General features: G+C 37.3%; 247 protein-coding genes, 2 tRNA genes, 2 other RNA genes, 5 pseudogenes and 1 riboswitch (2 of these 257 only partly in view). Of the genes and pseudogenes, 50 read left to right on the top strand and 206 right to left on the bottom strand.

Going from position 1 to position 230686, the window contains the following annotated elements:
- Together ACWPVE_RS13105 and ACWPVE_RS13100 are read left to right on the top strand one after the other, a co-directional pair.
- On the top strand, positions 1-205 hold the 3' end of the coding sequence (locus tag ACWPVE_RS13105) for a glycosyltransferase family 2 protein (protein ID WP_453994009.1). It extends 818 nt beyond the left edge of the window; only the last 205 of its 1023 coding nucleotides appear in the window; its start codon lies beyond the left edge, outside the window; it ends in the stop codon at positions 203-205.
- Entirely contained in the window at positions 177-578 is a 402-nt protein-coding gene (locus ACWPVE_RS13100; protein WP_453994007.1) for a GtrA family protein, read from the top strand. The genes ACWPVE_RS13105 and ACWPVE_RS13100 overlap by 29 nt, the downstream gene beginning before the upstream one ends.
- Positions 579-616: 38 nt before the next feature.
- Here the strand turns inward: ACWPVE_RS13100 and ACWPVE_RS13095 are convergent, their stop codons facing one another.
- The gene (locus ACWPVE_RS13095) at positions 617-1780 is read right to left on the bottom strand and encodes a D-alanyl-D-alanine carboxypeptidase family protein (protein ID WP_453994005.1); all 1164 of its coding nucleotides are present in this window, start codon (positions 1778-1780) and stop codon (positions 617-619) included.
- 174 nt (positions 1781-1954) lie between these two features.
- Positions 1955-2668: an ASCH domain-containing protein gene (locus tag ACWPVE_RS13090; protein WP_453994003.1), complete on the bottom strand. Its 714-nt coding sequence runs from the start codon at positions 2666-2668 to the stop codon at positions 1955-1957.
- Between the two features lie 221 nt (positions 2669-2889).
- On the opposite strand from ACWPVE_RS13090, the gene ACWPVE_RS13085 reads away from it, so the two are divergent.
- Both ACWPVE_RS13085 and ACWPVE_RS13080 read left to right on the top strand, forming a co-directional pair.
- Positions 2890-3246: a gamma-type small acid-soluble spore protein gene (locus tag ACWPVE_RS13085; protein WP_453994001.1), complete on the top strand. Its 357-nt coding sequence runs from the start codon at positions 2890-2892 to the stop codon at positions 3244-3246.
- A 155-nt stretch (positions 3247-3401) separates the two neighbouring features.
- Complete coding sequence (locus tag ACWPVE_RS13080) at positions 3402-3551, top strand: hypothetical protein (protein ID WP_453993999.1); 150 nt, start codon at positions 3402-3404, stop codon at positions 3549-3551.
- A gap of 160 nt (positions 3552-3711) precedes the next feature.
- Here the strand turns inward: ACWPVE_RS13080 and ACWPVE_RS13075 are convergent, their stop codons facing one another.
- On the bottom strand, positions 3712-4317 hold the full coding sequence (locus tag ACWPVE_RS13075) for an alpha/beta hydrolase (protein WP_453993997.1): 606 nt from the start codon (positions 4315-4317) through the stop codon (positions 3712-3714).
- 176 nt (positions 4318-4493) lie between these two features.
- Between ACWPVE_RS13075 and ACWPVE_RS13070 the strand changes: the two genes are divergently transcribed.
- Together ACWPVE_RS13070 and ACWPVE_RS13065 are read left to right on the top strand one after the other, a co-directional pair.
- Positions 4494-5009: a hypothetical protein gene (locus ACWPVE_RS13070; protein ID WP_453993995.1), complete on the top strand. Its 516-nt coding sequence runs from the start codon at positions 4494-4496 to the stop codon at positions 5007-5009.
- Positions 5010-5239: 230 nt separating this feature from the next.
- Complete coding sequence (locus ACWPVE_RS13065; RefSeq protein WP_453993993.1) at positions 5240-6241, top strand: DUF3231 family protein; 1002 nt, start codon at positions 5240-5242, stop codon at positions 6239-6241.
- Between the two features lie 30 nt (positions 6242-6271).
- Here ACWPVE_RS13065 and ACWPVE_RS13060 read toward each other — a convergent pair whose 3' ends face one another.
- The 4 genes from ACWPVE_RS13060 to ACWPVE_RS13045 all read right to left on the bottom strand — a co-directional run bounded on the left by ACWPVE_RS13060 (position 6272) and on the right by ACWPVE_RS13045 (position 11969).
- The gene (locus ACWPVE_RS13060; protein WP_453993991.1) at positions 6272-7120 is read right to left on the bottom strand and encodes a MurR/RpiR family transcriptional regulator; all 849 of its coding nucleotides are present in this window, start codon (positions 7118-7120) and stop codon (positions 6272-6274) included.
- A gap of 3 nt (positions 7121-7123) precedes the next feature.
- Entirely contained in the window at positions 7124-8467 is a 1344-nt protein-coding gene (locus ACWPVE_RS13055; protein WP_453997524.1) for an aspartate aminotransferase family protein, read from the bottom strand.
- Positions 8468-8854: 387 nt separating this feature from the next.
- Positions 8855-10861, bottom strand: a complete 2007-nt coding sequence (locus ACWPVE_RS13050; RefSeq protein WP_453993989.1) for a TRAP transporter permease — start codon at positions 10859-10861, stop codon at positions 8855-8857.
- 100 nt (positions 10862-10961) lie between these two features.
- Positions 10962-11969 carry a TAXI family TRAP transporter solute-binding subunit gene (locus ACWPVE_RS13045; protein WP_453993987.1) on the bottom strand — a complete coding sequence of 336 codons (1008 nt, stop codon included), beginning with the start codon at positions 11967-11969 and terminating at the stop codon, positions 10962-10964.
- 376 nt (positions 11970-12345) lie between these two features.
- Here ACWPVE_RS13045 and ACWPVE_RS13040 point away from each other — a divergent pair, with 376 nt between their 5' ends.
- Positions 12346-12774 carry a DUF4064 domain-containing protein gene (locus ACWPVE_RS13040; RefSeq protein ID WP_453993985.1) on the top strand — a complete coding sequence of 143 codons (429 nt, stop codon included), beginning with the start codon at positions 12346-12348 and terminating at the stop codon, positions 12772-12774.
- 51 nt (positions 12775-12825) lie between these two features.
- On the opposite strand, the gene ACWPVE_RS13035 is transcribed toward ACWPVE_RS13040, so the two are convergent.
- From ACWPVE_RS13035 to ACWPVE_RS13025, 3 genes are all read right to left on the bottom strand, one after another.
- Positions 12826-13998: a MalY/PatB family protein gene (locus ACWPVE_RS13035; protein ID WP_453993983.1), complete on the bottom strand. Its 1173-nt coding sequence runs from the start codon at positions 13996-13998 to the stop codon at positions 12826-12828.
- Positions 13999-14020: 22 nt separating this feature from the next.
- Complete coding sequence (gene def, locus ACWPVE_RS13030; RefSeq protein WP_453993981.1) at positions 14021-14602, bottom strand: peptide deformylase; 582 nt, start codon at positions 14600-14602, stop codon at positions 14021-14023.
- A 139-nt stretch (positions 14603-14741) separates the two neighbouring features.
- A complete protein-coding gene (locus ACWPVE_RS13025; RefSeq protein ID WP_453997522.1) occupies positions 14742-15419 on the bottom strand; it encodes an SGNH/GDSL hydrolase family protein in 678 nt (225 codons plus the stop codon).
- A 140-nt stretch (positions 15420-15559) separates the two neighbouring features.
- Between ACWPVE_RS13025 and ACWPVE_RS13020 the strand changes: the two genes are divergently transcribed.
- Positions 15560-16150: a DUF1836 domain-containing protein gene (locus tag ACWPVE_RS13020; RefSeq protein WP_453997520.1), complete on the top strand. Its 591-nt coding sequence runs from the start codon at positions 15560-15562 to the stop codon at positions 16148-16150.
- A 574-nt stretch (positions 16151-16724) separates the two neighbouring features.
- Here ACWPVE_RS13020 and ACWPVE_RS13015 read toward each other — a convergent pair.
- From ACWPVE_RS13015 to ACWPVE_RS12990, 6 genes are all read right to left on the bottom strand, one after another.
- Positions 16725-17783 (bottom strand): peroxiredoxin family protein, encoded by a 1059-nt coding sequence (locus ACWPVE_RS13015; protein ID WP_453993979.1) that lies wholly within the window; start codon positions 17781-17783, stop codon positions 16725-16727.
- A gap of 155 nt (positions 17784-17938) precedes the next feature.
- Positions 17939-21079: an efflux RND transporter permease subunit gene (locus tag ACWPVE_RS13010; RefSeq protein ID WP_453993977.1), complete on the bottom strand. Its 3141-nt coding sequence runs from the start codon at positions 21077-21079 to the stop codon at positions 17939-17941.
- Between the two features lies 1 nt (position 21080).
- Positions 21081-21542: a MarR family winged helix-turn-helix transcriptional regulator gene (locus ACWPVE_RS13005; protein ID WP_453993975.1), complete on the bottom strand. Its 462-nt coding sequence runs from the start codon at positions 21540-21542 to the stop codon at positions 21081-21083.
- 142 nt (positions 21543-21684) lie between these two features.
- Positions 21685-22425, bottom strand: coding sequence for a YfjL-like protein (locus ACWPVE_RS13000; RefSeq protein ID WP_453993973.1), 741 nt, complete (start codon positions 22423-22425; stop codon positions 21685-21687).
- Positions 22422-22994 (bottom strand): hypothetical protein, encoded by a 573-nt coding sequence (locus tag ACWPVE_RS12995; protein ID WP_453993971.1) that lies wholly within the window; start codon positions 22992-22994, stop codon positions 22422-22424. Before ACWPVE_RS12995 ends, ACWPVE_RS13000 begins: the two co-directional genes overlap by 4 nt.
- Entirely contained in the window at positions 22981-23481 is a 501-nt protein-coding gene (locus ACWPVE_RS12990) for an RNA polymerase sigma factor (protein ID WP_453993969.1), read from the bottom strand. Before ACWPVE_RS12990 ends, ACWPVE_RS12995 begins: the two co-directional genes overlap by 14 nt.
- Positions 23482-23671: 190 nt before the next feature.
- Here ACWPVE_RS12990 and ACWPVE_RS12985 point away from each other — a divergent pair, with 190 nt between their 5' ends.
- From ACWPVE_RS12985 to ACWPVE_RS12975, 3 genes are all read left to right on the top strand, one after another.
- The gene (locus ACWPVE_RS12985; RefSeq protein ID WP_453993967.1) at positions 23672-24688 is read left to right on the top strand and encodes a DUF1646 family protein; all 1017 of its coding nucleotides are present in this window, start codon (positions 23672-23674) and stop codon (positions 24686-24688) included.
- 160 nt (positions 24689-24848) lie between these two features.
- Positions 24849-25391, top strand: coding sequence for an RNA polymerase sigma factor (locus ACWPVE_RS12980; protein ID WP_453997518.1), 543 nt, complete (start codon positions 24849-24851; stop codon positions 25389-25391).
- Positions 25369-26214, top strand: coding sequence for a hypothetical protein (locus tag ACWPVE_RS12975; RefSeq protein WP_453993965.1), 846 nt, complete (start codon positions 25369-25371; stop codon positions 26212-26214). Before ACWPVE_RS12980 ends, ACWPVE_RS12975 begins: the two co-directional genes overlap by 23 nt.
- Positions 26215-26396: 182 nt before the next feature.
- Here the strand turns inward: ACWPVE_RS12975 and ACWPVE_RS12970 are convergent, their stop codons facing one another.
- From ACWPVE_RS12970 to ACWPVE_RS12895, 16 genes are all read right to left on the bottom strand, one after another.
- A complete protein-coding gene (locus tag ACWPVE_RS12970; protein WP_453993963.1) occupies positions 26397-26813 on the bottom strand; it encodes a DUF1284 domain-containing protein in 417 nt (138 codons plus the stop codon).
- A gap of 134 nt (positions 26814-26947) precedes the next feature.
- A complete protein-coding gene (locus tag ACWPVE_RS12965; protein ID WP_453993961.1) occupies positions 26948-27463 on the bottom strand; it encodes a PepSY domain-containing protein in 516 nt (171 codons plus the stop codon).
- 209 nt (positions 27464-27672) lie between these two features.
- Positions 27673-28413 carry a PepSY domain-containing protein gene (locus ACWPVE_RS12960; RefSeq protein ID WP_453993959.1) on the bottom strand — a complete coding sequence of 247 codons (741 nt, stop codon included), beginning with the start codon at positions 28411-28413 and terminating at the stop codon, positions 27673-27675.
- A 58-nt stretch (positions 28414-28471) separates the two neighbouring features.
- A complete protein-coding gene (locus ACWPVE_RS12955) occupies positions 28472-29830 on the bottom strand; it encodes a sensor histidine kinase (RefSeq protein ID WP_453993957.1) in 1359 nt (452 codons plus the stop codon).
- Positions 29827-30531, bottom strand: coding sequence for a response regulator transcription factor (locus ACWPVE_RS12950; RefSeq protein WP_453993955.1), 705 nt, complete (start codon positions 30529-30531; stop codon positions 29827-29829). Before ACWPVE_RS12950 ends, ACWPVE_RS12955 begins: the two co-directional genes overlap by 4 nt.
- Positions 30532-30563: 32 nt before the next feature.
- Entirely contained in the window at positions 30564-30869 is a 306-nt protein-coding gene (locus ACWPVE_RS12945; RefSeq protein WP_453993953.1) for a hypothetical protein, read from the bottom strand.
- Positions 30870-30981: 112 nt separating this feature from the next.
- Positions 30982-31104 carry a hypothetical protein gene (locus ACWPVE_RS12940; protein ID WP_453993951.1) on the bottom strand — a complete coding sequence of 41 codons (123 nt, stop codon included), beginning with the start codon at positions 31102-31104 and terminating at the stop codon, positions 30982-30984.
- A gap of 694 nt (positions 31105-31798) precedes the next feature.
- Positions 31799-33025, bottom strand: a complete 1227-nt coding sequence (locus ACWPVE_RS12935; RefSeq protein ID WP_453993949.1) for a DUF438 domain-containing protein — start codon at positions 33023-33025, stop codon at positions 31799-31801.
- Positions 33026-33141: 116 nt separating this feature from the next.
- Positions 33142-33438, bottom strand: a complete 297-nt coding sequence (locus ACWPVE_RS12930; RefSeq protein WP_453993947.1) for a HesB/YadR/YfhF family protein — start codon at positions 33436-33438, stop codon at positions 33142-33144.
- Between the two features lie 321 nt (positions 33439-33759).
- Entirely contained in the window at positions 33760-35211 is a 1452-nt protein-coding gene (locus ACWPVE_RS12925) for a carbon starvation CstA family protein (RefSeq protein ID WP_453993945.1), read from the bottom strand.
- A 153-nt stretch (positions 35212-35364) separates the two neighbouring features.
- On the bottom strand, positions 35365-36096 hold the full coding sequence (locus ACWPVE_RS12920; RefSeq protein ID WP_453993943.1) for a LytR/AlgR family response regulator transcription factor: 732 nt from the start codon (positions 36094-36096) through the stop codon (positions 35365-35367).
- Complete coding sequence (locus ACWPVE_RS12915; RefSeq protein ID WP_453993941.1) at positions 36097-37833, bottom strand: LytS/YhcK type 5TM receptor domain-containing protein; 1737 nt, start codon at positions 37831-37833, stop codon at positions 36097-36099.
- Between the two features lie 152 nt (positions 37834-37985).
- Positions 37986-38702: a LutC/YkgG family protein gene (locus ACWPVE_RS12910; protein ID WP_453993939.1), complete on the bottom strand. Its 717-nt coding sequence runs from the start codon at positions 38700-38702 to the stop codon at positions 37986-37988.
- Entirely contained in the window at positions 38702-40129 is a 1428-nt protein-coding gene (locus ACWPVE_RS12905) for a LutB/LldF family L-lactate oxidation iron-sulfur protein (RefSeq protein WP_453993937.1), read from the bottom strand. Before ACWPVE_RS12905 ends, ACWPVE_RS12910 begins: the two co-directional genes overlap by 1 nt.
- A 13-nt stretch (positions 40130-40142) precedes the next feature.
- A complete protein-coding gene (locus tag ACWPVE_RS12900) occupies positions 40143-40862 on the bottom strand; it encodes a (Fe-S)-binding protein (protein ID WP_453993935.1) in 720 nt (239 codons plus the stop codon).
- A gap of 95 nt (positions 40863-40957) precedes the next feature.
- Entirely contained in the window at positions 40958-41680 is a 723-nt protein-coding gene (locus ACWPVE_RS12895) for a FadR/GntR family transcriptional regulator (protein WP_453993933.1), read from the bottom strand.
- A 403-nt stretch (positions 41681-42083) separates the two neighbouring features.
- Between ACWPVE_RS12895 and ACWPVE_RS12890 the strand changes: the two genes are divergently transcribed.
- A complete protein-coding gene (locus tag ACWPVE_RS12890; protein WP_453993931.1) occupies positions 42084-43862 on the top strand; it encodes an L-lactate permease in 1779 nt (592 codons plus the stop codon).
- An 88-nt stretch (positions 43863-43950) separates the two neighbouring features.
- On the opposite strand, the gene ACWPVE_RS12885 is transcribed toward ACWPVE_RS12890, so the two are convergent.
- The 6 genes and pseudogenes from ACWPVE_RS12885 to ACWPVE_RS12860 all read right to left on the bottom strand — a co-directional run bounded on the left by ACWPVE_RS12885 (position 43951) and on the right by ACWPVE_RS12860 (position 47887).
- On the bottom strand, positions 43951-44703 hold the full coding sequence (locus tag ACWPVE_RS12885) for an amino acid ABC transporter ATP-binding protein (protein ID WP_453993929.1): 753 nt from the start codon (positions 44701-44703) through the stop codon (positions 43951-43953).
- A gap of 12 nt (positions 44704-44715) precedes the next feature.
- A complete protein-coding gene (locus tag ACWPVE_RS12880; RefSeq protein WP_453997516.1) occupies positions 44716-45420 on the bottom strand; it encodes an amino acid ABC transporter permease in 705 nt (234 codons plus the stop codon).
- Complete coding sequence (locus tag ACWPVE_RS12875; protein ID WP_453993927.1) at positions 45404-46237, bottom strand: amino acid ABC transporter substrate-binding protein; 834 nt, start codon at positions 46235-46237, stop codon at positions 45404-45406. Before ACWPVE_RS12875 ends, ACWPVE_RS12880 begins: the two co-directional genes overlap by 17 nt.
- A 141-nt stretch (positions 46238-46378) precedes the next feature.
- Positions 46379-47170, bottom strand: a complete 792-nt coding sequence (locus ACWPVE_RS12870; protein WP_453993925.1) for a hypothetical protein — start codon at positions 47168-47170, stop codon at positions 46379-46381.
- 180 nt (positions 47171-47350) lie between these two features.
- Positions 47351-47551 (bottom strand): annotated as a pseudogene (locus ACWPVE_RS12865) (hypothetical protein); the annotation flags it as partial.
- A gap of 15 nt (positions 47552-47566) precedes the next feature.
- Positions 47567-47887 (bottom strand): hypothetical protein, encoded by a 321-nt coding sequence (locus tag ACWPVE_RS12860; RefSeq protein WP_453993923.1) that lies wholly within the window; start codon positions 47885-47887, stop codon positions 47567-47569.
- A 216-nt stretch (positions 47888-48103) separates the two neighbouring features.
- On the opposite strand from ACWPVE_RS12860, the gene ACWPVE_RS12855 reads away from it, so the two are divergent.
- A complete protein-coding gene (locus ACWPVE_RS12855; protein ID WP_453993921.1) occupies positions 48104-49351 on the top strand; it encodes a benzoate/H(+) symporter BenE family transporter in 1248 nt (415 codons plus the stop codon).
- A gap of 398 nt (positions 49352-49749) precedes the next feature.
- Here the strand turns inward: ACWPVE_RS12855 and ssrA are convergent.
- The 17 genes from ssrA to rpoN form a co-directional block, all read right to left on the bottom strand.
- Positions 49750-50088: a transfer-messenger RNA gene (gene ssrA, locus ACWPVE_RS12850) on the bottom strand.
- A gap of 184 nt (positions 50089-50272) precedes the next feature.
- A complete protein-coding gene (smpB, locus tag ACWPVE_RS12845; RefSeq protein ID WP_453993919.1) occupies positions 50273-50740 on the bottom strand; it encodes an SsrA-binding protein SmpB in 468 nt (155 codons plus the stop codon).
- Between the two features lie 115 nt (positions 50741-50855).
- A complete protein-coding gene (locus tag ACWPVE_RS12840; protein ID WP_453993917.1) occupies positions 50856-51632 on the bottom strand; it encodes a formate/nitrite transporter family protein in 777 nt (258 codons plus the stop codon).
- Positions 51633-51655: 23 nt separating this feature from the next.
- Positions 51656-52627 (bottom strand): L-lactate dehydrogenase, encoded by a 972-nt coding sequence (locus tag ACWPVE_RS12835; protein WP_453993915.1) that lies wholly within the window; start codon positions 52625-52627, stop codon positions 51656-51658.
- Between the two features lie 106 nt (positions 52628-52733).
- Positions 52734-55031 carry a ribonuclease R gene (rnr, locus tag ACWPVE_RS12830; RefSeq protein ID WP_453997514.1) on the bottom strand — a complete coding sequence of 766 codons (2298 nt, stop codon included), beginning with the start codon at positions 55029-55031 and terminating at the stop codon, positions 52734-52736.
- Positions 55032-55093: 62 nt separating this feature from the next.
- Complete coding sequence (locus ACWPVE_RS12825) at positions 55094-55834, bottom strand: alpha/beta hydrolase (protein ID WP_453993912.1); 741 nt, start codon at positions 55832-55834, stop codon at positions 55094-55096.
- A gap of 289 nt (positions 55835-56123) precedes the next feature.
- Positions 56124-57044 (bottom strand): BsaWI family type II restriction enzyme, encoded by a 921-nt coding sequence (locus ACWPVE_RS12820; protein ID WP_453993910.1) that lies wholly within the window; start codon positions 57042-57044, stop codon positions 56124-56126.
- Positions 57014-58027, bottom strand: coding sequence for a DNA cytosine methyltransferase (locus tag ACWPVE_RS12815; RefSeq protein ID WP_453993908.1), 1014 nt, complete (start codon positions 58025-58027; stop codon positions 57014-57016). The genes ACWPVE_RS12820 and ACWPVE_RS12815 overlap by 31 nt, the downstream gene beginning before the upstream one ends.
- Positions 58028-58252: 225 nt before the next feature.
- Positions 58253-58486 (bottom strand): preprotein translocase subunit SecG, encoded by a 234-nt coding sequence (gene secG / locus ACWPVE_RS12810; protein WP_453997512.1) that lies wholly within the window; start codon positions 58484-58486, stop codon positions 58253-58255.
- A gap of 736 nt (positions 58487-59222) precedes the next feature.
- Positions 59223-60515 carry a phosphopyruvate hydratase gene (gene eno, locus ACWPVE_RS12805; RefSeq protein ID WP_453993906.1) on the bottom strand — a complete coding sequence of 431 codons (1293 nt, stop codon included), beginning with the start codon at positions 60513-60515 and terminating at the stop codon, positions 59223-59225.
- 42 nt (positions 60516-60557) lie between these two features.
- Positions 60558-62093, bottom strand: a complete 1536-nt coding sequence (gene gpmI / locus ACWPVE_RS12800; RefSeq protein ID WP_453993904.1) for a 2,3-bisphosphoglycerate-independent phosphoglycerate mutase — start codon at positions 62091-62093, stop codon at positions 60558-60560.
- Positions 62086-62853: a triose-phosphate isomerase gene (gene tpiA, locus ACWPVE_RS12795; RefSeq protein WP_453993902.1), complete on the bottom strand. Its 768-nt coding sequence runs from the start codon at positions 62851-62853 to the stop codon at positions 62086-62088. The genes gpmI and tpiA overlap by 8 nt, the downstream gene beginning before the upstream one ends.
- Positions 62854-63012: 159 nt before the next feature.
- Positions 63013-64197, bottom strand: a complete 1185-nt coding sequence (locus ACWPVE_RS12790; RefSeq protein WP_453993900.1) for a phosphoglycerate kinase — start codon at positions 64195-64197, stop codon at positions 63013-63015.
- A gap of 196 nt (positions 64198-64393) precedes the next feature.
- Positions 64394-65401 (bottom strand): type I glyceraldehyde-3-phosphate dehydrogenase, encoded by a 1008-nt coding sequence (gene gap / locus ACWPVE_RS12785; protein ID WP_453993898.1) that lies wholly within the window; start codon positions 65399-65401, stop codon positions 64394-64396.
- 57 nt (positions 65402-65458) lie between these two features.
- Positions 65459-66478 (bottom strand): sugar-binding transcriptional regulator, encoded by a 1020-nt coding sequence (locus ACWPVE_RS12780; RefSeq protein ID WP_453993896.1) that lies wholly within the window; start codon positions 66476-66478, stop codon positions 65459-65461.
- A gap of 334 nt (positions 66479-66812) precedes the next feature.
- Positions 66813-67052: a glutaredoxin family protein gene (locus ACWPVE_RS12775; RefSeq protein WP_453997510.1), complete on the bottom strand. Its 240-nt coding sequence runs from the start codon at positions 67050-67052 to the stop codon at positions 66813-66815.
- 37 nt (positions 67053-67089) lie between these two features.
- Positions 67090-68394 (bottom strand): RNA polymerase factor sigma-54, encoded by a 1305-nt coding sequence (gene rpoN, locus ACWPVE_RS12770; protein WP_453997508.1) that lies wholly within the window; start codon positions 68392-68394, stop codon positions 67090-67092.
- A gap of 184 nt (positions 68395-68578) precedes the next feature.
- Here rpoN and ACWPVE_RS12765 point away from each other — a divergent pair, with 184 nt between their 5' ends.
- Positions 68579-68758, top strand: a complete 180-nt coding sequence (locus ACWPVE_RS12765; protein WP_453993894.1) for a hypothetical protein — start codon at positions 68579-68581, stop codon at positions 68756-68758.
- 46 nt (positions 68759-68804) lie between these two features.
- On the opposite strand, the gene ACWPVE_RS12760 is transcribed toward ACWPVE_RS12765, so the two are convergent.
- A tRNA-Arg gene (locus ACWPVE_RS12760) sits at positions 68805-68876 on the bottom strand.
- Positions 68877-69345: 469 nt separating this feature from the next.
- Between ACWPVE_RS12760 and clpP the strand changes: the two genes are divergently transcribed.
- On the top strand, positions 69346-69936 hold the full coding sequence (clpP, locus tag ACWPVE_RS12755; RefSeq protein ID WP_453993892.1) for an ATP-dependent Clp endopeptidase proteolytic subunit ClpP: 591 nt from the start codon (positions 69346-69348) through the stop codon (positions 69934-69936).
- A 37-nt stretch (positions 69937-69973) separates the two neighbouring features.
- Here the strand turns inward: clpP and ACWPVE_RS12750 are convergent, their stop codons facing one another.
- From ACWPVE_RS12750 to ACWPVE_RS12730, 5 genes are all read right to left on the bottom strand, one after another.
- Complete coding sequence (locus ACWPVE_RS12750; RefSeq protein ID WP_453993890.1) at positions 69974-70231, bottom strand: HPr family phosphocarrier protein; 258 nt, start codon at positions 70229-70231, stop codon at positions 69974-69976.
- 146 nt (positions 70232-70377) lie between these two features.
- The gene (gene whiA / locus ACWPVE_RS12745; protein ID WP_453993888.1) at positions 70378-71319 is read right to left on the bottom strand and encodes a DNA-binding protein WhiA; all 942 of its coding nucleotides are present in this window, start codon (positions 71317-71319) and stop codon (positions 70378-70380) included.
- 44 nt (positions 71320-71363) lie between these two features.
- Entirely contained in the window at positions 71364-72338 is a 975-nt protein-coding gene (locus ACWPVE_RS12740; RefSeq protein ID WP_453993886.1) for a gluconeogenesis factor YvcK family protein, read from the bottom strand.
- Entirely contained in the window at positions 72338-73222 is an 885-nt protein-coding gene (rapZ, locus tag ACWPVE_RS12735) for an RNase adapter RapZ (protein ID WP_453993884.1), read from the bottom strand. Before rapZ ends, ACWPVE_RS12740 begins: the two co-directional genes overlap by 1 nt.
- Before the next feature lie 19 nt (positions 73223-73241).
- Positions 73242-73700: an NUDIX domain-containing protein gene (locus ACWPVE_RS12730; RefSeq protein WP_453993882.1), complete on the bottom strand. Its 459-nt coding sequence runs from the start codon at positions 73698-73700 to the stop codon at positions 73242-73244.
- Between the two features lie 609 nt (positions 73701-74309).
- Between ACWPVE_RS12730 and ACWPVE_RS12725 the strand changes: the two genes are divergently transcribed.
- Positions 74310-75623: an aminotransferase family protein gene (locus tag ACWPVE_RS12725; protein ID WP_453993880.1), complete on the top strand. Its 1314-nt coding sequence runs from the start codon at positions 74310-74312 to the stop codon at positions 75621-75623.
- Positions 75624-75840: 217 nt separating this feature from the next.
- Here the strand turns inward: ACWPVE_RS12725 and trxB are convergent, their stop codons facing one another.
- From trxB to ACWPVE_RS12675, 10 genes are all read right to left on the bottom strand, one after another.
- On the bottom strand, positions 75841-76785 hold the full coding sequence (gene trxB / locus ACWPVE_RS12720; protein WP_453993878.1) for a thioredoxin-disulfide reductase: 945 nt from the start codon (positions 76783-76785) through the stop codon (positions 75841-75843).
- A gap of 328 nt (positions 76786-77113) precedes the next feature.
- A complete protein-coding gene (locus tag ACWPVE_RS12715) occupies positions 77114-78604 on the bottom strand; it encodes a tetratricopeptide repeat protein (protein ID WP_453993876.1) in 1491 nt (496 codons plus the stop codon).
- Positions 78605-78943: 339 nt separating this feature from the next.
- Positions 78944-79564: a bifunctional phosphoribosyl-AMP cyclohydrolase/phosphoribosyl-ATP diphosphatase HisIE gene (hisIE, locus tag ACWPVE_RS12710; protein WP_453993874.1), complete on the bottom strand. Its 621-nt coding sequence runs from the start codon at positions 79562-79564 to the stop codon at positions 78944-78946.
- On the bottom strand, positions 79561-80319 hold the full coding sequence (gene hisF, locus ACWPVE_RS12705) for an imidazole glycerol phosphate synthase subunit HisF (protein WP_453993871.1): 759 nt from the start codon (positions 80317-80319) through the stop codon (positions 79561-79563). Before hisF ends, hisIE begins: the two co-directional genes overlap by 4 nt.
- Positions 80319-81053, bottom strand: coding sequence for a 1-(5-phosphoribosyl)-5-[(5-phosphoribosylamino)methylideneamino]imidazole-4-carboxamide isomerase (hisA, locus tag ACWPVE_RS12700; protein ID WP_453993869.1), 735 nt, complete (start codon positions 81051-81053; stop codon positions 80319-80321). The genes hisF and hisA overlap by 1 nt, the downstream gene beginning before the upstream one ends.
- Entirely contained in the window at positions 81050-81682 is a 633-nt protein-coding gene (gene hisH, locus ACWPVE_RS12695; RefSeq protein WP_453993867.1) for an imidazole glycerol phosphate synthase subunit HisH, read from the bottom strand. Before hisH ends, hisA begins: the two co-directional genes overlap by 4 nt.
- Entirely contained in the window at positions 81683-82270 is a 588-nt protein-coding gene (gene hisB / locus ACWPVE_RS12690; RefSeq protein WP_453993865.1) for an imidazoleglycerol-phosphate dehydratase HisB, read from the bottom strand.
- A 137-nt stretch (positions 82271-82407) separates the two neighbouring features.
- Positions 82408-83673, bottom strand: coding sequence for a histidinol dehydrogenase (gene hisD, locus ACWPVE_RS12685; protein WP_453993863.1), 1266 nt, complete (start codon positions 83671-83673; stop codon positions 82408-82410).
- Between the two features lie 15 nt (positions 83674-83688).
- A complete protein-coding gene (gene hisG, locus ACWPVE_RS12680; RefSeq protein WP_453993861.1) occupies positions 83689-84318 on the bottom strand; it encodes an ATP phosphoribosyltransferase in 630 nt (209 codons plus the stop codon).
- A complete protein-coding gene (locus tag ACWPVE_RS12675) occupies positions 84315-85478 on the bottom strand; it encodes an ATP phosphoribosyltransferase regulatory subunit (protein ID WP_453997506.1) in 1164 nt (387 codons plus the stop codon). The genes hisG and ACWPVE_RS12675 overlap by 4 nt, the downstream gene beginning before the upstream one ends.
- 367 nt (positions 85479-85845) lie before the next feature.
- Here ACWPVE_RS12675 and ACWPVE_RS12670 point away from each other — a divergent pair, with 367 nt between their 5' ends.
- On the top strand, positions 85846-85971 hold the full coding sequence (locus tag ACWPVE_RS12670) for a hypothetical protein (RefSeq protein ID WP_453993859.1): 126 nt from the start codon (positions 85846-85848) through the stop codon (positions 85969-85971).
- Between the two features lie 18 nt (positions 85972-85989).
- On the top strand, positions 85990-86160 hold the full coding sequence (locus ACWPVE_RS12665) for an imidazoleglycerol-phosphate dehydratase (protein WP_453993857.1): 171 nt from the start codon (positions 85990-85992) through the stop codon (positions 86158-86160).
- A 135-nt stretch (positions 86161-86295) separates the two neighbouring features.
- Here ACWPVE_RS12665 and ACWPVE_RS12660 read toward each other — a convergent pair whose 3' ends face one another.
- The 25 genes and pseudogenes from ACWPVE_RS12660 to ACWPVE_RS12540 all read right to left on the bottom strand — a co-directional run bounded on the left by ACWPVE_RS12660 (position 86296) and on the right by ACWPVE_RS12540 (position 112394).
- Entirely contained in the window at positions 86296-86769 is a 474-nt protein-coding gene (locus ACWPVE_RS12660; protein WP_453997504.1) for an acyltransferase, read from the bottom strand.
- A gap of 61 nt (positions 86770-86830) precedes the next feature.
- A complete protein-coding gene (gene ppaX, locus ACWPVE_RS12655) occupies positions 86831-87478 on the bottom strand; it encodes a pyrophosphatase PpaX (protein ID WP_453993855.1) in 648 nt (215 codons plus the stop codon).
- On the bottom strand, positions 87468-88415 hold the full coding sequence (locus ACWPVE_RS12650; RefSeq protein ID WP_453993853.1) for a nucleoside recognition domain-containing protein: 948 nt from the start codon (positions 88413-88415) through the stop codon (positions 87468-87470). The genes ppaX and ACWPVE_RS12650 overlap by 11 nt, the downstream gene beginning before the upstream one ends.
- Positions 88416-88437: 22 nt before the next feature.
- Complete coding sequence (lgt, locus tag ACWPVE_RS12645; RefSeq protein ID WP_453993851.1) at positions 88438-89253, bottom strand: prolipoprotein diacylglyceryl transferase; 816 nt, start codon at positions 89251-89253, stop codon at positions 88438-88440.
- Positions 89254-89285: 32 nt separating this feature from the next.
- Positions 89286-90221, bottom strand: coding sequence for an HPr(Ser) kinase/phosphatase (gene hprK / locus ACWPVE_RS12640; RefSeq protein WP_453993849.1), 936 nt, complete (start codon positions 90219-90221; stop codon positions 89286-89288).
- 464 nt (positions 90222-90685) lie between these two features.
- Positions 90686-91048 carry a phage holin family protein gene (locus tag ACWPVE_RS12635; RefSeq protein ID WP_453993847.1) on the bottom strand — a complete coding sequence of 121 codons (363 nt, stop codon included), beginning with the start codon at positions 91046-91048 and terminating at the stop codon, positions 90686-90688.
- Complete coding sequence (locus ACWPVE_RS12630) at positions 91048-91248, bottom strand: PspC domain-containing protein (RefSeq protein WP_453993845.1); 201 nt, start codon at positions 91246-91248, stop codon at positions 91048-91050. Before ACWPVE_RS12630 ends, ACWPVE_RS12635 begins: the two co-directional genes overlap by 1 nt.
- A 221-nt stretch (positions 91249-91469) precedes the next feature.
- Positions 91470-92567 carry a DUF4097 family beta strand repeat-containing protein gene (locus ACWPVE_RS12625; RefSeq protein WP_453993843.1) on the bottom strand — a complete coding sequence of 366 codons (1098 nt, stop codon included), beginning with the start codon at positions 92565-92567 and terminating at the stop codon, positions 91470-91472.
- 15 nt (positions 92568-92582) lie between these two features.
- Complete coding sequence (locus ACWPVE_RS12620; protein ID WP_453993841.1) at positions 92583-92897, bottom strand: DUF4870 domain-containing protein; 315 nt, start codon at positions 92895-92897, stop codon at positions 92583-92585.
- Positions 92898-93001: 104 nt separating this feature from the next.
- Positions 93002-93385, bottom strand: coding sequence for a hypothetical protein (locus ACWPVE_RS12615; protein ID WP_453993839.1), 384 nt, complete (start codon positions 93383-93385; stop codon positions 93002-93004).
- Between the two features lie 183 nt (positions 93386-93568).
- Entirely contained in the window at positions 93569-94069 is a 501-nt protein-coding gene (locus ACWPVE_RS12610) for a hypothetical protein (protein WP_453993837.1), read from the bottom strand.
- A 134-nt stretch (positions 94070-94203) separates the two neighbouring features.
- Positions 94204-97077 (bottom strand): excinuclease ABC subunit UvrA, encoded by a 2874-nt coding sequence (gene uvrA / locus ACWPVE_RS12605; RefSeq protein WP_453993835.1) that lies wholly within the window; start codon positions 97075-97077, stop codon positions 94204-94206.
- Positions 97078-97085: 8 nt separating this feature from the next.
- Positions 97086-99065: an excinuclease ABC subunit UvrB gene (gene uvrB / locus ACWPVE_RS12600; RefSeq protein WP_453993833.1), complete on the bottom strand. Its 1980-nt coding sequence runs from the start codon at positions 99063-99065 to the stop codon at positions 97086-97088.
- Positions 99066-99437: 372 nt separating this feature from the next.
- On the bottom strand, positions 99438-99665 hold the full coding sequence (locus ACWPVE_RS12595; RefSeq protein ID WP_453993832.1) for a DUF2198 family protein: 228 nt from the start codon (positions 99663-99665) through the stop codon (positions 99438-99440).
- Between the two features lie 114 nt (positions 99666-99779).
- Entirely contained in the window at positions 99780-101363 is a 1584-nt protein-coding gene (locus ACWPVE_RS12590; RefSeq protein WP_453993830.1) for a peptide chain release factor 3, read from the bottom strand.
- A 662-nt stretch (positions 101364-102025) separates the two neighbouring features.
- Positions 102026-103246 carry an ISL3 family transposase gene (locus ACWPVE_RS12585; protein ID WP_453993828.1) on the bottom strand — a complete coding sequence of 407 codons (1221 nt, stop codon included), beginning with the start codon at positions 103244-103246 and terminating at the stop codon, positions 102026-102028.
- Positions 103247-103457: 211 nt separating this feature from the next.
- Positions 103458-103543: riboswitch (cyclic di-GMP riboswitch) on the bottom strand.
- A gap of 26 nt (positions 103544-103569) precedes the next feature.
- Positions 103570-104139 carry a DNA-binding protein gene (locus tag ACWPVE_RS12580; RefSeq protein ID WP_453993826.1) on the bottom strand — a complete coding sequence of 190 codons (570 nt, stop codon included), beginning with the start codon at positions 104137-104139 and terminating at the stop codon, positions 103570-103572.
- Between the two features lie 302 nt (positions 104140-104441).
- Positions 104442-105854, bottom strand: coding sequence for a S1C family serine protease (locus ACWPVE_RS12575; RefSeq protein WP_453993824.1), 1413 nt, complete (start codon positions 105852-105854; stop codon positions 104442-104444).
- Positions 105855-105974: 120 nt separating this feature from the next.
- Positions 105975-107378, bottom strand: a complete 1404-nt coding sequence (locus ACWPVE_RS12570; RefSeq protein WP_453997502.1) for a sensor histidine kinase — start codon at positions 107376-107378, stop codon at positions 105975-105977.
- 2 nt (positions 107379-107380) lie between these two features.
- Positions 107381-108082, bottom strand: coding sequence for a winged helix-turn-helix domain-containing protein (locus ACWPVE_RS12565; protein WP_453993822.1), 702 nt, complete (start codon positions 108080-108082; stop codon positions 107381-107383).
- Between the two features lie 106 nt (positions 108083-108188).
- A complete protein-coding gene (locus tag ACWPVE_RS12560) occupies positions 108189-109130 on the bottom strand; it encodes a cation diffusion facilitator family transporter (protein ID WP_453993820.1) in 942 nt (313 codons plus the stop codon).
- 11 nt (positions 109131-109141) lie between these two features.
- Positions 109142-109450: an ArsR/SmtB family transcription factor gene (locus tag ACWPVE_RS12555; RefSeq protein ID WP_453993818.1), complete on the bottom strand. Its 309-nt coding sequence runs from the start codon at positions 109448-109450 to the stop codon at positions 109142-109144.
- A 344-nt stretch (positions 109451-109794) separates the two neighbouring features.
- Positions 109795-110085: pseudogene (locus tag ACWPVE_RS12550) on the bottom strand (NAD(P)-binding domain-containing protein); the annotation flags it as partial.
- Positions 110086-110239: 154 nt separating this feature from the next.
- Complete coding sequence (locus tag ACWPVE_RS12545) at positions 110240-110803, bottom strand: GNAT family N-acetyltransferase (RefSeq protein WP_453993815.1); 564 nt, start codon at positions 110801-110803, stop codon at positions 110240-110242.
- A 493-nt stretch (positions 110804-111296) separates the two neighbouring features.
- Entirely contained in the window at positions 111297-112394 is a 1098-nt protein-coding gene (locus ACWPVE_RS12540; protein WP_453993813.1) for an FAD-dependent monooxygenase, read from the bottom strand.
- A gap of 321 nt (positions 112395-112715) precedes the next feature.
- Here ACWPVE_RS12540 and ACWPVE_RS12535 point away from each other — a divergent pair, with 321 nt between their 5' ends.
- Positions 112716-113549 (top strand): hypothetical protein, encoded by an 834-nt coding sequence (locus tag ACWPVE_RS12535; RefSeq protein ID WP_453993811.1) that lies wholly within the window; start codon positions 112716-112718, stop codon positions 113547-113549.
- 158 nt (positions 113550-113707) lie between these two features.
- On the opposite strand, the gene ACWPVE_RS12530 is transcribed toward ACWPVE_RS12535, so the two are convergent.
- From ACWPVE_RS12530 to ACWPVE_RS12510, 5 genes are all read right to left on the bottom strand, one after another.
- Positions 113708-114175, bottom strand: coding sequence for a GNAT family N-acetyltransferase (locus tag ACWPVE_RS12530; protein WP_453993809.1), 468 nt, complete (start codon positions 114173-114175; stop codon positions 113708-113710).
- A 26-nt stretch (positions 114176-114201) separates the two neighbouring features.
- Complete coding sequence (locus ACWPVE_RS12525) at positions 114202-114873, bottom strand: VOC family protein (RefSeq protein ID WP_453993807.1); 672 nt, start codon at positions 114871-114873, stop codon at positions 114202-114204.
- Between the two features lie 21 nt (positions 114874-114894).
- Complete coding sequence (locus ACWPVE_RS12520; RefSeq protein WP_453993805.1) at positions 114895-115182, bottom strand: hypothetical protein; 288 nt, start codon at positions 115180-115182, stop codon at positions 114895-114897.
- A 96-nt stretch (positions 115183-115278) separates the two neighbouring features.
- Positions 115279-115458, bottom strand: coding sequence for a hypothetical protein (locus tag ACWPVE_RS12515; protein WP_453993803.1), 180 nt, complete (start codon positions 115456-115458; stop codon positions 115279-115281).
- Between the two features lie 247 nt (positions 115459-115705).
- Positions 115706-115873: a hypothetical protein gene (locus ACWPVE_RS12510; protein WP_453993801.1), complete on the bottom strand. Its 168-nt coding sequence runs from the start codon at positions 115871-115873 to the stop codon at positions 115706-115708.
- A gap of 339 nt (positions 115874-116212) precedes the next feature.
- On the opposite strand from ACWPVE_RS12510, the gene ACWPVE_RS12505 reads away from it, so the two are divergent.
- Positions 116213-117535, top strand: coding sequence for an alkaline phosphatase (locus ACWPVE_RS12505; RefSeq protein WP_453993799.1), 1323 nt, complete (start codon positions 116213-116215; stop codon positions 117533-117535).
- 49 nt (positions 117536-117584) lie between these two features.
- Here the strand turns inward: ACWPVE_RS12505 and ACWPVE_RS12500 are convergent, their stop codons facing one another.
- On the bottom strand, positions 117585-117923 hold the full coding sequence (locus ACWPVE_RS12500; protein ID WP_453993797.1) for a hypothetical protein: 339 nt from the start codon (positions 117921-117923) through the stop codon (positions 117585-117587).
- 213 nt (positions 117924-118136) lie between these two features.
- Between ACWPVE_RS12500 and ACWPVE_RS12495 the strand changes: the two genes are divergently transcribed.
- Positions 118137-119105 carry a hypothetical protein gene (locus tag ACWPVE_RS12495; protein ID WP_453993795.1) on the top strand — a complete coding sequence of 323 codons (969 nt, stop codon included), beginning with the start codon at positions 118137-118139 and terminating at the stop codon, positions 119103-119105.
- A gap of 22 nt (positions 119106-119127) precedes the next feature.
- Here ACWPVE_RS12495 and yiaA read toward each other — a convergent pair.
- Together yiaA and ACWPVE_RS12485 are read right to left on the bottom strand one after the other, a co-directional pair.
- Positions 119128-119591: pseudogene (gene yiaA / locus ACWPVE_RS12490) on the bottom strand (inner membrane protein YiaA).
- A gap of 124 nt (positions 119592-119715) precedes the next feature.
- Positions 119716-120024 carry a hypothetical protein gene (locus ACWPVE_RS12485; RefSeq protein ID WP_453993793.1) on the bottom strand — a complete coding sequence of 103 codons (309 nt, stop codon included), beginning with the start codon at positions 120022-120024 and terminating at the stop codon, positions 119716-119718.
- Between the two features lie 329 nt (positions 120025-120353).
- Between ACWPVE_RS12485 and ACWPVE_RS12480 the strand changes: the two genes are divergently transcribed.
- Entirely contained in the window at positions 120354-120497 is a 144-nt protein-coding gene (locus ACWPVE_RS12480) for a YjcZ family sporulation protein (RefSeq protein ID WP_453997500.1), read from the top strand.
- 80 nt (positions 120498-120577) lie between these two features.
- Here the strand turns inward: ACWPVE_RS12480 and ACWPVE_RS12475 are convergent, their stop codons facing one another.
- Both ACWPVE_RS12475 and ACWPVE_RS12470 read right to left on the bottom strand, forming a co-directional pair.
- A complete protein-coding gene (locus ACWPVE_RS12475) occupies positions 120578-120883 on the bottom strand; it encodes a YciI family protein (RefSeq protein WP_453993791.1) in 306 nt (101 codons plus the stop codon).
- Positions 120880-121083 carry a hypothetical protein gene (locus ACWPVE_RS12470; protein WP_453993789.1) on the bottom strand — a complete coding sequence of 68 codons (204 nt, stop codon included), beginning with the start codon at positions 121081-121083 and terminating at the stop codon, positions 120880-120882. The genes ACWPVE_RS12475 and ACWPVE_RS12470 overlap by 4 nt, the downstream gene beginning before the upstream one ends.
- A gap of 328 nt (positions 121084-121411) precedes the next feature.
- Between ACWPVE_RS12470 and ACWPVE_RS12465 the strand changes: the two genes are divergently transcribed.
- Positions 121412-121630 carry a hypothetical protein gene (locus tag ACWPVE_RS12465; RefSeq protein ID WP_453993787.1) on the top strand — a complete coding sequence of 73 codons (219 nt, stop codon included), beginning with the start codon at positions 121412-121414 and terminating at the stop codon, positions 121628-121630.
- A gap of 363 nt (positions 121631-121993) precedes the next feature.
- Here ACWPVE_RS12465 and ACWPVE_RS12460 read toward each other — a convergent pair whose 3' ends face one another.
- Positions 121994-122539, bottom strand: a complete 546-nt coding sequence (locus ACWPVE_RS12460; RefSeq protein WP_453993785.1) for an SF0329 family protein — start codon at positions 122537-122539, stop codon at positions 121994-121996.
- 54 nt (positions 122540-122593) lie between these two features.
- Complete coding sequence (locus ACWPVE_RS12455) at positions 122594-122920, bottom strand: YnfA family protein (protein WP_453997498.1); 327 nt, start codon at positions 122918-122920, stop codon at positions 122594-122596.
- A 228-nt stretch (positions 122921-123148) separates the two neighbouring features.
- Here ACWPVE_RS12455 and ACWPVE_RS12450 point away from each other — a divergent pair, with 228 nt between their 5' ends.
- A complete protein-coding gene (locus ACWPVE_RS12450; protein ID WP_453993783.1) occupies positions 123149-123682 on the top strand; it encodes a GNAT family N-acetyltransferase in 534 nt (177 codons plus the stop codon).
- Between the two features lie 48 nt (positions 123683-123730).
- Here ACWPVE_RS12450 and ACWPVE_RS12445 read toward each other — a convergent pair whose 3' ends face one another.
- The 4 genes from ACWPVE_RS12445 to ACWPVE_RS12430 all read right to left on the bottom strand — a co-directional run bounded on the left by ACWPVE_RS12445 (position 123731) and on the right by ACWPVE_RS12430 (position 127026).
- Positions 123731-124198, bottom strand: coding sequence for a GNAT family N-acetyltransferase (locus ACWPVE_RS12445; RefSeq protein ID WP_453993781.1), 468 nt, complete (start codon positions 124196-124198; stop codon positions 123731-123733).
- A 153-nt stretch (positions 124199-124351) separates the two neighbouring features.
- Positions 124352-125875 (bottom strand): malate:quinone oxidoreductase, encoded by a 1524-nt coding sequence (locus ACWPVE_RS12440; RefSeq protein ID WP_453993779.1) that lies wholly within the window; start codon positions 125873-125875, stop codon positions 124352-124354.
- A gap of 440 nt (positions 125876-126315) precedes the next feature.
- A complete protein-coding gene (locus ACWPVE_RS12435) occupies positions 126316-126696 on the bottom strand; it encodes a YkvA family protein (RefSeq protein WP_453993777.1) in 381 nt (126 codons plus the stop codon).
- 87 nt (positions 126697-126783) lie between these two features.
- Positions 126784-127026 (bottom strand): glutaredoxin family protein, encoded by a 243-nt coding sequence (locus tag ACWPVE_RS12430; protein WP_453993775.1) that lies wholly within the window; start codon positions 127024-127026, stop codon positions 126784-126786.
- A gap of 201 nt (positions 127027-127227) precedes the next feature.
- On the opposite strand from ACWPVE_RS12430, the gene ACWPVE_RS12425 reads away from it, so the two are divergent.
- Positions 127228-127671: a DUF4181 domain-containing protein gene (locus tag ACWPVE_RS12425; protein ID WP_453993773.1), complete on the top strand. Its 444-nt coding sequence runs from the start codon at positions 127228-127230 to the stop codon at positions 127669-127671.
- Complete coding sequence (locus tag ACWPVE_RS12420; RefSeq protein WP_453993771.1) at positions 127652-127948, top strand: hypothetical protein; 297 nt, start codon at positions 127652-127654, stop codon at positions 127946-127948. Before ACWPVE_RS12425 ends, ACWPVE_RS12420 begins: the two co-directional genes overlap by 20 nt.
- 26 nt (positions 127949-127974) lie before the next feature.
- On the opposite strand, the gene ACWPVE_RS12415 is transcribed toward ACWPVE_RS12420, so the two are convergent.
- The 4 genes from ACWPVE_RS12415 to ACWPVE_RS12400 all read right to left on the bottom strand — a co-directional run bounded on the left by ACWPVE_RS12415 (position 127975) and on the right by ACWPVE_RS12400 (position 131043).
- Entirely contained in the window at positions 127975-128112 is a 138-nt protein-coding gene (locus ACWPVE_RS12415; protein ID WP_453993769.1) for a hypothetical protein, read from the bottom strand.
- 770 nt (positions 128113-128882) lie between these two features.
- The gene (locus tag ACWPVE_RS12410; RefSeq protein ID WP_453993767.1) at positions 128883-129896 is read right to left on the bottom strand and encodes a S66 family peptidase; all 1014 of its coding nucleotides are present in this window, start codon (positions 129894-129896) and stop codon (positions 128883-128885) included.
- 27 nt (positions 129897-129923) lie between these two features.
- Positions 129924-130268 (bottom strand): VOC family protein, encoded by a 345-nt coding sequence (locus tag ACWPVE_RS12405; RefSeq protein ID WP_453993765.1) that lies wholly within the window; start codon positions 130266-130268, stop codon positions 129924-129926.
- Between the two features lie 4 nt (positions 130269-130272).
- The gene (locus ACWPVE_RS12400; RefSeq protein ID WP_453993763.1) at positions 130273-131043 is read right to left on the bottom strand and encodes a class I SAM-dependent DNA methyltransferase; all 771 of its coding nucleotides are present in this window, start codon (positions 131041-131043) and stop codon (positions 130273-130275) included.
- Positions 131044-131189: 146 nt separating this feature from the next.
- On the opposite strand from ACWPVE_RS12400, the gene ACWPVE_RS12395 reads away from it, so the two are divergent.
- The 4 genes from ACWPVE_RS12395 to ACWPVE_RS12380 all read left to right on the top strand — a co-directional run bounded on the left by ACWPVE_RS12395 (position 131190) and on the right by ACWPVE_RS12380 (position 136069).
- The gene (locus ACWPVE_RS12395) at positions 131190-132056 is read left to right on the top strand and encodes a YitT family protein (protein WP_453993761.1); all 867 of its coding nucleotides are present in this window, start codon (positions 131190-131192) and stop codon (positions 132054-132056) included.
- A gap of 286 nt (positions 132057-132342) precedes the next feature.
- Positions 132343-133494 carry a stage II sporulation protein P gene (gene spoIIP / locus ACWPVE_RS12390; protein WP_453993759.1) on the top strand — a complete coding sequence of 384 codons (1152 nt, stop codon included), beginning with the start codon at positions 132343-132345 and terminating at the stop codon, positions 133492-133494.
- On the top strand, positions 133478-133663 hold the full coding sequence (locus ACWPVE_RS12385) for a hypothetical protein (RefSeq protein WP_453993757.1): 186 nt from the start codon (positions 133478-133480) through the stop codon (positions 133661-133663). The genes spoIIP and ACWPVE_RS12385 overlap by 17 nt, the downstream gene beginning before the upstream one ends.
- Before the next feature lie 186 nt (positions 133664-133849).
- Entirely contained in the window at positions 133850-136069 is a 2220-nt protein-coding gene (locus tag ACWPVE_RS12380; protein WP_453993755.1) for an EAL domain-containing protein, read from the top strand.
- A gap of 83 nt (positions 136070-136152) precedes the next feature.
- Here ACWPVE_RS12380 and ACWPVE_RS12375 read toward each other — a convergent pair whose 3' ends face one another.
- The 4 genes from ACWPVE_RS12375 to ACWPVE_RS12360 all read right to left on the bottom strand — a co-directional run bounded on the left by ACWPVE_RS12375 (position 136153) and on the right by ACWPVE_RS12360 (position 139932).
- Complete coding sequence (locus ACWPVE_RS12375) at positions 136153-136791, bottom strand: pyridoxamine 5'-phosphate oxidase family protein (RefSeq protein ID WP_453993753.1); 639 nt, start codon at positions 136789-136791, stop codon at positions 136153-136155.
- 71 nt (positions 136792-136862) lie between these two features.
- Positions 136863-137639 (bottom strand): alpha/beta fold hydrolase, encoded by a 777-nt coding sequence (locus ACWPVE_RS12370; RefSeq protein WP_453993751.1) that lies wholly within the window; start codon positions 137637-137639, stop codon positions 136863-136865.
- 269 nt (positions 137640-137908) lie between these two features.
- Complete coding sequence (locus tag ACWPVE_RS12365) at positions 137909-138763, bottom strand: AraC family transcriptional regulator (protein ID WP_453993749.1); 855 nt, start codon at positions 138761-138763, stop codon at positions 137909-137911.
- 161 nt (positions 138764-138924) lie between these two features.
- Complete coding sequence (locus ACWPVE_RS12360; protein WP_453993747.1) at positions 138925-139932, bottom strand: DUF3231 family protein; 1008 nt, start codon at positions 139930-139932, stop codon at positions 138925-138927.
- A gap of 235 nt (positions 139933-140167) precedes the next feature.
- On the opposite strand from ACWPVE_RS12360, the gene ssrS reads away from it, so the two are divergent.
- Together ssrS and ACWPVE_RS12350 are read left to right on the top strand one after the other, a co-directional pair.
- Positions 140168-140362, top strand: a non-coding RNA gene (gene ssrS / locus ACWPVE_RS12355) — 6S RNA.
- Positions 140363-140452: 90 nt separating this feature from the next.
- A tRNA-Arg gene (locus ACWPVE_RS12350) sits at positions 140453-140526 on the top strand.
- A 49-nt stretch (positions 140527-140575) separates the two neighbouring features.
- Here the strand turns inward: ACWPVE_RS12350 and ACWPVE_RS12345 are convergent.
- The 6 genes from ACWPVE_RS12345 to ACWPVE_RS12320 all read right to left on the bottom strand — a co-directional run bounded on the left by ACWPVE_RS12345 (position 140576) and on the right by ACWPVE_RS12320 (position 144053).
- Complete coding sequence (locus ACWPVE_RS12345) at positions 140576-141058, bottom strand: VOC family protein (RefSeq protein WP_453993745.1); 483 nt, start codon at positions 141056-141058, stop codon at positions 140576-140578.
- A 43-nt stretch (positions 141059-141101) separates the two neighbouring features.
- Positions 141102-141245, bottom strand: a complete 144-nt coding sequence (locus ACWPVE_RS12340; protein WP_453993743.1) for a hypothetical protein — start codon at positions 141243-141245, stop codon at positions 141102-141104.
- Positions 141246-141443: 198 nt separating this feature from the next.
- Positions 141444-141812, bottom strand: coding sequence for a VOC family protein (locus tag ACWPVE_RS12335; RefSeq protein ID WP_453993741.1), 369 nt, complete (start codon positions 141810-141812; stop codon positions 141444-141446).
- Between the two features lie 93 nt (positions 141813-141905).
- Positions 141906-142328: a DUF1801 domain-containing protein gene (locus ACWPVE_RS12330; RefSeq protein ID WP_453993739.1), complete on the bottom strand. Its 423-nt coding sequence runs from the start codon at positions 142326-142328 to the stop codon at positions 141906-141908.
- Positions 142329-142541: 213 nt separating this feature from the next.
- Entirely contained in the window at positions 142542-143531 is a 990-nt protein-coding gene (locus ACWPVE_RS12325; RefSeq protein WP_453993737.1) for a nuclease-related domain-containing protein, read from the bottom strand.
- Between the two features lie 168 nt (positions 143532-143699).
- A complete protein-coding gene (locus ACWPVE_RS12320) occupies positions 143700-144053 on the bottom strand; it encodes a DUF4181 domain-containing protein (protein WP_453993735.1) in 354 nt (117 codons plus the stop codon).
- Between the two features lie 164 nt (positions 144054-144217).
- Here ACWPVE_RS12320 and ACWPVE_RS12315 point away from each other — a divergent pair, with 164 nt between their 5' ends.
- Positions 144218-145879, top strand: coding sequence for a ribonuclease J (locus ACWPVE_RS12315; protein WP_453993733.1), 1662 nt, complete (start codon positions 144218-144220; stop codon positions 145877-145879).
- A gap of 22 nt (positions 145880-145901) precedes the next feature.
- Here the strand turns inward: ACWPVE_RS12315 and ACWPVE_RS12310 are convergent, their stop codons facing one another.
- The 5 genes from ACWPVE_RS12310 to ACWPVE_RS12290 all read right to left on the bottom strand — a co-directional run bounded on the left by ACWPVE_RS12310 (position 145902) and on the right by ACWPVE_RS12290 (position 148632).
- Positions 145902-146435, bottom strand: coding sequence for an isochorismatase family protein (locus tag ACWPVE_RS12310; RefSeq protein WP_453993731.1), 534 nt, complete (start codon positions 146433-146435; stop codon positions 145902-145904).
- A gap of 4 nt (positions 146436-146439) precedes the next feature.
- Complete coding sequence (locus tag ACWPVE_RS12305; RefSeq protein WP_453993729.1) at positions 146440-146847, bottom strand: VOC family protein; 408 nt, start codon at positions 146845-146847, stop codon at positions 146440-146442.
- 287 nt (positions 146848-147134) lie between these two features.
- Positions 147135-147614: an SRPBCC family protein gene (locus ACWPVE_RS12300; RefSeq protein ID WP_453993727.1), complete on the bottom strand. Its 480-nt coding sequence runs from the start codon at positions 147612-147614 to the stop codon at positions 147135-147137.
- Positions 147615-147624: 10 nt separating this feature from the next.
- Positions 147625-148146: an N-acetyltransferase family protein gene (locus tag ACWPVE_RS12295; RefSeq protein ID WP_453993725.1), complete on the bottom strand. Its 522-nt coding sequence runs from the start codon at positions 148144-148146 to the stop codon at positions 147625-147627.
- Between the two features lie 12 nt (positions 148147-148158).
- Entirely contained in the window at positions 148159-148632 is a 474-nt protein-coding gene (locus ACWPVE_RS12290; RefSeq protein ID WP_453993723.1) for a hypothetical protein, read from the bottom strand.
- A gap of 153 nt (positions 148633-148785) precedes the next feature.
- Between ACWPVE_RS12290 and ACWPVE_RS12285 the strand changes: the two genes are divergently transcribed.
- Positions 148786-149010 carry a hypothetical protein gene (locus tag ACWPVE_RS12285; protein WP_453993721.1) on the top strand — a complete coding sequence of 75 codons (225 nt, stop codon included), beginning with the start codon at positions 148786-148788 and terminating at the stop codon, positions 149008-149010.
- A gap of 26 nt (positions 149011-149036) precedes the next feature.
- Here the strand turns inward: ACWPVE_RS12285 and ACWPVE_RS12280 are convergent, their stop codons facing one another.
- The gene (locus tag ACWPVE_RS12280) at positions 149037-149546 is read right to left on the bottom strand and encodes a topology modulation protein (protein ID WP_453993719.1); all 510 of its coding nucleotides are present in this window, start codon (positions 149544-149546) and stop codon (positions 149037-149039) included.
- Between the two features lie 77 nt (positions 149547-149623).
- Between ACWPVE_RS12280 and ACWPVE_RS12275 the strand changes: the two genes are divergently transcribed.
- The 3 genes from ACWPVE_RS12275 (at position 149624) to ACWPVE_RS12265 (ending at position 151368) form a co-directional block, all read left to right on the top strand.
- On the top strand, positions 149624-150220 hold the full coding sequence (locus ACWPVE_RS12275) for a lysophospholipid acyltransferase family protein (RefSeq protein ID WP_453993717.1): 597 nt from the start codon (positions 149624-149626) through the stop codon (positions 150218-150220).
- A gap of 182 nt (positions 150221-150402) precedes the next feature.
- Entirely contained in the window at positions 150403-150759 is a 357-nt protein-coding gene (locus ACWPVE_RS12270) for a DUF3221 domain-containing protein (RefSeq protein WP_453993715.1), read from the top strand.
- Between the two features lie 132 nt (positions 150760-150891).
- Complete coding sequence (locus ACWPVE_RS12265; RefSeq protein WP_453993713.1) at positions 150892-151368, top strand: glutathione peroxidase; 477 nt, start codon at positions 150892-150894, stop codon at positions 151366-151368.
- A gap of 161 nt (positions 151369-151529) precedes the next feature.
- Here the strand turns inward: ACWPVE_RS12265 and ACWPVE_RS12260 are convergent, their stop codons facing one another.
- The 15 genes and pseudogenes from ACWPVE_RS12260 to ACWPVE_RS12190 form a co-directional block, all read right to left on the bottom strand.
- A complete protein-coding gene (locus tag ACWPVE_RS12260; protein ID WP_453993711.1) occupies positions 151530-152039 on the bottom strand; it encodes a DNA-deoxyinosine glycosylase in 510 nt (169 codons plus the stop codon).
- A gap of 28 nt (positions 152040-152067) precedes the next feature.
- Positions 152068-152211, bottom strand: coding sequence for a PspC domain-containing protein (locus ACWPVE_RS12255; RefSeq protein ID WP_453997496.1), 144 nt, complete (start codon positions 152209-152211; stop codon positions 152068-152070).
- 513 nt (positions 152212-152724) lie between these two features.
- Complete coding sequence (locus ACWPVE_RS12250) at positions 152725-153372, bottom strand: ThuA domain-containing protein (protein WP_453993709.1); 648 nt, start codon at positions 153370-153372, stop codon at positions 152725-152727.
- A 56-nt stretch (positions 153373-153428) separates the two neighbouring features.
- Positions 153429-154130 (bottom strand): SDR family oxidoreductase, encoded by a 702-nt coding sequence (locus ACWPVE_RS12245; RefSeq protein ID WP_453993707.1) that lies wholly within the window; start codon positions 154128-154130, stop codon positions 153429-153431.
- Between the two features lie 17 nt (positions 154131-154147).
- On the bottom strand, positions 154148-154630 hold the full coding sequence (locus ACWPVE_RS12240; protein WP_453993705.1) for a VOC family protein: 483 nt from the start codon (positions 154628-154630) through the stop codon (positions 154148-154150).
- A gap of 11 nt (positions 154631-154641) precedes the next feature.
- Positions 154642-155118, bottom strand: coding sequence for a VOC family protein (locus ACWPVE_RS12235; RefSeq protein WP_453993703.1), 477 nt, complete (start codon positions 155116-155118; stop codon positions 154642-154644).
- Between the two features lie 95 nt (positions 155119-155213).
- Positions 155214-156092, bottom strand: coding sequence for a carbohydrate ABC transporter permease (locus ACWPVE_RS12230; RefSeq protein ID WP_453993701.1), 879 nt, complete (start codon positions 156090-156092; stop codon positions 155214-155216).
- Between the two features lie 53 nt (positions 156093-156145).
- Positions 156146-157036, bottom strand: a complete 891-nt coding sequence (locus tag ACWPVE_RS12225) for a carbohydrate ABC transporter permease (protein WP_453993699.1) — start codon at positions 157034-157036, stop codon at positions 156146-156148.
- 69 nt (positions 157037-157105) lie between these two features.
- Positions 157106-158443, bottom strand: a complete 1338-nt coding sequence (locus ACWPVE_RS12220; RefSeq protein ID WP_453993697.1) for an ABC transporter substrate-binding protein — start codon at positions 158441-158443, stop codon at positions 157106-157108.
- A gap of 209 nt (positions 158444-158652) precedes the next feature.
- Positions 158653-159693 (bottom strand): LacI family DNA-binding transcriptional regulator, encoded by a 1041-nt coding sequence (locus ACWPVE_RS12215; RefSeq protein ID WP_453993695.1) that lies wholly within the window; start codon positions 159691-159693, stop codon positions 158653-158655.
- 485 nt (positions 159694-160178) lie between these two features.
- The gene (locus ACWPVE_RS12210) at positions 160179-160955 is read right to left on the bottom strand and encodes a TerC family protein (protein ID WP_453993693.1); all 777 of its coding nucleotides are present in this window, start codon (positions 160953-160955) and stop codon (positions 160179-160181) included.
- Between the two features lie 152 nt (positions 160956-161107).
- The gene (locus ACWPVE_RS12205; RefSeq protein ID WP_453993691.1) at positions 161108-161518 is read right to left on the bottom strand and encodes a GNAT family N-acetyltransferase; all 411 of its coding nucleotides are present in this window, start codon (positions 161516-161518) and stop codon (positions 161108-161110) included.
- A gap of 83 nt (positions 161519-161601) precedes the next feature.
- Complete coding sequence (locus ACWPVE_RS12200; protein ID WP_453993689.1) at positions 161602-162468, bottom strand: glycerophosphodiester phosphodiesterase; 867 nt, start codon at positions 162466-162468, stop codon at positions 161602-161604.
- Between the two features lie 190 nt (positions 162469-162658).
- A pseudogene (locus ACWPVE_RS12195) lies at positions 162659-163294 on the bottom strand (methyl-accepting chemotaxis protein); the annotation flags it as partial.
- Positions 163295-163597: 303 nt separating this feature from the next.
- Positions 163598-164335, bottom strand: a pseudogene (locus ACWPVE_RS12190) (HAMP domain-containing protein); the annotation flags it as partial.
- A gap of 288 nt (positions 164336-164623) precedes the next feature.
- On the opposite strand from ACWPVE_RS12190, the gene ACWPVE_RS12185 reads away from it, so the two are divergent.
- Positions 164624-165016: a C40 family peptidase gene (locus ACWPVE_RS12185; RefSeq protein ID WP_453993687.1), complete on the top strand. Its 393-nt coding sequence runs from the start codon at positions 164624-164626 to the stop codon at positions 165014-165016.
- A gap of 47 nt (positions 165017-165063) precedes the next feature.
- On the opposite strand, the gene ACWPVE_RS12180 is transcribed toward ACWPVE_RS12185, so the two are convergent.
- The 8 genes from ACWPVE_RS12180 to ACWPVE_RS12145 all read right to left on the bottom strand — a co-directional run bounded on the left by ACWPVE_RS12180 (position 165064) and on the right by ACWPVE_RS12145 (position 168865).
- The gene (locus tag ACWPVE_RS12180) at positions 165064-165468 is read right to left on the bottom strand and encodes a VOC family protein (protein ID WP_453993685.1); all 405 of its coding nucleotides are present in this window, start codon (positions 165466-165468) and stop codon (positions 165064-165066) included.
- A complete protein-coding gene (locus ACWPVE_RS12175; RefSeq protein ID WP_453993683.1) occupies positions 165465-165890 on the bottom strand; it encodes a cytidine deaminase in 426 nt (141 codons plus the stop codon). Before ACWPVE_RS12175 ends, ACWPVE_RS12180 begins: the two co-directional genes overlap by 4 nt.
- Positions 165891-165945: 55 nt before the next feature.
- Positions 165946-166506 (bottom strand): short-chain dehydrogenase, encoded by a 561-nt coding sequence (locus ACWPVE_RS12170; RefSeq protein ID WP_453993681.1) that lies wholly within the window; start codon positions 166504-166506, stop codon positions 165946-165948.
- Between the two features lie 60 nt (positions 166507-166566).
- Complete coding sequence (locus ACWPVE_RS12165; protein WP_453993679.1) at positions 166567-167061, bottom strand: NUDIX hydrolase; 495 nt, start codon at positions 167059-167061, stop codon at positions 166567-166569.
- A 143-nt stretch (positions 167062-167204) separates the two neighbouring features.
- On the bottom strand, positions 167205-167705 hold the full coding sequence (locus ACWPVE_RS12160; RefSeq protein ID WP_453993677.1) for a hypothetical protein: 501 nt from the start codon (positions 167703-167705) through the stop codon (positions 167205-167207).
- A 16-nt stretch (positions 167706-167721) separates the two neighbouring features.
- Positions 167722-168066, bottom strand: a complete 345-nt coding sequence (locus ACWPVE_RS12155) for a hypothetical protein (protein WP_453993675.1) — start codon at positions 168064-168066, stop codon at positions 167722-167724.
- Between the two features lie 169 nt (positions 168067-168235).
- Positions 168236-168583: a rhodanese-like domain-containing protein gene (locus ACWPVE_RS12150; protein ID WP_453993673.1), complete on the bottom strand. Its 348-nt coding sequence runs from the start codon at positions 168581-168583 to the stop codon at positions 168236-168238.
- Between the two features lie 15 nt (positions 168584-168598).
- Entirely contained in the window at positions 168599-168865 is a 267-nt protein-coding gene (locus tag ACWPVE_RS12145; RefSeq protein ID WP_453993671.1) for an adhesin, read from the bottom strand.
- Positions 168866-169055: 190 nt separating this feature from the next.
- Between ACWPVE_RS12145 and ACWPVE_RS12140 the strand changes: the two genes are divergently transcribed.
- The 3 genes from ACWPVE_RS12140 to ACWPVE_RS12130 all read left to right on the top strand — a co-directional run bounded on the left by ACWPVE_RS12140 (position 169056) and on the right by ACWPVE_RS12130 (position 170644).
- Positions 169056-169505: a LytTR family DNA-binding domain-containing protein gene (locus ACWPVE_RS12140; protein ID WP_453993669.1), complete on the top strand. Its 450-nt coding sequence runs from the start codon at positions 169056-169058 to the stop codon at positions 169503-169505.
- Complete coding sequence (locus ACWPVE_RS12135; RefSeq protein ID WP_453993667.1) at positions 169498-169914, top strand: DUF3021 domain-containing protein; 417 nt, start codon at positions 169498-169500, stop codon at positions 169912-169914. Before ACWPVE_RS12140 ends, ACWPVE_RS12135 begins: the two co-directional genes overlap by 8 nt.
- Before the next feature lie 127 nt (positions 169915-170041).
- Positions 170042-170644 carry a LysE/ArgO family amino acid transporter gene (locus ACWPVE_RS12130; RefSeq protein WP_453993665.1) on the top strand — a complete coding sequence of 201 codons (603 nt, stop codon included), beginning with the start codon at positions 170042-170044 and terminating at the stop codon, positions 170642-170644.
- A gap of 80 nt (positions 170645-170724) precedes the next feature.
- Here the strand turns inward: ACWPVE_RS12130 and ACWPVE_RS12125 are convergent, their stop codons facing one another.
- The 6 genes from ACWPVE_RS12125 to norA all read right to left on the bottom strand — a co-directional run bounded on the left by ACWPVE_RS12125 (position 170725) and on the right by norA (position 175707).
- Positions 170725-171894 (bottom strand): MFS transporter, encoded by a 1170-nt coding sequence (locus ACWPVE_RS12125; protein ID WP_453993663.1) that lies wholly within the window; start codon positions 171892-171894, stop codon positions 170725-170727.
- Between the two features lie 95 nt (positions 171895-171989).
- Positions 171990-172475: a nitroreductase family protein gene (locus tag ACWPVE_RS12120; protein WP_453993661.1), complete on the bottom strand. Its 486-nt coding sequence runs from the start codon at positions 172473-172475 to the stop codon at positions 171990-171992.
- A gap of 245 nt (positions 172476-172720) precedes the next feature.
- Positions 172721-173536, bottom strand: a complete 816-nt coding sequence (locus ACWPVE_RS12115) for a DUF817 domain-containing protein (protein ID WP_453993659.1) — start codon at positions 173534-173536, stop codon at positions 172721-172723.
- Positions 173537-173621: 85 nt separating this feature from the next.
- Positions 173622-173831 carry a helix-turn-helix domain-containing protein gene (locus tag ACWPVE_RS12110; protein WP_453993657.1) on the bottom strand — a complete coding sequence of 70 codons (210 nt, stop codon included), beginning with the start codon at positions 173829-173831 and terminating at the stop codon, positions 173622-173624.
- A 10-nt stretch (positions 173832-173841) separates the two neighbouring features.
- On the bottom strand, positions 173842-174318 hold the full coding sequence (locus tag ACWPVE_RS12105; RefSeq protein WP_453993655.1) for a DUF2975 domain-containing protein: 477 nt from the start codon (positions 174316-174318) through the stop codon (positions 173842-173844).
- A 198-nt stretch (positions 174319-174516) separates the two neighbouring features.
- Complete coding sequence (gene norA / locus ACWPVE_RS12100; protein ID WP_453993653.1) at positions 174517-175707, bottom strand: multidrug efflux MFS transporter NorA; 1191 nt, start codon at positions 175705-175707, stop codon at positions 174517-174519.
- Between the two features lie 101 nt (positions 175708-175808).
- Between norA and ACWPVE_RS12095 the strand changes: the two genes are divergently transcribed.
- Positions 175809-176633 (top strand): MerR family transcriptional regulator, encoded by an 825-nt coding sequence (locus ACWPVE_RS12095; protein WP_453993651.1) that lies wholly within the window; start codon positions 175809-175811, stop codon positions 176631-176633.
- A gap of 35 nt (positions 176634-176668) precedes the next feature.
- Here ACWPVE_RS12095 and ACWPVE_RS12090 read toward each other — a convergent pair whose 3' ends face one another.
- Together ACWPVE_RS12090 and lepB are read right to left on the bottom strand one after the other, a co-directional pair.
- Positions 176669-176974 carry a hypothetical protein gene (locus ACWPVE_RS12090; protein ID WP_453993649.1) on the bottom strand — a complete coding sequence of 102 codons (306 nt, stop codon included), beginning with the start codon at positions 176972-176974 and terminating at the stop codon, positions 176669-176671.
- A gap of 117 nt (positions 176975-177091) precedes the next feature.
- Entirely contained in the window at positions 177092-177637 is a 546-nt protein-coding gene (gene lepB, locus ACWPVE_RS12085; protein WP_453993647.1) for a signal peptidase I, read from the bottom strand.
- 338 nt (positions 177638-177975) lie between these two features.
- Here lepB and ACWPVE_RS12080 point away from each other — a divergent pair, with 338 nt between their 5' ends.
- Entirely contained in the window at positions 177976-178641 is a 666-nt protein-coding gene (locus tag ACWPVE_RS12080; protein WP_453997494.1) for a hypothetical protein, read from the top strand.
- A gap of 281 nt (positions 178642-178922) precedes the next feature.
- Here the strand turns inward: ACWPVE_RS12080 and ACWPVE_RS12075 are convergent, their stop codons facing one another.
- From ACWPVE_RS12075 to ACWPVE_RS12055, 5 genes are all read right to left on the bottom strand, one after another.
- Positions 178923-179195: a DUF2277 domain-containing protein gene (locus ACWPVE_RS12075; protein ID WP_453993645.1), complete on the bottom strand. Its 273-nt coding sequence runs from the start codon at positions 179193-179195 to the stop codon at positions 178923-178925.
- A 224-nt stretch (positions 179196-179419) separates the two neighbouring features.
- Entirely contained in the window at positions 179420-179884 is a 465-nt protein-coding gene (locus tag ACWPVE_RS12070; RefSeq protein ID WP_453993644.1) for a hypothetical protein, read from the bottom strand.
- Between the two features lie 60 nt (positions 179885-179944).
- Positions 179945-180601: an MOSC domain-containing protein gene (locus ACWPVE_RS12065; protein WP_453993642.1), complete on the bottom strand. Its 657-nt coding sequence runs from the start codon at positions 180599-180601 to the stop codon at positions 179945-179947.
- Positions 180585-181187 (bottom strand): DJ-1/PfpI family protein, encoded by a 603-nt coding sequence (locus ACWPVE_RS12060; protein ID WP_453993640.1) that lies wholly within the window; start codon positions 181185-181187, stop codon positions 180585-180587. The genes ACWPVE_RS12065 and ACWPVE_RS12060 overlap by 17 nt, the downstream gene beginning before the upstream one ends.
- Before the next feature lie 383 nt (positions 181188-181570).
- Positions 181571-182692 (bottom strand): M20 metallopeptidase family protein, encoded by a 1122-nt coding sequence (locus ACWPVE_RS12055; protein ID WP_453993638.1) that lies wholly within the window; start codon positions 182690-182692, stop codon positions 181571-181573.
- A 299-nt stretch (positions 182693-182991) separates the two neighbouring features.
- On the opposite strand from ACWPVE_RS12055, the gene treP reads away from it, so the two are divergent.
- Positions 182992-184419, top strand: coding sequence for a PTS system trehalose-specific EIIBC component (gene treP, locus ACWPVE_RS12050; protein ID WP_453993636.1), 1428 nt, complete (start codon positions 182992-182994; stop codon positions 184417-184419).
- 156 nt (positions 184420-184575) lie between these two features.
- A complete protein-coding gene (gene treR, locus ACWPVE_RS12045) occupies positions 184576-185292 on the top strand; it encodes a trehalose operon repressor (protein ID WP_453993634.1) in 717 nt (238 codons plus the stop codon).
- 945 nt (positions 185293-186237) lie between these two features.
- Here treR and ACWPVE_RS12040 read toward each other — a convergent pair.
- From ACWPVE_RS12040 to ACWPVE_RS11925, 24 genes are all read right to left on the bottom strand, one after another.
- Positions 186238-186831 carry an NADPH-dependent FMN reductase gene (locus tag ACWPVE_RS12040; protein ID WP_453993632.1) on the bottom strand — a complete coding sequence of 198 codons (594 nt, stop codon included), beginning with the start codon at positions 186829-186831 and terminating at the stop codon, positions 186238-186240.
- Positions 186832-187047: 216 nt separating this feature from the next.
- Entirely contained in the window at positions 187048-187941 is an 894-nt protein-coding gene (locus tag ACWPVE_RS12035) for a sugar phosphate isomerase/epimerase family protein (RefSeq protein WP_453993630.1), read from the bottom strand.
- Between the two features lie 187 nt (positions 187942-188128).
- Positions 188129-189889 (bottom strand): thiamine pyrophosphate-binding protein, encoded by a 1761-nt coding sequence (locus ACWPVE_RS12030; RefSeq protein WP_453993627.1) that lies wholly within the window; start codon positions 189887-189889, stop codon positions 188129-188131.
- A 15-nt stretch (positions 189890-189904) separates the two neighbouring features.
- Positions 189905-191347 carry a four-carbon acid sugar kinase family protein gene (locus ACWPVE_RS12025; RefSeq protein WP_453993625.1) on the bottom strand — a complete coding sequence of 481 codons (1443 nt, stop codon included), beginning with the start codon at positions 191345-191347 and terminating at the stop codon, positions 189905-189907.
- A 194-nt stretch (positions 191348-191541) separates the two neighbouring features.
- Entirely contained in the window at positions 191542-192489 is a 948-nt protein-coding gene (locus tag ACWPVE_RS12020; RefSeq protein ID WP_453993623.1) for a transketolase family protein, read from the bottom strand.
- Position 192490: 1 nt separating this feature from the next.
- Entirely contained in the window at positions 192491-193312 is an 822-nt protein-coding gene (locus ACWPVE_RS12015; RefSeq protein ID WP_453993621.1) for a transketolase, read from the bottom strand.
- A 240-nt stretch (positions 193313-193552) separates the two neighbouring features.
- Positions 193553-194308, bottom strand: a complete 756-nt coding sequence (locus ACWPVE_RS12010) for an IclR family transcriptional regulator (protein ID WP_453993619.1) — start codon at positions 194306-194308, stop codon at positions 193553-193555.
- Positions 194309-194765: 457 nt separating this feature from the next.
- Positions 194766-196052, bottom strand: a complete 1287-nt coding sequence (locus ACWPVE_RS12005; RefSeq protein ID WP_453993617.1) for an SLC13 family permease — start codon at positions 196050-196052, stop codon at positions 194766-194768.
- A gap of 136 nt (positions 196053-196188) precedes the next feature.
- The gene (locus ACWPVE_RS12000) at positions 196189-197547 is read right to left on the bottom strand and encodes a (Fe-S)-binding protein (RefSeq protein ID WP_453997492.1); all 1359 of its coding nucleotides are present in this window, start codon (positions 197545-197547) and stop codon (positions 196189-196191) included.
- A 47-nt stretch (positions 197548-197594) separates the two neighbouring features.
- The gene (locus ACWPVE_RS11995; protein WP_453993615.1) at positions 197595-199031 is read right to left on the bottom strand and encodes an FAD-binding oxidoreductase; all 1437 of its coding nucleotides are present in this window, start codon (positions 199029-199031) and stop codon (positions 197595-197597) included.
- Positions 199032-199035: 4 nt separating this feature from the next.
- A complete protein-coding gene (locus tag ACWPVE_RS11990) occupies positions 199036-200946 on the bottom strand; it encodes a sigma 54-interacting transcriptional regulator (RefSeq protein ID WP_453993613.1) in 1911 nt (636 codons plus the stop codon).
- Positions 200947-201115: 169 nt separating this feature from the next.
- Positions 201116-202282 carry a pyridoxal-phosphate-dependent aminotransferase family protein gene (locus tag ACWPVE_RS11985; RefSeq protein ID WP_453993611.1) on the bottom strand — a complete coding sequence of 389 codons (1167 nt, stop codon included), beginning with the start codon at positions 202280-202282 and terminating at the stop codon, positions 201116-201118.
- A 408-nt stretch (positions 202283-202690) separates the two neighbouring features.
- Positions 202691-203122 (bottom strand): hypothetical protein, encoded by a 432-nt coding sequence (locus tag ACWPVE_RS11980; RefSeq protein ID WP_453993609.1) that lies wholly within the window; start codon positions 203120-203122, stop codon positions 202691-202693.
- Positions 203119-203328 (bottom strand): helix-turn-helix transcriptional regulator, encoded by a 210-nt coding sequence (locus tag ACWPVE_RS11975; RefSeq protein WP_453993607.1) that lies wholly within the window; start codon positions 203326-203328, stop codon positions 203119-203121. The genes ACWPVE_RS11980 and ACWPVE_RS11975 overlap by 4 nt, the downstream gene beginning before the upstream one ends.
- 150 nt (positions 203329-203478) lie before the next feature.
- On the bottom strand, positions 203479-203688 hold the full coding sequence (locus ACWPVE_RS11970) for a hypothetical protein (RefSeq protein WP_453993605.1): 210 nt from the start codon (positions 203686-203688) through the stop codon (positions 203479-203481).
- 200 nt (positions 203689-203888) lie between these two features.
- Positions 203889-204296 carry a VOC family protein gene (locus ACWPVE_RS11965; RefSeq protein WP_453993603.1) on the bottom strand — a complete coding sequence of 136 codons (408 nt, stop codon included), beginning with the start codon at positions 204294-204296 and terminating at the stop codon, positions 203889-203891.
- An 87-nt stretch (positions 204297-204383) separates the two neighbouring features.
- Positions 204384-205586, bottom strand: coding sequence for a DUF2812 domain-containing protein (locus ACWPVE_RS11960; RefSeq protein WP_453993601.1), 1203 nt, complete (start codon positions 205584-205586; stop codon positions 204384-204386).
- Positions 205579-205899: a PadR family transcriptional regulator gene (locus tag ACWPVE_RS11955; protein WP_453993599.1), complete on the bottom strand. Its 321-nt coding sequence runs from the start codon at positions 205897-205899 to the stop codon at positions 205579-205581. Before ACWPVE_RS11955 ends, ACWPVE_RS11960 begins: the two co-directional genes overlap by 8 nt.
- A 265-nt stretch (positions 205900-206164) precedes the next feature.
- On the bottom strand, positions 206165-206923 hold the full coding sequence (locus tag ACWPVE_RS11950; protein ID WP_453993597.1) for an isoprenyl transferase: 759 nt from the start codon (positions 206921-206923) through the stop codon (positions 206165-206167).
- Positions 206924-206974: 51 nt separating this feature from the next.
- Positions 206975-207187, bottom strand: a complete 213-nt coding sequence (locus ACWPVE_RS11945; protein WP_453993595.1) for a helix-turn-helix domain-containing protein — start codon at positions 207185-207187, stop codon at positions 206975-206977.
- A 10-nt stretch (positions 207188-207197) separates the two neighbouring features.
- Positions 207198-207689 (bottom strand): DUF2975 domain-containing protein, encoded by a 492-nt coding sequence (locus ACWPVE_RS11940; RefSeq protein WP_453993593.1) that lies wholly within the window; start codon positions 207687-207689, stop codon positions 207198-207200.
- A 711-nt stretch (positions 207690-208400) separates the two neighbouring features.
- On the bottom strand, positions 208401-209318 hold the full coding sequence (locus ACWPVE_RS11935) for a DMT family transporter (protein WP_453993591.1): 918 nt from the start codon (positions 209316-209318) through the stop codon (positions 208401-208403).
- A gap of 217 nt (positions 209319-209535) precedes the next feature.
- Positions 209536-210456, bottom strand: a complete 921-nt coding sequence (locus tag ACWPVE_RS11930; RefSeq protein WP_453993589.1) for a DMT family transporter — start codon at positions 210454-210456, stop codon at positions 209536-209538.
- A 126-nt stretch (positions 210457-210582) separates the two neighbouring features.
- Complete coding sequence (locus ACWPVE_RS11925; protein WP_453993587.1) at positions 210583-211461, bottom strand: LysR family transcriptional regulator; 879 nt, start codon at positions 211459-211461, stop codon at positions 210583-210585.
- Positions 211462-211866: 405 nt separating this feature from the next.
- On the opposite strand from ACWPVE_RS11925, the gene ACWPVE_RS11920 reads away from it, so the two are divergent.
- The 4 genes from ACWPVE_RS11920 (at position 211867) to ACWPVE_RS11905 (ending at position 216120) form a co-directional block, all read left to right on the top strand.
- Complete coding sequence (locus ACWPVE_RS11920) at positions 211867-213186, top strand: GntP family permease (RefSeq protein WP_453993585.1); 1320 nt, start codon at positions 211867-211869, stop codon at positions 213184-213186.
- 77 nt (positions 213187-213263) lie between these two features.
- Positions 213264-214097, top strand: a complete 834-nt coding sequence (locus ACWPVE_RS11915) for an NAD(P)-dependent oxidoreductase (RefSeq protein ID WP_453993583.1) — start codon at positions 213264-213266, stop codon at positions 214095-214097.
- A 158-nt stretch (positions 214098-214255) separates the two neighbouring features.
- Positions 214256-215365 carry a YibE/F family protein gene (locus tag ACWPVE_RS11910; protein WP_453997490.1) on the top strand — a complete coding sequence of 370 codons (1110 nt, stop codon included), beginning with the start codon at positions 214256-214258 and terminating at the stop codon, positions 215363-215365.
- Positions 215362-216120, top strand: coding sequence for a YibE/F family protein (locus ACWPVE_RS11905; RefSeq protein ID WP_453993581.1), 759 nt, complete (start codon positions 215362-215364; stop codon positions 216118-216120). Before ACWPVE_RS11910 ends, ACWPVE_RS11905 begins: the two co-directional genes overlap by 4 nt.
- A 270-nt stretch (positions 216121-216390) precedes the next feature.
- Here ACWPVE_RS11905 and ACWPVE_RS11900 read toward each other — a convergent pair whose 3' ends face one another.
- From ACWPVE_RS11900 to ltrA, 11 genes are all read right to left on the bottom strand, one after another.
- Complete coding sequence (locus ACWPVE_RS11900; protein WP_453993579.1) at positions 216391-216783, bottom strand: metal-dependent transcriptional regulator; 393 nt, start codon at positions 216781-216783, stop codon at positions 216391-216393.
- A gap of 3 nt (positions 216784-216786) precedes the next feature.
- Entirely contained in the window at positions 216787-216933 is a 147-nt protein-coding gene (locus tag ACWPVE_RS11895) for a hypothetical protein (RefSeq protein WP_453993577.1), read from the bottom strand.
- A 55-nt stretch (positions 216934-216988) separates the two neighbouring features.
- Entirely contained in the window at positions 216989-217885 is an 897-nt protein-coding gene (locus ACWPVE_RS11890) for a metal ABC transporter permease (RefSeq protein ID WP_453993575.1), read from the bottom strand.
- Positions 217882-218802, bottom strand: a complete 921-nt coding sequence (locus ACWPVE_RS11885) for a metal ABC transporter permease (protein WP_453993572.1) — start codon at positions 218800-218802, stop codon at positions 217882-217884. The genes ACWPVE_RS11890 and ACWPVE_RS11885 overlap by 4 nt, the downstream gene beginning before the upstream one ends.
- Positions 218780-219535, bottom strand: a complete 756-nt coding sequence (locus ACWPVE_RS11880; RefSeq protein WP_453993570.1) for a metal ABC transporter ATP-binding protein — start codon at positions 219533-219535, stop codon at positions 218780-218782. Before ACWPVE_RS11880 ends, ACWPVE_RS11885 begins: the two co-directional genes overlap by 23 nt.
- A complete protein-coding gene (locus tag ACWPVE_RS11875; protein WP_453997488.1) occupies positions 219532-220476 on the bottom strand; it encodes a metal ABC transporter solute-binding protein, Zn/Mn family in 945 nt (314 codons plus the stop codon). The genes ACWPVE_RS11880 and ACWPVE_RS11875 overlap by 4 nt, the downstream gene beginning before the upstream one ends.
- A gap of 499 nt (positions 220477-220975) precedes the next feature.
- Entirely contained in the window at positions 220976-222913 is a 1938-nt protein-coding gene (locus tag ACWPVE_RS11870) for an ABC transporter permease (protein WP_453993568.1), read from the bottom strand.
- Complete coding sequence (locus ACWPVE_RS11865; protein ID WP_453993566.1) at positions 222910-223665, bottom strand: ABC transporter ATP-binding protein; 756 nt, start codon at positions 223663-223665, stop codon at positions 222910-222912. The genes ACWPVE_RS11870 and ACWPVE_RS11865 overlap by 4 nt, the downstream gene beginning before the upstream one ends.
- Before the next feature lie 91 nt (positions 223666-223756).
- Complete coding sequence (locus ACWPVE_RS11860) at positions 223757-224761, bottom strand: sensor histidine kinase (RefSeq protein ID WP_453993564.1); 1005 nt, start codon at positions 224759-224761, stop codon at positions 223757-223759.
- Positions 224762-225454 (bottom strand): response regulator, encoded by a 693-nt coding sequence (locus ACWPVE_RS11855; protein ID WP_453993562.1) that lies wholly within the window; start codon positions 225452-225454, stop codon positions 224762-224764. It lies immediately after the preceding gene.
- Positions 225455-225716: 262 nt separating this feature from the next.
- Positions 225717-227042, bottom strand: coding sequence for a group II intron reverse transcriptase/maturase (gene ltrA, locus ACWPVE_RS11850; protein WP_453990916.1), 1326 nt, complete (start codon positions 227040-227042; stop codon positions 225717-225719).
- Positions 227043-228025: 983 nt separating this feature from the next.
- Here ltrA and ACWPVE_RS11845 point away from each other — a divergent pair.
- Positions 228026-228412, top strand: a complete 387-nt coding sequence (locus tag ACWPVE_RS11845; protein ID WP_453993560.1) for an SLAP domain-containing protein — start codon at positions 228026-228028, stop codon at positions 228410-228412.
- 30 nt (positions 228413-228442) lie between these two features.
- Here ACWPVE_RS11845 and ACWPVE_RS11840 read toward each other — a convergent pair whose 3' ends face one another.
- From ACWPVE_RS11840 to ACWPVE_RS11830, 3 genes are all read right to left on the bottom strand, one after another.
- Positions 228443-228748 (bottom strand): monooxygenase, encoded by a 306-nt coding sequence (locus ACWPVE_RS11840; protein WP_453993558.1) that lies wholly within the window; start codon positions 228746-228748, stop codon positions 228443-228445.
- Positions 228749-228762: 14 nt separating this feature from the next.
- Positions 228763-229341 carry an NADPH-dependent FMN reductase gene (locus ACWPVE_RS11835; RefSeq protein WP_453993556.1) on the bottom strand — a complete coding sequence of 193 codons (579 nt, stop codon included), beginning with the start codon at positions 229339-229341 and terminating at the stop codon, positions 228763-228765.
- Positions 229342-229587: 246 nt separating this feature from the next.
- A protein-coding gene (locus ACWPVE_RS11830) for a PDZ domain-containing protein (protein ID WP_453993555.1) crosses the window boundary here: on the bottom strand, positions 229588-230686 show its 3' portion. Its footprint extends 95 nt past the window's final position; only the last 1099 of its 1194 coding nucleotides appear in the window; the start codon falls outside the window, past its right edge; its stop codon occupies positions 229588-229590.

Raw genomic sequence — 230686 nt, 5'->3', positions numbered from 1 at the left:
GATTACCTCCATTTGGTTAATTGGGGGACTGCAGTTAATTGCATTAGGGTTTATCGGAGAATATATTGGAAAGATTTACAAAGAAGCGAAGCGACGTCCAAAATTCATTGTCGACATTGATACATATAATCTAGGTGTTCCAGAAGAAGAACCTGAGGCTGCAGAAGAGGGTGGATATGTCATTGATTACAACTCTTTATCTTAGACCAACAAACATGTTTATCCGTTTTTTAGTGGTTGGCCTCCTAAATACGGTTGTTGGTCTATCAAATATTTTCTTGTTCTTACATGTGGTTGGTCTTTCTTACTGGTTTTCAACGTTTCTAGGGAATTCAATTGGCGCTAGTGTTAGTTATGTCTTAAACAGACGTTTTACGTTTAAAAGCAATACATCGTTTGGGAAGAGTATCCCGTTATTCATTGGGGTTATTCTAAGCTGCTACTTTCTATCCTTTTCGATAAGTAAATTCATAGCTAGTTTCTTTTTCACAACTTATACGAACGAAGTTGCAGTCATACTAGGGACTGCCTTATATACTATTACAAATTATCTCGGACAAAAACATCTTGTGTTTTGATGAGGGGACTCAAGGAATGTAGCCCTTGGTCCCAGTACCTATCTATTTTTAATTTTCTTCCGCAAGTAGAATAGACCTATGCCTGCGATTATGATTACAACAATTGCAGGAATTGAGCTCTTTTTTTTCGGATCACTGTAGTTTACTTCAGTACGGGTGCTCATCGCTTCCTTTGGAACGTCCTTTTTGAGTTTCTTTGTTGCTAGATGTCGACCGTCTTCTCCAAATACTTGTAGGACACCTTGGTCAGATAACTCAATTTGCACTTCTTCGTTTTTCTTTATTGTGTATTTGAGAGGTTTTTCTAAAAGATACCTTTCATTTTTCTCACCTATAAACGGCTTTTCATCTGATACTTCCTTAATCACAAAATTTTCAAAGCCGTAATCTAATAATTCCACGGTATCTTCATAAGCAATTTCATTTTGTTCTGCTTTTAGAACAATTGCAATTAATGACATTTCTCCCTGTTCTGCTGAAGTTGAAAGTGTGTAACGGGACTCCTGAACAAAACCAGTTTTTCCACCAGTGATTCCATCATATGGTATCTCACCTTTTACTAACAAATGATGATTATAAATGGTTGTATCCCATTTCTCACCATCCCATTTTAACGATTTCGTTCCAAAAATCTCGCGAAACGTGGGATTTTTTAATGCATATTGTGTAAGCAAAGCAAGGTCGTATGCGGTTGTATAGTGTTCTTCATCAAACAGACCATGAGGATTTGAAAAATGGGTCTGTTCGGTACCAATCTTTTCATTTAAAAACATATTTATTGATTCAGCAAAGTCTTCCATGTTTCCATCCAGGTGCTCAGCAATGGCAACCCCAGCATCATTACCAGAATTAATCAGCAAACCCTGGATAAGTCGCTTTAACGTGATCTGCTCGCCTTCCTCCAAGTAAACACTTGAACCTCCAGCATCGTAAGCATTGGCACTTACCGTAACAATATCTTCTAAGTTTCCAGTTTCGATCGCATAAATGGCAGTTGCCATTTTCGTTAAACTAGCGGGATACATTTTCATTTTACTATTTTTCTCATAAAGTATTGCTCCTGTATTTGCATCTAGTAGAACAGCCGACCCACTATTTACCGTAGGCAATTCTATATGTGTATCATTTTCCGCAAAAGCTTGAATGGGAAAAAGAAAAGTCACGAGTAGAATAAGAATTAACTTCATTTTATGTTGTTTCATTCTATGCTCTCCCTTTGGACCAAACCTAAGTCTTAGTATTCCTCAATAAAAATGAGGGAACAATTTCTGTCCCCTCTTCGCTTTTTCTAATATAGGTATACGTCTGTCAAAGTGTTTTTCTGATGGCATAAAAAAAAGACGTTTGTATATATTCTTACAAACGTCAATCCTCACTTACTTATGATATGTGTAAATTGAACCCCATTCATGAATTAAATTTGTTGCCAATAGGTTTTCTTTGGCATATGTTTCTGCTTTAAACAAGAGTTCCTTTTCATCTATTTTCCCCTCAAAAGCTGGATTTACTTTGTAATACATACAGGTGCCCAATTCATTTGAGCGAAACCGTACAAATCCTACAAAATCTTTCTCTCTATAGATGGAATAAAAAGAATCACTGGGTGATCCAAACAATTCAAAATCTGTCCAATCATGGACCTTGCTACTTTCCGCTTCTGACATCGGGACAAGGTGTAAATCTATTTTAACATCTGTAAAAATGTCTAAGATCTCAAAATGTTCCACTACGATGATGGTATCTTCGTTCAGTTCATACCCATCATTTTGTAAGGCTTTTTCCCAACTAAAAATATGTTCCTCGATAAATTCATCCAGTGTAGAATTTTCGCCTTTTGCAATTTTGTTTCCTATTTCACCCTGTATTTCACCAAATCGTATTTCATAAAAGTCGGTAATTTTGATATTTGCCTTGTGCACATTCCGCTTCGTAAAAACCTGGAGGATATCTCCTTTTTCACTTTTTTCCTCGTCTGGTAGTAGGTCATACCAAACCTTTGGAGTACAGGTGACCGTCTTCACACCTCGTAATACTTCTTCTAACAGTCTCTCGTCATATTCATCTCGACCCCAAAAGTCGATTCGTTTCATTCAAATCACCTCTTCCCACTACTTGCATTATATAATGGGAAGAAAAATAATTAAACAAAAAGAATAGGGAACATCCTTAAAGAATTTACGTGAAGCTAGACGCACATAATTAGTATTTTTTACAACACATGAGGATGTGCGTTTTGACACAAATTAAGAAAGGATTTATGAGGGGAGTTATCCCTCTAGAAATCCAAAAAATTCGTCTGGGAGGGTTCCAAATGCAAAACAAAAACAACAATCAGCAAATGCCAGCACAGGCTCAAGCCGCTTTAAATCAGATCAGACAAACTGCGAAGCAGTTAGCACAAACGGAACAAATGAATGCACAACAATTCCAACAAAGTTCTCCACAGGTGCAACAGGCAGCCCCTGGATTTGCAGGACGTGAATTGAATGCTGCTCAACAATTAAATCAGATAGAGCAGTCTGCACAGCAACTCCAACAATCTGTTGGGCAACAACAATTCACTTCTTCTTCATCTGGTTCCCCTTTCAGTACGGAATTTGCTAGCGAAACGAATGTGGAAGAGGTTCGCAAACAGAACCAACAATCTCAAGCTAACAAAAATCGCTAGTTGCTTCTAGTAGAGAATACCCCCATACATATTGGGGGTATTTTTAACACAATCTTCTATATTTATTTGGCTAATTTTCCTACTGCATTCTCTTACATAAAACGAATTAAACTACTCATACTACAATTGAAAAGGTAAGAATGGAGATGATTGAGTTGGGTAGAACGAAACTTGGGAACGCAAATGCGCAACGTAATAATAATGTAAAAAAAGGAAATAGAATCAGCGAGGAACTTGTTGAATTTGCTTCATATACAGAGGTAAAAGCCGAAAAACAAAATGTGCAAAAGAAAAAGAAGAAATAAAGATAAATGGCCAAGGTTTGCTTTCACCTTGGCCATTTTTAGTTATTCAAACAAAGACGCACTTCTCATCTGCTATAGCGCAATTATCAATATTATAACGTGATTCCCTCAAACTATCGGCTATAACAAATATATAAAGCGCAATCCAACTACCATAATATTAAAAGTGCATTTTATACCATTGGGCTGCTGCCGCAACTTCTGTTCCAGTTAGCATATGGCCATGGTTTTCCCAATGGATTTCGACATCAGCATTCGCCTTTTGTAAAAGGTCAGCAAGGTCAATTGTTTCTTGTGCAGGGCATATTGGATCATTCTTGCCTGCTGCTATAAAGACAGGAGTACCTGTTAGATTCGGTAATTCAATTCCTCTTCTTGGTACCATTGGATGGTGAAGAATAGCGCCCTTTAAGGCATCTTTGTAATGGAATAATAAACTTCCTGCAATATTTGCTCCATTTGAATAACCGATTGCAACTATATTTTTACGATCAAATGAATAGGTTGTTGCCGCTTCATTGAGAAATTCATTTAATTCATTTGTTCGGAAGATTAGATCCTCAATATCAAAAACACCTTCAGCCAAGCGTCGGAAGAAGCGCGGCATTCCGTTCTCTGATACATTTCCTCGTACACTTAACACTGACGCATCTTCATCTATATGTGAAGCTAATGGCAATAAATCGCTCTCCGTTCCACCTGTACCGTGTAATAACAGCAGTGTTGGTTTTGTTTTATCTTTACCTTCATGGAAAATATGCTTCATTTATGATTCCCTCCAAATTAATGACACTAATTGTATCTCTTAACGATAGTTAAAAAATAGAATAATTTATATTATCTTAAATTCAAGATAATATAATTATGACTGTTTGTCAAACTGGCGGTCATAAAATGTGGACAAGTCTCATATTCTTTTATATACATTTTAGGAGGGCCAGTATGAGAAAACGTAAAATAATGATGCCACTAATACTTCTTATTTTTTTAATTGGCTGTAACACTCATTCTCAGACAGCGCTTGATCTTTATCACGCCCTTGATGATAATCTTTCCCAGCAAGATCAACAATTATTAAACAACCTGCTGGGCCATGCCCAAAAATTTCATCAACTAAATCAGGAACTAACTATGCTTGTAGAAGAAATGAAAAAGAATGATGAACTTGAGGCTGCTATTGAAACAATGCAAATCGCAAATGAAGAGGCAATGTACATTTATAATCTTATTGAGCTTGATGAAAAGCCCAGCAATCACAGCTTAAAGGAGTTACGGAAGCATATACAAGCCTCTATTGAAAAATACATGGAAGCCATGAATACACAACTTAAAGGGATTACCACAGGTGAACCTCAAAAATCAGATGAAGGCTATAAGGAAATGAATCAGATTAAAGAAGAATTTAATCATTTGATATCTTCCTTGAATCTTGAACCTAAGACTTCAAACATAAAGTGATACTTAATTTATAGGGGGCTTCATCCCCATTGACGTTTCATCAAATTACTCGTTTCGAGAAATCACGATGCGTTCATAGTCATTATGTAATCACCTTTTGGCATTTATCCTCAAATTATTTACTTTGCATCCTCATACCTTAAATTGTGCTCCATACTGTACGTCTAATGGGATAAAAATTAGAAAAGTTCACCATACTACCTTATATGACGTTTTGAGGAGGCGGCCTCATGAACAAACATAATATTCGTTTAACTAGTGCGGAAATAAGTGGCTTGTGGAAGACATTTATCCAAGGTAGTATGACAGTTTGTTTAATTAAATACTTTCTTCATCATTTAAAAGATGAGCAAATTAAACCTATATTAGAAGAGTCATTCCAAATATATTCTGGACAGATAAAAGAAATTAAGCGGATATTTACTGAGGAAAAAATTCCTATTCCAGATGAGTTCACAGATGAGGATTTGAACCTATCGGCACCACCATTGTTTTACGATCCATTTTCGTTAACATTTATTTATGCCATGAGTCGCATGAACATGATTAATTTTAGTTTTATTACATCTAATGCCGCTAGAGGAGATATTCGTTCATTTTTTTCAAAATGCTTAACTGATGCATTAAATCAATATAATGAAGCAACTGAATTATCACTCGAAAAAGGTATTTATGACCGCCCGCCACCAATTGTCTATCCTACGGAGAATAAATATATTCAAAAAAAGTCATATCTAACAAAATTAATCGGGGAAAAAAGACCCTTAAATGTTGTGGAAATCACGGATATGTTTTTTAATATCGAACGTAATTATTTCGCAATTGTGCTGTGCATGGGCTTCCTACAGGTCGTAAAAGACAAAGAAATCTTTGATTATATTAATGAAGGGAAACAAATATCCGAGAAACAAGTTACCTTTATGAATGACCTTTTAAAAGAAGAAAATCTGATTGGAGCAATTTCTATTCCCATGGAAGTAACTGATTCGACCGTTTCTCCTTTTTCAGATAAACTCATTCTATCACTTTTCTTTGCTCTTAACGGGATCGATATTACACTTATTAGCCATGCCCAAGGGTCAGCCATGAGGGCAGATTTGGTCGCTTTTTATACCAAAACAATTGGGGAGATTTTCATTTACAATACGAAAGGCTTTAATATCCTTGTCAATCGTAAGTGGCTTCAAGAGCCACCAGGAAATCTGGATCGAATAAAATTACAGAAATATTAAGTGGGACGACGTGCCATTGTAGGCACGTCATTATTTATGGAAAATTTGAAATCTCTCCCATACCTCTTCTAAGTCTGCCAGATGTTTTTCAATTTTTATCCGCTGCTTATTTCCAACTGCCGTTAATAAAGCATTTATTAAGCTTAAAGGAGCGACAAATGAATCAATATAAGATGGCATCTCACTAGGTGAATATAAGGAGATATCTCCATAAGGTGTCAATGGAGATAGCAAATTATCAGTGATTGTAATTATTTTTGCTCCTCTATCTTTTGCGAAAGAAATGGCTTCAATAGTATTTTTTGTATATCTTGCAAAACTGAGTCCAATCACAATATCCTCTTCATTAATTCGAAATAACTTTTCCGAAATCCCGTTTGGATTCCTGATCATTTCTGTATTTTCAAATAACAAGTCTAAATAAAATTCGAGAAAGGAACCAAGTGATACGGCACTTCGATTGGCAACAATATAAATACGTTTTGCATCAATTATTGCTTGGACCGCCTGATGGAAGGCTGATAAATCAAATTGGTCAGCCATCTTTTGAATTCGATTTATTTCAGCCTGAAACATGTCATAAACGGCTTTATCTTCTTTTTCAAATATATTATCTGAAATTTGGAGTCGCTCCACAGTAGTGAGTTGTCTTCTTACAGATTCCTGCATCGCTTTTTGCCACTCTGGATATCCACTATATCCTAGGAATGTAGCAAATCGGACAACTGTTGCCTCACTAACACTTGCCTTTTTGGCTAACTGTCCAACCGTAAAAAAAGGAACAGCTTCTGAATTCTCCAATACATACTTTGCAATTTTTTGCTGTGATTTACTCATTTCTGGTAACTTGTTTGTAAGCTTTTGGAACACCTCTTGCATATTCTAATCGAGTCCTTTCACAATCCTAATTGCCCTTTCATGTTTAGTGACCGTTTCTTTTATATCATTATCCGTGTGCATAATGGACATGGAATAGCGATTAAGTGGTTTCGTATAAATTCCAAGTTTTAATAATTCACGGTCTATTTTTTCTCGCATATTCATATCCGCTTTTGTTAAATCACGATAATTGCGGATTGACTTGTCAGTATGAACAATATTAAAGATACTTCCCATTCCTAAAGTCTGCATCGATATCCCATATGAACTGTATAGCTGTTCAAGATTCGAGCGCAGATTTTTTGTTTTTACTAATAATTCAGGGTACACACTTGCCCCCTCTAAGACCTTAATTGTTGCCAAACCCGCTGCTAGTACAATTGGATGGCCATTATAGGTACCACTGTGGAATAAAACATGCTCTTTCGCAGATGTTTTACCTCCTGCTATTAAAATATCCCTTCCTTTTGAAGGATCCATAATTTCCATGATCTCTTTACGACCACCCAAAGCACCAATTGGAAAGCCACCCCCTAATACCTTTCCAAGTGCGGTAAGATCAGGCACAATCCCATAAATGGATTGAGCTCCTCCTAATGTTAATCGAAAGCCAGTTTTCACTTCATCAAAAATTAATAGGATTCCAAGTTCCTTTGTTAACTTCTCAAGCCCTACTATGAAACTCTCTTCTGCAGGAATAAATCCCCCTTGTATTGGTTCAATGATTACGGCTGCAAGTTCATTTTTATGTTGGCGTAAAAGTTTTTCGGTTGCTTCTAAATCATTGAATGGAAGGATAATTGTATTTTCGACATAATGGCTTGAAATTCCTCTCGATTCTGGCACAGAATTTGGTTTCTTCTCGTTTCCTGCTTCATTTGGATCAGGATTTACACTCAATAATACCTCGTTATAGCCTCCATGATAATGTCCTTCAAATTTTGCAATCGCCGTTTTTCCTGTATATGCTTGTGCAACCCGAATAGCAAGTAATGTTGCCTCCAAACCTGAATTTGTATAACGGACCATATCAATACCTGGAAAATAGGAAATTAGCTTATTTGCCATCTCTACTTCTAATCGATGCGGGGAACCAAATACATGTGTACCAGATACAGCAAATTGACGGTTAACTGCCGATTCGATTTCTGGATGACCATGCCCTAGAAGCAATGCTCCATAGCATAATAAATAATCGATATATTCATTTCCATCAACATCAACTAAGCGACTCCCTTTTCCTTTCTCCATAAAAATCGGATGAGGATGAAAATATTTTATGTTCGCTGTTACCCCTCCAGGAATAACGTGCGTCGATTGCGAAAACAGATTCCTAGATTCATCCATTCTTCCAGAAGAATACTCATGAGTAGGATGAGTTATTTCCACTATTAAACACTCCTTTGAAATTTTCTTTTCTTATCATCAATAAATGAAACATTTATTTCATTTTAAATTAGGACAACCCTAAATGTAAATAGTCAATTTTATAATTTTCTAATATTTTACTTAATCCCAGAATAAAGCGTAAACGCCTTGAACAGCCAAGACAAGCATAAGAAAAGCTGGTGAGAAGGATCTACTTTATCCTTCTTGACAGATTGGCTAATGACCTCGAGGGGTTAGGCGCTAAAGCTGACTTGAATACACCCATTAAAAGTTTTCCATATCGATAAATAGTAAAATTTCCCGGACCATAAAAAACCACTCTTTTCATAAAGAGTGGTTTTTTAGTCAATTCATTGACATCGTCGGCGCTTGAATTTGTTCTTTTGGGCGACGAGATTGAATATATAAGATGGCTAATATTGCAATCACACCTGCAACTCCGAAATAAATGCTAGGAGAAATAAGGCATAGACCTGCTGCAAATAATATGATTCGCTCCCAAATAAATGCTCTTCGAATGAAGAAGCCAACCATCGCTGTACTAATGCCAATCATCCCGATAATGGCAGTTATAATGGAAATAGTTAAGAAAACTACTTCATAATCAATTAAAAGCATTTGCGGATTGATTACAAAAATATACGGTATGATATAAGCAGCAGCAGCTAGCTTTGTTGCTGTGACACCTGTCATAAATGGATTTGCCCTTGCTAATCCTGCCCCGGCATAGGCGGCAAGACAGACTGGAGGTGTGATATCCGCAACTATACCAAAATAAAAAACAAACATATGGGCGGCTAGTATTGGAACATCCAATCCCAAAATTAATGCTGGAGCAGCCATAGTAGCTGTAACAACGTAGTTTGCTGTTGTTGGTAATCCCATGCCTAATATTAAGCAGGCAATCATGGTAAAGAATAGAGTAAGGATTAAGTTACCGCTTCCTAATGCTATAATACCATCAGCAATACGTCCACCTAGTCCTGTTTGAACGACAACCCCTACAATAATTCCAGCAGACGCACAGGCAGCAATCACTGGTAACGCAACCCTTGCACCTTCTTCTAGTGTTTCAATAATGCTTTTTAGAGACATTCTCGTATCTTTTCGTACGAGACTTACTAAAAAGGAAACGAGAATCGCAATCAACGCAGCACGCATTGGCGTCTTCCCAGTTAGTAATGTGTAAAATATAACAATTAGAGGCAGTAGCAGGTAGCCACGTTGAAGCATTAACTCTTTCGCTCTTGGCAGAGCTTCCTTTGGAAGCCCAACAATGCCAATTTTCTTCGATTCAAAATGAACCGCTAAAAATACACCAAGAAAATAAAGAATGGCAGGAATAATTGCGATCACCATGATTTGGCTATACGGAATATTGGTATAGGATGCCATAATAAATGCTGCAGCCCCCATGATTGGTGGCATGATTTGACCACCTGTAGAAGCGGATGCTTCCGTCGCTGCTGCAAATTCAGGCTTATAGCCCGCCTTTTTCATCATTGGAATCGTAAATGAACCTGAACCTACCGTATTTGCAACAGAACTTCCTGAAACCATTCCTTGCAAAGAACTTGCCACAACGGCTGCTTTCGCTTGACCCCCAGTAAATCGGCCAGTGATGGCAAATGCTATGTCATTAAAAAATTGGCCAACACCTGTACGAATTAACATCACACCAAATAATAGGAATAAAAAAATAAAGGTTGAGGACACTTGGATTGGTGTACTGTAGATACCTTTTGTTGTTAAATACAAATCTGTTACTAATGTATTCCAAGAAAAACCACGGTGAGCAAATAGTTTCGTGGGAATTAGGTTTCCGTACAATGCATAAAGGATGGCCACACTTGAGACAATGACAATCGGAAGTCCTACACATCTTCTTGCTGCTTCAAGAACCAGTAAGACCCCTAATGTTCCAACAATAAAGTCTGGAGTTGTATAGCCAAAAACAATTCGTTCAGTTACAAGTTCCTCATAAAAAATAACATTATAATATCCTACCCCTAATGAAATAACTGCCAAGAGTACGTCATACCATGGAATCCCTTTTTGTTTACGATGCAATCCTTTTTTAATCGGATATAAGAGAAATATTAAGCCGAGAGCTGTTCCCAAATGGATCGGACCTTGGATACGTGCTTCGAACGCGCCACGATAGCCTGTGTATAGATGAAATAGAGTAAGACCTACTGCCAATATAAGTACGACCCACTTCCAATTTCCAAGATTCCGCCGGTATGTACTTTCTCGATCGTACTTTTCTAGTATCTCCTCTGTCGATACATCTTCTTTTTGTGGATTAGACTTATTTACATCTTTCATCTCCTTTTTCTTCCTCCATTTCATTTGATCCACCACCTTCAAAAAATGATTTACTTAATTTCAAATCTGCCTTGAGAAAAAAAGGGCTAGAACACATAGTGTCAAGCCCCTTATTTTTCAGCTATTAATCTAGTATTCCTGCTTCTTTGTAATATTTTTCTGCACCTGGATGAAGTGGTAAATCACCTAAACCGCTAAGTGCGTTCTCTTTCGTCATATGGGCAGACTGAGCATGCGTATTTTCGCTTGCATTTTCAATCATGATTTTGGCAAGTTGATATGCAAGGTCATCATCTACAGTATCAGTGTTCGCCACAAGAACAGCAAATGCAGATACAACATTTGCATCCTCTTTTAGCCATTCATATGAGCCTGCCTTAATGGTGTAACCACTATAACCACTTGTTTCTTCAACCGTTTTTAATTCATCGCCTGTTACTTCTAAGAATTTCACATCTCCAACAGATGCTTGAAGTTCATCAATACCTGCATCAGGTAAGCCAAGTAGTCCGAATGATGCATCAATTGTCCCGTCTTGTAGTTTTGACTTTGCATCACCAAATCCTTCTTGGTAAGCATCATAATCCCCGTCATTGATTCCATAAGCTGCTAAAACAGCTTTTGTTGCAGCTTGCGTTCCACTTCCAGGAGGTCCAATTGCAATTCTCTTACCTTTTAAATCTGCTATAGTTTCAATACCTGTACTTTCACGTGTGATAATTTGTAGTACTTCAGGGTAAATATGTCCAATGAAAGCGAAATTTTCCACTTTTTTACCCTCGAAATCACCTGTTCCATTAAACGCATCATAAGCAGGTAAATTTACTGTCATTCCAAGGTCAAATTCACCATTTGAAATTTTAGCTATGTTTTCTACAGATGCACCTGATTCTGTAGATGTTACGTTAACGTTTTCAATATTGTTATTCCAAACATTTGCCATTTCAGCGCCAAGTGGAAAATAGGTACCTCCTTGGCTACCCGTACCCATGAGAAGATCAATCGTGCCTGAGTTGCCGTTATTCTCTCCACCTTCATCCTTGTCGTCACCATTCGTGTTATCACTACTACATGCAGCAATGAGTAAAACCAATGCTAGCAGCAAAGTAAGAAATGAGTACTTCTTAAGCATTTGCATTCCCCCTATTTTTTTATATTTTATGTAGACCCTCAAAAAAAGAGGTTTACTACCAAACTAGCATGGTATAAATTGGTATAATTACCAGTTAAAATCCCATATTTATAGATTAACATAGATTGTTTGTTTTATGCAAAATTTTTATAATATTCATTTAATGTAATTGTAATATTTCTTAGCAACCATATTCCCTCATTATAATAGGTACTGAAAGGTTCAAAAAAATATTAAAATAATTTGAAACCTTTCTTTCCTACTTTCGTAAATTAGATGAGTCCCATTTGGGAAGGATTAGGAAAAATTCTGATTGCATACTATTTATTGTGTAGTACAATCAAAAGGGATTATTATTAAAGGGGGATATATTGTTATGAAACGTACTGGTGAAATCGTATTAACCATTATTGGTGCTTGTTTCTTTGTATTTTTATCTGTACTAGGATTCATGTTTGTAGGTTTAAGCGACAACGAAGAGTTTGCACAAGAAATGGAAAATATCGCTGCAACAGATCCAACTCTTGAAGGTGCGGATATAGGTGTTATTACGGATATGATTACCGCTGGCGGCTGGTATTTCATTATTGTTAGTATTTTAGCTATTATTCTAGGAATTGTTTCCTTATTTCTTCTTAAAGGGAATAAACATCCAAAAGCAGCAGGAATCCTTTTGATTGTGGTGGCTGTACTTAGTACACTTGCAACTTTCCTAGTCTCTATCATCGCAAGTATTCTATACCTCATTGCAGGTATCCTTTGCTTAGTGCGTAAGCAAAAAGAAAATTTCAATCCTGAATATTAATAAAAAGCTTGAAGGGGAATGAATCACCATATCCCTTTCAAGCTTTTTACTTTATCTATTTATAAGTGCTTGGCTAAATCGTTTTAAGCCCTCCTCCAATAAAGCTCTTGGACAGGCAATATTGATTCGGGTAAAACCCTCGCCTTCTTTTCCGAAGATATACCCTTCATCAAAAGCTACTTTTCCTTGTTTTTGGATGACTCGTTCAAGTTCTTTTGCATCAAGGCCAAGCTCTCGACAATCCAACCACACGAGATATGTTGCATCAGGTTCAATCACCTTAACTTCAGGTATTGTAGACTTGATATACCTCTTAAGAAAATCAAGATTTCCTTTCAAATAATCCATAAGCTGATCGAGCCACTCGTCACCTTCTTCATAAGCAGCAATAAGAGCGGTTACCCCAAAAGTATTTGTTAGGCTGATGAAAGAATTCTCCACTGCTTGTTTAAATTGATCACGAATCTCTTTGTTCGGAATAATCATATTTGATGTCTGTAATCCAGCAAGGTTAAATGTTTTACTTGGTGCCGTACATGTAATCGATGCATCTGCAAATTTTTCAGATATCGCCGCAAATGGTGTATGTACATTACCTTTATAAACTAAGTCAAAATGAATTTCATCTGAAACAACAAGAATATTGTGTTTCAAACAAATGTCACCTAGCCTTGTCAGCTCATCTCTTGTCCAAATACGTCCGACCGGATTATGCGGACTTGAAAGGATGATCATTTTTACGCTTGGGTCGATTTTGTTCTCAAGGTCCTCAAAATCCATGTAGTATCGACCATTTTCAAAACGCAAAGGATTATTTACAATTTCTCGACCATTTTTTTCAATTACACTCGCAAATGGATAATAAACAGGTGGTTGAATCAAGATTTTATCACCAGGGCTTGTAAAGGTTTTAACAATCATATGTAAGGCTGGGACAACACCTGGTGAAAAACAAATCCAATCCTTTTCAACTTTCCAATTGTGGCGACGCTTCATCCAACCGATGATTGCTTCATAGTAGGCATCAGACCGCGTCGTATACCCATATATTCCATGCTCAACTCTTTTTTGCAAGGCCGTAATGACAGGCTGCGGGGATTTAAAATCCATGTCTGCTACCCACATCGGAAGAAGATCTTTATCCCCAAATATATTTTCAACCTCGTCCCACTTAACAGAATTCGTCTGTCGTCGATCAATCGACTCATCGAAATTATACTTCATACCATCTCCTCCAATGGTTAGGTTAATAAAGACTTTTTATTGAAACATGATCTGGTAGCTTAAATGGGTTTTCTTTATTAATGTGATCGTAAAACATAATACCATTAAGGTGGTCTATTTCATGTTGAATGACAATTGATGCATACCCTTTTAACCGAACGATAACTTCTTGTCCATTAAGGTCAAATGCTTTCACTTTAATCTTTTCATATCTTGGAACGTAGCCTTCTACAGGACGGTCAACCGATAGACACCCTTCTCCTTCTGGCAAATAAGTCATGGAAACGGAATGACTAATAATTTTTGGATTCACCATATAATATTCATGTACTTTCTCATCCAAATCAGTAAAATAAGCAACAAACATTCGTTTATTTAGACCCACCTGGTTTGCTGATAAACCAACCCCAGGTCGTAACTGATACTTTTTCGAAAGGTCTGGGTCCTGACTATTTTTAATATACTTCATCATGCTGAGAAGTGATTCCTTATCCTCATTCGAAAGTGGAATGGAAACCTCTTTCGTTTTTTCTGTTAAGATTGGGTGTCCTTCACGAACAATATCCTTCATCGTAATGATGTAATCTGATTTAAAATATTTCATTTTTGTTCATCTACCTTTTCTCTATTTCATGTTTTAATCTTAACTTTCCCAGCTACTCTTGTCCATTCATATACAGTCTTCCACATTACACTTGTTGTATGTTAACCCGAACAAAAAAAAGCCACCAATCATGGAGGCTTTAAATTGCTTTATATTTTTTAAAGGTTGAAAAGATTTCACTACTCATTGTTTTATAGCCTTCCCCAGTTAAGTGGATACCATCGTCACTTATTAATTCATTTAGGTTTCTACTGTGGTTCATAGCTGATCGAACATCGATTTTATCAACATTTAATTGTTCAGCGAGAAGATTTAATCCTCGATTATACAACCCGTGCCAATGTTCAATACCTCCTTGGAGACTAATCCAATGACTAATTGAACTTCCATACGTATTCGCAAGTAACTTATAATATCGAACAGGGTCAAGTGGTGGCAGTGTCATTAAAATAGGTGTACTACCCGTTTCTCGAATTCTAGCGATTAACTGTTTAATATTATCTAGGTAACGGTCAAGTGGTACAACCGGTTGATGCTCATCTTCTGGTCGCTCAGCCACTTCATCCCATTTAAAATTACAATCATTTCCGCCAATATTTATAATAACGTAATCAGGATGTTCGTTAATCACATCTTTCTCAACACGAGACACTAATAAATCCGAATTATCATTAAAAACTCCTTTATTGATAACCGTAAAATGTTCAGAAGCAAATTGCTGTAATAGTGTTGGATAATTCTCTTTTAAAATGCGCATTCGACCTTTAACGAAAGAAACACCTCTTGTTAGACTATCACCAAAACATACGACTTTCATCATATCACCACTCATTCTTTTTACTGCAATAACCACAATATGTAGTTATTGATACTACATATAATAATATACATATGATAACATGTAGTCAAGTTTTACTTTTCGGTAGTTATAATGTAAAATTATTAAAAAATGAATAAATAAATGAGGTTTTGCCAGTGAACATAGACGTTGATAAAAATATTTTTTTAGAGGATATTCCACAAATTGATTTATATATGGATCAAGTCATCCAACTTTTTGAACATACATTTAGTTCTACAAAGAGAAATGAGGATGAAAAGATTCTAACCAAAACCATGATCAATAATTACGCAAAAGGAAAGTTACTCATTCCGATTAAGAATAAGAAATACTCTAAGGATCATTTGATTTTATTAAGTTTGATATATCAACTTAAGAGTGGTTTATCAATCAGTGATATTAAGGCTACTCTTGATGGACTCAATCAAAGAATAATAAACGATGAAACGTTCGATTTGGAGGCATTTTATAAGTGTTATCTTGCATTATATAAAAAGAATGCCACCGAATTTAAAGAAGATTTGGATACAAAAGTGAACGATGTGTCGGAAGTAATGGGGTCTGTTGAGGATGAACAACTAAAAAAGGTGCATTTAATTTTATCCTTGATAACCGCGAGTCAATTTTACCGTCGTGCTGCCGAATCATTGGTTGATGAATTGATTGGTGAGCAAGATGAAAAAAAGAAAAGTGATAGCTCAAAATAATCCATTTCAGACGTAGAAAAATAGAAATAACAAACATTTTAGCAAGCGAATTAGCCCGCTTGCTTTTTTTAATTGTCATTACAGGGACTATGAAATTTTTTAAGTTTAAAAAGTACAATAACATGGCTAAATATTAATCAATTATAAAATCTTTCTGGTTAAAAAAATGTGTATGTTAAACTGAATATAGGGTTTGTTGAAGTTTATTTTCGAGAAGAACGAATCGAAATGAGGGTTGATGGTGTGTAAATTCGTCCGATTTATTATCTGTTGTTTATTCGTATTTCTGGTATTCTGGTCTCTAGGCTTCACCTCTGAGTTAACCATAGTTACTATAATCTTTTCCACTCTTGCACTAGGATTTGGATTAAATATGTTTTGGAACTTATATAAGAAATTCCAGATAAATAATCAATGCTAGTATTTATTATGTAAGGTATCAAAGAACTTGTCCTTAATGATAGAAACGCAGAGGGCGGAGAGTCCTCTGCATTTCTGATTTGATTTACTTCCTTATTTTGTGAAGCTGGCCTACTTCTTTACAACAGACAAACTTAAGTCGACTCTTCTTACATTATTCGACACTACTAATTAACTCATTCATCATTTCTTTATCCATTGGACCTATGATTTTTTTCTTTACAATCCCCTTAGAATCAATTAAGTAACTCGTTGGAATCGCATGTGCTTGATAAATTCTCCCAATATCCCCTTTTACATCGAGCATGACTGGGAATGTAAGCTCGTACTCTTCCACAAACTTTGCAACATCCTCACTCTTTTTCTCGGCTGTTGTTAAATTGACAGACAATAGGATGACATTGGATTCTTTATTTTCAATATAAAATTCCTGCATATGAGGCATTTCTGCCTTACAAGGTGGGCACCAACTTGCCCAAAAGTTTAGAATGATTCTTTTCCCTCTAAAGGATGAAAGACTCATATCCTCCCCACCTATTGTTTTCAGAGTAAACTCTGGTGCAAGTTGTCCTTCGTAAATCCCCACTTCTAATCTTTCTGTTTTTTCTATTTTGGGTTGTATGGCAAATGAAATGTTACTATTGATGGTCCACACGACAAGACTTGATATCCCAACGATTAACGCTGCTTTTCGTATCATTTGAAGCACTTCCTGTTTATGTTGTCCCTTATAATAGAATGTCAACAATAAAAGAAAGAATGCACACATTAATTTTATAAAATGAAACAGTGACTGTTCTTTTATCCAAAACAAGGTATACAAATCATAGGTCATCAAGGTTGTGAAAATCACAATGAGTATTGACCGAAAAATAAGTAAGGGGTTAGAAGTCCCTTTTTTTACATGATATAAAAAATAAAGAAGCTGCATTAGTAATGCAATGATTAATCCTTTAGTGCCACCTGTGAAATATAGTAACGACATTGGACTCTTTAAGACGAGTTTAGGTTCTAGCAGTAACAAACTTCCTTTCCACGCTAGAAAACCAATGAATGTTCCATTGGAAAGCAAATTAAGAATCGATTTCGTTTCTTCTTTTGATTCGTTCTTTACTAACCAGGCTCGTGCGAAAAGGATGCCTACGATTATTCCAATCCCAAGGATGACCCATTTCGTTAGAATCGCTAGTGAACCAATTTGTATAAAATGCATACTAAACCTCCACAGTAAGTTAGTACAACTATTATACTCTTATTGTGTGGGCAAGACTTGCGAAGTTCGCTCCTATGGTCGATTTTTTAATTGGATGACGTTAGTCTATGACACAATAAAAAATGAGGCTTCCCTAAAAGGAGGCCTCATTTTTCTTAATTTGTTGGTCGTTTAAACGGCCACCAGTTGGCGATTCCGAAGTTTTTAACCATAACTGGGATTAATAATGGCAGGATCACAAATGCGTAGAGCATAAGCCCAACAAGTGTGATAGATGCAATTTGGAGCAAGGATAGCATTCCAGATGGCATCATAGCTGCAAATGTACCTCCAAGTATGATGGCTGCCGAAATAATCACCGTTCCCATCTTTTTCATCGCTAAAAGCATGGCTTCTGCTACTGGGATATCACGATATTCATTAAAGCGATCCATCAAGAAAATACTATAGTCAACACCAAGGGCCACTAAAATAACAAAACCAAAGAACGGAACTGCCCAACTAATTCCACTGTAGCCTAGAATATTAACAAAGATGACTTCGTTAATGGCCATTGACGTATAATAGGTTAAAATCAATGAACCAATAATATAGATAGGCATAATAAGAGAACGGAATAAGAAAATTAAGATCAACGCAATTCCGATAAACATTAACACGATTGTACGTGAGTAGTCTTGTTCAGACATTTTGCTTAGATCGGTATTGGTACTTGTGATTCCACCGAGGGCAACATCTGCATTTTCTAATTTAGTGTCCTTCGTTGCTCTTGCCACAGCTTCTTCCAGTTCACCAATTTGTGCCATTGCTTCATTTGAATATGGATTGGCTTCAAATATAACATCTATGGTCATGACTTTTCGATCTTCTGACATATAAACGTCAAGAACTTGTGCAAAGTCTTCACTTTTAAGAACCTCTTCTGGCATGTAAAAAGCATTTAATTGCTCAGAGTTTGATAGATTCTCTAAATAACCTTGGGCTGAACCTAGACCATCAGATACTTGTTCAAGACCGTCAGCACTTTGAGTAAGTCCATCAGTTAATTGTGATAATTGACCGCCTAGACCTCCAAAGCCATCCAATAACTGCTTTTGACCATTGTTCATTTCTGTTAATCCATTTGTGAGTGGTGACATTCCTTCTTTAATGATACGGCCTTGACCATTTGCCGCTTCTACTAGACCACTTTTCAACTCTTCTAATCCAGCAATAAGTTGCTCAAGACCAGCTGGTAAAGCTGCTTGCTCTTGTAATAATTGCTCAAATCCTGCATTTGCTTGAACTAATCCAGTGTTCACTTTAGCTAGGTGACCATTTAATTCTTGGATACCTGCAGATAATTGTGGGATTGCTTGTAGGGATTGTTTCATCCCTTGGTAGACCTCGTCATCTGCAATACTTTGACCAGTTGCTGCATTTGTATAATATCCTTCTAAATATGCAAAGCCACCCTCATTTAGTTTTGTAACACCTGTAGATAATTGTTGTAGGGTATCAGCTATTCCTTGATAGCCCGCTTGTATACCATCAAGCCCAGTTTGAGCATTTTTATATCCTACTATGAGCTCTGTATTATAATATCTTAATAATTCTTCCGCCCCAGCTTTTGCTTTATCAACCTCTGCAATCATCGTGTCAATACCAGTCGTACCACTACGTAGACCAGACTCAATTTTTGAAAGGTTGGTTTGTATTTCTGTCAGACCCGATTTCATTTGATCGGTACCTGCTATTAATTCACCAATTCCATCGGTTGCAGATTGGAGTTCTGGCTCTGATTTGGCAAGTTCACTACCTGCTTCTTTCAGTCCATCTTTAATCTGAATAAGTCCGTCTTTACCTTCACCTAGACCTTCTTCAAGCGTTTTTGCTTGATTTGCAACAAATAAATCTTCAATTGGTTCACCTGTTGGTCTTGTAACAGAACGTACAGAGTCGACAAGGTCTACTTTTTCTACTTCTTGGCTAATTTTTTCAGCTAATTCGATATACTCCGTGGAATTCATTGCCTCATCATTTTTTATTACGATTTGTGTTGGCATTGATTCACCAGGTCTAAAGCTATCAGAAATTGCGTTGAACGCTTTAATCGATTTAACATCATCACTTAATTCCTCTAACGAATTATAAGAGAGTTCTCCATCATATACGACTAAAAATGGCGTTACAATCACCGCCACAATTAAAAGAGATAACAGTGGACGACCTAATGAAAACTTCCCAGCTATTGCCCAGATCTTGCTGTCTCCATGATCTATATTTTTCTTTGATGGCCAGAATACTTTTTTCCCTAGAACTGCCATAAAAAATGGGACAACCGTGAACAATGCGACTAATAGTAGTGCTACACCTACTGCGACTGCCACTGCAGATTGATATAAAATAAATTGTGAAAATCCGATTGCTGCAAATCCTATCATGACAGCAATACCACTAAAAAGAACAGTGCGGCCTGCATTTTTATAAGTTTCAATAATCGCTTCGGTTACACTTTCACGCTGAGAAATCTCCTCTTTAAAACGACTTAAAATTAAAATACAGTAGTCTGTTCCAATTCCAAACAATATCGCAACTAAGAAAATTTGTGTATACGTTGAGATTGGAAAATCAAATTGATCCACTAGCATTGAAACGATAGATTGTGATGCAAGGTAAGCAAAACCAACTGTAACTAATGGTATGATTGGAGCTACGAATGATTTAAATACTAATAATAGGACGATTAGAATGAAGACCAGAGTGATCCCTTCCGTCTTTTTCAATCCTTCTTGAGAGCTAGTTACAAGGTCCTCACTTATGAGCCATTCACTTGTATAATAGTGATCCACTTTTACCTCTTCGATCGCCTGATACAACGCATCACTAACTTCTTTGGGCTCACGGTCTTTCCAACTTACTGAAACAGAAGCTAGTATTGCTTTTCCATCCTCAGAAACTAGTTGTTCTTTTAATGTTTCCTCGTTAAAATGGGTAAGGATTTCAGTGACCCCAATTTCAGACCTCTTTTCCTCAAGAAGTCGAATGGCTCTTTCCGCTTCTTTTATTTCATCTTCCGTTAGTTTCTTTTCATTGTGGAACACAAGTGCAACCTGTGTTTCATCTCCTCCACCCTCCTTGGCCTTTGCATCGCTTAATATTTGGCCAGCGATAGAGGAAGAATATTCATCAGGTACTGTAATTTGACCTTTTTCACGAACGAGGTCTCCCATATTTGGAGCTAATATAAACAAGCCCGCAACAACAACTACCCATGCAATCAGAACAAACCATTTTCGTTTCACAATAAAATTCAAGTTAACCCACCACCTTATTGGCTTTTATTTGTTGTAGTTTTCCGTTCAGTTTTTCATAAGTTGTTAGAAATTGAACGATTTCTGTTTCTGTAAATTCTCCGATAATCGACTCTACAAGTTTATGAACCCGCTCCTCTGTTTTCATAAATAGTTCTTTCCCTTTATCAGTCAACGCTAGATAGACAAGACGGCGGTCATTTTCATCACGTGTTCGAGCAATTAAACCTTTTTCAAATAAACGATTTATAATTGCGGTGATCGCACTTTTCTTCACTTCAAAAACTTCTGCAAGCTCGGTTGACGTACATGAACCTACCTTGTTTATGTAGCGAAGTGTGTAATGTTGTTCATTTGTAAGGTCACTTCCAATTTGTTCTCTAACAAGTGACTCAGCCGTTGTATACACCGAAAATGAAACTTCCAAGTATCGGTCCACTAATTCCTTTATGTTTGTTCTAGTCAACACTATTCACCTCACGGAAATTTAATTCACCAACTTAACTGTTCAACTGTTTAACTATTAACGTAATTAAATATAATCCTCACTAAATAAATTGTCAATAAAAAAATATCTCCCTAATAAGAGAGATAGTAAACAACTTTTGTTACTGATTCAGTTCTTCGATATCCTTGAGTTTTAAGATTGTATCCTTATTAAATGTAACGTAATACTTTACATAGCCTGTATCATCTTTTACATATTCGACATTCGGGTCATCCATAATATTACCGTTAATTGTCACGTCTTCATACATGTAGTTATGTTCGTTTAGCACTGCTTGAATGAGTTTAGTTTCATTTAAAACATCTTCTTTTGTTGACTGGGTTGAATCTAATACAATATGCATGCTCATTGGCTTTTCTAACTTCATGTTTTTATTCCAATTAGTTGAAGCATCATAATGCCCTTTTTGTACCTCTATGGAAACTCCTATTCCTTTCACCATCGGAACCTGTTGCTTCAGCAGTTCGGTTATTTCTTTTTGTGCTTCTTCACTTAATTTTTCCATAAGGGGTTGATCTAAATTCTCTATATAAATGGAATCAATATACACATATGGCTCGATAAATCCCCTTACTGAAAATTCATATTTGTTAGGGCCATTATTACCCGATGTATGGCCTATTTCAATTACATCGAAATCATAGGTAGAGAATTTAAAATTATAGAAACCTTCTTCTATCCGGAAATTACGATCAGGATATGCTTCTTCTAAATATGTTTCCAATACTTTTGTTGAATAAAATTTGCTTACTGGATTCCCATTTGTTTCGTTATAGATGAAAAAGACAAACAAAACAAGCAAACCGATGATGAAACGATAGATTATTTTTCTCTTTTTCATTTCTCCTCACCATTCCTTATTTTCATATAGAAAAATCCAATCAAGCTACCTATGAATGCAAATATATAATGAATCATACTTACCAAAATAGAACCCATTACCGATTGTAATAAAAAAGGCACAAAAGAACTGTCAATTTTCCCATGTGCATAATCACTCATATTCCCACCGATTGACCACATAAAAATGGGAATAAACGAAACATAGAAAACAATTTTCATATCATTGTAAAATAGGTATGTGAGTAACCCAAGTACTGCGTACCACAAAGTAAAACCAAAACTGTCATTAAGGAGGGAGGTTTGAATAGCAAAATAGAATGAAAGACCAACAAAAATAAGTTGATAGAGCGCAAGCCTTCGTTTTATTTTGGTAATCATTTTATCGTGCTGGATAGGTGATTCGATCTCCTCCTTCAAAAGGGGAGTAGCTGTTTGGTTCACTAATTTTTGTAGATCCTCATTTTCATGTATCTGTTCTTCAAGCCATGTAGTTGTTTCCTCACTCAGAAGGCCCTCATTATATAGAGGAAGCAAGTCTTCAATGATTGCTTGTTTACGATGATCCATATTGATATCCCTCCATTTCTTTATGAAGCTTGAGTTTTGCCCGATGAAACGTTACTCTTGCAAAATTTTCACTCTTGCCAATTAAACTTCCAATCTCCTTAAATGATAATTCCCCATAAATTCGTAGGGTTACAATTTCTTTTGATACGTTATCTAACCGATTAATATAGTCAATTAGATTTTGTTTTGTCTCATTTTTTAACACTTCCTCCTCGGGTGTGGTGGAAATGCCAGATTCTTTCTTGAGTAACTCATTTAGTTGGTTCTTATATTTCTTTGAGCGGTAATACTTTAACAACCGATTTTTAGCGATAGAAAATAACCAGGTTTGAATTGTGGATTGATGTGAAAAGGAATGCAGACTTTTTAATGCTTCATAAAAAACCTCTTGGGTCAGGTCCTCGGCCACTTCTTTACTAGAGGTCTTCATTAAGAAAAAAGCATATATTCGTGGTTGTATTTCTTCATATAGATCCTCTAGTTCCATTTACCTTCCCCTTTCTATTTTTTGTGCTCAACCAATTAGTACCTTGAGATATGTTTTCGTTACAACATTTATAAAAATTTTCTTCACATGTAAAGAAATTCCTTTCAATTAGCAAGTTTGACTATATTCGTGCATAAGGATGTAGTACATGCTTATGAGAAGTCTATAATGAAAAGTTGAGGTTTTGTGAATGATAATCGGATTGTTAGTAATTCTTGTCCTTGTTCTACTATTGCCATTTTCAGTCAAGTTTGTTGAGAATAATTTAGAAATGTTCCTCTTTTTTATGGGACTCTTTGCAGCCATTGTTGGTGGTGTATTTAGTAGTCAGCTTTTTGTACGGGCAACTATTGATCCCATCAAAATTACATTAGCTGTGTTTTTTGCAGGATTACTTTTCAGATGGTTTCATTCTCCACTGCAAAATTCCATTTTTAGCTTGAGTCGAAAAATCCCGTTTCGGATATTTATCGGAATGGTGGTCATCATTCTAGGGCTAATTTCTAGTATCATTACAGCAATCATAGCTGCGCTTGTTCTTGTATTGATTGCTTCTTCACTTAGGCTGGATCGTACATCCATGATTCGTTTTGTTGTGATTGCCTGTTTTTCAATTGGGATGGGAGCTGCACTAACGCCAATCGGTGAACCATTATCAACCATTGCGATTAGTAAGCTAAACGAAGAGTTTTTCTTTTTACTCCGACTCATTGGACCACAAATTTTTGCTTCCCTACTTATTTTTGGGCTATTAGGTGCATTAGTGGTTGAACCTCCGAGTCGCAATAAAAAGGCGATTGAAAAAGAAGCAAACACGGAAACGTATGAAGAAATTTTCGTACGAGCTTTAAAAATTTATTTCTTCGTCATGGGGTTAACGTTGTTAGGTAATGGTTTTGAGCCATTAATTAATCGTTACTTCATTGGACTAGACCCTATGCTGCTTTACTGGGTTAACATGATATCTGCTATCCTTGACAATGCAACACTAGCTGCAGCTGAAATCAGTCCATCGATGGATCATTTCACCATCCAATCAATTTTACTAGGATTGTTGATTAGTGGCGGGATGCTAATTCCTGGGAACATTCCAAATATTATAGCGGCAGGAAAATTGGAGATTACGAGTAAGGAATGGGCAAAATTCGGTGTACCAATCGGACTTTGTGTTATGTTTGGATTTTTCACTTTCATTTATCTACTATAAAAATTAAATAAACTTTAAATAGCAGTTGAATTCGTCCATGAATTTGGCTGCTTCTTTTTATTTTAACAATTTTGAGTCTATTTCTGTTTAATTAGTAATAAGGCTGTGACTTTAAGTTTTGTATTACGTCTTAAGGATAACAAAAGAAATGCAGGGAAGGGTGAGTTTTTTGCCAGACAACACGAAGGAGGATATTACGGATTGGTATCAACTTTATAGTGATGCAATATTTAAGTATATCTTGATGATGATTAACGACTATCAACAAGCCGAAGATCTGACCCATGATACTTTTATAAAAGCATATAAAAAGCATCATTCCTTTCAAAAAAGGGCAAAACCAAGTACTTGGTTATTCAGTATCGCACATAATCTCACAGTAGATTACCTCAGAAAACAAAAACCAATAAAGATTTTTCAAGAATTGTTTCAATCAACAAAGGACACCACTCCATTGCCAGAAGATATTGTGGAAATTAAGGAAAGTTCAATCGAGCTATATAAGGCATTAAGCAGGTTAAAGCCCTCCTATCGCGAGGTCATCATTCTCAGGAAAATAAAAGAGTTTAGTACTAGGGAGACTTGTGAAATTTTGAATTGGTCAGAAGGTAAGGTTAAAACGACACTTTATCGAGCTATTCCCGCTTTAGAAAAGGAATTGTTAAAGGAGGGATATTTGAATGAAAAATCAATCAAAGGATAAGTCTAACGTGGATGAACAGCTAAAACAATTAGATCATGATATCATTTGGAAAGATGCTAGAAAAAAGAAACTTGAAACTAAAATCTTATTTTCGATGAATCGTGAACATCATAAAATGAAGGTATCCTCAGGATTTAGATATATGTTAAGTATTGGAGCGATGGTTGTTTTATTATTTTTTATCTTTCATTTTTTATCTGATAGTATCTTGAAACAAAGTGAAGAAAGCCAGTTAGGTAATCATGAGAATCAAAGCATCAATGAGAAAAATATCCAGGAAAAAGAATCTACCGAAAATGATAAAAGCCAGTCAGGTTCAAATGGACTAGCAGATAATGAAACAAAACTGGTAATCCAGTCAGGAGCTACTGAAACAGTAAGTAGACAAGTTGAAGGTATGGAACAGGAAGTGAAAGTGATTAATTATCACATACGACCCTATGGTTTAATTTATCAATTGGATGAGGTATTCGGTGCTCCTGTGGTGAGCGAAAACCAAATCATTTATTCATACCTTAATGATGAATATAAAATAAGATTAGAAATGGTCGAGCACACCAATCTCGAAAAAGCTGTTTCAAACCTGCAACAAAGGTTTAAAACAGAAGGGTATGAAGAAAGCTTTGCATTAGAAAACACACCAGTAGAAGAAAATCACTTGAAGGGAAAAATGCAATTCTTTGGACACTATCCAGTGAAAGGTTTTATTGCCTATGAGGTAGATGAACATGTACTAATCATTACATTCCAATTCCCAGAAGAAGGTGGAGATGGCATGTACCCCATCTTAAAAGACTTAAGAAAATCGCTTCATGTTCAATGATGACTTTACCATACTAATGCTTTACTCATAACTGCTTTGATGTGCTAACAGATACCATGACTATAAACCAATAGAATAGAAAAGTGCTCAATGTTTGCACTGAGCACTTTCTATAGGAATTATCCTTTAGTAGATCATTTATATTTTAAGGTATTTTTTTACAAATACTTTTCTAAACAGTTTTAATTAACTTCTCTTAAGCCTTTTCCATCTAAAATCTCCTGTATTCCTTCTTCGCATACCCCGTACGAACGCCATGAACATGATTCACAAACTGTTTGAATATCTGATGGAACTACGTTCTGTTTGATTCTAGTTTCAATCTCTTCCCATCTTACAATTTGCCCGATTCGAAGGCCCATTTGTTCTAGAATCTTTGCGTCCCTCTCATAAATGGAAGTATTTTGACAATGGTATTCGCCCGTATTCGGGTATTTTTCACATAAATGATCTGGTCCTTTTACAATCTGAATGAGAGTTTTCGGATTCTGTCGCAATGTTTGGTGTACAATCGTCATATTTTCAACATATTCAAGGGAATATCCCATTCCTCGATACCCCAATAGACAAAAAAGATGGTGGCCGCGTAACTTGTACATGATCGCCCTCCCTAGCTTGTTTTTTCCGTAAACTTAGTAACGATTGAAGTTTACATATATTTTACCTTATCCTTTCTTTTATTAAAATAAAAAAATGAGGTCAGGTTACGTCCTGGCCTCATTTTCACATAAAATTAGTCTCTATCATCATGGTCATCGTCGATTTCCTTCTCTAAAATGGTTCCATCGACTGCAGAAATTTCAAACTCGATTTCTTTGCCTTCATGCTTCATTTCAATATCATAGTGAAGATCATCATCTAATTCAATCTCTGTGATTGTACCTGGTGTGTCATTTTTGGCAATTTGTATTGCCTGTTCTTTTGAGATTTTCACATTTTTAGTAGACGCAATTCGAGTATCATCGTCATCGCGATCATCGTCTACTTTTATCACTTCACCTGTAGTTGCATTTACTTTTACATCTATATCATCATCATGTGTACCTCTAAGTTCAACCTCATAAATGAGCTCTCCATTTTCACGGTCAAGTTCAATCTCTTCTACTTGAGATCCTTTTACCTCTTGGATGGCAATTTCTTCTGCTTTTGAAAATGGAACACTTGCTTCTTTAGCAAAAGCTCCTACTCCTGCTGCTCCACCTAATACGACCGCCCCAACAATTCCTAGTACGACAAGTTTTTTCTTCATGTTTGTTTCCTCCTTTATTTGATCTATCTTTATCTTAGACAATGAAAATGAGGAAACTCAGAAAAGAAAATGAGAATTTGATGAGAAACGGGTGAGGTTTTCTAATAATGAAGCATCCTATGATAATTTAGCTTTAGCCAAACGAATTTGAACTGTTTATTAAAAAAACGGTCCTCCGCATCTATCATACGAGGGACTGTTGACAACTATTAGTCTTCAGAATATACCGATTTAACTTCACCTGAGATTGAATGAACTTGCACAGTATATTCTTCATCTTGAGCATCTTCAATTTCAATAAAATAGTAGAGGTGGCCCGCTTCTTCTTCGAGTTCAACATCATCTACTTCTCCTGGTACAACCTTCAAAGCAATCTCAATTGCCTGTTGTTCTGATATACGTTGAGTAGTTTGTGTTGGTGTCTTTGGTGTTTCAGGCTCTTGTTTACTTGGTTCAGGTGGATTATCTGCCACCTTCTTTCTTTCGACAACATCCACAATTTTACCAGTTGTTGTTTGTAATTTATATGTGGCTTCTGTATCGCCTTTTATGGCAGTTACATAATAATAGCTTTGATCTTGTTCTTCTTTCTTTTCAATGGTTTGGATTTCTCCTGCCTCTTCATTTGCTACTATTTCCCGTATTTCAGATTCTGTTTTTTCTTGAGATTTTTTGGATATCTGAGTGAGATTAGTCACATCACCCGTTTTTTGGCTAACATCGATTTCATAAACGCCTGAGTCAATTTCAAATTTGATTTTATAAATATCGCCTATCCGTTGGATTTCCGTGTTTTTCCCGTTATACATTTTTTCAACGAGGTTTATGGCATCACTCTCTGTAAGAGGTTCGGCAGATGTAAAGGTCTTAGTTAATTGCCAGATGACAATAGTTGCGATTAATATGCCCGCTACAGTGAATAGACTATTGCGAAGGGTCTTTTTTTTCATTGCACTCTCTCACACTCCATCCATTTTTGTAACAATTATACCTGCTATTTATGAGAATTTAATGAGATTCTTCAATAGGTAGCAGTATATTGGCTGTTGTTCCTTCCCCTTCTATACTTTCAAGAAATAGATTCACTCCGATCGCATCTGCTAATTCTTTAGCTAGCGAAAGTCCCAGGCCATAGCCCCCTGTTTTTCTTGCTCGTGCTTTATCTACTCGGTAAAAGCGGTCAAACACTTTTCCAACATCTTGTTCTGGAATCCCAATTCCTTGGTCTATGATTTTAATGCTTGGTCTATTCCGTTCTCGACCAATGACCACAATTACAGGTTTTTCACTGTATTTCAAAGCATTTTCCATCATTATATAAAAAACCTGTTTAAGCTTCTGCTTATCTGTATTGACTATGGACTCTTCTTCTACTATTACGGAGATTTCTCGTTTATACCCTTCACGGAATGACGTCACCGACTCGTCAACAAGTTGAAGTAACGATATGTTCTCGATTTCTAGTTTCCATTGTTCTTCATGTTTTGCCATTAAAAGCAGCTGCTGAGTTAATTCTCTCATATGAATCGCCTCAGATTGTATTGCATCTACTGCTTCATGAAAAAGCTTCGGATCTGTCTGACCCCTTCGTTTTAATAGGCTTGCATAGGAATCAATAACCGTTAATGGTGTTTTTAATTCATGTGAAGCATTCGAAACAAAGTTCTCTTGTTTTTCATAGTTCACTTCCAATAGATCCATCATTTCATTAAAGGTTAGACCCATTTCATACAATTCATCGTTTGATTCACTTGATAATTCAATTCGCTTATATTGACCACTTTTTCGAATGTCCCTCATCGTTTGGATCATTGCTGTGATCGGTTGTGTAATGACATTACTCAGTACTCTAGTCGATACGACTACAGGTATCGTTGCTATCAGGGTAACAGCGAGTAAAACTAGACTTAATGTCCTTAAATTTGCGGCTGTCTGTGAAAGGTCATCGACAATCTGTAGCTCAGCAATTTCTCCATTTTGCCAAATCATTGGCAATGAAATAAAAGCATATGGTTTGCCATTATATTCAATGATTTTTTTACTTTCCGTCTTTTGATAAGTTGATGGAAAGTCCTTTAGCTCTTTCTGTTCTGGAGCAAATGACAGCGGTCCTCCACTTCCATCCGAGTGTACGACCTTTAGCATACCGTTAATAGGTGTATATGTACTAAGCAAGGTCTGTGCAGGAATGGTATTAACCGATTCAGATATACCATTTAATGCTCGTATACTTTGCGCTTGTGTTCTATCTAATTCATTTTGAAACATCAGATGTCTAAACGTAAAATAAGACGCAATATTAATGAGGATCAACAAGACGATGAACAAAACAGCTGTAAATAGATTGATCTTTTTTCTTAGTTTCATTTCGATTCCTTTAGACAATAGCCCACACCACGAACTGTGTGTATTAAGGGTACATCATACGGCTTATCCATTTTATTTCGGAGGTACCTGATATACACATCGACTATATTTGTGTCCCCATAATAATCATAGCCCCAAACGGCATTTAATAATTGCTCACGATTTAGTACTTGTTGTTGATGTTTCATTAAATAGGCGAGCAACTCGAATTCACGAGGTGTAAGCTCAATGGAATCTTCACTGCGAATGACTTCACGTGTACTTTCATTCAGTTTTAAATCACCAATCTCTAGCCATTCACCTACTTGTCCAGTGCTAGTTATTGTCTGAGTTTGATTATTTCGTAATGCCACTCGGATTCTTGCCAGTAATTCTTCAATTTGAAATGGCTTTGTCACATAATCACTTGCACCTAAATCAAGACCAGACACCTTATCTTCAACAGAGTCTTTTGCGGTCAAGAGAATAACTGGGGTTGTCGCGTTTGTTACACGAATTCTTCGTAATACCTCAATCCCACTAAGTCCTGGTAACATAATATCAAGAAGAACCAAATCCCACGCTTCCTCTTGGAACATTTGTAAACCTGTACTGCCATCAAATGCTTTCCCAGTTTCATAGCCCTCGTAAGTCAATTCGAGCTCTAAAATCCTAGCGATTTTCTCCTCATCTTCTACAATTAATATACGATTTTTCTCCATCTCTAATGCGTACCTCATTTCTATGTACTATTCTATGTATTTTTGTTTTTTATCAGTTTAACCTGAATATAAAAAATTCCAACAATGGAAGCGATTGTTAGAATGATTTTACCCTCCTTTGTCCAAGCTGTCACATTATAACGAGTTACTTCGATGAGTATGGAAGGTATTCTACCACGTGTACTTGCAGTAAGGAATACAGCGAAACTCGCTACACTTACGTTTTTGTAAAGGTAACTAACCCTGAAGGAATAACAAGGAAACAATCGCAAGCAGCAAGCTATAGTAACTGCATATGCTTCATAATTCAGCAAAATGTCGATTTGTTTTTCCTTCATACAAGTCCTCCCGTTTACCTTGCTCTCATTATGCCATACTTTAAGTGTAATGAAAGATCACATGGATGAAAAGAATCCATGCGACCTATTTTATTAAATATTCAGTGTTATACTACTCTTCCTCAATTTCTTCCTCTTCAGCCCTTGGTCTTCTCCCCCAAAAGAACTCCCACACATCCATTCGCTGAGATTCCTGTTGTTCTTCATGTGTTTCTCTTTCATTTATATCTGCCAAAACCAACACCTCCTCATTCATTGTCGTTACTATCCTATTCAAGGTGTTGGTTTTCGGTTGGGATTTCGCCCAACCTAGACAATAAAAAAATGCTGACTTTTTCAGAGGGCACTGAAAAAGTCCCTTTCTAAAAATTGGTGTTGATTTCCGCTGCAGCCACTCGCTTTCCGCGAGCGGTCCGGGAGCCTCCTCGTCGCTGTGCTCCTGCGGGGTCTCCCCTGGCCACGCTTTTCCCGCAGGAGTCTCGTGCCTTCCGCTCCAATCAACATTAGTTAACAAGGTATTATTTTCTCTGAATTTGAGAAAATAATACCTTTAGCTTCTATTTTATAACGCTCTTTGGATTTATCTTTAAAATAGTCGCTTTCCTGAAATTCCATCTGTTCAGTATGTACATTTGATTTAATACTAAATAGCGAATTAAAACACAGACACGGGTATGATGTAGCGAAATCCTCGGGTCTAATTGGCATGGAATTACAAGGTGCCATGGCGATATTTACAGTAAATATAAAGCGGATTTTAAAACTATTAGGGTAATAACCCAGGGTAAAATGGTATCATATGCATAAAAAAGACGACTTTTAATTCAAAAAATGAATTTTAGTCGTCTTTTTTGATTTATCAATTTAATCACCTATAAAAAACGTAAGTTTTTCAGCTGCCTCCTTTTTCATCAGCATTTTTTTCGTTTCTATGATAAAATCCTTTTTTCTCCTTCGATTTTCTGGATTGGGGCAATGTTTTGAGAGAATTCCATTGTGCCAATATATTCGCCCGTTTCATCACGAACGGCAAAATATCGGATATACACATATTTTCCTTTTGTATTGATCCAAAAATCTTCGACATCTTTTCTTCCTGCTTTAAAGTCATCGAGTAAATCCTCTACAATATGAACACTCCTTGGTGGATGACAATTTTGTACGGTTCTACCAATAACAGCCTTTGTTCTTGCAAAAATACGCTCTTTTCCTTTTGAAAAATATCGAACAACATCGTCTTTATCAATAAACGTAATGTCAACTGGTAAATGATTTAACATTAATTCTAACTGTTTTAGGGACAAGAGGCCCGTTTCCATTTTTATAAAGCCATTAGTGGCAACCTGGTCATCCTCTATTATACTTCTTTTTGGCTTCCAATCATTGGGTGAAATCAAACAAAACCCGATTTCATCACTTTCATGCGCAATTTTTAACCATTCATCCTCAGTTAAATGATTTACTGACATTGGGAACAGGATATTTTCTTCACGATAAATCATTTCATGAATCTGTTCACTGAAAAAGTTGACCACCTCAATCACTGACTGTTTGTCGCCATTGTAATTTGATAATAATTTTTTAGCTTCCTTAATGGCATCTCGGATAAAGTCATCAATTTTCCACATCATATTCGTTGGTCCATAAATGCCGTACTTTTCTAAGTATCGAAAAAGAAGTTGTTCCTTACGCTCATAATGCTTACCAATATCCAATAAGAGATTGCAATCTTCAAGTAATTTTAACCGATTCTCTTCATGATCAGCCTGTTCAAAAGCTTGTAAATGTTTCAGTACTTTTTCATTTACATGTTTTTCAAGCTCCCTATTTTCAAGCTTAAATGTATGTACAGGATGCCCTGGTTGATCCTCTGGAAAAATTGTCCTACTTTCTTGTATTAGCTCCTTAAAAATTTCCCGATGTCTTGAACGAATTTCCGTTGCTTCATGTGGTTGAATGTTCTCCTCTTGCACCATCACATGCTGCAGCTTTGTCACCTCTTCTATCGTAATATAGCCAATTTTTTCAACTAATTTGGATTTGATTTCTTCTACCGATTTCCCCTGACGTAGCTCCAAAAAGCTTTGTTTGATAAGAGACTCTCTTTCCTTGTCATGGATTATATTTTTTTCACGATTATTGATAAGTTCACTCACACAAATTCTCCTTTCTTATGTGAAAAACGATTATTATCTTGAAATTAGCATAGTTTGAGAAAAAGGTTCGTGATGCTTATCACATCAAAAAATAAATAAAGCTCACAAATGTGAGCTTATGGTTTTGGGTATTGATACTCCAATTCATCTTTATCAGGATTATAATCAACAATTAGGTTATGACCATTAAAGAACCAGACGTCATCCTCTTCAACATAAAATTCAATATCTTCGATTTTATGGCTTGTATGAATTTGAATGGGTTCATCATGTGTTGAGAATGCTAATGAATATTTTTCTTGCACGGGACTCGATCCATAGAACATCGGATAAAATCGAACAGTATCCCCATTTTTTACACTTACATCTTCTTTAAACCATTTCACAGCAGCATCGCTTATTGTCATTTCCATTATAACGTACCTCCCAATTGTCCTTCTGATATTGTACGCGAAAAATTTGGACTTTATTAGCTTAATACTACTAAAGTTTCAAGAAGAAGAGAAACGTAAAGTACTGAACTTTTTGTGAAAACGCAACAAGTGCACACAATCATGATCGACTGCGTGCACTTGTAACATTTTTTATAGTAGAACAAACAGGATGGTTGCACACACCACAATGGCTATACTCACAACTTTACCCCAAATAGGTATCTTGTTGTTCCTACTTTGATTGACCTTGTGCTCTTGCTCCTCGACTATTTTTCGATATTCGGGGCTACAGCATCCCATTTAGGCCACCCTGTTATAATTAGAAATATCTTCTTCAAGCGGTAGGTTTGCCGCACGTGCTTTCTTCGCTTGTCGGAAGAATAGAACTAGTAAGATTACAGTACCTGCAAATCCACCGTACCATGCAATATCCATAGGTAAACGGAATCCAATCTGAGCATTCAAGATATACGTAATAACCATTGTTAACATAAACGTTCCTGGAATAAGTGAAATCCAGTAGTTCTTTTTCGCAATATATAAATACATTGCCCCTACAAACAATGCGATTACTGCAGTTGCTTGGTTTGCCCAACTAAAGTATCTCCAAAGAATATTGAAATCGATTTGAGTAAGAACGACTGAGATTGCGAATAAAGGAATAGCAATCCATAAGCGACTTGAAATTTTCTTTTGAGCCATATTCAAATATTCAGCGATTATCATACGTGCACTACGGAATGCTGTATCACCAGATGTAATCGGTAATACAATAACTCCAAGTACAGCTAAAGTTCCACCAATAGCACCTAACATTAAGGTTGAAACTTCACTTACGATTGCTCCTGGTCCACCAGCTGCAAGAAGTTCTTGCAGACCACCGTACCCATCGAACAAGCTCATTGCTGCTGCTGCCCAAATCATTGCGATAATACCTTCTGCAATCATCATACCGTAGAAAATTTTACGACCTTGTTTTTCTTTTTGTGTTGTACGAGAAATAATTGGTGTTTGTGTAGCATGGAATCCAGATAAAGCACCACAAGTGATCGTAAAGAATAATAACGGGAAGATTGGCGCATTATCAGGATGGAAATTTGATAATGAAAGCTCTGGAATAGGCGCTCCCTTCACGATTAACCCAATACCAATTCCAACTGCACTAATTAAAAGGATTGCTCCAAACCATGGATAAAGGCGTCCAATAATTTTATCAACTGGTAATAGAGTAGCCAAAATATAATAAACAAATATCGCTGCAATTAGAATTCCTAAAGCTACTTTTCCATCAAGTAATAGATTTAAAAGACTAGCTGGCGTCGAAACGAAAACGGTTCCAACTAATAATAGAAGTAAAACTGCAAATGCATTAACCACGTGCTTCATAGCTTTACCTAAAAATTTGGTAGCAAGCTCTGGTAAATGTGCCCCTTTGTTGCGAATAGAAATCATTCCAGTTAAATAATCATGAACCGCACCTGCGAAAATACAGCCAACAACAATCCAAATGAATGCAACCGGTCCGTAAAGCGCTCCCATTATTGGCCCGAAAACAGGTCCAGTACCTGCAATATTCAGTAACTGAATCATGGAGTTCTTCTTTGTGCTCATTGGAATGTAGTCAACACCATCAGCATTTACATATGCGGGTGTAGGTCGTTCTTCCTTAACCCCGAATACTTTTTCAACATATTTTCCATACGTAAAGTATCCAATGACCAGCAATGCAATACTCACTAAAAATGTAATCATATCTATATCCCCCTTATCCCTTTATTAATATAAATGAATGCGTTTACATGTATTATAGTATTTTAGTAGGACAATAGGGGGTTTTAAGATTAAAAGGTCGAAATTTGACAATAACGTGTCAAATTTATGAACTATCATGCATAAAGACAATTATTAAATTTCCAGATTGGCTCTTAACGCTTTTACATAGTTTCGGCTAACCGACAGTTGTTCCTCTCTTCCTTCAATTTCTAATTGATAGGCACCATTAAACCAAGGGGTGAGGCGAGTTACATATTTTAAATTGACAAGGAAGCTTTTATGGATTCGGAAGAAACCGAATGTTTCAAGTCTACTTTCTAAATCCTTCAGCTGTATTTTAGAGTCAAACTCTCCTATTCTTGTAATAAGCTTTGTTAATTTTTCCTCTCTAACAATGTATAAAATATCGTTTGGATCGAGATAGATAATCTCACCACCCGACTCAACAGCCAACTTTCCAGTTTGTTTCCCTTTCTCTTTTTCCTCAGGAGTATGGAAATGCTTTTCGATTCGCTTTACCGTTTCCTCAAGTTGTTCCTCATCAAATGGTTTTAATAAATAGTCGATTGCATTGAAACGGAACGCTTCTACGGCAAACTCTGGGTATGCGGTAGCAAACACAATAAGTGGTGGTTTTTTTAATTCTAAGAGAGCTTTTGCAACTTCCATCCCATTAGCCTTTGGCATTTCTATATCTAAAAAAACAACATCAGGCTGTAGTTGGATTGCTTTTAATATGGCTGCCTCCCCTGAATCTGCTTCCCCCACTTTTTGAATGGATGGATATGACTCTAAAAGATGTGATAATTCATCACGACTATATAATTCATCATCTACAATTAGTGTTTTAATTTTTGTTTCCATTTATATAGCCTCCGTTAGTGGGATTGAAAATGTGATTTCCGTTCCTTTATTAACTTCGCTTTTAATGGTTAGAGCAGACTTTTCACCAAATAGCATCGTGAGTCTACGATTGACATTATATAAAGCAACACCACTGCCTTTTTCAGAACTAATTGGAGTAAGCCCGATTTTCATAGCACGATCCGCACTCATTCCCATCCCATTATCCGAGATACTCACAAAAACAGAGTCCGCCATTTTTTGAATCGAAATCAACACTTGAAATTCGCCGTCCTGATTCTTCATCCCATGCTTGATGGCATTTTCAACAATTGGTTGTAGCGTTAGAGGAGGAATATGCTGATACAGTGCAGCTTCTTCTACGTTATAAAATACCTTTAATTTATCAACAAATCTAGTTTCTTCAATTTCTAAATAAGCTCTAACCTGTTTTAACTCTTGTTCCAGTGTCGTGACACTTTGTGTCGTCACTGATAGATTTTGGCGTAAGAAATGTGATAATGATACAAGTAGTTTTCTTGCTTTCGCTGGATCTCTTCTGACTAACGAAAGAATCGTATTTAGTGTATTAAACAGAAAATGTGGACTGATTTGAGCTTGTAGTACTTTGATTTCGGCATCCTTTGCAAGTTGAAATGCTTTATCTGCTTCCGCGATTTCAAGTTGATTACTTAAAAGAGAACTCAACCCTGAAATAAGTTCTGTGACAACAGGCGTAATTTCTTTCTCAGAGCGAAAGTAGAATTTTAACGTCCCGATTATTTCGTCTCTACGTTTTAGAGGAGCAATAACAGCTGCACCAAGTGGACAATTCTCATCTCGACATTGAATTAGCTTCTTGTTTGCGATTATAACTTTTCCATTTTGGATGACTTCCTGTGTGATTTGCGTTTGGATGGGCATTTGGGATCGATGATGATCATCACCAAGACCAACATGTGCTAAAATTTCATTTGTGTTTGTCATCGACACAGCTGTTGCTTGGATTTCATCTTGAATAATATGGCAGACTGCTTCAGCTGTTTGGCGATTCAAACCGTTCCGTAAATAAGCAAGTGTTTTATCAGCAATTCGAAGTGTTTTTTGGGCTTGAACAGCACCCACTCGTTCTCCTTCATTAATTACACTATTAATAATCATCATAAAAACGACACAGCCAAGGCCATTTGCAACGATCATGGGTATCCCAATGATTTCGACCAAGGCCCACGCTCTTTCAAAAGGGCGTGAGAAAAGTAAGATAATGAGCATTTGTAACGCCTCCGCCGAGGCTGCAATGATAAAAGCAGTGCTCAATTTGACATGCTTATTTTTCTTATAAAAGTAACCAGAAATAAAGCCTGCAATAATGGAAGCAAATCCACAGGAAAAGGCCGTAAATCCACCTAACGTAAAACGGTGTATACCCGCGATAAGGCCCGCACCTAATCCCACTCTGTAGCCACCGAGTAAACCAGCTAGTACAACACCTATCACTCTTGAGTTTGCTATCGCCTCTTCATTGGCTAAAACAGCAACCCACTTATCGAATTGAAGGCTTTCAGTGTTAAGACTTAACCCAGTGTACGTACCAATAATTCCAAAAAAACCAAAAAAGACAATCGCAACAAGCTTCTGCCAACGGTTCAATTCATCCTGATAGATCATTCCTCTAAAAAACTTCAACCTCGTCAATATAAAAGCGATTGCAACAATAATCCCTAATCGCTCAAGCATCGTGATTAGAAGTACGAACATAGGCATGCTCCTTTTGGGGTCAAAAGAATAATCTCCATTTCCCCAGTTAATAGGGATTTTAGGAACACTATATCTGTTCCTTTGTCCCTATTGTATCAAGACTTTTGTGATACTGGGAAGTATTTTTGATGGGGGTTGAAGATTAGTTATCTCTATAAATCTTCCACTAAAACATATACAGCCTTTACTGGTCCATGTACCCCAACCACAAGGTTCATCTCAATATCAGCTGAGTTACTCGGTCCTGTAATGAAGTTAATGGCAGAAGGAATCTGCTCTCCGCCTATAACTTTTTCACGAATGATCTTTGCTGCTTGTGTCATCCTTGGGACAATTGTACTTTTTGGGACAATAACAATCGAGTGAGTTGGCAAGAAGCTGATTGTTCTTCCACGAGTAGGTCCGCTATATAACACAACGGTGCCAGACTCGGCTAAGGTAATTTCACTAATCGTAATTCCAATATTAGCTTGCTCAGCTTTTACAATATTGTCTTTTCCTAAGTGAGGGTTCCATTCAAATACCTCTTCTTGTTCAAAAGAAAGCTTTTCTCCCAATAAAGGTTGGATACCAAATTGCTCAAAGCGTTCGTCCTTCCAGGTGATAATTGGGCCATTCCCGAATTCTACTATTTTTTTCTGGAGGTCTTCTACTAGTGTTGCCTTTGTAGATATGATAAGTTCGGTATGAATTTTGGTACATTGAAGTTTTAAAACTTCAACAAGTTCATCAACAGTTGCACCTTTCAACACTTCATCCTGTGGACTATATTTCCAAACTGGTGGTTGCAAACTAGTTTTTCGTTTTCGACCAAGTTGGTTCGCAATTTGATTAAGGAAGGCATCGCGATTTTGAATCGTTCCTTTCATTACTCTTCGCCCCCTTTTTCACGATTTTTAAACCAATCTCTAAATCTCTCTTTATTTGGGGCAGGGAAGTCACGTACATCCGTCCATTCCTTTAGCATACCGACTCCTTTTGTAATTTTGTCACCATTTGAAATTGGTTTTGTAAGGGTTGGTGCTAGTTTTGAACCCATTTGATATAAAGATGGTGATGCTGCACCAAATCCAAATGCTTTCATTAATAGTTTTTCTGAAACTGGAGCACGACCTTCCCTTTCCACGATTACTTCACGATGTTTATGAATTAACTGATGAAGTGGTATCTTTACAGGACACGCGTCTGTACAAGCTCCACAAAGGGTGGAAGCATATGGTAACTCCTTATGGTCATCGTATCCATCTAGCAATGGAGTTAGCACGACCCCGATCGGTCCAGGATAGATCGATCCATAGGAATGACCACCAACATGGCGATATACAGGACAAACATTGATACATGCTGCGCAACGAATACATTGCAAAACAGATTGAAATTCAGTCCCGAGAATATCGGAACGCCCGTTATCAACGATGACTAGATGGAAGTCTTCTGGCCCATCTACTTCATCACTACCACGTGGTCCAGTAAATGTCGTAATATAGCTTGTTAATTTTTGACCTACAGCACTTCTTGTCAACATTCCAACCAATACTTCCATTTCCTCAAAGGTTGGAACCAAGCGCTCCATTCCCATCACAACAACCTGTGTTTTCGGAAGTGCAGCGACAAGATCAGCATTTCCTTCATTTGTTACGAGTGTAATAGAACCTGTTTCGGCAACCGCGAAATTACATCCCGTAATTCCCATATCCGCTTGTAAAAACTCTTGTCGTAATGATTCTCTTGCAAATAATGCAAGTTCCTCAGGTTTTTCTGAATTCTTATAATCCATTTTATTCGCGAAGACATCACGAATCTGTTCTTTATTTTTATGTAAGGCTGGTACAACGATATGCGATGGTGGATCATGATCATCCATTTGCAGGATGTATTCACCAAGATCCGTTTCAATAACGCGACATCCCACTTCCTCTAACTTTTGGTTTAAGCTTATTTCTTCAGTAACCATGGATTTTGCTTTGACGATATTTTTAACATCTTTCTTTCTAGCAAGGTCACTGATATAGGTACTTGCTTCCTCTGCTGTTTGCGCAAAGAAAACATGTCCTCCTCGATTTGAAACCTGCTCGCTTAATTGATAGAGATAATAATCAAGGTTTTCAAGGACGTGTTGCCGAATCTCTTCTCCATGATTGCGCCATTCTTCCCAATTTCCTAACTCATCAGTAACCATTTGCTTTCTTCCTTGAATGGTCTCTTGTGCTTTTGAAACCGCACCTCTCATAAAACTATTTTGAACTTCCTTTTCAACGCGAGTCTTAAATTTTTCATTACTAGTTTTTAACGCCACTTATTCTCCCCCCTTACTTTCTATAGTTTAGAACCTCAGCAATATGTAATACTTCAATTGGTTTACCAAGTCTGTTCATTCTTCCGCCTATATTCATAAGGCAACCTGCGTCAGCCCCGATGAGATAGTCCGCTTCTGTTGTTTCCACACATTGTACTTTTTCATCCACCATTTTTTCAGAGATTTGTCCCATTTTTACTGAGAATGTACCACCGAATCCACAGCAATTTTCCTTACCAGGAAGTTCTACAAATTCAACACCATCAATATTTGTTAGTAGGTTAACAGGTGGTTCCTTCACTCCAAGTAATCTAGTCATATGGCAAGATGTATGATAGGTTACTTTCCCTTTAAAAGTTGAACCAACATCCGTAATTCCTAAAACCTCAACAATAAACTGAGTTAGTTCATATGTTTTTTTTGCTAACTTAATCGCTTTTGGTTCCCAGACTGCATCGCCTTTAAAAATATCTTTGTATTCATGAAACATGTTTGCACATGATCCAGATGGACAAACAATATATTCAGCGCTTTCAAAAGTATCTATCATTTTTTTCATCGCTTTTTTCGTTTCTTCAACATATCCACTATTATAGGCAGGCTGTCCGCAGCACACTTGATTTTCTGGGAACTCCACTTCACAGCCGAGATGTTCTAATAGTTCAACGGTTGCTTTGCCAACATTTGTTTGAAACATATCAACCAAGCAGGTCGCAAATAGAGTGACTTTCATTTTGACCTTCCCCCTTTTCTCAAAATAGTTAACAGGTCATCTGATGACCTAACTATTAAAACCTATGTTACTACTTTTTCATAGGTTTAGAAAGGTTATTTTCTAGATTTTTTAAAAAATTCACCTAGCGTTTCCTCTACATTATTAAGATGTATGAGCATTGCGTTTCGTGCTGCAACTTCATCTCTCGCTACTATCGCTTCATAAATCGCTAGATGTTCATTATATAAGCGCTCGGTTGTTTTTTCCTCAGAAAATAGAGTGATTCTACGTGTTTCTTTCATTGTTTCTTGCATGAGATCTGAAACGTTTAATAATAAATTCGTTAACATTTGATTTTGGGTAGCTTCTGCAATTGCGAGATGGAACTGTAAATCAGATGCTTCACCAAGTTCTTTATTACCTACTGCTTCCTTCATCCCGTTCAGCGCTTCTTCTATTTTTTTCATATCATCAGGAGTATGTTTTTCCGCTGCTGTTGCGGCAGCACCTGTTTCGATAATTTTACGTACTTCAAGAAGATCCATAACATCTTGTTGATCCATTAACATTGCTGTTGCTAACGAAAATGTGAGATCTTCTGCTTGGAATTCCTTTACATACGTACCTTCACCTTGTCGCATTTCAATTAAGCCCATGGCTTTAAGTGCAGTTAATGCTTCACGGATTGCGGATCGTCCGACCTGAAAACTTTCTGCAAGTTGTTGTACGGATTCAAGTTTTGTTCCAGGTTTTAGCGCTCCAGAACGAATTGCATCCTGTAATGCATCGGCAACTTCTTCATAAATTTTTTTTGTTTTGATTTTTTTGTATTCCATGGTCGGTCCTCCGTAAAGATGTTTTCGATTTGATTATACTTGTATTTGATCAAAATAGAAATATGTAAAATGTAATGATGATTTTAAGAGAATCTAGACTATATAAACATAAACAAGACTATAACTTAAAATATAGCCATTTCATCGTTTAATGCTTGATTAATCTAATTCTACAATTTATCTAAATAAGATATTACCCTATCATATAAATCTTATGAAAATCATGTAGAAGTGCCAGGTATGAAAGTGTTAATATTAGAACAGAAGATTACTAATATTTTAATTTAACAAAATAATTTCAAAAATTGGTTGATTTTTCTATTTTCTGAAAATATAATATATCTTGAAGTCATCTGATGACCTTATATTATGAATATTACGAAAAAAGGGGGAAATGTAGTTAATGAGTACTGGAATGTTAGCTTTTTTATCATTATTGCCGATTATTGCAGTTGCAGTGTTCCTTGTTGGACTGAGATGGCCTGCAAGTAAGGCAATGCCTATTTCGTATCTTGTAGCAGTTGTCCTCGCACTATTAGTTTGGAAGGTGCCTGGAGCTCAAGTTGCTGCTGCCTCAATTAATGGTTTAGTTGTCGCTGGTACACTTCTCTTCATTATTTTTGGTGCAATCCTACTCCTGAACACGCTTCAGGAAAGTGGTGGATTAATGACAATTCGCCAAGGATTTACGGATATTTCGCCAGACCGCCGAATTCAAGTTATTATTATAGCTTGGCTTTTTGGTTCATTTATTGAAGGCGCTTCCGGGTTTGGTACACCAGCTGCAGTTGCAGTGCCACTTTTAGTTGGTTTGGGTTTTCCAGCTATGGCTGCGGTAATTGCTGGTATGGTGATACAAAGTACTCCAGTCTCATTTGGTGCAGTGGGTACTCCTATGCTTGTTGGTGTAGGAACTGGTTTATCAGGCAATGCGAGTCTAGCAGACAATATTGTAGAAACAGTCTCACAAATTGCAGGACAAGTAGCTATTCTGCATATGATCGCCGGTACATTAATTCCATTATTTGTAGTTGCTTTAATGACAAGATTTTTCGGAAAGAACAAATCGTTTACTGAAGGAATAAAAGTTTGGAAGTTTGCCTTATTTGCTTCTTTTGCAATGACAATTCCATATGTAATTGTTGCCAATGTGCTAGGACCTGAATTCCCTTCAATGGTTGGTGGTTTAGTTGGATTGGCAATCGTTGTAACTGCAGCTAAAAAAGGGTTCCTTATGCCGTCTAAGGAAGAAATTTGGGACTTTGAGGAAAAATCCAAATGGGATCCTGATTGGACTGGTAAAATTGAGATCAATGCGGTTGCACATAAAAGCGGGAGCATGAGTATGATGCGCGCATGGACTCCTTATGTTTTAGTTGGGGTATTTTTAGTATTAACTAGATTGAAAACGCTTCCTTTCATGGGTTGGCTACAGTCCTGGACTGTAAAGTTTGAAAATATTTTTGACTCTGGAATTACGGCTAGCTTCCAGCCTCTTTATTTACCTGGTACGATATTAATTTTGGTTTCAATTATCACCTATTTCTTACATGGAATGAATGTAAGTTCTTACAAGAAGGCTTGGGCTGATTCTGGGAAAACAACTGTGGCTGCTTCTACAGCCTTAATTTTCACAGTTCCAATGGTACAAGTTTTTATTAATACTAGTGGGGGATCTGCTGGCTATGATCAGATGCCAATTGAACTAGCAAATGGTGCAGCAGCATTAGCAGGTGAATTCTGGCCGTTCTTCGCAACATTTATTGGTGGCCTAGGTGCCTTTATTGCGGGAAGTAATACTGTAAGTAATATGATGTTCTCTTTATTCCAATATGATGTTGGCTCCCAAATTGGGGTTGATGCGACTTGGATCGTTGCACTTCAGGCTGTCGGTGGAGCAGCTGGAAACATGATATGTGTTCATAATGTTGTTGCTGCTTCAGCTGTAGTTGGCCTTGTTGGAAAAGAAGGGTCTGTCATTCGTAAAACGCTATTACCATTCTTCTATTATGCCCTTCTGGCAGGATCAGTTGGATACTCAATTGTATGGTATTCACAAAAAGGATTATTCAATATCGGATCGTATATTGCAGTCCTCATAGCAGTAGCAGCAGTATATGTTATTGCAACAAATAACAAACGCGCAAACATGACATTACCTCCGACTTCTGCAAAAATGTAAAGTCCGAACTGGCTTAGCTCTTAGCTTAGCCAGTTTTTTGGGCGCATAGAAACGCAACGCTTCATTTAGCGTTGCGTTTCATCACTCATCATTTTGTGGGATTTAAAATCCGTTTTAAGAACTGCTTGGTTCGCTCTTCCCTTGGATGTTTTAGCACTTCGTCTGGCTTTCCTTGCTCGATGACATACCCTCCATCCATAAAAAGGACCTTATCTGAAATTTCACCTGCAAATTGGATTTCGTGTGTCACTATAAGCATTGTCCAGTTTTCATGGGCCAAATCCTTCATGACCTTTAAAACTTCTCCAATGAGTTCGGGATCTAGTGCCGAAGTGGGCTCATCAAATAAGAGGAGTTCTGGTTTTAAAGCTAAAGCCCTTGCAATTCCTACCCGCTGTTGCTGTCCTCCTGAAAGTTGGTGAGGATATAAATCCATCTTATCCCCCAACCCCACCTTCTTAAGTAACTCTTCCGCTTCCCTCTTTGCTTCTGACTTTTTCCGTTTTTGAACAATCACTGGACCTTCCATTACATTTTGTAGAGCTGTTTTATGTGGAAACAGGTTATAAGATTGAAACACCATCCCTGATTTTCGACTCAACCGAAGGATTTCCTGTTTTTTTGTCATTTCTTCAAAATTAAGTGTAAATCCATCTCCAAAATTAAAGACTCCTTTGTCAGGTTGTTCAAGTCCATTAAAGCAACGGAGCATCGTTGTTTTCCCCGATCCTGAAGGCCCAATGATTGATACGACTTCCCCTTTTTTAATTTCAAGATCAATATTTTTTAATACTTCATTTCTACCAAAAGACTTCGCCAAACCCTTAACAGTTAAATACATATCCTCCCCCCTTTATCTTGCAATATGACGACTTAATTTTCTTTCTAACACTTCCTGAGCAAGTGATAAGATGAAGCAAATCACCCAATATATTAACGCTGCTTCCACATATAAGAGGAGAAAGTCATACGTCCTTGCTGCGATTTCCTGAGCCTTACGGAATAATTCGGCCACCAATACTAGAGATGCTAGTGATGTATCCTTAACCAAACTGATAAATGAATTGGATAACGGGGGAACAGAGACCCTTGCTGCTTGTGGAAGGATTATACGTCGCAAGGCTGTCCACCTTGTCATACCGATTGTAAATGCCGCTTCCCATTGGCCTTTTGGTATCGATAATATAGATGCCCGAATGATTTCTGATGCATAGGCACCCACATTTAAAATAAAGGCGATGGTTGCACTTGGGAAGGGATCAATGTTTATCCCGAGATTTGGGAGTCCATAAAAAATAATAAATAGTTGAACAAGCAATGGAGTTCCACGAATAGCCGAAACATAGATAATGGCGGGAGCCTGGATGATCCTTGACTTAGATAATCGAGACATAGCTGTAATCAATGCAAGGATAAGCCCGCCAATAAAGGATATGAGCGTGAGTGGGATTGTATATTGGATTGCTCCCGATAGCATGGAGGGCAAGGAATTAATAATTAACTCCCACCCCTCCATATTCGCAGTAATCGTAAGCAGTAGATTATTGTCTAGAAACATCTTCACCAAACCACTCTTCTGCGAGTTTTGTTAGAGTACCATCTTCTCTCATGGCTGCTAATTGTTCATTTATTGCTGCAACTAATTCATCGTTTCCTTTATTAAATGTAAAAGCCATCGCGGAAACATCATCAGACTCTGCAACGATTTTGATACTTTCGTCACCCTGAGATTTAATATAATCTAATACAGCCAATTTATCATTAGCGGTAGCTTCAGCACGCCCTTGTTTTATTAGTTCAATGGACTGCGCGAGTCCTTCTACACCAACAATCTCAGCCCCATTTTCTTTGGCAATAGCTCCGTAATTACTTGTTAAGGACTGTGCGGCTTTTCTACCCTTTAACTCTTCAAATGATGTAATATCATTATTATCTTTCGCGACTACAAGTACAGCTGAGGAATACGTATATGGCTCAGAAAAATCATAATTAGCTTTGCGCTCATCATTAATACCAACTTGATTCGCGATTAGATCAAAACGCTTTGCATTAAGTCCAGCAAACATAGAGTCCCATTGTGTTTCCATAAATTCCACTTCGAGATCCATGCGCTTAGCTACTTCTTTAATTACTTCTACATCATAGCCAGTCAATACATCTTCGTCATTGTGAAACGTAAATGGGGCATACGTTCCTTCCGTTCCAACCGTTAACACACCTTTTTCCTTTATTTCATCAAATAAAGAGCCAGTTTGTTTTGTATCTTTGTTGTTCTCATCGTTGCCAGCATTATTATCCCCATCATTTCCACCGCAACCAGCTAGAACAAAAGCACAAACAATCATGATAAAAAATAAATACATTCGTTTTTTCATAAAAATACCCCCTGTAAATGAAATATGCGTTTCTACTTAGTAGTAGATTTTACAAGTTCGCCTTTTCTCATTCACTTTCTTGAAGGGACAAAAAAAGAACTGTCGTAATGGACAGCCCTTCTTTAATTTGCTTTATTTGAGTTAATGAACATTTCGGCCGAATATTTCGAGCTCCGTTAATGCAGGAAATGGTGATTCATCCTCTGCTTTTATTAAGTCCTTAAAACGTACCCACTCTACTTTACGTTTTTCAATTTCGAAATATTGTCGAGCAAATACTTTGTCCAATGCCACAATTTCCTCAGAACCATCAGAGAACTCTAAAGTAGCTTGTGTCCAGTAGCTATCATGAGGAAAATCACAACGAAGTACGATTGCAACCTGATCAATTTCTACAATTCGACCGAATTCAATTGTAAGTGCTGCATCTTTTTGTTGATTGATCCCCCATGATTGGTATGGGTATGAACCATGATCTTCATTAGCTACCATCCCATCAATTGCATTTCGAGCAAAAAAGGTAGAATCATTTCGAGTTTCTACATTCGCTTCTGCATGTGGATACGCGCCACTTGCTTGCTTCTGATCATGTGGATTTAGTGCAAGATTTTGATATGCGTTGATTTCCTCTGATGATGCATAACGAACCCATGCATAATGCTTGTTTCCTGAGAATACCTTTGGTGAATATGCTCGACGAAGTTTCTCATCCATTGGTACTTCATACTTCCATTCTGTTCCCTTTACATAGATTAAAGATGGTGCCAAAGCATCATCTAATTGGACCATCAAATAGGATTCTGGTTTATCAATTGATACTTCAATTGAATCCCCAGCTTGATATTCTTCTAAAAATTCAAGATAGGTAAACTCTTCTCCTTCTCTTTCCTTCTTAATTATTCCACTATCGTTTTTAATAGCTAATTTAATCAATCTAATATCCCCCGTTCTTTCTTTTAAATTGAACCGTTTCTTATACAATCTCTTTCATCGTATCGTACACTAACGCTTACATCTATGTGGTTTTTTATTACCGCGTGTGTTATTTTATTTTTCAAAATAAATAAAGAGTCAGCGATCGTTTGCTGACTCCAATCTGTCCCATTTACTTATTTACCTAGTTGTAAGTTGAATATTTAAAACGTTCTCTTTCGAACCATCTTTCGCGGAATAAGCAAATAGTTCGAGTCGGGCTTCATTCTTTGCATTTGCTATTGTCTCTTTATCAATTGGAATTTCAAAATCACCCCAAGCTGGTGCACCAACTGTTTGATAGTGGTCTTCCAGAATTTTTTCTTCCCCATCAAATAACGCATAGTCAAAAACCCCTTAAAACACTTGAACTTTTCCAGTAATGATGAATTCATTTTCTGTTTCAGACACTTTTACTTCTTTGAACATTTTGTTTTCATATATTTGTCCCTCATTTAATGGTGTTCCATCATGCTCTGGACTCTGTTCATTTTCATCTTCTACATCACTTTCTTCATGTTGGTTTGTATCGCCTTCTTTATTATTTTCTTCGACTTGGTCCTCTGTTTCATTTACTAGCTCATTCTCATTAGGTTTGTCTGATTGATCATTTTGATCGCATGCAGCTAAAACGACTGTAATCAGAGATAAAATTAAAATATATAAGGTTTTTTTCATTAGGAATCTCCCCCTTAATAGATTGCTATCTAGACTATTGTGTGTATTTTTGTGGAAAAAAAAACCTAATCATGTCACCTTGGTGAATTCCTTGATATATTACCATCAATTGTATTTTAAATATTCTGAAATTAGTATAAAATTCAATTATATATAGTTCCATATATACCCATTAGTAGACTAGACAACTTTAAAAATAAAAAGGGGCAGACGATTATGTATAAAATTGAAGGAAATCATGCAAGAAGGAGGTTTAGTTTTCCTTTCAAAGATCTAAATCATAAAAATATCGCAGCTGGTACGATTGCAGCAATATTTATTATAACTGGACCATCAGCTTTAATCTTAGAAGCAGCATCAAAAGGCAACTTCACAGTGTTCGAGACAGTTTTATGGATATTCGCAGTTTATGCGTTTGGTGGGTTATTCGGAATCATTCTTCCATTATATTATCGTATACCTATTGTAGGTGGTCATACACTAACAGGTGTGGCATTTCTTGCAACTATGACGACCCAATTTACCTTTCATGAATTGATTGGTGCATATATCGTTTCAGGAATATTAATGTTACTCATCGGCTATTTAGGTTTTTTCTCAAAATTAATGAGTCTAGTACCAAGAGAAATTATTTCAGCTATGCTGGCTGGTATGATCACAAAGTATATGGTGAGTTTTATAATTTCTATTAATCATCTAGTGCTTGTTGGAGTCATTTCGTTGATCGCCTTTCTTGTTTTTAGTAAATGGAAATTAAGAATTCCACCTGTCATTGCTGCAATAGGAATTGGATTTATTGTCTTACTCCTTACCGAACCATTGATTAGCGGTAATTGGTCATCAGGTTTGTTTATACCACAGATTCAGTTACCAGATTTTAATTTAATGAGTTTTCTTTCTATTTCTATTCCACTATCTCTGCTCATTTTGAGTAATGATGTGGCTGTTGCGATTGGTGCATTAGAACAAAATCAGTATCGCACTCCTGTAAATCGGATTATTTCGCTAGGTGGGTTCTTTTCCATCGTAACGAGTTTCTTTGGAGGTCAATCAGCAAATATCGCGGGAATGGCCACCGTCATTTGTTCGGATGAAAGTGCAGGACCAAAGGAAAAAAGGTATATGGGGGCAGTTGTCACTGGTGTTCTCCTTTTATTATTTGGATTATTTGCATGGGGATTAATTCCATTTATACAGACATTACCAAAAGAGTTTATTTCAATTATTGTTGGATTTTCTCTTTTAGGGGTATTTGGAAATAGCTTGTATCAAAGTTTCTCAAATCCAACAATGAAAATTAGTGCTACATTTGCCTTTATTATTGCCTTATCCGATATTACATTATTAAGTCTCAGTGCCCCAGTATGGTCTTTATTGATTGGTGCCTTTATTGCTCGAACCATTGAATACGAACAGACAAAAAAACAAGGAGTAGAAGAACATAAAAAAAGAACTGTTAGTTGAATGTAACAGTTCTTTTTGTTTAAGTAGATTTTTTAATTAAATGTAAAAAGGACTCACCGTAATCGGTAAGTCCTTGAAAATTTCGTATTAACCACCAAGTATGTATTTGGTGGAGACGGTGGGACGTGCTCTTCCATGCTTTCGTCATGGCACTGACTATATCTTGAACCTGATAATCACAGGTCCTCCAGCGTATTATGCGTAATATATTTTGTACCTTTGCCAGGTAGGATTACGCATCCTAGTACTACCATGATTTATGGCAGCCTATAAGTCGATACACGGCTGTTAGATTACTCTACATACCGCTCGGCATTGCCTTATCGCAAGTGCGACTTAGGTTTCACCGATAAAGCTGGATTTTCACTTATGTGTTACCACATAAGGCGACTAATTACTAATCGAACCCACGTCCAAAGATATTGGCACTTAAGCATCTACGAGTGTAGTCGATATATTAGCGATTCGCTAACTTTTCAGCCTATCGACAGGCTTCCAAGCAGCTAGTCTGGTTGTTCTCTTCCTTTGTCCTCAGACGGCGAACTCCGGCGTAGCCCACTTAAAGTGAGTCCCTGACCCTACCACATGGGCGATGGAGGGAGGAACCGCTATAGACTGTTATTAAGCAGCTAAAGCGAAGTTGTTGTTTTCTTTGCCAGTTATAGGCTTTGACGTTTTTACGAGGCCGATCCCCTCGACTCGCAACTTAAGCTCAAACTACCCCTGTCGAATCCGTAGCGTCCCCATATGTTGAATGATAAGCTAATTCGCCATCCATTCAAAAGATAATGATGAACTTAATCACCAGTTATCTGGGTGTTTCGGATGAAGTGTTTTTGCTTATGTTGACTATTCAATTGTCAACTACATGTCTTATTATAGCACATCTACTTACAATTTCAATTGTAAGTTATTGTAAAATCACATCTTCTGTCTTTCACGGAATGCACGCTCAATATCACGTTTTGCTTCCTTTTTCTTGAGGTCTTCACGCTTATCGTATTTCTTTTTCCCTTTACCAAGACCTAATAGCAGCTTTGCAAATCCATTTTTTAAATAAATTTTAATCGGCACAAGTGCATATCCTTCTTCTTTTGTTAGCCCAATTAATTTGTTAATTTCTTTTCGATGAAGAAGTAGTTTACGTGCACGAAGTGGATCATGATTATATCGGTTGCCTTGTTCATAAGGGCTAATATGCATATTGTACAGGAATACCTCACCGTTATGAACACGTGCGTAAGAATCCTTTAGGTTTGCACGACCATTCCGAAGAGATTTTATTTCAGTCCCTTGAAGAACAATTCCCGCTTCATAGGTTTCTTCTATAAAATAATCATGATTTGCCTTTTTGTTTTGTGCGATTACCTTGCCTACACCTTTTGGCATATTGATTTCCCCCTTAAGACGGTACCTTTTATTTTAGCAAATATTGGACAACATCACAAGGTTTGGCATAGGTTCAAGTATATAAATGATTCAGGAAATGCTCCTAAATCAATTTTCATTCAATAGAAGCTTTATTAGCATAAAAATACATCCACGCCATAAATCCACCTCCACCAATTAGATTCCCAACGGTGACTGGGATTAGGTTATAAACAACTTCTTTAATGGTAACCGAATTCGAATGATTCATCACAAACGAAACAGCAAATGTACACATATTAGCAATGCTATGTTCATATCCAGAGATAAAAAAACAAAAGACTAATAACATCATGATAAAGATTTTCGGTCCGTCTCCCTGCATACCCATTGGAAGGAAAAAGGCGAGACATACTAGCCAATTACAAAGTATAGCCCGAACAAACAGTTGAGAAATAGGGAGTTGTGTTTTGTTTTTAGCAACTGTAAGAAGGAATTCATTCGCATATTCACCTTCAAACAACCCTGTCATAAATATCAAAATCGCAAAAAAGATGGCACCTACGATATTCCCAATATAGCTATATAGCCACATTTGGCCAACTACTTTCCATTTCATAATTTTACGTAGTGCCCCGTAAGTGTAATAAAAAGTATCTCCAGTAAATAAATCTCCCCCACCATAAGCTATTAGAATAATCGCTGCTCCAAACGTGATTGCAGCTATTGGATAAGCAGCTGGTGATTGTTGCTCAAAAAAGAAATTACCCGTGCGAAAGGCAACGATCACCCCAAACCCAATAAACATACTCGCTAATACAGCTCGTAAAAAATAAATAAACCTACTATTATTAAATGTATCTCGACGAGACAAAGCCAATTTTTCAATACTTGATAATAGTTTTGCTTCCATTCATTTTCACCCGCTAACGGAAATTAACTCGTTGGTTTTACCTCATCAAAGTAGGGTGCAAGTGTCTTTTTCAACACGTTTGCACTATTTGCAAACATTTGTTGTTCCTCATTGTCTAATTCTAGTTCCATGATTTCACGGATTCCATTTCGGTTTATGACGCAGGGTACCCCAATATAAACATTTTCTTGCCCATACTGTCCGTCCATATGAGCCGAAACCGTTAATACGGCATTTTCATTTGAGAATATAGCTTTAGTAATTCGAGCGAGTCCCATCGCAATTCCGTAATAGGTCGCTCCTTTGCTTTTGATAATTTCGTATGCAGCATCACGTACTCGAATAAAAATTTCATCTAAATCTTCTTTCTTATACTGTTTATTTCTCTCGATTACTTTCTTAATAGGAAGAGCGCCTATGTACGCAGAGCTATAAACTGGCAATTCACTATCACCGTGTTCCCCAATAATATAAGCATGTATATTTTTAGGGGCAATATTAAAATAATCCCCTAACAAATATCGAAACCTCGCTGTGTCTAAAATCGTTCCAGAACCTATCACACGTTCTTTCGGTAATCCACTATATTTCCATGTGGCATATGTTAAAATATCGACTGGATTCGTAGCTACTAAAAAGATTCCATCGAATCCACTATCCATCACATTTTCTACAATCTCTTTAAATATTTTTAAGTTCTTTTCAACAAGATCTAATCTTGTCTCTCCAGGCTTTTGATTAGCTCCAGCACATATCACAACGAGGTCAACTTTCCTGCAGTCAGCGTAATTCCCGAATCGTATTAATGTTGGATTACCTGTAAACGCTTTTCCATGATTAAGATCAAGTACGTCCCCTTTGGCCTTTTCCTCATTGACGTCTATCATGATTAATTCATTGACAATCCCCTGATTCATTAATGCAAATGCATAGCTCGAACCAACAAAACCAGTCCCTATCAAAGCTACTCTACTTACACGATCCCCAATATTCATCTTTTATTTCACCCTCCAACTATAATCATAAGCTTTAGTATTTGTACTAACTTGTAATCTATTCGAGAAACTAAAAAAGCACTCCACATTCGTGGAGTGCTTTTAATTATCTTCGCTTTTTGCGCTTATTGCTTTTTTGTGGTGGTACATTATCAAACTTCTTCTTTTTCTTACGTGGCTTACGTGTAGACCATTCGCCATCGTTGTCTCGGCCTTGCATTTTGTTATCATCGTTTGATTTTCCACGACTTCTTCTTTTTTCAGACTTGATGATTTTCGGTTGTTCTTTTGAAAACTTTCGACGGCTTCCTTTCATACCTACTACTTCAAAGTCAACTGAGCGCTCGTCTTTATTCACGTTGACAACTCGAATCGTAATTTCGTCACCGATACGGAATACATTTCCCGTACGCTCACCAATCATTGCGTAACTTCTTTCATCATAATGATAGTAGTCATCAGTGAGATAGCTAACATGAACGAGACCCTCAATTGTATTCGGGAGCTCCACAAACATTCCAAAGTTTGTGACAGAGCTAATGATGCCATCGTATTCCTCGCCGATTTTATCCATCATATACTCCGCTTTTTTCATGCTGTCTGTTTCCCGCTCAGCCTCCACTGCTCGACGTTCCATATTTGAGGAGTGCTCAGCAATTTCAGGTAGTTTTTCCTTCCATTTATCCTGGGTCTCATTATCGAGCTTCCCTAGGATTAAATACGTTCGAATTAATCGATGAACGATTAAATCAGGATATCGACGAATTGGTGATGTAAAATGCGTGTAAAAATCAGTAGATAGTCCAAAGTGTCCAATGCTTTCTGGGTCGTATTTTGCCTGTTTCATTGAACGTAGCATAACTGTTGACACAACCATTTCCTCCGGCTTACCTTGAACAGCCTCAATGACTTCCTGTAATGCACGTGGATGTATGGAATTACCAGAACCTCTGACAATATAGCCAAAGTTTGTGATAAATTCTAAGAAACGTCTCAGCTTTTCTTCATTGGGATCTTCGTGAATCCGATAAATAAATGGCACATTCATCCAATGGAAATGCTCAGCAACTGTTTCGTTGGCTAACAGCATAAACTCTTCGATTAGACGTTCACCAACAGAGCGCTCCCGTAACACGACATCATAGGGTGCCCCTTCTTCATCCACTAGAACCTTTGCTTCTTTAAAGTCAAAGTCAATCGCACCACGTTTCATACGTTTTTCACGTAGTATTGCAGCCAAACTTTCCATGTCCTCAAACATTGGGACAAGAGGCTCATAGCGCTTGCGAAGTTCCTCATCTTTGTCGACAAGAATGCTATTTACATCCGCATAAGTCATTCGTTCCGTTGTTTTGATTACACTTTGGAAAATATCATGTTTTACCACTGTACCATTCTGGTCAACTTCCATTTCACATGACAGAGTCAATCGGTCAACCTTCGGATTTAACGAGCAAATCCCATTTGAAAGGCGATGTGGAATCATTGGAATTACTCGGTCTACTAAATAAATACTTGTTCCACGTTCACTTGCTTCCTTATCAATCGGGGAACCTTCTGTTACATAATGGGTAACGTCCGCGATATGTACACCAAGCTTATAATTTCCATTTTCAAGCTTCGTAACGGTGACTGCATCATCTAAGTCTTTTGCATCTGCACCATCTATCGTTACAATGACTTCATTTCGTAAATCACGGCGGTTTTCCAGGTCCTTTGGATCAATCGTATCTGGTGTTTGATTCGCCTGTTCCAAAACATCTTTTGGAAACTCCTGTGGAAGACCGTGCTTATGAATGATCGAGAGAATGTCAATTCCAGGGTCATTTTTATGACCTAAGATTTCAATTACTTCTCCTTCTGCACTCATTCTACCTTCAGGATAAGTAATGAGTTTTACGACAACCTTATGTCCCTCAATTGCACCATTTGACGCTTGTTTGGGAATAAAGATATCATTTGCAATCTTTTTATCATCTGGAATAACGAATCCAAAGTTTTTGCTTTCCGTATAGGTTCCCACAATCGTTTGTACGCCCCGTTCAATAATTCGAACAACGGTACCTTCCTTACGCTGGCCTGTTGATTCCGTGCTAATCCGAACTAGCACTGTGTCTCCATGCATTGCGTTATTCAATTCATTGGGTGGAATAAAGACGTCATCCATTTCCTTGTCATCAGGCATAACAAATGCAAAACCCTTTGAATGTCCAGTAACTTTTCCGCGGACGAGGTTCATTTTTTCTGGGAGACCATAGCGATTACTACGAGTTCGTACGACCAATCCCTTTTCTTCCATAATGACGAGGGCTTTTACAAATTCCTTAAAATCCTCCGAACCAGAGATTCCAAATGCTTCCTCAAGTTCCTGAACGGTTAAAGGCTTATAGGCCTCTTCCTTCATAAATTCTAATAATTTATTGATATGATTTTGGATTTCCTGTTCCAATATTAATTCCTCCCGTGTTACCAATCTAACTGCTCTAAAAATGCATACACATCCTCATGCAACTGGTCACGTTCTTTGTCTAGGGTAATGACATGTCCTGATTCTTCATACCATTTAATTTTCTTAAAATCATTTTCAACTGCTTCATATATAATATTCGCACTATCGGGATTTATCATCTTATCATGACGAGCTTGTACAACAAATGTTGGGGAATACGTCATATCAACATTATCACGAACCTCGGCAATCAAGTTCTGCAACGCTTTTAACGTATTCATTGGGGTCTTCTTAAATTCTTCAATCTCCTGGTCGATTTGCTCAGGTGATTTCCCTTCAAACCGCTTGTATTCTCGTGCGTATTCAACGACACCCTCATACATAATTTCTTCACTCTTTAAATACATTGGTGCACACATCGTCACAATCCCATTTATAGGTACAGTGTAACCCAATTTAATTGAAAATACCCCACCAAGTGACAATCCAGCTACTGCAATTTTTTCATAGCCTTTGTCTTTTAAAAATTGATAGGCATTCATGACGTCCTGCCACCAATCCTCTGGACCTGTATGGACTAATTCTTCTGGTGGAACACCGTGTCCTTTATAAATTGGCGCATAACACGTATATCCTTTTTTCTCAAGATATCGACCAAGCATCCGTACGTCTGCTGAGTTTCCAGTAAATCCATGTAATAATAGCACTGCCTTTTCTCCACCTTCAAAAAAGAAAGGTTGAGGTAATTTGATTTTCATTCTGTATTACTCCTTTATGTTGATGTTCATTAAATGTAAGCGAGCATCTACTAATTTAGACTAAGATGAAAAATCCTCTTATCAGGTTGCGTGGAACATTATAGAGCCCTTCTCTTGTCCTCAAGCCTACCTCTTACGTCAAGTTTTGTTGAATGTTGAGCCATTCATTTGAGTATTTCTATTATGTATTTTGCTCCTATTAACCGTATTCTACTATCGTACCTGAAACCTTGTTTTAAGCGCAATGAAAAAGAAAAAAGGTGTTCTTATTTTAAAAACACCTTGTCGACTATAATCCAAAATAATCTTCTCTCCATCTTTGTAAATCCGTCCGTAAATAATCAAAATCTTTGATGACATAAGAACGATCTACCTCATCAGCATCTCTGAAGATATAAACACGGTCCATTGTTGATTCCAGCACATCTCTTGTTTTTCGAGCATGATTGTTTTGCCCACGGTGCCCAATCTCTGAATTCCCGCTACTATCACCCTTGTCCAAGGTGGCAAATGTGTGCTTTGCAATCCCCTCAATTCTTGAATGAGTTGCCCAAAAGATGGACTGATAGACTCGTTCTCGAAGACTTGTCTTACAACTTATGATACAAATGGCTTCAGCATCTTCCACAGACTCAGGATATGCAACAACTAGTATGTCATTATCGCCCCATACTTTCTTTTCTGATTGTCCACGAATTTTCATGGTCACTTGCACTTTTTCGAGTATTTTCTTGGTTGTTTCCTCTGGTAAGATCTCATCTAAATAATCATCATAAAATTTAGTTGGATTGCTGTCATTATTAGTAGTTAATGCTTTAATATTGTCCAAGCGAAACGTATTGTTAACAGTATGCAAAATAAACAATTCTAATATATCACTCTCGGTAAATTTAGAAAGGTATTGTCCATAGTACTTGTCTGCTTTTAACACAGGGGTAATCTCTCTTGCATACGTTAACCAATTCGCTAAGGAATGGCCCTCTTTTTCCATAAAAACAGAAATCAGACTTGCATGAAAATAACTATTTAAATAACTCTTGTAGGGACGTTCACAACTTGATAAATCTGGCGCTACACTCAATGTCTGAGATGAGGTTAATAAATCAAGGTAATATTGAGTACGTTCAGTATATCGATTCGTTGGGCTATAGTTTGTTAGCAATCTATTTTTAAAATCAATTATATGGCTAACACAGGTTTTAATCGACATTCCTTTTCCTCCATTTTGTCCAACACAGTTATCATTTCTTTAGCAAGATGGTTAATCACATTGACTGCAACGGAATTACCAAATTGCTTGTAAGCCTGAGTATCTGAAACTGGAATCACAAATGTGTCAGGAAAACCTTGTAATCTTGCCCACTCTCTAGGTGTTAGGCTTCTGACAAACTCTTTATTGATTTCACCCTTGATTTTTGTTTTAGGTGTAAAATCAGTTAACCGCTCATCAATAATTAAATTTCTTTCTCTTCCCATGCCACCAACAACAATTGCATTGGAGATCCCGTCATAATCAAGAATTTGATACCCGAATCCATTGCCTTTGCTTTCATGACGCTTTCGATGTGCTTTTAACGTCTCTAAGTACGTATCAGATAAATAATATTTACTGGATACCTCATGTTCTTCAAGGATATCTCTCAGAACATTACTAGGACCATTGTACGTCGGAAATTGAAAATCGATTTCTTGATGATCAAATCCCACAATATAGATTCGTTCTCGATTTTGTGGAAGTCCATAGTCTTTTGCATTTAACACTTTAACGAAAACTTTGTAGTTTAGTTCATTTTCTAGAACATGTAAAATTGTTTCTAATGTTTTTCCACCTTTATGGTTTACAAGTCCCTTCACATTTTCCAGTAAAAATGCTTTTGGTCTTTTATATTTAATAATACGGGCTACATCAAAAAACAATGTCCCTCGTGTATCCTCAAATCCTAATCTTCTCCCAGCTATTGAAAATGCCTGACATGGAAACCCAGCCAATAAAATATCAAAGTCTTCTAATTCTTCCTCTTTGATTTTCGTTACATCACCGTATGGGTTATCTCCAAAGTTAGCTTCATAGGTTTGGCACGCATACTTGTCCATCTCTACACTTAGGACATTTTCAGTTCGATTCGTTAGCTCAAAACCTAATCGAATCCCACCTATACCAGCAAATAAATCAATTGTTTTATAAGTAATCATAGAAGTAAACTCCTTTCCTTCTATACCCATTACCTCTATATTAACATACATTCAAATCACAAGAACGAACGTTCTCTATCGAAGGTCATATATTACATTTTAAGGTAGTTTGCAGCATTCCTCAATTATTTTATTTTTCCTTTTTTTCAAGGTGCGTGTAAAATTTCTCTTAAAAAATAAAAAGGGCTAGACATCCACCTGTCTACCCCTGATTTTCAAATCATTTTATAATTCAAAGTATGAAACTGCAATTGTAAGAACAAAGAATAAAACTGCTAATACCACTGTAAGGCGGTGTAAAACTGCGTCAAGCCCACGTGCCTTTTGCTTTCCGAATAATTGCTCAGCTCCACCCGAAATAGCTCCAGATAAACCTGCACTTTTACCAGATTGTAACAAGACAACCACGATCAACGCGATACATACGATTACTAACAATGTAACTAGAACTCCATGCAACATATAAAACGACACCTCCTGAACAAGAACGCATATGACGTTATGTTAAATGTACCATAAAAAATTCATGTGGACAATACTGCATTTTCAGACATTAGTCAAATTATTGAAATATAGATTATATCTTGAAGCTTGATTGGGTAATGAAGGACCTTATAGAGTGCTGGTTTCTTCGTTCGGGACCTTCATCTTGCTTATGAAGGACTTTTAGGGGTGCTGGATCGTCATTAGGGACTTCATCCTCCATTCGCGTTTGCACCTTCAACCACAGATTTGCGCCTTCGACCACTCTTTTGCGTCTTCGTCCTCATATTTGCGCATTCATTCTCACTTTTGCGCCTACAATCTCTTATTTGCGCATTCATTCTCACTTTTGCGCCTATAATCTCTTATGTGCGCATTCACCCTCACTTTTGCGCCTACAATCTCTTATTTGAGCCTTCATCCTCACTTTTGCGCCTACAATCTCTTATTTGAGCCTTCGTCCTCATATTTGCGCATTCATCCTCACTTTTGCGTCTACAATCTCTTATTTGCGCCTTCATCCTCACTTTTGCGCCTATAATCTCTTATTTGCGCATTCACCCTCACTTTTGCGTCTACAATCTCTTATTTGAGCCTTCATCCTCACTTTTGTGCCTTCGTCCTCATTTTTGCGCCGAACGAAAAACTTCTATACTCAATTTTAGCATCAAAAAACGACAAGCATCATGCTTGTCGTTTTCTTTTAATGAAATTAGCCTCTTAAGTTATAGAAAGATGCTAAGCCGTTGTATTGAGCTGTTTCACCAAGATTGTCTTCAATACGTAGTAATTGGTTGTATTTTGCAACACGGTCAGTACGTGATGGAGCACCAGTCTTGATTTGGCCAGCGTTTGTTGCTACTGCGATGTCAGCGATTGTGCTGTCCTCAGTTTCACCAGAACGGTGAGAGATAACTGCAGTGTAGCCAGCGCGTTTTGCCATTTCGATTGCATCAAATGTTTCTGTTAATGTACCGATTTGGTTAACTTTGATAAGGATAGAGTTACCTACGCCTCTTTCAATACCTTCAGAAAGTTTTTTCGTATTTGTTACGAATAGGTCGTCACCAACTAATTGAACTTTTTTACCAAGACGCTCAGTTAGAAGTTTGTGACCTTCCCAGTCGTTTTCATCTAAGCCATCTTCAATTGAGATGATTGGGTATTTTGAAACAAGGTCTGCATAGAATTCAACCATTTCTTCTGAAGTAAGGACTTTGCCTTCACCTTTAAGATGGTATTTACCGTCTTCTTTGTTGTAGAACTCAGAAGATGCAGCATCCATTGCTAGACGTACTTGTTCTCCTGGTTTGTAACCAGCTTTTTCGATAGCTTCTACGATTGTTTGTAGAGCTTCTTCGTTTGAACCAAGGTTTGGAGCGAATCCACCTTCATCACCTACAGCTGTGTTTAAGCCTTTTGCTTGTAGAACTCCTTTTAGTGCGTGGAAAATTTCTGCACCCATACGAAGTGCTTCTTTGAAGTTTTCAGCACCAACAGGCATAATCATGAATTCTTGGATGTCAACGTTGTTGTCAGCATGCTCTCCACCATTGATGATGTTCATCATTGGTACTGGAAGAGTTTTTGAGTTGAATCCACCAAGGTATTGGTATAAAGGAATTTCTAGGTGGTCAGCTGCTGCACGAGCTACTGCCATAGATACGCCAAGAATTGCGTTTGCACCTAATTTACCTTTGTTTTCAGTACCGTCAAGCTCAATTAATGCTTCGTCGATAGAAACTTGATCAGTTACATCGAAACCGATGATTTCTCCAGCAATGATTTCATTTACATTGTTTACTGCTGTTTGAACACCTTTTCCAAGGTAACGGCTCTTGTCGCCATCACGAAGTTCAACTGCTTCGTATTCACCAGTTGAAGCACCACTTGGTACTAACGCGCGGCCGAATGCACCTGACTCAGTATATACTTCAACCTCAACTGTAGGATTTCCACGAGAATCTAATACTTCACGAGCGTAAACATCTACGATAATTGACATTAAAAATCTCTCCTTGAAAATGAATTTTTTTAGTCGTTCAATTTATTTTTTTATTAAAGTGTTTCCAGTCATTTCAGCGGATTTTTGAACCCCTAGTAAGTCTAGCATAGTTGGCGCTAGGTCTCCAAGGATTCCATCTTCTCTTAATGTTAATCCTTCTTTTGTAACAATAACTGGTACTGGATTTGTTGTATGTGCAGTCATTGGTTTTCCTTCTAGGGTAACTACTTCATCAGAGTTACCATGGTCAGCTGTAATAATTGCTGAACCACCTTTTGCTAGAATGGCATCTACGATTTCACCAAGACATTCGTCTACTGTTTCAATCGCTTTAATTGTTGGCTCAAGCAAACCTGAGTGACCTACCATGTCTGGGTTTGCAAAGTTTAAAATAATTGCATCATGCTTGTCCTCTGCAATTTCTTTTAATAGAGCATCCCTCACCTCGTAAGCACTCATTTCAGGCTTAAGATCGTAGGTTGCAACCTTTGGTGAATCAATTAAGATTCTTGTTTCACCTGGGAATTCTTGCTCACGACCACCACTCATAAAGAATGTCACATGAGGATATTTTTCAGTTTCCGCAATACGGAGCTGTTTTAATCCATTCTGTGAAAGAACTTCTCCTAATGTGTTGTCAAGGTTTGTAGGCTTAAAGGCTACATAGCCATCGACACTTTCACTAAAGTGAGTTAAGCACACAAAGAATAAGTTTTGTGGGTGCTTTGGTCCACGATCAAATGAGCGGAAATCGTCATTTGTGAATGTGTTTGAAATTTGGATCGCACGGTCTGGTCTGAAATTATAAAAAATCACGGCATCATTGTCTTGAATGGTCGCAACAGGTGAACCATCTTCTTTAACCATGACAGATGGTAATACGAATTCGTCGTAAATTCCGTTTGCATAGGAGTCTTCAACAAGTTCGAATCCATTTTTATATGTAGGACCTTCTCCATAAACCATCGAACGATATGATTTTTCAACACGCTCCCAACGCTTGTCACGGTCCATAGAATAATAACGACCAGACAAGGTTGCGATTTCACCTACACCATACTCTTTGATTTTTTCATCTAGTTGTTCAAGATAGACCTTTGCAGTCTGTGGACCTACATCTCGTCCATCTAAGAAACCATGAATATATACTTTTTCGATACCTTCTGATGCAGCAAGTTTTAATAAAGCAAAAAGGTGATCGATGTGACTGTGTACACCACCATCCGATAATAAACCAAATAGGTGTAATGCTGTACCATTTTCTTTTACGTGTTTCATAGCTGCAAGGAAGGTTTCGTTTTTTTCAAATTCGTGATCACGAATGGCCACATTTACACGAGTTAAGCTTTGGTAGACGACACGGCCGGCACCGATATTTAAGTGTCCTACCTCTGAATTTCCCATTTGGCCTTCTGGTAAACCAACTGCCTCACCGCTAGCTTGTAAAGTAGCGTGTGGGTATTGGTTCCAATAGCGATCAAAATTTGGTTTGCTAGCTTGCGCTACTGCATTTCCTTTCACTTCATCGCGAAATGCGAATCCATCTAAAATAATTAGTGCTACGGGTGATTTACTCATTACTACCTGCCTCCAAAAGCTTTACGAAAGAGGAAGCATCGAGACTTGCGCCACCTACTAGAGCACCATCGATATCTGGTTGAGCCATGTATTCTTTAATGTTTTCTGGTTTTACACTTCCACCGTATTGAATGCGAACCGCATCGGCTACGTCGCTAGAGAATTGTTCTGCAATCACTTTACGGATGTGTGCACAAACCTCATTCGCATCTTCAGCTGAAGAAGATTTACCTGTACCAATTGCCCAAATTGGTTCATAAGCAATCACAACTTCTTTTGCTTGTTCAGCTGTTAAACCTGCTAATGCTTTTTGAATTTGAGACTCAACAAGGTCGTTTGTTTGTCCTGCTTCACGTTGCTCTAGAGTTTCACCACAGCATACGATTGGAGTTAATCCATGAGCGAATGCAGCAAGTGTTTTTTGGTTTACTGTTTCATCTGTTTCAGCAAACATTTCACGACGCTCAGAGTGACCAAGGATTACATATTCAACACCAATATCCTTCAATGCAACAGGGCTGATTTCACCTGTAAATGCACCACTCTCTTCAAAATGCATATTTTGAGCACCAATTTTAAGGTCATAGTTTCCTTCTTTTACATTTGCAACAAGGCGGTCTAAGAAAAGTGCTGGCGCACAAACAACAGAATCAACCTTATCTGGTGATGGAATTAGACCATTGATTTCTTCTACGAATTGAACTGCTTCAGGAAGAACTTTATTCATTTTCCAGTTTCCTGCAATGATTGGCTTTCTCATGTTTCACCATCCCTTTCAAATCGAAACGTACAAGATACATAGTTGTTAAAGACTATTAAAAAAGCTCCTGAGGGTGAGATTACCCTCCTTTATAGCCGATTGCACCTTGGACTAGGCATTCACCTAATATTTATTACCTAAATAATGGCCGTCACACTATTATTTATCGTTAAGTAACACAACTCCTGGAAGCTCTTTACCTTCCATGAATTCTAGTGATGCTCCGCCACCAGTAGAAATATGACTCATCTTATCAGCTAAACCGAATTTTTCAACTGCCGCCGCAGAGTCTCCACCACCGATAACAGAATAAGTATCAGTTGCGTCAGCTAATGCTTGACCTACTGCTTTTGTTCCATTAGCGAAAGCTTCTAATTCGAATACACCCATAGGGCCATTCCAGATTACAAGTTTAGAGTTTAAGATTACGTCTCTATAAAGTTCTTGTGTCTTCGGTCCGATATCGAGAGCTTCCCAGTCGCTTGGGATTTCTTCGATAGGAACAATCTTCGTATTTGCATCATTTGAGAAGTCATCTGCAACTTTTACATCAACAGGCATATAGAAGTTAACGCCTTTTTCTTTTGCTTTGTTCATGAATTGAGTAGCTAGATCAATCTTATCTTCTTCTAAAAGTGATTTACCGATTTCATGACCTTGTGCTTTTACGAAAGTATAAGCAAGTCCGCCGCCAATGATTAAGTTATCCACTTTTTCTAAAAGATTCTCGATAACACCGATTTTGTCCTTCACCTTCGCTCCACCGACAATAGCAGTGAATGGACGTTCAGGATTAGATAGTGCTTTACCAAGTACTTCAATTTCTTTTTCCATTAGGATACCTGCAACTGCTGGTAAGTGTTCTGCAATTCCTGCTGTAGAAGCATGAGCACGGTGAGCAGCTCCAAATGCATCGTTCACGTATACGTCAGCTAATGCTGCAAATTGTTTTGCTAGTTCTGGATCATTTTTTTCTTCACCAGGGTAGAAACGAACGTTTTCTAATAAAAGAACATCGCCTTCATTCATTTCTGAGATGACTTGTTCAACTTCTGGGCCATATGCTTCGTTTGTTTTGCGAACTTCAATTCCTAAGTGCTCTCCAAGACGCTTAGCTACTGGATCTAGGCGAAGTTCTTCCACTGCTTGACCTTTAGGACGACCAAGATGACTTGCTAGAATGACCTTTGCTCCTTCTTTGCGAAGGTGCTCAATTGTAGGTAATGCTGCACGAATACGAGTCTCATCTGTTACCTTACCGTCTTGCATTGGAACGTTAAAATCAACACGACAAAAAACTCGTTTGCCTTTAACATCAATATCTCTAACTGATTTCTTATTCACTGGAAGGCCTCCGTTCTATGTACTGTTTTTACGCCTAAACTTGCAAAAGAGTAGCTGAAACTAGGCGCATTTACATCAAAAAGGGAAGGGAACATTCCCTTCCCTACACAAGTTCTATTATAGTGGTTGTTCATTTTGTTTCCAAGAACAGTGTGTTTACTAATTAATGATTATGACATTCTATTTCGACTGTAGATTAAAGACCTTTTGATGCGATGTAATCTACTAGGTCAACTACACGGTGAGAGTATCCACTTTCGTTGTCATACCAAGAGATAACTTTAACCATGTTGCCTTCCATAACCATAGTAGAAAGAGCATCGATAGTTGAAGAATTTGGATTTCCGTTGTAGTCACCAGAAACTAGTGGCTCTTCACTGTAACCCATGATTCCGTCTAATTCATTTTCAGCTGCTTTACGAAGAGCTGCATTCACTTCTTCTACAGTTACTTCTTTATCTAATTCAGCAACTAAGTCAACAAGTGACACGTTTGGAGTTGGAACACGCATAGCTCCACCATTTAATTTACCTTTTAATTCAGGTAATACTAGTGAAACTGCTTTTGCAGCACCAGTTGTTGTTGGAATGATGTTTTCAGCTGCTGCACGTGCACGACGGTAGTCCTTATGTGGTAAGTCAAGGATTTGTTGGTCGTTTGTGTATGAGTGAACAGTTGTCATCATACCACGCTTAATACCAAAGTTTTCATGTAGAACTTTAGCAAATGGAGCTAAACAGTTTGTAGTACAAGACGCATTTGAAATAACGTCATGGCTAGCTGCATCATATTTGTCATGGTTAACACCCATAACGATTGTGATATCTTCGTCAGTTGCAGGAGCAGAAATGATTACTTTCTTTGCACCAGCTTCGATGTGTTTCGCAGCGTCAGCACGCTTAGTGAAACGACCAGTTGATTCAACAACAACTTCAACACCTAGGTCTCCCCAAGCTAGTTGAGCTGGGTCACGCTCAGCTTTAACAAGAATTTCTTTACCATTTACAACTAGGTTATTACCATTTACAGATACTTCTGCATCAAGAATTCCATGAACAGAGTCATACTTTAAAAGATGTGCTAACATGTTTGCATCTGTTAAATCGTTTACTGCTACCACTTCAACATTTGGATTTTTTAATGCCGCACGTAGTACGTTACGACCAATACGACCAAAACCATTAATACCAACTTTAACTGCCATTTAAAATTTCCTCCTTTGTATGTAAAACCTAAAAAATTATAGAAAGGGAGAATAATTTTATCCCTTTATTAACTCTTTTGCTGCACCTTCATCTGTTATTAACAGTGTTCTTGGTGCCTGCTTTAAGTATGCTTGGATGGCTTTCGCCTTCGAAGCACCTCCAGCTACTGCAATCACATCGTGTATTGCAGGAAGATCCTCTAGCTGGATACCAATTGTTTGAACGCGATGGACAACATTCCCATCTTCGTCAAAATAATACCCAAAAGCTTCTGCGACGGCATGAGATTCAATGATTTTCCTCATATCCTCATCGCTTGTTCTGCGCCGCTCAGCCATTGTAATAGCGTCTCCTATTCCATGGACAACCATACTTGATGACTTAATCAAATTCAAGACTTCACGAATGGATGGTTCTGCCACAAAAGATTGGTACGCTTCATTACTTACTACATCTGGTACATGGAGAAGCCGATAATCACCCGAGGCTTTTTCAGCCATCTTTGCGCAAATTGTATTTGCTTGGTTTTCTACACGTTCTCCAAGTCCACCTCTTGCTGGGACAAATAAAATGCTACGACCCTTTGAGTCAGGTGTCATCATTTCTGCTACTTCTACAAGGGTTGTACCACCAGTAACTGCGACGATATTTTCTCCAAAAAGCCTTTGTTTTATTCTTGAAACGCAAGCTCTTCCCATTTCTTTTTTCACCCAAGGAGTCGTGTCACTGTCGCCTGGAACGACAATCACTTCTTTTATCTTTAACTTCTCCTTAAGTTTCGATTCTAAAACCTTTAAACCTAAAACTTCCTTCATTACTTCTTCAAGGTCTTTTAACAGCTCTGCGCCCTCTTTTGTCAAACTCATGCCTGCAGTGCTAAAGTCCACCAGGTTTTGCTTCTTTAAAAATTCCACTTCACCGCGGAGAACTCGTTCACTATGACCAAGACTTGTTGAAAGATTCCTTCTTCCAATTGGTTGCATAAGTCGTATGTATTTGAGTATCTCATGGCGCTTTTGCATAACCTCGAGTAAATCAGGTAATAATTTTTGTTGTACCTCAATGATTGAACTCATTACTACATTTCCCCTTTTTTACCATAAGGGACTTTTTTTGTCCCGCTGTGACATATTATGTCCCGCTTACAGTAAAAAAAAACAACTCATGTAAAACAATATCGCCTTGCTACACTAATATATTAACAGTACTTTTAACAGAAAGCAATAAATAAAGTGAAACTTCTAGCAATGAGGAATTTCTAATCTTATTACTTGTTAAAGTCGGTAGAATAAGGGGTAAACGGCGTTGCTATAAAACATAGTTGCTCTTATTTCTAATATTTGGTTTCTATGGGCAGTTATGTCCCTCTGAATGGACATACTGCCCGTTTATGAGGCTATTTCTAGACAGTCAGGATGACTTTGCTTGAATTTCTTTCAAATATTCTTTAATAACTTCTTTGTGAATAATCCCTGACTCTACTTCGTTTCCATCGATTTCAATAACCGGGATCATGATCTGATACTTTTCTAGTAGCTCATCATCTTTATAAATATCAATCTCATTAAGAACTATGGGATATTCTTCGCCAAGTTCCTCAATTACCTTTTTGGCTTTCGTACAGAGTGAGCAATTTCCCTTTGAATACATAGTTACAAGAATGTGATCCAATTGTTACACTTCCATTCTACTTGCTATATCGTTTTCGCTTCGATGAAGATGGTATATTTAATTGGTCACGGTATTTTGCAATTGTTCGTCTAGAGACAATGATACCGTGTTCCTTTTTCAGTATATCGACAATCTCTTGGTCTGACAAAGGCTTTTGTTTATTTTCACCATCGATAAGCTGTTTCATAATATTTTTCACTTGAGTGGATGACGTATCAGCTGGCCCTGTTGTTTGGATATTCCGACTAAAAAAATATTTCATTTCATAAATACCGAATGGGGTTTGCACAAATTTATCCTTGACTGCACGACTTACCGTTGATTCGTGAATATCGAGTGAGTGCGCAATCTCACTCATAATCAATGGTTTTAAATGTGCGGGTCCCTTGATAAAAAAATCTAATTGACGATTGATGATTTCGTTCATCACGTTTTGCAGGGTTAATTTTCGTTGTTCCAGACTCCTCATAATCCATTGACACTGGTCCACTTTTTCCTGTAGATAGGATTTTGTATGTGAATCCTTCTCCTCTAAAAAATGTTGATAATACTGTAGGTTCAATGAAACCTTCGGTAAATATGAATCCTGCATTCTCATTGAAACTACTCCATCTTCAACCTGAATATCAAAATCCGGAATTATATATTGAGCATCTCCTCCTTGAAAAGCTGCTCCAGGTCTTGGTTGAAGGGTTTGAATAAAATCAAAAACTTCCTGTATGTCACTAAGCTTCACATCAAGATTCTTCGCAATTTCCTTCCAAGACTTTTCCGCGAAAAGCTCAAAATACTCTCTCACAATTGTTTCTGCTAATTCATTACGTTTTGGGAGTGCCTTCAATTGTAGCAAGAGACATTCCTGTAACGACCTTGCACCAACACCAATAGGATCTAAACCTTGAACAAATCGAATTGCATTTTCAATCGTTTCCGTATCGGCTTTTAGTTCTTTTGAAATCTCCTCTACAGGAAAATACAAATACCCGTTACTGTCTAAAAGTTGGATGATGTATTCAATCGTTTTTTTGCTTGTGTCATTTAGTTTCATATATGTTACTTGAGATAGTAAATGCTCGTATAATGTAGTTTCCTTTTTCTCGATATAGTCGATTGGATTCGTATATGTTTCTTTTGAGACCTTTGATTTTGACTGTCGAGTAAAATCAGTTGGTTTTACTTCGATTAGGGGATTTTCTAGTGTTTGCTCTTCTAGAAATTTAGTCAAATCCAAAGAAGAGTATTGTAAAAGAGTGATAGCTTGGGTTAATTCCTTTGTCATGACCAGCTTTAGAGATTGCTGTTGAAATAGACCTGTTTGCATATTCACCTACGCTCTCCCCTTTCCTTCACATTAACTTTGAAAGCGTTTACTATTTATTTGTAAAAGAATCCAAAACCTTCATTCTGATATTATTAACTTACTTCTATGGTATCGGAAAAGTTAAATTTTAGCACGCATTTTTCAACATTTTTTGAAAGATTCTATTTTAAAGAGGTGATTATAGTTGAAAGACAATAAAATCGAATACACTGGACCTCTTACAGGGACATTGGATGAGGCAAAAAAAATAACGAACAAGGAAGAAGAGTATGCAACCGAATTTGATCCTATCCAAACCATGTGGGGCGTAAATCCAGTTGATGAAGATCTGTACGAAGGAACTTTAGGGTATAAGGATAATTAAAATTAAAAACTGACCAGGAAAATAATTCCTGGTCAGTTTTTGCTAGCGCCCTCGGCAGGATTCGAACCCACGATAAGAGAACCGGAATCTCTTGTGCTATCCACTACACTACGAGGGCATGTAGAAAAGCGCATGCTTATAAAATTGAACGTCTACTAATGACTGCCACGTCCTGTGGCAAACATAGACGTCAGCACTTCCTGTGCAAGTCCTAAAAGCGCTGGAACCCCGACGAGTAGGCTGTTGCCGCCGCAGGAGGGGTTGAAGCTTGTCTCAAGGAGCTAAGCTCAGGAGCTAGACACTAAAAATTATATAAAGTTGAAATACAAGGTATTATCAACTGAGAATTGCACTCATCATTATATGACAGAATGTAAATGATTGCAAGATGTATGTTTTAAACCACTGTAAAACGGTTATGATGAAATAAGTATGAAAAAAATTTCCGTATCAATAAAGGTATGTGCTAAAAGTTTGTAGAATATGATAAATTAGTAAAGCGAATTGTTTGACCTTTACTGACCATAATTGTATTATGGAAATACATATTAATGATTTTTAATTCGTTTTTAAAAGGAGGAAATCAAATGAATTTAATTCCTACAGTTATTGAACAAACGAACCGTGGAGAGCGTGCTTATGATATTTACTCACGTTTATTAAAGGACCGTATTATCATGCTTGGTAGTGCGATTGATGACAATGTGGCTAACTCAATCGTGTCTCAGTTACTATTCTTAGCTGCAGAAGACCCTGAGAAAGATATTTCTTTATACATCAATAGCCCTGGTGGTTCAATCACGGCTGGTATGGCAATCTATGACACCATGCAGTTCATTAAGCCAAAAGTCTCTACGATTTGTATTGGAATGGCTGCTTCTATGGGTGCATTCTTACTTGCTGCTGGGGAAAAAGGCAAGCGTTTTGCGTTACCAAACAGTGAAGTGATGATTCACCAACCACTTGGTGGAGCACAAGGTCAAGCAACTGAAATTGAAATTGCGGCTAAGCGTATCTTATTCCTACGTGATAAGTTAAATAAAATTTTAGCTGAACGTACTGGCCAACCTTTAGAGGTTATTGAAAAAGATACAGATCGTGACAACTTCATGACTGCTGAAAAAGCAATGGAGTATGGATTAATCGATAAAGTGATGTTCCCACAAGAAAGTAAATAAGAATAAAATCCTCTCACCTAGTTGTGAGAGGATTTTTTTATGCCTCTTTTTGAATAAAATTAGTTAGTGCCTCAACAGCTGCTTCTTCATCAGTTCCTTCTGCGATTAAGGTAACTGTTGTACCACTGCCAACCGCTAAACTCATTAACCCCATAATGCTTTTAGCATTTACCTTTTTTCCGTCTTTCTCTAAAAAAATATCTGCAGAAAATTTATTTGCTTCTTGAACAAACATTGCTGCTGGACGAGCTTGTAAGCCCGTTCTTAATGCAACCACAACATGTCTTTCAATCATATTTTCTTCCTCCTCTATTTTGTGAACATATACTTAAGCTGTTCTTTTTTTAAGTAGTTTCTATTCATACGTAGAATAAATGAAAAAGGTTTCACTTATTCCTAAAAAATGATAGCGCTTTATTTGTTTTCTAGTGAGCAATTCGCTCACTTAATGGATTGCCCTGCACGCAGTTTATTGGCAATCTCATCAATTTTTCGAAGTCTGTGGTTAATCCCTGACTTACTAATTTTACCGCTTGTTACCATTTCACCAAGTTCTTTAAGTGTGACATCCTGATAAGCAACACGTAGTTCTGCAATTTCTCTTAATTTATCAGGTAAAATTCCAAGACCCACTGTTTCATCAATGTATCTTATATTCTCCACCTGACGAATCGATGCACCGATTGTCTTATTTAAATTAGCTGTTTCACAATTCACTAAGCGATTAACTGAATTTCGCATGTCTCGTACTATACGTACATCCTCATAACGGAGTAATGCTTGATGAGCCCCAATAATGTTGAGAAATTCAGTGATTTTTTCTGCTTCTTTTAAATAGGTAATAAAGCCCTTTTTACGTTCTAACGTTTTTGCATTGAGATCAAAAACGTTCATTAATTCACAAAGCGAATCATTATGTTCTTTGTATAATGAATAAATCTCAAGATGGTAAGAGGATGTTTCAGGATTATTGACAGAGCCTCCTGCCAGAAAGGCACCCCGTAAATAGGAGCGTTTGCAGCACTTTTTGGCAACCAATTCAGAAGATATTTCCTGCCTGAGCGTAAAACTTTCAAATATCTTTAAATCTTCTAAAATATCTTTTGCATCCTCAACAAGGCGAACAATATAAACATTGTTCTTCTTGAGTCTCATCTTTTTTCGAACGAGGAGCTCAACACCAACTTTATAGCATTTTTTTAGCAACGTATATATTCTTCTCGCAATAGCGGCGTTTTCCGTTTGGATGTCCACCACTATTTTTTGGTTGGAGAAGGAAAGTGCGCCATTCATTCGGATCAAAGCGGAAAGCTCAGCTCTTGTACAGCAATCTTTGATGTCTAAATTCGTAAGTTCTTTTTTCGTCTCTGATGCAAATGACACATGTCCCACCTCCCTTTGTATTCATAAAATTGATGGGTGATTTTTCAATCACCCTCCACTTCTTTCTTAACCATATCGTATAGAATGTTTGCTACTTTTGTTGTGTCGTGTCTTATTACATTATTATCGTATGAGATGATTTTATCATGGATGATAGATAAACTTAAAGTAGAAAGCTTTTCTACATCATAAACAACTGGCTTTGCCAATTCTTTGGCATATAGTTGCTTTATATCGTCAGGTATTTCACCATCATTCACTAAAATTGTATCAATGAACTTTACTCCCATATGATCAATTAAGGCTTGCACATGGTCGCTTGCAGAATAATTCAATGTTTCTCCTGCCTGTGTCATGACATTACAAATATACACCTTTTTTGCTTTTGCTTTTACAACTTCATCCCCAATTTTGGGAACAAGTAAATTAGGCAAAATACTTGTATAAAGGCTACCTGGACCGAGGACTATTAAATCAGCTTCACGTATCTTTTCCACTGACTCATTTAATGGTTCAATATCATCAGGTGTTAAAAAGACGCGTTTTATCTTTTTACCAGAGTATGGTATTTTGGATTCACCAGAAACGACTGTCCCATCCTCCATCTCTGCATGTAAAACGACGCTTTTATTTGCAGCTGGAAGTACCTTTCCTCTCACTTTTAAAACCTTACTCATCTCACCGACAGCATGAACAAAATCACCCGTTATCGTGGTCATTGCTGCAAGGATCAGGTTTCCAAGGGAATGTCCAGACAAACCATTTTTACCGCCAAACCGATGCTGAAATAAATCCTCAATTAAAGGCTCTACATCTGATAAAGCTGCTAATACATTTCGAATGTCACCAGGCGGTGGTATATCCATCTCATCACGAAGACGACCTGAAGAACCTCCATCATCTGCAACTGTCACAATTGCTGTAATATCAACAGGCTGATATTTTAACCCTCTTAAAAGGACGGAAAGTCCCGTCCCGCCACCAATGATGACAATCTTGGGATGTTTTGGCTCGGTCATTATTTTCTGTCCTTTCTCTTCTCAATATCTCGGTGAGAAACATGGGTTTCATACTCTTCCCTGAATTGATTTGCGATATATTCAGCAAGTGTAACTGAACGGTGTTGTCCGCCTGTACAACCAATCGCAATGACAAGTTGACTTTTGCCTTCACGCTTATATTGAGGAAGCATAAATGCAAGTAAGTCCGTTACTTTTTCAATAAACTTATGGGTTTCAGTCCATTTTAATACATAGCTCGAAACATCTTCATCAAGTCCGGTTTTAGGTCTCATTGCCTCAATATAGTGTGGATTTGGGAGAAAACGTACATCAAACACGAGGTCAGCATCAATCGGAATACCATATTTAAAACCAAACGACATCACGTTTACAGAAAAGGTAGGTCTAGAATGCGAAGCGAATTGCTTTAAGATTTTTTCTCGTAATTCCCTAGGCTTTAAATCTGATGTATCATATATATACTGTGCTCTTCCCTTTAATTCCTCAAGTATTTCTCGCTCAGCTTGGATTCCTTCTAGTGGAGAACCAGTTGGAGCTAGCGGATGTGAACGTCTTGTTTCCTTGTAGCGTGTAACAAGCGATGAATCCTTCGCATCTAGGAAAAGGATTTGTGGAGCAATCCATGATTTTTCCGATAGATCGTCAAGTGATTCGAATAAACTATCAAAAAAGTCGCGACCACGTAAGTCCATTACGAGTGCAACCTTATCCATTCTCCCACCAGATTCCTTCATCAACTCTAAGAATTTCGGAAGCAATGTTGGAGGAAGGTTATCCACGCAAAAATACCCTAAATCCTCAAAACTTTGAATCGCCACTGTTTTTCCAGCACCTGACATTCCCGTTATTATGACTAATTGTATTTCTGAACCAACACTCATCATTTTGCCTCCCTATTTTTCAGCTTGGATCTAGTCTGTATGAAAGTAATTTAAAATCTGGTGTATATGTAAATGTTCCATATATGACCCCAGAACCTTTAAGTACATAATCTAAAATATGATAATCACCAGGGGCCATCGGCAGATTCGGGATGTCTTTAATGTCCTGCCATTTGAGAACTCCCTCTTCCGATTCATTGACATTTTCTCCTTCAAATTCGTTTGCTAAGAAGGAAAACATCATCCATTCAGAAGTTACCTTGTCACCTTCTTTGATGATAAATGTAAAAATCCCTTTGATATCTGGATTCTTTACATATAGTCCCGTTTCTTCACGGTATTCACGGATACAAGAATCTCGAATGGATTCACCTGGTTCCATTTTTCCACCAGGGGCAACCCACCAACCGCGACGTGGTTTTTGTAAAAGTAATACTTGGTCATCTTTACGCACTAAACAATTTGTTACTCTTTGCAATCTCTTTCACCCCAAGTCGGCCTCATGGTAGGTAGACCGTTTGTAAGCAATCTTATTGTTATTATTATACTATTTCTTATAGGTACTCACAACGAACAAGATTTTCATATTATTTTTTATTTCAATTATAAATTTGTGATCATAAAGGAAGTTGAAGGACACCCTCGATAAAAACACGACGTCCTATGCGTCGAACGTCCAAAGTTCAAGGAGGCACAGCTTTGTAGTGTTGAAGCGTTTGTAGTTAATACGTGAGGAACAGAGAAGCTAGCCTACGCGTTTCCACAGGATGTGGTGACATAGAAGCGTCATTTTCGGCCGATTCCAAAAAAAGGGGGCACAGGGGATGTGTACCTGTGCCCAAAAAATATCTATTTTATAAAAAGGGGGTCAATTACTATTATCATCATACTCAAAATATATTTCATGCGTGTTACAGGAGAGTTAAAACATAATTACGTTTTCAATGTTGGATTTAACAAAAACGAAACATTAGCTGAAAGGACAAGTTCTATTCCTTTTTTGTAGTTCAAAAGCTTGAACAGGTTGCATATATTTCAATAAAAGCGTGCAGTTTGTTGCGAGCTATTGAACGAAGGGGGAATGTGAATGAACGAAAAATTAATGGTACGACAGGAGCTTGTGGAACTAGACAAGAAACATTTTTTACATCCAACTTCACCGATTCAGCAACAACAAAATTTCGGTCCTGCGTTTATTTTCACAAAAGGAGAGGGCGTATTTCTTGAAGATATAAACGGGAAACGTGTTCTCGACGGCATGTCCTCGTTATGGAATGTTAATATTGGCCATGGTAGGAAAGAGTTAGGGCAAGCAGCGATGGAGCAAATGAATAAATTGGCGTTTAGTTCATGTTTTGCCACGTTTAGCAATGAACCTGCAATCCGCTTGGCTGCCAAGCTAGCAGAAGTGTCACCTGGAAATTTATCAACCACTTTCTTTACATCTGGTGGCTCTGAAGCAAATGATACTGCCTACAAGTTGGCAAGACATTATTGGATTTTACATAGGATGCCAGAAAAAAAGAAGATCATTACTCGAAAAAGGTCTTATCATGGGGTAGCATTGGGGTCGACTAGTGCGACAGGCTTGAAGCCATTTCGAGATTTTACTAACTCATTGGCACCAGATTTTTATTACACAGATAATCTATCTCCTCAAGAATTACGTGAGACCATCGAATCCGAAGACCCTGAAACGATTGCTGCGTTTGTAGCAGAACCCGTTCAAGGTGCAGGTGGGGTTCATGTTGCACCAGATGGATATTTCCAAGAAGTTCGTAAGATTTGTGATGAATATAATATTCTATGGATAACGGATGAAGTGATAACCGGATTTGGTCGTACAGGTGAATATTTCGGAGTAGACCATTATGGGGTAGCACCAGATATGATGTGCTTTGCCAAAGGAATTACGAGCGGCTATGCCCAATTAGGTGGGGTTATGCTGTCAGAAGCTATTTTTGAAGAATATAAGGAACTTTCAACTGGAACACTGCTACACGGATATACGTATAGTGGCCATCCTATGGCATGTGCGGTTGGGCTGAGAAATTTAGAAATCATCGAAAAGGAAGGTTTGATTGAAAATGCCGCAAACATGGGTGCAAAAATGCTCGATGGTTTTTCTTGGATTGAAGGAGAATCAAGTATTGTGAGTCAAGTTCGCGCACTCGGACTTATGGGAGCGATTGACATTCATGCACCTCAGCATATAAAGGGACAACTTGCGCCAAGAATAGTGAACGAAGCTGCTAAGATCGGATTAATTTGTCGTTCCGTCGTATTTGATGGACTTGATACACTCGTCTTCGCACCTCCACTTTGCATCAAAAAGGAAGAAATGGAGTTGCTGATTGAAATGCTACATCATGCGATTTTCAGGGTAGAACGAACAGTGTAAATCTAGAATTTCAAAAATACGGAAGTTAGACAAAAATTTTTTTATTGATATACTTACCTATTACAAAACGATAAGGAATAAAAGCTTTAATAGGATATGGCCACCCCATTAACGGTACTTTACCAACTAAAAAACGCTGAATGATGTATCGTTAAACAAAAAAGAAAACCGTCCAAACGAAAAAACACCTCTCAATGTTTTGAGAGGTGCCTTTATGTTATGCTTTAATTTTTTCCATTAATTCTTCGATATAGTGTTGAGCTGCTTGGGCAGCAATGCTTCCGTCACCAGTTGCTGTTACAATTTGACGAAGAGTTTTTTCACGGATATCGCCTGCAGCAAAGATACCAGGTACTTTCGTTTCCATATTATCATTTGTTTCGATATATCCGTTTTCGTTTGTAATACCAAGTTTTTCAAACGGCTTTGAGAGTGGAAGCATACCGATGTAAACAAACACACCGTCAGCTGCATATTCCATTTCTTCACCTGTTTGTGTATTGACTAATGTTACACTACCGACTTTACCGTCTTTTTCGTTAATTTCTTTAACAGTATGATTCCAGATAAAGTCAATTTTTTCATTATCAAATGCACGTTGTTGAAGGATTTTTTGTGCACGTAGTTCATCACGACGGTGTACAATCGTTACTTTAGATGCGAAACGAGTAAGGTATACACCTTCTTCTACAGCTGAGTCTCCTCCACCGACAACAACAAGCTCTCTTTGTTTAAAGAACGCCCCGTCACATACCGCACAGTAAGAAACTCCTCGACCACCAAGTTCTTGTTCACCTGGCACACCAAGCTTCTTATACTCAGCACCTGTTGAGATAATGACAGCTCGAGCTTTATATTCCTTACTTCCAGCAAGAACTGTTTTATATTCTTCACCGTCGATAACTTCTTTAATATCCCCATACGCATATTCCGCACCGAATTTTTTCGCATGATCAAACATTTTTGTTGACAATTCAGGTCCTAAAATATGATCAAACCCTGGGTAGTTCTCAACCTCTTCTGTGTTTGCCATTTGACCACCTGGTATCCCGCGCTCAAGCATTAATGTGGATAGGTTCGCACGAGATGTATAAACAGCAGCAGTCATACCTGCAGGTCCAGCACCGATTATAATGACATCATAAATTTTATCTTCAGCCATTTTTGCGTCTCTCCTTACTTCCTTTGTAAATGATATTGTTCAAATGCTCCTTGTAGTTTTTGCCAGATTTTACACCCACACAAGTTGGTCAAAAGACATTATACGAGTGTGTACTTTTAGACTTTCATCTTACTGCTTGAAAATTCTGTTAAAAAATCGTGGCATCCGCCGAAGGTATTAACTTTATTCAGTAGGGGTTTTACCCCCACTGAACTATTTGTTGTATTCATCCCCAATTGTCGCTGTAGGGAATTCCTGAATAAAGTTAATAAATAGTATTTCCTACCCCTATCCTATAAAAACCTGTCAAAATCCGCTATTAATATGCTCACTGAAGTAGTTCTTTTACAAATTTTACATATTTCATGACCGTTGCCTTTGAGATTTCGTACTTCTCAGCAACCTGTTTTTGTGTGATTGAACGTGACTGGTGATTACGCCAGATGTACTCCGTTGCTGCCGCCCATGCATGCCAGTTAGATACATTGAACTGACGCTTTACGGCCTCATCATAAATCATGAGCCACGTTAAATAAAGTTCTTCATTTGCAGTATCATCATGTTTATTTTTTGAGAACAATGTCTCTGCAATTTGATAACCGTCTATAATGTAAGAAGGTACTTTTTTTGTTTTTTTCTTTTTGCTTAATACGTAGCTCGCAAATTCTTGTTCAAGCGTCGCATGGAATTGAATGTGCTCTATATCTTTACGAGCAAGAGATGCGTTTGTCTTACTCGCTAAGAATAAACCATATAATCGTTCCTCTATAAATTCACCTGTTAACCAGCGATCAAGAACATCACTTATTGATTTTGTGCGGTCAGACTCCCATGGCGCGGAACCCTTCTTACTTGGATTTTCTTCTAACACTCGTTTCCACGCATGTTGAGAAATATCTATATGCCCTGTAAAATAGGCTGAATAGGAAAGCCAATAATAGAAGGTCTCGTCACCATCGAACCCGCTTCGATGAAGATTTCGTAGCCACTTGTAGGCAAGGTCATGTCTTCCGATCAGACCAAAAGTTGCACCAAGCTTATAGCGATGTTCTAAAAGAATCGGGTGAATGGAAGACAATCGATTTGTTAACTCTTTGACCTGTTGATTTTTTCGCTGATAATATAAAAAGACAAGAGAATTACATAGCGCATGAAGATTCCCTGGGTTCTTCTCTAAGACTTCCTCGAGAATCTCTGATGCGTTTTCCACATCTCCTGAGTAAAAATAGGCAAGTGCCAAATTATTATAAGCAGACCAAAATTCTGGGTACTCCCGTATTATTTCCTTTAAGAGAATGACTGCTTCATCTAATTTACCCGTTTCTAGAAATTCACGGGCTTGTTCTTGCTTCACAATCAATTCATCCTGTTCGTTGGATATAATCTCATTGTCTCCTTCTTCAAAACGAAGTAAGTCAAGTAAATCCTCAGCATCAGGAACAAAGTCTCCATCAGGTTCACGCTCTAGATAGATTTGTGCGTGTTTCCCAGCCTCCTGAAATAACCCTAGATGTGCATAATTATTAGCCATAAAATAGAAACACTCTGGCATATCAAACTTTGGATTCTCAATTATCTTTGTAAGATATTGATTCGAAAGAATATAATCACCAATTTCTGTTAACGCTACTGATAATTGACAGATAAACATCGGGTCTTTCGGTTCGAGCTCAATTGCTCGCTTAAAATGTTTAATCGCTTTATATATATCATGCTGGCGGTACGCCTTAAGTCCCTTTTTAAAATAATACTCTCCCGTCTGGATAAACGGAATTACCTTTGAACCATGCTGTCTTTCTTTTTTGTTTTGTTTTTCCATCGGGGGTCCTCCACTTTAATGAATAGGGGTTAGCCCTATATCATATATTTATTTCCCAACGTAGTATATCATATAAAACGAGATAGAACATAGGGGTGCTTGGATAAAAACCAAAAGTTTTCTAGAAGTCACAAATCATCAGTTGTGGATAGTGTGAACATTGTGGACAAGTTGAATTATTTTGTGAATATTCCAGCATGATTATTGGAATGAAGTCACCTATTCACATTTATCGTGATTATACTGTGGATAATGTGGATATCGTGGATAATCTATACACATCCCCGTAAAATAAGCATTAAAAAGGGTGCCCAGTTGTGGATAAGCACCCTATCTTGATTATCTTCGTTTTTGTAAAACTGACAATACTTCGTCAAGTGGAAGTTTTTGTTCACGTAGTAAGACGAGTAGGTGATAAATAAGATCTGCCGCTTCCCATTTTAGCTCTTCATGGTCACGGTTTTTCGCTGCAATAATCACTTCAGAAGCTTCTTCACCAACTTTTTTCAGGATTTTGTCAACTCCCTTATCAAATAGATAGGTTGTATACGCACCCTCTGGCATTTCCGCTTCACGTTCTGCGATTACTTTTTCAAGCTCATTTAAGATTGCAAATCGGTCACCGCTTGCTTCTTTTGTCTCTCCAAATAGGGATTCACTAAAGCATGTATAATTTCCTGTGTGACAGGCTGGTCCTGCTGGTTCAACTAGGACAAGAATCGCATCTTTGTCACAATCATATTTCATATCAACTATTTTTTGAGTATTACCTGAAGTTTCTCCTTTATGCCATAGCTCTTGTCTTGAACGACTATAAAACCAGGTTTCGCGTGTTTCAATCGATTTACGGAGCGATTCTTCATTCATATAAGCTAGAGTTAACACTTCTTTGCTAACAGCATCCTGAACGATGGCTGGAGCAAGTCCTTTTTCGTCGAATGTGATTTCTGGTATGTTCATCGGACATTGACCCCTTTCTGTTTTAAAACATTCTTCACTTCTTTGACGGATGTTTCTTTATAATGGAAAATACTTGCGGCTAAGGCTGCGTCAGCTTTTCCTTGAATAAATGCTTCAGCAAAGTGTTCTGCATTTCCAGCACCACCTGATGCAATTACAGGGACAGAAACAGCTTCACTAACATGCCTTGTTAACTCAAGATTAAAACCATCCTTACTACCGTCATCATCCATGCTCGTTAACAAGATTTCACCAGCACCAAGTTTCACCACTTCTTGTGCCCACGCAACTACTTCCCAATCTGTTCCTGTTCGGCCACCATGCGTATACACTTTCCAGCTTCCTAATTCCTCATCATATTTCGCATCAATTGCAACAACTATACATTGCGAGCCAAAGAAATCTGCACCTTCCTTGATTAGATTTGGATTCGTCACAGCTGCTGTATTTAGCGAAACTTTGTCAGCACCAGCACGAAGAATTCTTTTCATATCCTCTAAAGAATTAATGCCTCCTCCAACTGTAAAAGGAATAGCTAGCTCTGCCGCAACTTTTTCCACGACTTCAACCATCGTTTTACGCCCTTCATGAGAGGCAGAAATATCTAAGAAGACTAGTTCATCTGCACCTTCGGAATCGTAGAATTTAGCTAGTTCAACAGGATCACCCGCATCCCGAAGCTCAACGAATTGGACTCCTTTTACGACACGACCGTCCTTTACATCCAAGCATGGAATAATTCGCTTTGTGATCATTAGCCTTTCACCTCTTCTAGTGCCTCTTGGACAGTAAATTGATTGGTGTAGATGGCTTTTCCAACAATGGCACCAGAAACACCTTGTTCTTTTAATTGACTAAGTGCTTTTAAATCATCAATGGAACTGACTCCCCCTGAGGCGATGACTTGCTTACCAGTTGCAGCAGCCATTGTTGCAACCGCATCAATATTTGGACCACTTAGCATCCCATCTGTAGCGATATCTGTAAAAATAAACGTTTGCGCACCCGCGTTAGCAAGCTCGACACCTAGATCAGTTGCTTTTACAGAAGAGGTATTTAACCAACCTTCTGTTGCGACATATCCATCTTTCGCATCAATTCCAATTGCAATTTTATCTTTGTATTTCTTTAGCATCTCTTTGACAAATTCTGGATTCGAAATAGCCGCACTACCTAAAATCACACGGTCTACACCATTATCAATGTAGTAGGCAACATCCTCTTCTGTTCGAATTCCACCACCAATTTGAACTTTTGCATCTAGCTTTGCTGCAACTTCAAGCACATATTGGTCGTTTACACGCTTACCTGATTTTGCCCCATCTAAATCAACCATGTGAATCCACTCCGCACCTGCATCAGCAAATGTTTTTGCCATATCAAACGGAGAATCACCATAAACGGTTTCTTTATCATAATCCCCTTGAAGCAATCGTACACATTTTCCACCGCGCATATCGATTGCTGGGTAAATTGTAAAAGTATTCATAACGTCACCTTCTTTTCCACGATCGCAGCGTAGTTTTGGAGAATTTTGATTCCTAAATCACTGCTTTTTTCTGGATGAAACTGAGTTCCATACACATTTCCTTTTCCGACAACAGCAGGTACCTCTACATCATATTTGCTGCTAGCCATTACATTTTCACTATCGGTTTTCGCATAGTAGGAGTGAACAAAATAGACATGGCCACCATCGATTTTCTCTAGGAGTGGCGATTGTTGTTTCACCTCAAGGTCATTCCAGCCCATATGTGGAACCTTGTAGGTCTCACCATCAGCTGTAACTCCTGGAATTTTGGTGATTCTCCCTTTTAGAAAGCCAAGACCATGCGTGAGACCATTTTCTTCGCCCTCTTCAAATAAAAGCTGCATGCCAAGACATATTCCTAAGAGCGGTGTCCCTTTTGCAACAGATTCTTTTAAAAAGAATACTAACTCTTTTTCATGTAAAATGCTCATCGCATCCTTAAAAGAACCTACGCCTGGTAATATCAGACCATCAGCTTTATTAAGTTCCGTACCAGAACTCGAAATAAAATAGTCATAGTTCATTCGTTCAAGTGCCTTAGAAACACTATACAAATTCCCCATTCCATAATCGATAATGCCAATCATCTACAACATCCCTTTCGTTGATGGGACCCCCTTAACTCGTGGGTCGATCATCGTTGCCTCATCTAATGCGCGACCTAATGCTTTAAAAATGGCCTCGATCATATGATGTGTGTTGTGTCCATAATGAACGATCACATGAAGGTTAATTCTTGCTTCCAATGCAAGCTTCCATAAAAATTCATGTACAAGTTCTGTATCAAATGAACCAACACGAGAGCTTGGGAATTCAGCTTTCAACTCGAAATGTGGACGATTTCCTAAATCAACAACTACTTGTGCAAGCGCTTCGTCCATCGGAACAAATGCGTTACCATAGCGCTTGATTCCTTTCTTATCTCCAAGTGCTTCACGTAAAGCCTGTCCTAAACAAATACCAATATCCTCTGTTGTATGGTGATCATCAATTTCCGTATCACCATTTGCATTAACTGTTAAGTTAAACTTCCCGTGTTGTGTAAACAAATCCAGCATATGGGTCATAAATGGGACGCCAGTATCTAGTTTTGAAATTCCCTCTCCATCTATAGAAAAATCTAGTTTAATATCTGTTTCATTTGTTTTACGTTCAACTTTTGCTTGTCTTGTCATGGTTACACCTACCGTTATCCACATTTTTATAATCATATAAATTACCTGGTAATTCTAAATTGTGTGGATTACTATCCACAATACCCACAATATCCACAACAACCTGTGGAATAGTGTGAATTATTTAAATTGGTGAGCTATTTCATACGTTCCTCAACTGCCCTCGCATGGGCCTCTAATCCTTCTAATCTCGCAAATGCTGCAATTTTAGATCCTTTTTCTACAATTGCTTGTTTACTATAGGAGATGATGCTTGTTTTTTTGGTAAAATCATCGACACTTAGTGGGCTTGAGAAACGAGCTGTTCCGTTTGTCGGAAGCACATGATTTGGACCCGCAAAGTAATCCCCCACTGGTTCGGAGCTGTAGCGACCAAGAAAAATCGCACCTGCATGCTTGATTTTTCCTACCTGTTCCATTGGTTCCTTGGTCATGATTTCTAGATGTTCTGGCGCAAGTTCATTTACCGTTTCAATCGCTTCGTCTAGATCCTTTGTGACGTAAATTGCCCCAAAGTCATTGATAGAAGCTCTGGCGATTTCTTCACGAGGAAGTACGGCTAGTTGTTTTTCAACCTCTTTTGAAACTGCTTCGGCAAGTTCCATGGAAGGCGTTACGAGAATACTGGAAGCACGTTCATCATGTTCCGCTTGCGATAAGAGGTCTGCCGCTACTTCGTTTGGTAGAGCTGTTTCATCCGCCAACACTACGATTTCACTAGGACCAGCAATCATGTCAATATCTACATTCCCGTATACTTCACGTTTTGCTAATGCAACAAAAATATTACCTGGTCCGACGATTTTATCAACAGCTTTTATACTTTCCGTTCCAAATGCCAATGCTCCTACCGCCTGAGCTCCACCAACTTTATAGATTTCTTGAACACCTAGAATATCGGCAGCGACTAGCACTCCTGCAGGAACACGGCCGTCTTTACCTGGTGGCGATACCATCACTATTCTCTCTACACCTGCTACCTGAGCAGGGATAACATTCATTAGCACTGAAGAAGGATATGCTGCCTTTCCACCAGGAACATAGACACCAACTGCATCTAGTGGTGTGATTTTTTGCCCAAGGATCGTTCCGTTTTCCTTCATTGTCATCCAAGATTGCTTCACTTGACGGCTGTGGTAATCCCGAATATTTTCAGCTGCTTCCTTAATAATTGGTACTAGATTTTCATCTAGCTTTTGATAGGCTTCTTCAATATCTGTATCATTGACCTTTAACTCATCAAGTAATACCCCATCAAATTTTTCGGTGTAGGAACGAAGAGCGTTGTCTCCTTCTCTTTGTACTTCAGCAAGAATTTCCAATACTGCTTTCCTTTGCTCATCTGTCCCACTATCAATTGTTCTTTTCAGTGAAACAGTGCTCGTTACACGTTCAATTCGCATGCTGTGTCGTCCTTTCTACTCGGATACTACTTTCGATAGTCGCTCAACAATTTCATCAATTTGTTGATCTTTTAAGCGATAACTCACAGGATTCACGATGAGGCGTGAAGTGATATCTGCAATATGTTGATATTCAACTAATCCGTTTTCCCTTAGTGTACGCCCAGTTGATACGATATCCACAATTCGATCTGCTAACCCAATTAACGGTGCAAGTTCAATTGAGCCATTTAATTTTATAATTTCGACTTGTTCTCCATTTTCACGAAAATAGCTGGAAGCGATATTTGGATACTTTGTCGCTATTTTTGGGGCTACACCATTCATCTTCACATGTGGAAGTCCTGCTACCGCGAGATAGCACTTGCTAATTTTTAAATCAAGAACTTCATACACATCTCGGTCTTCCTCAAGCATGACGTCCTTACCCGCAATTCCAATATCAGCTACACCGTGTTCCACATAAGTAGTCACATCTGTTGGTTTTGCCAGCATAAATCGAAACGGCTCGTCAGGAACATCAATGATTAGCTTTCTTGAATCTTCAAACTCAGGAGGAAGATTGTAGCCTGCATTTATTAATAACTCTACTGCTTCTTCAAAAATCCGTCCTTTTGGCATTGCAATTGTTAATTTATCAGTCATTTCGCTTCCTCCTTCCTACCTAAGAAAAAGGTTGTTTTTGCAAAGGCATTCGTACATGCATCTACATCTTTGATTCCAGCTATGTCTTGAAGGACGACTCTTTCACCTTGTTCTCTATTTTTCATAGCAAACCGAATCGCCTCTTCTCGTTGTTCTGAACTAAAAATGACGCAATGAATTTCAGGCTCATCTTGTGGCAAATCTAGTGCTTCTAGAAGTCGGTCAATTCGAATGCCAAACCCTGTTGCAGGTTGTGGACGATCAAATTTTTCAAATAAATGATCGTAGCGTCCTCCATTTCCAACTAAGAAGCCAACATTCTCTGCGTAAATTTCAAATAGAATACCTGTATAGTAACTCATATGACTGACAAGATTAAAATCTATTTTAATATGCTCTGTTACACCAAAGGCTTCTAATTTATTCCAAAGTACTTCAAGTTCCTCTGCTGCTTTTTTACCCTCTTCACATTCAACTAAGTCTTTTGCTTTCGTAATGTTTGTTTCATTTCCTCTTAATTGTAAAAGGGAAAGCAAACGTTGTTTATCAATGGAAGACAGAGGTAGGTTATTCACATGTTCCCTGTATCCAACGTAATTTTTTTCATAAAGATAACGTTGTAGAACATCAGCTCTTGCTTCGTTTCCAACAATCTCCATAAACAATGACTTCACGTAGCCAATGTGTCCGATTGGAACAGTAAAATTCGTAAGTCCCGCTTGCTTTAGTGTTGCAATCATAAGCGAAATAACTTCAGCATCTGCACTCGTTGTTGTGTCACCGATATACTCAATTCCAATTTGCTCAAATTCCGCAGGTCTCCCACCTTCATGCTGCTGAGCACGAAATACATTTGCCGAGTAGGCAATTCGTTGTGGATATCCGTCTTGATATAAACGTGAAGCTGCAACACGCGCAATTGGGGCTGTCATATCAGGCCTTAACACAAGTGTGTGCCCTTGTGAATCCAGCAGTTTAAAAAGTTGACGGTCAAGGATCGCCGATGCCTCACCGATTGTTTCATAGTATTCTAGTGTCGGCGTTTCAATAAATTGATAACCCCAGCTTTCAATTTGAGCGGACATTGCATCTCTAATTTTCTTTTTTGCTTCATATAAAGCTGGTAATGTATCTCTCATTCCTAACGGTTTTTCGAACATAAACACGATTTCGTCACCACCAAAGTTTCTATATATTCTATTTTCTCTCACCTTTTGTAAAATTTCAAATTACTTTAGTTCGCTAATATACTACCAAGATAAAGTATATATTACACCTATCCAAAACATGCGTCAACAAAAAAGTCAGAATTTAGGTAATTCTGCATGTCTGCTGGAAGCTATGGATTTCTGTTTGGAATGATGATTGATGTTTGAACTCGATTACAAAACAGGTTTTTGTAAGGAAAAGAGGAAGAAGGCAGGTAAAAGATGGAATGTCCAAAAATAATGAGTGGGTTTGGTTGATACAAGGAATACTCATAACATGGAACCATACACTACTACGCATAAAAAGGAGATGCTAAAAGTGCCTAATTTAAATGATAATAAATACAGAAAAATTCAGTCTGAAAGTTTTAAGCAAGGGAAGTCTCAAGAAGAGTATGCAAAAGAACTTGAAATGAACAAATTAAAAAGTCAAAAACGGAAGTAGTAAAAGGAGGGGTAAATCATGACGAAGCGCATGAATAAGGGTAGTCAAAACCAAAATTCGCCTAGGAGAGGTGGAAAGTTAGAAACAGAATTTGGCCAAGAATTCGCAAGTGGAGATAATAATAAAGGGAAAGAATATAACTCAAATCGAGGAAGTAAATCACAACTAAAAAATCCAAATAATCATTAAGCGAAAAAGGAACCTGTTCGGTTCCTTTTTCTTAAGTGCGCACTCTATAAAATCAATTAGCTAGTTTTATAATAATACCCATCAATTATCAACATAATTGATGGGCATTAACTTCATGATATTTGCAAAACCCGGTTATTGATCAGATTCCGCTGTTTGTTCTCGTTGTTCCCTTTGTTCTTTTGTATAAATCAATTGCATGGGGTTCCCACCGACAAAGCTACCAGCCGGAACGTCCCTGTGGACTAATGTTCCAGCTGAGACAATCGCTCCATCGCCGATTTCTACACCAGGTAGAATCGTTGAATTTGCACCGATCATAACCTCGTTGCCGATTTTAACTTCCCCTAGTCGGTATTCCGTAATTAAGTATTCATGAGCTAGAATAGTCGTATTATAGCCAATCACAGTGTTCTTGCCGACACTTATTTTTTCAGGGAACATCGTATCTGGCACAACCATAAGTGCAAATGCTGTTTTTTCCCCAATTTTCATGTTAAGAAATGTTCGGTACATCCAATTTTTCAACCATAGAAATGGTGTATAACGTGCTAACTGGATAATAATAAAGTTTTTGACTACCTTCCAAAATGAGACAGTTTTGTACATTTGCCAAAGCGAGTTTGGACCTGAAACAAAATAACGTGTGGTTCGTCGTTTCACAATGTTCTCATCCTTTAACTGAAACAATGTCCAATAAGTCACTCATGTTTTCAAGCATAAAATCAGGCTTATATTCCATTAAGAAATCCTTACCTTTATGAGACCAAGCCACACCTGCCGTCTTTGTCCCTGCATTTTGACCAGAAACAATGTCCTGATAATTGTCACCAATCATAATCGCTTCTTCAGGAGTAGAATCCAGTTGTTGTAAAGCGAGAAATACTGGTTCAGGATCTGGCTTTGGATTTTTCACATCATCTAATGTCACTACGACATCAAAGAATTGATCTAGCTTCGTAAGTTTCAATCCCATATTGACCGTACTTCTTAGCTTTGTTGTAACTACACCTATTTTAAACCCTTTTTCCTTAAGTGTCTGAATCGTCTCAAATACACCAGGAAATTCAGTCACTAATTCATCATGTTTTTCATGATTAAACCTTCTGTATTCAGCCATCATCTCTTCTGCTCGCTCGGGATCGATTGAAGAAAATGTCTCGATTAGCGGAGGACCATTGAATGGTAATATATCCTCTCGGGTGAATTTGCGATCTGGTAGGTATTTTTCAAATGTGTGTAAAAATGATTGTAAAATAAGTTCGTTCGTATCAATTAATGTTCCATCTAAATCAAATAAAAGTGTGTTAATTGCCATAGATAGGTTCCTTTCTGTTATTTTGTTCGACACGCTTCCAGATGAATGCAATGACCATTGTAAGAAGGGTTGCTGTGATAACACGGATTAACAAAAGCGGTAATACTGGTATCCCAAGTGGGACAAAAATCAGCGTGTCCTCGACAACTGCGTGACAAGCTACAAGGAATATAAACGCTAATGTTAAATCCTTCTTACTTACATTATCTTCTTTTACCGCCTGAATCATTACACCTGCACCGAATGCCAGACCGAATAAAATACCTGATGCTAGGGTTGTCGATGTATTTTCCTTCATTCCCAGCGCCTTCGTGATTGGAGTCATCCATCTTGAAAATACATCTAACCATTTTAATTCTTTTAAAATTTGAATCACAACCATTAGTGGAATGACGATGATTGCTAATTGGAAAATTCCCAAGGATGCTTTTTCAACACCATTTAATAGAATGCTACCCCAGCCAGAAATTTGTTCCTCCGAAGTAGGAGATACAAATCCATATTTTGCTAGTTCACTACCGCCATTCCAAACTAGATTAATTACGATGGCCGAGACAAACGCTAGTCCAAGTCTCACAAGGACAATGACCCAAATTTTGATTCCAACCTTAGCTGCCACGGTCGATTCAATAATCAGATTATGAGAGAATGATAGCATCACAGCTAAAATAAACACTTCTTTCACAGTTAAATCAAGTGTTAATATTGCTCCAATCCCCGCATATAGATTCAAAAAGTTTCCTAACACAAGTGGAATAGCAGCATCACCTGACAAACCAAACCAACCCATGATCGGAGAAATCCAATTGATGACCCAATCCAGTAATGGAGTATGCTGAAGCAAAGTAACAATAAGCGTAACTGGAAAAATGACTTTCCCCAATGTCCAAGTAGTTTTTAAACCTACTATAGCTCCCTTTTTGATTGTTTCTAGCAAGTCTTCCTCTCCCTATTGAAATTTATTTCTCTAAATATCGCTCGTTTGAATACCCTTTTTTTCTTCGATAAATAAGTACAATCACTGCACCAACAATTGATACAATTGAAATCAATTGTGCTACTCGAATATCTCCAAGCATTAAACTATCTGTCCGTAACCCTTCTACGAAAATACGGCCAACTGAATACCAAATAACATAGCTAAGGAACATTTCCCCACGTCGTAAGTTAACCTTCCGTAGCAGCAATAATAATGCAAATCCAACTAAATTCCAAACTGATTCGTATAAGAAAGTTGGATGATAGTACACACCTTTAATATACATTTGATCCATGATAAAGTCTGGTAGTACGTTATAGAAGGTCTGAATATGTTCTTCTGCAATCGGTCCCCCATGTGCTTCCTGGTTCATAAAATTTCCCCAACGCCCTATCGCTTGACCTAGGATAATGCTAGGTGCAGCGATATCGGCAATTTTCCAGAAAGATAGTCCTTTAACTCTTGCGAACACGATCGCTGTCACAACAGAGCCGATTAATGCACCATGAATAGCAATTCCACCTTCCCAAATTGCTATGATTTTGGAAGGATTTTGTGAATAATAGTCCCATTTGAATATGACATAATAGATTCTCGCACTAATGATCGCAATCGGCACCGCAAATAACATGAGATCCATAAATGTATCCTTATGCATGCCTCTCCGCTCAGATTCCTTTATCGCAAGATATAGAGCCAGCATGACTCCTAATCCGATAATAAGTCCATACCATTGAATCCGTAAAGCGCCGAATTCTAGAAACGTTGGGTCTAATGGTTGAATGTTTCGGTCCATTTTCTCAACTCCCTCTTTCACTATTTATTTTTTTATATGTCATCGTGCTCCTTATATTCAATCGCAGTTGAGAGACGATTTGAGAAGTCCTCTGCTGCATTTAATCCCATTCGTTTTAGTCGGTAATTCATGGCAGCTACTTCAATAATAACGGCTAGGTTTCGCCCTGGTCGTACTGGGACTGTGTATTTGGTTAATTCAGTATCAATGATTTTCATTTTTTCTTCTTCAAGGCCCAATCGGTCATACTGTTTTGTTTGGTCCCAAAGCTCAAGGTTAACGACAAGCGTGATTCGTTTAAAGTTTCTAATTGCCCCTGCTCCAAATAGTGTCATCACGTTGATGATACCTAGACCACGAATCTCAAGAAGATGCTCAATTAGTTCAGGCGCACTTCCAATTAGCGTGTCTTCATCCTCTTGGCGGATTTCCACACAATCGTCAGCTACTAAACGGTGTCCGCGTTTCACAAGTTCGAGGGCAGTCTCACTTTTACCAACGCCACTTTTACCAATAATCAAAACCCCAACACCATATATATCCACAAGTACACCGTGGACAGCAGTTGTCGGTGCAAGCTTGCTTTCTAAAAAGTTAGTAATCCTACTAGATAGTCTTGTGGTTGTCATCGGAGATTTAATCACAGGTACAGATTCACGTTCAGAAGCTTCAATCAGTTCAGGTGGTACATCCATATTACGGGAAATAATAATAGCAGGAGTAATATCTGTACAGAGCTTTTCCATACGGTTTTCTTTTTCGACCGTGGTTAATCTCCCAAAAAACGAGAGTTCTGTTTTTCCTAAAAGCTGAATTCGCTCTGCAGGGTAATAGTTAAAAAATCCTGCAAGTTCGATACCAGGTCTAGAAATATCACTAGTCGTGATCGGACGATTGATTCCTTCCTCTCCACTTACTAACTCTAAGTTAAACTTCTCAATTAAATCCTTTGTACTAACTTTTGACACATCCGTTCCTCCTTGGCGTGAATCATGTAGTTTCATTTTTATGATGTCATGTAAAAAGTCCAGTATAGCATGATTGAATGGACCTAGTTCTTTGTAAATAGTCTTTTTTCAAACTCATCCTCCATTTTAGCATTTTTCTTTATAACACCAAAACTTTTATCATTAAAATTGGTGAAGATTGTGAAACATATTCCTATAAAAGACATAAAAAACACCTATCATTATGATAGGCGTTACAGAGTGTAGACAAAGTCAAACTTGACTTGTCTACACTCCTTTTTTATAGGAAACACTAGTAGGCTTCACTTTTCCCGACTGTCTTAAAAACGCTTGTCAGACGAGGCGCGAAGCCGATCGAAGACGCGAATAGAAGTTGTCTTCATGAGCGGACGAGTGAGGCTAGCAACGAAGTATGCGAGCGCTTGTCAACAGTCTGACACCTACCAATATGGTAGGTGTTACACTTATTTCTTTTTCTCTTGTAGCGGTTCAACAATTACTTTTTGGATCAGTAGATTGAGAACCGAAATAATTACAGCTGCTAGGATGGCAGTGCCGAAACCTTCAATCACGAAGGAGTCTCCCATCAATAACTGTGTAAGCATTAATGTAATGGCATTGATAACGAATAAAAATAGACCTAATGATAGTACTGTAACAGGCAAAGTTAATAGGATGAGTATCGGTTTAACAATGACGTTTAATATAGATAGGATCACACTTGCCAAGATCGCTGCGCCAACGCCCTCTAAGTGAAAAGTATCAACATATCCCGCAACAACCATTAGTATGATGCTATTGACAATTATGCTAGCAATCCATCTCATTATCTATAGATATCTCCTTCATTGGGTACGATAAAAATCCAAGCGAGATAAATGAGCCCTAGGGAACCAACTCCTAGAATGAAACCCACAACCGCTAAAATGCGTAAGAGTGATGCATCAATGCCCGTATAATCTGCTAAGCCACCTAGCACTCCACCTAACATTCGATTATGGGTGGAGCGGTATAATTTCTTTTTCATATTCAACACCTCAAAGTGGTTTAATCCCGCATTAACTGGCAGTAAAGACCCCCCACTACAAGTTTTTTTGGGACAACCAATATATTTTTTGCAGGGATCAAACTGCCAGTAAAAGCCCGAACGAATGAAAAAAGACTATGAGTGACACATCCTGTGTCAACGTCTTTGTGACCACTATGTTGGGCTTCAACTAACACTCAGTACAAAATACTCTCACTGAATCACTTTATATTGATTGATCCCGTTTTTGTTTCAGCAAACAGATGAAGCTTTTGCACTTTGTCTTCATTTGCTTTAAATCGAAGAGATTTTTGAACCACTTCATTCTTCTCTTCGATGATTGACATCATCGGAAGCGTTGACTTGAAGTTACCAAGATTGGATTTCAATTCTCCATCAACTTGGTAGTCATTCGAAATAAACATATCAATGCTACCTGTTGTTGTTTTTACATAAGCCGTATGGCATGTATCTCCTTGGATATCGCACGTGATATTCCCGTTAAAGCTTTGAAGATCCACTTTTTTAAAAAGACCTGTTGTAGTAACAGTACCATTAATCGTTTCTGCTTCAAAGTCCTTGCTCGTCATTTGGTTTGCTTTGATATGCCCGTTTGCCGTCTCCACTTCAACAGAATCCGTTTCAAAATTCGAGATTGTAATGGCTCCATTTGCTGTTTTCGCACGGAATTCCTTCACTCGTAAATTTTCCCCAGATATCGGTCCGTTAAACATCCGGACTTTGACGGTTTCATAATTTTCCTGCGGTACATAAATCTTCGCATGAACCTTCATTTGCTTTTTATGGATAGAGAGACGTAGTGCACCATTCTCAATCGAGAAAAGAACATCCTCAAGAAATGCTTTTCTTGCACGTTCCTGGTTTTCAATATTATATACTTTTGCATCACATTCAACTCGAACATCTTGCTCTTCCCAAGGAATGATTGTAATACTACCATTTGACACATCTAGGTCAAGCTTGGTAATGTATACGTCCTTGTGTTGGAATATATGTTTCACTTCAACCGCATTTCCGAAATTAAAGTCGAGATCTAGATCTTTGATTTTTTTCAATGCTGTGTCGATAAAATCCATAAACTTGTGTTTCGCTGATCCTTTGCTATCATACGAGCTTTGGTTCTGTTGGGATTGCTCATACTGGACCTGAGTAGAAAGCTCTGTCTTAATTTCTTGGATTGGATCCTGAGTCTCGCTTACCTCTCCAGAATGAAGCTTTTCAATTAGAACGATCGCTTCTTCTGCCGTTAGTTTCCCTTCTTCAACTAGCTTTAAAATTCGTTTTTGTTCCTCTTTCATGAGCTAATTCCTCCTTTAAAATTCTTCGTGTGCTAAAACTTGAATACCTTTCACAATATTCCAAATCACAATTCCGATATTGATAAGGCCTAATAGGATGAACACAAGTATCATAACAACTGCGAACACCTCTACAGACCATAGAAAGAAAAACGGAATGATGATAAAAATGAGGGTTGCAAATGGAATTATATGTGAGACTAATGCATGTAAAGCATGCTTTTTTACTGTAGGATTTTGAACGACGATGTACACGACGACTGGTAAAATAAACCCTGCAAAGAAAATACTAAAGTAACACAACGCTGCAATTAATTTATCTGTATTCACTCTACATCTCCCCTTTATAACTCTATATACGGTAGCTACACATTATTGGTTTCAATATTTTTGAAAAATACGTCTGGAGGCTTAGTAGCTGGGGAGCTATGAATCTAGTGTTTTGGACTCTTCTCTAAAAGACCTTTGTAATTTTCTCGATAGGACCACACTAAAATTGCCTCGAATACAGTTATTAAAATAGCCAACGGTAGTAAAGCTAAATCGACAAAAATATGAAACGCTAAAATATTGACAATTAAACCTGCCAACATAACTAACGCCAATGGTACATACCTACGGATCATTAATAAAATTCCTGCAATGATTTCTACACCTTTTTCCATTGCAAGTAGGTATCCATCTCCCAAAAATTCCATAGCAGCTGGACTTGTGGGAGCAAATGGCTCGAAATCTAATAAGACAGCATATCCATTTAATCCTGCACCTAGGAAGATAAGTCCTAATAGAATTTCAATGACTCGAATCATGATTTTCATTGTTTAGCTCCTTCTAAAGTTTATCGAAACCCTTTCACCATTACTTATCTTATTCTCTTTATTTTATTTTAGCATTGGCGTTTATATCTAAATGGTAAAACTGAATCATCTTAAGGTATTTTCCCTTTGATAGATATACAAAAGAATGAGAATGAAAAAAAACCAGATGAGAAACTCACCTAGTTACTTATCCTCTAACTCCCTCGCCAAGATTGACCGCCGAAAGCCTTTTTGACGAATAAATTCTTTTATTTCTTCCAAATTCATATAAGAAAGCCGACTGTGATAATAATTGATATGTTCAAGCAACGCAAAAGCATATAAGAAAAGGTACCAATATAGCCCTTTTGAAAAAGTAGCTTGATAGATAATCACAGGTATACCAATCACAAGCAATATGAGATTTACGATTTTTAAGAAACGGAAGATTGCAAGTTGTGCCTTTGTTAATGACGAACGCTTCCTTTGTTTAACCTTTTTCCATTTCAAGTACCAATAGTAACTTCCTTGAAATAGGATAAATTCGAGAATACAAAATGCAAATATATGTGGAAATGTGGTTAGATAATCGACAGACCAATCGTATCTAGGTATATTGAATAGCCATAGAATAAGAAAAAGAATGGCTGCTACTAATTCACCAGACCAAAGGCTAAATAGTTTTTTCTCTGCTCTTTTTTTCAATGTTATCACCTTTTATGAAATTTATGTAAATAAGAATATCACATTCTTCCAGTTATTGTCTCTCCATATATGAGTTTGAAAAAATACACATAAAAAAATCCCGATCAGCTTCTTTAGCAAATCGGGATTTTTATTTATTTTGCAATCGTTTCTTTTTCTTTAATTAATTCTTTCATCCGTTGGCGGTCACGCTCAAGGACTGGTTTTAAGTAGCGACCTGTATGGGATGACTCAATTTTTATAATGTCTTCTGGTGTGCCAGTACCTAAGATGGTTCCACCTTTGTCTCCACCTTCTGGTCCTAAGTCGATAATGTAATCGGCGCATTTTATAACATCCAGGTTATGCTCAATAACAAGGACCGTGTCACCATTTTCAACAAGTCGCTGTAGAACCTTTAACAATCTTGAGATGTCGTCCGCATGTAATCCTGTGGTTGGTTCATCCAGAATATAAAACGTTTTTCCATTAGAGCGACGGTGTAATTCCGAAGCAAGTTTTACACGTTGTGCTTCTCCACCTGATAAGGTTGTTGCAGGTTGACCTAATTTGACATAGCCTAATCCTACATCAAAAAGGGTTTGTAGTTTACGTTTTATTTTTGGTAGATTTTCAAAAAAGGAAACCCCTTCTTCTACCGTCATGTCCAAAATATCCGAGATGTTTTTATCCTTATATTTCACTTCTAATGTCTCTCGATTATAGCGTTTCCCATGGCAGACCTCACAAGGTACATACACATCTGGAAGGAAGTGCATTTCAATTTTGATGATTCCATCACCCTTACAAGCTTCACATCGTCCACCTTTGACATTGAAGCTAAAGCGGCCTTTTTTATACCCTCTTACTTTCGCTTCATTTGTATTAGCAAATAAGTCACGAATATCATCAAACACACCTGTATAGGTAGCTGGATTCGATCGAGGTGTCCTACCAATTGGAGATTGATCGATATCAATTACTTTTTCTAAATGTTCTAGACCTTTTATGGCTTTGTGTTCACCAGGCTTACTTTTCGCTCGGTTTAGTTTTTGGGCAAGTGATTTTTGCAATATCTCATTGACCAATGTACTTTTTCCCGAACCAGAGACACCCGTTACAGCTGTGAACACACCGAGCGGAAACTTAACCGATACATTTTTAAGGTTATTTTCCTTACCCCCTATAATCTCTATATAACGACCATCTGGCTTTCTTCTTTCAACAGGGAGAGGAATGAACTTTTTACCTGAAAGGTATTGACCGGTTAAGGAATTATTATCTCCCATAACCTCCTCTGGTGTGCCCGCCGAAACGATTTGACCACCATGACTACCCGCCCCAGGTCCAATGTCAATTAAGTAATCAGCCGCTATCATCGTATCTTCGTCATGTTCAACAACGATCAATGTATTTCCAATGTCTCTCATTTTTTTCAGAGTTTCAATAAGTCGGTCATTATCACGTTGGTGCAAACCAATGGATGGCTCGTCTAATATGTAGAGTACACCTGTTAAACGAGAACCAATCTGCGTAGCAAGCCTTATCCGCTGAGCCTCACCACCAGATAATGTTCCTGCAGCACGACTTAGTGTTAAATAATCCAGTCCCACATTGACCAAGAAACCTAATCGTTCTTTGATTTCTTGAAAAATAAGGTACCCGATCTGCATATCTTTATCAGACAATTTAATGTTCCTAATAAAATTTAATGCCTCCATAACGGATAATTCTGTCACGTTTGAAATATGTTTATCGTTAATCAATACGGCTAGCGTTTCCTTTTTCAAACGGTGACCTTTACAAGATGGACATGCCTTTTCAGCCATGTATTTTTCCATTTGTTCACGAATGTAATCGGAACTCGTTTCTTTGTAACGTCTTTCTACATTTCGAAGGACTCCTTCAAAAACAATATGATTCTCACGTTTTTGACCAAAGTCATTTTCATAATAGAAGTAGATTTCCTCACCATCACTACCATAGAGAATCTTATCCATTAAATGCTTCGGGATATCCTTTACTGGCATATCCATATCAATTCCGTAATGATTACAAACAGATTCAAGCAATTGAGGATAATACTGTGAGCTTGTTGGTTCCCATGGAGCAATTGCATGTTTTCGAAGCGATAAATCCCAATTCGGAATCACAAGATCTGGGTCTACTTCAAGCTTGCTTCCTAATCCATCGCAATCTGGACAAGCTCCAAATGGGCTATTAAAGGAAAACATTCTTGGTTCAAGTTCTCCGATTGAAAATCCACAAAGTGGACAGGAGTGAAGCTCACTAAACAGAAGCTCTTCTTCTCCGATCACATCTATGATGACTTTCCCTTCACCAAGGCGTAGTGCCGCTTCAAGAGAATCTGAAAGTCTTGCGGCTACGCCCTCTTTTAAAACGATTCGGTCAATGACAACTTCGATAGAATGTTTTTTGTTTTTATCAAGCTCAATATCGTCCGACAACTCAAGCATTTCCCCATCGACTCGGACTCTGACATATCCTTGTTTTTTAATATTCTCAAGAACCTTTACATGAGCACCCTTCCGTCCAGAAACAACAGGAGCGAGTACCTGTAACTTCGTCCGGTCTGGGTATTCTAAAATTCGATCTACCATTTGCTCTACTGTTTGTGATGTAATTTCGATTCCGTGGTTCGGACAAACAGGTTTACCAACACGGGCATATAATAAACGTAAATAATCATAAATCTCTGTTACGGTTCCTACCGTTGACCTAGGATTTCGGCTTGTGGTTTTTTGATCAATTGAAATCGCAGGCGATAAGCCTTCAATAGAATCAACGTCTGGTTTATCCATTTGTCCTAAAAATTGACGTGCATATGCAGAGAGTGACTCGACATAACGCCGTTGTCCTTCTGCGTATATGGTATCAAATGCAAGAGAGGACTTTCCAGATCCTGAAAGACCTGTCACGACGACTAATTTATCTCTCGGAATCGTCACATCAATATTTTTCAAATTATGTGCTCTTGCGCCTTTGACGACTATTTTATCTAGTGCCATGTTTTATGTCATCCTTCCGCTTTTAACTCCAAAATTAAATCACGTAATTCAGCTGCTCGTTCAAAGTTAAGTGCTTTTGCTGCTTCTTTCATTTCTGCTTCCATTTCAGCAATTACTTGATCGCGTTCTTTCTTCGATAATCCTGTTAATTTAGGTACTGCTTCATAACTTTCTGTATCTTCAGCAGCTTGAGTGGCACGAATTACATCGCGAATCTCTTTTTGAATCGTTTGAGGTGTAATGCCATGTTTTTTGTTATATTCCTCTTGAATCTCACGACGTCGCTTCGTTTCATTAATCGCAATTTCCATTGATTTTGTAATTTTATCAGCATACATAATGACTCTTCCATTTGCATTCCTTGCTGCACGCCCAATTGTTTGGATAAGAGAACGTTCTGAACGTAAGAACCCTTCTTTATCTGCATCAAGTATCGCAACAAGTGATACCTCAGGAATATCCAATCCTTCACGTAGTAAGTTGATTCCTACTAGTACATCATGTTTACCCATTCGTAGATCACGAATGATTTCAATCCGCTCAAGGGTTTTAATCTCCGAGTGTAAATACGTTACCTTAATCCCAATATCCTTTAGATAATCGGTTAAATCCTCGGACATTTTTTTCGTTAAGGTGGTAATAAGTACACGTTCATTTTTATTAATTCGATCTTGAATTTCACCTAATAAATCATCAATTTGACCTTCAATTGGACGAACATCAATTATTGGATCTAATAAACCTGTTGGACGTATAATTTGCTCAACCATTTCATCGGTATGCTCAATTTCATAAGGACCTGGTGTTGCTGAAACATTTATGATTTGGTTGATATGTTTCTCGAATTCTTCAAAACGGAGTGGTCGGTTATCCAATGCTGAAGGTAATCGGAACCCATGATCGACCAATACTTGTTTTCTCGCTTGGTCACCATTAAACATCCCTCGAATTTGTGGCAACGTAACATGTGACTCATCGACGACAATCAACAAGTCGTCAGGAAAATAATCCAATAATGTATAAGGTGTCGAACCTGGGGGGCGCAATGTTAGATGTCTTGAGTAGTTTTCAATCCCCGAGCAAAAGCCCATTTCCCGCATCATTTCAAGATCATAATTTGTTCGTTGCTCAAGTCGTTGTGCCTGAAGCAATTGACCATTTTCACGAAGTTCGGCTAATCGTTCTTCAAGCTCAGCCTCGATATTTTTTATCGCAATTTGCATTTTTTCTTCACGCGTAACGAAGTGGGATGCTGGGAAAATAGCAACATGCTCTCGCTCACCAAGAATCTCACCCGTTAATGCATCAACTTCTCGGATTCGATCAATTTCATCACCAAAAAACTCCACGCGAATACAATGCTCATCACGTGATGCTGGAAAAATTTCGACAACGTCTCCTCTAACTCGGAAAGTTCCACGGCGAAAATCAATGTCATTTCGTTCATACTGCACATCAACAAGTTTGTGTAAGAGTTGATTCCGCTCAATTTCCATTCCTGTACGAAGGGATACAACGAGTTCTCTATATTCCTCTGGCGAACCTAAACCATAGATGCATGATACACTCGCAATGATAATAACATCTCGTCGTTCAAACAATGCCGATGTGGCTGAGTGACGTAATTTATCTATCTCATCATTTACACTGGAGTCTTTTTCGATATATGTATCTGAGGACGGTACATAGGCCTCAGGTTGGAAGTAGTCATAGTAACTGACAAAGTACTCAACAGCATTATTCGGAAAAAATTCCTTAAACTCACTATACAGCTGTCCAGCTAACGTTTTATTGTGTGCAATGATCAATGTTGGTCGATTCACTTCTTTGATCACATTTGATATCGTAAACGTTTTTCCTGTCCCAGTTGCCCCTAATAGCGTTTGATACTTTTTCCCCGCCTTAATGCCCTCAACAAGTTCTTTAATTGCTCGTGGCTGATCACCTTGTGGTGAATACTTTGACACTAATTCAAACTGATCCTTCATCTGCCATCCTCCCATCTATTTTTAACGATTTCCCTTGACTATTTTATGTACTCTCCCACTGACTTTTTCTCGATAGAAACATTGTACCACAAACTGACTCAAAACAAACAAAAATACGAACTGATATTCGATTTAATTTCACTAATTGAACGAGTTGGATTGATTGTTTTTATTTATATAAGGCTTATGAAAAAGAAATGGAAGCCTACAAATTGATTGTTTCCTCTTCATATTACCTATAAATAGGAGTCGACATTCGTGAATCGATTGTTTCCCTCTTCACATCATTATGTTTAACTCTCTATCCGCAATTGTGATGCCCTCTATGAACCTATAGAATAAAAAAATAGCCTGTAACTTTAAAGTTACAGGCTATTTTTGTGGTCTTTTCCCCATGTTTCTTGCGTATAAAAATCCGACTCCTAGAGAAATGACATCGGCAATTATGATAAGTGTTGAATCAGAATAACCCTTGTAAATAGATGCCACAATCAGGGCAATTGCAAGTAATGTTCCAACATAATAATTATAAGTGACCCTTGTAAAGAAAACGACGAGTACGCCTGGAAGAATAAGCGCCAGCAATATTTTTAATAGCATCAGTTCCGATCCTTTCAATGATTATAAGATAAATATAACAAATTGAATCTGAACCTGCTATTGAAACAGCTTTGGTTACTATTCTTTCAACTGCAAACGCCGTAAACTTACCAGTTATACCCCTTTATAATCATTACTTTCAAATAAATCTATAAGCTCGATATCCTTGTTTTTATCCTGGAAATATCGATACGTAAAATCATTTTCAAATAAAACAACATATCGGTCATTACGATCGCGAACAAGTAGACTTCTTGAATCAAATAAACGTGTGTCTACGTTTTTATTCCCAATCCATCTTGGAATTCGATTTCCTAGTGAGCTGAATTCCACAGAGACATTGTACTCCGCCTCTAATCGATGTTCAAAGACCTCATATTGAAGTTGCCCAACTGCACCGAGTATGAAATCATCATTTGATTCTTGTCTAAATAATTGAATCGCACCTTCTTGTACAAGTTGCTCGATTCCTTTTCTAAACTGCTTTGCTTTCATTACGTTCTTCACGCGAACTTTGCGGTACATTTCTGGTGGGAATACAGGCAGTTCCTGATAATGCATATCCTCTTTACTAACCGTTAATGTATCACCAATTTGATAGACATTCGGGTCATAGATTCCAATAATATCCCCAGGGTAAGCTTCATCAACTGTTTCACGGCTTGCAGCCATAAATTGCTGGGTCTGGTTCAATTTAATTGATTTCCCTGTTCGAGTAATATTCACACTCATCCCACGTTCAAATTTACCAGAACAAACACGTAAAAATGCAATTCGATCACGATGTTTCGTGTTCATATTTGCTTGGATTTTAAAGATATATCCAGAGAACGTTTCATCTTCAGGCGGAACTAAACCTAGGTTTGTTTTACGAGGTTTTGGTGCTGAAGCAAATTGTAAAAATGTATTAAAAAATGTTTCCACACCAAAATTTGCGAGTGCACTACCAAAAAATACAGGCGTTAGCTCACCTTTAGCTACAAGCTCCGCGTTAAAATCATTGCCCGCTTCATCTAATAAGAGTAGTTCATCTTGTGTACTATGATAAACTGGGCTATCCGTTATCGTCGGATGGTTACCATCCTCAAGCTCTTGTAGTGGGAAAATATTTTCATCTTCATTCCCTGCAAAATGAACAAATTGATTGTTGAAACGATCGACAATCCCTAAAAATCGCTTGCCCATTCCAACTGGCCAGTTCATTGGATATGATTCAATTCCAAGAACCTCTTCAATTTCCGCTAAAAGATCTAATGGATCCTTACCTTCACGGTCAAGTTTATTAATAAACGTGAAAATCGGAATCCCACGCATGCGACAAACCTTAAAGAGCTTAATCGTTTGTGGCTCGACTCCTTTAGTAGAGTCAATAATCATCACAACACTATCTACAGCTGTTAATGTACGATAGGTATCTTCACTAAAATCCTCGTGCCCTGGTGTATCAAGAATATTGACATAGAATTTGTCATACGGGAAACTCATGACACTTGATGTAACCGAGATTCCACGCTGCTTTTCAATTTCCATCCAGTCAGAAGCAGCAAATTTCCCTGATTTCTTACCTTTTACCGTACCCGCTTCACGTATTACATTACCAAAAAGAAGTAATTTTTCTGTCATCGTCGTTTTCCCTGCATCAGGGTGGGAAATGATGGCAAATGTTCTTCTTTTTTGAACTTCATCTATATAGTTCATGTGAATTTCCCTTCCGTTATCTCAAATTGTATCGAAAGTTCAAAAGTCCACTACACCGACTCGAACTTTCAACGCACAGGATGTGCTAGTGTCGACAAGATAAGCCGTGCCGTTTTTGTCACGTGATCCTTTTGAACACGCAATTGTATCTAAAAAAATATATCATAATTAAATAAGAACTACAACGTGAATTGATTCCATTTTAATTGAGGAAAAATCTGAAAAATATGCACTTGTGTGATGTAAATCACAGTCAAACATGAAGGTTCCCCCTATACTAAAAGTATAAATAGAATAAACAATAATACATTGAGGTGAGCTTACATGTTTTTAGCCTATTTTCTGACTGTAAGTATTATTCTAGTATGTGTCGGTTTTGCGTTCCAAATTATGAAAGGTGTTCAATCTATGGATCGAGATTCGTTAGATCAGTAATTCTAAGAGAAGCATATTGCGTACAGCCTATTAAAACAAATCATAAATAATAGGTGCCTTTCCCTTCCAACATAGTCGAGTTAGTTAGTGAGTCGATAGTGCCTAAAATTAGGTTCTAAATCAAATGTTGGGGTTTTAGGCTACCGCGCTACGCTTGGTGGCCTCTATAAAAAATGATGGATGGTACCATTCATCATTTTTTATAGAGGAGAATCACACCAACTCGGTTAACTAATATGTACCCCAATTCTTTTATACTTGTGTGTTAATAAAATCTTCGCCCTAAAGCGTTCAAAAACTCTAAATCCATAAGCATTTCTCTTTAGAACTTTGGTTGAATTATTAATTCCCTCTAAAAACCCATTTGAATATTCATAGGCAAAGCTATTTAATACTTCAACTTGCCAATTTTGTATGGTCTTTATTGCTTTAATCATTTCAGGTATCTTTGAATCCTCAATTAACTTATATAGTTCTTCCAATTCCTTTTTAACCAAACTGATACTGTTTTTTCCGTTTTCTTTGGCACGTAAAAACCAAGAACGATATGCCTCTTTAATTTCATATGCTTGTTTGAGTTCATTCGACATCTCCAAGTAACGATTTAAATGCCATTTCTCATCCTTAGTTAAGCGTTGGCAGTCTTTATGAAAGACATGTTTCATACGTTTACACTTTTTACGGTCGTAGCCATGAAATTGGTTTTGCACTCGACGTCTTACTCCATCAAGCCCCCAATAGATGTAACGACAAAAATGAAATCTATCAGCTACAATAACAGGTTTACCCAATGCCTCTTGAACGGCTGCTTTAAAGGAATGATTCATATCCATTATGACTATTTGCACTCTAGATCCGTGCTTTCTTAAGTAGTCTTTTATCGTACGTTTATAACGATTTGGTAGAATATCAATCGGTTCTTTTGTTATCCCATTCGCAATGATTAACTGGTATTTCCCTTCGCGGGTATCACCCTTGTATTCATCAATAGCTATAACTGTAGGTAATTCTTCCACCGGACGAATTTCACTTCGTGAAATTTGATCGAATCGACGTATAATGGTTGAAGATGAACACCCGTAGATTTCAGCTGTTTCCTTAAATGTTTTTCCTTTAATTGCTTTAATTGATATAGCTTGATTCCATTCTATTGAGGTACGTAGATAACGCATGACAAAAGGATTTTTCTCTGAAAAACGTTTCCCACATTCACAGACATATCGTCTACGCTTATAAAAGATTTGGGTTTTTCTTTCAAACCACTTTAAGTGTTGAATTTTTTGTATACGATAGTCATGAATTTTACTCGTCCTTTGGTTACATTTAGGGCAGCGATGTACTTTTCGCTCCATTTCAACGTACAGGCGGATAACTTCGCCCACTTCTTCAACATTGGTTAGGATAGACCCTTTTAATCCAGGAATAATCATGGTAAAATCCATATACACGCAACTCCATTCTTTAGACTTGTTTCTCGACAATTCAAGTATAAAAGAATGAGGAGTTTGCGTGTTTTTTTATGCACACAAAATTTTGTTTAAACCCCAACAAATATTATAGAGCCTAAAATTAGAGAATAAAAGAAAACGGGAGAATCTAGCTTTTCAAACTAGACTCTCCCGTATTTTTTCGTCATCAAATAAAGGAACCCTTCCATTCTATAGCAACCCAGCCGCCATAGAGAAATTCTCCTTAGGCCCGTGGCTTTGCGTCATCGTTTTTCAACAATTTTGCCTTTTGTATAGTTTGGTTTTTTCTTTACCTATGATGCCTATCTAACTGCCTTATTCAAACGTTGGTACTTACGTTGGATACTAATGGGGCTTCGGTTTAACCTTTTACCAATTACTGAAAACGGAGTACCTATCGCCACTTGCTCAATCATAGTGTGAATTTCAACGGTCGTCCACGCTCTATAGTTGACCCTCTTTCCTTTTGAGCGTTCCCCATCTACCCAATTTGGCTCAGGAACTATTGCATTTTTTTCAATTTTTGAGAAATCGACCCGTTCTTTATTGTCTTTTGCCCAATCCCAAAAATCTTCAGGTTTAATAAAGTAAAATTTGCGTGTGTTTCTTGTTGCCTTTTTGGTGTACTTTAATCCATGGTTATCAATCCATAGTTTCACAGACTTTGGATCAATTTTTAATAGAGTTGCTAATTCATGCATCGTCAATTGGCCGGTGAAAGATTTTGTATTTGAAATACCTAATCTTTTGATCTTTATCTCAACCGCTGTTTCTGTTCGCTCCAGATGGTTGGCAATGGTAGAGATTTTCATACGACCGACATTGTCCTTCAAAAACTCTATTTCCTCGTACGTCCAAGTTCTTTTCTTCAAATCAAAAATCCCCTTTTCATTCTTAATAGCACTAAGAATGAAAGGCCTTTTGATGACATACTATTATCATATCATACTATTGAACTAAAAAAACACTAGTAATTTGAAAATCATTCCAATTGTCAAGTGCTTTTTTTCATACATTTTGTCGAGATTGGTCGAATTTCGATCATCTATCATATGCTGTCACATCCTTTTACCTGCCGTCGTTTCCTGGGAAATGATGTCGGGACTCAAATAACTTGTCGGAAATCATGCAACAGGAAAAGATCCAAGCAGCAATTGCTTGGATCAAAATGAGATTATTCTATACCAGAGGTATTACTTGTCAAAATCAGTTTTGCAGTTTGAAGCTTGCCTTCACGATAAAAGCTCAATTCTATTTCATCACCTATTTTCACTTGTGAATATAAGTATTTTCGTAGGTCCATTGAACTTTTTACCTCAGTGTCATTAATTTTCACGATGACGTCGGTCATTTTTAAACCAGCTTTATCTGCTGCAGAGTTTTGAGCAACGCTTGTAACAATGACTCCCTCTTTAATATCCTCAGGTAGATCAGCATAATACATTCTTGGGATTTCGGCCAAATCCGCTAAACCAATCCCGATAAATGGACGCTCAATTTTTCCACTTTCAATTAAGCTGTTAATAATCGGGACAACATCATTACTTGGAATTGCAAATCCTAGTCCTTCAACACCACTATTTGCAATTTTTAAGCTGTTAATTCCGATAACCTGTCCTTGTGTATTTAGTAAAGCACCTCCACTATTACCTGGATTAATTGCAGCGTCTGTTTGAATAACATTTAATTCCCAGTTACCTGCAGAGGTATCAACGGAAATACTACGATCCTTTGCACTAACGATTCCTGATGTAACCGTCCTTGATAAATCAAGTCCAAGTGGGTTACCAATTGCAAATACTTGATCGCCAGGGCGGAGTACTTCTGAATCTCCAAATGGGAGAACTGCCTCAACGTTTTTTGCATCTATTTCTAAAACGGCTAGATCGGTTAATGGATCTGTTCCGATTAGTTTAGCCATTGTTTTCTCACCATTATATAAAGAGACTTCTACTTCGTTAGCATTTTCAATGACGTGGTTATTCGTAACAATGTAAGCTTTATCGCCTTCCTTTTGGAAGATAACTCCCGAACCTGTTCCACCAGGGATGTTCTGTGCATTTCCTCTGTTAAAAGGATTCTGTTGGGCTTGTAAACTGGTAATTCCAACAATTCCTTTTGATGCTTCCTCCACCATATCTGCGATAGAAGTAGCAGAGTCTTGTACAGATGTCGGTTGGATTTGTACAGGACCATTTGTCTCAATCACTTCTTTGTTCGGCTCTGAGGTTGTGGATTCGGAATTAAAATACCCTTGGAGACCATCAATTTGTGGGGCAACCCCAAGTGTTAACGCCGAACCAAGAACGCCTGCAGTAAGCATACCTAAAAAGCTTTTCCATTTCGAGTTTGTTTTTTCCTTATTCGGCTTTGATGCTCGATGCTTTGTTTCTTCTGAAACCACTGATTGCTGATAAGTCTCCCTATATTCTTGCTGTGAAGAAATAGGTAATTCTTCGTGTTGTCTTATTCCTTCAGTGACTTCCTGTTTTTCTTTGTTTTCTTCCATATAAACATTCTCATTGTCTAAGTTGTTGGATTGATCATCTGTATGATTAAGTTCATTAAAACGTTTATCGTTTTCCATTATGAATTCCTCCTTAACTTGCTCCTTACTTATATCTTAAACAAAAGTTATGAACAAAATATTAACAAACCTTGAAAAGACATGGAAAAACCGAATGAAACCCCCATTAATTGTGGTCGTTCACTCGAATGGAATACGAATTTCAAACTTTGTACCTTTCCCTTTTTCACTTGTCACCTTGATTTTACCATGATGAAGATGCACAAGCTTTTTTACAATCGACAAGCCTAGGCCGAATTGACCAAACGGTGTACCTGTACGAGAAACATCCGCCTTATAAAATCTGTGCCAGATTTTCTCAATCTCTCCTGGATCTATTCCGATTCCAGTATCTTCAATTTCAATAATGGTTTCGTCATCTCCTGCTTTTCCCCGAATCCAAATCGTGCCACTATCCGTAAATTGAATGCTATTTTTAATGATATTGATTAATATTTGAATAAGGCGATCATAATCCGCCGTTATCTTAAGAGATTCTGGAACATCCACTATAATTTGGTTGTTTTTTTCCTCTGCTTGTGGCTCTAATGTATCTTGAACAACCTCTAGAACTTCTCTTAGTTCAATCGTTTCCTTTTGAAGGGTGACTTGGTTGGAACGAATTTTTTCATAATCAAGATTTTCGTTAACAAGACGAATGAGACGTTTTGTCTCTTGACTCACTAATTGAATCCCTTTCGCCTTTTCCTCTTCAGGAATCAAATCATTTTTTAAGCCTTCAATCACACCACTAATTGTTGTAAGGGGAGTTCTAAGTTCATGAGAAACATCGGCCATAAATTTTCTCCTCCGATTTTCGAGACTCTCAATTTCTTCCATTGAAGTTTGCAATCGTTGCGCCATTTTATTAAAGTCATTTGAGAGTTCACCAATTTCATCGAAATCAGATGACGGTAATTTTACAGAATAATCACCAGTCGATATCATGGAAGTTGCTTGTCTAAGTCGTTTAATTCGCTTCACATGAATCGTCGACAAAATCCAACTCATTAAAAGTGCAACTGCGAGAGACAGGAACATTGTATAAAATAAATATTGGTTAATTTCTTGAATCATTTCCTGCGTACCGCTTATCGGTGATGCGAGAAGAACTCCTCCTACAAATGTTTGTCCAACCATATAAGGAATAACAATAAACGTCACTTCTTCCTCGAAACGCTTATAATCTTGTTTCACCGACACAATATGACCGCTACGGACCTTATCCCATTCTTTCTTTCTTAATTCGACTTGAGGTACAAATTCACCGACACTACTCAAACTCATGCCTTGTTCGTCAAACACTGTAAATAAAATATTTCGCTCGCCCAGCATGTTCGCATATTGTCGTATTAAAACCTCTACATTAGACGTACGGCTAAGATCACTGATGATGTTTTCACCATAAACAGTAAGTTCCTCGACCTTTTCCTCAAAAACAAGGTTTTCAACATAATGGGCAAAAACCATGCTCAAAATCAAAAAAGCCACAACGATGACGCTTATATGGCTAGTAAGCTGCTGAAACATGTAACGAAATTTCAATTTCATTTTGCTTCCTCAACAGATTCGTCAAATTTGTACCCTACACCCCAAACAGTATGAAAAAATGGTTGATTGGATGAACCCAGTTTTTTCCGTAATCTTTTTATATGCACATCGACTGTGCGCTCATCTCCATAAAATTGATATCCCCAGACACGGTCTAATAATTGTTCTCTTGAAAAGACCTGCTTTGGATGCTGCGCAAAGTAATAAAGCAAATCGAATTCTTTCGGAGTTAAATTGGTAATGGGCGTTCCATTTAGAATTACTTCTCTTGTATTTTTGTTAATTTTAAAGTATTCGGTCTGAAGCTCATCTGTATCTTTCTCTTCAAGAGGCTTACTATTGTAGCGTCTTGTGACTGCCTTTATCCGAGCCATTAATGCGAGGGGACTGAACGGCTTCGTAACGTAATCATCTGCCCCCATCTCAAGTCCTAATACTTGGTCTGATTCGCTATCCTTAGCTGTTAGCATAATGATAGGAACCGTGTTATTCTTCTCCCGAATCTTTCGACAGATAGTCACCCCATCCATCCCTGGAAGCATCCAGTCTACAATCAACAAATCCCACTTTTCCTCATTAAAACGGTTATATCCTTCTAGCCCATCATGGATGAACTCCCCTTGTATCCCTTCTTTTGAAAAAAACATCTCAATCATTGAACAGACGCTTTCATTGTCTTCTATTACAAGAACTCTCATGTTTCACATCTCCTATTTGGCACCTAATAGTTATATTTTACAACAGAAATTATGATAATTGAAAGAAGGGGCCATCCAAAGATGCCCCCCTAGTTTTTACTTGCTATCATACGTGCATTTCTCCATGCTCAATCATCGATTTCTCAATCTGAATAGTCGTGTGCTCGATTTTGAATTGATCACGGATTTTATCAATCGCTTGTTGCAATATTTCTTGGCTGTCATGGTCGTCTTTAATCAATATATGACAGGTTAGTGAGTCCATTCCAGATGTAATCGTCCAAATATGAAGATCATGAACATCAATTACCCCCTCAATTTCCTCAAGTGTGGCTTTTACCTCATGTTGATTAATTGTAATCGGCGTGCCTTCCATTAAAATATGAATCGAGTGTGTTAAAACTCCCCAGGCACTTTTTAGAATGAGGATGGCGACAATCACAGAAATTATCGGATCTGCTATATACCATTCGAATAGTAGCATGATGAGTCCCGCTACGATTGCTCCTACTGAACCTAGTGCATCTCCGAGTACATGAAGGTATGCACTTCGAAGATTGACATTATTTTTCACATCGCCTTTGCTAATTAAAGCCCAAGCACTTAATAGGTTTGCCAACAACCCAATTCCAGCGATAATCATCATTGTTCCACTTGCAACTGTTGGCGGTTCAAAGAATCGTTCAAACGCTTCATATACAATAAAACCTGCAATAATGAACAATGTGATGGCATTAAAAAGGGCTGCTAATATTTCAAATCGGTAAAATCCGTATGTTTTCCTCGGTGATGCCGGTCGTGTTGCAAACCAAAAAGCAACTAGGCTTAATAATAGTGAACTAGCGTCACTTAACATATGACCTGCATCAGAAAGAAGAGCTAAGCTATTTGTAATAAGACCGCCGAAAAACTCAAGGAGCATGATTCCCGTTGTAATAATTAGTGCAATTAGCAAGCCTTTTTTATTTCCTTCTCTTACATCATCAAAATGATGGTGATGATGACCGTGGTGGTCATGCCCGTGATGATGGTGGTGATGATGTCCCATCATTTCCCCTCCTATTCATGTTCAATATGATGGATGACTTGGTGTAACAAGGTGATAACATGTTCATCATCATATGTATAAAGAAACGTATTTCCCTCACGTCGGTATTTCACAAGACGCAAATTGCGAAGGAGGCTGAGCTGATGAGACACAGCTGACTGTGACATTTCAAGAACTTCTGCAATATGGGTAACAGAACATTCCTCTTGAGATAATAAATAAAGAATTTTGATTCGCGTTGGATCTCCGAGTGCCTTGAAAATTCGTGAAGCTTCATTTATGGTTGACTCTGATAAAAAAGAATGATCATTTTGTTCCATTCTTGTAACCTTCCTTCTTTTGCGTGTACTGGATATGTTAGAGTATGTATTTTGCGTCGGCCGCGACTCCTTGCAATAAGGAAGACCCCCTTCTTGATTGCCAAGGTAACCTCAGAAAATAAAGACCTTTTATGTTAGTTATTCCGAAACTATGTCGTGGTTCCCCGTTGCCTTTCAATACACCTGGAATTCATATCCAATGATAATTTGGTTTAAACCCTGTAGCCCAGACTATATTTGGGACCACAACTCACTATTATCCTCAAAAATGATTGTGTCCTCTATACGATTTGTTGTTCTAAGTCTAAGTTTTACTTTATGTCATTTACTTTTGTCACCCTAGTGATTACTGTATCAAGCTGAATCGGGATAGAGTGATGTGAGGCGTAGCTGGTTAAATAATCGGCAATCTCATCTTTAGTAGGATAACCATGTCTTGAACCATTCAATTGAAGGTCTGGAAGTTCGTTATAAGCTCTTGGAGTAAATAGGGTTAACGAATCGTATCGGTTTCGCCATGTTTCACCGATTTTCTTTGCTTTATCTAAAAGAAGAAAAGAGTAATTTGTCTGTTTCAAATAAAACCCCATGGCTAATCCAGCCTGACCAGCTCCAATTACTACGACATCATACATAGTATCCCCACTCCACTTAAAGTATATGAGCATATGTTCATGTACAATATTACAATGAGCTGTCAATGGTGTCAAACAAATTTGAAAATAGGTTCTCTTTAGATCATATTTATAAAAAAACCTGCATTTCGCGATGAATGCAGGTTTCAATAGTCTATCTTTCTTGCTCCCATTCTTCTCTGAGTAAGCCCATTCGAATTGAATCATAGTAGAAACCATTATAATAGCGACATTTTCTCATACGCGCTTCTAACGTCATACCCAGTTTTTGTCCAACCTTGATCATGCGGTGATTGCCTGACCACGTTGTATATCCGACTCTTTCTATGTATGGAATTGTCTCAAATAAATAATCAATCCAATGCTTTAGCGCCTCGGTTCCATAGCCATCTCCCCAATATTCTGGACGATAGATAACTATCCCCATTTCAAGCCATCTTGTTGCTTCACTTTCCCAATAAAATACAACAACTCCGATGATTTGACCATCCGCTTCGATTATCATTTGATCTAGAGGATGATGTTGCATCGCAATTTCATATTCAGCCTTTTTTATATACGTTTTTTTATCAATAAACTTATGTGGGAAATATGGCGCATCCCACTTTTTCCATTCTGGATTAGGGTCCCCATACCGCATCTCCCAAAGTGTAGGTAAATCCTCCTTTTCAATTTGTCGTAAAGTAACTTTTTCCCCTCTTATTTTGACTAAATTCATCTTGATCCCCCTGATTTAATTTCCAACATATTTCCTATTTATATATTTTTTATTCGGTATGACGATGAAAAATCCTTTCTTTTTATGAAACCTTTTGTCTGAAAGAGCACTTTACTGCTACTATCTTGATTTCCGTTCCAGTTGGACGCTTTTAAGCGGGCGTGGCTTTTAGCCTCCCCAACGAAATGTGGAGGCGGCTTGAACTCAAAACGAGAAAATTGGAGACTCCGACAAAGAGGCGTATTTTGCCTCTGAAGGAGGAGTTAAAATTTCTCGAGTTTCTAGCCGCTGCAACTGGACAAGTCGCTAATCTCTCCTGCGGGTTCTCAAGTCTCACGCTTTTCCCGCTGGAGTCGCCACCTTCCACTGCAATCAATAGTTTTGTTTTATCCAATTGCAACAATCTTTTTAGAAAAAGCCTATTTTGAAAACGTTGATTACACCCATTTTTCAGCGCACAAAAAAAGCATGCAGTTGTTCTCTTTCTGCATGCTTAACTACCGATTACTTCTAAAAAGTTGTCTTTGAATGATTCTTCTCTTTCATATTGCATTTGTTGTTGTTGTTCGATTTCTGTTCGTCTTTCAAACTCGAATTCTTTTAATCGTGATTCACTTAGGTCTCCCTCAAGCAATGCTTGCTCTAAGATTGGAGCTAAAACGTGGGCATCTTTGATCGCACAGTTGATTCCTATTGCAGCCGTGGGAGTCATCGTGTGGGCTGCATCGCCAAGTATAACAAGACCATCTTTCACCCAGGTTTCAGCGTTTGAACTGAAGACTTTTAGACACACTAAGTTTTTCCACGACTGGATATGTTCACGTACAATTGGCTCTAATTCAGGGAAACTAATTAAAAGTGGCTCTAAAAACGGTTCAAGTGGTTGTTTCCTTAATGAGGTAAATGAACCTTCTTCAATGTTCCAACCGATTTGAATCACGCCACCTGTTCTTGTAAACAAGGCTAATTGGTGACCATCCACAAGAACCATTTTTGTTGAAGGTTCCCAACCAACAGGTGCTGGAATTTTAGCCCAAAGTACATCATATCCATGCGTTTCCTCTGGAGCAGAAATTTCTGCAAGTTTTCGAACAGTCGAGTATCGCCCATCTGTTCCAACAACGACCGAACTCGAGATATTGATTTCTTGTCCATTTTGTTTCGCTTTTACACCTGTATAATTTCCTTTATCATCTTGAACTAAGCCAGTTACACTCGTATTTAAAAGCAATTGGTATTTTGGAAATTTCGCAGCCTCATTCGAAACTGCTGTTAAAAAATGCTGCTGTGGAATATGAATCCCAACGTGATCCTCTTGTGTAGGCGTAATTGTTTTGGCAACATTTCTTCCATATAAATATTCCACTTTTTGCATTTTTAATAGGCCAAGTTCTTCAATTTTATCAAAGAGATGATGTTCTCTTAAAATCGCTTCGGTTTCGGCGTTTATATGTTCACCTCTGAATTCTCGTTCATTTCCAGAAGTGCGTTCAACAACAATGATCGAGATGCCTTTTTTCGCTAATAAAAAGCCGAGTAAGGCCCCCGCTGGTCCGCCGCCAACGATACAAACATCTGTCTGTAAATTCATTTTATCACCTTCTATATAGTCATAAGATGAAAAGTTTCATAATAAGAAACAAAGTTCACTAGTTGATAAATAAATCATAACAATCATGTTTTAAATGGTCAACAGATATTCATTTCCAAATAAAAAAATTGCATTTTTTCATATTATTCGTTATGTTTAAGAAAATAATGGAAAAATATGTAGAACTTTGGCGATACACACCACTAACAATTCAAACGTTTTTGATGTATTCTAGCCATTTTTCACCCGTAATACAGGAATAATAGAATTACATATGTAAAATGAATCATTGATGACTTTAAAGAGAAAGGTGAGCGACTAATGAAGCAATTATATAAACTGATTATTTTTGCTTGTGCCTTGGTGTTAATTGGGTGTGGAAGTCAAGAGACCTCGAAATCGCAACATCAAATAGATGTGAAAGAAAATATACCAACACAACAAGAGCGAGAGACGGAGGATAAGAAAGAACCACAACAAGCAACATCAAATGTTGAAGAAAAAGCACCAACAAACCAAACAGAAGATGAAAATGCACAACTCTTTGAATTCAATACAGCTACTTATGAAAACGGGGAACTTGCCATTCATTATCCTCAACTAGCGAATATGAAGGATAAAGACCTTGAGCAACGAATAAATCAACTTATTAAAGAAGATGCAACCCTTTTTCTAACTCAATATCAAGATAGCGAAGCTTCATTAGAAATGACTTTTGAGGTCAACCTATCAGAGGCAGATACTTTTAGTATTTTATATACAGGGGATTACAATGGCGGAATGTATCCCACAAATCTTGTTTTTACCACGAATATTGATTGGAAAAAAGGTAAGAAGGTAAAGCTCTCGGAGTTGTTTGTTATTAACGAACACTTTATAGAAGCATTGAAAAAATCGAAGTATTTGGATAGGGAGAATCCACCTGAGCCTAATCTAGAAAAAGAGGCTGCTGTTATAGATTACCTTAACAGTTTTAATACCCAGGATTTCATCGATGCGCTCAAGAAGACAGATCACCCAAATCCTGAAGAAAATCCATATGGGATTTTTTCATACAATCTTAATGATGCAGTTATCATCAGTATTCAAGTTCCTCATGCACTTGGTGACCACGCTGAATTTGAACTAAACTTAGATATTTTAATGAAAAAATAAATGTAAACGTGGCACTAGTTTAATGAAACTAGTGCTTTTTACCATCCACATCATGTTCACAAATTTCCTCATGACAAGTTTTTTACTGCAAAACCTTCAAATACAATTAAAAAATGGGTACCTGTTCAACGTTACCATACCAACAAATAAAAAAAGCGTTATTCCTTTACGAATGAACGCTTTTCCACTTCTTTAATAAAATGGGTAATGGATAGATTTTCCTCAACCTTTTCCTCACACAATTTTCGAAATCCATTCTTTTGATAAAAATGGATAGCAGGAGTATTTTTAGTTGCTGTTGCTACCTTTACTACCATTGCTTCAGTACTTTTTTCAATAAAAGTTAATAGCCGCTTAGCAATCCCTTTCCTGAAATGGGCTGGGTGAACAAATAACCTATGTATATCCATCTCATTGTTCTCTGCTTTATGTGAGATGACTCCACAGATTTCTTCCTCCATATAGTAACCCAAAAACGTTTCACCTGATTGTTGGATGGATTCAACTGTATCTCTTAACGGAGGAATGTTGCTTGTTCCAATTAATTCAGCCTCAAACTGATAAGATTTGAGTTGTAAGTCTAACATTTCACTTGCCTCATGATAAACATTCATTTCTTTAATCAAGATATTCCCTCTTTTTTCTGTTCTCACTAGTATACTTTAAACTTTTTTTCAGACGTGACCACCACTTGTTTTCCATCTGTAGTGTAAACTTCAATTGGATATATAGCAGAGATTTTATCTGAAAAAATCCATCTTCTCCCTGGTTGATTAAGAATCATGTAGATTCCTTTTGATCTTTCTCCCATAAAATTTAGATTCGTCTGACTTAAAGGATTATTGTCCCTCTCACGTATACCTTTTTCAATCAACCGATTTCCAGCACGAATCGCATCATCCACTGTAAGACCTATCTCACTAATATTCAACACACTCTCTATTGAAAATGGCCTACTTCCTTCTACAGAAGTCTGTCTTGAAATAAATTCTACTATATTTCCAGCTGGGTCGTAAAAATAGAGTGCATGTGCGCTAAAAAAGGAAAAATAAGCTTCATCTTCTCCATCTTCGACATTTAACTCCACCCGCTCTTTTACCCAAGCCTTCGCTTCTTGAAACTGGTTAGACGGAATATTAAACGCAAAATGATAAAATGGATTCCCTTCTACATGTTTTTCTGTAAACTCCAACTCACTTGAACCCACAGCCATTCTAAAACTTTTATTATCCTCTTTTATTAAAGGAAATCCAAATAGGTTCACATAGAACTCCTTCATTTCTTTGAGTCTGTTAGTTTGTAAGATTACTAATTTAATTTCCATGATTATGATTCTCCTTGTATATTATTGAAAAACGACAGCAAAACCAAGCCAGCCAATTAAAATAAAATTTGGAGCCATTAATAAAATGGATAACCATTTCATTTTTTTTGCAATGGATAAAGCAGCACTCAGATAGAAAAGTGGAAATATGAGTCCCCAGATTTCAAAGCGTGGTGTTGCTGCTAAATATAGTGACAGTGGTATGATAAGCACCGAAGAAATCACGAGAAATATTGATTTTTTTGTTCGTATCGCTAAAATGGCGAGGAGCAGTGATGTAAGCATAAATGGCCAAAACAAGAAAGCCATAAAAAGCCTCCAATCTGTAAAAGGAAAATAGTTATATATGTATCATTTCAACAAAAAGAAGTGTTAATCCTGCATCATTAACACTTCACTGACCATTTATGTTTTTAAAAAGAGAAGAATAATGAGGAAAATGATGAGCCCTATCATGAAAATTGTACCAAGACTTGCACTATACACAATATATACATTTACATGAAGAATCACGTGGACAATCAGAACAACGAGGATTAAAATCAGCAATAAGATTGCGATTTGAATATTTTTATTTCTTTTCAAGTAATCAGCACCTTAACGAAATTTGGAAGGTTCTATACTACATTTATTCGTTGGGTGATGACATTATTCCTGGAACCCGCTGTTTCATTCTGTTCGTCTCAGTTGAATACTACACACTAGTTTTTCTAGTTAAGCTTTTCTTGTTTTAGCCAGGTTCGTGACTGCCTTTGGCTTCAGCGACTTTCCCTTTTCTTGCGCGAATCTCTCCTACATTTGAAAGTCCATACTCCAGTTCTTGCTTCGACTTTTACCTGTTTTTCTTCTCTTCTTTAACTGTTAGTATCTTAGTTTCTGCTCCAATTTCATTTCGAATGTTTTTTCTCGCTTCTGCAGGAGTTCTTGCATTAATTGACTTCACTACTGTTTTACCGTCAACCTCCATTTCGACAAGAAAGCATTTTGCTCCACATCTCATGAGATACCCTCCATTTCAAATTAGTTTTATCCTCAACATAACAATTTCAACTCTATTCGTAAACAATATGTCAGGAATGTAAATGAATAATTAAGTTGCGTCTAGTATATTCGCATTATCTAAATCCACTCGTTTTAAAAAATGCACGATCATACAGAACAATAACACCCATTTTCCCATAAAAAATATGTTGAAATATCTATTTCAATTTCTACTATTTTGCTCACACAATGAGGTTTGTCCCATTTTCATTGATTAATCATTTATTTACTCAATAGTAAAAAGTTCTCCATACTTACATTATATACTCAGCCTATAAACATTTAGGAGGAGTTAAACATGAAAAACAAATCGATTAAAAAGAGATTGATCCCATTTGCTGTTGTCTCTTCACTCGCACTTGGAGCACTTGCAGGAAGCTTTGCTGCTCCGACAGCAGATGCGAAATCAAATCATCATAGCAATAATGGGAAAGTGAAAAATGTCATTTTTATGGTACCAGATGGCTACTCAGCTTCTTATGCGACGAATTATAGATGGTATAAAGGGGAGGAAACTGTCCTTGACTCGATGCTAGTTGGGATGCATCGTACCTATTCCTCTAACTCGAAAGTGACAGACTCCGCTGCAGCAGGTACTGCAATGGCAACTGGGGTCAAAACCAATAATGGAATGATTAGTACAACTCCAGATGGAAAAGAATTAAAAACAATTCTAGAAGCTGTAGAAGAAAAAGGTAAGTCATCAGGTTTAGTCGCGACATCAACGATCACACATGCCACACCTGCAGTATTTGCTTCACATGTGGCTTCCCGCTCAAGTGAAGCAGATATTGCTCCACAATTACTTGAAAACGACGTCGATGTTATTCTTGGCGGAGGTAAAAAATACTTCCCTGATTCCTTATTGGACGAGGCAGCAAAAGATGGATATCACTATGTCACAAATCAAGACGAGCTTAAAACGGTAAAAAAGACGGACAAGTTAATCGGACTATTTGCAGAAGATGGAATGGCTCCTGAATTGGATCGCGACGAAACCAATCAACCAAGTCTTGCAGAAATGACTGAATCGGCAATTGATGTTCTTAAAAAGGATAAAGACGGTTTCTTCTTAATGGTTGAAGGGAGCCAAATAGATTGGGCTGGTCATGATAATGATGCTGCTTGGGCAATGAAAGATAGCGAAGCATTTGAACTTGCAGTCGAAAAAGCAGTCAAATTTGCAAAGAAAGATGGCAAAACGTTAGTCGTGGTTGCTGGAGACCATGATACTGGTGGTATGTCAGTAGGAGGATATGGTAAAGGTGACGCTAATCTTGAAATCTTACGAAATGTAACGGCAACTGGTGACTTCATGGAAAGCAAATTAAATCGTGACCGCAGTAATGTAAAAGAAGTCGTCAAGGAATACACAAACCTAGATTTAACAGAATCTGAGATTGAAAGAATCAAGGCTGCTAAATCGCCATCAATCGCGATCAATCAAGTTGTTTCTGAACGTGCTGTCGTTGGTTGGTCTAGCACTGGTCATACTGGTACTGATGTTCCACTATATGCATTCGGTCCAGGTTCTCACTTATTTAGTGGATTACACGAAAATACAGACCTACCTGTTCTAATGGCTCAAGCAATGAAAATTAAATTTACCCCAGGAAAATAATGTGAGGAGAGCTGTAGTTGCTGCAGCTCTCTTTACCTTTGTTTACATGTTAAGCCTTTCTATTTTTTATTTTTAAAATCCATTTTGTCATGAAATGAGTAACAAGAACTAGAATTGTGTTAAGACCTATAATCACAAGTGAGAAAAAAATATATGCAACGACTAACCACCCAATCGCTTCAGCTTGTTGTCCCCCTCTGTTAGCTACATAAAACACATAGCAAATCAAGACAACAAACTGAACACCGGATGCTAACATACAATTGATTTTAAAAAACTTATCTATTTTTCTACTCTTTTTAGTAGCCCTAATTTGTAATGGTATCCCTACAATGGCAGGACTTAAAACTGCCAGGTAAAATAAGAAACTCTCTATCAATTCCCCCATGTCTTATCCTCCCTCTTATGTTTTACAATTGGAGGACATCTCGTATTTAGCCCTATTCCAATTTGCTCCAATTTTAACACAACACTCCCCATCCTCTATGCGATAATTTGACTGAGCACATAATCAGATAAAATGAACTAAGACTTTAGCCCTTTTTATTCATTCAAATAGTTTAATATACTTAGAGGAAAAGGAAATTATAGGGAGTTTTTCATGAAGAAAATAAGTTGGCAAAAGATAATTGCATTCGTTGCATTTCTATTTATCATGTATACAATCTATGAAAATGTTCAGGAGCACCAGGAATTCGTTACGATGGCTGAACAAAATCAGGTGGAAGAAAGGGTTTGGCGTAAGTTTGTCGTGCACGATTTATTGGTGGGTCCAAGGTTTTCTGTCCAAATCGGAGCTTTGCCTGAAAGCAGTATTCCCACCAAACATAATGATTCGATGATTGCGATCTCTCAGGATTTATTTGAGCAGCTCGAAATTGGTGATCCCATTTCTGGTTATGAAGTCGACGGCAAGTTTTACACTGAGACATTATTAAAAGAGGAAATTCGCTGGTTTTATATTTTATTAACCGTCTTTAGTCTATATCCAGTTGGATATATTTTATATTGGTTATATAAAATCAAAGCGATACGGTATTTCCTTAAAACCTTCTCTCAACGCTTAAATCTGGATAAACAGGCAGGTTTCCTTATTCCCTTTTTCCTATTCGGTGGCTTGATTGTAGCACTCCTTCTTTTTTTATCGACAGATACAAAAGCAGCCCTTGAAAATGGTTATGAAAAGTTTTTCGGGAAAAACCAAATTCAAACAACGGCTTACATTATGGAACATGGCTTTGATAGAAGAACATCCGTTTACAACAAAAACGATTATTACATCTCAATGATGTATCAACCTGAAAATAAAGACACCATCTATATCGTAAAAGGCGTAACCTGGCATACGTATAATAAATACACAGATGAAATGCCGATAGTTTATAATGTTGATAATCCCTATCAGGTGTATGCAAAAGAAATGGATTTTTCAGATTACCTCTCAATCCTCCTCACCGATACAGTGATCTTAACTGTAGTAGCCATCATGTTACTTTTGCTAGTAACTTGGCTCCCATTCCTTTTAAGAAAATGGAAACAACATAAATCACAAAAGGACCACCCCTATTAATAGGATGGTCCTTTGTTATCTCTCATTCTCTTTCTCTTGCCTTTTGTGTATCTCGAATGTTTTTTTGAACGGTAATGGCTGCAAAAATACTTAGCACAAAAGCCATTGCGTAGAATCCTTTTTCACTTAAAACAATACTTCCAGCGTTGTACAAACCAATCCCCATTAATGAAACCGAGACAATGAGGGCAACCCACTAATCCCATAATAAATACTGGTCACAGGGACTCCCTCTTCTTTATCCCTTACTGCTTTTTGTAGAGAAACGGATGCATACAATCCGAATATTAAAATAGCAAAATAATACCCTTTTTCATTAAGTTCCATTGCTGCGTTAAATAAACCAATCAGGTATGCCGAAACTCCAACTAACAGGGCTGCCCAGGATGCTCCTTTAAAGGCTGCTGTGGGTTCTCCTTCCTTCCGCTCTATTTTTAATTTTGGCTTTTCTTGCTTTTCTTTATCAAAATTTAACTTATTTTCCATCTTATGTCCCCTCCCATTAATGAAAAAAGTAGAGCACTGGAGAAGTGCTCCACATAGATTCATTATACAAATTTAATTACAAAAAATGATATTTTTTTTATAAATTTCCATTTATTCTATCTAACTAGGAATCAACATATTGTTTGAGAAGTCGTAAACCACCTATGATGAAGTACAAAATGAATCCAAACAAGATAAAAAATCGGATTAAGAAATTCGTAACAAGTTGAAATACAAAGATCATGAGAATAAGGTATACCACAACAATTGACGAAAATTTTGTATAACGGATGGCCAGTTCTGAAAACTCAGGCTCGTCTTTGTATATCCATCTTTGTCTAAACAATATACTCTCCTCAGGATGAAAAAATGTCCAGATCAGAATTCCAATTACAGGAATCATCAATATAAAATACAAAATCACTTCGGCCAAGGCAATTCCCCCTAGCAAATGTTGGTCTAGGAACAAATACGGTTATCGCCATAAAGAAGTTTCAAGTCTTCAGTGTAAATGAATAAAGCTAAATGATTTGCTTACGATCTTTACTATTGTAGAAGAATATTTCTGCTATTTCATACAGGGCAATTACCCATTTTCTTAATAGAACGTAGCACTTTACAACTAGGTGAGTATAATGTAGGGACTCTTACAACATATAAAGAAAGGATGTTTGAAATATGGAGCTAAATATCTCTAACGTAAATGCGGCACAATTTCAGAGCCCTTACGTTGCACCACAACCAACATATACAGCCCCTATTATGGAACCAAGCTATGAATGCCCTACTAGTTATGGGTACGGATATGCCTGTCCAGAACCATGCCACGACGATTCGTTTATATTAATTGTTGTGTTGTTTATTTTATTAATCATTATAGGTGCTTGTTTCATTCCTAAATGTTAGTTAAAATATGAGCACTCTAAAAAAACACCACACAAAATAAGAACATATTCATTGAATATGTTCTTGTTTTTTAAAGCTTATTATCTATTTGTTAAAAGTGCAATCCGATATGGGGATACTTCAGTACTCATGAGTCCTTTCTTAACGGTCGGATCCTCTTTCATAAATGCTTCGGCCTTTGAGTCACTCTCTTCTTTAAAAATAACGATTCCAAATCCGTATTCGTCATTTCGATCTGTTTTACCCGCTAGAATTACTTTTCCCTCATCACATAATTTTTCTAGTCTTACAAAATGTTCCTGGACTACATAACGGTCCTCTTCGGTCCAATTCTGTTCGTCATATAGCCGAGGTATTAATTTTAAAGTATAGATGTATTCTCTCATACAGAAAAGTCCCTCCTGCCTCTTGTTATAAGAGTAAAAAATGACTGAAATTCACTTTCATTAATTGAGATACTACTAGTTAAGTCTTTCGTTCTTAATACATATTCCTTAACACCAATAAATTCAGATTCAGCTACTAAATAAAACGAGGTACCTTTTTTATATCCTTTAAACTGCTTTTTGAGTATATATAGTTCCATAACGACCTTCCTGATTCTCCAAACATAAGATGATTAAATTATATCTCATATTCTTCATAACAATAAAGGACAACCCTTTCTAAACTACTCATGTTACACCAAAATGGAGTTTTTTCTTTGGGCTGTTTTCGTAAACTTTGGTGTTATTGACACAAAATTGACGCTGCAGGTGGACGCTTTCCGCGGGCGTGGCTTGAGCCTCCTCGTCGCCAAACGCTCCTGCGGGGTCTCAAGTCTCACGCTTTTCCCGCAGGAGTCGCCACCTTCCGCTGAATTCAAAAAGTTAGTTTTATCCAATAGTAACAATCTTTTAGAAAAGATCCTTTCTTTGAGAGAACTTGCTGATGTTGGATTTTTGTTACTAGCATATCTACTTTTTATCGGGTTTATTGCAGCTATTTTTTGGGCCGTTCGTTCCTATTTTGTTCATCCTTCAAAAGATTCTTCAATTAATAGTAGAAACCTAGAACGAAGAATAGATATTCTTGAACAAAAGCTGGATACAATTATTGAACTACTAGAAAATAGAGATGATAAACATAGGTAGTACGTAAAAACTTGATAAGAAACAATGAACCTTTTAGTCTTCTTGCATATGAGAACTCATTCTTACATATATTTGGATGGGTACAACTATCTTATGGAGGGATTATGTTGAATAATCAGAATGACGTTTCTCAGGCGAAGTCCGATAACAGGAACTATACTCGGGTAAACAACCATTTTAATTTTACAATTAATTTTGGAGATTCATTGAATATGCTGGGCCTACTTGCAGGTATATTCTTTATTAAAACGATTACTAATAAGAAAAAAGCGAATAAAAGAAAGAAGGCGCTGATCCTCCCATAGGTCAACGCCTTGTCTCTGTATTCGCGCTGTATAAGAAATATGCTGGATAAACGTAAATTTATTTAATCCCTTCAACCTCACATCTTATGTTGTAAAAATTCACAACTAGTGGATGAGTGTCCTTTGGAAAATTGAATTCTTTTAATCTTCTTTTACCTACTCTTCTATCTAGCATTGAATAGGACCTAATTATGATATTTTCTGATTTCAATGCTTCATCAATGGATAAAGAGCTATATTGCAGAAACGAATCATAAAGGTGATAGCTTTCAAAAATGGAATGACTGCTAAGGATCTCCTCAGCGTTATCTGAAGCCTCTATTAAATTCGTACGTTCTTTTGAGTTCAGCATGACATCCCAGTCTGTGTTGTAAGGAATACCTTCAAGGTTTCTTTCCTCTTTCATTCGTTGATATAGTTTAGTATGTTCGACTGCGTAAGTAGTATCTGAAGCACTTATGATTTCTTTTTTATCAAATGTGATCCATACTCTGCTTGGGCCATCATGAAATTTTCGATATACCGTTGCATGTAATTGGATACGCCCTTGTAACTTATCGCATAAAAAACTTTCAAGTGTTGATTTTAACTTACTCCATTGCACAGTAATTCCCCCTGTTACGATTATGAAAACCTATTAAAGTATCTGTTATTGTCGCTACTGTCGCGGCGCAAATAGCATAACGGAAACACCCATTATACATATCACAGCTCCTATCCAATCGTATAAATCAGGTGTTTTTTTATCGATTCCCCAGCCCCATAAGACTGATAGTACAATGAACACTCCCCCGTAGGCGGCATATACTCTACCGAATGAAGGAAACGCTTGAAATGTCGCAATCACTCCATATAATGCTAAAACAATCCCACCGCCAATTCCCCAATAAAAAGGCCTACCCTCTCTCAACCAAAGCCATATTAGATAGCCTCCACCAATTTCAGCGATTCCTGCAACGAGAAAAAGAAAAATTGCATGTAAAATGTCAATCACGTCCTAGGTCATTCTCTAAATACCCATTTATTATAACAATCAATTATTTTTTCAAAAAGGTTCGCTGACCTAGTTCTGTGATCACCTTGAATAATATCGCTATAGTTTTTACAATGAAAGGAACACATGTAGGAGGTTATTATTTGGCAAACTTATGTTTAGAGCTGGGATTGAACCATTTAGAAGTTATTTAAAATAAACCTAGATAGGAGACTATAAATGGAAATTACAATAAGACAAGAAATCCCAAAGGACTATCATGTGACAGAGGAAGTTATTAGAAAAGCTTTTCTAAATGAGGAATTTAGCGATAAAAAGGAACATTATTTAGTAAAACGGATTCGAAAGTCAAACGCATTTATACCTGAACTTTCATTAGTTGCTGTTAACCAAAAGGAAGATATAGTAGGAAATATTCTCCTCTCAAAAATTCAAATTGTAGATGGTGACCAATCTGTCGAATCATTAGCACTTGCACCTGTATCTGTCATTGCAGAATATCAGCGACTAGGTATTGGGAGCCAATTGATTGAGGCTGCACTTGAGAGAGCAAAAGAACTTGGATATCAATCGGTGATTGTGTTAGGTCACAAGGATTATTACCCACGATTCGGTTTCAAACAAGCCAATCTCTGGAATATAAGAGCACCATTTGACGTACCAAATGAGGTGTTTATGGCAATCGAATTGTTTGAAGGATCATTAAAAAATGTTCAAGGTATTGTGAAATACTCGGAAGCTTTCAATGAATAAAAGGAATGCCTAAGAGAGCAAGTTACGGCTCCTTGGGCATCCTTTTTCTTATTTTACGTTTAAACAATAAACAGGCTCAGGATGATGCCCCTCTTCTATTTCTCCAGTAGGTTTAAAACCCGCTTTTTCATAGATTCGTATCGCACGTTCATTGTTATTAATGACCGATAAATAGATTTCTTCACATTTATGAGTCTTAACCATGTCCTCAATGATAGCTTGTAAAACAGGAGTGCCATATCCTTTCCCTTGGAACTGGTGCCCTAGCATCATGCTTATTAATTCAAATCGATTTGTTCCTTTGTGATAACCATGTGATGTGAAGCCGATCAGTGTTTGGTCATCGTAGATTGCTTTTGGAATGAATCCAAACGTCTGGCATACAGCTAGAAAGTACGCATTGGAACCAACCCATCTTTCATAGATTTGGAAATACTTTTCTTGGTTTGCTTCTGACTTTAACTGGATGATATCAAAAAAATTATCCTCTGTAACATCAACTAATTTAATCTGCATGAAGCTCTCCTTTTTAGTTGAAATTCAATTTCTGTTTTAATACATTCAACAAAAAATGATGATTTCCTTTAGGAGAGTTATATAATGAAATGTTTTTCTTTCGACGAGATAAAAACCTTCAATCCCAAAATGAGATTGAAGGTAACCTATTTTCTACATATTTAAGACAAGATCTTTTCTCTTCTTGGATTCTTTTTGTACAAGACCTAATGCTTCACCAGTTGAGGCATTGATTTTCTCAAGAAGCTCAGGGTGTTCCATAAGGGATAACCCATACGAAGGAATCATATCTTTGATTTTTGGTTCCCATTCTAACAAGCGTTGTGGGAAACATTTTTTGATTACTTCGAGCATTACATGAACAGCAGTTGAAGCTCCTGGTGATGCACCAAGTAGAGCTGCAATTGAACCATCTGCTGACGTAATTACTTCAGTACCAAATTGAAGAGTTCCTTTTCCGCCTGCTTCCGTATCTTTGATGACTTGTACACGTTGGCCAGCCACGATTAAATCCCAGTCCTCACTTTTGGCATTCGGGATAAATTCACGAAGTTCTTCCATACGTTGTTCCTTGGTTAACATCACTTGTTGAATCAAATATTTGGTTAAGGCCATTTCTTTTGCTCCAGCTGCTAACATGGTTAACAGGTTATTAGGTTTTACAGATTTAATTAAATCCATATTGGAGCCATGTTTTAAAAATTTCGGAGAAAACCCTGCAAATGGACCGAATAGTAATGACTTTTTATTATCGATATATCTTGTATCGAGATGTGGAACAGACATTGGAGGAGCGCCAACTTTTGCTTTTCCATATACTTTTGCATTATGTTGTTCTACTACTGCTGGGTTATTACACACCATGAAGATTCCACTTACTGGGAATCCGCCGATATGTTTTCCTTCAGGAATGCCAGATTTTTGGAGCATATGAAGGCTTCCTCCACCAGCACCGATAAAGACAAATCTAGCCTTGTGGTGTTCTACCACACCACTGTCTAAATTTTTCACCTTTAACTCCCAAAAACCGTCAGTTGCACGTTTAATGTCGTTCACACTATGCCTGTAGTTCACTTTAACATTTTTATTTTTTAAATGGTCGAACAACATACGTGTTAGATTACCAAAATTCACATCTGTACCAGCATCCATTTTTGTAGCAGCAATTGACTCATTAGATGTGCGACCATTCATAATGAGAGGGAACCACTCCTTTAAAGTGGAAGGATCTTCTGAGTATTCCATTCCTTTAAACAATGGGTTCTTTGATAGCGCTTCAAATCGCTTCTTTAAAAAAGCGACATCGTTTTCACCTTGTACCATACTCATATGTGGCAATGGCATAATAAAATTTTCTGGGTTACGGATGAGATTGTTTTCCACAAGATATGCCCAAAATTGCTTAGATACTTGGAACTGTTCGTTCACATTGATCGCTTTCCTAATATCTATAGTACCGTCTGGTTTTTCTGCTGTGTAGTTAAGCTCACATAACGCAGCATGCCCTGTCCCTGCGTTATTTAATTCATGAGAGCTTTCCTCTCCTGGTTTGTCGAGTTTTTCAAAAACGGTGATGTTGAATTCAGGTGCTAATTCCTTCAAGAGTGTTCCCAATGTCGCACTCATGATCCCAGCACCAATTAAAATAACATCTGTTTTGGTTTCTATGTTGCTCATTTTTATCAACCTTTTCTTTTCAGATTTGGGTAAATAAGATGAAGGCGGTATCATAAATATCAACCCGCTCAGTTTTCGTTTCAATCTTACTATATAATTTTATGAAAATTATATAGATTCGTATATCTACTATTATATGATAATTATAAAATATTGAAAAGCCTGTTATGGGTAGGAGGTTAGAATTTAGCTATTTGGTAAGGGGAATCTGTTACGATTCATGTCCTAAAAAGAATCGCATGAATCGTGAGTTTAAAGGGGTTTATTAAACTTAGTTGGAATATCATTTATGTGGATATTCACCTAAAAGTTGCTATTTGTACAACTGTTTTATCCTAGATATTTGTTTTCTGTCGGTTTTATTTCTTCTTTGTCATAATAAGTGATTTTGTTAACTTAAAAACCTGTATCTCTCAGTGAAATACAGGTTTTTAGTGCCTTTATTGAAAATACTCATATGTTTTAATGGAAATCCATAACAATAAGAGCATCCAAACCAAAAGGATGAAAGCCCCAGCAATCCAATTTTTCGGCTTACCACTCTTCATCAATTCCTCAGCTTTTATTTCACAATCTGCTATGACTGCATTGGGGATCATTTTTAGAGCTAACATGATACCAATTGGAACGAGAATGACTTCATCAAGATATCCGAGAATTGGAATGAAATCTGGAATCAGGTCGATTGGGCTGAAGGTATACGCAACCACGCCCGCTGAGAAAAGTTTTGCATACCAAGGAACTCTCGCATCCTTGTACGCAAAATATAAAACAAATATTTGCTTTTTTAATGTCTTTGCCCACTTTATTAGTTTTTCCATAGGGTTCACCTAAACATCATGATTCACCATTTTATTCGTTTCTTTACGAATTGTGATTTTTTTCTAGGTTACCCCATTTTGACCTCTTTAACCCTTTTTCAGCGGTTCTAATAGTTTTATTAATTCAGGAGTAAATCCTTTGACTGCACGGTCGCCCACAACGGTTACAGGTACGCCTAAAAAACCGAAGACTTCGACTTCTTTTTGATATACTTCACTTTCGGCAATGTTACGTAAGTCAAATGGTATTCCATTTTCAGTGAGTACTTTTTTAACAAACGTACACTCCACACAATCATTTGTCGTATAGACAATTACTTTGTTTTCCATATGTCTAATCTCCTTTATTTCAAAACATGTTAATTGAGATGTGATCATACCTTCGTATTCTATCCAAGTTACTTATTGTCTTCCTCTCATTTTGACATGATAGGTGAAATTGTACAAAAGTAACGCTTTTGCATTATGGAATATTTATCCACCCCTCTATATAATAAACTCCAAATGCTTCTTTAACTGGGGGATAGGAGTGTGGGGATTAGTCTTAGTTTCATTCTATTGTTTATTATACTTGGATCTATTGACCAATACGTAGGAAATCGATTTGGACCTGGCTATACCTTAATGGATACAGACGGAGGTGAAAAATATCGGTGGGGTAGTATTTTCATTTTCACTTTAGTTTTTATTGGTATTTTGGTTTTTGTCGATAAAAATTTAGACCATCTAAAATGGTTTTTCGTTCTGATAATAGTGCTCCATCGAGGATTTCAGTCATTCATGGAATGGAAATATGTAGAGGGAAACAAATATCGTTTGTCCTTACTATTATTGCTTGTAGGTGTTGTTGCTACTTGGGGCATCTTCTTTATTGATAAAAAGGTAAATGAAACTACTCTTGGAACCGAATTGGATGATTTGCTAAATGACGAAGAAATATCTAGAATTCGAAATTTTGTGGACAGAACAAGATGAAAGTGGGGAGTATTCATGGAAACACGCAACGATTATTGATCAAAAGATGATAGAAAAGTTTTCAAATATATCGTCAGCGATGAAACTCAAAAAATCAAACTCAACAATTCCTGGTATGGATTACAATGTGACTATCCATACAGACAAAGGGCAACATCAGTTAACTTTCTCTGAGGTCGATTTACGTTTGGGAGGAAATAAATATTTCATACTTGAAGGAAACGTTTTGATAAATCTAATAAAGAGAGAAAATTTAAAGTGGGAACCCTTCTTTTAATAACAAAAAACCTCTAAGCAGCTTGGCTAAGAGGTTTTCAATAATGTTTCAATTTCTTCTTCAGTCACTGATTTCCATTTTATATCTTTCCAAACATCTTTATCCATAGCATCTATAAGTAGGTCGATTTCTTCATAACTAAACTTAACAGTTCTCTCATTCATGTATGACCACCAAACCTTTCACCACATTATTCGTGTGGGCTTTTCTTATTTTGAGGGTCAAGTTCGTAGAAATAAATTTGGGGAGTAAAAAAATACTCTAAACTAAAAATTAGTTAAATGGATTAACTCGTACAACACGCCCACTACTCTCATCCAAGAATCTAAGCATAGATGGTAGTTTGATATCTTACTTCCACAGGTCGCTCATTAGATTGCCTAGCCGCTGTAATACAAGAATTGGCTCGACCCAAACAGGAAAACGTCAATAAAGGATTGACACTATAGTAATACATAGGATATTCCTCTATTATATCCTTATTCTTTATTATACTAGATATTTACAATAAACTTAATTTATATATATTTAAACTACAACGATCGTGCCGTTTCTCTTCACCTTTTTGGTGGGATTGACACTTTGCCAGAAGAATTAAGAAAGTTATAGACTTATAATAACTTACAAACATTTATTTTTTAAAATTCGCTAAAAAGAAGAGGTGTCAATCATATACCAACTTCTAAACAAAGAAGGAGAGGATACTTTGGTTGCTTTACTGGAAAAGGAACGAATACATAACTTACAGTTCTATGAGTATCTCCCCTTCCTCTCTAACCAAGACAAATGTTTTTTGGCTTTTATTAAGGATGTAGATGAAGAGCTTATTGGCGCTGTTTATTTTAGTCCTTTCTACATGGGATTTACGTTAAAAAATAAACATGCCTGAATAAAAAGCGGTCGTTAATCCAGTTGGATGAACGACCTTGATATTCTAGATAAATGTTTGTACAATTGTCCCTTTTCCATCTTCAACTTCCACTTCAGCATATGCCCCATTAATAAACGTAATTTGTGGGGGAACATGACCACAATCCACATCATATACAATTGGAATTTGAAGTTCGTCTGAAAGCTCTTGGTAGACATCCTCCACCGTATATTGATCAACAGGCGTATTGGCTGGACTTCTTCCGAACATGATTCCAGAGCAATCTTCGAACCAACCCGCTAACTTCATTTGGACAAGTGATCGACGCAAGTCTGTTGTTGATAGCTCACAGTTTTCAAGGTACCAAACCAAGGAATCTCCCTGTATATTTTTTTCTCTAAACTGCTGAACTTCTCCGTACGGAGTACCAACTAAATGCCTGATGATGTCAATGCATCCCCCAAGCAACCTACCTTTTAAATTAACTTTACCTTTTGCAGTTGATTTCCAGTATGTTGGCTCAGTTAGATGAAATAAATGAGGGGTAGGATTATCGTGTCGCCATTCCTTTTGGTACTTTTCTGATGAATATTGTATGACCGATTCTCCTTTATTTGTGGATAAGACTGACTGCCACATCGCGGTCGTTTCGTCAGAATATTTCCCTCTTAAATCAACAAGATTTGCTCCATGTGCAGTTGCCAAACTGGTTTTCAATGTTATTGCTAATAGTAATGCACTCGTATCTGAGTAACCGAGAATCCATTTTTTGGGGATTTGATCAAAATCAATGTGTTCCAGGATTTCAATTATTAATTCACCACCCCATGGCGGGATGATTAGATCAATTTTTTCATCTCTAATCATTCGGTTAAATTCTTCTGCACGTTTAATTGCAGGAGCAGATTTTGCTTTCACCTGCGTCCACACTGTGTCCCCACAAATGGCGTTAAATCCCTTCTGTTCCAAGCGTTTGCATGCTGTTGTAATTAGCACATGTAAGTCCTTTTCAACTCCCGATGAAGGTGCCGTAACACCTATAGTTGCACCACTATTTAATAAGGGGTATTGAATCATATGAAAACCCTCACTCTCTCATTCTTTCTATTTTCTTTCAACAAGGCCAAATCCCACCCCAGTTGGATCGACTAAATATGCAAGAAAAAACTTTTCAAATTCCATCTTTTCACGAACAATCATCGCTCCATGATTTACTGCCGTTTTGATTGTATCGTTTATAGACTCAACTTGGATCTGAATTCTGGTTCCATGTGGATAGTCATGCGGCCCTTTGCTTATTCCTCCCTGAATTTCTGCTGGCCCCATGGTCTTAACAGGCCAATATCCCCAATTTGGTTCTTCCATTTCCCATCCAAAAACATCTTTATAGAACTGAACTGCTTTTTCAGGCTCTTGGCTGCTAATCTCAAATCCTACTATTCTTGCCATGCTCTCACTCCTTTGAATTTTTACAGACATAGATCATCTGTTGACTATCCTGTGTTAATGGCGTTTCATTCCAATCTTTGTAAACAGCTAAAATCTCAAATCCGTTCCCTTTTAATAGTCGCTCCATTTCCTGTGGGTAGACATATCGTAATTGGATATTAGTTTTCTTTTCATCGATTGTTTTTCCATGGGCATCTACTGTTCTTCGAGTGGTTATATAATGCTGAATTTGCCCAATCGCATCGTAACTACTCTTTGTAAAAACATCTACCTTTTTGCCTGTTTCATCCCTATAGCTTCGCCAATACTCTTCAGTCGGTGGTTGAAGCAACTCATCTGAGCCTGGAAATCTCGTATCAAATATAAAAATTCCTGAGTTTTCTAGATGGTTATGTACGGAATTTAACAGCTGGTCTTGGTCATCATTTGTGAGAAAATGTTGAAAAGAATTTCCCACCATATAGATGAGCGAACTTTTCACACATAATTGAAGCTTCGTACAATCTTGTTCAATCCATTCAATGTTGAGACCTGGAGTTGTTTTCTTTTTTGCTTGCATCAGCATCCCTTTATGTACATCTACCCCAATTAGGGTGTGTCCTGTTTGCGCAAGAGGAATAGTTGCCCGACCAGTTCCACATGCTAAGTCTATAATTGGACCTTTTACGTTCTTAGCCCATTTCTGTAAAAATGTTACATCCTCTAGGAAAGGGGCGTTTTCTACGTCGTATTGAACTGGGTCTTCATATTCTTCAAAATTGTTAGGATGTCTCATAGTGCACTCCTTTTATTAATTAACTGTATCTATTTTATTATTTTCCACATAAAGGTATTCTTTTCCTTTTTTCTTGTAAGTATATCTGTCATTTATGGTACTATTAGAAAGAAAAATTCATCTTGTAAGTGAAAGGCTTGGTTTTTATGGCAAAAACAAAGAAAAAACGTGTGTTAACAGAAGCAAAACAACTCATTATGATTACCATCGGAGCTCTAATTGCGGGTTTTGGATTGGAACTTTTTTTAGTCCCAAATGATATTTTAGACGGTGGAGTTATTGGCCTTTCCATCATTGCATCAAAAATATTTGGCGTTCCAATGAGTATTTTCCTAATTATTTTAAACATTCCTTTTCTTTTCCTTGGTTATCGAAAAATGGGTGTAAAGTTTACACTACATACACTGTATGGAGTTGTGGTATTATCGGCATTCACTGCTTATTTACATCATTTTGAACCTATAACAGATGATCTATTTTTAGCAACCATTATTGGGGCGGTTATATTAGGTACAGGTGTCGGATTAGTTATCCGAACTGGTGGTGCATTAGATGGTACTGAAATCTTGGCCATCATTGTAAGCAAGAAACGACCAGTGTCAGTCGGACAGACAGTTATGATCATGAACGTGTTTATTTTTATCCTGGCAGCATTGCTCGTGTTCAGTTGGGAAACGGCTATGTACTCGATTATCACTTATTACATCGCTTTTAAAATGATTGATATTGTTGTTGAAGGAATGGAAGAATTAAAATCAGTTACCATTATTTCCGATATGCCTGACAAGGTTGCGGATGAATTGAATAAGTCTTTGGGGCGAGGGATTACCTTTATTCATGGTGAAGGGGCCTATACAAATGAGCCTAAAAAGATTATTTATACCATTGTAAGTCGGATTGAACTTTCTTCACTGAGAGAAATTACCCTAGACATTGATCCAGGTGCATTAATTGCAATTGAGAATATCGCGGATGTGACAGGTAGTAATTTCAAGAGTAGTGCTGGTCACTAGTTAAGATATGCAGAGGTTTTAGAACCCCTGCATTTTTTTATACCTATTTTGTATTTTGCTTTTCTACCAGTTGATTTGAGAGAATTTTTAATGATTTGAGTATGCTTTCATTTAGCAAATAAATGGGCCACTTGATACGTTAATGCGTCGTCTCATACAGAAGTAAGTAGAAGTTACTCATATAGACTAGAACAAAATTTACTTACATAGAAAGAAGAAAGTCAAAGATTCTAATTTACAAAGAATTCTCATATATATGTCCAAAAGCCATAAAGGACGGATATTCATGAAGAATTCTGGGTATGGACAAATTTTCATATCAAGAATAGCCTATTTGTTCATAATAACAGTGCTTATCTCTTTTGCTGCTGCATCAAGCATTTCTTCTATCAAAAAAGAATGGACCCATTTAGGCAAATTTGACATCAACATACAAACCCTTCCTACTGAGTTTTTAGTTACCTTACTGGGGTTTGAGAACCGCTATTTCAGCCAGGGGTTGCTTGAAGAACAGGATTCTATTACGAAAATTCTTATTGAATCAACACTACAATTTAAATATGGTGATTTGAGGAGTTTTTTTGGACATGAACTACCTGGCCTTTCCATGTATCATTCTGAAATTCTTATAACAGGAGAAGGCACAGACTTCACCAATCTACCTTATGAGTCAGCACCACCCTTAGATGTGTTACTCCAAGAAAGAGAAATGGCTCAAAAGGAATTGGAGGAGTTTTATAAAGATGAACCGAAAACACCACCCGTCAATCCAGTTACAGATAAAAAGGTATTCATCTATCACTCTCATAGCTATGAATCTTACTTACCATTGCTTGGACTTACTGGCGATCCTGATATGGAAAAAGCCGCTGATTCTAAAACGAACATTACACTTGTAGGTGAACTTCTAGGGAAAGAATTAGAACAATATGGAATCAAGACGATCGTAGATACAACAAATGTCGGTCAAGAATTGAAGAAAAAAGGTTGGGGAACCTCTCGTTCATATGCTTTGTCACGTGAAATTGTTCAATCTGCCATGGCTAATGACTCTAATATAGACTTTTTAATTGACCTTCACCGCGACGGAGTACGAAAAGATGTAACGACCGTTACCATTAACAACGAGCCGTATGCTCGGGTATTTTTTGTCGTTGGAAAAGCAAGCGCCAATTTTGAACAAAGTTTTACCTTAGCCCAATCTTTAAATGAGATAATTGAAGCGCAGTACCCAGGGATTAGTAGGGGAGTCATAGCAAAAGGGCTTGACCAGGGGAATGGCATTTATAATCAGGACTTAGCAGAAAACTCCATCCTGATTGAAGTCGGTGGGGTTGATAATGATATGAAGGAATTAAAAAATACAGTCAAGGCTCTTGGAAAGGCACTTAGTGATTATATACTTGATGCGGAGAAAGTGAATGCTACAGATGAATAAACAATTACTCTTTTGGCTCATTTGGCTGTTTGTTTCAACACTTTTTGGCTTCTACTACTTACCATTTGGTTTTACTATCGCAGCATTCTTCACAGGGATTATCATGTGCTGTAAAGTTTTAATCACACATTCGATTAAAGAGAACGAAAAACAACGGGATAATGCATAGATTTTTTCTTCGGGGAGATGAAATAGGGTTTCTCTAACAAGGTTCACATGAACCGTGTCTTCATCTTCCCCATTCACTTCATATTTACAGACCTCTTAATATTTTTATCCTGTTTCGTGGATACTACTATACAACGTAGAACCCTGATTCATCACATTTACTTACAGAAGGAATAGAGGTATCAAAATGTCTGTAAATGAACCTCACTATATAAGGAAATCCAAAGAATTATGCCGATTATGTGGAATGGATCCAAATGAAGTACCTGGCCCGAAGCGGTATATGTCCAAAAAAGAACTCACTTTAAAAAGAAAAGCATATAGTGAAATTCTATCAGTTGTCAGCTTCTTCTCTCAAAAACTGTTAGATTCATTAAAAGGGACGCCCATTCTCATCGTTATTTCTGACGCGAAAGGGTATCTTCTTGATATGGTTGGTGATGAATCCATTAAATCGATGGTAAAGCAACTCGGTATCAAGGAAGGTAGCCTTTTTACACAAGAAGATGCGGGAACGAATGTGGTTAGTTTAACACTAGAGCAAGGGCATCCAATTACCGTAATAGGTGAAAACCACTATCATACGTCACTATTTGGAGTTGCTTGCTATGGCGCTCCTTTCCATTATACAGATGAGAATAGCATTCTCGGTAGCGTGTCCATTATGATGCCTATTGAGTTTCAAAACCCTCTATATTTAACCATGCTTTCACAGGTTGTTGATTCGATTGAACGAGAACTTTTATTGAGAAAACAAAATCGAAAACTAAATATCATGAATCAAATTATGCTGAGTCGCACAAGAAACGGTATTATCATTACGGACGAGAAAGGAATTGCGACGGAGTTTAATGAATTTGCTGAAAAGATTTCTAACCATAGTCGAGGCGATGTTATTGGTAGGAGTATTTTTGAATCAAATGAGGCAGGAACTTATTTTAAAAAGGTCTTAGAGGACAGAGTAAAATACGAGGATGTCGAAATTAAGTTCACGAATACAAATGGAGATCCTGTCATTGTTTTGTTTGATGCTCAACCTATTTATGAGAACGAAAAGCTAGTGGGGGCATTTGGCCAGTTTAGAGATATTACTGACCGTTTTTTAGCTGAAGAAAAATACAACTACTTGGCTTATCATGACGACCTAACAGGTTTACCTAATCGACGTTACATCCAAAAAGAGATTGAAACCCTCATAAAGAAAGATCAACCAAAACTCGCCATTTTATTTTTAGATTTAGATCGATTCAAAGTGATCAATGATACGTTCGGTCATTCAATGGGCGACTTGTTACTCATTGAAGTATCAAAGCGTTTATCGAATTGTCTAGAGGAGGATGATTTACTTGCTAGAGTGGGTGGAGATGAATTTACCTTCCTGTTAAAAAACATTAAAGATGAAGATTATGTCATTCAAAAAGCAGAACAAATTATAGACCAATTCAAAGAGCCTATTACCATAAATTCAAATCAATTTCATACCTCTATCAGTATTGGAATTGCAATCTACCCTGATCAACCGTTTTCACTTAGGGAGTTTATGATAATCGCAGACAATGCTATGTATAAAGCAAAAACTCAAGGTAAGAACAAATATTTCCTTTACAACTCGGAAATGTTCCAACATATAAAAGAAGAATTAAAAATTGTGGCAGAGCTCCGTTATGCTATAGAAAACGAGGAATTAATCTTACATTATCAGCCTCAAGTTTGTATCACAACAAAAGAAATCATTGGGTTAGAAGCATTAGTCAGATGGAATCATCCAGACCTTGGTTTAATCCCCCCTAATAAGTTTATCCCGTTCGCGGAAGAGAGTGGGTTGATTATTGATATTGGAGAGTGGATTATCAAAAAAGTGTGTATCCAAAACAACAGATGGCAACGTTCAGGAATGAAGCCAATAAAAGTTTCCGTTAATCTATCGGCCCACCAATTCCATAAAGAAAATCTTGTTAAGTATGTAAGAAAAGTATTAGACGAAACGGAATTTGATCCTACTTGTTTAGTATTGGAAATTACTGAATCAATGGCCATGGATGTCGAGCACGCTCTAAAAGTGTTAGACGATTTAAAAGAAATTGGAGTCGGAATCAGTATTGATGATTTTGGGACAGGCTATAGTTCATTGAACTCCCTAAAACAGTTTCCGATTGATTACCTGAAGATTGATCGTTCTTTTGTTAGTGATATTATGAAAGATGATAATGATAAGGACATTGTTAGAGCAATTATCACGTTAGCACACAATTTAAATCTAAGGGTCATTGCAGAAGGAGTCGAAACAGAAGAACAACTGGCTTTTTTACAAAAAAACAAATGTGATTACATTCAGGGCTATCTATTTAGTAAGCCTTTATCGAGTGAAGATTTCGAACGAAGCAAGTTTTTTATAAGAAAGAAATAACTAAAATCATGAATAAACAAGGTTTGTCTTGATAAATGGGACATACCTTGTTTTTTCTTCTTTTTGCATGCTCGCAGATTACTCTAATAAAGTCGCTGTTTATAGCTTTCACTTAGTCTTTCTTGGATTGATTCTGTCGTTGCATCTGGAAGTCTAGTGTGTTCAAGTAATATTTTTGCTGGAGACGGTAAGCTCGCTGTTTCAGGCCAGGAACTCGGCTCCCATAACCCTGACCGTATAAAGGCTTTTGCACAATGTATAAAGCATTCCTCTACTTCCACTCCGATACCAAGCAATGGCTTCTTCCCTTTTACCGACATTTTCTCGAGAAGTTCGTCATCTTTAACTAATGTAGCCTTTCCATTTACTCTTAACGTTTCACCCAATCCAGGAATCATAAATAGAAGTCCTATCCTAGGATTTACTAGTATATTTCGCATTGAGTCCATTCGTTTATTTCCAGGTCTCTCAGGTATAAGGATATATTTCTCATTTAACACTTGGACGAAACCCGCATGATCTCCTCGAGGAGAGGCATCGCAAAAGCCAAATTCATCCGAAGTTGAAATAACAAGAAACGGCGAGGCAGAAATGAATTCTATACAATTGTGGTCAAGATATGAAATTACTTTTCGTTTTACCATTTCACTGGGCATGCCAATCATGGAGCGCAATTCTTCTTCTGATTTAATGATTTGTGAAAAAGGGTTGGCTACTTTCATTTGGTTCACCTCATTTTTATAATATATCGATCTACTAACATAATCCCATGGTAATGTAAGATAGATAGTAATTAATCTATGATTTTACATTCTTTAGGTAGCTCCCTTCTATTTATCCATGTTTCTACCATTTGATTAAAAAAGTCTGGCTGTGCCATGGAAACGCCGTGTCCCATATTCGGTATGAGGATACCTTTCGTATTTTGATTAACTTTTACAAGATCATAAGCCGACTTAATCATGATCGACTTTTCTTGTTCACCAACAGTTACCAAAATGTTACCTTGCGCCTGAGGAAGAGTAGATGGAATTCCAAAGGACATGTTTTCTTCTAGAACACGGGCAAGTCCGTCAACTGTCATATTGGAGCTTTCTTCATAGTAGTTTTCGAAGTAATCTTCTCCAACATATAAAGTCTTTGCTTGTAATTGAGCAAACCATCTTTTTTTCATAAGGGGTGCTGATAGCTTAATAGTTGGTAGGATCCATTTTTGTAGAACTGGCATTGGTCTTACTAGGGCGCTGTTAATGATGGCAAAATCAATGAGATTAGGTTTTATGCTAAGTAGCTGCACAACGATTTGAGCACCTAGGGAAAAACCAACAAGGATAATACTTTTCCCTTTTGACTTTTCTTCGATTAATTTCGTAACTCTTTCAGCACTATCTTTGATGGAAAATGGGATTATATTGCTTTTCCCATGTCCAGGTAAATCTGGGACAAGACAATGATAATGTGAAAAATAGTCTATTTGTTTGTCCCACATCCAGCCACTCACACCCCCGCCATGCAGAAATACGAGTAGAGGCGCACTTACATCACCGTATTCTTGATAGTAAAGATTCATATGCGTCACCACTCTTTATATGTATGATTTCATTATATATTTTCTGAAAATTACTGTCTAATTGGTATGTAAGGTGGTTACTGTCACTATTTCGGAAATACTGTCACTAATCGTCCGTTTACTGTTACTATTTAGGAAATACTGTCACTAATCGTCCGTTTACTGTTACTATTTAGGAATACTGTCACTATCCTAAAAATTACTGTCACTAGCAATTTATCACGTCTAAAAACGGTAAAGCCCCAAGGAATATCCTTGGGGCCCTTACATTACTTTACTGGAATCCAAATTTCTGAGTAATAATTTGATTCGTATGCATTTCCTTCAGGATAAAGTTCAAACTCGGCTGTACCTGCAAACTCATATCCGCTTGATGGATACCATTCTGAGTAGATTTTTTTCCATGCATTCTGCATCGCGTGTGGCATTGCACCATGCACTTCGAAAACTGCCCATTTTGATGTTGGAATATCTAAGGTTTCAAACGTTTCAGATGAACCTTCTACATTCTCTACCGCTACCCAGTAATCAATCGTTCTATCTTTTGTCTCACTCACACAAACACCTAAAATCCCTTTTAATTCACCATTCATCAAGGGTATTAATGAATCACAGGTGCCATCTGAATTTACGTCTTCCCATAGCTTCGGAATAAGACGTAGATGCTCATCATTCACACATGAAAATTGACGTTTTACGCCAACCGCTTTAAATCCTTCTTTTTCAACAATACGATATTTCACTGGTTCTGCTCCTTTCAGGCTCACCTGGATGACCAGGCGGCTATATGATTGCAACTTACCTATCCCCTTTCGTACTGCACTGGGTGAAACACCATGTTGTTTCCGAAAGGCCTTGGTAAAAGCTTCAGGAGTGTCGTAACCATATTTGAAGGCTAGATCAATAATTTTCATATCTGTTCTCGATAACTCTTCTGCGGCAAGTGTTAATCTGCGTCTGCGAAGATAATCACCAACCGTAATATCTGTAAGAATCGAGAACGTTCGTTGAAAATGAAATGGAGATGCATTTGCTTGATTTGCGATATTTTCAATTGAGATCTCTTCCAGTAAATGGTCCTCCATATAATCAATTGCCCGTTGGATCGATTCTAGCCAACTCATCTCCCTCACCCCTTACTTCCATACTATCGGCAAACTGATTTATCTTCCTGTCTTTTTATGCTGTGTTGAGTCAGTTTTTCTCTTATACGTATTTGTTTCAATACGAAAGTTTAAAACCCTTTCTTATAAACGAAAAAAGCAGGCAAGAACGCCTGACTTTTTCACTTATTATCTAACAGTTCCTCTCTGTCAACTGCTTCTGGCATTTTCTCAAACCAACCCTCATCAATCATAATATTTGCACCATCTTCTGTATACTTGCCAACATCAAGGATGAATTTGCTATACATTAATCCAATGTCTCGTCTACCATTTAGAGAAGTAGCATTGGCATATGATCTGATTTTCATCGAGAACATGTCAATTTTATGAAATATCATTAATTTATCTGAAAAAGGCGGGATCGTAGTAGGCTGGACTAAATCATCGAGTAATGGAGGTCCAGGCAAATTATTTTCGTGAAGTTTTGCCAAACACTCCTTAATATGTTCCATTGTAATTTCTGTGCCGCGCCGCATGAAATCTTTCACTTTTTTATGTTGAACCACCTGACTAAATCCAATTAATAGCCCTTTACTCGTTACATTATTCTCAATATTATCTTGAAGGTGAGCAATTTCTAAAGCATGTAGCGGCCGTACATCCCCCAAAAAACCAGCTAAATAACTCTGTCTCGCCACAAAACTTACCTCTTTTGGAACAGGAATATTTGGGGCTTTCGTCAAATAGCCTTTATTTTCTAAGGTTTTATTAACAGCAACCATAAAATTAATAGTATCCTTATCAATCTGAATTAACAAATCTCTAACGTCTGGACGTATCATCAATGGAATCGCTGTAGAATAAAGACTCAACCCTGCTTTCGCAGTATATTTTAGATAATGTAGATAAAATTCATCTGCAAACAACCTCGGGGCATCTAAATTCACATCTTTATTGACATCAAAGCCAATTGGAATCGGAAACTTTTCTTTATTAAATATCTTCGTAATTTCTTCAATAATTTTTTCAGATAGGCCCTTAGCCATTTTAAGGATTTCCTTAATTTCCTGATCCTCACAGTGTTTTTGATAGTAGGATAATACACAAATGGCCATGGAGTTTCCCATATAGACCGCCCAAAGCTTTCCTATTTCAGCTGAACTAAGTTGTACATTGTTGGATTTCATTTTCAAACTCCTCGTCGTTTTGTCTTAGTATTTTTCAAGTTGAATGGATATATGCAAATTTGTAGGAATCCTGGAATATTTTTTCGACAAATATCTTTTATTTCCCTAGAAATAACCACTGTTTCATCAAGGTTGGAGCTAATACCATGTTCTTTTACATACACCTTTGACAAAGTTCAACAAATTGGAGTTTATTTACATTTGCATTCATCGTTTCAATCGTGTAGTATACAAATACAAGCTACATTGTTCGTAATCATAATAAAGTTTAACCTTTGAACTGGAATAGGGAGTTTAACATCGAAACTGGAATGGCAAGCCTTCGTCCATGGCGACATGAAGGACATACAGGAACGTTTCTGCAAACACCCACTTTGAGGAGTGGTGGTTTTAAACTTTCTTAGGGTATTACGGCAATTGTGGCTTTTCCTTATTGATGACACTCATCCATTTTCCTGTCGGAAAATGGATTTTTTATTGACCTATATTGAAAAAAGATACTATAATTAAAATAATCCATGTCCCAGTAGCTCAGTAGGATAGAGCGACAGCCTCCTAAGCTGTAGGTCGTAGGTTCGATTCCTATCTGGGACGCTAAATAGGAAAGGATGTCCGCCGTTGGACATCCTTTTTTCTATCCCTCTTATGCGTTTTTTAATTGTTCTATATCAATTTTCTTCATCTGAAGGAGAGCTTTCATGACTCTTTCTGATTTTTTTGGTTCCTCATTGTTAATCAACTCGTTTAACATGCTTGGCACAACTTGCCACGAAACACCAAACTTATCTTTTAACCATCCACAGACTTGTGCTTGGGGGTCACCACCCTCAGAAAGATTCTCCCAAAAATAATCTAATTCTTCTTGTGTCTCACAATTGACAATAAACGATATAGCTTCCGTAAATTTATATCTTGGCCCGCCATTTAGAGCGACAAACTTTTGACCTTCTAATTCAAATTCCACAGTCATAACTTTACCTTCTGACATACTTTCGTGCCGCTCTTGCCCATAACGAGCGATTCGCTGGATAGATAAATTTTTAAAGATAGAAGTATAAAAGTTCGCTGCCTCTTCCGCCTGATCATCGAACCATAGATTGGTTGTGATTTTTTGTATTTTTTCCATTTCTAGCTCCTCCTCCTTCACAAAAAATAGAGGCGTTTAGCCTCTACACATCCTCTTTCTTTGTTTCTTTATCTACATACGCTGAAAGACCTTCGCTAATAGTGCGATCGATATCGAGATAGGGCTTCCCACGTAGTGCTCCATTTGAAAAAATATCCATGCTTTCTTTTTTTGAATCGTTAGCCAACTTGACCACCTCCAACTTTGGCAAAATACAACATTAGCCATATTGTAGGCAATCAGCTCGGTGTTCATTCATATTCGTTTGATTAGTTTTGGTCTAGAATGCAGAGTTTCTTTTAATGATCCCACATGCTACTCTATCCCAAACTTTTCTCAAAGATTTTCCATTCCGCTTCTTTTTGGATTCTAATCAGCAACATTGTTACTTCCATTCTAGAAACTCCAGACGATTTCCGAACGGGTCATGTGCATAAAAGCGGTTTGCACCTGGTAGATTGTGATCGTCTATTACCGTCACGTGATTGTTTTCAAGATGCGCTTTTAGAGCTTTAAGATGCTGGACTTCGAAGGCAGGATGCGCTTTTTTAGCAGGCGTAAATTGATCCTCAATACCGATGTGGATTTGGACTGTTCCATATGAGAACCACACACCTCCATTTTTACGAAGTGTCTCAGGCTTTTGGATTTCTTTACAACCTAAGATTGCTTGGTAAAAATGACGTGCTTGTTCTTCACTGCCTTTTGGTGCAGCAAGCTGAATATGGTCGATTGCTTTTATTATATAAGACATCGTTATCCCCCTAAATGGCTTGATAAGCCTATCGTACTCCACTTTAAGGGATAACAAAATTTGATAAATATTATTGTTTTTTATAAGTTTTTCTTATTCATTTGGATACTTTTCTTGTAAAAATGCAATGGATTGTTGAATTAGTTCCTTAAGTACTTCAACATCAATATCGGCAATCTTATTAATATACACACAGGCCTTTCCCGTCGTATACTTACCAAATCGTTGGAGAATCTCCTCTCGTTTTTCATCTCCTGGTGCAAAATACAAACTAACTTTTGCCTTGCGTGGTGAAAAGCCTACAAGCGGTGCATCCCCCTCATGGCCTGATTCATATTTATAATGATAAGAACCAAACCCAATGATGCTCGTTCCCCACATTTTAGCTGGGTAACCTGTTGTCTCTGTGAAAATATCTAGTAATTTATAAGCATCTTCTTTCTTTTTTGGGTTCTCTACACTTTCAATAAACTCAATGACACTCGCTTCATTTTCTTTTGTTTTTAGTTCATACATTGATTTGGCCTCCTTACTAGTATGTATAATTGACAATTATACTTCTTTCAAGACGTCGGGTGGGGATTCCTGCTTTTTGTTTTGATTTGAAATTGCTAGTGACAGTATTTTTTCTATAGTGACAGTAAAATTCGGATAGTGACAGTAAATCTGTAATAGTGACAGTATTTTTCAGATAGTGACAGTAATATTATGCATACACCTTCTTTTAGACTATTTGAGCAGTTTTTTTATATCATCTTCAGTTAAAGAGTAGACTCTATCTTTAAAACTCCCAGTGTAAGATAGTCCTAAGGAAGTTAGGATGTATTTTGCAGTAGAAATCGATTCTATGCCAAGGAAATCCCGCAACTGTCGATTCGTTATTGAGTTTCCAAAGAGAAGTATGTACTCATTTAATGAGTGGGCATAGGGTTTGTATGAAGAATAATGACAAGACGGACAAGTCCAAGATCGTTGTTTTCGTCTCATCGGGAGAAAATGACATTTTGGGCAACGGACACCTTTAAGAAGTTCATGCGGTTTAATTTCAAATTGCGTAAGTATGTCTTGATCATGAGGCGTGTGCCGTTTTAGGAGCATTTTTGAAAGTTTTTGAAGTTGCTTTTTATCAAATTTCTCTTCTTGATTCCGCTTTTCAAATAACTCGATCTTCTGGAGGAAACTTGGGGTTTTTATGACTTTATTATAATGTTTAAAATCCCTACTAGCATCGATAATAGCATTTGGATTGGTAAAGACCACAAGGGATTCGACTGGAGTTGGAGGTAATTTGAAGGTATTAAGAAGTCTAGTTAACTGGAGTTGGTGCCTGTTAATTTGAGTGACAGGACATTGAAATGATTTTTTTGTATCCTTATATGTTTGAATTAACTGTTCAAACCTTCCGTCAAAATATAATTCACCGCGATAATGTTTAGCATCAATGATTGATAAAAAAGTGGAACTAATTAAAAGAATGTCAATTTCAAAAAAGTGTTTACCAGATATATCTGGCAGACGTAGGTTGTGGAAAATAAAATAGTTACTCTGTTTTAATAAGCTTAAATAGTATTGTAAAGACTGTTCCCCTCGGTATCCTGACATTCTTCTCCCGTACTCGTCGCTTATTTCTTGAAGTTTTGGATGTGAGTCTGGCAATCTCCTAATCAAAGCTTCTAATTTTCTAAGTCTAAGAGGAATTTCTAACACTTTTTTGTTCATGTGCATACTCCTTTCTTTTAATATAGAGGATAATTCTACAAAAGCAGCAAAAAACCTTCAACAAGTGACTTTTCTTGAAGCCCGCTTTTATTGTTTTGTAAAACTGTTTTAAATGTGGTTTTAGTTGAAATTAAGTTCCTACTTCAACTTTTACTGTTTTAACCATAGTCAACCAAATATCCACCAATACGCCACTGGTATGGTTAAAAATAACATGACAGAATCGTATATAAAAAGGATGTATTGCTTTTTCTCGGGTCTATATTTCCAGTGCATGAAGGCGCGGAGTGAATAAAGGACCGTGAAGAACCCCATCATATAAAAAAATATATAATCTAAAGCGAACCATAGTCCAATTAAATAGACGACAAAAAGGGCTATCTCCATACCCGTCTGGACTTTATTGACCGAATGGGACCATCTTTCTCTTTTTTCGATTTTAAATTTCCTCCGTAAATAGGAATCACCTAACATACCGATTGGAATTGACACTAAAACAAGCATAATTAACTTATAAATCATCGTTCCACCCCCTCCTATTTCTCTTGCAATCAAAATTGATAAATTTCAAATGAGACATTTCACCAGACCTTATAATTTTAACATATTCTGTCATAACCCATAAATAATTCCATTAGCCTCTGGTAAAACTAAAAACACTATTTAAGTGGTTGGAGGCGAGAGATTTGGATAATCGATTATCCATTTTTGCACTTGGTGGAATTAATGAGATTGGGAAAAACATGTATGTGTTGCAGTATGACGATGATATCCTCGTGATCGATTGTGGAGGTAAGTTTCCTGATGAGAGCCTATTAGGGATTGATTTGATCATACCAGACTTAAGCTATTTAGAGGAAAATCAGGAGAAGATTCGTGGGCTACTCGTTACACATGGACATGAGGACCATATTGGCGGGATTCCCTATTTTCTAAAGAAGCTTAATGTACCGATTTATGCAACACGCTTTACATTAGGGCTAATTGAATTAAAACTTACGGAGCATCGCCTTTTAGCAGATTCAGAGTTGCAGCCCATTGATGCGGACTCAAAGCTTGAATTCGGAAAAATAGTGGTTTCCTTTTTCAAGGTGAATCATAGTATCCCAGATTGCCTCGGGATTGTGTTCGACACCCCAGAAGGTAGGGTTGTCCATACAGGGGACTTTAAATTTGATTTGACCCCCGTTAATGACCAGCATTCAGATCTTCATCGAATGGCAGAGATAGGGCGTGAGGGTGTGCTCGTATTATTATCGGAAAGTACAAATGCAGAGCGACCTGGTTCAACTCCAACTGAGTTAACGGTTGGAAACCGTATAGAGGAAGCGTTTATGAAAGCATCTCGCAAAGTGTTTGTCTCAACATTTGCTTCCAATATTAGTCGGGTGCAGCAAGTTGTCGATGCTGCTATAAAAACGAATCGAAAGCTCGCATTGCTAGGAAGAAGTATGGTAAATGTGGTCGATGTTGCTGTTGAGCGTGGCTATCTTAACATACCAGATGGGATGCTGATTGATGCACAAGAAGTGAACAACCTCGCACCTGAGAAAGTCTGTGTCTTATGTACAGGTAGTCAGGGGGAACCGATGGCTGCACTTGCCCGTCTTTCGAATGCAAGCTACCGGGATGTGCAAATTCTTCCTGAAGATACTGTCATACTTGCGGCAGGGCCAATCCCTGGTAATGAAAAAAATGTATCCCGTATTATCGATAATTTATTCCAGCTAGGTGCGGTCGTTCTATACGGAGGTAGCGCAAATGGGATGCATGTTTCTGGGCACGGATATCAGGAAGAATTAAAACTCATGCTGAGCTTGATGAAGCCAACTTATTTTATTCCGATTCATGGGGAATATCGAATGCTCCATCAGCACAAATCGCTCGCTGTCTCTGTTGGAGTAGAACCAGAAAATATTTTTATCATTCAAAATGGTGATGTAGTGGATGTTAAAAATAAGGAGGCCGTACAGACCCGAAAAGTCCCTTCTGGCGATATCTATGTTGATGGGGTTGGTGTCGGTGACGTCGGCGATATTATACTACGTGACCGCAAGCAACTGTCTGAAGACGGAATGGTCGTTATTGTTGTCACACTTAGTAAAAGAGACCAAAAAATACTCTCGGGTCCAGATACGATCACTCGTGGATTTGTATTCAACCGAGACTCAGAAGTGCTACTACGAGAGACAAACCGCCTTGTGAAAAAGGCGATCCTTGATCTCCAAAGTGAAAACAAATACCAATGGAATGCAATGAAAAGAGAAATCAAAAAGGCAGTCGGGCAATACTTATTTGCTCAGACGAAAAGAAAGCCGATGATTTTGCCGTTTATCATTGAAGTATAAAACCCTCCATTTACGGAGGGTTTTATTTTTTACTATATATTTCTTGATATTCCTCAAAGTCTAACACTTCAATCACATCTGACCATTGTAATGCAGTTCCAACAAAGTCTCTAATATCAAGGTCTGCCATTTCATAGGTTTCTCCTTCATTCACTGTTCCCGTTGCATCCTCAATAAATGTAACCTCGTACCCACGGTCAAAGGCTGAAATCGCGGTAAACATACAACAGAATTCCGTGTTAAAGCCTGTAATGAAAACCTTTTTAACTCCTAAATCCTCTAGAAGTGTGGCAAGATTTGTTTTAAAAAAGGAGCTTGGAGTTGTCTTTTCAATGACATAATCTGCCTGGTCTTTAACGGACTCATGAAGCTCAGACCCTTCAGAATCTCGATAAAAGGGGCTTTCCTCCACATCGTCAAAATGACGTACCATGATTACAGGTAGCTTTTCCGTTTTAAAGTCTTGAATAATATGATTAATTTTAGTAAGTTCTTCACTAAAATCTTTGAAATTTACAATTCCATTTTGGACGTCGATTACTAATAATGCATTCATACTTTTAACCTCTCTTTTTAAATTGTGGACTTAGTTCGCTCCAAACGTCGAATATGTTGCCGTCAGGATCACGAAAAACAAAGTTCTTCCCAGCATGACCACGGTCTTCGATTTTCTCTATTGCGATTTCACATAGTGTGAATTCTTTATGTAGATTCTCTAAAGCTGTTAAACCATCCACCTCAAAAGTTAGAGAAAAGTGCTCTCTTCCGTTGGAATCCACGAAATTTGAAGTTTGCCCTGCTTGCGCCTTTAGTAGAAAAAAGCTTTGGTCTGCAAGATCCATAATCGCTTTATCCTCATCCATATAGTTGAGCGTGGCCCCAAGTTTTTCTGTATACCATGCTGAAGAACGCTCTACATTTGAGACTGGGATGTATGTGGTTCCAACCCGCAGGAGTTTTTGCGTCATTTTCATGTCCTCCTTTTATCGTCTTCATTCCAGTTGTTCCGTGCTCATATCAAATGGTGTGAACTGATTACTCGTTTTTTTCTTTCGACCTAATTCAATAAAACAGATAAACTTCCTGCAATCACGATAATTGAGATCAAAATAAAAGTCATCGGTCAATCTCCTTACTATGTACTTTATTCGAGCCAGACACCCATTTCCCTTTAATTTTTTGAATATTTTTCACTTTATCCCTCATTAACAAAAAAGAAGCCACCTCCCTATTGGGATTGGCTTCTTTTCACTTATCACTTCATTAAATTGTCGATGGCTTCAACATACTTTTCGTATATGGGCTCCCAAAGGTGTTTACGATTTTCAACCTGTTTTCCGCTAAGTAATACACCGATGACATCCAGACATACATGCCAACCCGCTAAGTCTCTTGGAGTGTGGCCGGTTATTCTAGTGATGGTTTCATTCAATAAAAGCTTACATCCATCCTGTTCAGGGGTAAGTTCGAAACGAACACGATCATCACCCCATGTAAATTCCAAAACGGAATGATCGCTTAGATCAGTAATCATCATTTCCTCAAAATTTCCATTCCCCATATCATATAGGATGCGACCACCTTTTCTAAGGTTATCTACTGTCAGTTCTGAAAACCAAGTTTGTAATTGGTCATTGACAGTTAGCATGTCCCAAACCGCACCCACAGAATGAGGGTAATGGCGTTCAAATGTTGCTATGTAATTTGGTTCTACTTTTTCAATCGTTGCAAGCATGTTGGTCCTCCTATTTACTCGTTTGGAAACTTGTATTCAAATCATCCCATCCGTATACGGCTTCTTTCAGTTTGAGTCCGCCAATTTCAACCTCAATGGAATCTAATTTTTTGGCCCCAAGTGCTTCGTAAAAATGACAAGCTTTATTTTCCTCTAATACTAATACTAGCATTGAATGAATTTCCTTGTCCAAAAGTTGCTGAACGACAGGAATGACTAACTTTCTTCCCAAGCCCTGTCCTTGATATTCTTTTAAAATATAAATGGCATAGAGTTCTCCATCATAATTCTTATAGTCCCCGCTTCGTTCTTTTCCACCACATGAAAATCCAACAATCTCCCCTTCATTATTTTCTGCAACAAATATATTTCCAGTCGGAATTCCTTTTTCCCACATTTTTACTCTAGGCTCATAGGACAATTGCTGGAGATAGCTGTCTGGAACAATTCCTGAATAGGTCGTTCTCCAACTATCAACATGTACTTTTGCAATGCCAGGAGCATCTGATCGTATAGCTTTTCTAATTTTCATTTATTGCCCCTCCTATTTAACTTCTAACGCAAAGGCATAAAAGGCATCTCCGTTTGATACATTCTCCTCGGTTTCATCCATCCACCAAACTCCATAATAATAGTAGTACACGCCTTGTTCCGTAGGTGCAGTGAAACGATGATTTTCAACCTCGACTTTTGTTTCTATATCGCTGATCATTTGCGATAAATGAATCTCGTTTGGCAATGGTTCATAATTCATCACAAGCTCGACTTCTTCACCAGATTCGACAGCAATAGGTACTTTTCCTTCCAATAAACCTTCTGGTCCTGCTGTATCAACGCATTCACTTTTCAACTTCGAACTCCAACAATAAGTTCCAAGAACGGTTGGATATATTCGATCTCCGATTTGTATCTTTGTTTCAGGTGGTTTATCTCCTGTAAGTTCACTAGATATACTAACTCCGCATCCAGCAAGCATAACTGTCATTCCTAGTAAAAAAGTCAACATCCATTTTTTCATGTACTATCCTCCCATGTAAGCATTTACCAAACTGACGAAAGATTCTAAAAAAAGGTTACACATTTTGAAACCAAACGGCTTATAATTCCGTATATTTGGTATAATAGTAGATAAAAGGAAACGGTTTCGTTTTGATAAGGAGGTTTTTTTCAGATGACAGGTATTATTGCGGTTGTCATGGTTTTTTCGATTCCACTGGTAGCGATTGTTACAAGCCACTTTCAAACTCAGTCTAAATATAAACATAAAATGCTTCAGGATGAATTAGAGCTAGAAAAATTAAAACATGAAAACTACTTGCTTGAAACAGAAAAAATGCGTGCAGAGCTTGAATTAATGAAGCTTCAGTCACCAAAAGATGAGTCAAAAATAATCTAAGATTAAACACCCAAATTGGGTGTTTTTTATTTACTATCTAATTGACTGATATAGTTATCTATTTGTTTCCTCCCTCTAAGGATAATCACGTTTTTTTCCTTCGACAATTGCTCAAGTCTTTCCTGCATTTTATGTAGTCTCGGTTTGTAGGTCGTCCAAATGAACTTGATAAATCCCCAATCAAATTTTTCCGTACAGCCTAGGTCTGGGCGCTTTTTACCAATATGTTTTAAATAACGTTTGAATACACGATAAAGGCACATATATCTTGGTAATTCGAGGTATATGATGGTGTCCGCTTGTTCTGCTCGACGTTCAAAGGTCTTGCTATAATTGCCATCGATAATCCAACTGTCGTTCATGAGAATATTCTCTTGGGCTGTTATAAATTCATCAAGTTGTGCTTCCACCCAGCCTGGTTTCCAAAAATAACTATCCAAATGGTACACATTAATCTCAATTTTGTTACCTAATTTTCGAGCAAATGTTGATTTACCAACGCCTGGAGAAATGCCGATTACCATGATTTTTCTCATATAACACCTCGCTAATCTTTATCATGTCATGCTATAATTTTAATAGTTTGAAAGACATTAAGAAGGGGAAATAAAACGTGTATCATTTCATAGCCACTATAGTAAAAGGCATCCTTACAGCGACTGGTGGGATTAAGGTATATAACAAGGAACATCTGCCTAAGGATGGGGCTTATGTTGTTGCGTGCACACATACTGGTTATATTGATATTTTATGGTTGGGCGTGTCCTTATTACCACGTCAGATTCATTACATGGCTAAGAAGGAATTATTCACAAATAAATGGATTGGAAGGTTTTTGTCTAGATTGAACGCATTCCCAGTGGACCGTGACAATCCAGGCCCAAGTGTGTTAAAAATTCCATCTAGATTGCTTTCGAAGGGTGAGATTGTTGGCATTTTTCCGAGTGGAACGCGAACAAATGAACAATCTGCTTTAAAACAAGGCGCGATTACCATTGCTCAACGCAGCAAAGTTCCTGTGATTCCAGCTGCATATATCGGTCCCAATACTATTAAAGAATTACTGAAGTTCAAAAAAGCTACGCTAATTTTCGGTGAACCTATGTATATTACTGCTCCAGATATGGATGCAAGGCAGTCACGCGAGTATTTTACACATGAATTGGAACGTAGACTTGAAATGCTTCAGCAAGACTTTGTTAATAAGTAAGACAACACTTGGATTTTCCAAGTGTTTTTTTATACTGAAGAATACTGAAGAGCACTTTAGCCCAAGTTTCAATTTGACATACGTCTATCTTCCAATAGTTTAACATATATTTACAATTATTTTCGGGATTTTTTTATGAAACTTTTCATCATACATTTCGCCAAATAGAGTGAGGTGAGAAAATGAAACGATTTGTTATTCTTTTTGTTGTTTCCATGATGTCACTTGTTGGATGTGGGTTGAGTAATCAAAATGAAGATGTTTCTGATATGTCGATCACCGCTTATATACTTGAGATTGAGGATCGAATCCTTGTGAATGAGCATATTACAGGTGAGGAATTCGAGAAAAAATCCGCAAATGAAATTCAAGATGAATACTATTATTCAAGTATCTTTGTCGATGTGAGTGCTGTAGATCAGTCAGTTATTTCAAAGCTCGAGGTTGGACAAAAAGTAAAGATTGGGATTAAGGATGGAATCCGAGAATCTGCACCAGCTCAGGCAACAGCTAACAAAATTGAGATTGTAGAGGAGTAAAACTGTGAGTTATCTTCACAGTTTTTTTGATGTGAATGCATATCCTTTCTCTTCATCTAAGACTCCAAACTTGATTCTCACCTCCTCGATAATTTACGATTAATGTAATTCGTACATAAGGGAGTGGAAAATGTGACAAATGTATACGATTTTGACGTTAAAATGGTGAATGGTGAAACCAAGTCTCTAAAGGATTATAAGGGAAAGCCGCTTCTAATTGTTAATACAGCAAGTAAATGTGGATTAACTCCACAATTTGAGGGTCTACAGGAGCTTTATGAAAAGTATCAAAGTGATGGATTAGTTGTTCTTGGGTTCCCATGCGCTCAATTTGGGAATCAGGAGTTTGAGGACATTGAGGAGACAACTTCTTTTTGTAAAATGAATTATGGTGTTTCCTTTCCCATGTTTGCAAAAATTGATGTAAATGGCGAAAATGCTGATCCTTTGTTTCAATATCTGAAGGAACAGAAAAAAGGCGTGTTGTCTAACGCAATTAAATGGAACTTCACTAAATTTTTAGTTGATCGTAATGGCCAAGTTGTGGAACGCTATGCCCCTCAAACAGAACCCGCAAAAATCGAAGAGGACCTAACAAAAGTGTTATAAAGTAAAACCTCCCAACGTTGGGATGAGCTCCGTTCAAGCTGTCAGATAAAAGTAGCCGCACGTACGTGGCGATCTTCGTATTTGTTCTTGAATCGACCTGTCTGGGCAGTTGTTCTCGTGATTATCTTTATACAATCTTCTAGTGTGAGTCATACTGCCCGTTACGTGTCGGATAAATACTTTTTGATGACTTTCCACTCTTGGATTTTACCTTCAAGAGTTTTGTTATATTTACCAGGGACTGGACTAGTGGATGGAAGCTTGATTACTTCAACTCCTGGAAACCGATTAATTCCAATGTATTTTTGATAACTTTTAAACGCTTTTGACCCATTACAAACGATTAAACGAATGGTTGGGTACTCTTTTACAAAAGCCTCTATTTCGTTCGGTTCTTCATTTTTAATATTCACATCTAAACTACCTTCACGATGACAACTATGTAACACATCCCAAAGGGCTATCTTATGTTTTTTTAGAAAGGAAATCTTCTCCTCATAATCTGATCGTTCATGACTGTTAAATAGCTCTAACATGATTGTCCAAAAATGATTGCGCTTGTTTCCGTAGTACTCTTGTTTTTGAAGGGACTGTTCGCTTGGCATCGAACCGAGAATCAATACTCTTGGGTCATTGCCAACGACCGGGGCTAGACCATAAATTCTTTCCATCCATCTCACCTTTTCTGATTGGTAATAATTAATATAGTGAAGGAGGGCTCTCATGCATCGTATTAGCCAGTAGGATATAAATGAACAAATTTGCTGGTAATAAAATAAAAATAAATCTCACTGCGAAAGAAGAAATTCCAAAAAACTCTGCAATCCCGCCGCAGACACCCATAATCGATTTGTCTGTTTGTGATTTTCTTAATTTTTGTTTTATCTGTTCCTCCAGAGATGTATTATAGTTAAAGAAGTTACTCATTTATAAAATAATTGCTTTCAGGTAGTTTGTAAACCCAGTTTTTGGGGCGTAAGTATCATAGAGACTCTACCCGATTTAGATGAATTAACATTGTATGGTTATGCGTCCTTTATTAAACAAATAAAAGATCCCAAGAAGATATAGTTCAAAAAAGGGATAGTTATTTTAGCTATCCCTTATTAACAGTTTCCTATCTCTTCAATTAATAATTACATTAACCAGAGCCTAAATTCCCTATAACTTTTTACAATTCTTCTGCCATGTTAGAAAAGGAAGTTGACTAAAATTCTATTACGCCCTTGGAAGCTAATAGTTCTTCTACTGTTACAGTAAAATTATTATTAAGAGTTTAGGAGATATACTTCTTTCCTAAAACAGACCATCGATAATCGAATTGCTCTGTCCAACATGGAAACTTAACGACCTCCCCTAACAACTTACCCACTTAATCGTCTTAGCTAATAAACCTGTTACATTCTCATTTAGAAGCCCATTATAAGTATGAGCGGGGACAAGACAGCATACTCGACCTCGTCCATAATTATGGTACCATCCTCCAATTGAATTCCCTTCTTCGGAGTCTGATTTCAAAAAGATATTTGTTTCCCCTTCCTTAACATTCACAAAATAATGCTCATCCTCAATTTCAAAGGAAATAGAGCCGAAAATATCTTCACCTTGTACGCCACTATACTTAACTAGAGAATGATTCTCTGGATGATATTCAAAATAACCTCTTAACATCTCGATATAGGCTCCTTCAACAGAATAGGAAGCAAGCCCTGAATGCCACGCTAACCAGCCACCTCCTCGCTTAACATATTGGCAAATCGCTTGACTAATTTCCTCAGTCATCCAATTTTCAACTTTCTTATCAGTCGGATTCACACGATTTTCTTTAAATAATATAACAGCATCGGGTTGTCGCTCCAACTCCTTTGTTAACTGATCTGACTGAATTTCTATCAATTCAAATTTCTCTTTAGCATTTAATAATTCTAGTGCCCTATTGACGGAAGCCTTACTATGCTCGTATGAATGATAATAATCACCTAAAAGTACAACAATTCTTTTCATAACATGCTCTCCCCATTTTTTCTAAATAAATTTCTTTCTAAAGCCTTGTTTAATTCTTATAAAGTCATAGGTTCTCCTTTAAAATTTATAAAAGTTGGAGAACCAATAAGCTCCTTTTTTCTCTCAATAATATCTAGTATGCCTCTTGCAGAATCCTCTGGTGTTCCTGGAGCTTCTTCTCCGCCCATATCTGTTTTAATCCATCCAGGGTGTACAGCAAAAACTGATACTTGATTATTAGATAAATATTTCCGTAATTGTTCAGAAAACATATTAATTGCACATTTTGATAATGCATATGGATAATCGCCTCCGTATGCATTTTGAAAGCTCCCAGCCTCAGATGAGATGTTAAGGATAATAGAATTGGGTCCCTTCTCCAATAGTGGTAGAAAATTCTTAATTACTCTCATTGGACCAAACAAGTTAATCTGAAAAGACTGCTCTACTTTCTTTATATCCAATTCTTCAATTGGTTTTCCACGTTCATTTAAAATTGCTGCATTGTTAATAATAGCATCAAGGGCAATTTTTTCTGCTTCTAACTGTTTTGAGACTTCGAAACAATTGACTTCATTCTCAACATCCAGCGGTAAAATCATGATCTGATTTTGATATTCTGTACCTAGTTCTCTTAATGCTTCTGCTCCGCGTTCGGGGTTTCGCACACCCGCTATAACGGTGTGTCCCCTTTTTATTGCCTCAGTTGTCAAGGCGAGTCCTAGACCACGATTAGCACCTGTGATTAATATTTTCATATAAACCTCCTAATCTCTTAAGACTTAACCGACTTACTTCCTAATTCTTGAATTCCTAACATAACTCCCAATTGGGATTCTGAGTCAAAGAAACAATATCGACCAGCCCCATATTCCCCTATATGTACTAAAGGAATTTCTTTTCCTTCGAGAAATTTAATATGCTCTTCAAATCCATTGACAGTGAAAGTGATAAAATTAACCCCTTGTCCGTGCTTCTCCTTAAATTCTGTATAGGGGCTCGGTTCATTAAGTGGTTCCAATAACTCTAAAGTGACAGACCCCATTTGAAGATTCGCAATTTTAACCCTAGCTGGAACATGGTTACCACGAAAAACAGTATATGTTTCACCTGTTGAATCCACCTTATATTCTTCAGGTGGTAATATAATCTCAGGCATTTCGACACCAAATAGTTCTGAAAATTTCTTTGCAGTAGCGTAAATATCATTTACTACCAACCCAATTTTCATAAGATGATTATTGGAAATATTATTCAATGTTTCCCCCCCTATTTCTTATCATTCTCAAGAAGCTCAATTAAAATTTTTAGATCTTTGAAAGTGTCCATATATGCATAGCGCCCACCTGTATATTCGCCTTTTTGGACTAAAGGCATATTTCTTGTTTCCATCAATGCAATTTTTTCTTTCAACCCCTCAACAACAAAGGCAATATGGTGCGGTCCTTCGCCATGTTCATTAAGGTAATTTCTCCACGTACTTTGATGCTGATCTGGTTCAATCAATTCTAACTGAATAGAACCCATATCAAAAAATGCTAATTTTGAACGAGCTTTTGAAGGAGCACCATTGAACTCTGTTTGAGCAACATCCACAGGGTCAGTCCAATTCCATTGTGGTTTTTCAACCCCAAAGAAATCTGCATATGCTTTGGACACGGTTTCAATATCATTCACCAAAATACCAATTTGAGCAATTACCTTTGTACCTAACACACCGTTTTGAATTTTAGCATTATTTGTCATTATTGATTTCTCCTTTTTTAAAATGGAATAACCATCATATTGGTTAATTAATTTTTACTAACTAGAATAAAAACAGGAAATTTCTCATTAAAATCTTAATTATCAAATCCCCATTTTTTTGAAAGTTTAAAGAAGGTCATAGTCATGATTAAAGCGATAACTAATAGTATCCATGCTTGGGCAGAAGCATACCCCATTTCAAAGTATTGAAATGCATTACGATAGAGATAGAGTGAATAAAACAATGTAGAATTGTCTGGACCACCATCAGTAATAATAAAAGCCTCAGCAAAAGATTGAAATACTCCAATCATCCCCGTAATGCAATTAAATAGAATCGCTGGTCTTAATCCTGGTAAAGTAATATGTAATATTTTTCTAAATATATTGGCGCCATCAATAGATGCTGCTTCGTATAACGATTTAGGGATATCACCTAAAGCCGCCAAATAGATTAAGACCATATTTCCAGACATCCAAATCGACATCATTATAAAGCCTGGCTTGGCCCAAGTCGGACTAGCAAACCATCCAGGCCCTTCAATACCGATAATACCAAGTATTGAGTTTACGACACCTGACTCTGGTTGTAATACCCATATCCATAAAATTGCAAGAACAACAAATGGAACAAGTGTTGGAATAAAGAAGATAATTCTAAAAAAGGAAATTCCTTTAATACCTTTTGTGTTAAGAATAACAGCAATAAAGATTGTAAAAATTGTCGTAATTGATAATCCAATAAATATCATATACAAGGTGTTTCCTAAAACTTTATAGAATAAATCATCTTCAAATAGAAGCTTTTGATAATTTTCAAATCCAACAAACACTGGTTCAGAAATTAAATTATACTCCGTCATTGAATAATAAAATGAACTAATCATTGGAAATGCAGTAAAACATAGAAAACCAATAATCCAAGGAGAAATAAAAAGAAGTCCATTTCTCAAATTCCTTCTTTTTATATTCATAAATTTAACACCCCCGTTTGTTAAAAATTAATTCATTGAAATTTAACTGTTTATCACTTTGAACCAGTAAAAGTAATTCCTTCAATAAAGTATTTTTGAAGAAAGAAAAAGATAACGATGATTGGCAGTGTCATTGCCACACCAACAGCCATAAGCAAGCCCCACCTTGGGTCATTTTGTGACATAATTTGTTGAACGCCTAACGAAAGCGTATACATTTTACTATCACTTAAGAATATTAGTGGCCCTAAGAAATCTCGATAAGCATCGATAAATTGAAAGATTACGACAGTTGCTAAAATCGGCTTAGACAATGGTAGAATTACTCTCCAATAAATAGTGAATTCATTGGCACCATCTATTCTAGCTGCTTCGGAAAGTTCTTTTGGTATTCCTAAAAAAAACTGCCTCAGTAGGAAGATAAAGAAAGCATTACCGAAAAAGTGCGGTATAATTAAAGGATTAAATGTTCCAATCCAGCCAATTTCTTTAAACAAAAGGAATAATGGGACCATAATAACTTGGAAAGGGAGCATTAGCGTTGCCAAAACAATCACAAAAACAAAATCTCGTCCTTTCCATTCTATTCTAGAGAATCCATAAGCGATTAATGAATTAGAAAGAACAGCTCCTATACATGTCAGAACAACAATAATTATTGTGTTTTTCAAATATAAAAAAAACGGAAAGGATGTAAATGCCTCTAAGTAATTGGACCATTTTAATTCCTTCGGAATCCAAACTGGTGGATTGGCAAAGAGTTCTGAACTACTCTTTAAAGAGCCTGATATAAGCCAAAGAAATGGAACAATAAAAGCTAAAGAAAAGAGGATTAAAATCAGATAGACTGAAAACTTACTAATACTTTTTTTAAATACTGTCGTTTGACTATGGTTGTAATAAACGTCTTTTTGTGTTTTTGATTTCTCAACTGGAAGTGTCATATGAAATAAGTCTCCTTCCTAACATTTCTAACTGACCCAGATTTTGTCTAAACAAAATCTGGGGACAATTTATTTTTTGTCAATTTTATCCTGTAACTTTTTCTGAGCCTGTTGAAGGATTGGCTCTGGGTCAGCGTGATTATAAATCACATTATCTCGAATGCTAGTGAGTTCATCCGCCATTTCACCAGCTACTGACGTTAGGGCTGGGTGACCTGACTCTGGTGAGGCAGCCACTTTAAGGACAGTATCATATACATGGTCTCCATCCCAATTTATATCCTCTGATTTTTCCTTCCAAATAGAAATAGATCTCCAAATATTAATATTTTCCGCTAACACTTTGTCTTGATTTCCATATAAAGCAAAATTTATCGCTTCCTGTGGGTTTTTTGCTCCTTTTGGAACAAAATATACGTTTGTTCCAAATACAGTTGCTTCTTGTCTTCCTTCAGGAGGAGCAGGTATCGGCGCTACTTTATAATTTGTATCTGGTGAGTATATTTTAAGTGCATTTGCAAACCAGTTTCCTGTTACTGTCATAGCAACTTTTCCCGTCATGAATGGATGATCAGGAGAAAATGCTCCCCCAAATCCTGATGTAAAAGACTTAATTTTTTCAGGGTTATATTTTTGTGCATAGCTATCCATCCACTTAAACGTATCAATTAAAGGTTTCTCATCTAATAATAGTTTATTAGATTCTGGATCATAAAGCTTTGCACCGAAAGCCCAAGGCCATGTATATGGATCCTCACCTGCATCAACCCAAGGGATAAAACCTAATGTTTCAAAGCCACCATCATCTTTAACTTTCGTTAAAGCTTCTGCCATTTGATCTAGTTCTTCAATTGTTGTTGGGGGTTTATCCGGGTCTAATCCAGCAGCCTCAAACATGTCGACATTATAGAACAATAGATTCACGTTCGAATCCTGCGGAAGAATATACGTTTTCCCATCAGGTGATTCCATCACATCTTTAAAACCATCTAAAACCGAATCAGGATCAAAAACAGCATTTTCTAAATATTCATCAAGAGGCTCTAATGCACCTTGAGAAGCAAGACTATAAACAAGTTGATAGTCATTTCCATCACTTACTACTAAATCTGGGGGATTCCCTCCTGATATTGCAGATAAAAGCTTACCATTTGTTATACCATCCGGCACGTATATATCATTTACATCAACCCCAGTTTCAGCTTCATAATCTGCAATTCTACCCTTATCCCATTTTTCAGAATCCCCTCCCCAAGGATACCAATAAGTAAATTCTTTAGAGCTACCGTCAGAACTAGAATTCCCATCTGAATTTGAAGAAGATGAAGACCCAGAATTTGAACAAGCAGTAATTACCAAAACCATGGCCAGAATTAAAACTATACTTACTGAAAAGAACCTTTTCACAATCATACCTCCTAAATAAATTATTGTTATAAAGAAGTACTATTAGATGCTTCGGAAGATAAATTTTCTCAAGCCTCCTTTTTTATTTTGATTATGTAAACACGCATGAACACGCGTTTATACACACGCAAAAAAATATCGTTAACAAAATTCTATCAATTCATATATTAAAAATATTCTGAAATATAGTTATAAAAAAATTAAAGGGTCTACAGAGAGCGACACGACTCTCTTACAATTAATTCAGACCCCATGATAACCTTAATCCCCGTTTCGTTTGTCTTTTCAATGGTTTTTATGACATCAAGCGTAAGTTTTTGCATCATATTACTGAACTCTGCTCTAAAAGTTGTTAGCGGCGGGTGAAATAATTTACTTAAAACGTTATCATCGATTCCAATGATGGAGATATCTTCTGGTACATCAATTCCATTTTCATTCAGTGCCTGAATAGCACCAAATGCTATTTTGTCGTTTGCTGCAAAAAAGGCTGTAGGAAGTTCCACATTTGAATTTAAAAAACTTACCATAGTCTGATACCCTTCAGTGCTGTTAAAATCCGCTTGCAAAATCCATTCTCTTTGAACAGGTAAGGAATGATGTTTCATCGCCGCAAGAAAGCCATTGTATCTTGCAATACCTGCATGTCGTTTTAGATTACCGTTAATTATCCCTATCTTTCTATGATTCAAACTAACTAAATAATCGACAGCTTTCTTGGCACCGTTTTCATTATCAAAACTATAAACAATTCGATTCGGTTCATTTCTTCCTGGCATATCCTGATCCACAATCCCCAAGATAAACCCCTCTGCAATTAGTTCCTCAATTAAGGGCTCATGATTGTCAGTCCCCATAAAGATACCTGCATCAATTCTACTCTGATAAAAAACGGATTTTACCCGTTCTATATTATTAGGAGACTTACAATCTTGAATAATATTAGTTAAAACATAATAATCATGCTTTGATGCCTCTTCAATGACACTGGTTATAAGTGTGTTGCTAGTTGAGTCACTTGATACACTTCCCTTATCGATTATGAATAATCCAATGGTCCTCATATTTTTACCTGCAAGTACTTGCGCAGACATATTGGGAAAATAATCATATTCTTTAATGACTTTCATTACCTTTTCTCTAGTCTCAGGTGGAACACTAGGATAATTATTAATTACTCTACTTACTGTACTTCTTGATACACCTGCAAGCTTAGCAATTTGTGTGCTATTAATTTTATTTCTTTTCAAGAATACCTCCCACTTCCGTGAACACGTGTTTATTGTTTGTTTTTTATTCTAATCCTATCGTTAAAGGTTGTCAACGTTTTTTTAAATATTCTAAATTCTCTTTACTCCACTTATTATTATAAACCTTAATTATTTCTGTGTTTTTTTAGCTTTTAATAAACCTCATTCCGTGGATTTCAATAACATAAATTGAGCCAATTTGTAAACGCGTGTTAAATTTTTTAAAAATACAAATCAGCTATAACCTAAAAACACTGGCTTACCAAGCTTGATTTGATTTATTGATATATCATCTTTTACTTCGTATACCTTTCCATTTTGAATGACAAAGATATTTCCCCAACCCTAGAGCACTAGCAAAAAAGTTATATGTAACACATCGACAGAAGTTTCAATTCCCAATTCCCTCGACAAAAAGGTGTGACTCCCTCGGAGATCACACCTTTAAAAGCTTATATTTATTTTTTTAAAAAGACTTTTAGCACCTAAGATGCTTTGCCTTTTGGATGTTGCTTATTACTTGGTGCAAACCAACCGATTAAAGCAATTGCGACTAAGACTCCATAGAAAATGATGGTCCACAAGGTACTATGAGGGAAGTCATGGTCTAAGACACCTATGTCTTCATGGGCAAGAGTAATCACAGCTAGCTTAACCCCTACCCACGCGACGATAGCATACGCTGTTGTTTCAAGTGCTGGTCGCTTTTCAAGCAATTGGACAAACCAAGTTGCTGCAAACTTAATGAGAATCAGACCTGCAATACCTCCAAGAACGACAACAATGAACTGTCCTCCGTCCATTCCTCCAATATCACCAAGTGGTGAATCAGGAAGCCCAAGGGCAAGTGCAACCGCTGCTAAAATGGAATCAATTGCAAAAGCAAGGTCAGCTAATCCAATTTTCCCCACTGTTGGCCAGAAGCCTTTACCCGCTGCTTCCTTCTTATCGTCCTCATGGATATTTTTATTGTCTTTACCAAACTTCGCTTGAATGACATGCTTTAATCCTAGATAGAGGAGATAAAGGGCCCCTATTGCCTGGATTTGCCACACATTTGCAATAAAAGAAATGGCAAAAAGTGCAGCAAACCTGAAAACAAAGGCCATCAATATACCATAATTAATCGCTCTTTTTTTCTGATCTTCTGGTAAATGTCTGGCAATAACTGCTAGTACAAGGGCATTGTCAGCCGATAAAAGGCCTTCTAAGCCTATTAGGATTAATAATGCCCAGGCATATTCTAGCCATATTGTATCCATTCATTTCTCTCCTAACGTAATTAAGGATATGATTCTCCTCTTTCATTAGATTTTCCTATCCAAGTGCTGATATGCCTTTATTTTAACAAGGGGTGTATTTACCAAAACGGACTATCCAGTTAGCCAATCTGAGCAGTGCCGGAGAGTTTTTGCTATAAAATTCTCTCCATGATGACATATGATTTGCCACCTTTGGTAAAACTAAAAGTGGTTTCTTCTAACCCAAATTTTTTATAAAAATCGGTTTTATTTTCCCTGGCATTGCACCATATTCTTTTGATGCCCAGTCTTTTTGCTTCTTCTAGACAATAGTGTAACAATGCACTGCCATATCCCTTTCCTTGTTCTTCAAGGAGGGTTGCAAACTTTCGAAATTGGGCTTCTTGCTCATTAATAAAAAGGGAAATAACAGAGATCAATTTCTTATCTTTGAAAAGCCCAAGATGAATCCCGTTGTCATCGTCTTCTAATTTAATGTAATCAAAATCTTTTTCAGGCCACATGACGATATGCCTAATTTCCCATGCTTCTTCTTTATTAATTTTAGTAATCGTTGTTTCCATCGTATCCTCCATAACACTATTCAACATTGAATTCACTCCATCTTAACGTTCTTTTCGTATTCAGTCTATAAAGAATGACAGGTTCATTCACTATTTTTGGCCGTCGGAATTGTGTCCATTAGTATTTTTTGTGTATAAAGTGCGTAATCTGTAAAGTACCCATCGACGCGGTATTTTTTCATTCTGATTTGTTCCTTTTTTTGTGTTTTCATATCCGTAAAATAAACATGAACATGCTTACCACTTCGGTGGAGTTTATTTACAATATGTCGTGTTACATCCCTTGATTCGATGCCAATGATTGGATATTTTGAGCGAATAGCTTCTTCTAAATCAAATTCCCCTTTTTTAAATAAAAGAGTAAGAGGAAGCTCTGGTGCTAGCAATTTTAATTTATCTAAACTTTTTTTGGAAAAGGATTGAAGGATGACTCTTTCAGCCGTGAGTAAGTTATATTCTCGTAAAAGTTCAATTAACGTTTCCTCCATTGCTAACTGATTCCCAACAAGTCTAGTTTCAATATAAAAATTTTCAGTATCAGAAAAAGAGTCGAATATTTCTCGTAGGGTGGGTATTTTTTCAAAGACTATTTCATCGTCATATGTTGAAACGGTATCGAATTCCTTTAATTCGTCCAACGAATAATCAGAAACTTTTCCTTTCCCATTCGTTGTTCGATTGATTGTATCATCGTGCATGGCCACGAGTTCTCCATCTTTTGTCATTCGGAGGTCAATTTCAATATAATCCACGCGATCTTCGGAAGAAATTTTATATGCAGTGAGGGTATGCTCATTAAATCGATCATTCGCACCTCTATGTGCAATGATTAAAGACTGAACAACTGCTTGTTCAGGGTCTAATTTATACCCTCTTAACATATCTAATGTAATTATAATAATAAATCCAAAACTTAGGAGTAACCATAGTATTAAATATTTCTTATTCAAATTATTCTTCCATCCATTCCTTCGTGTTCCTATATTTACATTAACTACAATTAGTTAAGCATAGATCGTTTATCATAGTTGGCGTTTTACGAATTACTTACAATACTTTAAAACTTTTTACATAGTAAAAAGCGTTAACCCTTTTTTAAGGTTAACGCCTCATCGGAATTCGGACAAACTATCCTTATTATCAAATTTTAAACTTCTTGATCAACTCTTGTAGTTCTTCCGCCATTTTAGTTAAAGAAATGGAAGATGCGGTTATCTCTTCCATGGCAGCAAGCTGTTCTTCTGTTGATGCAGACATATTTTGTGTCCCAGCAGAAGTTACATGAGTAATTTCTGCTACTGCCTCCATCCTTTTTATCATTTCGTCTGTACCTGCAGACAAATCATGTACAGCAGATGTAATTTCCTGAACTTGTGATGTAACCTCTTGAACGGCCATTTCAATTTGTTTAAATGAAGATCCAACGTCCTGGATATATTCAATCCCGTCTGACACTTTAGTTGTCGTGTCTTTCATGGATTGGACGGTTTCTTCTGTGTCTGTTTGAATGACCGTAATTAAAGACGAGATCTGTTGGGCAGAAATAGAAGATTGTTCTGCTAACTTCCTGACTTCATCAGCCACTACAGAAAATCCTCTCCCATGTTCACCTGCACGCGCTGCTTCAATCGCTGCATTTAAAGCAAGTAAATTGGTCTGATTAGCAATACCTGTGATCACACCAATAATTTGGTGAATTTGATTCGTACTTTCTCCTAATGTTCCCACTCTTTGAGAAAGATGATTAACTGTCTGACCGATTTCATTCATTCGAGTAATACTGCCTGTTACTAAATGACTTCCATCAACAGCTTTCTCCGATGCTTCAATAGACGTTTTTGAGACAATTTCTGAACTGGCATCAATTTTTTTGATTAAGGAAGATAAATCATTCACCGTTTGATTCGTCTCGTACAAAGCTTGAACCTGTTTTTCCGTTCCAACCGCTACCTCTTGAACTGTTGTTGAGATCATCTCTGTAGCCCTAGACGTTTCTTCGGAACTAGCTGAAAGTTGTTCAGAAGCCGTAGCAACTTGCTGGGCATTCATTGCTACCTGTCTTACCAATTCCCGTAATTTACCTACCATTCGATTAAAGGACGACGCCATTTCCCCTAGTTCATCTTTTGTTTTGATGGAAATAGATTGTGTGAGGTCAGCCTCGCCCTCTGATATTTCCTTCAAACGTCGATTCATGAGTTTAATCGGTTTATTGATTGATTTTATCAAAGCATAAGAAGCAAAAGCTCCCCCAATATAGGATATAAGAATAACGGCATAGATAATCATCGAATTCATTTCTTGTCTATGTGCTAACGCTTTTGTGTCACTGTCAATTTTTTTCGTTACTTCCGTAATAAATAGATTAACACTCGGGTCCACTAAGTCTTTGCGAATCATTCTTTGTTCATCCATATGTACTTCGGAGGCTCTTTCATGCTCTCCACCTTTATAGTATTCAATCATTTTATTGTTTGCATCAAAATAGGTATGTAGATTATCCTGGATTTCTTGTACTTTTTTCGTGTCTTCTTTATTTAGTTTTAGTTGATCCAGTTCTTCAAAATAAAGCTCGATATCCTCGATTTTATTGTTAATTCCTTCAACAAATTCTTCATCACCCGTCACAAGGAACCCCCTCTCATCATTTGAGATTCCTGTAAAACGGTATTGGATCGACTTCAATGTTTGCTGTAGAGTTTGATTTTCCTCCACTTTTTTCATCGCTTCTTCTGTTTGATTCTGATGGTAAATCGATAAGCTTCCCGTGACAAGTATGCATAATAATAAAAAGGAAACTAACAAACTAAGTTTCATTTTAATTTTCATAATATCCCTCTTCCATTGATGTATCTATTCTTCGGTGTCACCTTGTTATATTAAGACTACTAGAAATTTTAACATAGGCTTTTTCAATAGACTAGGAATAAAGCACTAAGGACCAATAGAAAAAGTGGCATTCGAATCAAAGTTCTAGTGCCACTCGATCAAAAATCATTTAGGAATCCCAAACAGAAATGTGCGAATTATCCACTCCACCTGTCTACTCTTTTTCCTTTTATACTCATATAGTAAAGAAATAAAACAATAAAGAGGCGTGCGGATATGAAGATCGACAAAATTATTACCACGGGCTTAAAACATCTAGGAAAACCCTATGTCTTTAATGCCCCATCCTTCCAAACAGATTTCTTTGATTGTAGCTCATTTATCCAATATATTTTTGGCGTACATGGAATTTCACTTCCTCGAAATTCTCGACAGCAATTTAAATATGGTAATAAGGTCTTTTTTCAACATATAAAAAAGGGCGATCTATTATTTTTCACTACTAAAAAAAGAAAGAAAATGATTGGTATAGAAAAGATTGGCCATGTAGCATTATATCTAGGAGATAATAAAATTTTACATGCGGTTCGCCCTGAATATGAAGTTACGATTTCTTTAATAGATGATGGATGGAAAAGTAGGTTTTTAGGTGCAAAAAGAGTGATCTAATTTAAATAGTTTTCTAAATACAGCAATTATAAGGACAAGTTGTGCCACTATTTAGATGTGATTCTTAAAAAATACCCATCAGGGTCTGCTAACTTAAACCCTCTCATTTTCCATGGATACGTTTCAACACCTACCTCAATAGGATAATTGTGTTTGAGGCAACGTTGATATACCTTTTCTAGTTGATCTACAACAATAATAAGCTCAAAGCCATTTCCTTTTATATTGCTTTGCGCCTTATTATTAAAATAGTGTTGCTGATCTAAAATGGTTTCAGAAGCGATTAGGAGAGAGAAACAATCATAATTGAAACGTGCAGATCGCTCATTTCTTCCGTAGAGTTCTAGACCAATGATATCCTGATAAAATTCTATCGATTTCTCTATGTCCTTCACATATAATTCAACGCGGAAAAGTACACTCACATTTTTCAACCCTTTCTGTACAATCATTCACTCCCATATTTTTCAGGCAACAGCTCCATAACATTGCATTTAACAAGTTCACCTTTGTAGGAAATAATAACATCCGTATCTTTTCCATAATCACTGATGAGTTCACGACACATGCCACAAGGGGCTACCACCCAGCACTTTTCAATGTTTTCATGTGGATGAGGGTGAGCGACAGCAACAATTGTTTTAAATTCATGCTCTCCTTCTGAGATTGACTTCCCCATTGCCATTGCTTCCCCGCAAACAGCAATGCGCCCGACATTTGCTTCTAGATGGACAGCCGCATACACTTTTCCTGACATTGTTCGAACAGCTGCTCCAATATGATGCTTTCCGTACCGATAATTCTTTTCAATTACCGTTTCAGCTTCCTTAATTAACTCAAAATCCTTATCGTCTAATGGTTTGACCTTTAACATATAGTTACCACCTCTTATTTGTTACAAACTTAACGTCTAGTAAATTCCTTCATCATTATGGTCTTCGGTCCCAAGGCTCCAATGTTCCCACAATCGTTTTGTTGTTTTCACTTTTGATGGCCTGAATAACCCCATTCGAAATTTCCTTGTGAGTCAGCCATCTTGAAGTACACCCATCCAACACAAAGCCTAGTTGTACTATTTTGACATGACAGTTTTCTTGTACATATTGTCCAGTGGTTTGAATGTTTGATAAATGACTGCTGCTACCTTTCACTTCAATCAATTTCCATGGGGTTTCTTTTTGTAAATCTGAAAGTTGATTTTTAATGGTTTGAATTGCATCAGGAGCAGTTCCATGGATCCATGCAACAACCATATCAATTTCGCCATACTGCATATACGAATCGACTATTACGCTTCTCAGCTGTTCTGTTTGTGTGTAATCTAGTTGACGAACCTTAAGTCCATGGTTTCCATACCGATTTGCGAGTCGTTCTAGTCTTTGCATATTTCGTCCAAAAACAATTGAGTGGTTGGCGTGTTCTGCAATCCAACCAGATGCCTCCGCAAGCATCCCCGTTCCTCCGAAAATAAGGACATGGTTAAACTTCAAGATAGGTACCTCCCTATTTTTTAGTAACCGTTGAATCCTTTATCGCGTCTAGCAACCTTATCAATTTAAAACTGGTTGATCCAAGGGAATTCTCGTGAATCCTACCACATCATCCCCATCATAAACAAATCGATAATCGTAATTTGTTATATCATTTAAGACCTCCTGTAAGTAGTATTGTAGATTTGCCAAACCCTTGTTTTTTGGATGCAAGATCCATGATAAATCTTTCCAATCTAAAATACCTTCATCTGTTTTAAGTGGAGTATGGTAAACGTAGGAATCTGGCAATTCTGCTACAAAAACATACATTCCATCCACATATGAATAACTTGGATTCGTCCAGGTAATCGTTCCTTTTTCAATGAGGCTTCCAGGTAGCAACTCCATACCTGTTTCTTCCCTAATCTCTCTATGAATACTTTCTAATGGGGTCTCACCTTGTTCGATTTTACCTCCAACACCATTCCAAATCCCCATCCACTCAGGGGACTCACGATTAAGCAATAAGATTCTGCCCCCTTGTTTAATAAAACAAATCGTGTATGAGTACATATACATTTCCTCCCTGTTAGAACTTTTACAAACATAGATTTAAAACCTTTTATTTTACTGATTGCTCTCATTTTCTATTAATGAGAAACAGAGTATACGGGAACATCGTAGTTTAGTTTCATTTTTAGCATTTACCGTACGATCTACTTTTCCACTTCATTGATTTTTGTATAAAGGAGAGAATCATCCCTGACAAATGAAAAAGCCGTCTCGTCAAGTGCATTAAATAGTGAAAAATAGTTTTCACCAAAACTAAAGCCAATCCCAAGTAATTGACCTGGATTTCCTTCAATGATTTCAATTTCTTCTATACTCTTTCCAATTATCGGAGACTCGTCATCAAACATGTTCGTTTTCCATTCTAAAAACAAATCTGAAATTCCGTACCAATCTAGTTTTTCAGTTGTATCTATTTCATTCCACGTTAGTGAAATATCTTCTTTAAATGAACAAAATTCTACTTGAATACCACCGGCAATCAATATTACTGGACAGTCTGCCCATAACTCTCCACCCTCATCATGGACAGTTACCAAACTCTCAAACTTTGAACCTCTTAATTGCCGTAACCTCTTACCATGTTCGAGTAAAAATGCATTCTTATCACAAAAGAAATTAGGTACATAATCCTTCATTCCAAACATGATCAATCCTCACTTCTTAAAAGGAAGAACAGAGACTTCTTAATGTATGAAGCCTACCTGTTAATAGGAAGAGATCATCATAATTACGACGAACGTATTCCTCGATAACATCCAAGCCCTTCTTAATATCATCCACTAGTAGAATCGTGTATGGTTCATTCCAAGAATATCGATTGATTCTCCTAAGTTCAGATGCGTTAAGGTGAAACTTGAATTCTTCAGTTAGTAATCTAATTTGGTATAACTTATCTGGGTTCTCTACATAGCTTTTATGCTTATTGTTATAGTTTTCTTCCACGAATTGAATAAAGCCATCAATATTCTCTGCCAGCATTGTCGCAATTCGCATCTCGTATCTCACTCTTTCATCTCCCCCTCGGCTTCATGTTGAAATAGGAGAACTTTTCAAAATATTGATATGTTTCTATTATACAATTATGAAAGTCTGATTATAGTCAAATCTAGAAAATTCTTGATGAAGGCTGAGTTACAAAAAGCGATCGTCTCCTATCAGACAATCGCTATCATTGTTAATCTTCTTTTGTTTGTAGAAATTCATTCCACGCTGTGATTCCACCCTCTAAAACCGTAACATCATATTCATGTTTAGAAAGGATGTTGGCACATTTTGTAGCCGAATTTCCTGTTGTGCATGTAACGATGATTTCTGTATTTCTTGCTATAGAATCAAGCGTTTTTTCTATATCTTCTTCTAATGAAAATATCTCAGATTTATGTATGTTTTGACTTTCAATATGATGACCTTCAATATGATAGTCATTGTATTTTTCTTCTGCTCTTACGTCTAAAATGAAGACCTTCTCTCCGTTATTCATTTTCTGATGTAATGCTTGGGGCGAAATCTTTTTAAGCGGCATCGTCCTGTCCTCCTTTTACGAATAGCTTTCTGGACCTTTTAATACCAACCCAATACCATTTTCATTCTCTTCTTTATCCAACGTTAAAACTTCTGTTCCTGTTACACTTGGATCGAATGCAACTCTGATCCCTTTAATTGTTTGAACACGGTCGAATTCATGTGGCTCGTCAATCGCTAAAGCAATCTGGGGTCCATCTGTGCTACTAGGAACCGTGTAAAGACGTATTCCCACCGCACCAGATTTATCCAATAATTGCTTAGCTTCGTCTGTTATGTACATCACTTTTCCTCCTCACCTACTAATATCCTTATTATAAACATTTATGAAACTGATGGACAGGTTCTCAAACCTAATTTGTATCTTATTCAGGGAAACAAACCAGTTATACATTTATTCAAACAGGTTATGTGAATAGTCTTATTTTTCAAAGGAAGTCTTGTTATAGTAATGTCAGAGAGGGGGGGAGAAGGTGAAACTAACTATTGATATTAATGAAAAGTATGACGGAATCTCGATAACGATCCATGCAAAGGAGTGGTCAAATGAGATCGAAGAAATCGTTCAAAAAATAAATCAGCAAGTTCCTAAGCGAATGATAGGATTCAAGGAAGATAGCTCCATTTTGCTATCACCGTCCGAAATTGACTATGTGTTTGCTCAGAATCGGAAAGTATACGCACATATCAATAAACAGAATATTGAAGTAAACCTTAAATTATATGAAATCGAAAAACTTTTTGAAATGTATGGGTTTAGTCGTTTTTCAAAATCAGTCATAGGAAACCTTCACCAAATTTCTCGGTTTGAGTTATCCTTCAATGGAAATCTATGTGTGTATTTCCATTCAGGAAGTAAAGAATATGTCTCTCGAAAATATGTGAATGAAATCAAGAACAAATTAATTCTGGGGGATGATTAGATTGGTCATTGAAGTGTTGAAAAGAAGTATGACGGGCCTAGGGATTGCCACGATCATCACATTTTCTTTTTTTACGATCATGGTTATTCAGGATATTCAGGTCCCTACCTTTATCATTTGGAAAAATATGTTGGGTGCCATAGTGATGGGCCTTTATTTTGGTAATGCCTCCCTTCTATTTGAAATTGAAAAATGGAGCCCATTGAAACAAACAGTGATTCACTTTTTGTTATCGATAGTCGTATGGTTACCCATTACGATTTGGTTAGGATGGCTACCATTTAATTGGTTAGCCTTGCTTATTGGCATCACTGGTTTTCTTCTTGTCTATATCTTATTTTGGTTCTCCACCTTCCTATATTTCAAGAAACTTGAAAGTGAAATGAATGGCTCAATCAAAAGACCATAAAAATGCGTTAAGCAAAGGTGCAGTCCTTAAATAGGATACGCACCTTATTTTTTATGCCACATTACAATCAATCATTGTCATTTTAACACTCGTGGCACGATAATATATACGAGGGAGTTGAGTAAATTTGGAAGCCATTCTACATGGAATTATCTTAGCATTTGGACTTATTCTACCATTAGGTGTACAAAACGTTTTTGTATTCTCACAAGGAGCTACGCAGCCTAAGCTCCATCGTGCCCTACCAGCGGCGATTACTGCTGGAGTATGTGATACACTGCTAATCCTTTTAGCTATCTTTGGTTTATCTGTCATAGTTCTACAATTTGAATGGCTCAGGATCATGTTAATGATCACAGGTATTATCTTTTTGCTTTATATGGGCTATGCGATTTGGCGATCTGAACCAGCCAAAAATAATACAAATCAAGCATTATCCATTCGTCAACAAATCATCTTTGCATTATCCGTTTCCCTTTTAAATCCCCATGCCATCTTAGATATTGTTGGGGTAATTGGAACAAGTGCATTAAAATATGTTGGAACAGAGCAACTGTTCTTTACTGTTGCTTGTATACTCGTTTCTTGGATATGGTTCTTTGGACTAATGGTAGCTGGAGCTGTTATGAAAAAATTAGATGGCACTGGTTTAATTATGATTATCTTTAATAAAGCCTCCGCGATCTTTATTTGGGCAACCGCCCTTTATCTTTTTAGTGGGTTGGTATGAAAATAGGAGATGCGAACAGGTTCACTGTCCCACATTTTCAACAGTTCTCTTCAGAAAAAAGAGCACAATTTGAGATAAACTCAAACTGCGCTCTTTGTTTTTTGATGGGGACTAATTTTACTTTTAACCGAAATAATGACTGTAATGAATGATAAAATGATAAAAATCCCACCAGCAAACGGAGTGAAGCTGATTGAGATCGTGTCAACGATTAAAGCTCCAATCACAGAACCGACAGCTACCCCTAAATGAAGGGCTGAATTATTCAAGCTTTGCTGAATTTCCGATGATTCAGGTGCTATTTCAATTAAATAGGATTGCATTGCTGGTGAGATCGCCCAACTTAAAATTCCCCATACAATAAGAATGATAAGAAATAGTGGTACAAAGTCTGTTGTGAATGGGAATATATAGAATACCGTACTAAAAACGGCAAGGGATATAACCATCGTTTTCCTTGAACCTAAAGTATCAGCTAGTACACCACCTAGACCTCCACCGCTTACAGCAGCAAATCCGAATATGAAATAGATGATACTGATCCAAAATGCATTAAAGTCTGTAGTTATTTCTAAATAAGGTTTAAAGTAGGCATACATAATCGTATGACCTGTCATATATAGAAATGTTGATGTCAGGCCTAATGTAATTTTGTGGTTTTTTAAGGTTGCAAGTTGTTGACTTAACGGAATTTGAGGTTTTGGTTGCACCCTTCCCATCAAAACATGAACGCCAATAATGGACAATGCTGTCAGTACTGTGATGAGTACAAATGGTGCTCTCCAACCAAAATTATTTCCGATGATTAAGCCAATCGGTACCCCTAAAACTAAGGATGCACTTACACCCATTGAGACAATCCCAATCGCTCTGCCTTTGTACTGCTGCGCTACCATACTAGGAGCCATGACTAAACACAAAATGATTAATAGTGCTCCACTAAACGCTAAAATAATTCTTCCGATAAATAAAATCGAAAATGTAGGTGCTAATACGGTTACGATACATCCAACTAAAAAGATGTATAAGCAAATTAATGTGAGCCGTTTTCTTTCGACTTTAGCTGTCATGACAAGTAAAATGGGTGATGCCACTGCAAAAATAATCGCAAATACGGTAATCAATAAACCCACTTGCCCAATACTTACATGTAAATCCTCTGCAATTAAATCTAAAATGCCACTAATAATTAACTCAACCAATCCTATGATAAAGGAAATGATCATTAAAAAATAAATTCGCTTATCCATGTTGTCTTCCTTCCTAAAGATATCTAAGTCTTTATACTATCTTTTGTTGAAAGTTTACTCAACAACAAGGACATTATTCTTTTCAAATGATGGGTTTAGGAGATATGCTTTATTTTTTGTTGAATAGGGGTTCTTTCTCTTGCATCCTTTATCTCCTCTGGATAACCAACACCAAATACCCCAACAACGTCATACCCTTCTGGAACCCCAATAATATCGCGGTTTCTTTGGACATTTGCGATTGATGACCAAAAGGCACCAACACCTTCTGCCCATGCAGCTAAGAGAAAATTCTGTACAAAACATGAGGTTGCGATTAAGTTTTCATATGTTTCTGCATCTGATGTGCCGTGTTTTGATAAGACAACTAGCACAACAGGTGCATGCCAGAAATCTGTTTTATGATTTAAATTCTTTCTCGTCTCTGGACCGACTACATACACTTCCCAAGGCTCGGTCATTCGATGATTAGGAGCCATTGTACCCGCTTGTAACCATTTATGAATTTGCTCCATCTTAATTGGATCCTGTTTAAAACTTTTTATATTTCGACGTGTGTGGATTGCTTCTAAAATATTCAAGTTCATTCCTCCTAGTGATTGATCATTCACCGTAAGTGGGTGAAGAAAGAAACTTCGTTTTTACGTAAATGGAACCGAGTGCATGATTAAGGAGATAAACTATTCTCAACATTTAATTGAGAATACATTTCAATTAATCTTAGTGAAGATCTTTACCATTGTCAAATTATTAATATGAAGGGGAAAAGATCCATTTACCTCTTTTATTATCACATTCAAATAAAAAAAATGCGTGAATCACTTGATCAACGCATTTTTTCATTTAACTGAATAGTAAATTGTTCAGGATTTATAGGAGTTGTATTATTTCCTTTTACTAGCTTTAACGTCGCCACGATTAGAAAGCTTACAATCACAAGTAACACCCATGAACTCATCTTTCCTAGGTGAACAAGGCTCCATACATGGGTTTGGTTTGGATATTCCCATGCACCAAAGAAGGTTGCGATATTTTCAGCAATCCAGATAAAAAATCCAATGAGAACAAAGGATAATGCAATTGGCATTCGGTAACGAGTTCCATACACCTCATATGTAACCCATGACTTCAAAAAGACGAGAATGACAAGTACAGCTAAATACCACCGAATATCGATCCAATAATGGTGAGTGAAAAAATTAAAATAGATTGCTGCTGCAAGTGGGACAACAACTAAGAATGGTGGCCACCTTACCAATTCGACCTTAAGCCTCCGCCACGCTTGGCAAAGATAACTCGCTACACTAGCGTACATGAAGCCGCTATATAATGGCACTCCAAACAATTTAAAATACCCTTCCTCTGGATATGACCATGACCCCATATGTGTTTTAAAGATTTCGAGTGCAAGACCGATTATATGAAAAAGTGTAATTACCTTCAGTTCATCCCGTGTTTCAAGTCCTGAACGCACCATCCACCACTGCATAAGAAGACAGATGATGAGCAGCCAATCATACCGAGATAGGAGAGGCAATGGTATGATTTTTGTAAGAGCCAAAGAAGCAAAAATCACAACTGGAAACAAACACGATAACGCCTGTTCCCAACCAAAACGAACCAACTGTTGAAATGCTCTCATCATCTAACCCCCTTCTTGTATGACAAGCGACGAGACCGTCAGCCAACTTAGGGTTGGAACAGTCATTTTGGTCACCCGTCGTCCTCTACTCATCACTTCTATATTCTAGAATGTCTCCAGGTTGACAATCTAAGGCTTGACAGATTGCTTCTAATGTTGAAAAACGAATTGCTTTTGCTTTTCCATTTTTTAAGATAGACAGGTTTGCCATCGTGATTCCTACTTTTTGGGAGAGTTCTGTTACACTCATTTTTCGTTTTGCTAACATAACATCAATATTGATTATTATCGCCATCCTATTCACCTCAGACTGTTAAATCATTTTCTGATTTTATATTGATTGCTTCTTGTAAAAGCCGTTGCAGTACTGCAGCGAAGACAGCTATGACAAGCGAAGCAAGGATAGGAACCAGTCCCACAATCGTAAGCCCTGGTGCATCATCTAGTTCCGCGAGTTGAATAACAAATGGCACAGCAATCACATATAATCCACTGATTGTGATGGCAAAATATTTAATTTTCTTCAGAGCATTTACAGACATTTGAGAGAATGCCTCGTTTTTATCAATCAAGTTTAACAGCTTAAATGACTGAATCAATGCGCCAAAGTACGGTATCACTGATACATACATCACGATTACAATCGGATACAAAAGATGTGCAAAATCAGGATTGGCTGGGTGACTAGGTAAATACACCAATCCAAATATACCTATAGCAAGAACGGGAATTCCCATTAGAATTACAGCTAACCTTAAAAACTGTGTTGACCCTACTTTCATTAAAAGCACCTCACAAAATTATTTTCTATATGATAATAACTCAATATTTATCGTTTATCAATAATTAATTATCATTTTAGTTCATTTTTTTATTGAAAAATCAATTTTTAAATGAAGAAAAGTCTACCTATGACACAATGGTAGCCCAAATTAAAAGACGATCTGTGCACAGATCGTCTTTGTTTGGATTCGTTTTATTTAATTTGCCACACTAGCCTTCACTTCGCGAGAAGGTTTTTCTTGCTTCTTCCAGAATAAAGTTAATACAATCCCAATAGCAAGAACGACCGTTGCAAAATAGTAAGGATAGTTAATGTCAACATCGAACAAGATTCCCCCAATAATAGGCCCACTAACGTTTGCTAAACTCGTGAACATGGAGTTCATTCCACCAGCCCATCCTTGTTCATTTCCAGCATTATTTGAAAGATACGTCGTGACCGCTGGTCGGAATAAATCAAACCCTATAAACACAATAAAGGTTACCAATAAGATTGAAAAATACGAATGAACCACCGTCATTAAAAAGACAAGGACAGCAGACAAAATCAAACTATATCGAATCAGTTTAATTTCACCCCAAATGCGAGTTAATCGATCAAATAGAAGAACTTGTGCCACTGCACCAACAATGGCTCCACCTGTAATCACAATTGCAATATCGGATGGTTTAAACTGAAATTTATGATCAACAAATAGTGCAAAGAACGATTCAAACGCAGCTAAACCAAATGAGGCAATAAAAATTAACATAAACGCAATAAAATATTTCGGTACAAAAATACGTTTGAAGCCAATCTGGCCTTCTTCAGGTTGTTCGAGATTTTCTTCGTTACGTTCTGGCTCCGTTAGTAAAATAATCGATAGGATTGCAGCAAGTGTACCTAGGCCACCTGCGAAATAGAACGGGACCCTTGTTCCTATTTCAGCTAAGAAACCACCAATTCCAGGACCAATAATAAATCCAGTGCTTATGGCAGCCGACATATAACCGAGTGCTTTCGGACGTGTATCCAAATTCGTAATATCTGCTATATAAGCTGTAACTGCGGGCATAATGAAGGCAGCACTAATTCCACCAAAAATCCGTGAAATAAATAAGGTTTGAATTTCTTGCCCAATCCCAAATAAAAATTCAGAAAATCCGAAAATAAAAAGACCAATGACAATCATTATTTTTCTACCAAACTTGTCAACAGCCTTTCCTGCCGCTGGCGATGCAATTAATTGAGCAATAGCAAACACCGCTGTTAAATAGCCAACGGTAGTTCCAGTTATACCCAATTCATTCATCAAAGTTGGCAAAACTGGAATGACAAGACCAATCCCCAAAAAAGCAATGAACAAATTCATGAGTAATAACCCTAATGTGACTTTATATGTTCTCATTTTTCATTCTCCTCACTACAAAACAAAAGATCTTTCAATTGTTTACAGATAATATCGTAGTGTATATAGTAACTATATAGTCAAGGATGGTGATGTAAAAAGTGAATGAGAAAAATGTAAAATTTTTAACGACAGGTGAATTTGCAAAACTATGCAAAGTAAACAAACAGACTCTCTTTTATTATGACCAAATTGGCCTGTTATCTCCTGCATATAAAAATGAAAAAGGGTACCGTTTTTATTCCATCAACCAAATGGAATTTTTCCATGTGATAGATTTATTAAAAGAACTTGGAATGTCACTACATGACATCCAACAATACACCCAAAATAAATCGCCACAAAAATTTTTATCTTTGATGTATCAACAAAAAGAAGAAATCGTGAGAAAACGCCAAGAAATAGAAATGAAAGAAAGACAAATTGAAGCAAAAATTGCCTTAATGGAAGAAGCATCACAAATTGACTTTCACCAAATTACGCTTGAACATCTCCCTGAAGCTACACTTTATCTGAGCAGAAATATTGAAAATATAACGGATGAAAAATTTATAGAGGTGATTTCAGAATTCATTGAGGAATTAAATGAATCCCAGCTTGATTCAGGATACCCTATAGGTGGAATTATAAAATCAGAGCAAATTTTAAAAGGTAAATTCTCTAAATACAGTTATTTATATATCGAACAACCAAATCCAGTAGACGGACATCCTTATTTCAAAGCTGTGAAAGGAGACTTTCTAATTGGCTATCATATCGGCGATGACAAAACGATCCATACCACCTATCAACGTCTTTTATCAGAGTTGGAACGATTGCAACTAACTTTAGGAGAATACATATTCGAAGAGTATGTGTATGATACGGTTGTAAAAAATCAAAAGGAAGACTACGTGACGAAAATAATGATACAAGTATCTAAATAAGCTTGGGAATCGTTGGCCCAAGCTTGCTCGCTATATTATATAGTAAATATCATTTCTCCATTTATATAGAACCAAATATTTTCTATTACCGTAATAATGATGATTGCAAGGATAAAAGCCATTACTAAAAATAATACTTTTTGTCGCATCCTCATATTAAATCTCTTATATAGTTGAATGACGAGACCGACAATGACTATTGCAAGTGGAACAGTGATACATATCGCAAGTAAATCAACTCTTGAAAATGGCCTACTTATATATGAATCAGCGAATAGATTCAGAAGCAGGAGTGCTGTAAACAAAAGAATTTGATAGATAAAAAAACGAGTTCTGTTCATATAGATGTAGCTCCGTTCTCTAAGCTGTGAATCCTCAAGAAAAATTAGCACTCTTTCCACAATAATTTTACACAGGTTAGGTCCAATTCCTCTTTCTAAAAAGTAATGATAAGAGTTTTACTTATCAACGATTTTCATTTCATTCATTGGCCAATACACAATATTCGTTTTACCAATTATTTTTTCAATTGGAATCGCTCCAATATGCCGACTGTCCATACTATTTCGTCGGTTATCACCCATTACAAATAAATGTCCCTCTGGAACTACATCACTAGCTACTGGAGTTTCACTTAAGGTGAATGAATTCGTCAGTGGACCATCCACTAACTCTTGTTTTCTTTTGTCTAAATAAGGCTCATCGTATGGTTTACCATTTATATACAAAATGTCACCTTTGTACTCAATTCGATCCCCAGGCAAACCAATGACCCGTTTAATATAATCCTTATCTTCAGTTGCACGGAATACAACAATATCGAATCGTTTTGGTTCCCCAATTTTTGTTACGATCAATCGATTTTGGTCTTGTAAGGTAGGATTCATTGAGGACCCTTCAACAACAGCTGGAGTAAAGAAAAATGCACGAAGCACAATGACTAACAATAGTGCAATAAAGAAGGCTTTTATCCATTCCCAAATCTCACTTTTATCTTCTACCACTTTTTCACCTTCTCACATATTCTTTTATATCAATGAAAACTATCGTTAATTAGTTATATTCCACAGAATTGGCTCAAATTCCTTCTAAACATAAACAGATTAATGTAAGGAATTCTAAGTGTACATCTGTTCAGTATAACTTTTTATGATTAGTAGGTTAATAAATTGTAAATCGTATAACAAAAAAGGGATAAGTTCCTTTGATTTTCTATGACATTCACCTAATTGATTGAACATGAATATCCTAGTAAACATCCATATTGTTTATTAAAAAGGAGTGTCATAAATTGAATCGTTATTACACACATTCCATTCGGCCAGGGGATAATCTTTGGCAGATGGCTAGAGCGTACAAAACAACTATTGATAAGATTTTGACAGCAAATCCAGGACTACATCCATATTATTTACGTGCTGGGGAGCTAATTAGAATACCTAATTCTCAATTAAAAAAGGATCGTTGCATAAGCCAAGCTGAAGTCGATTATCGAAATGATATGCGAAGCCTTTGGGAGGAGCATGTCGCATGGACAAGGATGGCGATTATTAGTTTAACCTTCAATTTACCCGACTTAGAATTTGTCCTTACGCGTCTTCTCCAAAACGCAACAGACATGGGGAACATGATTCGTCGATTATACGGTGATGAGGCCGCAACTGCGTATGGAAATTTAATTAAAGAACACCTCTTAATCGCTGCTGACCTTGTAAAAGCGGCGATAGCAGGTGATCAACAAGCAGCGATGACCGCAGAGAAAAAATGGTATCAAAATGCAGATGACATTGCAAGATTCTTAAGCAGTGGGAATCCATTTTTAACGGAAGATGCTGTGAGAAAAATGTTCTATGAACACTTGGAGTTAACCAAACAAGAAGCCATTTTTATGATTAATAAGGAATATCAAAAAGACATTGAGGTATATGATAAAATCGAAAAACAAGCTCGCGAAATGGCGGATATGATATCCGACGCTATGGTGCTGCTATATCCAGACATGTTTTAACAATTTACACCTACTAAAAAAGAAAAGGCAGCATTCAAAATAGAATACTGCCTACCAACTTTTGTTTCAACCTTCAAAAAATCTTCATCATCGGAGACGTAACCACCGTTGTATCTATATCCAGGAACATCATGGTTGGATATAAATTTTGGGGGATTAAACTTGATTCAATTCCCATAGCTGCCACAATTAATGCAACTTCACCACGGGATTTCCTCTATTCATATTGTTTGAATCTACGTCTTTGAAGATTGTTCATGTTTCGTAGGCGCATTAATATATTATTTCGTTCCAAACCTTTTAGCAGATCGAATACGAGCACGTTCAGCTTCTACCTCTCGATTCCGTGGTTCCGCTTTTGTCTCCAAACTGTTCAATAGATTTCTTGTAACTTCAGCTATTTCACTAATTGCTTGATTAAACGCCTCTTCGTTAATCTTTGAAGGTTTATTAAAGCCTGTGATTTTTTTGACATACTGTAAAGCCGCTGCATGGATTTCTTCGTCGGTAGCTGGCGGATCGAAATTGTATAAGGTTCGAATATTTCTACACATAATGATCTCCTCTTTTTTGTGATTAATATGAAGTATAAAGACTTTTCTTAATGAAGGGATACTTCATGGGCAGCATTCGGGACTACATTCACTCTTTGAAGAACTTTACCACAAAATAAGTTAAGTGTTCCAGACTTCCTCTCTCTATTTTATCTCAATATCTGAACGCGCTAAGACTCCATATTCCCCTAACAAGCCCAAGTATGTCATACACCACATAACAATTATTCTTTGATTAAATAAACGGCTTTATTTTCTCGTTCAACTTGAAACGTCAAATCATCGTCCGCATATAACACTGTTGCAAACTCTGATAGATTTTCCCCCGAGTAAAAAATCCCATAACCAATGGTGGACGGGTATCCATACACGTAACACACCACCTTGTCATCCTTCAAGAACACAAGTTGGTTCATGCCTTCATTCACAGTTTCTAAGATACGGTCCCATTGGTAGCCCACTGTTTCATAGATTTCTTCTCTTGGTGTATATGGGCTAAAGGAATAGACGAGATCCCATTCAAAGGGGGTGACATCTGATAGATTAACGGTTTCAACTGATTCATCGATGGACTTGATGTGTTTCTTAAGCAACTTCTCATTTTTATCCCAAACATCTTCTTTAAATAGTAAAAAGAAAACAGCAATAATACTTAAAATTAGGATGATTATTGTCTTTTTCTGTCTCATCAGACTTCCCCCTACGATACCTGTCTGGACATTCTAAACAAAACTTGTTTTCTATAAAAATTAGTTACCAGGATTTATAGTCTGCAATCGCTTGGTTAACATGACCTTCCACTCATCAGCCAATTCTTCTACAGATAAGATTTTTTGGATTCCCTCTACATCACGTGGCCGCTTAAAATAGACTTCATTCGCTTCAAAAATAGAAACCTCGTTCGAATTTCGCTCTTCTAATGAAATGATAGAATCCTTACGAACGATCCCTTCTTGTAATACACGTCCTAAATAACCTGTAAAACCAGTTTGTACCAGTAACTTTAATAAATATGGATTATTGGTTCTTTTTGTAATCGTGCTACAAGGTATCCGTCCTTGAGTAATTTGAATCACAGCATCACCGATTGAATAGATGTCACCGATACAAACATTTTTCTCTTCCATATCTGTAACCGTTAAATTTTCACCAAAGGTTGGCAGTTCAAATGCCGTAAGAAACTCACTTTCCCATAATGAGTAGTGCTCAAACGGATAAAAACAGACTGCTCGATCAGGACCACCATGGTGCTTTAAATCCGCTACACCGTCGCCACGGAATCCATCCTTCGTTAAGAAGGCTTCCTCTACGGCTTGTTTTCGTATGGCTGACACCACTTCCTCATTCTGTCCGACCTTCATTTTTTTCGGTAAGCCTATTGATAAATTCCTAATTTCGATCATCATGCCTTCTCTCCCTTTCTGATTGCTCCATCAACCTATTCCGTTGACCCCTGTAAAATTCACTCACAAACTGAGGATTTTTTAATACTCCAAGTTGTTCGGCTAGTGTAATTGCAAAGTCAACAAACGCATGACCTTGTGCAGTAATGACATGACCAGATTTCACCACTGAGTCATATCGGAACAATTCCTCTTCAAAGCATCCGAGAAAGTTCCGCTGTTCGTGATGGAGTGTAACAGTATATGGTTTTCCATCGAGTACTCCCGCTCTTGCTAAGACATATGGACCACTGCAAATAGCGGCAGTCAATTTGTTCTGTTCATGCATTGTCTTCGTTACATCAAACAATGAATATGTATCTTTGACATGAATGAGGTCCCCGCCTGGTATGATAATCCCCTCGTACTCTGACGGGTCAACCTGCTGGTACATGAGATGTGGCACAAACTGCAGGCCAGATTCCCCTTTAATTATATTAAGTGATTCTGAGACAGTTACAATCTGATAGCTGTCTCTGAGCATCGCAGTCGCTACAGTGATTTCAAACTCGGAAAAAGTATCGTAAATGCTAAGCAATATTTTCTTCATAAAAAAGCACCCCTTTTGACTAGAACTTCTACAAGATTGAATCATTTCCCTTCTAGCATTCTATTCCAAAGGGGTGTCTTCAGAATTCATTTCAGATATTCATATTCTCAATTCCGAGGATAAACGGCAAAAGAAAAACAATGATTCCTACAATTATAATGATGCTACCAAAAAACTTAGTGGAGAACGAATCATTGTAAGCTACGCCTTGTTTTAAAAATAAGTCGAGTATATTCGGCGCTTTACCTTTAAAAATGAGAAAACCAAAAACGAGAAAGACAAGCCCAATAAGCCATACAAATAATACTTCGATAGGGATTTTTATCATCTCCTAGTAAAGGAGTTTACACTCTATACGATTAGGCATAAATAAAGGTACAAAATTAGTCTATCCCCGCAAGCCCTTTAAACATCTCGACACCAACTTCAATGATTTCATCACGAAAATCATATTCATACGTGTGAATAGATGGATATGTTTCTCCATTCCCAATATAAAAATAAGCACCTTTGACACGTTTTAAATAATGCCCATAATCTTCTGATGCACGGTATGGTGTGGTTAGCTCTCGTAGAGGGAATCCTTTTTGGGTCGCAACTTGACGCACTTTATCATTAGACACTTTATCATTTACTGTTTCTGGAAATTCATCTCGATCGTAAAAATAAACTTCGAGCCCCTGTTCTACTGCAAGTTTTGTGGCTAGGTTTTTAATTTCTTGTTGAAGTTCGTTTAAATCTGTCTCTTTTTCCGCACGAATGGTTAAACGGAGTGCTCCCTTATGGGCAGCGATGCCATAATTCTCTGAGCCAATATCCACTTGAACAATCGTGCACAATACAAGTCCGATGTATCGTTTTGCTGAAGTTACCGAAGGGATGGTCTCTATGATTCTAGCAATAGCAAAAGAAGGATTGACTCCATCTTCGGGTTGACTAGCATGTGCTGGCGATCCGATCATTTCAATGGACATCCCTTTTGAAGCAAAATGAGCTGTCCCATCGATCACATGCACAGCCCCCAATTCAATGCCAGACATGTTATGATAGCCATAAATTTCATCGATTTGTTCTTCCATTATGACTTCAGCGCATTCAATACCACCTTGACCCGTTTCTTCTGCGTGTTGAAAGAGAAAAATGATATTTTTATCCGCACCTAATTTGTCCACTTCTAGAGCAAATCCAGCAAGAGTAGCAGAATGTCCGTCATGGCCACATTTGTGTGATACACCTGGGACCTTCGACTTCCATGGGAGTTCAATTGTTTCAGGAATCGGAAGGGCATCAAAGTCAGCTCGAAATGCGATTGTTTCTCTGCCTTCGCCAGCTACATATTTAGCATAGAAATACTTGCCTTTATCGATGATTTTTAGCTTTGTTGTATGTTCTTTTAGGAAATTCATTAAATGCTGCTTCGTCCAAACCTCCTGATACGACAGCTCAGGATGCATATGTAACTCACGACGCAGCTGAATCGCAAGTTCTAGATTTTTATTATCCATTCTACTCACCCCAATTTCTATTTTACATAATTCTATGCATACAAAGGAAGAATTACTAACCATTCAATTATTCATTAATCATAGAAAATCAAAATAGGATTACCATCATTCTCCGAACTGTTGTATAGTACGGAAAAGAGTGTTAATTTTATGTGGATTTGTCATAAAAATCCTTATTTAGTGGAAGATATTTTAAAAGAGTAAAAACAATTGACATGCCTGTATAGACAGGTTAAACTGAAAACGTAAACAACTTGTATATACAGGATGATACATCCGATGAGTTAGGGGGAAAACCAATGAGTAAGTATACAGATCCAGCAAAGGAATTGCTTGATCACATAGGTGGTAAAGAAAATATAGCTGCCGTTACACATTGTGCAACAAGAATGCGCTTTGTTTTAAATGATCCAAAAAACGCAGATATAGAAAAAATTGAAGGAATTGGGCTTGTAAAAGGAACATTTACACAAGCTGGACAATTCCAGGTTATCGTTGGAAATGAAGTTGCATCTTTCTACAATGAATTCGTAAAGCACGCAGGTGTAGAGGGAACGAGTAAGGAAGAAGCGAAGGTTGCTGCTAAACAAAATATGAACTGGCTGCAACGTTTGATGGGACATTTAGCTGACATTTTTACACCGATTATTCCAGCCTTAGTTGTTGGGGGTCTCATTCTCGGTTTCCGAAATGTAATTGGGGAAATTAAATTACTTGAAGATGGAACAAAAACAATTGTTGAGGTTTCTCAATTTTGGGCAGGAGTCCATGCCTTCCTTTGGTTAATTGGGGAAGCGGTATTCCACTTCCTACCAGTAGCTATCACTTGGGCGGTTACGCGTAAAATGGGAACTTCTCAAATCCTTGGAATTGTCTTAGGGATTACGCTCGTGTCACCGCAATTGCTTAATGCTTATGGGGTCGCAACCTCAGATGAAATACCAGTTTGGGACTTTGGATTCGCGACTATTGAAATGATTGGTTATCAAGCACAAGTTATTCCTGCCATCTTGGCAGCGTTTGTACTTGTTTATTTAGAGCGATTCTTCCGTAAGGTTTCACCAAACTCTATTTCAATGATAATCGTTCCATTTTTTGCATTAGTTCCTACAGTGTTAATTGCACATACCATTCTTGGACCAATTGGTTGGACAATCGGTTCTTGGATTTCTGATGTTGTTTATACAAGCTTAACATCAGCATTTGGTTGGTTATTTGCGGCTATCTTCGGATTTGCCTATGCACCACTTGTTATTACTGGATTACACCATATGACAAATGCAATTGACCTTCAATTAATGAGTGAGTTTAACGGAACAAACCTTTGGCCAATGATTGCTTTATCGAATATTGCTCAAGGTTCTGCAGTTCTTGCAATGATTTATATTAATCGTAAAAATGAGGAAGAAAAACAAGTTTCCATCCCAGCATGTATTTCTTGTTATCTCGGTGTAACAGAACCTGCAATGTTTGGTATTAACTTAAAATACGGCTTCCCATTCTTAGCTGCGATGCTCGGTTCAATGATCGCTGCAATTATCTCTGTGGGTAGTGGCGTAATGGCGAACTCTATTGGGGTTGGTGGAATTCCTGGAATTCTGTCAATTCAAGCTGCTCACTGGTTAATGTTTGCAATTGCAATGCTTGTTGCGATTGTCGTTCCATTTATCTTAACTGTGATTTTTGCAAAAGCAAATGTAGGCAAAATCTCATTTGGTAAAAAATAAGCCAACATTTACTGCTCTGGGCTTTACGCTTTAAACCCACCTTGCAGGAATGGAAAACGTAATAATACACAAGGGAGGGGAAAAATACCCCTCCCTTTTTTCCCATTTTAACGGTAAAATGGGAATAAAAATATTTTTAATGATTGGAGATTCTTCATGAATAACAAGTATCTAACAATCTATAACGAGTTAGTAAATGAAATAAAAAGTAGGAACATTAAGGCTGGTAGTCTTTTACCTTCTGAAAATGAATTAAAAGATACGTATAATACCTCACGAGAAACAATCCGCAAGGCCCTAAATCTACTTTCACAAAATGGCTATATTCAAAAAATGAAGGGCAAAGGCTCAATCGTAATAGATGTGAATAAGTTTGATTTTCCAGTTTCAGGACTTGTTAGCTTTAAAGAGTTAGCTGAAAAAATGGGGGAAAAGCCAAAAACAAAAGTACACGAGTTAACTGTTGGTAAACCCGATAACTACATTAAGCAGCAACTGCAGCTTACCAGCAAGGAACAAGTATGGAAGGTCGTTCGAACAAGGGAAATGGGTGGCGAAAACATCATTCTGGACAGGGACTTCATTTCGAGAAAGTTTGTTCCTGAGTTGACGAAAGAAATTTGTGAGGACTCAATCTATGAGTACGTAGAGAATGAATTAAATCTCTCAATTAGCTTTGCTAAGAAGGAAATCACGGTCGTGGAACCAACAGAAGAGGACCAAGAGCTGCTTGACTTAGATGGTTTCAATAACGTTGTTGTCATCAAAAACTATGTGTATTTGGATAATGCGAGCTTATTTCAATACACAGAGTCCCGCCATCGTCCAGACAAATTCAGATTTGTGGACTTTGCAAGACGTACACATGTGTAGCATGAGAATTGTATGTTTACTGGAGACACCAATCTCTTTGTGGGGACGCAATTTTTTTCGATTAAGATGCTTCTAGTTGGATAAGTGCGCAAATATATCGGGATAGGTGCAAATTTTGTGACGAGTACGCATATTTTTCTGTGAGAGCGCAATTCACCCTACGAGGACGCATTCCTTTCGATGAGTACACAAATTTACCGACGAGCACGCATATTTTGCTATGAGTACGCAAATTTACCGACGAGCACGCATATTTTGCTATGAGTACGCAAATTTACCCACGAACACGCATATTTTGCTATGAGTGCGCAAATTTACCCACGAACACGCATATTTTGCTATGAGTGCGTAAATAGCTCGACGAACACGCATATTTTTCTGTGAGGGCGCAATTATCTCAACGAGTACGCATATTTTTCTGCGAGAGCGCAATTCACCCTACGAGGACGCATTCCTTTCGATGAGTACGCAATTATCTCGGCGAGCACGCATATTTTTCTGTGAGGGTTCAATTATCTCGGCGAGCACGCATATTTTGCTATGAGTACGCAAATTTACCCACGAACACGCATATTTTTCTATGAGTACGCAAATTTACCGACGAGCACACATATTTTTCTGTGAGGGCTCAATTATCTCGGCGAGCACGCATATTTTTCTGTGAGGGCTCAATTATCTCGGCGAGCACGCATATTTTTCTATGAGAGCGCAAATTTACCCACGAACACGCATATTTTGCTATGAGTACGCAATTATCTCGGCGAGTACGCATATTTTGCTATGAGTACGCAAATTTACCCACGAACACGCATATATATAGGGTATGGCGCAAATACTTAGAATACCGCGTAATTAGCCATTGCTAAAACGCAATTCCTTCAATATGAATACAAAATAAAAACAGGATTTCCTCCTATTAAGAGGATAATCCTGTTTATTTTATCATTAGCGAACTGTTTTTAAAGCTCCGCTCCAAGATACAACTTGGTCTAGCATTAGGTTTACGTTGTCTAGGTGTAGATCTTGTGGTTTGAATTCTGAACCATTTTCAAAATCAGTGAATAATGAAAGTGTTGGATGTGTACGAACGTCAGCGATCATTAATTCACCCATGATACCACGTAGGTGTTCAGCTGCACGTGCACCACCAGTTGAACCATAGCTCACGATTCCAGCAGCTTTGTTATTCCAAGCTTCACGAGCAAGGTCTAACGCATTTTTCAATGCACCAGTGATTGAGTGGTTATATTCTTGAACGATGAATACGAATCCATCAAGGCTAGCTAATTTTTCATTCCAAGCAGCGATTCCAGGTGCATCTGCTTCACCTAGGAAAGGTAATTTGAAGTCTGCGATGTCTACGATTTCGTAGTTAGCATCTCCACGCTTATCAGCGATTTCTTTCACCCATGCTCCTACTTGAGGACTTACGCGTCCTTCACGTGTACTACCTAAAATGATACCGATGTTTAATTTTTCGTTTGACATTGTTTGTTCCTCCTTTTTTTGATTACCAAACAGCTTATCTAGTAAACCCATGATGTCTCTCCTTTTATATATTAAAAGTATTTTTTTGCAGAATACCTTTAACCCTTTTATCTTTGAAGTATTTATCTTAACTTCAAGATAAATATTACTCCATTATCAAATGGATGTCAACAGAATTGAATGATTAAATTATTTTGGCCTTCTAGAAAAAGCGAAAAGCGATGCCATTACAGACATCGCTTCAATTTATAAATTTTTATTATTAAATTATAGGTTAACTAGTTGACCTTTTTTAGAATGCAATAATGACCACGCATCAATAAGTGTACGTTTTGATTGTGCAATCACAATGTCTGATGATTCTGTACCAACTGGTTTTACTTCAAATGCAACTACGTTTTTGATTCCTTCACCGATATAACCAATTTCTAAAAGAACTTTCAAGTACTCTGCCAATTCAGGAACATCCACTTCACTTCCTGGATATCCGAAACGTGGATGCTGATCACCATATGCAGGATCAGTCGGATCTTTAATATAGCAATTTCCAATGTGGGCATGATTAATATAATCACGAGCCACCGTTAATGCATCCTTTGACGTTTCGCGTTGCATTGGTAGATGACTTAAATCAAGCATTAAACCAAAAGTAGGATCTACTTTACGAACTTCTTTTGCGACCTCAACTGCTAGTTTATTAGAGCCTATTAAACATTTTTTATCTGTTTCATCATCGAATGTTTCAAGTGAAAGGACTAGATCACCTTTAGATTTTGCGTACTCACATAATTCTTTGATCGAATCCGTTAATAGCTGTAATGCAAGATCTTGATTATTATCTGGTTTAGCCCCACTTAAAAACCCAAGTTTCGAAGCATTTACTTCGTAAGCTTGATCAATGGCACCTTTTACTAAGTCGATTGCCTTTCTACGCTCTGCTTCATCAAATGAATTTAAATTCCCTTTGTTTCTTAACAGAATAGGTTGTGCCCCGAATCCTACAGTCATTCGACCAGATTCTAGAATTTGTTTAGCCTCTTTACGATCCTCAAGATTATTAATAGATGTAATCTCTATTCCAGAGAAAAAATCATCTTGTACAATCTTTTTAATGGTTTCAACAGTTGGTCCGTCTCCAGCCATTGTTTCAGGATACGCCATGAAATGAACAATTCCGACTTTCATTGAATCGTGCAGGTTTGATGACATACATTCGCCGTTAACTCGGCTTCCCTCCTAAAATTAATAATAGTTATTCACACAGTGGTTTTTAGTATCAATACGAATATTTATATTTGTTACGAAGCAAGTGGCTAATTGACCCTTGCTTCGTCTATTAGACTATTATTTATTTATAATTAATTTTGTCAGAGTATTTAAATCCATCTAGAGCTCCATTATTAGAGAACTCACATGCTTTTTCAGGATCTCCGTCTACAATCACTTCGATAATATATGGTTTTCCTGAATCAACAGCACGTTGAAGTGCAGGCTTGATCTCATCATAATGAGTAACAAGCTCGCCTGGAACTCCCATACCCGCTGCCGTTTTAACAAAGTCAATTCCGCGTTCGCTATGTTCACCGTCAATTAACTCGTTTTTGTAATCTAAGTCTGTAGAAATTCGACGGCTATCATAGAACCAGTTTTGTTGTTGACGAATTAAGCCTAGTAAGGAGTTGTTTAAACAGAATATGATGACTGGAATATTATGTTTTGCAGCTGTTGCTAGATCTTGTAAAGACATACCTAAACTTCCATCACCAAGAATGTTTACACTTTGTCTATTTGGGAAAGCTAGTTTTGCTGCCATTGCCGCACCAAGTCCCCAGCCCATTGTACCTGCTCCACCAGTTAATAAATACGTACGTGGCACATACGTCTCAAATAATTGGCAAGACCAGATTTGGCTGATACCACAGTCATGTGATACAAACGCATCGCGATCTAAAAATTCACGAAGTTCTTGAATTGCACGCTCTTGTCTAATTGGTAGAGATGTGTAATCTGTTTTTCTAGCCCATTTTTTACGTTCTTCCGTTAAGTCAAGTTTCGTACTCGCTTCTGCAGTTGCAGCAACAGTTGCCCCAAGTGCTTTATGAGTTTCTGTCAGTTTTACCATGAACGATTTAACATCTGAAACGATTCCTAATGCTGTTGGCACGACTTTGCTGATTTCCTTGTTATCAATGTTGACATGAATAATTTTCTTGCCGTTTTGAGTGAATACACCTACATTACCTGTTGAACGGTCTGCAAAGCGTCCGCCAAGGTTAATGACTAAGTCAGCTTCAACAATTGTTTTGTTACCAAATGGAGTATCAAGCATCGTACCCATACGTCCAGCGAATAATGGGTGATCATTTGGGAAAGTATCCATTCCCATTCCAGTAGTTACAACTGGAATTTGTAATTCTTCTGCTAATGCTTTTAGTTCTTCCGTAGCATTTGCTAAGTTAATCCCACCACCAGATAGTAATACTGGTCGTTTCGCATCTTTTAATAATTCTAATGTCTTCTCAATGTCAGCATCAGTAGCTTGTGGTAAGTTATCTGCTGGAGTAGACGCGATGAGCGCATCTAGATCCACTTCTACTTCAACCTTTTGTTGATCAACTGGTAAGTCAAGTAAAACTGGTCCTTTTCTACCTGTTGTAGCTGTTACCCATGCTTCATGGATAAATTCTGCTGCCTTTGATCCGTCCGTTAAGCGGTAAGCTGCTTTTGTAACAGGCTTTGCCATTTCAACGATTGGAGCTTCTTGGAACTGCATCGTTCCTATTAAACTATTTTTTTGCTGACCTGTGATCGCAATCATTGGGATTGAATCCATCCATGCACTATAAAGACCTGTTAAAAAGTTTGTTCCACCAGGGCCTGATGTTGCGGCACAAACACCCACTTCACCTGTTGCCCTTGAATAACCGTCTGCCATAAAAGCACCCGTTTGCTCATGGCGCACTACGTAGGATTCAATATTTGTGCGTTCTTTTATTGCATCGTAGAATGGCAAAATTGCCGCTCCAGGTACTCCATAAATATGCTTAACTCCTCTTTTCTCTAAATACAATGCAATTAACTCAGCAGCTGTCATTTTTTGTTTAGCCATTTAAACCTCTCCCTTTTATCCCCTTTTTATAGTTTCAAAGATTTGAGCGATTGAATCTTTTTCTCCTACATTGCCAGGAAAAACGATATAAGGTGTATGTTGGAATTTAGCTTCTTTTCCAGACAACCATACTGGAACACCTGCAATCACTTGCCCTAAGATCTTTGCATGTTTTATCTCTAAACCAGCAGTTGCCACATCACTAGAAGTGATTCCACCTTTAGCGATAATGAACTTCGGCTTTACTTTTAACGATCGAACCACTTCAACTAGAGAACTTGAAACTGTTTGACTAATTTTTAGATTTGCCTCTTTATCTTTCGCAATAATGACATCCCTACTTGTATAAACAAGAGTATCGTGATTGGAAGAAATCTGTTGATCGACTAAGCGACAGACACGTGATATTTCCTCTTCCCTTGTTTCTTCATCAAGGACTTTCTGAACATTGATTTCAATTTGCTCAATTGGGTATTTCTTTATAAGTTCGTTAATCTGCTCCGTTGTCTTTTGGGTGTGGGAACCTACAATTATAAATCCACCATTGTACTGACTTTCATCTTTTGAAATGACCTCAGTAGCTGATAGATAAGGTCTATCAACGATACCTGCGATTGATTTTACAAAAGACGCTGCTGTTCTAAACAAGAAATGCTTACCTGAATCTATTGCTCTTAGCACAGCTAATGAGACGACATCTAACTCATAATAAGACTTTGCATTCACAATGATTGGAACATTATTGCTCGCCGAGAGTAAAATCTCGTAAACCCTTTCAATTCCCCCATTATGAATGTCTTCCAACGTAATGAACAATGCGTCTTTTGAAGATACAGCCCCATTTGTCTTCTCTTCGATCCACTCTGGTAAATAAGCTGTATTGAATCCAAATACCGAGTCTTTCGCAAATTCTGTTTCACTTACAGGTATGAGCTGATCATCGACTCCTAGATAATGGGTATTATTTAACGTGTACCGATTAGCTTCAAAAAAAGCTGGAACGATCAAATGGCCTGAAATATCAACGTTTGCTGCTTTTATTAATTCATTTTGTAGAACATCAATTTCTAGAGGATAATGGCCCCTTAAAGTTGAATCACTTCTACTGATAATGGAGTATTGAATACCCATTTCTTGTGTAACATCCACAATGTTTTGGATGATTTCTCTGTTAATGTTTTCGGTTTTTTCTTCCTGATAGCTTCGAGTGTTGGTTAAAATGTAAAGAACACTTCTATCATCAGATAAACCTTTTTTCAACCATTCTTTTCCCCAATCCGTAATGACGTAAATGTCATGTACAGTTTGAACACCTGTTGGATCATCATCTAAAACAATAAACTTATGTTTTGTTTCTTTTAACCTGTTTTTAATCTTCACTCGTAAACTTTCGTCTACTTTAGTGAACTGAGGATTTTCGAAATCCTTCAAGCTTGGATAATGGGTTGCTTGAGACAACAGCCAACCTCCTTTCAAGTTCAATTAAGTGAAACTTACCTCGGTAGGGATTTTCTTTTTCCCTACCGATTGTTTGTGAGTCACAAAGACATGTCGTTTCAAATCTTTCCTCTAAGAAGTTGGTCTCCTGCTTTTCTTCTTGTTCCTTACATACTGAGGTAGGATGTTACTACCCTCGAAGAGTGTGAAAGAAATTAGCTATTTACTTTTTGGCCTAATAATTCATTTGCAGTTGAAATAATTCTGTGTGCTCTCAGTTCGAAGAAATCCAGTAATTCATCCATTTTCCCTGAAACACCGAAGCGGTCATTTGTACCGATTCTGCGTAATTTTGCAGGTTGGCTTTCTGCTAGTACTTCTGCAACTGCACTACCCAGACCACCAATAATGGAATGCTCCTCAACTGTGATCACATGATTTGTTTTCGCAGCAGATGCAATAATGGCTTCTTTATCAATTGGTTTAATTGTATGGATGTGTAAAAGGTCAACTGTAATTCCCTGTCTTTCTAATTCATCTGCAGCTTTTAATGATTCATCAAGCATAATTCCAGTACTTACAATTGTCAGATCAGATCCTTCACGATATTGAATGGCTTTCCCAATTTCGAAAGGTTCATCTTTTTTAGTTACGATTGGAACAGGTAGTTTCCCAACACGTAGGTAAACTGGACCTTCATGATTGTAAGCAGCTTCTACTGCTTTTTCCATTTCAACCGCATCTGCTGGTACAATAACTGTCATACGTGGAAGTGAACGCATTAACGAAATATCTTCAAGCGGTAAATGTGTTGCTCCTTCTTGTGCTGCAGAGGTTCCAGCGTTATGACCAACAATTTTCACATTGTTGTTTGAATAACACACAGATACTCGCATCTGGTCAAACGCACGACCAGTCAGGAAGTTCGCATAAGCATTTGCAAAAGGTACCTTTCCACCTACTGCCATCCCTGCTGCCGTTCCTACTAAATCACATTCAGAAATACCGATATTAAAAAAACGATCTGGAAATTCATTTTTAAATAAATTTGTCATATTTGATTTTGCGCAATCTGCATCAAGAACTACTAAATCATCGTGTTTATGACCAAGTCTAATAAGTGCGTCTGCATAACCTTTACGAGGTGCCTCTTGATTTACCATCTTATACCAACTCCTTTAATGCGATTTCTAACTGCTCATCGTTTGGAGCCAATCCATGCCATTCATGGGTGTTTTCCATAAATGAAATTCCTTTACCTTTCACTGTATGGGCTAATATTGCAGTAGGCTTGCCCTTTGTCTCTTTTGCTTCTATATACGCTTCATTGACTGCGTTGATATCATGACCATCAATTTCAATCACGTGCCAACCAAATGCTCTGAACTTATCACCAAGGTTTTTTACACCTTTTATATTTTCTACAAAATCATCAAGCTGGATTTTGTTCCAGTCTATAATCGCACAAACATTATCAAGGTTGAATTGTGCCGAAGTCATTGCTGCTTCCCATACTTGACCTTCCTGTAATTCACCGTCACCGATCATAACGTAGGCTCTTCTATCGCTTCCATCATATTTAGCAGCTAATGCAACACCATTTGCTACAGATAAGCCTTGGCCAAGAGAACCTGATGAAATGTCAACTCCAGGAATATGTTCACCACATGGATGACCTTGTAATCTACCATCTACATCTCTAAAAGTCATAAGCTCTTCTACAGGAAAGAATCCCATTTCAGCTAATACAGAATAATAGGCAGGTGTACAATGTCCTTTTGAAAGGAAGAAGCAATCACGTTCTTGCCATTTTGGATTGATAGGGTTTACATTCATATGATCAAAATAAAGGACCGATAATAACTCAGTTGCAGATAGTGAACCACCAGGGTGACCACTTCCAGCATGATGTGTCATTCTAACGATATGCCTACGAATCCTCTTTGTTAGATTTTGGTAAAACTCGATCTTTTCTTTCGAAAGCACTATGAATTCCTCCTTTGTTTCTTAATAAGCAACAGCGTTTCACAATGTTGTCAAAAAAATAAGCGTTTTCGTTGCTTATTAGGTAACTGCGTTTGATTTTTATATTATCACCATTTTTTGAAAATTTCAAGTGTTTTTATCCTTCTGTTTTTTAATTTTTTAAAAACTTTTTTTCATGATAAAAAAGGCTATCACATATTCAAAATTGTGATAGCCCCTACTATTCTTATTTCTTTTACTTTAATTATCTGTCCATCCAAGTCGTCTTGAAATCTTTTTACCCACCTCTATGAGATATGGCTTTATTTCGGTCAACCGCTCTTCGGTCATCCGAATACTTGGTCCTGAAATACTAATTGCAGCTGCAATTTTGTTGGTGTGATCAAAAATAGGTGCTGCAATACAGGTTATCCCAGGCTCATTCTCTTCATTTTCTGTTCCATAGCCACGGTCTCGAATATTTTTCAACTCTTTTAATAGACTCTCTTTGTCTGTAATTGTATTCTCTGTATGCTTTGGTAAACCAAATTTTTCAATAATATTAAGAGTTTCAGTTTCTGGTAGATAAGCTAAAATCACCTTTCCTACACTTGAACAATGGACAGGTGCGCGTCTACCTACTTGTGAATGTGTTCGAAGGGTTTCATTACCTTCAAGTTTCTCAATATAGATAACATTCCCTTGATCATACACAACTAAATGAATCACTTCGTTTGTGAGTAATTTTAACTCTTCCAAGTATGGCTTCGCTTGAGTTCTCAAATCGATCGATTCTAGCAACATTGAACTTAGTTCTAAATAGATATAGCCTAATCTATATTTTTTGGTTTCAGGATTTTGTTCAATATACCCATGTTCTACAAGGGTACTTAATAGTCTGAAAGCAGAACTTTTATTTATATCTAGGTAGGAGGCCAACTCGGTAACACCCAGCCCATCTTTACGTTGACTAACTAATGAAATAATTTTTAACGCCCTATCCACTGACTTAACCATTTTTTTGCCCTCCGCTTAAAACCTAAAGTAAGTTCCGTTTCTCCATAACAAAACAATAGAAACATCTTTTTTCATCTATATTAGAATGAAAGTTTATCCGTTTAGTTTCTCATTTTATCAGAAAATATAGTCAAAAGGAAGTGTAACAGCTATTTCAATCTGCTGTTTCGTAGATTTCCGATGCAGGTTGAAACTTTTGAGCCTCCTCACTGGAATGTGGAGTCATCTTATTCAGTTACAATCAACTTTGATAACTAAAAACTAATCTTTTAGGAAGGTGCTTTTTAAATAGGATAAACGAATAAAAAAATCATGAAAAATAATTAATTTTATAGATTATCAATCAGGGAAAAATATAAAAAATACCACAGCTTTATCACTGTGGTATTTTATACAAGCTATCTAAAATAAGTATTAATCTTTGTAAGATTCTGTAAATTTCAGGCAGAGTGCAACCTTACATCCAAGGCATACCAATAACCACGAACATTAGCCATGCTAATCCAGGTCCGATAATAACAAATGCTGCAGCACAGCCTAAAAGCTTAAGGAAGAATTCACGCTCTTTCATCCCTTGAGCATTTGCTAATAATACCGCGCCACTTGTTGAGAATGGACTTAAGTCAACAATACTTGATGCAATTGAAATTGCTGCCACAACACCTGCTGACGAAATTGCTGGATCCTCTAGGATAGGCGTAACAAGAGGAATAATTGCCGCTAAGAAACCAGTCGTTGATGCAAATGCTGAGATGATTCCGCCAACATATGAAGCTAATAGCGATGCTACCGAAGAATTGTTAACGCTTGCAATTAAATCTTGCATATATGCCATTGCGCCTACGCTCTCTAATACATTTACATAAGTTACGATCCCAGTTACCATAAAAATAACGGACCAAGGAACAGATTTCATTACTTCTGGCTGTTGTTTAGGTGCCATTAAAGCAAGTACTAAGGCAACTAGGAAGGCCGCAGCTCCCATATGCATTTCAAATTGAATGGCTAGGACAAGTAAAGCTACGATTCCTAGTAGCGTCGCACCCCTGTAAAAAGTAAGTTTAGTTTCAGGGTGCCCCTGGTTGTCAGCTGTAGGATCTAACGTGGCTGCCGCAAAAGTACTAGCACTTGATTGTCGTCTAATTAATTGAACGCCACCAAAGGCAAAAAACAGAATAATAGCAACGATAACACAATAAAACAGTGTATTAATATAGAGAAGTACAGTGTCGTGGGGAATTCCACTTGTTTGCATTACTCCGTCTACAATTAAGCCAAAGAGATTCACAGGTGAGAAAGCCCCCGCAGTTCCACCCGTTACGACTAGTGTTCCCATTAAAATAGGGTTAATCTTTAATTGAGCTGCAATTCTAAGAGCAATTGGAGCAAGGATAATGGCTACAGTTGTAACCTGTGTACCGATACTAGCTAATACAGTTGCAAGGACAAACATTACCCATGGAATGAGAGCTACATTTCCCCTTACCAACTTTAGCCCCCATGAGATAATTAAGTCGATTGTTCCATTCTTTTGAACAATCCCAAAGAAATATGTTACACCAGCAAGTAAAATGAGTAAATCACCAGGAAAGCCATTAAAAATCTCTTTAACATCCATACCCGCAACAACGGAACCAATAAAAAAGGCAGCAACAATGCCCAATAGGCCGATATTGATTGGCAATATCGATCCTATGATGAACATTAGTAAAAGTATTAGTATGGCAGTGAGTTCAATCCCCATTTAAACACCTCTTCTAAGTTTTTAATAATCAAAAAAGTTCACAAACATTTTTGTGTATGATACATAGAAGTAAGTACTGAAGATTAACATACAAGAGTTCGTCGTATACTGTATACAATAAATGGCGTTTACAAGATCAATTTGTTTGGTTTTCAGCTCGTTCAATCGACTCTACTAAATAGTCAACAACATGTTTCGTATCAATTACATTCTCCATCCCCTCCTTATAAACTCCAAGTTTCATTTGTAAATAACAGCCAGGATTAGCTGTAATTAATACCGCTGACTCTGTTTGCTTCACTTTTTCCATCTTTTTATCTAATATTTCATTAGCTAGTTCTGGCTGAAGCATATTATAGATACCTGCTGAACCACAACAATATTTCTTATCTGGCAGATCTACATACTCCGAATCAGTAACCGCTTTCACGAGTTTCGCTGGTGCATCCTTTACTTTCATGACATATTGAAGGTGACAAGAAGGTTGATAGGTAACTCTTTCTCCTCTTCCAGATGCTTCAGGCAGTTCTCCTTTTTCGTAAATGATTTCACTAATATCACGAATTTTGCTTGAAAATGCTTTTGCTCGTTCAAGCCAAACTGGATCATCACGGAAAAAGTCCGTATAATCAACTAGTGCTGCTCCACAGCCCCCAGCATTTGTAATAATATAATCGACATCCGCTTTTTCAAATGCTTCAATATTGGCCTTTGCTAATTCAATGGTTTTATCTTTTTTTCCACTGTGGTGGTGCAATGCGCCACAACATTTTTGATCCTGTGGTGTAACAACATCAAAGCCAGCTTTGGAAAGGAGTTTAATAGAATTATCATTGGTTTCTCTAAAAACGACATCCATGATACATCCTTGGAAAAATGCCACCCGCCCTTTTGATTCTTTATTTGTATTCTCTCTCGAAGTATAGGCAGCATGCGCCTTCCGCTTTGAAGGTGGTAGCACCTCAGGCAAGATTCGTTCCATTTGTCTCATTTGTTCTGGGAAAAGTTTCATGATTCCCAAACCTCTGGCCACTTTTTGAAGACCACTATTTTGATACATCCACAGTAAATTTCCAACTCGATTCAGGTTCTTTTGATCAGCTAGTACTTTATCGAATAAAAAGTCTTTTGCACTTCGAATTGGTGCTGGTGTCTTTTTAATATCATTTTGGGTTGTATCAATCTTAATCGTATTCTCCTTATTATTGATAGGCTTTTCTTTTGGTTGTTCAACAGTCTCAGTAGCTGCAGCAATCCGTTCCTTAGCTAACATGACAATGTCTGGAATTTGAACGTCCATTGGACAGGCATCCACACAGGCTGAACATAATAAACATCTGTCCATCTGATCTTTTATCTCTTGGTTGACGGAGATTTCACCAGTTAGTAGGCTTCGCGCCATGGCTACCCTACCCCTTGGCCCATCCGCTTCACGCCCCGTAATATTTAGTGTGGGACATACACCTCGGCAAGCACCGCATCGTACACAAGTCATCATGGATTGTTCTGGAGTCAGTACTTTCACAGTTTTCACCTCATTCTCTAGTTTGGCAGAGCCATCTTCCCTGGATTTAATATATTATTAGGGTCAAGGGTTCTTTTTATGGCTCGCATCACTTCCATGGCAGGACCATGTTCTACATCCATATATTTAGCTCGAACCATACCAACACCATGCTCAGCAGTTGTTGTCCCTTCCATTTTTATAGCAAGTTGATGGATTTCTTCCGCCATTTTCTGAACATTTTCCATCTCTACTTCGTTACTACTATTGACGACAGGCCCAGTATGCATATTTCCATCTCCAACATGCCCATAGATACCACAAACAATTCCATAACGATCTGCTATATTATGAATCTCTCGTAGTGTCTCTGGTAACCTAGAAATTGGCACACAAATATCTTCACCTGCATACACCCTGAATCCGCCAGGTTTTAAGAGACCTACTGCAGCTCCAACCAATTTCCTTGCCTGCCACAGTTTTTCACATTCATCTGGTTCATCACTAAACTGGAGATAACTTGAATATTTCTCAACAACCTTCTTGAGACGATTTACCTGGGAGGTTACTTCCTCCTTAGCACCATCTACTTCAAAAACGAGAATGGCTTCATTATCTATTGGTAAATTCAATTCTGGCTTCATCATATTGACAGCCTTTGTACAGTTATAATCCATGATTTCAATGGCCGATGGCTGTAATCCAGAAGAAAATACAGCGTTCACCGCTTCTCCAGCCTGTTCTAAGCGATCAAAGGAGCAAAGGACAATTCCTCTCGTGACAGGTAATGGGATAAGCTTTAATCGTAATTTCGTCACAATTCCAAGTGTACCTTCAGAACCAATCAATAAATGGGCTAAATCATAGCCAGAAACTGATTTTAATGCTTTTGATTTTGCACCACCTGTTACAATAACATCTCCTGTCGGAAGTACAACCTCCATCCCTAGAACATAATGCCTAGTCACACCATACTTCACTGCACGTAGACCACTTGAGTTATTCGAAACCATGCCCCCAATTGTACACATATTGGCACTACCAGGATCTGGTGGGAATTGAAGCCCAAATGATTTCAATGCCGTATTCAAGTCATTTTGTACAACCCCTGGTTCAATAATTGCCTGCATATTCCGATTATCAATTTCTAAAATCCGATTCATCTTAGAAAGGTCAAGCATAATTCCACCTTTAGTTGATACCGCTCCTCCTGTCTGGCCAGTTGCAGCACCTCTAGGATACACTGGAATCTTATATTCATTCGCCAATTTTACGCATTGACTTACTTCTTCCGTTGATTTAGCAATAACCGCTACTTGAGGTTTGCGGGGATTTAATTGTGTTTCAAAAGAAGCATCGTATGAATAGGTGATCATGTCAGTATTACTAGTGAGTACACGATCTTCCCCAAATATTTCTTTTAATCTAGTTATTACTTTCGTATCTATTGGAGGGGCTGTCATTGTTTCTGCCATAAGCTCATCTCCTTTTCTGGTTATTTAGCATTCGCCATAAGGTCGTCCTTCCAATTCCAAGTATTTTAGCTGCTTCTGTTTTATTACCGTTCACTTGCTTTAACACGTCTAACACATAGTCTCTTTGATATTCAACGAGTTTATCTTTTCCCTGATGATCTTCAAGTTGCTGGTTGGTCTTCTTTATTATTATATTTTCAAAGTCTTTACCACCAGCATCGAGCACGGTCTCTACTTGAATCATCTGATGTGGCGAAAGTATCATACATCTTTCAACAATATTTCGAAGTTGTCTAATATTCCCTGGCCATTGATATTTTTGCAATAGTTCCATTGCTTTTGAAGTAAAACCAATAATCTCTGGATTAATTTTTTGTTTTAGCTCTGAGATAAAACTTTTACATAGTAATGGAATATCCTCCACTCTCTCTCGAAGAGGCGGAATCATAATATCGAGTATGTTCAAGCGGTAATATAAATCCTCTCGGAACTCTCCATTTTTTACCATTTTCTCAAAATTTCGATTTGAGGCTGCAATCACTCTAATGTTGATCGGGATGACCCTTTCATCTCCGATACGCATGACCTCTCCTTCTTGTAACACTCTTAATAGCTGTGCTTGAACAGATTCTTCTAATTCACCTATTTCATCTAGAAAAATCGTTCCCTGATGGGCAAGTTCAAATAACCCTGCTTTTCCACCTTTCCTGGCACCTGTAAATGCCCCTTCTACATAACCAAATAATTCACTTTCAATTAAATTTTTCGGTATGGCCGCACAGTTAACTGCAACGAATGGACCATCTGAACGGTTGCTTAAACTATGAATCAGTTGGGAGAAAACTTCTTTTCCCACACCTGTTTCACCCGTTAACAATACGGTTGAATCAACCTGTGAATACTTTTTTGCTTTTTCGATTACAGCTTGATAGGATTTACTTTTACCAACAATGTTGTTTAAGTGATATTTCGTAATATGTCCTCGATGCAGTAGCTTTTTACGAATTTCTTGTTCTTGTTGCTGTAGCTTCGTCAGTTCTTGAAATGTACAAACAGCACCAAATATATTTTCTTCGTGCCTGATTGGTACATGGCTGGTGATGATTTGAACACCGTTTATTTCTAGTATTTTATTTAGTTCCTCATTCCCAGTTGAGATTACCTTGCTGATATGTGAATCAGAAAGGATATCCTCAATATGCATACCAATAATTTCTTTACTTTGAATTTTTAAAATTTTTAAAGCAGAAGGATTGAATGCCGTAATGAATCCATTTTCATCTACTGCGATGACACCTTCGCCTATCACGTCTAGAATCGTTTGTAATTGTTTCGTCCGTTTAAGCTCAGCACGACGAACCTCTATTAAAGTTTCCGCTTCATTGATGGCTTGAATGATAGACTCTATACCCGAGGATAAAACAACCGTTTTTACAGCGTCTGTTTTACAATTATCGACATAGACACTTTTTCCAATTAGGACATCAATCTTCTTTTTTAAGAGGCTTTCAACACTAAGAGCAACTTCATCTATAGAATGAACTGGGATTTTTTCTATTGTTATTCCCAGGGATGATTCAATGACTTCAATTCCCTGAAGAACATCTGGAACATCTGCAATTCCAATCCTTCCACCCAGTTTTCTTGCTTCTGTTATGCTCCGCAACAAATCATATCCTGTAATTGGAATTTGAACGACAGGTATTTTTATATCGGATTGACTTATTTTCATGCCAATTGTTCCACGGCTAATAATGACTTCGGTCCCATTTGTTTCAAGCTCCTTAGAAACAGAAATAGCATCTTCTAGTGTGACCTTTTTAATTATTGGAATCTCTTTTCCAATTTTGATACAAGCTTTCTTTGCAACATCCATAATTTCATCAATTGGTGCTAGAATAGCTATCTCAGACACGTAAATCACCTCTTGTTTATTAAATGGTAATTTTTATTTTGATTTACAATGTATGAGATTGCAATATGTTTTTTCAGAAAGTTGGATAAAGTCCGAAAAATCGTTCTAACTTAGTCTATTAATCTCTTAATCTTTTTAGATACATTGTGAAAAATATAAAAGGGTTAGGTTAGCAATTAGGGTTCTCCAACCAATGTTTTTGAGCAGCAGAGACACTCGAACCTAATTCTACTTCATGCCCACTTTTCTTTAATGCTAATTCCATTGCAGCAAACATTTTTAACATATCAGCCGCATCTGTATATCCCATATGACCAAGTCGTAGAATTTTATTCTTCAATTTTCCTAATCCTCCACCTAAAGCGATATGGAATTCTTCACGCATCATTTTTCTAAATTCATCTGCATTGTCCAATTTTACCGCTGTTAAAGTAGGGCTAGCAGCAGAATCGTCAACGAGTAATTCAAGTCCTAGAGCACGAGCACCTGCACGGGTCATATCTCTAAGAGCTGCATGACGCTTATACTCATTCTCCATTCCACCGCCTCTTTCAATCATCTTAATGGCTTCAAGGAGTCCATTAACTAAAGCAATATTTGGTGTATAAGGTGTACCCACTCCTGAATCAAGTCCTTTTTTATATAACTTTAGGTCAAAGTAAAAAGATGGACATTGATGCTTATTAATCACATCCCATGCTTTGTCACTCATTGTAATTAAAGCCAATCCAGGTGGTAACATTAGTGCTTTTTGTCCGCCTGTTGCTACAATATCAATTCCCCACTCATCCATGTATAATGGAGTCCCAACTATTGAGCTAACTGCATCAACTAAGAAAATGGCATCTGTTTCACCAACTACTGCAGCAATTTCTTTAATATTATTGATAGCAGAAGTAGATGTTTCACAATGAGTCGCAAATACTGCTTTTGCTTCAGGATTATCTTTTAATGCTTTTCGAACATCTTCTGGATCGACGATATCGCCCCATTCTGCCTCTACACGAACAACTTTACATCCAATATGATCAGTTATTCCTTGTAGATACTCTCCAAAATATCCTACTACACACAAAATGATCGTATCATTTGGACCTACTGTATTGATAATGGCTGTTTCTAGTGCAGATGCCCCACTAGAGGTAAGCGGAACCACTAAATTCTTTGTTTGAAAAATCATTTTTGATTTTTCAACCGTTTCTAACAATATTTCCTGAAAGCTTGGGTTTCTATAATCCATCATTGGATGGTCGAAGCTATTTAGCATCGCAATTTGAATTTCTTTTGGAACTTGAACTGGTCCAGGTAATCTTAAATCCATTTTTTCTTTAAACAATGGTGTTCACCCTTTCAATATTTTTCATTGTCACTAATTCTATGTGCAAGAAGTGTGCCAAATTAGAAAATCCCTATTTTACACAATTTCGTATTTTTTTATAAGTGTTTCATGTTTCAATTTGAAACATTTACTGAAGGGGGTGTTCCACTAATGAAACAGTTCTTCTATGTAACCATCATGTTTATTAACACTGCAAAAAAATAAAGACGCTTAGTCATCACTAGGCGTCTTTGAGTGTAGAAAACATTAGTAAGATTCACTTTCCCAGACTGGTCTTGAAAACGCCTATCAGACAAGGCGCGCAACCGACCGAAGACGCGAATAGAAGTTGCCTTCCTGTGCGGACGAGTGAGGCTAGCAACAAAGTATGCGAGCGTTTGTCAACAGTCTGAGCGTCTTTTGTGTCTATTCATCTAGGTTTTCTTCTTGGCGTTTTGTTCTCAAATGATGAATATAAAGGATGGGGACAAGTCCACATATAAATATAATACCACCCAATATGAATCCATCAGTCATCCCAAATCCTTCAGTAAAATTCACTGCAATCCCTATAATGAATGAAATAGCAGTTAAGATAATAAGGGACAATATGGTTCCTTTCTTCGGAGACTTCTCATCACTTTCATGGTCAATACTTATGTTCATAGAGAGATAGACAGAAACGATGACCGTAACCATGAATACCATCCATAGTGGATTTTGTCTCATTCCTTCCATTCCTTTGGTGATCAAATCATACCCTAGAATCCCAAGGATACCCATTGTTTGAACAATGTACGCGATACGGATGTTTTGAAGGTTTTTTAATATTAAACGCTCATCTTTAATCTTTTTCAATTGTTCCCACTCTCCTTTTCAATCCAAAATAGGTCATCCAATGTTTTATGAACGGCATTACAAATATCAATACACAGCTTCAAAGTTGGGTTATACTTGCCTTTTTCAATTAAACTTATGGTTTGTCTGGTTACTCCGATTTGTTCTGCTAATTGCTGCTGGGTTAAACCAGCTTCAATGCGAGCAATCTTCACTTTATTCTCCAAATGGTTGTATCCCTCCTCATCAATAATTGTAACATATATATTCCATTATGCAATATATATGTTACATCATAATCGTTAATATATTTTCTTTTATAATTCGAAAGAATAAAAAAAGCACCAACTATTGTTGGCACTTATTTTGATATTCTGTTAGCGTGAAGTTTTCGGAGGTTGACACACGTCACATTTACGTTGGTGATTATTTTTAAATTTTGTAAATGTCTTCTCGAAATTGTTACCACATGCGCATTTAAATAATAACTTCTGTGAAAACCCGTGAAATTCTGTTGTGAGCAACTTACTTTCCGAATTTTGTTCAACAAATTCTTTTATTTTACCGATTGTCCATCTTTTATTCAAATTCATACACCCCATATATTCTTCCTAATGCTCAATGTTCCTTCGCATTCATTCTAATATTCATTAAGCCACTTATTATAGCATGTGCTATTGGACAAATAAATAGGAAGCGAATTATTCCGCTCTGCTAAGCTCTCTGCCTAATCAGAACTCCAGAAGTGTTAACAGTAGAATCTATGGATTAAGATGGTCAATGGTTGTTAGGCTTCATGACTAAATTGCCATTGGATATTGTACTTATCTGTCAAGCTTCCGTACATTTTGCTCCAAGGTACTTCTTGTAACTCCATCTGTACAGTACCGCCTTCTTTTAACTTTTCAAAAGCTTCTTTCATTGCTGCCTCATCACTACTTACATATGCTAGTGTAAAGTTGTTACCTTCACGAAATTCCATTCCTGGATAGTTATCTGAAAACATTAATTTGGTTCCTGCTATTTCTAGGTATGTATGCATAATTAAATCTTTTGCCCCAGGAGGTAGTTCTTCTTCAGAGTGCACAGACCCAAAAGTCATGAATGTAGGTTCTTCTGTTTTGAACACTTTTGCGTAAAATTCAACAACCTCACGAGTATTCCCATTAAAAATTAAGTATGGATTTAAAGCCATAAAAAACTCACTCCTAATATAAATTGTTTATTCAATGCCTTAATTTTAGCATTTCACTAGCATGAAGTCAAACATACGTTCCCATATCTATTGAAAACCTTTGAGTTCCATCTTTTCTACAATACTTTCTATTATTAAATCTATATTAGCGTAACCATGATAACGGACAAATATAACTTCTTTTCCTTTTGAAGCGAATACTTCTTTTCTTTCTTTCTCTTCATGAACAAGTAGATGATCGAGGTCTGGATGCTTTATTTCTTGGTAATCATCTAAACTGTCACTATAGCTATATCTTTTTATTAAATCAGTAAGTAGGTTATCTGTCATAATTGGAAATCTAAGCTGGAAGTACTTTGTTTCAAGAAAAGGTGTGTATTTACCGCTTTCGTCCCTCCACATTTCCCCTGGAATCATTCCGTTTTCGTCTGACTCATATTGCACAGGTGCAAATGGACTCCAATTCGTTGAAATACGATTTGACCAATCAACACCATTCTTCATAAATTCTGATTCCCCTCGAACCAAAGCAGGATTCTGTTCGATCTCAGCTAATCGAACAATCGGCAAGTTCGGACTTTCTGTAGGTAATGTTTTAGTGTCCATTTTTGCTAATTGTGTAAATGGAACGATCGCAGTCAATCCAGCAACCACTATAAAAAGAAATGATACTACCGAATTGAACCGATGGCGCTTCTTCCATGGGGCATGGTGGTCAATTGGTTTTCCTTCTATCAAACTTTTTCGTAAAGCGCGAATAGAGGTAGCTGCTAGTAGTGAATTATAGGCATGATAACCAATGATTATCGACAAAATCGTTTGTGTAACAGCTGCCCCCTCAACCAACATATAGGTTGGTGTTCCATCAAGAAACCACAACGAAGACAACATGCCAAGTATTAAAAGCAATGCGACCACAATGAATCCCGCATTTAAGATTAATTTTTTATCAAGTTCCTTTAATGTATAGGATTGCTCGGCTGGGTCTGTATGTATCTCTGATGCCTCACGCTCCACTGGTGATGAAAACACATGAAATCCTTGATAACCTGTAACATAATCCCAGCCACTGTCCGAATACAGCTCAATCTGTTCAGGATTCATTTTTCCTTTCATTGTGACATCAATTCTATACTTCATTTTTTTCGGTTCACTTTTCACAAAGTGAGCAAATATTCTTCCCATTTTTTTGAGATGTAACCCTTGAGCTGCCATGTCCGTAAACCAGCTTTCATGCTCACCAATTCGCCAATAGTCACTTGGCCGAATTTTCCAGACGATCTTACTCATTTTCATCACCACCCTCTAAGATTTTACCATCTTCAATTTGTGACTTAAGTCGCCTATACTCATTTCTTAACGCCTGTTCTCCATCTGCTGTAATTTCATATGTCTTTCTCCTGCCATCATCTTCTGCTAGCGAAATTAGCCCATCCTTTTGCATCCTTGCCAGAACCCCATACAGAGTCCCTGGTCCCATCTTGACCCTACCATTCGAAACCTCTGTAATTGCCTGCATCAATTGGTATCCATGGTTCGGGTGCATGAGCGCAAGTAGAACATAGTACATCGCCTCAGTCATTGGTCCTCCATTGTATGCCATTCTTATATCCCTTCTTTCTTTAGATCAGAGGGCAAGTGGAACTGTCCCTCCTGGAACAAAGTGTGTCATGTCCTCATACTCTTATATTATGTCTCTCGATATTATGCATAACGATATATCGCATAACATAATAGTAAGTGAAAAATGCCTAAATGTAAATATAAAAAAGCGACTGCATTATTTTTGCAATCGCGAATGAATCAATTTTCATTTAGAGGTGGAGGGAGAGACTCAACATGTTGTGTTAGCCTGCCTCCATCTTTCATTATACTCCACCATATCTTCGTTTTCGTTGACGAAAATCTTCTAGTGCTTTTAGAAATTCCTTCTCAGAGAAGTCTGGCCACAGAACATCTGTGAACCAGAACTCCGTATAGGCTAACTGCCAAAGGAGAAAATTGCTCAAGCGTTTCTCTCCACCAGTACGGATAAGGAGATCAGGTTCTGGGAGAGTTGCAGTATATAAGTATTTTGAAAACTGTTGTTCATCCAGGTCATCAAGTGATATTTTCGCATCATGCACATCCTTAAGCACAGCTTTCATGGCATCTAGTAACTCATGCCTACTTCCATAGTTGAGTGCAAAATTCAATAAAAGACCGTCATTGTTTCGGGTACGTTCAATCGCGTACTGTATCGCTTCCCTTGTATGAGATGGAAGGTTCGCCATATCCCCTATTGCCTCAATACGCACGTTATTGGCTATAAGTTCTGGCAAATAAAGATGAAGAAATTCCTTTGGAAGCCTCAATATCGTTTCAACTTCAAGCTTCGGGCGTTTCCAATTTTCCGTAGAAAACGTATATAGTGTTAAGACTTTCACATTACATTTGACTGCTGCCTTGACTATTTTTACTACAGCAGTTATTCCCTCTTTATGACCAGCTACCCTAGGTAAACCTCTTTTCTTCGCCCAGCGCCCGTTTCCATCCATAATGATTGCGATATGCTCTGGAGTATGACCTTCCCCATAAAGTAAAGACTCTTTCGGTTGATTATTTAAAAAAGGAATTTTCATTGCCATCGTTTCTTCCCCTTAATCTGTATTATCAGTGAGCAACAACTGCCCACCCCATCATTCTTCATCACTACGGTATTCTAAAATGTCTCCTGGCTGGCAATCTAAAGCCTTACAAATTGCATCTAAAGTGGTTAACCGAATGGCTTTCGCTTTTCCATTTTTTAAGATCGATAGGTTTGCCATGGTTATACCAACTCTTTCTGAAAGTTCAGTTACACTCATTTTTCTTTTAGCCAGCATCACGTCAATATTTATAATAATCGCCAATGTATTCACCTCAGACTGTTAAATCATTTTCATTTTTAATGTTGATCGCTTCTTGTAAAAGCTTTTTGAGTACAGCAGCAAAGACTGCAATCACCATGGAAGCACCCACAATCACCAATCCGATTAAGACAAGGCCTGGTGCGTCATCCCACTCTGCAATTATAAAGACGAATGGTAAAGCTAGCATATATAAGACACTGATTGTAATCGCACAGTTTCTTATTTTCTTTAAGGCTCTTACAGATAGATCCGAAAAAGCGATGTTCTTATCAATATAATTTAAAAGTGTAAAAGCTTGGTACAACGCAATGTAAAAGGGTACCGCCGAGATATACATAAGGGTTAAAATCCCAAGTACCATGTAACCCAATGTTGCACCATTTCCCGCTTCTTCAAATGCTACAATAGCAAGCCTTGGTAGTCCAAATATACAAAGAGCCAAAACGGGAATTCCCATTATGATGATCACTACTTTTAAAAAAAGTGTTGAAGTTTGTTTCATAAATAGCACCTCACAAATTTAATGTCAATTTAATTTAACATATATTTTATCGTTTTACAATAAAATATTGTTGTTTTTTATTCCGTTTTTATTGTTTACATGAATTGATTGGTATAATCTGTTTGGTGACTCATCACTATATACTCTCATTTTTAAAAAAGGTGTCAATGTTTTATTCATGTTTGTGATGCAGTTGTGGTACTGACTGGGACAAGAATTGTGGAAGGTTGATAGAGTGTTAGGGGAAGAATGGAGGGGGATTGGGATTAAAGTCTTGTCCTGTGTCGGAGAAAGGCAATCAATCGGACTTTAAATCTATAAAAAACTAGGTGACTGTCAGATTTACACATTGATTTGGATTTATATGGCTAATTATGCGTGCGGTGTGTCAGAATCATAGTATCAATCGAACTCGTAATTCTGAAAAGTTAGGTAAGGTATCCTTGCCTACAAGCAAGTACTAAGTCTCTCCAAAGCATGCTATCACTATGTAAAAATAATATATTCTATTTACTTTTTTTCCACTAAAAAAACGTCCGAATGGACGCTTTTTTGATTTAATCATAAATTCGACTGTACACCCAACCGAATAGAGAACAAGATGACCGCTGCATAGATTACGGTAAGGTTGATTTCCTATTATCAACATTGTCCCTGAGTAATGCATTTATTCCAAAGACAACCAATACAATTTTTACTTACTCACCTTATTCATAATGTGGTCTCGTTTTCGATTAATGTCTTTTTCGGTGATTTTTCACTTGATTCCTGAACGATGATTACGGCTATAATGACTAGGCCCATACCCACATATTGCCACATTTGCAAGGTTTCCTGAAAGATAAAAAAGCCAATAATAGCGGCAACGACGGGTTCAACTGTGGCAATAATGGAAGCGCGGCTTGATTCAATATACTGTAATCCTTTTGTATAAAGAATAAAAGCCATCATTGTAGACAAAAGTCCAAGACCGATAATGTACATCCACGCTTTTATATCTGCTAATAGATCCACCACCGACCAAATCCCACTGAAAGGTGTAACAGCTACTGCTGCAAAAATAAAGGTATACACGGTAACAGTAAGTGAATCGTATTTTTTAAGAGCAAATTTCCCAAAAATGCTATAAAGAGCATAAAAGAAACCAGAACCAATTCCGACAATTATTCCAAAGATGGATATTGTACCAGAGAAGCTCGGGAAGACACCTACAACAAAGGCACATCCTACGATTGTCGCTGCAAGGGCTATTATTTTTCGAATCGTTAATTTCTCTTTGAAAAGGAACCTTGCAAAAATCGTGACAAATGCTGGCGCCGTATAAAGCAAAATCGCTGCAACGGAAATGGAGGTTTCCTCTATAGCGACAAACATGCACCAGTTAAAGAAGACAATACTGATGATTCCTGTTCCAATAAAGTACTTGCTGTCTGCTACCTTAATTTTAAATCTTTGCGGATTTTTCAATAGGGTGTATGTAATCAGAAAAAGGGACGCCACAATCGCTCTTACCGTAACGACTTGTAATGGTGTAAAACCAATTGCATATAGATTGCTAACAAATAAGCCAATTATTCCCCATAATGCCGCACCCGCTGCAATTGATAGCCCCGCCATCTTTTTGCTCATCAGCGCTTCCCCCGATCTTTGTATTGCCTACTATTATCAGATTTCTTGATTATTTAAAATATTACACTCACTTTATCATAGCAAAAGACAAGAAAAAAGGGAGAAAACACACCTCTTAATTTGCCTTGATGGCATGTAAATAATTTTTTTCATCCACCCTTTGTTAAGAAGGAGTTTCTTCCTCACTCATGTAGCAATCCAGTCCATTTTCAAATAGTTACTTCCCACCAATCTTCTTTGAATCCTCTACACTAGAAGAAGGTGCCATACCGCTCGTTACGCGTGGGATAAAGCTCAGTTTTGTTTCGGACAGTACGATGGCAGATAAAATTAGGATCGCTCCGATCATCATTTTTACTGTTAAAACCTCACTTAAAATGATGACGGAGAATATCGTTCCCCATAAAGCCTCTGTTGATAAGATGATTGCTGCATTCGTTTCTGTGGTAAATTTTTGTGCAACAGTTTGTAATAAGAATGCAAGTGTCGTAGAGAACACGCCTAAGTATAATACATTCACCATACCTTCGGCTTCCATTGAAAATGTTGTCTCTCCTTTTAAAAAAACAACCAAAAATCCTAAAATTGTTGCAACTGCCATTTGAGTAATCGTTAATAATACTGGGTCTTCCTCTTTAACAAATTGAGCCGTATAAAAAATGTGAAAGGCGAATCCTACTGCACATAATAAAGTAAGCAGGTCCCCAATATTGATGCCACCAGAGAATTTTAACGATAAAACCCCAATTCCCGTAATGGCCAAAAAAGCGCCTAACCATTCAAACCTATCCATTTTCCGCTTATAAATAAAAAACGCAATGAACGGAACAATCACTACATTTACTGCGGTGAGAAAGGCGTTTTTGGATGGAGTCGTATATACCAACCCAACGGTTTGCAGGACAAAAGCCAAGTATAGAAAAAGTCCAATTACTGACCCTTTGATAATCGTACTTTTTTTGATTTGCTTTAGTTTCTTATAAAAAACAAGACTTAACAAGATAACACCAATTAAAAAGCGAATGGCAAGAATCTGATAAGGCGTGTAATGTTCAAGTGATACCGCACTTGCCACAAACCCGCTCCCCCAAATAATGGCTACAATCGTAAGTCCTATTTCTCCATAATATTTTCGCATGTAAACCTCCTTTTATTGATAAAATGTGGGAGAACCACAAACCGCAATTTTCCGAACTACTGTATAAGGAGACCTCCCAAAATAGTTTTAAGCTATACATACTTTTTTCATAATACGATATTTTCATTATTTTGAGGAACAAATATAAGAAACCATTTCCCTTGCTGCATATGATACATACTTATCTTTTTTTAAAATAATCCCTATTTTCCAGACAATAGAGGGGTCTACAATTGGTACTGCTTTAATTGAAGCAGAGTCAATCTTTTTTACAAGGGATTTTGGAAAAATAGAGACGCCAAGATTTTGCTTCACCAATTCTGTGATAAAATCCCAGTATGTACTTTGGTATATGACATTGGGACGAAAACCTACTTTTAAACACTCCCTTATAACCTGCTGATAGAGTGTAGAATCATCCTGAAAGTGTACAAATGGTTCGTCTTTTATGTCTACTAAGGAAACTTGCTCTTTCCTAGCAAGAGGATGTGATGAATGAACAAATAACATCATGTCTTCCTCAACAAAAGAATGAATATTAAATTCATCCTCCTCTACGGGTAATGGAGCTATACCTAAATCAATTGCTCCTTCTTTTACCGCTTCCCTTATTTTAATCGCACCATTTTCTACTAATTGTAGTGAAATATCTGGATATAAATCTCGGAATCCCTTTAGAATTTCTGGAAAAAATAAAAACCCAATCAGAGGAGGAACTCCAATTTTTAGCTTTCCTTTTTTCAAATTCATCATGTCGTTCAACAATAACGATAAATCATCTATCTTCTCTAAAATCTTTTTTCCTTCCTCAAACACAATTTCTCCTGCAACAGTTAACTCAATCTTCTTCGCTGACCGATCGATTAGTTCCACTTTCAACTCATCTTCAAGATTTCTTACCATTTTGCTAATAGTCGGTTGAGATAAGCAGAGAACTTGAGCTGCGCGAGTAAAGCTTTTTTGCCTTGCCACTTCAATAAAATAATATAATTGCCTCGTATCCATCGTTCGACTCCTTTATAGATTCATTTCATGATTATTATTCATACAATTCATATTAGCTATATGTAGAAATTTGTACAAATTTTCGTTCCTACTAGCAAACGTAGGCTACACAGGGATTATATACGAACTATAGATAAAAAGCATAATTTTTATAACTTATATTCATTTTACTTATAGTATGATTTCGGTTACATTAATATTTGTTAGGGATAATTTATCTTGGTATTAAGATTCTTTATTTCAATATTTTTAATTCCTGTTAATAAATTTCACTAATCATCGTGTCATTATCATAGGGGGGGTAGACAGAGTTCAGATAAGGAATAACGGAAGGAATTATCATATAAAAGTTTGTAAACGCTGCTTCTAACGACGTAACAGCTAGAATAAAGGGGAATAATTAAAATGGATTTATTAGGAATTTTAGGGATTTTGTTAGGGATTGCGACAATCGTTCTCTTTATTATTAAAAAGTTCAATATCATTGTTGCTGCACCTATTGCGACGATTGTCGTGTTGCTTTTTAACGACGTACCGATACTAGAAACCGTATTTGGTAAAGAGAACTCATATATGACGTCTCTAGCTGGGTTTATAGCATCCAACTTTGCAATTTTCTTATTAGGTTCCATCCTAGCGAAATACATGGATAAAAGTGGAGCTACTGTTTCAATTGCAAATAAAGTCTTGTCTGTAGTAGGAACCAAAAATCCGTACAACGCATTAGTTGCACTATTTATTATATCCGCCATTCTTACGTACGGTGGTATTAATGTATTCGTTATTATTTTTGCATTAATTCCAATGGCAAAACCAATTTTTAGACAACTTAATCTTTCATGGAAATTAGTTACCATCCCAGTATTTGGTGGTACTTCAACATTCACGATGACCATGTTACCAGGGGCACCTTCTTTACATAATGTTGTGCCTTCCACAGCATTAGGAACTACCTTAACTGCTGCGCCAGCTATCGGGATTGTCACTTCCATTGTAGCAATTATATTTATTCTTATTTTTATGAAAATCTCATTGTCCAGTAGCTTGCGTAAAAACGAGACATTTGATGTGGCGGAGAAGGTTGATCATAGCAAGGAAGCAACTCAACGTGACCTCCCACCATTTATTTTTAGTTTACTACCTATTATCGTGTTATTAGGCATCATATTACTATTTAGTTCTGTAAGTAACATTATCATTGTCGCTTTAATTGCCGCGATTGTATTAAGTGCAATTTTATTCCGTAAACAAATCGCAGCCCAGAAGGAAGTATTGAATCAAGGAGCTAATGAATCATTATCATCTACGATTACGACTGGTAGTACAATTGCATTTGGTAGTATTGCCACAAGTGTTCCTGCATTTAAAGGTGTATTCCAATTAATTCAATCTATACCAGGGCCTCCAATCCTATCATTAATGATTGGTACAGGTCTTATCGGTGGTATTACAGCTTCAGCCGTTGGTGCAATTGGAATCTCTGTTGCGAATTTCGCACCTATCTATTTAGACATGGGACTATCACCTGAAACGGTTCACCGTGCAATTGCAATCGGATCTGGAGCTCTATCAATTGTTCCTTACTCTGGATTCTTGATTATCTTTAACAATATAACAGGATTAACAATGAAAGATACATTCAAAAATGGATTTATCAGTATAAGCGTTACCCACTGGATTGCAATGGCTGTTATCGTTATCATGACAATCCTAGGTTTAGCTTAATAAGGTAGGACAATAAGAACTTTATATAAAGTGCTTTTTGTAAATAAATAACGATTAATCATCGAGGAGGATATAACATGAGTAAAAAAATTGGATTTGTAGGTTTAGGAACAATGGGATTCCCAATGGCAGTTAATTTAAAGAAAGCTGGTTTTGAAGTAATCGGCTATGATGCGTTTAAAGGTGTTTATGAGAAGGCAGAAGCTGCTGGAATAACAATGGTAGAAACATTAAAAGAAGTAGCTGAACAAGCTGACGAAGCCATCATCTCAATGGTTCGCGACTATGCACAAAATGTGGACATTACGTTTGGTGAAAACGGCCTATTATCTGCACAGCCTAAAAACAAAACACTTATTGTCATGAGTACACTGGACCCTGATACCATGAATGAATTAGGCAAAAAAGTGGAAGAAGAAAGTGACTTAACCTTAATTTCTGCAGCGGTAAGTGGTGGTGCTTCAGGTGCTCAAGCTGGAACATTATCCATTATGACGTCTGGTAAAGAAGAGATCGTCAAGTCTTTCCAACCTTACTTTGATGCAATCGGTTCAAATACTTTCTACTACGGTAGCGAACCAGGTAACAGCCAAGTCGCAAAATTAGTTAATAATATGATCCTTGGAATTAATATGAATGCTGTCGCTGAAGGCCTTAAACTAGCAAACAATTATAACTTACCTGAGGAAGAAGTAATTAATCTACTTCAAGTAAGCACAGGTGATAGTTGGGTAGCAAGAAATTGGAGCGATGTTTCGGAATGGACTGCTGACACTGCATTAGCTGTATTATTAAAAGACTTAAAAGCAGCTTATAATGAGGGGCTAAAACACAATGTTACCCTACCATTCAATGCCCTATCATCCACTCAATTATTTGATTCAATGGGGAAAGAAAAACCAAAAGCATAATTGTAAAAAGCGTTCTGTCTTGAGCAGAACGCTTTGTTTATTTCCAGACTATACTCAGAGCAACTTCGATGTTAAACCTTCCTTTTCTCCCTGTGTTATACTAGAGTCCAAATTGGGTTTTTGGAGGGTATTTGATTTTGATTTCTTTTTATAAAAAGATGACTTTCAAACAAAAGATCTTTTACATCGTGCTCCTTCTTTGTTTCGGTGCGAGTATTATTTTTGTGAATAACAATTACTCTTTCTATGAAAACACGATTGCCAAAATGATTGAAATTGATCGTGTAGAAAAAACAGAACTAATCGATACGTTTAATAATAAGGATAACATGTTTACTCAACACATCACAGCTGAAATAAAAAATGGGGATAATAGAGGAAGACTAGTTTTGCTCGTCAACGAATTTTCATCATCGAAGGCATATGATCATGAATTTCATCTTGGGGATGAGGTATTTATTAAAGTTGACCAAAATGATGATAATGTTTCCGAGTTAACCGGAACGATTCTAGAAGTGAAACGTGATAAATATTTGCTTTTAGTAGCTTGGGTGTTTATTTTTGTACTTCTATTAGTAGGAAAAAAGCAAGGTCTTTTTTCGATTTTCAGTCTGGTCATAAATGCAGTCATTTTATCTTATGCTTTGGATCTTTATTTGGAGCAACCAGATCGAAATCTATTAGTGATATGTAGCGTAGGGATCATTCTCTTTACAGTTATTTCTTTATTGCTAGTGAATGGTCTGAATGAAAAGACTTATTCCGCCATTATTGCAACACTGTTAGGCACATTTGTTTCCTTAGCAGTAGCTTTTTTAGTGATTAGGATTACTTCTGGCGAAGGACTACGCTATGAAGAGTTACAGTTTATTACAAGGCCATATAAAACGGTTTTTATGGCTGGATTATTTATTGGTTCACTGGGAGCAGTAATGGATATTGCCATCACGATGTCTTCTTCCCTCTTCAGTTTATATGAAAAAAACAACAGCATCCCTGTTAAAGCACTTGTGAAATCTGGGTTGGAAATAGGGCGAGATATTATGGGAACGATGACGAATATTTTATTTTTTGCGTATATCAGTGGCTCGATTCCATTATTGATACTGTATTTTAAGAATGCATCCCCATTTGGCTTTACACTGAACATGAACCTATCCTTAGAATTGGCCAGAGCACTCGCTGGTGGAATTGGGATTGTATTAACGATTCCGATTGGATTATATACGACAATCTTTTTCATCATGAGAAAGAGGGCGAGACAATGAATGCACTAGTCTTATTAGCAGTCATTCTATTTATACTAATGGCGCTTATCGGAGGTAAAAAAGGAATACGTTCCTTTTTCGCGTTATTCTTCAACTTCGGAGTGCTCTTAATGACGGTTATTTTTATGAATGACCCGAATCTCAATCCCATCTATTTAACATTAATTGCATGTATTGCCATAAGTGGAATCAACCTATTTTATATAAATGAAGTAAACAGTAAAACAAAAACAGCTTTCCTTTCCACCATTATTACGACAATCATCCTGCTAGTGTTTATTCTCATGATTACGAAAAAATCGATGATTCAAGGATTTGGCGAGGAAGAAATCGAGGAACTTAGTATGTTCTCCCTTTATGTGGGTGTGGATTTTGTAAAGATTGCGGTCTCTGTCATCATTATGAGTACAATTGGGGCGATTACGGATGCGGCTATTGCAATCTCATCACCAATGCGGGAAATCTATTTCCATCATCCAAACATAAGTCGAAAAGAGTTATTTTTATCTGGGTTAAGCATTGGGAGGGATATCCTTGGAACAAGTACCAATACGCTTTTCTTCGCATTTTTCGGAAGCTATCTTGCACTTCTAATCTGGTTTAAGGACCTGTCCTATTCACTTGGAGAAATCGTAAACTCTAAAATATTTGGTGCTGAAATGATCACGATTTTAATCGCAGGCATAAGCGTAACTCTCGTGATTCCTATAACTGCATGGATTACAGCCTATTTCTTCGTAAAAAAAAGCAAGTGAGGAAAGAGGAATTGGACACAGGCTTTATGTCTCTGCAGAGTGTAGACAAAATCAAACTTGACTTTGTCTACACTCATTTTTATGGAAACACTCGTAAGATTCACTTTCCCAGACTGTCTTGAAAACGCTTGTCAGACAAGGCGCACTCACCGATCGAAGACGCGAATAGAAGTTGACTTCATGAGCGGACGAGTGAGGCTAGCAACAAAGTATCCGAGTGTTTATCAACAGTCTGATGGGACACAGGCTTTGTGTCCCTGTTTTTATGTGTCAACCTTTTTTGGTTAAATATGCGTCGAGCTTTTTTATAACATCATCACTAATATAAGACTCTATTTTATTCACTTCTTCTTTAATATTTTTTTCGTTGACTTCAATTAATTTAAAAAATCGGGCAAGAACGTCATGGTTTGATCTTGCTTGTTGGGCAATTTCAATCCCCTTTAGTGTCAGTGTTATCATTCCATAACGTTTAAATTCAATGTAGCCTTCCTCCCTCAATTTCCTCGCCATTTTTGATACAGACGGAACGGAAACATCTAATGACTTTGCTAGTTGCGAAACACGTGTATACCCCTCATCATTAAGATTTGTATAAATTTCCACAAGATACCTTTCTTGCTTGGCTGAAAGCATATCTGTATTTACACCACCTTTATTCAAAACCTATTCATCACCTGTTCCCGTTAATTGATCCTTACTTAAACCCACTTTTGTAATCTTATTAACGTCATCTACATCAAGGATTCCAAGATATTTTAGAATGATAGAGTATTTTACCATTTTAGAATAAATTCTGGGGCTTCTATGCAAGTGCTTTCCCCTCCTTTCGTGGTGCACTGGGAGTCGGTGTCCCTTATTTGCCTCGTTAATTAGGACTTTGAACATGTCCCTTTGTCCTAATCTTTGGGCGAATGATATGTGATAACGCTCCATGCTTAGGAGAACAAGTGAAGCTAATGAGAAAAATAATACCTGTTGCAAATGCCATGGAACCAGAGATGGAAGTGTCGATCCAGACTGCAAAATAGTAACCTATTATCGCCGAGATCACCCCAAATGATGCACTTAGTCCTATCATGATGAGCAGTTTGTCAGTCCAAAGATAGGCTGACGCTGCTGGCGTAATCAACATAGCGACTACCATGATGGCACCAACGGCATCAAATGAGGCAACCGTTGTTATGGAAACGAGTGTCATGAATAGATAATTCATTCCAAGCACTGGGATTCCGAGACTAGCTGCAAGTGCAGGATCAAAGGTTGTCAATTTCCACTCCTTATAAAAAAGACCGATTACCACGATGACTACAGTTAGTACAAGAAGTAACATAAATGTGGCTAAAGGGAACTCTCCGATCAATGGAAGATGAACAGTATTCCAAGGGACAAATGAGATTTCTCCCATCAATGCGTGTTGAACATCTAGATGGGCATTTCCTACTTTTGTTGCAATCAGGATGACTCCAATTGAAAAGAGAGTTGTAAATACAACACCAATTGATGCATCTTGAGCAATTCCTTTTGAATGGAACCACTGAACAAAATACGTTGTTAAAATACCTGCTATAGCAGCCCCAATGACCATGTGTATCCCACTCAAACTCTGGGTTAACAAATAGGCCGCTACTATTCCGAGTAGCACGGTATGACTAATCGCATCCGCCATCATTGCCATTTTACGTAGGATAAGAAAGACCCCGACAATTCCACAAGATATGCCGACTAGGGATGCGGTTAACAAAATCCAACCAGTGTATGTCACCGATTTACCTCCTTTATAAAAGAAGATGATACCGACTGTTCCAGTATTTCTTTTCTTTTATTTCGTTGCATCATAGATTCAACTACTAATCCCTTTTTCAGACCGAAAAATAAGGATAGTAGAAAAATAGAACCAGAGGTTACAACAATGAATGGACCAGTCGGTAATCCAGTTCCTAATGCACTGATCGTTGTTCCAACAGCTCCTGAAATCCCTCCGAATATCCCTGATAGCCACATCATTGTTTTAAAGGAATGCGTCCAGTAACGTGCACTTACTGGTGGAATAATCAATAATGCAGACATGAGAATAACACCTACTGCCTGGATTCCTACAACAATAGTTAGAACAAGAACCAGTAAATAGACTACATTCATTGCCTTTACCGAAAGGTTCAATCCTTTTGCAAAGTTAGGATCGAACAGAAATAATTTCCATTCTTTAAATCCTATGAAAACAATAAATATAACAGCAACTGCAAGTATCGACATGGTCATCACATCCGATAAGACCATAGAAGCTGCTTGCCCGAAGATAAAATTATTTAAACCAGCTTGATTTCCTGTACTCGTCTTGTTAACGAGAGTAAGTAAAACAATTCCTCCACCGAAAAACACAGCTAAAATCATCCCCATCGCGGTATCTTCGGTGATACGGGTTGTTGATTTTATCATCATGATACATAATGCTCCGAGCAGGGCACTTATTGAGGCTCCAATCATTAACACAAACAAATCTTTCACTTGAAATAATAGAAAGATCATCACCACACCAGGCAAAGCAGCATGCGAAAGAGCATCGCTCATTAGGCTTTGTTTTTTCCAATACGCTAAGCAGCCGACCAAGCCTGCAGCGATTCCAAGCAGTAGTGTGCTAATGAATACCCACTGAAAATTACTTGAGAGAAGAATTGACAATGCCGACTCCCTCCTTCAACCAACGAACGGTTCCACCATACGTTTTTGCAATATTAGTTGTCGTGAAGGTCGAAGAAACATCACCGTGGGCAATGACAGAACGATTTAAGAATAAGACTTGATCAAAGTAATCTTCCACAGTTTGAAGGTCATGATGGACAACTAGTACGGTTCTTCCTTCATTCTTTAATTCTTTTAATATTGTCATGATTGCTCGTTCTGTAGCCGCATCAACTCCCGCAAGTGGTTCATCCATAAAATACAAATCTGCATCTTGGATCAATGCCCTTGCTAGGAATACCCGTTGCTGCTGACCTCCTGATAATTCACTAATTTGTCGATGTGCATAATCAGCCATTCCTACTTTCTCCAGTGCCTCTAATGCTTTTCTTCGATGTTGTTTATTTGGCCATCTTATCCACCCGATTTGTCCATACATCCCCATCATTACCACATCCAAAGCATCCGTCGGAAAATCCCAATCAACAGAGCCTCTTTGAGGGACGTACCCAACGCGTGCTTTTACCTTCTTTAACGATGTATTGAAAAAGGAAGCAGTACCAGACAAACGTGGGTGAAGTTCTAATAAGACTTTAATAAGAGTAGATTTTCCCGCTCCGTTCGGTCCAACAATACTGGTTAGTGAACCTTGCTGTATTGTAAACGAAACATCTTGAAGCACTGTATTTTTTCGGTATGCAGCACTTAGTCTCTCTACTTGAAGAATACTCACTCGTTAACACTCCTTGTTAATCCATCGTAAACCGTATTGACATTGTGACGATACATTCCAAGATAGGTCCCTTCTTCCGTTCCAGCAGCCCCCATCGCATCTGAGAAAAGTTCTCCACCCAACGTGACATCGAGGCCTTTTTTTGCGGCTCCTTCAATAACGGCCTTAATTGAATTTTGGTTGATGCTACTTTCTACAAAGACAGAAGGAACTTTCTTTTCAAGTAATAAATCAACAGTCGAATGGATATCGGAAATGCCGACTTCATCTTCAGTACTCAACCCTTGTAGTCCAACCACTTCAATATCGTACATGCGACCAAAATAGCCGAACGCGTCATGTGCAGTGACAAGAATACGTTGCTCTTTCGGAATACTCGACATTTTCTCGATAGCCTCTGCTTTTAACTCATCAATTTTTGAAAAATACGCTTGTTTGTTTTGTTCAAAATAGCTAGCATCGTCAGGCGAAAATTTGATTAGTTCATCCGTTGCACTTTCTAAAGCCTCTTTCCAAAGATCTAAATCAAACCAGATATGCGGGTCGGTTGCCCCTTCTTCATCTTTTAATAATCGTCCTTCATCAATTGTCTCGCCAATTGCAAATACTGGTTTTGTTTCTCTCAGTTTGTTGAAGATATCACCAAGATTTCCTTCAAGGTACAAGCCATTGTAAAAAATGATATCTGCATTTTGTAGTGTCGCGATATCACCTTGAGTAGCCTCATACAAATGGGGATCCACTCCTGGTCCCATAAGACTCGTCACTTCTACCCGATCACCACCAATGATTTGCATTGGTTCACCTATTTGTGCAATCGTTGTGACAACTTGAATTGGTTTCTTGATGGAATCCTCCTCATGAGTTGGCTCATTTGTTGTCTTACTACATCCTAAAAGAACAAATGCCAAACTTACTCCCAAGATCATTAATCTGATCATCGTTATTGTATTTCCCAATTTCTGCGCCTCCTTGCTTTAATAAAAAAATGTTGCATAAAGGAAACTTTTTAGGTAAAAAAATTTATAGTTTCCTCTTTGACAAAAAGTTTCCTTAAGGAAAAACTAACTCATAATAGCTCATCCTGTCAAGAGTATTTCTTAGAAAAATTAAAAAAGAGGCAGAGAAAATCAGGACAGGTTCACTATTATAAGGTAACTTGCGTTGAGTTATTAAGTTGGACGATACGCGTGAATGATTGTTCAAAAAACTGTTCGGACATTATAAAAGACTTTTCGAGCAGGGTTTCGGCACGGAGTGGGCCAGATAAGATTTATCAGAGACTATTCAGCTACATTTCTTGCTCGCTTTGTTCTTCATCAAGCGTACGAAAGATTTATTAACCTTATTTTCAGTTTGAAGTGTCCTTCATCGTTTTGTGAAATAAAAAAAGCCGATCCCCATTTTTTAATTGGAGCATCGGCTCTTTCTCTTTTATTCCTAAAGTGCTTCTTTGATTAATTTTTTATAGTACATCACTGATAGAATTCCGAAGATTGAGTAGAGCAAAGTGTAGAAGACCATAACGATAATCATCGGTGTCCACATCTCGGTTCCGAACCAAAACCAGCCTGATTTTACGGCAAAGTAGCTGTGAGAAAGTCCTACAATTAATGGAATCCCGAAATTGAATAATTGTTTGATTTTAATTCCATTTAACAAATCCGTTCTTGTAAAACCTAATTTTCGTAAGATTGTGTAGCTACCCTTTTCTTCCTCCCCTTCATCCATTTGTTTGAAATAAAGGATACATCCCGATGTAATTAAGAAAGCTAATCCAAGAAAGCCAACAATAAACATGATCAAGCCCATCGCTTGTTTTTGCTTTGTAAAGGTATCAAGTTGTGACTCATGGCCTGCCCATTCACCCAATTGTAAGTCATTGAAAATTTGGTTCGCTTCTTTCAGTTCTGACCTCTTTTCAATATCAATACCAACATACACTGGAAACTCGGTGACTACCGCTGGGTTTACATCTCCTGCCAATTGCTGATACACGCTATCATCAAGCACCGCAATTGGGAAACCACCACCTGTTAATCGTAATGGAAGTAAGGTTATTTCATTGAGTCCAAGGGAATCTAATTCAAATGTTTTCGTTTTCCCTTCCATAATGACAGTTCCTTTTTTAAATGTAAAAAATGCTTTTATGGCTGAGTTGTTATTGATGAATACTGTTTCATTTACTGCAACATCAACTTCCTCAACAAAGCGATCAGACACAACAATCATTGGAGCTTTGAGATCCTCATTACCTGGTTGCCCGATTTCGATTACATTGCTTAAATCCGTATTCACGCTCATTAAATCAATTTCAGTAACAGAATAGCTAATATGCTGTTCATCCAGCATCTCTGTAAATTGATTTGCATGCTCCTTGTTTGGAATGGAAAAATGATTCACTACCCCTTCTTCTGCTGCCTTTTCAGCTGAATAATACGAGATATAAGTGAGAGACAGCAAGCCGAGCGATAATGCAGAAATCGTTGTAATGACAGTTAGCAAAATTGAATTGGATCTCATCCTGAACATAATCGACGACAAAGATAATACTCGATTAACAGACAAATATCCATTCTTCTTTTTACGAATGAGATTAAAGATAAACCGAATCGAACCTTTGTAAAAGAAATATGTCCCTATAATAACGGAAGCAAGGATTACAACCATCATTAAGAACATTTGTCCCATCATTTTAAATGAACCACTAAATAAAATGGTTGATAAATAATATCCTACAATAATGAATACAAGTCCTAGAACACCCATTATCACTTCAAGCACGGAGACTTTTCGCTTTCTTTCCTCTGATGTAGAAGTGGTTTGGAATAATGTTAAAATTTGCTGTTGCTTAATAAACAATGCGTTCATTACCATGATTAAAACATAAATGGCAGCAAAGACAAAGATTGTTTGAACAAGCGCATCCGATGAAAAACGAAGTTGGGCAACTTCTTCAATCCCAATAATTCTTAAAAGAATCATCATGACTAGTTTCGAGGAAACAAAGCCAACAATCGTTCCAATGGTCATCGATCCGAAATATAGAATCATATTTTCTACTGTCAAAATCCCAAAAGTTTTACCTTTTGAGATTCCAACTAATTGGAACAGCCCGATTTCCTTTCCACGTCGTTTAATAAATATGGTGTTCGCATAGACAAGGAAGACCATCACGATAGCAATTAACACCACGGAAGCAGCTTTTATCGCCGCAGCTCCTTTGATAGTCCCTGCCGTTTCATCCAAAGCAGGATCATACTGCAAGGTGACGAAAGCAAAATACAACGCAACACTAAAAATAAGAGCAAACACATATAAATAGTAGTTTTTAATGTTCTTTGCTAGATTTCGAAGAATGAGACTTTTAAAGCTCATGATCCCACCCCACCTAACACAGCCTGGGTCTTAATAATGTCGTTGAAGTAATCCTGTCTACTCTCCTCACCACGATTTAATTTCGTATAGATTTGTCCATCTCGAATAAAAATAACACGGCTACAATAACTCGCTGCTTGCGGATCATGTGTCACCATGACAATGGTCGCTTCTCGCCTTTCATTAAGATCACTCAATTTGTTGAGTAAATCTGAGGCAGATTTTGAATCAAGTGCGCCCGTTGGTTCATCTGCAAAAATAATGCTCGGTTCGTGTACGAAAGCCCGCGCTGCAGAGGTTCTTTGCTTCTGACCGCCCGATATCTCGTTTGGATACTTATCTTTCACTTCAAAAATCCCTAATTCCTTTGCCACATCTTCAAACATGACTTGCGCGGCCTTAGGTGAAATTTTGTTAACAGTCAATGGTAGCATAATATTTTCTTTAACTGTTAAGGTATCAAGTAGATGGTATTCTTGAAAAATAAACCCGAGGTGACGTTTCCGAAACTCGGCTAATTCCTTGTCTTTCATACTTGTGAATTCCTTGCCTTCCACTCGGATTGAACCTGAACTCACTCGATCAATCGATGAAAGCACATTTAATAAAGTCGTTTTACCAGAGCCAGATGGACCCATAATTCCCACAAACTCACCTTTTTTTACTTCTATATCAATTCCTTTTAAAACCTCTTGGCGGTTCCATTTATTCCCGTATGTTTTAACAATTTTACTCGCTTCTAAAATATTCAACCATATCAACTCCTTATCTCTATCTTAGACAGGATTTCTTATTTTCTCCTTCGAATTCCCGAACAAAATAGGAAAGCATGTGACATTATTGTCACATGCTTGTTAGTTTAACAAAATCATTTTTTTTCGGAAAAACTAATGTAAACGTGGTGCCCTCTTTATATGTAGATTGAACATCTATATGTATTTTTAACGATATCGCTGCTTTTTTTGTTAAGTAGAGGCCCATACCAGTTGCCGCATGATCATGATGATCCGTTGTGGATGTGAAGCCTTTCTCAAAGATACGTGGTAAATCCTTTGCGTGAATCCCTCGACCAAAATCCTCGATTTGCAGAACAACAGCTTCATTATTTAGGCTACTACGGATTTCAATATCAGTGTTTTCACTATATTTCACGGCATTCGTTAAGATTTGTCGTAAAATAAATGACAGCCACTTCCCATCTGATATCACTTCTGTCACATGAAGTGACAAATCAAAACCGATCCCTTTTTGAATGCACCATGATTGTAAGGACTGAATTTCCTGAATCAGGATGTTTTTTAATTCTATCTTTTCAATATAAAGGTCATTTTCCATCGTTGGAATTCGACGCCCATGCAATTGTTGGTCAAGCAGGAGATGAATCCGAAGCCATTCAGACTTTAATTTTTCCTTTAAAATTGGATTCTCTACAGTTTCAATCATTAACTGCATTGACGTGAGAGGAGTCTTCACTTCATGAATCCAAGACAGGAGTTCATCCTTTTCCTGCTCAAGACTCGTTGCATGGTGACTTATTTCTTTATGATAAAAATCGTATTGATTTTTGATGGTGGTTTCGACAAGCTTTTCAAATGGGGAAACACCCTCTTGAATATGTTCGATCCCAATATTCGGGTCCCATTCCTCGATTTGTTTATAAAAGGAAACTTCACGATTATATCGAATAAAGAGAAATAGGATAAAAAAGACAAAGCAGACAAGGACAATATATAATACAGAGCGAAATGACAAAGACTGATCGAGATATCCAATCAATAGGATAATCGTCTGAACGAAGAAGTAAAAGAAAATCCAACTCCTTCTCTCATTGAGAAATTTCTTCACCATTTACAAGCCATCCTCTTCCAGTGCCATATACCCTTGTCCGACTTTTGTTTGGATAGCGTGACCTAGACCAATTTCTTCAAGCCGCTTTCGAAGTCGGTTCACGTTTACGGTTAACGTATTGTCACTTACAAATCGTTCATCGTCCCACAGACTTTTAATGAGTTCCTCACGGCTAACAATCTGATTAACACGTTCGATTAAAATTTTCAAAATGAACATTTCGTTTTTCGTTAATTCAATGGTTCCAACGTCATTTTGCACTGTGTTTTTCACGAAATCAACGGAAGCACCGTTCCAAATTTTTAAATGTATTTGCTGTTCAAGGCTGTAATTGTAGACTCGTCTAAGAATTGCCTGGATTTTGGCAACAAGCACATCAAAGTGAAAGGGCTTCTGAACAAAATCATCAGCACCGAGCTGCATCGACATCACCATATCTGTGGGGTGGTCCCTTGATGATAGAAAAATAATCGGTACCTTTGAATGAGTTCGGATCATTCGACACCAATGAAATCCATCAAATTTAGGTAACTGAATATCTATAATCACGATGTCAGGCTGAATTTCCGTAAACTCTTTCATCACATTGCCGAAATCTTCAATTCCATACACTTCATACGACCACTGTAACAAACGCTCACGTATCTCTCCAAATAACGTCACATCATCTTCTATTAATAAAATCTTAAACACACACCATCACCATTGCTTTCTGGGACACGGTCATACGTCTAAGTCCCAACATATTAGATAAAAATAGTCTCTTACTAAGAATCCAATTTCTGATACAATATCGAACGTTACTATCTATATTTTATACTAAAATGCCAAAAAGTGCCTATCAGCAACTGGTTAAAAATAGTAGAGTCACTGGCAATAGAGTAGGCGCATGAATTTATTCATGCGCCTCTCACAGATCCGTACGTGCGGGTCATCGCATACGGCTCCTCCATGATTATCCCCGTTGGGGATGATGTTCATTGTAAATATCCACTAAAGATATGAGACCAATTTCTTTAAACCATTCATTTGGAAGTGCTACATGCACTGGGGTAGACATAGAACTTCTCCAAGCATACATGCGCAACTGTGGAAGTTCTCCTTTCCACTTTCTTCTTCGTAGTTCTCTGTGCAATTTTCTTATCTTTCGCCAGCTCCTCAATTGAACGGACCGTAGTCTCCTCCGAATCCACTTGTCAAACTCCGTAAATAGAGTCTTGGAATGCCAGTATCCGAAGTAGTTAGCCCAGCCACGCAGGTATGGATTAAGTTTCTCTTTAATTAGCTTCTCCATGTTTATTGTTTGATTTCGCTTTGTAATTTCCTTTACCTTATTCTTAAATTTCTTTATCGATTTTTCTGACGGCTTAACCCAATAACCTTGTTTAAATTCATATCCTAAGAATACAAAGGATTCTTTCATATTATCAACAATCTTAGTCTTTTCAGGATGTACAGTTAAACCGAGTTTTTGTTCAAGAAATCGAGTAACGGATTTAAGTACTCTTTCTGCACCCTTTTGTGATTTACAACAGATGACGAAGTCGTCTGCATATCTCGTAATGCGATGTCCACGCTCCGTCATTAATTCATCTAACGGATGCAAGTATATGTTCGCAAGAAGCGGACTAATAACACCACCTTGCGGAGTACCTTTTTCATTTAAGTGGAAACTTCCACCTTCCATGATTCCTGCTTGGAGGAAACTCTCAAGTAGTCCAATGACACTTCCATCCACTATTTCTTCTCTAACCAGTGACATTAGTTTGTCATGTGGAATTGTGTCGAAGTATGATTTTAGGTCTGCATCAATTACATACACATAACCATCCAATAAATCCTTTCGGATTTTATCCAATGCCATATGTGCACTTCGGTTCGGTCGAAAACCAAAACTACAATCAAGAAATTTAGCTTCAAAGATTGGCTCTATTATTCTGCGTACAGAAGCCTGTACTATTCGGTCTCTCACGGTTGGGATACCTAGAGGTCTTTTTGAACCATCAGCCTTTGGAATATATACTCGTTTCACTGGTCTCGGCTTATATGTCTTATCTCGTAATTCACGTTGAAGGATTTGTACATTATCCTCCACACCAAATTCAAAAGCCTTAATTGTTACTCCATCTATCCCTGCGGCACCTCGATTTCTTTTAACCTCTTTAAAGGCTTCCTCCATGTTTGGCATTGCCCATATTTTATCTATAAGACTATACCACTTTCTCTTTTGTGGAATCCTTACTCCCTCACGAAAACCTTGTTTGCCTTCTTTTCCGTTCATGTTCCGTATCTTTCCTTTCAGTCTGATGATTGACTAGCCCAATTTCCGCAATATCAACAGGTCCACAAAGTACTGCGCCCCCATACGGTCTACCCTTCTGTTCGACCCCGATTCTATGGATTTGTCCTATCGGTTTCTGTATGGACATGACGTATTCTAAGATAACTCGGTTTTTTTTCTTCCATGGACAGACGGGCTTCGCATAGAGTCCCTACCTTTTGGGTTAAGGCTCCTCTTAATAACTTGTATTAAGTCACTCACCATTGCGACCTTTCCGGTAAGCTTCTTCACTACTATCCCCTGCTCTGACTTCTCACCATTCATAATCTTATCTTATCCATCACGGACTTGAATAAGGGTTACCGTATTTCGGAAACGATGAGACCTCCTTGGGTCACGTCATCGGGCTTTCACCTGAATCCAGTCCTCTTAACTAACAGAGCCCTCTTGTGGCTTTGGACACTCCCTTCTTTTGCAGGGTTATCCGACTCTGCCAGCCAACATGGTTAGATTGTCACCTGTTCCAGGTTTTGCCTTCAAGTCCTCTGCACATTGCCTCACGGCAATGCACTACTTGTCAGCTATACACTTCCGCCACTACGGTGTGTTCAGGACTTTCACCTGTTAGTCCGATGCGCTGCCAAGCGCACAAAAGAAGTGGTACCTAAATCGGTACCACTTCTACATTTTTACTTCTTGATAGATGTCCTTTAATCGATCTCGTATTTTAAATTACGGAAAAGGATGGGACAAGTATAAACTATCATAATGGAGATAATTGGCATAGACGATTTCTACCTAGTTTTAGGATATGGGACAAAGTTTACTAGATATAGGACATATGGCGAATTTTATGGGACATTATTGTTCATAAATGGGACATCGGAGGATACTTATGGGACATACCTCAAATTATATGGGACAAACATATTACATCGAATAGAAAACTTGTCTGCTATAATCAATATAAAAGAGGTGAGGTCATGCAAAAACTAATCTTTGAAGCTGCATGGGATCGGACGATATCTCAGAAGGATCGTGAAGAACTCAAACAAGTTTTTCAAAAGGAGATCTCAAACTTAGGTAATGGGGTCACTTTTACAACGGTTTGGGTAGCAGAAAATCATAAAAATGAACTTTTAGTAACAGCCATTATCCATAATAAAACAGAGCAGCATTTCTGTTTTGAAAGTACCACTCTAGAATTTTACGAGGAGAGTACACTCCTAGCCGAGCATACTTTTACTCTTCCTTCACTCGTAGTAGCCGCTGAAACCAGCATGCCATGGACGTTTATTTTTCCAGTAGGTAGTTACGAACGTTCAGATTCAATTGAACTTGCCGAACTTAAACTAAAAAAAAGGAAGTAGATTCGATTTTCGAATCCACTTCCTATCTTTCTAATTTACTGGGCCTTTTGTGATTTCAGTTAGTTTTGGGTTAATTGCTAGGATCTTTGCATTTACTTCATTGATTCCAAAGCCACCTAATCGTTTTGTGTGCATGTCGAGATATTGTTGTGCAGTTTCCTTTGTTTCAAATGCGTAAATGCCACCTGCAATTTTTTCTTCGGGATTTTCTGTCCAAATCTTCCAGAGGAAGCCTTGTTCTTCATTAATACTTTTTGCCAAATCGGAAAATGCCACAGCCATTTCATCTCCGAAGGGGCCGTCCATTTTAAAATCTACTTGTAATATGTATGCCATTATTCGACTCTCCTTTATACCGTTTGTAAGTCCTTTTCCCGAATGCTTTTCAACGCTTTAGACCAAGCTACAACATCGTCTAATGTTGCATGTAAGGAATCTTGATGGAAAGGTGCTGGATTAAATTTGCTCATATCTTGGAAATCCGTGAATAGACTCATTGCGACTGAAGGTCCAACAGTTGCAACCTTTGGTACAGTTAAAATGAGGCGTAGATTATTTGCCGCTGTCACACCTAGAGTTGAGCCGTAGCTTACGATTCCCGCTGCTTTATGATTCCACTCCACATATAGATAGTCAATTGCATCCTTTAATCCAGATGTAATAGCTTTATTATACTCTGGAGTGACAAAAATAAATCCATCGAGACTGTTAATTTTCTCTGACCACGCATGTGCTTCTGGGGCTTGATAATCCTGACTCATGATCGCTGGAATCGGTTCATTAAATTTTGGTAGGTTATACTCCTTAATATCTACTAATTCATATTCAGCATCTTTTCTTTTGTCCGCAATTGATTTCACCCATTCTGCCACCTGTTTATTTACTCTTGAATCCCTTGTACTCCCTGTAATAATACCGATTTTAACCATTGTTTTATTCCTCCTAAATATTCTGTTTATTTTAACTATCTTAAGTGTAGCAAGGACGAAAACATAAGGACACCAACAGATAATTGGAATCGTTGTTTATCCAACACATTTATAAAAATGTATAAAAAGTGGTTTGTATCTAAAAAATTTACCAAAATTAAAAAAACGAGAGAAAAATCTCTCGTTTCTTGAAAAAAGCAGAAGTGTTTTTTCACTTCTAGTATTAATACTTTGATATATTGAAAACTACACCGCTTTTCCCTTCCATCCCTTGCCTTCGTTCACAAAAAGGATACCTAGTTCATGGTGCTCTCCTTCGTATAAAGCACGTTGCACGTAACGAACCTCACCATGGATGTCTAGCACATCGAGTTTACACAACGCCCGATTCTTTTGTAGTGCCTGGTAAAATTCCTGTACGGTTCTGACATGAATGCCGTTAACTTTTGAGATAGTTTCACCAATTTTGATTTGCATTTTTTCAGCTGGAGATTGTGGGATAATTCCCAAAACGAGCAAGCCTTGGTTTCGTTGTGAGAAAAACGTTGGTCTCGATTCGTCCATGAAATAATGTAATAAGTAGATAAGTTCACGTCCCGCTAGAGCGACAGAGGCAGCAATGATCGCGATAACTGGATACCAGATGCTTGCAACTGCTAAACCAGTAACGATGATTCCTAACAAGGATACACGTTTCCCAACGATTGGGATACTTTGCGTTGGGAGCATACTTTTTACTTTGTGATAAAAACCAATTCCAAACGGTACTAAAATCAAGGAGTATGCTTGTCCAGACAGATTGAACACTGGCCACCATTCAAATTGTGTGGTAAGAGCATCACCTGGTATTAGTAAAAACACAGGTGCAAGCCATAATCTTTGTGAGATATGAGCCCCAACTGGAAGTCCACGTTTACTTTTCAATAGGTCAGGTGATGAGCCGATGTGACCTCTTTTCAGAATTAAAATCCCTTCAGCTAGTAAAAGAACACCTAGTAAAAGCACGATGGCTGCAAGACTTGTTTCTCGCATGTCATCTAGCAATCTCGTAATAAATGTATTTTCAACGGTTAAATTCGATAATAAAACAATTCCAAAAAATGATACTCCTAAAATATAAGCTGGAGAAAGCAACCTTGTTTTTATTGGCAAACTCAGAAGTAAGGTGACAAGTGCGATTAACACGATGCTACCGAGAGGAACTACGACACCTGCTGCAATTGTTACAACGGAAATGAGTAACCCTGCAAGCCAACCGCCTGGAATCAGTTTTCTTAAATCAAAAAACCCGTCTTCTACCCGTATATGAAAGGCACGACGCTCTCGTTTAACGCGAAAATAGCCT

Source organism: Bacillus nitroreducens, assembly GCF_964021195.1.
This window is presented reverse-complemented; position numbering and strand designations above follow the sequence as displayed.

What these genes read in the sequence shown, in the direction of transcription:
- ACWPVE_RS12175 (WP_453993683.1), bottom strand. Translation starts at nt 165,890, where the DNA reads ATGTTAAAGGTCAAACCATTAGACGATAAGGATTTTGAGTTAATTAAG.
- ACWPVE_RS11870 (WP_453993568.1), bottom strand. Translation starts at nt 222,913, where the DNA reads ATGAGCTTTAAAAGTCTCATTCTTCGAAATCTAGCAAAGAACATTAAA.
- ACWPVE_RS12330 (WP_453993739.1), bottom strand. Translation starts at nt 142,328, where the DNA reads ATGTATGAACTAAAAACAAAAGAAAATGAAGCGAGTGTCATTGAGTTT.
- ACWPVE_RS12000 (WP_453997492.1), bottom strand. Translation starts at nt 197,547, where the DNA reads ATGACTTGTGTACGATGCGGTGCTTGCCGAGGTGTATGTCCCACACTA.
- ACWPVE_RS11910 (WP_453997490.1), top strand. Translation starts at nt 214,256, where the DNA reads ATGACTTTCAAACAAAAGATCTTTTACATCGTGCTCCTTCTTTGTTTC.
- ACWPVE_RS12955 (WP_453993957.1), bottom strand. Translation starts at nt 29,830, where the DNA reads ATGAAACTAAGAAAAAAGATCAATCTATTTACAGCTGTTTTGTTCATC.
- ACWPVE_RS11920 (WP_453993585.1), top strand. Translation starts at nt 211,867, where the DNA reads ATGGATTTATTAGGAATTTTAGGGATTTTGTTAGGGATTGCGACAATC.
- ACWPVE_RS12505 (WP_453993799.1), top strand. Translation starts at nt 116,213, where the DNA reads ATGAAAAACAAATCGATTAAAAAGAGATTGATCCCATTTGCTGTTGTC.
- def (WP_453993981.1), bottom strand. Translation starts at nt 14,602, where the DNA reads ATGAAATATTTTAAATCAGATTACATCATTACGATGAAGGATATTGTT.
- gpmI (WP_453993904.1), bottom strand. Translation starts at nt 62,093, where the DNA reads ATGAGTAAATCACCCGTAGCACTAATTATTTTAGATGGATTCGCATTT.
- ACWPVE_RS12325 (WP_453993737.1), bottom strand. Translation starts at nt 143,531, where the DNA reads ATGAACAAAAAAGTGTTAGAAATTCCTCTTAGACTTAGAAAATTAGAA.
- ACWPVE_RS12525 (WP_453993807.1), bottom strand. Translation starts at nt 114,873, where the DNA reads ATGGAAATTAAATTAGTAATCTTACAAACTAACAGACTCAAAGAAATG.
- ACWPVE_RS12005 (WP_453993617.1), bottom strand. Translation starts at nt 196,052, where the DNA reads ATGGGGATTGAACTCACTGCCATACTAATACTTTTACTAATGTTCATC.
- ACWPVE_RS12750 (WP_453993890.1), bottom strand. Translation starts at nt 70,231, where the DNA reads ATGATTGAAAGACATGTTGTGGTTGCATTAAGAACGGGCTTACAAGCT.
- ACWPVE_RS12575 (WP_453993824.1), bottom strand. Translation starts at nt 105,854, where the DNA reads ATGGAAAACGATAAACGTTTTAATGAACTTAATCATACAGATGATCAA.
- ACWPVE_RS12725 (WP_453993880.1), top strand. Translation starts at nt 74,310, where the DNA reads ATGAACGAAAAATTAATGGTACGACAGGAGCTTGTGGAACTAGACAAG.
- ACWPVE_RS12660 (WP_453997504.1), bottom strand. Translation starts at nt 86,769, where the DNA reads ATGTACAAAACTGTCTCATTTTGGAAGGTAGTCAAAAACTTTATTATT.
- ACWPVE_RS13045 (WP_453993987.1), bottom strand. Translation starts at nt 11,969, where the DNA reads ATGCTTAAGAAGTACTCATTTCTTACTTTGCTGCTAGCATTGGTTTTA.
- ACWPVE_RS12110 (WP_453993657.1), bottom strand. Translation starts at nt 173,831, where the DNA reads ATGGCGATAATAATCAATATTGATGTTATGTTAGCAAAACGAAAAATG.
- ACWPVE_RS12470 (WP_453993789.1), bottom strand. Translation starts at nt 121,083, where the DNA reads ATGGAACTATATATACTCAAAAAGCAGTTTAAAGGATATAAAAAAGGT.
- ACWPVE_RS11845 (WP_453993560.1), top strand. Translation starts at nt 228,026, where the DNA reads ATGCAAAAACTAATCTTTGAAGCTGCATGGGATCGGACGATATCTCAG.
- ACWPVE_RS12435 (WP_453993777.1), bottom strand. Translation starts at nt 126,696, where the DNA reads ATGGAAAAACTAATAAAGTGGGCAAAGACATTAAAAAAGCAAATATTT.
- ACWPVE_RS13040 (WP_453993985.1), top strand. Translation starts at nt 12,346, where the DNA reads ATGAAACGTACTGGTGAAATCGTATTAACCATTATTGGTGCTTGTTTC.
- ACWPVE_RS12360 (WP_453993747.1), bottom strand. Translation starts at nt 139,932, where the DNA reads ATGAAATCCAACAATGTACAACTTAGTTCAGCTGAAATAGGAAAGCTT.
- ltrA (WP_453990916.1), bottom strand. Translation starts at nt 227,042, where the DNA reads ATGAACGGAAAAGAAGGCAAACAAGGTTTTCGTGAGGGAGTAAGGATT.
- ACWPVE_RS12310 (WP_453993731.1), bottom strand. Translation starts at nt 146,435, where the DNA reads ATGAATGCATTATTAGTAATCGACGTCCAAAATGGAATTGTAAATTTC.
- ACWPVE_RS12445 (WP_453993781.1), bottom strand. Translation starts at nt 124,198, where the DNA reads ATGCAGATTAAATTAGTTGATGTTACAGAGGATAATTTTTTTGATATC.
- ACWPVE_RS12055 (WP_453993638.1), bottom strand. Translation starts at nt 182,692, where the DNA reads ATGGATAATAAAAATCTAGAACTTGCGATTCAGCTGCGTCGTGAGTTA.
- ACWPVE_RS12895 (WP_453993933.1), bottom strand. Translation starts at nt 41,680, where the DNA reads ATGGAATACAAAAAAATCAAAACAAAAAAAATTTATGAAGAAGTTGCC.
- ACWPVE_RS11995 (WP_453993615.1), bottom strand. Translation starts at nt 199,031, where the DNA reads ATGGCAGAAACAATGACAGCCCCTCCAATAGATACGAAAGTAATAACT.
- ACWPVE_RS11875 (WP_453997488.1), bottom strand. Translation starts at nt 220,476, where the DNA reads ATGATCAGATTAATGATCTTGGGAGTAAGTTTGGCATTTGTTCTTTTA.
- ACWPVE_RS12835 (WP_453993915.1), bottom strand. Translation starts at nt 52,627, where the DNA reads ATGAATATTGGGGATCGTGTAAGTAGAGTAGCTTTGATAGGGACTGGT.
- ACWPVE_RS12160 (WP_453993677.1), bottom strand. Translation starts at nt 167,705, where the DNA reads ATGTTTGGAATGAAGGATTATGTACCTAATTTCTTTTGTGATAAGAAT.
- ACWPVE_RS12975 (WP_453993965.1), top strand. Translation starts at nt 25,369, where the DNA reads ATGAAAAATCAATCAAAGGATAAGTCTAACGTGGATGAACAGCTAAAA.
- ACWPVE_RS12595 (WP_453993832.1), bottom strand. Translation starts at nt 99,665, where the DNA reads ATGCTATTAAAAATATTGCTGGCGCTTATTCTTCCAGGCGTACTCGTC.
- ACWPVE_RS12320 (WP_453993735.1), bottom strand. Translation starts at nt 144,053, where the DNA reads ATGATTTATAAGTTAATTATGCTTGTTTTAGTGTCAATTCCAATCGGT.
- ACWPVE_RS12665 (WP_453993857.1), top strand. Translation starts at nt 85,990, where the DNA reads ATGACGAAGCGCATGAATAAGGGTAGTCAAAACCAAAATTCGCCTAGG.
- ACWPVE_RS11860 (WP_453993564.1), bottom strand. Translation starts at nt 224,761, where the DNA reads ATGGTGAAGAAATTTCTCAATGAGAGAAGGAGTTGGATTTTCTTTTAC.
- ACWPVE_RS12020 (WP_453993623.1), bottom strand. Translation starts at nt 192,489, where the DNA reads ATGGTAAATCAAGAGGCACCTCGTAAAGGTTATGCAGACGCACTTATT.
- ACWPVE_RS12400 (WP_453993763.1), bottom strand. Translation starts at nt 131,043, where the DNA reads ATGAGACATCCTAACAATTTTGAAGAATATGAAGACCCAGTTCAATAC.
- ACWPVE_RS12165 (WP_453993679.1), bottom strand. Translation starts at nt 167,061, where the DNA reads ATGTACTCATACACGATTTGTTTTATTAAACAAGGGGGCAGAATCTTA.
- treR (WP_453993634.1), top strand. Translation starts at nt 184,576, where the DNA reads ATGAATAACAAGTATCTAACAATCTATAACGAGTTAGTAAATGAAATA.
- ACWPVE_RS12295 (WP_453993725.1), bottom strand. Translation starts at nt 148,146, where the DNA reads ATGAAAATTAGAAAAGCTATACGATCAGATGCTCCTGGCATTGCAAAA.
- ACWPVE_RS12010 (WP_453993619.1), bottom strand. Translation starts at nt 194,308, where the DNA reads ATGGTTAAGTCAGTGGATAGGGCGTTAAAAATTATTTCATTAGTTAGT.
- ACWPVE_RS11955 (WP_453993599.1), bottom strand. Translation starts at nt 205,899, where the DNA reads ATGGCATACAATGGAGGACCAATGACTGAGGCGATGTACTATGTTCTA.
- ACWPVE_RS12815 (WP_453993908.1), bottom strand. Translation starts at nt 58,027, where the DNA reads ATGATTACTTATAAAACAATTGATTTATTTGCTGGTATAGGTGGGATT.
- ACWPVE_RS12345 (WP_453993745.1), bottom strand. Translation starts at nt 141,058, where the DNA reads ATGGAAAAAATACAAAAAATCACAACCAATCTATGGTTCGATGATCAG.
- ACWPVE_RS12995 (WP_453993971.1), bottom strand. Translation starts at nt 22,994, where the DNA reads ATGGATCATCGTAAACAAGCAATCATTGAAGACTTGCTTCCTCTATAT.
- ACWPVE_RS12185 (WP_453993687.1), top strand. Translation starts at nt 164,624, where the DNA reads ATGAAGATCGACAAAATTATTACCACGGGCTTAAAACATCTAGGAAAA.
- hisB (WP_453993865.1), bottom strand. Translation starts at nt 82,270, where the DNA reads ATGACAAGACAAGCAAAAGTTGAACGTAAAACAAATGAAACAGATATT.
- ACWPVE_RS11905 (WP_453993581.1), top strand. Translation starts at nt 215,362, where the DNA reads ATGAATGCACTAGTCTTATTAGCAGTCATTCTATTTATACTAATGGCG.
- ACWPVE_RS12040 (WP_453993632.1), bottom strand. Translation starts at nt 186,831, where the DNA reads ATGGGTTTACTAGATAAGCTGTTTGGTAATCAAAAAAAGGAGGAACAA.
- uvrB (WP_453993833.1), bottom strand. Translation starts at nt 99,065, where the DNA reads ATGAAGGATCAGTTTGAATTAGTGTCAAAGTATTCACCACAAGGTGAT.
- ACWPVE_RS12890 (WP_453993931.1), top strand. Translation starts at nt 42,084, where the DNA reads ATGAGTACTGGAATGTTAGCTTTTTTATCATTATTGCCGATTATTGCA.
- ACWPVE_RS12235 (WP_453993703.1), bottom strand. Translation starts at nt 155,118, where the DNA reads ATGACAAATAATGCTAAAATTCAAAACGGTGTGTTAGGTACAAAGGTA.
- ppaX (WP_453993855.1), bottom strand. Translation starts at nt 87,478, where the DNA reads ATGGCAATTAACACACTTTTATTTGATTTAGATGGAACATTAATTGAT.
- ACWPVE_RS11915 (WP_453993583.1), top strand. Translation starts at nt 213,264, where the DNA reads ATGAGTAAAAAAATTGGATTTGTAGGTTTAGGAACAATGGGATTCCCA.
- ACWPVE_RS12945 (WP_453993953.1), bottom strand. Translation starts at nt 30,869, where the DNA reads ATGAAGGAAAAACAAATCGACATTTTGCTGAATTATGAAGCATATGCA.
- ACWPVE_RS12070 (WP_453993644.1), bottom strand. Translation starts at nt 179,884, where the DNA reads ATGAGACAGAAAAAGACAATAATCATCCTAATTTTAAGTATTATTGCT.
- ACWPVE_RS12135 (WP_453993667.1), top strand. Translation starts at nt 169,498, where the DNA reads ATGATTAGATTGGTCATTGAAGTGTTGAAAAGAAGTATGACGGGCCTA.
- ACWPVE_RS13035 (WP_453993983.1), bottom strand. Translation starts at nt 13,998, where the DNA reads ATGAAGTATAATTTCGATGAGTCGATTGATCGACGACAGACGAATTCT.
- ACWPVE_RS12555 (WP_453993818.1), bottom strand. Translation starts at nt 109,450, where the DNA reads ATGGAACAAAATGATCATTCTTTTTTATCAGAGTCAACCATAAATGAA.
- ACWPVE_RS12635 (WP_453993847.1), bottom strand. Translation starts at nt 91,048, where the DNA reads ATGAGATGGATTGCTAGCATAATTGTCAATAGCATCATACTAATGGTT.
- ACWPVE_RS13065 (WP_453993993.1), top strand. Translation starts at nt 5,240, where the DNA reads ATGAACAAACATAATATTCGTTTAACTAGTGCGGAAATAAGTGGCTTG.
- hisG (WP_453993861.1), bottom strand. Translation starts at nt 84,318, where the DNA reads ATGACTGATAAATTAACAATTGCAATGCCAAAAGGACGGATTTTTGAA.
- ACWPVE_RS11935 (WP_453993591.1), bottom strand. Translation starts at nt 209,318, where the DNA reads ATGAGCAAAAAGATGGCGGGGCTATCAATTGCAGCGGGTGCGGCATTA.
- tpiA (WP_453993902.1), bottom strand. Translation starts at nt 62,853, where the DNA reads ATGAGAAAGCCAATCATTGCAGGAAACTGGAAAATGAATAAAGTTCTT.
- eno (WP_453993906.1), bottom strand. Translation starts at nt 60,515, where the DNA reads ATGTCAATTATCGTAGATGTTTACGCTCGTGAAGTATTAGATTCTCGT.
- ACWPVE_RS12990 (WP_453993969.1), bottom strand. Translation starts at nt 23,481, where the DNA reads ATGGAACTAGAGGATCTATATGAAGAAATACAACCACGAATATATGCT.
- ACWPVE_RS13075 (WP_453993997.1), bottom strand. Translation starts at nt 4,317, where the DNA reads ATGAAGCATATTTTCCATGAAGGTAAAGATAAAACAAAACCAACACTG.
- ACWPVE_RS12145 (WP_453993671.1), bottom strand. Translation starts at nt 168,865, where the DNA reads ATGTACATAACAGACGAAGCTAAGCAATTATTGGATAAATCTGGTGCG.
- ACWPVE_RS12255 (WP_453997496.1), bottom strand. Translation starts at nt 152,211, where the DNA reads ATGGGTGTCTGCGGCGGGATTGCAGAGTTTTTTGGAATTTCTTCTTTC.
- ACWPVE_RS12740 (WP_453993886.1), bottom strand. Translation starts at nt 72,338, where the DNA reads ATGACCGAGCCAAAACATCCCAAGATTGTCATCATTGGTGGCGGGACG.
- ACWPVE_RS12205 (WP_453993691.1), bottom strand. Translation starts at nt 161,518, where the DNA reads ATGGAAACAACGATTACTAAAATTAATAAAGAAGAAGCATGGGAAATT.
- ACWPVE_RS13060 (WP_453993991.1), bottom strand. Translation starts at nt 7,120, where the DNA reads ATGCAAGAGGTGTTCCAAAAGCTTACAAACAAGTTACCAGAAATGAGT.
- ACWPVE_RS12075 (WP_453993645.1), bottom strand. Translation starts at nt 179,195, where the DNA reads ATGTGTAGAAATATTCGAACCTTATACAATTTCGATCCGCCAGCTACC.
- ACWPVE_RS12225 (WP_453993699.1), bottom strand. Translation starts at nt 157,036, where the DNA reads ATGACACTTCCAGTTGAGAAATCAAAAACACAAAAAGACGTTTATTAC.
- ACWPVE_RS12565 (WP_453993822.1), bottom strand. Translation starts at nt 108,082, where the DNA reads ATGAGAGTTCTTGTAATAGAAGACAATGAAAGCGTCTGTTCAATGATT.
- ACWPVE_RS13000 (WP_453993973.1), bottom strand. Translation starts at nt 22,425, where the DNA reads ATGAAAAAGAGAAAAATAATCTATCGTTTCATCATCGGTTTGCTTGTT.
- trxB (WP_453993878.1), bottom strand. Translation starts at nt 76,785, where the DNA reads ATGGCTGAAGATAAAATTTATGATGTCATTATAATCGGTGCTGGACCT.
- ACWPVE_RS12415 (WP_453993769.1), bottom strand. Translation starts at nt 128,112, where the DNA reads ATGAATGAGAGAACTGTTAAGTTTAGTTATGAAGAAATCGACCTACTT.
- ACWPVE_RS13015 (WP_453993979.1), bottom strand. Translation starts at nt 17,783, where the DNA reads ATGCATTTTATACAAATTGGTTCACTAGCGATTCTAACGAAATGGGTC.
- ACWPVE_RS12410 (WP_453993767.1), bottom strand. Translation starts at nt 129,896, where the DNA reads ATGATTCAATACCCCTTATTAAATAGTGGTGCAACTATAGGTGTTACG.
- ACWPVE_RS12150 (WP_453993673.1), bottom strand. Translation starts at nt 168,583, where the DNA reads ATGCCGCTTAAAAAGATTTCGCCCCAAGCATTACATCAGAAAATGAAT.
- ACWPVE_RS12860 (WP_453993923.1), bottom strand. Translation starts at nt 47,887, where the DNA reads ATGAAAAAAACCTTATATATTTTAATTTTATCTCTGATTACAGTCGTT.
- ACWPVE_RS12625 (WP_453993843.1), bottom strand. Translation starts at nt 92,567, where the DNA reads ATGAAAGAGGAACAAAAACGAATTTTAAAGCTAGTTGAAGAAGGGAAA.
- ACWPVE_RS12035 (WP_453993630.1), bottom strand. Translation starts at nt 187,941, where the DNA reads ATGGCGTATCCTGAAACAATGGCTGGAGACGGACCAACTGTTGAAACC.
- ACWPVE_RS12675 (WP_453997506.1), bottom strand. Translation starts at nt 85,478, where the DNA reads ATGTTCGAAAAACCGTTAGGAATGAGAGATACATTACCAGCTTTATAT.
- ACWPVE_RS12285 (WP_453993721.1), top strand. Translation starts at nt 148,786, where the DNA reads ATGACAGGTATTATTGCGGTTGTCATGGTTTTTTCGATTCCACTGGTA.
- clpP (WP_453993892.1), top strand. Translation starts at nt 69,346, where the DNA reads ATGAATTTAATTCCTACAGTTATTGAACAAACGAACCGTGGAGAGCGT.
- ACWPVE_RS12950 (WP_453993955.1), bottom strand. Translation starts at nt 30,531, where the DNA reads ATGGAGAAAAATCGTATATTAATTGTAGAAGATGAGGAGAAAATCGCT.
- ACWPVE_RS12440 (WP_453993779.1), bottom strand. Translation starts at nt 125,875, where the DNA reads ATGAGCAACATAGAAACCAAAACAGATGTTATTTTAATTGGTGCTGGG.
- ACWPVE_RS12280 (WP_453993719.1), bottom strand. Translation starts at nt 149,546, where the DNA reads ATGAGAAAAATCATGGTAATCGGCATTTCTCCAGGCGTTGGTAAATCA.
- ACWPVE_RS12385 (WP_453993757.1), top strand. Translation starts at nt 133,478, where the DNA reads ATGCTACAGATGAATAAACAATTACTCTTTTGGCTCATTTGGCTGTTT.
- ACWPVE_RS12970 (WP_453993963.1), bottom strand. Translation starts at nt 26,813, where the DNA reads ATGTACAAGTTACGCGGCCACCATCTTTTTTGTCTATTGGGGTATCGA.
- ACWPVE_RS12245 (WP_453993707.1), bottom strand. Translation starts at nt 154,130, where the DNA reads ATGAAAATATTAATCACAGGTGCTAATCGTGGTCTAGGACTCGCCTTG.
- ACWPVE_RS12180 (WP_453993685.1), bottom strand. Translation starts at nt 165,468, where the DNA reads ATGATTGTACAGAAAGGGTTGAAAAATGTGAGTGTACTTTTCCGCGTT.
- uvrA (WP_453993835.1), bottom strand. Translation starts at nt 97,077, where the DNA reads ATGGCACTAGATAAAATAGTCGTCAAAGGCGCAAGAGCACATAATTTG.
- ACWPVE_RS11925 (WP_453993587.1), bottom strand. Translation starts at nt 211,461, where the DNA reads ATGGATACGAGGCAATTATATTATTTTATTGAAGTGGCAAGGCAAAAA.
- smpB (WP_453993919.1), bottom strand. Translation starts at nt 50,740, where the DNA reads ATGCCAAAAGGTGTAGGCAAGGTAATCGCACAAAACAAAAAGGCAAAT.
- ACWPVE_RS12915 (WP_453993941.1), bottom strand. Translation starts at nt 37,833, where the DNA reads ATGTTCGTACTTCTAATCACGATGCTTGAGCGATTAGGGATTATTGTT.
- ACWPVE_RS12780 (WP_453993896.1), bottom strand. Translation starts at nt 66,478, where the DNA reads ATGAGTTCAATCATTGAGGTACAACAAAAATTATTACCTGATTTACTC.
- ACWPVE_RS12985 (WP_453993967.1), top strand. Translation starts at nt 23,672, where the DNA reads ATGATAATCGGATTGTTAGTAATTCTTGTCCTTGTTCTACTATTGCCA.
- lgt (WP_453993851.1), bottom strand. Translation starts at nt 89,253, where the DNA reads ATGGACCGAAACATTCAACCATTAGACCCAACGTTTCTAGAATTCGGC.
- ACWPVE_RS12535 (WP_453993811.1), top strand. Translation starts at nt 112,716, where the DNA reads ATGAAGCAATTATATAAACTGATTATTTTTGCTTGTGCCTTGGTGTTA.
- ACWPVE_RS12080 (WP_453997494.1), top strand. Translation starts at nt 177,976, where the DNA reads ATGGCTAGAGCGTACAAAACAACTATTGATAAGATTTTGACAGCAAAT.
- hisA (WP_453993869.1), bottom strand. Translation starts at nt 81,053, where the DNA reads ATGAATACTTTTACAATTTACCCAGCAATCGATATGCGCGGTGGAAAA.
- ACWPVE_RS12480 (WP_453997500.1), top strand. Translation starts at nt 120,354, where the DNA reads ATGGAACCAAGCTATGAATGCCCTACTAGTTATGGGTACGGATATGCC.
- ACWPVE_RS12960 (WP_453993959.1), bottom strand. Translation starts at nt 28,413, where the DNA reads ATGAAAAAAAAGACCCTTCGCAATAGTCTATTCACTGTAGCGGGCATA.
- ACWPVE_RS12520 (WP_453993805.1), bottom strand. Translation starts at nt 115,182, where the DNA reads ATGGCTTTCTTGTTTTGGCCATTTATGCTTACATCACTGCTCCTCGCC.
- ACWPVE_RS12715 (WP_453993876.1), bottom strand. Translation starts at nt 78,604, where the DNA reads ATGGAAAAACAAAACAAAAAAGAAAGACAGCATGGTTCAAAGGTAATT.
- ACWPVE_RS12540 (WP_453993813.1), bottom strand. Translation starts at nt 112,394, where the DNA reads ATGAATTTACAGACAGATGTTTGTATCGTTGGCGGCGGACCAGCGGGG.
- ACWPVE_RS13050 (WP_453993989.1), bottom strand. Translation starts at nt 10,861, where the DNA reads ATGAAATGGAGGAAGAAAAAGGAGATGAAAGATGTAAATAAGTCTAAT.
- ACWPVE_RS12210 (WP_453993693.1), bottom strand. Translation starts at nt 160,955, where the DNA reads ATGGATACAATATGGCTAGAATATGCCTGGGCATTATTAATCCTAATA.
- ACWPVE_RS12300 (WP_453993727.1), bottom strand. Translation starts at nt 147,614, where the DNA reads ATGCTTGCAACGATTGAAAAAGTAGAACCAAATTACATAGCAACATTT.
- ACWPVE_RS13090 (WP_453994003.1), bottom strand. Translation starts at nt 2,668, where the DNA reads ATGAAACGAATCGACTTTTGGGGTCGAGATGAATATGACGAGAGACTG.
- ACWPVE_RS11940 (WP_453993593.1), bottom strand. Translation starts at nt 207,689, where the DNA reads ATGAAACAAACTTCAACACTTTTTTTAAAAGTAGTGATCATCATAATG.
- ACWPVE_RS12875 (WP_453993927.1), bottom strand. Translation starts at nt 46,237, where the DNA reads ATGAAAAAACGAATGTATTTATTTTTTATCATGATTGTTTGTGCTTTT.
- ACWPVE_RS13095 (WP_453994005.1), bottom strand. Translation starts at nt 1,780, where the DNA reads ATGAAACAACATAAAATGAAGTTAATTCTTATTCTACTCGTGACTTTT.
- ACWPVE_RS12230 (WP_453993701.1), bottom strand. Translation starts at nt 156,092, where the DNA reads ATGAATATAAAAAGAAGGAATTTGAGAAATGGACTTCTTTTTATTTCT.
- treP (WP_453993636.1), top strand. Translation starts at nt 182,992, where the DNA reads ATGAGTAAGTATACAGATCCAGCAAAGGAATTGCTTGATCACATAGGT.
- gap (WP_453993898.1), bottom strand. Translation starts at nt 65,401, where the DNA reads ATGGCAGTTAAAGTTGGTATTAATGGTTTTGGTCGTATTGGTCGTAAC.
- ACWPVE_RS12090 (WP_453993649.1), bottom strand. Translation starts at nt 176,974, where the DNA reads ATGAACAGAACTCGTTTTTTTATCTATCAAATTCTTTTGTTTACAGCA.
- ACWPVE_RS12615 (WP_453993839.1), bottom strand. Translation starts at nt 93,385, where the DNA reads ATGAAAATCATGATTCGAGTCATTGAAATTCTATTAGGACTTATCTTC.
- ACWPVE_RS13055 (WP_453997524.1), bottom strand. Translation starts at nt 8,467, where the DNA reads ATGGATGAATCTAGGAATCTGTTTTCGCAATCGACGCACGTTATTCCT.
- ACWPVE_RS12375 (WP_453993753.1), bottom strand. Translation starts at nt 136,791, where the DNA reads ATGAAAGTAGCCAACCCTTTTTCACAAATCATTAAATCAGAAGAAGAA.
- ACWPVE_RS12820 (WP_453993910.1), bottom strand. Translation starts at nt 57,044, where the DNA reads ATGTCGATTAAAACCTGTGTTAGCCATATAATTGATTTTAAAAATAGA.
- ACWPVE_RS12260 (WP_453993711.1), bottom strand. Translation starts at nt 152,039, where the DNA reads ATGGAAAGAATTTATGGTCTAGCCCCGGTCGTTGGCAATGACCCAAGA.
- ACWPVE_RS13025 (WP_453997522.1), bottom strand. Translation starts at nt 15,419, where the DNA reads ATGAAAGTCGTATGTTTTGGTGATAGTCTAACAAGAGGTGTTTCTTTC.
- ACWPVE_RS12885 (WP_453993929.1), bottom strand. Translation starts at nt 44,703, where the DNA reads ATGTATTTAACTGTTAAGGGTTTGGCGAAGTCTTTTGGTAGAAATGAA.
- ACWPVE_RS11950 (WP_453993597.1), bottom strand. Translation starts at nt 206,923, where the DNA reads ATGGCAATGAAAATTCCTTTTTTAAATAATCAACCGAAAGAGTCTTTA.
- ACWPVE_RS12475 (WP_453993791.1), bottom strand. Translation starts at nt 120,883, where the DNA reads ATGAGAGAATACATCTATACTTTAAAATTAATACCTCGGCTATATGAC.
- ACWPVE_RS12405 (WP_453993765.1), bottom strand. Translation starts at nt 130,268, where the DNA reads ATGGCAAGAATAGTAGGATTTGAGATTAGCAGCCAAGAGCCTGAAAAA.
- ACWPVE_RS12335 (WP_453993741.1), bottom strand. Translation starts at nt 141,812, where the DNA reads ATGTCTTATATAATAAAAGCAATCGACCATATTCAGCTTGCTGCACCA.
- ACWPVE_RS12105 (WP_453993655.1), bottom strand. Translation starts at nt 174,318, where the DNA reads ATGAAAGTAGGGTCAACACAGTTTTTAAGGTTAGCTGTAATTCTAATG.
- ACWPVE_RS12900 (WP_453993935.1), bottom strand. Translation starts at nt 40,862, where the DNA reads ATGAAAGTCACTCTATTTGCGACCTGCTTGGTTGATATGTTTCAAACA.
- spoIIP (WP_453993759.1), top strand. Translation starts at nt 132,343, where the DNA reads ATGAAGAATTCTGGGTATGGACAAATTTTCATATCAAGAATAGCCTAT.
- ACWPVE_RS12840 (WP_453993917.1), bottom strand. Translation starts at nt 51,632, where the DNA reads ATGGAAGCAAAACTATTATCAAGTATTGAAAAATTGGCTTTGTCTCGT.
- ACWPVE_RS12450 (WP_453993783.1), top strand. Translation starts at nt 123,149, where the DNA reads ATGGAAATTACAATAAGACAAGAAATCCCAAAGGACTATCATGTGACA.
- ACWPVE_RS12910 (WP_453993939.1), bottom strand. Translation starts at nt 38,702, where the DNA reads ATGAAAGGAACGATTCAAAATCGCGATGCCTTCCTTAATCAAATTGCG.
- ACWPVE_RS12560 (WP_453993820.1), bottom strand. Translation starts at nt 109,130, where the DNA reads ATGGGACATCATCACCACCATCATCACGGGCATGACCACCACGGTCAT.
- ACWPVE_RS12065 (WP_453993642.1), bottom strand. Translation starts at nt 180,601, where the DNA reads ATGATGATCGAAATTAGGAATTTATCAATAGGCTTACCGAAAAAAATG.
- ACWPVE_RS12250 (WP_453993709.1), bottom strand. Translation starts at nt 153,372, where the DNA reads ATGAAAAGAATTGTTGTACTTTTAGGTGATTATTATCATTCATACGAG.
- ACWPVE_RS12270 (WP_453993715.1), top strand. Translation starts at nt 150,403, where the DNA reads ATGAAACGATTTGTTATTCTTTTTGTTGTTTCCATGATGTCACTTGTT.
- rnr (WP_453997514.1), bottom strand. Translation starts at nt 55,031, where the DNA reads ATGAAGGAAGAGGCCTATAAGCCTTTAACCGTTCAGGAACTTGAGGAA.
- ACWPVE_RS12380 (WP_453993755.1), top strand. Translation starts at nt 133,850, where the DNA reads ATGTCTGTAAATGAACCTCACTATATAAGGAAATCCAAAGAATTATGC.
- ACWPVE_RS11835 (WP_453993556.1), bottom strand. Translation starts at nt 229,341, where the DNA reads ATGGTTAAAATCGGTATTATTACAGGGAGTACAAGGGATTCAAGAGTA.
- ACWPVE_RS12500 (WP_453993797.1), bottom strand. Translation starts at nt 117,923, where the DNA reads ATGGGGGAATTGATAGAGAGTTTCTTATTTTACCTGGCAGTTTTAAGT.
- ACWPVE_RS12305 (WP_453993729.1), bottom strand. Translation starts at nt 146,847, where the DNA reads ATGACGCAAAAACTCCTGCGGGTTGGAACCACATACATCCCAGTCTCA.
- ACWPVE_RS12430 (WP_453993775.1), bottom strand. Translation starts at nt 127,026, where the DNA reads ATGGAAAACAAAGTAATTGTCTATACGACAAATGATTGTGTGGAGTGT.
- ACWPVE_RS11840 (WP_453993558.1), bottom strand. Translation starts at nt 228,748, where the DNA reads ATGGCATACATATTACAAGTAGATTTTAAAATGGACGGCCCCTTCGGA.
- ACWPVE_RS12365 (WP_453993749.1), bottom strand. Translation starts at nt 138,763, where the DNA reads ATGAGTTGGCTAGAATCGATCCAACGGGCAATTGATTATATGGAGGAC.
- ACWPVE_RS11965 (WP_453993603.1), bottom strand. Translation starts at nt 204,296, where the DNA reads ATGGCTTTAAATCCATACTTAATTTTTAATGGGAATACTCGTGAGGTT.
- ACWPVE_RS12965 (WP_453993961.1), bottom strand. Translation starts at nt 27,463, where the DNA reads ATGAAGAAAAAACTTGTCGTACTAGGAATTGTTGGGGCGGTCGTATTA.
- ACWPVE_RS12920 (WP_453993943.1), bottom strand. Translation starts at nt 36,096, where the DNA reads ATGGAAACAAAAATTAAAACACTAATTGTAGATGATGAATTATATAGT.
- hisH (WP_453993867.1), bottom strand. Translation starts at nt 81,682, where the DNA reads ATGATTGGCATTATCGATTATGGAATGGGGAATTTGTATAGTGTTTCT.
- norA (WP_453993653.1), bottom strand. Translation starts at nt 175,707, where the DNA reads ATGAGAACATATAAAGTCACATTAGGGTTATTACTCATGAATTTGTTC.
- ACWPVE_RS12060 (WP_453993640.1), bottom strand. Translation starts at nt 181,187, where the DNA reads ATGAAGAAAATATTGCTTAGCATTTACGATACTTTTTCCGAGTTTGAA.
- ACWPVE_RS12930 (WP_453993947.1), bottom strand. Translation starts at nt 33,438, where the DNA reads ATGGAAATGACAATAAGCGATGCTGCTGTGAAATGGTTTAAAGAAGAT.
- ACWPVE_RS11960 (WP_453993601.1), bottom strand. Translation starts at nt 205,586, where the DNA reads ATGAGTAAGATCGTCTGGAAAATTCGGCCAAGTGACTATTGGCGAATT.
- hisF (WP_453993871.1), bottom strand. Translation starts at nt 80,319, where the DNA reads ATGATCACAAAGCGAATTATTCCATGCTTGGATGTAAAGGACGGTCGT.
- ACWPVE_RS12495 (WP_453993795.1), top strand. Translation starts at nt 118,137, where the DNA reads ATGAAGAAAATAAGTTGGCAAAAGATAATTGCATTCGTTGCATTTCTA.
- ACWPVE_RS12775 (WP_453997510.1), bottom strand. Translation starts at nt 67,052, where the DNA reads ATGTATTCAAAGGGAAATTGCTCACTCTGTACGAAAGCCAAAAAGGTA.
- ACWPVE_RS12395 (WP_453993761.1), top strand. Translation starts at nt 131,190, where the DNA reads ATGGCAAAAACAAAGAAAAAACGTGTGTTAACAGAAGCAAAACAACTC.
- ACWPVE_RS12825 (WP_453993912.1), bottom strand. Translation starts at nt 55,834, where the DNA reads ATGAAAATCAAATTACCTCAACCTTTCTTTTTTGAAGGTGGAGAAAAG.
- rpoN (WP_453997508.1), bottom strand. Translation starts at nt 68,394, where the DNA reads ATGCAAACAGGTCTATTTCAACAGCAATCTCTAAAGCTGGTCATGACA.
- ACWPVE_RS12545 (WP_453993815.1), bottom strand. Translation starts at nt 110,803, where the DNA reads ATGAATTTAGTCAAAATAAGAGGGGAAAAAGTTACTTTACGACAAATT.
- ACWPVE_RS12925 (WP_453993945.1), bottom strand. Translation starts at nt 35,211, where the DNA reads ATGATTACATTTTTAGTGAGTATTGCATTGCTGGTCATTGGATACTTT.
- ACWPVE_RS12855 (WP_453993921.1), top strand. Translation starts at nt 48,104, where the DNA reads ATGTATAAAATTGAAGGAAATCATGCAAGAAGGAGGTTTAGTTTTCCT.
- ACWPVE_RS12370 (WP_453993751.1), bottom strand. Translation starts at nt 137,639, where the DNA reads ATGAATCTTTACTATCAAGAATACGGTGATGTAAGTGCGCCTCTACTC.
- ACWPVE_RS11930 (WP_453993589.1), bottom strand. Translation starts at nt 210,456, where the DNA reads ATGCGAAAATATTATGGAGAAATAGGACTTACGATTGTAGCCATTATT.
- hisIE (WP_453993874.1), bottom strand. Translation starts at nt 79,564, where the DNA reads ATGAACATACCAGAAATCACATTCGACGAAAAAGGACTTGCTCCAGCC.
- ACWPVE_RS12290 (WP_453993723.1), bottom strand. Translation starts at nt 148,632, where the DNA reads ATGAAAAAATGGATGTTGACTTTTTTACTAGGAATGACAGTTATGCTT.
- ACWPVE_RS13085 (WP_453994001.1), top strand. Translation starts at nt 2,890, where the DNA reads ATGCAAAACAAAAACAACAATCAGCAAATGCCAGCACAGGCTCAAGCC.
- ACWPVE_RS12510 (WP_453993801.1), bottom strand. Translation starts at nt 115,873, where the DNA reads ATGAGATGTGGAGCAAAATGCTTTCTTGTCGAAATGGAGGTTGACGGT.
- ACWPVE_RS12030 (WP_453993627.1), bottom strand. Translation starts at nt 189,889, where the DNA reads ATGGCTAAACAAAAAATGACAGCTGCTGAGTTAATTGCATTGTATTTA.
- ACWPVE_RS12590 (WP_453993830.1), bottom strand. Translation starts at nt 101,363, where the DNA reads ATGAACTATATAGATGAAGTTCAAAAAAGAAGAACATTTGCCATCATT.
- ACWPVE_RS12630 (WP_453993845.1), bottom strand. Translation starts at nt 91,248, where the DNA reads ATGAAAAAGAAATTATACCGCTCCACCCATAATCGAATGTTAGGTGGA.
- ACWPVE_RS13100 (WP_453994007.1), top strand. Translation starts at nt 177, where the DNA reads ATGTCATTGATTACAACTCTTTATCTTAGACCAACAAACATGTTTATC.
- ACWPVE_RS12880 (WP_453997516.1), bottom strand. Translation starts at nt 45,420, where the DNA reads ATGTTTCTAGACAATAATCTACTGCTTACGATTACTGCGAATATGGAG.
- rapZ (WP_453993884.1), bottom strand. Translation starts at nt 73,222, where the DNA reads ATGAGTGTTGGTTCAGAAATACAATTAGTCATAATAACGGGAATGTCA.
- ACWPVE_RS13070 (WP_453993995.1), top strand. Translation starts at nt 4,494, where the DNA reads ATGAGAAAACGTAAAATAATGATGCCACTAATACTTCTTATTTTTTTA.
- ACWPVE_RS12115 (WP_453993659.1), bottom strand. Translation starts at nt 173,536, where the DNA reads ATGAGAGCATTTCAACAGTTGGTTCGTTTTGGTTGGGAACAGGCGTTA.
- hisD (WP_453993863.1), bottom strand. Translation starts at nt 83,673, where the DNA reads ATGCGAATTGAACGTGTAACGAGCACTGTTTCACTGAAAAGAACAATT.
- ACWPVE_RS12125 (WP_453993663.1), bottom strand. Translation starts at nt 171,894, where the DNA reads ATGGATAAGCGAATTTATTTTTTAATGATCATTTCCTTTATCATAGGA.